Here is a 230,686-nt window from a genome sequence, read left to right as displayed (position 1 = left end):
GCGGTGGCAACAATACTGACAATGCCAGCCAGAACAATGCGAATCAGGGGCATACCGAACCGGCCGCGCCTAAACCGGCTGAGAAAAACGGTGATGCGGTAAAACCTGAAGCCAGCGAAAAACCGGCCCAACAGCCTTAAGAGGACACAGCATGTTAAAACGTTTATTGATGGTGGCTTTGTTGGTCGTGGCCCCGTTTGTCAGTGCAGCGGATCAAACCAATCCTTATAGCCTGATGCGTGATGCGGCGCAGAAAACCTTCAATCGTCTTAAAAACGAACAGTCGCGTATTCAGCAGGACCCTAACTATCTGCGTACCGTGGTACGTGAAGAACTGCTGCCTTATGTGCAGATAAAATACGCCGGTGCGCTGGTGCTGGGGCAGTATTACAAAAGTGCCACGCCGGAACAGCGTGAAGCGTACTTCACGGCGTTTGGATCGTATCTGGAGCAAGCCTACGGTCAGGCGCTGGCGTCTTATCATGGCCAGACTTATGAGATAGCGCCGGAGCAGCCGCTGGGCAATGCCGAGATTGTTTCTATCCGCGTCACTATTATTGACAATGGTGGCCGTCCGCCGATTCGTCTGGATTTTCAGTGGCGTAAAAACACCAAAACCGGCTACTGGCAGGCTTATGACATGATTGCCGAAGGGGTGAGCATGATTACCACCAAGCAGAACGAATGGGCATCCACGTTGCGCCAGAGTGGTGTGGATGGGTTGACGAAGCAACTGCAAGCGGCGGCTCAGCAGCCGATTACGCTGGATCAGAAAAATGGCTGATGCACTGCAGTGGCGGCAGACTGACGGCACTCTGTATCTGGAAGGCAGTCTGGATCGGAACAGTTTACTGCCGCTTTGGCAGCAGCGTAATGCGTTGCTGGCAGGTAGCCGTGTGCTGGATGTCGGCCAGGTAGAGCGGGTGGATTCCGCGGGACTGGCACTGTTGGTGCATTTTTATCACCAGCAGGAACAGCAGGGAACGCCGATGACGATTACCGGTGCCAGTGAGCGACTGCGTACGTTGATTCAACTGTATAACCTGAATGAAATCATTCCGGTCCGTTGAGTCGACCTGTCGCTGTGCGCTTCCATGATTAAGGTTCCCCCTTGTCGCCTGTGCGCAAGGGGGATTTCTTTTGTTTAAGATAGCGACAGATTCATCTAAGATACCACCCTGTTTATCATCCCCCTGACGTAGAATCGAGAGCAATGGAAAACGACGAAATTAAAGACGTGCTGATGAAAGCGCTGGCGCTTGAGGAAGCGCATGTTTCTGGCGACGGCAGCCACTTTCAGGTCATTGTGATAGGTGAGTTGTTCAAGGGTATGAGCCGCGTAAAACAGCAGCAGGCGGTCTATGCGCCGCTGATGGAATACATCGCGGATAATCGCATTCATGCGTTGTCGATCAAGGCTTATACCCCTGAAGAGTGGCAACGCGACCGTAAACTAAGCGGTCTGTAAGTTAGCGGCCATCCGGCCATGCTATTGAGTCTGAATATTGAGAAATCGTCACTATGGATAAATTTCGTGTGCAGGGGCCAACCCGGCTCGCTGGTGAAGTTACTATTTCCGGCGCAAAAAACGCCGCCCTGCCTATCCTGTTTGCTGCCCTGCTGGCTGAAGAGCCGGTAGAAATTCAAAACGTTCCCAAACTGCGTGATATCGACACCACCATGAAGTTACTGAGCCAATTAGGCGCTCGTGTTGAGCGCAATGGTTCTGTACATGTCGATGCCAGTTCGGTGAATGTGTTCTGTGCGCCGTATGACCTGGTGAAAACCATGCGTGCTTCTATTTGGGCATTGGGCCCGCTGGTGGCGCGTTTTGGGCAAGGGCAGGTGTCGCTACCGGGTGGTTGTGCTATTGGTGCCCGTCCGGTCGACTTGCACATCAATGGCCTGGAACAACTTGGCGCGCACATCACGCTGGAAGAAGGGTATGTGAAGGCGACGGTTGATGGCCGGTTGAAAGGTGCACACATCGTGATGGACAAAGTCAGCGTCGGTGCGACAGTGACCATCATGAGCGCCGCCACGCTGGCGGTGGGTAAAACCATTATTGAGAACGCGGCGCGCGAGCCTGAAATTGTTGATACGGCGAACTTCCTGAATACGCTGGGTGCCAAAATCAGTGGCGCGGGTAGCGACAAGATCGTTATCGACGGTGTGGATCGTCTGGGGGGCGGGGTATATCGCGTACTACCGGATCGTATTGAGACGGGCACGTTTTTGGTCGCGGCGGCGGTCTCCGGCGGCAAGGTCGTATGCCGTCACACCCGTCCGGATACGCTGGATGCAGTGTTGTCCAAACTGCGTGAGGCGGGTGCTGATATCGAAATTGGTGACGACTGGATAAGCCTTGATATGCATGGCCGTCGGCCGAAAGCGGTGAATGTGCGTACCGCTCCGCATCCGGGATTCCCGACCGACATGCAGGCACAGTTCAGCCTGCTGAATCTGGTAGCGGAAGGTACAGGCGTTATCACCGAAACCATTTTCGAAAACCGCTTTATGCATATTCCCGAACTGATTCGGATGGGAGCTCAGGCAGAAATCGAGAGCAACACCGTGATTTGTCATGGCGTCAGCCGCCTCTCCGGTGCACAGGTGATGGCAACTGACCTGCGAGCATCGGCAAGTCTGGTGCTGGCGGGATGTCTTGCGCAAGGCACGACGCTGGTCGATCGCATCTATCATATCGACCGTGGCTATGAGCGTATCGAAGACAAGTTGCGTGCGTTGGGCGCTAATATTGAGCGCGTGAGCGCTAACGACTAACCGTTATAGCCGGGTGCTCTGCTATGCATCACCCGGTTATTACATCACTCGGTTATTGCATCACCCAGCGTACCCGGCGCGATTTAATCGCTGGGTGGGTGTTCCTGAATAGTGATATTCAGTTTTATTTCCTGATTATCACGGGAAATAACGACAGGAATCACTGAGCCGGGCCGAATCTCCGCCACCTGATCCATGGTTTCTATTACGGAACGCGCGGGTTTATTGTTCACTTCCAGCAGCAAGTCACCTTTTTTAATCCCCGCTTTATCCGCTGGTCCGCCAGCATCGACCTCGTTGACGACGATACCTTGCAACCGCTCAAGGCCAGTGACTTGATTGCCCAGCCGTTCGCGTTGCGCCCCCCGGATACCGAAATAACCCCGAATCACGCGTCCATCGCGGATCAGTTTATTCATGATCTTGGTTGCCAGCGCGACGGGAATAGCAAAACCGATACCTTCCGGCGTGCCACCATCATCGCTTTTATCAAATGACAAGGTGTTGATGCCAACCAGTTCGCCGAGTGTATTAACCAACGCGCCACCCGAGTTGCCGTGGTTGATGGACGCGTCCGTTTGCAGAAAATTCTGTCGACCGGACGCGCTTAATCCTACCCGACCGGTAGCACTGATGATCCCTTGTGTCACCGTCTGCCCCAGGTTGTAGGGATTGCCGATAGCCATCACGACATCGCCGACGTGGAATACCCGTTTCGGGTTGATGGGGATTTCGGGCAGATTCGCGCCTTCGATTTTCAGCACGGCGAGATCAGTCAGGCTGTCTGAACCCACCAGCAGCGCTTCGAAAATGCGGCCGTCTTGCAGGGTGACCACAATTTGTTCGGCATTGTTGATCACATGCTTGTTGGTGAGGATGTATCCTTTGCTGTTCATGATCACGCCAGAACCCAGCGTGCGGATATTCAATTCGTTTTTGGCCGCGGGATCGTTAGCCTGATTGTATACGTTCACCACCGCAGGGGCAGCACGGCGCACCCCCTGATAATAGCTGACCGGGGTTTCCTGGCTGCTGTCGCTACTGGCGTGGGACCAGCCCTGACTGGAGCGCAGCGTCGGAATCGCCAATAACAGAATACCGGCGACGATGACACCGAACAGCACCGAACGTAACAGTTTGGTTAGCATGAGCGTTTTGGGTGTGAAAGAAGGTTGAATCGCAGAATATCAGAGAAGGGTGGACACCGCATCGCGCGGTGTCCACTTTTTCATAGCTTAACGCAACAGAAGATAGATACTTTCATCGCCACGGACAATATTCAGCGCCAGCACCGAAGGCTTGGCTTCCAGAATTTTGCGCAATTGGGTGATGTTTTCTACACGTTCGCGGTTCACGCCGACGATGATGTCGCCTTTTTGCAGACCGACTTTAGCGGCGGCGCTGTCTTTGGCTACGTTATCGATAGCCACACCTTTGCTGCCGTCCTTCAACTGTCCGTTATTGAGGGTAGCCCCCTGGAGTGCTGGGGTAAGTGTGTCGGCATTGGTTGTCACGTTGGCGCTATTATCCAGTACCACTGAGACTTCCTGCTGTTTACCGTCACGCAGCAGGCCGATGCGCACGGTTTTACCCGGTGCGGTCGTGCCAATTTTAGCGCGCAGTTCAGCAAAACTGCTGATAGGCTTGCCATCCAGTGAAACCAGTACGTCACCGGCTTTAATACCGGCTTTGGCGGCGGCGGATTTAGGAATCACTTCGCTCACGAAAGCGCCACGCTGGGCATCCACCTTGAAGGCTTTGGCTATCTCGGAGGTCATTTCGCTGCCCTTGATCCCCAGCAGGCCGCGTTTTACCTCGCCAAATTCCACCAATTGCTGAGCCAGGTTTTGCGCCATGTTGCTGGGAATGGCGAAGCCGATACCCACGTTACCGCCGCTCGGTGCCAGAATCGCGGTGTTGATGCCGATAAGCTCGCCGCGCAGGTTGACCAGCGCCCCGCCGGAGTTACCACGGTTGATGGAGGCATCAGTCTGGATGAAGTTTTCCAGCCCTTCCAGATTCAGGCCACTACGACCCAGAGCGGAGATAATACCGGATGTCGCCGTTTGGCCGAGCCCGAACGGGTTGCCGACAGCAACGGCAAAGTCGCCGACTCGCAACTGATCGGAGTCAGCCATTTTGATTTCGGTGAGGTTTTTGGCGTCATTCAACTGCAACAACGCGATATCGGTTTGTTCATCGCGACCGATCAGTTTGGCGTCATATTCACGGCCGTCATTCAACTGCACCTGAATTTTATCCGCATTGTTGACGACGTGATTGTTGGTTAGCACATAGCCTTTTTCGGCGTTAATGATGACACCGGAGCCTAACCCTTCGAACGGACGTGAATTCTGTTTTTCCGACGGAGTGTTAGGACCAAAGAAGAATTTGAACTCTTCCGGAATACGCTGACGCTGTACCTGTGTGCCTTCCACATGAACGCTCACGACAGCGGGCAGCACTTTTTCCAGCATGGGTGCCAGGCTGGGCAGAGGCTGACCTTCTACAACGGCAGGCAACGCGGCGTTGGCCGGGGGCACTGAAGACAACGACAGTCCAATACCGAGTGCCAGTGCGCTATATAACAACGATGTTTTTTTCATTGATTGTTAACTCTCTCACGACCTGCTTATGAATAAAACGATGATATATAAACTCAAACTTGCGGTGAATACTCAGACCCGGAGCTATGTGTAAAGTTCGCTGATATTTCGTCAGCGAAATGTAACGACCGACCGCGTCATGGATACAGTGGAGAGGGTCAGCATGACCGGCAAGAAACGCCCTGACGACAAACCGTGTGCCATCAGGGCGGATAACAGTGGCAATGTCGGCTAAACGTAGCCGGTTATTTGCCTGTCGGGCGTGTGCCACGCAGCAGGCCGGAGGCACTGCCGGAATAGTCGCGTGGCGGCATATCCACCGGTGCCTGGTCATTGTCTGACTCGGCTTCGGTCAGGCGATAACGAAACGGGTTATCCTGCATCGGAACATCCGGCAGCAGGTTGTTGGAGCTTTTCACCATATGCTGATAAAGCTGACGATAATCACGCGCCATATTGTCGAGCAGTTCTGCACTGTGGGCAAAATGGCTGACCAGTTCCTGACGGTATTCTTCCAGTTCTGTTTTGTTTTTCTCCAGTTCGTTTTGCAGTACCTGCTGCTGGCGCAGTTTACGGTTACCGAACCGCATCGCGACAGCGCCAATGATGACACCGATAACAAATCCAATCAGCGCAGACTCCCAGGTCATAAAACGACTCCTATTTTTGACTTCGTTGTCCCGTAGGGTTTTTTCACTTAATAATAGTCACTATAACCGCTAACCTCGCTGGAGTGGAGCCCTTGTATATCTGGTCTGATCGGGTAGGTGGGTACCGCGAAGCGGTAACGCTCACGATCACGGGCTGAACCGGCGTTAACGCACGATAAAATACAACGAAATTTTTCTCAGGGATTTTGTGCTATGCAGAGAACAACCCCTTTGGCACTTTATCAGCAGGCTTTGATGGCGCAGACCTATCAGCCAGATGAGGTGCAGCATCAGACGGTTGTCCGTTTGAACGCTATCCATCAGACGCTGACGGAGCAGGTATGGATACAACCCGAAAACCGTACGCCGGGACTGATATCGAAATGGCGTAGTTGGTTGGGACAGAAAGAAAAAACGCCGACACCGGTGCAAGGTCTGTACATGTGGGGTGGGGTTGGGCGGGGTAAAACCTGGCTGATGGACCTGTTTTTCCACAGCTTGCCTTCGGAGCGGAAACTTCGGCTGCATTTCCACCGTTTTATGCTGCGGGTGCATGAAGAGCTGAATCAGTTGCAAGGTCAGGAAAACCCGTTGGAAAAGGTGGCGGACGGCTTTAAAGCGCAGACAGACATTCTGTGTTTCGACGAGTTTTTCGTTTCGGATATTACCGACGCCATGTTGCTGGCGGAGCTGTTGCGAGCATTGTTCTCGCGGGGGATTGCGCTGGTAGCGACGTCTAACATTCCGCCAGACGAGTTGTATCGCAATGGGTTGCAGCGTGCGCGCTTCCTGCCCGCTATTGAGCTTATCAAACGTCATTGTGATGTGCTCAATGTGGATGCGGGTATTGATTACCGGTTGCGTACGCTGACGCAGGCCCATCTGTACCTGACACCACTCAGTGCCGAAACTGAGGCTGAAATGCAGGCGATGTTCCGCCGTCTGTCCGGACGCGATATTACCCAGCCAGGCCCGGTACTGGAGGTGAATCATCGCCCGCTGGCAACACTGAGCGCGGGGGATGGCGTGCTGGCGGTGGATTTTGCCACGTTGTGTCTTGATGCGCGCAGTCAGAACGATTACATCGCCTTATCGCGGTTGTACCACACGGTGTTATTGCACCATGTGCCGGTAATGGCGGTAAAAGATGAGAACGCGGCGCGCCGTTTTCTGGCGTTGGTGGACGAATTCTACGAACGTCGGGTCAAGCTGATTATTTCTGCTCAGGTGCCGATGTTTGAGATTTATCAGGGCGAGCATCTGAAGTTTGAATATCAGCGCTGCCTGTCGCGTTTACAGGAAATGCAAAGTGAAGAATACCTGCGCCAGGCGCATTTGCCGTAGCCGTGATTGACGGTGGCAGACACTGTATGCTGTGCAGGAAATTATGAGAGAAAAAAGTCGACCTTTGGGATCGACTTCTCTATAATCTTGCGACCCCACGTTACAACAAAGTTTTTTCCCGAAACTTTAATCGCGCTGGCAATAGCTATTCGAAGGGGTAGGTTTGCTGGACTAGATAGCCGTGTGAACCTCAACACTATTTATTTAAGCGTTTGGGTGTTCACCAACGTGTAACTTAAATTGGGTAAGCTTTTAATGAAAACTTTTACAGCTAAACCAGAAACCGTAAAACGCGACTGGTACGTTGTTGACGCAAGCGGCAAAACTCTTGGCCGTCTTGCTACTGAACTGGCTCGTCGTCTGCGCGGCAAGCACAAAGCGGAATACACTCCGCACGTTGATACCGGTGACTACATCATCGTTCTGAACGCAGAAAAAGTTGCTGTAACCGGCAACAAACGTTCTGACAAGATGTACTACCATCACACCGGCCACATCGGTGGTATCAAAGAAGCGACCTTTGAAGAGATGATTGCCCGCCGTCCTGAGCGCGTAATTGAAATCGCGGTTAAAGGCATGCTGCCGAAGGGCCCGCTGGGTCGTGCTATGTACCGTAAACTAAAAGTTTACGCGGGTAACGAGCACAATCACGCGGCACAGCAACCGCAAGTTCTGGACATTTAATCGGGATTATAGGCAATGGCTGAAAATCAATACTACGGCACTGGTCGCCGCAAAAGCTCCGCCGCTCGTGTATTTATCAAACCGGGCAGTGGCAACATCGTTATCAACCAGCGTACTCTGGAACAGTACTTTGGCCGCGAAACCGCGCGCATGGTCGTTCGCCAGCCGCTGGAACTGGTCGATATGGTTGGTAAACTGGATCTGTACATCACCGTTAAAGGTGGTGGTATTTCCGGTCAGGCCGGTGCTATCCGTCATGGTATCACCCGCGCTCTGATGGAATATGACGAATCCCTGCGTTCTGAACTGCGTAAAGCTGGCTTCGTTACTCGTGACGCTCGTCAGGTTGAACGTAAGAAAGTGGGTCTGCGCAAAGCACGTCGTCGTCCTCAGTACTCCAAACGTTAATTTCTGTCTGCCTGGCAGCGAAATCAACGCAGAAAAACCCGGTGCCTGTCACCGGGTTTTTTTTCGTCCTGACATCACCTGTGGAAAAAATATGCTGTTATTACCGTGGGTTAGCCATGAAAACACGCTTATCCCCCCACAAAACAAACAGAATCTGATACACTATTGGCCGGTTTTGTGCCTGTTCGCCAGCAAGTGATTTTAACAGAACGACGGATGTCGTCCGCTTTCTCCCCCTTGGGGAAGCCTAAACGCGGCAAGGCCAGCAGGATCATATTCGATCGGTTGTTCGCCGTATTTTTTCGATAACTTGGAGGTTTTCATGGCTGTCGCTGCCAACAAACGTTCGGTGATGACGCTGTTTTCTGGTCTGTCCGACATTTTTAGCCATCAGGTCCGCATTGTACTGGCCGAGAAAGGGGTAAGTGTCGAGATTGAACAGGTGGACATGGATAATCTGCCGCAGGATCTTATCGACCTTAATCCCTACGGCTCTGTACCGACACTGGTTGATCGTGAACTGACGTTATATGAATCACGTATCATCATGGAATACCTGGATGAGCGTTTCCCGCACCCGCCGCTGATGCCGGTTTATCCGGTGGCGCGTGGCAACAGCCGTCTGATGATGCATCGCATTGAGCAGGATTGGTATTCGCTGATGAAAACCATCCAGACTGGCAATGCTCAGGATGCAGAAGCGGCACGCAAGCAGCTGCGTGAAGAACTGCTGGCTATTGCCCCGGTTTTCAACGAAGCACCTTATTTCATGAGTGAAGAGTTCAGCCTGGTGGATTGCTATCTGGCACCGTTGCTGTGGCGTCTGCCGCTGCTGGGTATTGAGTTGAGTGGTTCTGGTGCCAAAGAACTGAAGGGTTATATGACCCGTGTGTTTGAACGTGATGCCTTCCTCGCGTCGTTGACTGAAGTTGAGCGCGAAATTCGGTTGCAGTCCAGAGGGTAATGGCATGACGTTGTCTCAGCTCTCTCCACGCCGTCCTTATTTATTACGGGCTTTTTATGACTGGTTGCTGGACAACCAATTAACGCCGCATCTGGTTGTGGATGTGACCGTTCCGGGAGTGAAGGTGCCGATGGAGTTTGCCCGTGATGGGCAGATTGTCCTGAATATTGCGCCGCGTGCGGTAGGCAATCTCGAACTGGCTGATGACAGCGTGCGCTTTAATGCGCGTTTTGGCGGCGTTCCCCGCCAGGTGTTTGTCCCGATGGCGTCGGTGATGGCTATCTATGCGCGTGAAAATGGCGCGGGTACGATGTTTGAGCCCGAGCCCGCTTACGAAATTGTCGAAGAGTTTGGCGTACAGTCCCATTCTGAAGAGGAATCCAGACCAACACTGATGTCGGTGGTGGACAATGAACCTTCTTCTCCTGCCGCTGAGAGCGAGCCGCAGCCAGATGACGAGCCGCCCTCGCCACCAAGAGGCGGTCGACCTTCCCTGCGGGTGGTCAAATAATCGCACTGATAAAAAAGGCACCTTACCGTGCCTTTTTTATTGCCTGAATGAAAGGTCCATAAAGCCGATAAGGTCCATAATGTCTTTGCTGTCTGGTAGCGGATTTATCCATTGTCAGTCTCGTGTTTAATCGAAGGAGAATGTGATGAAAACCAGTCAAGGCTGCTGTTTATGCGGTGCAGTAACGATAACGGTTCCTGAGTCATGCACGCATGATGTGTATGTCTGTCATTGCAGTATGTGTCGGACATGGGGAGGCGGGCCGCTGATGGCGATTGAAACTCAGCAAGGGGTGACCCTTGAGGGGGAAGAGCATATCGGGCGGTATCGTTCTTCCGACTGGGCGGAACGTGCTTTTTGCCGCACATGTGGAACCCACCTGTTTTATCGGCTGCTTAAACCGGAAATCTATTCAATTTCAGCCGGGCTATTCCCCAATGCCCCCCAAAAACTGGCTTCGCAGGTTTACATTGATAACAAGCCTGATTATTACGATTTCGTACAGCAAACCCCAACGATGACAGAACAGGACATCATTGATCTATATAAAAAGTAATACGGATTGCTGATGAGGGAAAACAACCTGCATTGGAAAGCATAAAGGCGGCCGTAGCCGCCTTTGATGTGTCAGAAAGTCATTACACTTCCAGATAGTTCATGATGCCGTCAGCCGCTTTACGGCCTTCGGCTATCGCGGTCACCACCAGATCAGAACCACGTACCGCATCGCCGCCAGCGAAGATTTTCGGGTTTGACGTCTGGAAGGCACTGTTGCTCTGTTCCGGGGCGATGATACGACCCTGAGTGTCCAGCTCCACGCCATGATCCGCCAGCCACGCCATTTTATGCGGACGGAAACCAAACGCCATGATAACCGCATCGGCTTCCAGCACATGCTCGGAACCCTCAACCGGTTCAGGACGACGACGGCCATTAGCATCCGGTGCACCCAGCTCGGTACGGATCATGCGTACACCGCACACTTTACCAGCGCCGTTGATTTCAATACTGAGCGGCTGGAGGTTGAAGCGGAACTCTACGCCTTCTTCGCGCGCATTTTTCACTTCGCGCTTGGAGCCTGGCATGTTTTCTTCATCACGACGGTAGGCACAAGTGACATGCGTTGCTCCCTGACGAATCGAGGTACGCACACAGTCCATCGCCGTATCGCCGCCACCCAGGACAACGACACGTTTGCCCTGCATCGAGATATACGGTTCCTGCTCGCTGGTTTCGAAGCCCATCAGGTTCTTGGTATTGGCAATCAGGAACGGCAGAGCATCGTATACGCCCGGCGCGTCTTCGTTTTCCAGCCCGCCGCTCATTGACTGATAGGTACCGACACCCAGGAACACGGCGTCATATTCTGCCAGTAAGTTGCTCAACTGGACGTCTTTGCCGACTTCCGTATTCAGGTGAAAGTCGATGCCCATCTCCGTGAAGATCTCGCGGCGCTTGGTCATCACCTCTTTTTCCAGCTTGAATGCCGGGATACCGAAGGTCAGCAGGCCGCCGATTTCCGGGTGGCGGTCATAGACCACCGCTTTCACGCCGTTACGGGTCAGGACATCAGCACAAGCCAGCCCGGCTGGACCCGCACCGATAATCGCCACACGTTTGCCGGTTGGCTGCACTGACGAGACATCCGGACGCCAGCCCATTTCGATGGCTTTATCGTTGATGTAGCGCTCGATGTTACCGATAGTGACGGCACCGAATTCGTCATTCAGTGTGCAAGAACCTTCACACAGGCGATCCTGTGGGCAGACGCGGCCGCATACTTCCGGCAGGCTGTTCGTCTGGTGAGACAGCTCAGCGGCTTCAATAATCCGTCCCTCATTCGCCAGCTTCAGCCAGTTCGGGATGTAGTTATGGACCGGACATTTCCATTCGCAGTACGGGTTGCCGCAAGCCAGACAGCGATCTGCCTGGGCTTTGGACTGGCTTTCCGAGAATGGCTCGTAAATTTCAACAAACTCGATTTTACGAATCTTCAGCGGTTTCTTGGGCGGATCAACGCGCTGTAAGTCGATAAATTGATAAACATTCTGACTCATGATGACCTCTTACTGCGCCTGTACCCGCAGCTCCGCTGCGGAACGACTACGATGACCCAACAACGCTTTCACATCACTTGACTTCGGTTTGACCAACGAAAATTTCGAAGCCCAGGTTGGCCAGTTGGCAAGAATTTCCTCACCACGCTGCGAACCGGTGTGCTGGACGTGCTCGGTAATCAGCCCACGCAGGTGTTCTTCGTGAATCGCCAGGTTTTCCACATCCAGCACTTCAACCAGTTCAGGGTTGACGCGCTTACGGAATTCACCGTCTTCATCCAGCACGTAGGCGAAGCCACCGGTCATGCCTGCGCCAAAGTTGACGCCGGTACGACCAAGGATGCAGACGATACCGCCAGTCATGTATTCGCAGCCGTTATCACCGATACCTTCCACCACGGTGATGGCACCGGAGTTACGCACGGCGAAGCGCTCGCCAGCACGACCAGCAGCGAACAGTTTGCCACCGGTTGCACCGTACAGACAGGTGTTACCGATGATGCTGGCTTCGTGACTGCGGAAGGCTGAACCCACCGGAGGACGCACGGAGATAACACCACCCGCCATACCTTTACCCACATAGTCGTTAGCATCGCCGGTCAGGGCCAGCTCAACACCGCCTGCGTTCCAGACGCCGAAGCTCTGGCCTGCGGTACCGGTGAAATGGACTTTGATCGGGTCGCTCGCCAGGCCTTGATCACCATGTTTTTCCGCGATCATGCCGGACAACGTGGCCCCGACGGAGCGGTCGGTATTGCGGATGTCGAAGTAGAGCGCTTTGCTCTGTCTGGCATCGACATGCGCCTGAGCCTGTGCGATCAGCTCTTTATTCAACAGCCCCTTGTCAAACGACGGGTTGCCTTCGGTGCAGTACAGTGCTTTGCCGGGTTGCGGTGCAACGGTGTGCAGCAACGGCGACAGATCCAGTTTGTTCTGCTTGGCGGTGATGCCATCCAGTTCGACCAGTAAATCGGTACGGCCGATCAGGTCTACCAGACGGCTTACGCCCAGTTCTGCCATCAGCTCACGGGTTTCGCGGGCGATGAAGGTGAAGTAGTTAACGACACGTTCCGGCAGGCCGTGATAGTGGTCGCGGCGCAGTTTGTCATCCTGTGTTGCCACGCCGGTAGCGCAGTTGTTCAGGTGACAGATACGCAGGTATTTACAACCCAGTGCCACCATCGGGCCAGTACCGAAGCCGAAACTCTCCGCACCCAGAATCGCCGCTTTCACGATATCCAGACCGGTTTTCAGGCCACCGTCCACTTGCAGGCGAATCTTATGACGCAGGCCGTTAGCCACCAGCGCCTGCTGGGTTTCTACCAGGCCCAGTTCCCACGGACAACCGGCGTATTTCACCGACGTCAGCGGGCTGGCACCGGTACCACCGTCATAGCCAGCGATGGTGATAAGGTCAGCATAGGCTTTAGCCACGCCGGTAGCGATGGTGCCGACGCCCGGTTCGGACACCAGCTTGACTGAAATCATCGCCTTCGGGTTGACCTGTTTCAGGTCGAAAATCAACTGCGCCAGATCTTCGATAGAATAAATATCATGGTGCGGCGGTGGCGAAATCAGGGTCACGCCCGGTACGGAATAACGCAGACGTGCGATATACGGGGTGACTTTATCGCCCGGTAACTGACCACCTTCACCCGGTTTAGCACCTTGCGCCACTTTGATCTGAATAACGTCGGCATTGACTAGATAGGCTGGGGTCACGCCAAAGCGACCGGAAGCCACCTGCTTGATACGGGATACTTTATTGGTACCGTAGCGCGCCGGGTCTTCGCCGCCTTCACCGGAGTTGGAAAAACCGCCCAGACTGTTCATGGCTTCTGCCAGCGATTCATGCGCTTCAGGGCTCAGGGCACCGATAGACATGGCGGCGGTGTCAAAGCGTTTAAACAGCTCTGAGTCCGGCTCAACCTGTTCCAGCGGGATTGCTGCGCCTGCCTGAGGTTGCACTGCCAGCAGGTCACGCAGCATCGATGCCGGGCGCTCGTTAACCAGTTTGGCGTACTGCTGGTAATCCTGATAGTTGCCGCTGTGAACCGCGGTTTGCAGTGTTTTCACCACATCAGGGTTGTAGGCGTGGTATTCACCGCCATAAACGAACTTGAGCAGACCACCCTGATCGAGTTTCTGACGCTTGAGCCAGGCACGTTTGGACAGGTTTTGCAGGTCCTGCTCAAAATCGCTGAAACTGGCACCGCCAATACGGCTCACTACGCCCTGGAAGCAACGGGACGACACATCCTGATGCAAACCCACCGCTTCGAACAGCTTCGAACAGCGGTAAGAGGCGATAGTGGAGATCCCCATCTTGGACATGATCTTGTACAGACCTTTATTGATGCCGTTACGGTAGTTCTGCATCACGGTACGGTACGGTTTGTCGATGGTGTGGTTATCAACCAGACCTGCCAGCGTCTCATAGGCCAGATACGGGTAAACCGCCGTAGCGCCGAAGCCGAGCAATACGGCAAAGTGGTGCGGATCGCGGGCACTGCCGGTTTCCACGATGATGTTGGCATCGCAGCGCAGGCTTTTTTCCACCAGGCGAGCCTGAATCGCACCCACTGCCATGGGTGCTGGCACTGGCAGACGGTCTTGTGCGATACCGCGGTCGGTCAGCACCAGCAATACCGCACCGGCACGGACTTTGTATTCCGCTTCGTCACACAGTTTTTCCACGGTCTCTTGCAACGAACGCTGCTTAGGATCGAAAGTGATATCGATCTTCTCGGCGCGATAGTGCTCAGGATCCTGGTTGATCAATTGAATGAAATCGGAGTAGAGCAAGATCGGCGATTTGAAGCTCAGGCGATGAGCCTGCCCTTCGGCTTCGCAGAATACGTTCATTTCGCGACCGATACAGGTGGCGAGCGACATCACGTGCGATTCACGCAGCGGGTCGATTGGCGGGTTGGTTACCTGCGCAAACTGCTGGCGGAAATAATCGTAAATGATACGCGGACGGCTCGACAGCACGGCGAACGGGGTGTCATCCCCCATCGAGCCAGTTGCTTCCTGACCGTTTTCGCCCAGTACGCGAATGACCTGATCCAGTTCTTCAAAGCTGTAACCAAACTGCTTCTGGTAGGTTTCCAGCAGCGCGTTGTCCAGTTCCCGGCTACCGACCTGATCGTCTGGCAATTCTTCGAACGGCACCAGCCGTTTAACGTTTTTCTCCATCCACTCTTTGTAGGGATGGCGGCTTTTCAGGTCGTCGTCGGTTTCGGTCGAATGCAGAATACGGCCGGTACGGGTATCGATGACCATCAGTTCGCCGGGGCCGACGCGGCCTTTTTCCACCACCTCGTCAGGCTGGTAATCCCAGATACCCACTTCGGAGGCACAGGTAATCAGCTTATCTTTGGTGATGACATAGCGCGCCGGGCGCAGGCCGTTACGGTCAAGGTTACAGGCTGCGTAACGTCCATCAGACAGCACCAGACCAGCCGGGCCGTCCCACGGCTCCATATGCATGGAGTTAAAGTCGAAGAAAGCGCGCAGCTCCGGGTCCATGTTCGGGTTGTTCTGCCAGGCGGGTGGCACCAGCAGACGCATCGCACGTACGATGTCCATCCCACCGGCGAGGAACAGTTCCAGCATGTTATCCAACGACATGGAGTCTGAACCGCTTTCGTCAACAAACGGTGCGGCATCCAGCAGGTCAGGGATCAGCGGGGTCTTAAATTTGTAAGCGCGAGCGCGAGCCCACTGGCGGTTACCGGTGATGGTGTTGATTTCACCGTTGTGCGCCAGATAGCGGAACGGTTGGGCCAGACGCCAGCGTGGCACCGTGTTGGTGGAGAAGCGCTGATGGAACAGACAAATCGCTGATTCCATACGCAAGTCCGCCAGATCCAGATAAAACCGCGGCAAGTCTGTGGGCATGCACAGACCTTTATAAATGTTCACCAGATTGGACAGGCTGCAAACGTAAAAGTCTTTATCCTGAACGCGTTTTTCGATACGGCGGCGCGCCATAAACAGACGGCGTTCCATATCACGTGGACGCCAGCCCGCCGGGGCGTTAACGAAAATCTGTTCGATGCACGGCAGAGAAGACAGGGCGATTTCACCCAGCACGTCCGGGTTGGTCGGGACTTCGCGCCAGCCCAGTACGGATAAGGTCTCATTCTGTAGTTCTTCTTCTACAATCCGACGCGTGGCACGGGCTTTCTCTTCATCCCGGCTAAGGAACAACATACCGACCGCGTAATTGTTCGCTAACCGCCAGCCGTGCTCTTCGGCAACCAGACGGAAGAAACGATCGGGTTTCTGGAGTAATAAACCGCATCCGTCGCCGGTCTTGCCGTCGGCAAGAATCGCACCACGGTGCTGCATGCGTGCCAGGGCGTGGATCGCCGTGCGCACGACTTTATGGCTCGGTTCACCTTCTATATGGGCGATCAATCCGAAACCACAGTTGTCTCTTTCATGGGATGCATCGTACAACATATCTCAGTGAACCTCCCCAGGCTCTGTATGACGTCCTCAATCGACAACCTCACTGCCAGAATCGGCTGCGTAAATTACGCGTTAACCGCACGCTAACCGCGAGCGACCCCTTCACTGCGCCAATAAGGCATCAGTGGTGTGCGCCGCTCTCTTTTATCTGGCCTCTCGTAAGGTATCACAAGTGATGTGACTTGCTTGATGAGGGAGTCTTCTTCTTACTGCATAAATATGACGAGACGTTCACTCGTCAGGAAATCTTCCAGCGGATTCCCAAATTAGCGAGAAACCCTGTTCAGGTCAAATACCCATGACGAGCAGGCACTTTAGGGATAATATTTGCTTATGTTTATGAAATAAAAGGATTTAATTAATAAAAAGAAGATGTTGGCAGGAGCAAGGGATAGGTTGAACTGTGAGCTGTATCACTATGCTAATGGCGGGTTTTTATGGCTGCATGCTGAGATAGTCTTAGTTTGTGGCATCTTATTCTGTTTCGTGTGTTTTTTTTACTTTATGACACTGTTTTTCATTTTACGGTCATCTTTTAATGGAATGAACCTCGTAGATAAGAAAAATTAATCAGGAATAATGTGATTTTATTTTCATTAAAAACGAATAAACATGCAGCTGCATAAACCGGAGCGTATTGATCGGGGTCATCGCCGTTAACGGGCGAGAAAGGTAGGCTGATTTTTTGTGAAATGAAGAATCAGAATATGCAATTGCAAAAATTAATCAATATGTTTGGTGGGGATCTTCAGCGTCGTTATGGAGAAAAAATCCATAAATTGACGTTACACGGGGGATTTAGCTGCCCAAATCGCGACGGCACGCTGGGGCGGGGAGGGTGTACTTTCTGCAATGTGGCGTCATTTGCGGATGAACAGATGCAACAGCGCAGTATCGCCGAGCAATTAGCGACACAGGCTGGCAAGGTCAACCGCGCAAGCCGCTATCTGGCCTATTTTCAGGCGTATACCAGCACTTACACCGAAGTGCAGGTACTGGCGTCCATGTACCAGCAGGCGCTGGCGCAGGCTGACATTGTGGGGTTATGTGTCGGCACCCGGCCGGATTGTGTACCGGATACGGTGCTGGACTTGCTGGCTGACTACCATGAACAAGGGTATGAAGTCTGGCTGGAGTTGGGATTGCAAAGTGCCCATGACCGGACATTACGGCGCATCAATCGCGGGCATGATTTCGCCTGCTACCAACAGACGGCACAGCGTGCCCGTGCCAGAGGGCTGAAAGTGTGCTGCCACCTGATTGTCGGCCTGCCCGGTGAGCGCGACGAACATTGTCTGTCGACGTTGCAGCGCGTGGTTGAAGCTGGTGTCGAGGGGATTAAATTGCATCCGCTGCATATTGTGACTGGCAGCGTGATGGCGAAAGCCTGGCAAGCGGGCCGACTGGCAGCCTTGCCGCTGGAGCGTTATGTGGCGATTGCCAGTGAGATGATTCGTCACACCCCGCCCGACATTGTTTACCACCGTATTTCTGCCAGCGCCCGACGTCCGACGCTACTGGCTCCATTGTGGTGTGAAAACCGTTGGACAGGCATGGTCGGCATTCACGATTACCTGCAACAGCATGGGACGCAAGGTTCCGCGTTGGGGCAGCCGTTTCATTATTCGACACGCTAAATTCGACACACGTATTACCAATATTCTCATTACCCGACACACTCATCTTCGTGGCGGCTCGCAAATCGACCGCTCATTTACCACGCACATGATTTTTTTACGGTATGATTTGCATGTTGACGACTAAGGAACACTGTTATGAGGCAAATCAGGCTGTTGGCGCAGTATTACGTTGATTTAATGGTCAAACTGGGGTTGGTCCGGTTTTCCCTGCTACTGGCCTCGGCGCTGGTTTTGCTGGCGTTGGTGGTACAAATGGCGGTGACGCTGTTGCTCACCGGCAAGGTGGAAAATATCGACGTAGTGCGTTCTATTTTCTTTGGTTTACTGATCACGCCCTGGGCGGTTTATTTTTTGTCCGTGGTGGTCGAGCAGCTTGAAGAGTCTCGCCAGCGTCTGTCGCGCTTGGTGGCCAAGCTGGAAGAAATGCGCCAGCGCGATCAGGAACTGAACGAACAGCTACAGGGCAATATCAGCCAGCTCAATCAGGAAATTAGCGATCGTATCAAAGCGGAAGAAGCCCGATTGCTGATGGTTTCCAAGCTGCGCGAAGAAATGGCGCGTCGTGAGCAGGCGCAGGTTGAACTGGAGCAGCAATCGGCACTGCTGCGCTCCTTTCTTGATGCCTCGCCAGATCTGGTCTACTACCGCAATGAAAATAAAGAGTTTTCAGGCTGTAACCGGGCAATGGAATTGCTGCTTGGCAAAAGCCAGAAGCAACTGATTGGCCTGACGCCGAAAGATGTTTACCCCCCCGATATTGCTGAAAAAGTCATGGAAACGGATGAGAAGGTGTTCCGTCACAACGTTTCATTGACCTATGAACAGTGGCTGGTTTATCCGGATGGGCGCAAAGCTTGTTTTGAACTGCGTAAGGTGCCGTTTTACGACCGAATGGGGAAACGGCATGGGCTCATGGGGTTTGGTCGCGATATTACCGAGCGTAAACGCTATCAGGACGCGTTAGAGAACGCCAGCAGGGAAAAGACCACCTTCATCTCTACTATCAGCCACGAGCTGCGTACGCCGCTTAACGGCATTGTCGGTCTGAGTCGCATCCTGCTTGATACCCATTTGGATGCCGAGCAGCAGAAATACCTGAAAACCATTCACGTCAGCGCCATTACGCTTGGCAATATCTTCAACGACATCATCGAAATGGATAAACAGGAGCGACGTAAGGTCCAACTGGATAATCAGCCGGTGGATTTTGTCGGTTTCGTGGTGGATCTGGAAAATCTCGGTGGATTGCTGGCCCAGCCTAAAGGCCTGCAACTTGAGATGGAGCTCCATCAGCCGTTGCCGAAGACCATCATTACTGACGGCACCCGGTTGCGTCAGATCCTGTGGAATCTGCTTAGCAACGCGGTGAAATTCACGCGAGAAGGTCGGGTGGTGGTCCGGGTCTGGCATGAACAAGGCAATCGGCTGCGCTTTGAGGTGGAGGATTCCGGTATGGGGATCCCGGCCGACGAGCTCGAAAAAATCTTCTCCATGTACTACCAGGTCAAAGACCAACATGGTGGCAAACCGGCTACCGGTACCGGTATTGGGCTTGCGGTTTCTAAACGCCTGGCGCAGAGCATGGGCGGCGATATCCACGTCACCAGTGAGCTGGGTAAAGGTTCCTGCTTTACGCTGACGGTGACCGCGCCAGTGGGCGATAGTGATGAACCCGGTGACGATGAGCAGGATGAACTGCCGCTGCCCGCGCTGCATGTGCTGTTGGTGGAAGATATCGAGCTAAACGTCGTAGTGGCGCGTTCGGTATTGGAAAAATTGGGTAGCAGCGTCGATGTGGCGATGACCGGGCAGGCCGCGCTCGACATGTTTGATCCCGACGAGTTCGATTTGGTGCTGTTGGATATCCAGTTGCCGGACATGACTGGGCTTGATGTGGCACGTCGTCTGCGTGAGCGCTATGCCGGGCAGTCGATGCCGCCGCTGGTCGCGCTGACAGCAAATGTGCTCAAAGATAAAAAAGAGTATCTGGATGCGGGCATGGACGACGTACTGAGCAAGCCGCTGGCGGTGCCGGCGCTGACCGCCGTTATTCAGCAATACTGGGATCATCATGCGCAACCGGAACAGGAAGCTGCGGTGGTGGATACCGGGTCGTTGCATGATCGTATTCTGGATGTGCCGATGTTGGAGCAGTACCTGACGCTGGTGGGACCGAAACTGATTCACCAGAGCCTGGCCATGTTTGAGCAGATGATGCCTGGTTATCTGGCGATTCTGGACTCCAACATGACTGCCCGTGACCAGAACGGCATCGCCGAAGAAGGGCACAAGATCAAAGGGGCGGCTGGTTCGGTAGGGCTTAAACATCTGCAACAGGTTGCGCAACAGATTCAGACCACGACATTACCGGCATGGTGGGACAACGTACAGGAATGGATTGACGAGTTGAAACACGACTGGCAGCAGGATGTGCAGGTATTGAAAGACTGGGTTTCGGAGGCTGAAAAAAAATGACCCCGACCGAAGCCGGGGTGCGCGAATTATGCGCCAACACCAGGGAAAGTGGTACACCTGCGTTCGCTCTCAGATGTCATTGGTACGCAAGCGTTTTTGAAATCCCATCATCTGGCAACACACACCATAGCAAATATGGCGCTGTTTGTTACAAGAATCATTAAAATGTGTGATGTAGATTAGTGTTTGTCAATCAAAAAATCAATTAGTTGATGTAATGAAATGAGGGTTAATTGATGAAAAAAGTGGGCGTCGTACTCTGTGGGTGTGGTGTTTATGATGGTTCAGAAATTCACGAAGTTGTCTTGACTCTGCTTGCAATCGATCGCGCCGGGGCCGAAGCTGTCTGCTTTGCGCCGGATAAAGAACAGCTGCATGTTGTTAATCACTTGAACGGTGAGGTGACTGGTGAAAAACGCAATGTTTTAGCGGAGTCGGCGCGTATTGCACGCGGAAAAATCCAGCCATTATCCAGTGCCGATCCCCTACAGCTTGATGCACTAATTGTGCCTGGCGGATTCGGTGCAGCAAAAAATTTGAGTGATTTTGCCACCCGTGGCGCGGACTGCGAGATTGATAAAGAGCTGAAAATACTGACACGTGAAATTCATAAGAAAAATAAACCAATCGGCTTCATTTGCATCGCACCTGCCATGTTGCCAAAACTGCTCGATACCTCTGTGCGGCTTACAATTGGTAACGATATGGGAACCGCTCAGGCGATAGAAGCGATGGGTGGTGTACATGTTGAATGCCCGGTGGATGACATTGTTGTTGACGTTGCACATAAGGTTGTGACGACACCGGCCTATATGCTAGCTAACTCGATTAGCGAAGCGGCCAGCGGAATTGAGAAACTGGTGGCGCGTGTTTTGGAACTGGCTGAATGAGGCAAGGCGGGCGTCCAGGGAAAGGGGGATTGGCACGCATGGCTGTTTCGATACGTTGCTGGGTGTGGCGTGTCTTACTGGGTGTCGTCGCCATGTGGCTGGCGGCAATCCTGCTGTTTGCGTTTCTGCCTGTCCCTTTTTCCGCCGTGATGATCGACAGGCAACTTAGCGCCTGGTTGAGTGGTGATTTCAGCTATGTGGCCCATTCTGATTGGGTATCGATGGATGACATTGCCGCTGTCGCCCCTCTGGCTGTGATTGCCGCAGAAGATCAGAAATTTCCCCAGCATTGGGGGTTTGATTTCGATGCGATTTCGGCGGCACTCAAACATAACGAACAGTATGAAAACCGTATTCGCGGCGCATCGACGCTGTCACAGCAGACAGTAAAAAATCTCTTGCTATGGGATGGGCGCAGTTGGTTGCGTAAAGGTCTTGAAGCTGGTTTGACGGTTGCGGTGGAACTGGTGTGGACTAAGCGTCGTATCCTGACGGTTTACCTGAATATTGCTGAGTTCGGACCTGGAATTTTTGGTATTGAAGCGGCCTCGCGTCAATTTTTTAATAAACCGGCGAGCCGGTTGACGGCGTCAGAAGCGGCGTTGCTGGCGGCAGTGTTGCCGAATCCTATCCGTTACCGCGTCAATAAACCCACGGGTTATGTTATGCGACGTCAGCAATGGATCTTGCGTCAGATGGGCCAGATAGGCGGAGAACACTTTCTGGAAGCGAATAGACTCTATTAACAAACCTGATTAACCGGCAGGTGTTTTTCTCAGGCCGTTTCCGTTTTCAGGGGCCTGTTCGGAAATTATAACAGCCTGAATGGAGATAGAATATGCGGTATGGCATGGCTTTTTTGATATCGCTGCTACTGGGTGGACTGGTGGTGTCTGCCGACGCCGCTTCTGTCAAAAACGACAATTCTGCTTATGTATTTTTGCATGCGGAGAGTCTTGCTCAGGTAAAACAGCAATTGCGCAATCAGGCTGTACCTGCACAGCGGCAACTCGCTTATCAGCAATTGTTGCGGGCAGCGGACAGCGCTATGAAAAAACCTGACTTGACGGTTACTCAAAAACTTTCAATACCGCCGGGGGGCGACCGTCACGACTATTTGAGTCTGGCGGCGTACTGGTGGCCCTCTCCACAGCAAAAGGACGGCCTGCCTTGGGTACGACATGACGGCAAGGTGAATCCGGCGACTAAGGGTGAACAGACCGATGCTGTCCGTCTGGCGACGTTTACCGATAGGGTACATGTGCTGACGCTGGCCTGGTACTTCTCGGAACGACCTGAATATGCAAATAAAGCCATTTCCATGATTCGTACCTGGTTTATCACGCCTGAAACGCGGATGAACCCTAACCTGAATTATGCTCAAGCGATTCCAGGCAGGAATGAGGGGCGGGGCGCGGGTGTCCTTGATGGGCGTTTTTTCGCCACTCGTATTGTGGATGCGTTAGCCATCGTGCAGCAGGCTCCAGGGTGGAGTGCCAATGACGACAAGCAGATGCGTCAGTGGATGACGGAGTACCTGCACTGGTTGCTGACAAGCCATAACGGCAGGCAGGAAGCGGCAGCAAAGAATAATCACGGTAGCTGGTATGCGGTGCAGGTGGCGGGTATCGCGGCCTATCTGGGGCAGACGGAAACGGTAAAGGCCATGGTGGCATTGCAGCGGCAAAAACTCGACCATCAACTGGCGGCTGGCGGGGCGCAACCAGAGGAGCTGGCGCGAACTCGGTCGTTCCATTATAGCGTGTTCAATTTGCAGGCCGTCAGTTGGATGGCGACCCTCGCAGAGAAATATGGCGAGAATCTATGGCGGTATCAGACACCTCAAGGGGAGAGCCTGTTATCCGCACTCGATTTCGTTGCCCCTTATCTGGATGCGTCCAGGCCCTGGCCTTATAAGACGATAGGACGTGAACGTCGCGACGGTAGTCCGTTAATTCCACTGATGCTGCAGGCCGAACAGGCTATCGGTGCTCCCCGTTATCGGGCTGTTATCCAACAGGCCGGGTTTACGCCATTGCTGACCGGCGACGCGGAGGCGAAAACCGATGCCCCTGCCAGTGTAGATGCCCGGCGAAGTCTCTGGTTATTGGCATCGCCACCCTTTGGGGAACAGGCAACGACATCATCATTAAGCAAGAGAGTAAGCAAGAAAGAATGACTGGCAAGAACGTGCTGTCAGCAGGATATCGAACCGGTGTTTACCGCGAGGGTTTTATATCGAATGGTTATGGCGGCCAGTGCGTGGCCGCCATGTAAAGCGTTGGGGGTTAGTCGAGATAGCTGAACGCGGTCGTTACATGTTTGACGCCACCGACCTTACTGGCTATCTGGGCGGCTGACGTCGCTTCGCGGTGAGTCACCATACCCAGCAAAAAGACTTCGCCGTTTTCGGTGGTGACCTTCACATTGGAGGATTTCACCAGGTCGCTGGTCAGCAACTGAGAGCGCACTTTGGTGGTTATCCAGGTATCCATGGAGGCCGTGCCCAGTGAGATTGGCGTACCTTTACGAATTTCGTTATACACTTCGGTGGTGCCTTCCACGCCCATCGCTATCTGTTTCGCTCTGCTCGCCAATTCGGTAGTGGGTGCCTGACCGGTCAGCAGAACCTTGCCCTGATAAGCGGTAACGGAGACCCGCGCTTCTTTGCTTAATTGCGCATCCTTACTCAGCGCGTTAGATACCCTGACCTCCAGCGTTCCGTCGTCGACCTGGGTGCCGACAGTCCGGGGGTCGGTCGCGGATTTGGTTGCAACCGCCGCGCTACCAATCGCGACAGCACCAATACAGCCTTGCAGCATCAGACAAGCAGACAGCAGGGCAATACAAGGGTAGATCCTCATGGGGTGCTCCTTAATCGTTCTGGTGTGGAAAAAGCGTGTTATCAATCAAATCGCACAAACAATTGACAGTTAGCATATGCATTTCCTGAATACGGGCGCTACGGTGCGACGGGATGCGAATCTCCACATCCTGCTGCCCCAGTAAACCCGCCAGCTCACCACCATCGTAGCCGGTCAGCGCTACAATAGTCATGTCACGCGTAACGGCGGCTTCTACCGCTTTGACGATATCGCGGCTGTTGCCGCGCGTAGATATCGCCAGCAAGATATCGCCAGCCTGACCCAGCGCCCGCACCTGCTTGGCATAGACCTCTTCATGCAAGCGATCGTTGGCGATAGCGGTTAAGACCACGTTATCGGCATTAAGTGCAATCGCAGGCAGACTAGGCCGTTCGGTTTCAAAACGATTAATCATACTGGCGGCAAAATGCTGTGCGTTAGCGGCAGAGGTACCGTTACCACAACACAGGATTTTGTTGCCGTTGAGCAGTGATTGCACCATGGCCAGCGCCGCGCGCGAAATGGCGTCCGGCAGTGCTTCTGCCGCAGCAATCTGGGTTTGGATGCTTTCCGTGAAACAGACTTTAATTCTCTCCAGCACGTTCTGTTAACCTGTTTTGAAGTTGAAAATCGTGGTGTGTTGAATATTCATAGTGTGTTGAATATTCATGGTGTTAATCAAGTTGCCCAAACGCATTAGGCAACCATTCCACCTGCGAGCCGGTCACCGCCAGAACATCAAAGCGGCAATCCGTGGCGTCGAGACTGGTACCCTGACGGGCTAACCAGACTGACGCGGCGTGTAGCAATGATCGCTGTTTTTGCCGGGTGATACTGGCCGCTGCACCACCAAAATCGCTGTTACGGCGATAACGCACCTCGACAAATACCCAGCTGTTGCCATCGCGCATGATCAAATCCAGTTCACCACCGCGTACCGTCACGTTGGCGGCGACAAAAATCAGCCCGGCGCGCTCGAGGTGGCGTCGGGCTAATTGTTCGTAACGATCGCCGGTGTTACGCCGATTCAGGAGGCGGGCACCAGTTGTCCCTGACGGAACTGCAGCCAGGTGAGTTTACGTTTGACGACGCAATCCGGCGTGGTACTCAGTATACCGGTCGCACCGGAAATCGAACTTCCCGGCTGGTGCAACTGTGCAAAGTTGCTGGCCAGTTTCCAGGCATCCATCCCCATTGCGAACAGCCGTACCAACGAATAGTCGTTACGGAACTGTGTGCTGACTTGTTGCATCAACGCCGGGCTGGCTCCGGTCAGCAACGGAATATCGCTAAACTGCAGCCCTTCCATTTCAAACCGGAAGTCTGGCCCCAGACCTGCCTGATAGCTGCGTGAACTGGCGTAGAGTGCCGGGTGCAGCGCGCCCTTGTTACGCATGTCGATCATCGGCTTGATCAGGGTGAGTTCATCAGGCGTGGCGATGATGTAAACCGCATCCACGTTACCGTCGCTGGTGACGTTGGCTATTGGTGGTGCCTGATTCGGGATAGTCAGACCGCCAACGGTGGTAGACGATGACGGCGCCGACGTGGCGGTTATCACCGGTTGCCCATTGAGCGGAAGGCCAGCACCGCTATTGATAGCCTGTTTCAGGTCATACACGCCGCCCGTGCGCTGTTGCAAGACCACGCCGCCTGACTGCTGTTGCCAGGATTTGGCGAAGGCAGCCACGACCCTGTCACCCAGATTACCGCGTGGGGCCAGAATTAGTGGGTGTTGCTTGCCCTGTTTGTGGATGAACTCGGCGGCATCGGTCGCTTCGTCTTCCGGTGACAGCGCGAAATAACAGATGTTGGGATTCGGCTGGACCTGTTCCGGCTGGTTCAGTGCCAGCACATTCAGTGATGGGTTGAGTTTCGGCAACTGTTCCACTTCGTTTTTAAGCAGCGGACCGACGATAGTCGTCGCACCGTCTTTTTGCGCCTGGGCTATCACGTTGGCCAGCGGCTGATTGGAGGTGTCATAGACTTTCACCGGAATCGTGCTGGCTGACGCAGTCGTTGCCATCGGCATAGCGGTCGCCGTGGCGGCGGGAGCAGAAGGTGCTGGCGCTGACACAGAGGCTGCCGGATTAGATGGCACTGCGCTGTTCGGTGTCGGGGTGGCTGACGCACTGGGAACCGCGGCGGCAGTGGCGGTATTAGCCGCTTGCGCTATCTGGGCGGGTTGTGCTGGCATCGCCAGCGACGCCTGGCCGCTTCTGGCCGCGCTAAAGCCTTGCTGAATCGCATTCGCGAAGACCTGTGCCTGCCCGTTTAATGGCAGCAGCAGCGCGATAGCGTTACTGCCCGCAGGGGCGGTTTCTCCGGCAGGCGTTGTCGCCGCTGGCGGGGTACCGCCTAACTGTGACGGCAGTTGTTTAGCTGCCGGATGGCGTGGATAACGTTTTTTCCAGTCTGCGATGGCGGCTTGCAGATCAGCCGGGACCTGCGCTTTGGTCTGCCAGAGATTCAGCAGATCCAGCCAGCCTTGCAGGGTATATTCGTCGACGTTGATGACCATCGAACCGAGATCCTGCTGGGTTAACTGGGTCAATGCTGTCCAGGTCTGGTCTATATTGCGCTGATGCGCATCCCCTTGTAACAGCGGCTCCAGCCCGATATAAGCACGGATCAGCGTCAGAGATGAGTGACCCTGAGCGGCGTTGATTTGTGTCTGGTAGTAGCGTTCTTGCTGTTGGGGAGAGAGCGATTTCACGTCCAGCTGTGCCAGCGTGGTGTTCGCCGCGTTCATGTCGTTCTGCGCGACGGCCAGTTCAGCTGTCAGCAGACGTTGCTCTTGTCGCTGTTTGTCACTGAGCTGCGACGGCAATGCGCTTAACTGGTTGCCCGCTTGCGGGAGTTTGCCTTCCTGAATCAGGGCATGAATCGCAAGTAATTGCCAGTCAGCCTTGCTATCATCACCACTTTGCTGCATCTGCTGCAGGTAGTAGTCGGAAGATGCGCCGGCTTTGCTCTCCACGCGTTGTTGGGGCGCGGTGCCTTGTGGGGCCTGGCTGGGACAGCCAGCGAGAAACAGAGCCGCCAGCATGACAGGAACCAGACGACCTGCATGGGTACGGACAGAATTTAACGGAAGCATACTGTATCCAGTGATGTTTTAACGATGCTCAATATTAAATCGGCAAACCGGATGAAACAATGAATCAAGACCAACAAGCTCAGATTTCCGCCTCCACGCTGTACATTGTTCCCACGCCTATCGGCAATCTGGCGGATATCACGCAGCGAGCGTTGACGGTACTGCAACAGGTTGATCTTATTGCAGCAGAAGATACCCGGCATACTGGTTTATTGTTACAACATTTCGCAATTAATGCGCGCCTGTTCGCACTCCATGATCACAATGAGCAGCAAAAGGCAGAACAATTGCTAGCCAGATTGCAGCAAGGCATGAGTATCGCGTTGGTGTCGGATGCGGGTACACCGTTGATTAACGACCCCGGTTACCATCTGGTTCGGCGATGCCGTGAGGCTGGCGTTCGCGTTGTACCGTTGCCGGGGCCGTGTGCGGCTATCACTGCGCTGTCTGCTGCTGGTTTGCCATCGGACCGCTTTTGTTATGAAGGTTTCCTGCCAGCAAAAACTAAAGCGCGTAAAGACACATTGCGTGATTTGCAGGAAGAAACGCGCACGCTGATTTTCTACGAATCAACCCACCGGCTGCTGGATAGTTTGCAGGATATGGTTGAGGTGTGGGGTGCGGAACGCTACGTGGTGCTGGCACGGGAACTGACCAAAACCTGGGAATCGCTGTACGGCGCGCCGGTGGGGGAGTTGTTGGCTTGGGTACAGGAAGACGAGAACCGCCGTAAAGGTGAGATGGTATTGATTGTGGAAGGGCATCAGCCTGACGACGACGCGTTGCCTGCGGCGGTGTTGCGCACTCTGCAACTGTTGCGGGCAGAATTGCCGCTGAAAAAAGCGGCGGCGCTGGCGGCAGAGATTCACGGTGTGAAAAAGAACGCGCTTTACCGTTATGGACTGGAACAAGAAAACGGTGACGGTGCATCGGAAGATGACAAGTAGGACAATTTGTCCTATTATCCGCGCCGAAGTTGACCAGACAGTCGCCGCTTCGTCGTCGTCCTCCGTTAGGGGGAGACGGGCGGAGGGGAGGAAAGTCCGGGCTCCATAGGGCAGGGTGCCAGGTAACGCCTGGGGGGGAAACCCACGACCAGTGCAACAGAGAGCAAACCGCCGATGGCCCGCGCAAGCGGGATCAGGTAAGGGTGAAAGGGTGCGGTAAGAGCGCACCGCGCGGCTGGTAACAGTCCGTGGCACGGTAAACTCCACCCGGAGCAAGGCCAAATAGGGGTTCACATGGTACGGCCCGTACTGAACCCGGGTAGGCTGCTTGAGCCAGCGCGCGAGCTCTGGCCTAGATGAATGACTGTCCACGACAGAACCCGGCTTATCGGTCAACTTCACTCTTTCAGAACCCCGCCAATCGGCGGGGTTTTTTTATGTCTTTCTCCGGTGATACGGCTAAATCGTCAAATTTATTGACAATCATCATCATGGTTATCCGACTGTATCGACGAAACAGGAGGGGTAAAGTAGTCACCATCGGTACTCGCTACCCACACTGTTACTAAGGATATCGTTATGAGCATTTCCCGGATGCCGGCACTGTTTCTGGGCCACGGGAGCCCGATGAATGCGCTGGAAGACAATGAACACACACAGGCCTGGCGTAAACTGGGTGAAACCCTGCCACGTCCGAAGGCAATAGTCGCGGTATCTGCACACTGGTATACCCGCGTGACGGCGGTAACGGCGATGAGTCAGCCGCGAACGATTCATGATTTCGGTGGCTTCCCACAGGCATTGTTCGATACTCGCTACCCTGCACCTGGTGCCCCAGATGTGGCTAAACGGGTACAAGAAGTCCTGTCGCCGGTTGCGGTCTACGCGGATCATCAGGAATGGGGGTTGGACCACGGCACTTGGGGGGTACTGATTAAGGTGTATCCGCAAGCGGATATCCCGGTCGTACAGCTCAGCGTCGATGGTACTAAGCCACCTGCTTACCATTATGAGTTGGGCCGTAAACTGGCTGCGTTGCGTGATGAAGGCATTATGATCGTCGCCAGCGGCAACGTGGTGCACAACCTGCGGATGATTAAGTGGAGCGGCGACGGTTCCCCTTATAGCTGGGCAACCTCGTTTAACGATTTTGTTCGCAGCAACCTGCGCTGGCAGGGGGATGCGGCGGAACACCCACTGGTGAATTTCATGCAACACAATGACGCCGCGCTGTCTAACCCGACACCGGATCATTTTCTGCCATTACTGTATGTTCTGGGCAGCTGGAATGGTCAGGAGCCGATATCGACGCCGACGGATGGCATTGTGATGGGGTCGCTCAGCATGATGTCGGTGCAGGTAGGGTGAGTCACCGGTCGAAAACAGGTATCGCGTGTCATGGCGATACCTGTGGCTGTGCAGCTGCGCTCTGGCGTTAATCCAGAATGATATGCGGATAGAAGCGGGATAAATCCTGAGTGATCAGCTCCCGGTCTTCCCGAAGCCCGATACCGCAAGGGGTATCGCCTACCAGCCAACTGCCGATAAGCGTATAGCTATCATTGAATCGCGGTAGTGGGTGGAATTGCTGCACGATGGAACCTTCTTCACCATAGGGGCCATCCACGGCGGCGATTTGCTGACCCTGTCGGTAAATCTGGATGTTGGCACCTTCGCGCGAAAACAGCGGCTTGACCACGTAGTCACTCATGGCCGGTGGATTGTCTTCGGTGAAATAGGCTGGCAGCAGGTTAGGATGGTTAGGAAACATGTGCCATAACATCGGCAACAGCGCCTTGTTGGAAAGCACGCTTTTCCAGCCCGGTTCCAGCCAGCGTACCCCCGCGTCCGCCAGTTTGGTGGAGAAGGTTTCGCGCAGCATGAACTCCCACGGATAGAGTTTGAACAGGTTACCGATGGTGTTGTCCTGCAAATCGGTAAATTGCCCACGATCGCCTAAGCCTATCTCGTCGATGTACAGGAATTGATTTGGAATACCCGCTTCCTGTGCACAATCCTGCAAATACTGCACTGTTCCCCGATCTTCCTCCGTATCCCGGCAGCAGGTGAAATACATTGCACCGAAACCGTGGTGGGTTCGCAGGTATTCAAAACGCTCGATCAGTCTTTCCTGCAAGCTATTGTACTGATCCGCGTGCGACGGCAGCAGACCGGCCCGGATCTGATCTTCCAGCCAGATCCACTGAAAGAATGCGGATTCGTACAATGACGTCGGGGTATCCGCATTGTTTTCCAGTAACCGGGCGGGGCTTTTGCCGTCGTAAGCCAGATCGAGACGCGCATAGAGCGCTGGCTGGCGCGATAGCCATGAACTGCGCACGAAGTCCCAGGTATGGCGGGGAATTCGGAATTTGGTCAACAGTGCTTCGCTGTTGACCACTTTATCGACGACCTGCAAACACATTTGGTTTAGCTCGGCGGTGGTCTCTTCCAGTTCTTCAATTTGCGCCAGCGTAAACTGGTAGCAAGCGTCTTCACACCAGTAGGGTTCGCCATACAAGGTATGGAACTGAAAACCATATTCGGCCGCTTTTTCCCGCCAGTTCGGGCGTTCGTTAATCGCAATACGTTTCATGGCTGGCGACCTTATCCCCCGAAGGAGCGGCGAATCGGGGTTTCACTGCTGCCACTTGAGCGTGTACCGGTGCCTGTAGCATAGCCAGCAGTGCTACTGGATTTATCCCGGTTGTCCGTCATGTTAGCCGCCGGTGCGTTGTTGAGTCGGTTCACGGTATCGCCAAAGCCGCCACGGGTGGTGGTAATGCTGGACGTCGGTTTGGGCGTCATGGCGTCTTTCGGAACGGTGATGGTGCGTCCGGTGGTGGAACCGTAACTCTTACCGCTGGCATCCACATAGCTGCCGTTGGCCGGGCTATTGGGAGTATTCGGGCGGAACACCGGCTGTTGGGCAAAATTATTGCCGCCCATCAGCTTACCCATCATGAATCCCGCCATGAGCGGCATCCAGAAACTGCCGCTTTGCTGTGGCGTTGCGCTGGCAGTCGTTGCCCCTGCACTTGACTGGGTGCACTGGCTTTCGCCGAACGCTGCCACGCATTCTTCACGGGTCGCGAATTTGGGCGCGGTTCTTTCCGCCTCTTTCAACGCATTGTTATAGGTGGTCGTGCACTGGTCCTTCATGGCCGGATTAGCGCGTGAGCAATCATCCGCGTTCTGGTAGAGCGAAACGGTTTCGTCAGCTTTCTCACAACCAGAGAGAATAAACGTGGCGCTGACAGCCAGTGCGATTGGAGCAATACGGTAACCCCAGCGTTTACGAAAACGTGCGTGGTTAATGTCTGACGTTCTTTTCATCGGTTAATCCCAGGGAAACAGGGCATCATGCCCATCATGTTAATAATAAGTATGTAGGTATAAGGCGCGCTTAAGCATAGGAGAAGGGGGAATGGCTTGTAAAGCATCGACGGCGGGTAAGCAACCGGCGTGTGCGCCTGAAAGAGGTAAAGCGAACGATATAAAACAATCGATATAAAATAAACGATATAAAACAAGTGATAAAAACAAGGGGAACCGTTCTGGTTCCCCTGGTGATGTGATTACGGTCTGGCTTTGGTGGTGGTTTTAGCGGCGACCGGTGTGGAAACTGCAGGCGGAATGTCTTCGCTGACGTTCGCTGAGGTGGAGACCGGTTTGCCCAACATCGCGTTCAGTGTGCGCAGGTCGTCTTCATTTAACGTACCGAGCGCTTGCTTGAGGTTCAGCTGATTGACCAGGTAATCATAACGTGCACCGGACAACTGCTGTTTAGCGCTGTACAGGGTACTGGTGGCGCTCAACACATCAACGATGGTACGGGTACCCACCTGATAACCGGCTTCCATGGCATCCAACGAGCTTTGCGCTGATACCACCGCCTGTTTGTAGGCGTTGACGCTACTGATCGAAGCGGAAATATTGTTATAGGCGGAACGCAGCGTCTGGATGACCGAACGGTGTGCGCTTTCCATGCTCTCACTGGACGCCACAAAACTGTATTGCGCCTGTTTTACTTTGGATGAGGTGCCGCCGCCGCTGTAAATCGGCAACGAGAAGCTCAGGCCAACCTGATTCTGTCCCACATAGGTGTCGGTGAAGTTACTTCCAACCGCATGAGAACCGGAATAGTTGGTATTGGTGACGCCGGTGGAGGCGGTCAGGCTAAGCGTAGGCAGGTGGCCGCTTTCCGCAGAGCGGATCTGCTCGCGGGCCAGGTCCTGGCTCAAGCGGGCAGACAACAAGCTGAGGTTGCGGTTTTCCGCTTCTTTCAGCAGGCCATTGACGGCACCAGGCTGTTGCGGGGCGAAACGATCGATATTCAGCCCGGCGAGCTGCGGATAGAACTGCCCGGTCACCTGACGCAGGGTTTCCATCGCGTTATCCAGATTGTTGCGTGCGGTCACTTCGCTCGCCAGTACGCTGTCGTATTGAGCGCGGGCGTTTTGTACGTCGGTGATGGCAACCAGGCCGACATTGAAACGCTGCGTGGTCTGGTCCAGTTCGCGGTAGATAGCCTGTTTCTGGGCGCTAACGTAAGACAGGGAATCAATGGCGCGCAATACGTTGAAGTAGGCGGTCGCGGTATTGAGCAGCAAGGTTTGCTGGGACGTCTGGTAGCTCACATCCTGAATTCCGGCTTGTTTTTCCTGCAGGGTCAGTGCACGCCACAGCGACATATTGAAGATGGACTGGGTTAACTGCAGCGACCCGCTGGTCACATTGCTATTGATGTCTCTGCGGTCGCGATATCCGCTGCTGTAGGTGTAGTCCGCACCTAAACCCAACTGGGGCAGCAAGGACGAACGAGCTTCATTAATTTTCTCGAAAGCCGCGTCTCGGTTGGCGGCAGCGCTGCGTAAATCCGGATTGGTTGTTTTAGCCTGCTGATAAACCTGTAACAGGTCTTCGGCCTGGCTTGCGGCACTAAAGCCAACCAGACCCAGACTGATGAGAAGTGGTAGCTGTTTCTTCATTTGCATTCCTTGTTGTGCAGCAAAGTTTTTTGGTTGCGCCATCTTGAGACGATATACCTGCCGATTCTATCAGAATCGGCTAATCGAATTAGGTGGCTGAATGTGCCATCTTTTCCTTGCGGTTATCCCAAAAGCCTATTTTACTTAGCAGTTTGGGTTTGGGCACAATGCCCGGCAGCGTGTCATAGACTGCCCCGGCAGGATTGCCGTTTCAGGGGGCGCAAAGACATTGCGCCAAGACCTGGAACGCCCCATTCTTGCTGGTAGACTTTCCGCACCTGATTATCCGTATCGGGTTGGCACGATTGCACGATGAATATTGCACAAAACGGTGAGCGCCTGTCCACGTTTTCGCCACACAAAAATGGCTGACCCGCCGTGTTGTCCACAGGAGTTGAGTTTATGGCGTCCTCAGATACACATCCCGGTACTTTTGCCAAAGATGATGTAGAAATTATTGCACGTGAAACGCTCTACAAGGGTTTTTTTTCACTGCAGCGCTACCGCTTCCGCCATCGCCTGTTTAACGGCGGTATGAGCGATGAAGTCAGCCGGGAAATTCTGGAGCGCGGCCATGCCGTTGTGTTGCTGCCTTATGACCCGGTGCGCGACGAAGTGGTGTTGATAGAACAAATTCGCATTGCCGCTTATGACACCAGCCCGTCACCGTGGCTGTTCGAGCTGGTGGCCGGCATGATCGAACCTGGTGAAAGTCAGGAGGAGGTGGCGCGCCGGGAAGCGAAGGAAGAAGCCGGGCTGGTCGTGAAGCGCTGTCTTCCGGCGCTCAGTTATCTGGCAAGCCCTGGCGGCACCAGTGAACGTCTGGCGATTTGGGTTGGCGAGGTGGATGCCAGCGCTGCCAGCGGTATTCACGGCTTAGCAGAAGAGAACGAAGATATCCGCGTGCACGTCGTTAGCCGCGAGCAGAGCTACCAGTGGGTGGAACAAGGGATTATTGATAACGCCGCTTCTGTCATTGCCTTGCAATGGTTGGCATTGCACCATGAGACGTTAAAAAAAGCCTGGGTGGACGGACAATGAAGCGCTATACCCCGGATTTCCCGGAAATGATGCGGCTTAGCGAAATGAACTTCGCGCAGCTACGCCGTCTGCTGCCTCGCAATGAAGAAGTCGGCGCTGCGGTGGTGTATCAGGTCCATAACGCCAGTTACCGTTTAACTATTCTGGAGTCTACGCGGTATACGGCGCTGGTGGAGATCCAGCAGATAGCCCCGTCGGTCAGTTACTGGAGCCTGCCGACGCTGTCGGTACGGCTCTACTACGATGCGATGGTTGCGGAAGTGTGTTCCAGTCAGCAGATCTTCCGCTTTAAGGCACGTTATGATTATCCGAACAAGAAGTTACATCAACGTGACGAAAAGCATCAGATTAATCAGTTTCTTGCCGACTGGCTAAGATATTGCCTGGCGTGTGGTTCAATGTCAGTTCCTGTGTGTTAGACATATCCACCCTTAGATTGCGGGGCGTGAGCCGCCTTGCTGCAACCCGGTCTATTTAAGGGTGTGGATCGATTTGTTAGGCAGATTGCAAAGACCCAAGGACACTATTTGGAAAGCCTGTTGACACTTCCTGTGGCGAGTGGGGCCAGAGTCAGGATTTTACAAATAACAGATACCCACCTTTTTGCCGACGAGCAGGGGACCCTGCTCGGCGTAAATACTTACCGCAGCTATCAGGCGGTGCTGAATGCTATCGCAGCTCAGCAAATGAATGTCGATCTGATTACCGCTACCGGAGATTTGGCGCAGGACCATACGCAGGACGCGTACACGCATTTTGCGACGGGTATTCGTCGTCTTGGCGCACCTTGCGTCTGGTTACCCGGCAACCATGACTTTCAGCCCGCGATGGTGGATGTGCTGGCCCGTTCGGGGATTGCACCGTCCAAACATGTGCTACTGGGTGAGCACTGGCAGGTTATTTTGCTGGATAGTCAGGTATTCGGCGTACCGCATGGCGAATTGAGTGAATACCAACTGGAGTGGCTGGATCGCAACCTGCGAAGCCAGCCGGATCGCCATACATTACTGATGCTGCATCATCATCCTTTATCGTCGGGTTGTACCTGGCTGGACCAACACAGCCTGCGTAATGCCCACAGTCTGGATGCGTTGTTGTCCCGTTTCCCGCGTGTGCGTACCGTGCTGTGCGGCCATATTCATCAGGAAATGGATCTGGACTGGAATGGCCGCCGCCTGCTGGCGACGCCGTCGACCTGTGTGCAATTCAAGCCGCATTGCACTAACTTTACCATTGATAATGTCGCGCCCGGCTGGCGCTATCTGGAACTGTTGCCGGATGGCGAAGTGGAAACCCGGGTCTGTCGCCTTGAAGGAAATGAATTCCTGCCAGATATGGATTCGGACGGTTACTGATGCCCACCCTGCTTTATCTTCACGGTTTTAATAGTTCGCCGTTGTCGGCGAAAGCCACGGCATTGCAGCAGTGGCTGGCGCAGCACCATCCCCAGATTGATATGCTGGTGCCACAATTGCCGCCTTACCCGGCACAAGCGGCGGAAATGATGGAACAACTGGTCATGGAGCGAGCCGGACGGCCGCTCGGTCTGGTCGGTTCATCGCTGGGTGGCTATTACGCGACCTGGCTGTCACAGTGTTTTCGCCTGCCTGCGGTGGTGGTCAACCCTGCGGTACGGCCTTACGAATTGCTGCTCGATTTCCTGGGTGAACAGCAGAACCCCTACACCGGCGAGCAATATGTGTTAGAGTCACGGCACATTTACGATCTCAAGGTGATGCAGGTCGAACCGCTGGAGTCTCCGGATTTACTGTGGTGCCTGCTGCAGACTGGGGATGAGGTGCTGGATTACCGTCAGGCCGTCGCTTACTACACGGCCTGTCGTCAGACGGTAGAGTCCGGCGGTAATCATGCGTTTGTAGGGTTTGAGCACTATTTTGCGCCGATGATCGACTTTCTTGGATTAACGGTGGACTGACTCATCCTGGCGTCGCCGCGATGAACGGACGGCGCCCCTCATCACCCCTATCCCGTTTGTCAGGTTGGTCAAACCCGTGTTGACGGGGAGTTTCACCCTGATAATCAACGCTTGGCGTGATACCTGCGCCACGTATAATCGCGGGATACCGTCTGACTTTCAAACTCTGACTTTCAAACAACGACAACATGCATTCTAATCATGACGCAATCAAGTTATAACGCTGATGCGATTGAAGTCCTCAGCGGGCTGGAGCCGGTGCGCCGCCGTCCGGGGATGTACACCGATACCACCCGTCCCAACCATCTGGGACAAGAGGTGATAGACAACAGCGTCGACGAAGCGTTGGCTGGCCACGCCCGTCGTATCGATGTGATCCTGCATCCTGATCAGTCGCTAGAGGTGATTGATGATGGACGTGGGATGCCGGTGGATATCCACCCGGAAGAAGGGGTTCCCGCTGTCGAGCTGATCCTCTGCCGTCTGCATGCCGGGGGGAAATTCTCCAACAAGAATTACCAGTTTTCCGGTGGTTTGCATGGCGTGGGTATTTCCGTGGTCAACGCGCTGTCCACCCGGGTGGAAGTGACGGTACGCCGCGACGGCCAGGTCTACGACATCGCGTTTGAAAATGGCGATAAAGTACAAGATTTGACGGTGACAGGCACCTGTGGTCGCCGTAACACCGGTACCCGGGTACGCTTCTGGCCTGATGTGACGTTCTTCGACAGCCCGCGTTTTTCCGTATTATCCCTGACGCACCTGCTGAAAGCCAAGGCCGTGTTGTGCCCCGGCGTGGAAATTGTCTTTAAAGATGGCGTGAACGATACCGAGCAACGCTGGTGTTATCAGGGCGGCCTGAGCGATTACCTGTGCGAAGCGGTCAACGGCCTGCCGACGCTGCCGGAAAAACCGTTCGTTGGCGCAATCCCCGGCGATACCGAAGCGGTGGAGTGGGCGCTGCTGTGGTTGCCGGAAGGCGGTGAACTGCTGACCGAAAGTTACGTTAACCTGATCCCGACCATGCAAGGCGGTACTCACGTCAACGGCTTGCGACAAGGGCTGCTGGATGCGATGCGCGAATTCTGCGAATTCCGCAATATATTGCCGCGTGGCGTTAAGCTCAGTGCCGAAGACATCTGGGAGCGTTGCGCTTATGTGTTATCGCTGAAGATGCAGGACCCCCAATTCGCTGGTCAGACGAAAGAGCGGCTGTCGTCACGTCAGTCGGCGGCATTCGTTTCCGGTGTGGTCAAAGATGCCTTCAGCCTGTGGCTGAATCAGAACGTACAGGCGGCGGAGCAACTGGCGGAGATGGCTATCTCCAGCGCCCAGCGTCGTATGCGTGCGGCCAAGAAAGTGGTGCGCAAGAAACTGACCAGTGGTCCGGCGCTGCCCGGTAAGCTGGCGGACTGTACCTCGCAAGATTTGAGCAAAACCGAACTGTTTCTGGTGGAGGGGGATTCAGCAGGCGGCTCTGCCAAACAGGCGCGCGATCGTGAATATCAGGCGATCATGCCGCTCAAGGGTAAGATCCTCAACACCTGGGAAGTCTCGTCGGACGAAGTGCTGGCATCGCAGGAAGTCCACGATATTTCGGTGGCGATCGGCATCGATCCTGACAGTGACGACCTGAGCCAGTTGCGTTACGGCAAGATCTGTATTCTGGCGGATGCGGATTCCGACGGGTTGCACATTGCCACGCTGTTGTGTGCGCTGTTTGTACGCCATTTCCGCGCACTGGTGCAGGGTGGTCATGTGTATGTCGCCATGCCGCCGCTATACCGCATCGACCTCGGAAAAGAGGTGTACTACGCGCTGGATGAAGAAGAGAAGGCCGGTATCCTCGAACAGCTCAAACGTAAGAAAGGCAAACCCAACGTGCAGCGTTTCAAAGGGCTAGGTGAAATGAACCCGATGCAACTGCGTGAAACCACGTTGGATCCGAATACCCGGCGTCTGGTACAGCTTACGGTGAGTGAGCAAGACATTGAGCAGACCATGGCGACCATGGATATGCTTCTGGCGAAAAAACGTTCCGAAGATCGCCGCAACTGGTTGCAGGAGAAGGGCGACAAGGCCGAACTTGACGTCTGACGCCCGGGTACGATGAAAGTCACGCTGGAAGAGATGCAGGCATTCGTGGTGGTGGTGGACTGTGGGTCTGTCACCGCTGCGGCTGGACAACTGGGGCAAACCACCTCGGGGATCAGCCGGGCGCTGAGTCGTCTGGAAAGCAAGCTCGGCATGACGCTGATGCACCGTACTACCCGTCGGCTGGCGTTGTCGGAAGAGGGGCAGATCTTTTTGCAACATGCGCGGGACGCGTTGTATGCGGTCGAGCTGGCGGAAGAGCAAATGGCGTTGCGCCGCAGTAAACCTTGTGGGCGGTTACGCATTAATGCCGCTGCCTCGTTTATGCAGCATGTGATCGTGCCGATAATCCCTGAGTTTCGCCGCCGTTATCCCTGTATTTTGCTGGAATTAAATAGCGATGATCTGATTATCGATTTGCTGGAACAGCAAACCGATATCGCGATTCGTATCGGTGAATTGCGTGACTCCAGCATCCATGCACGGCCGCTGGGCGCCACCCGATTGCGGCTTCTGGCAAGCCCTGCCTACCTGAACCGTCACGGCACGCCACTGAGTGTGGATGCGCTGGCGGGCCACACCTTGCTGGGGTTTACTCAGTCCGAGTCGTTAAATCTCTGGCCGTTACGCAACGCATTTGGCGATGATTATTCCATTTCGCCGGCGATCGCCGCGTCTAACGGTGAAATGCTGCGCCAACTGGCGTTGTGTGGGGAAGGTATTGTCCGGCTGTCGGATTTTATGACTCGGGATGATGTGGCGGCAGGTCGACTGGTGCAGGTATTAGAGGAAGAGACGTTAGACAGGCGTTTGCCGGTGAACGCGGTGTACTACCGCAATACGGAACTGGCCAGCCGGATTGTCTGTTTTCTGGATTTTCTTAGCGAGAAAGTGGCGCAGCATCCACTGTAGTGGTGAAGTGAATGCCGCACCGAGGGTAGCAAACTGTGAATCAGGCAAAAGCTTGATCAAGGTGGGCGCGGTAGCGGGCAATGTCCTGCTCTACGTCCGGTTGTTTGATGACATCGTTGCAGATGAAAGTTGGCAGCGGCGACAGACCGATGAACTGGTTGGCCTTGTGAAACGGCAGGTAGACGCCGTCTACACCGACACCATGGAAGAACTGATCCGGGTCGATGAAGGCCTCCAGTGGGGCGTTCCAGGTCAGCGACAGCAGGTAGTGTTTGCCCTGTAATAAGCCGCCAGAACCGTATTTCTTGCTGGCGTCCGTGCGGGTGCGGCCATCGCTGGCATACAGAGAACCGTGTCCGGCGGTGAAGACTTCGTCGATGTATTTTTTCAGGGTCCAGGGGGCACCCATCCACCAGCCAGGCATTTGGTAGATGATGGCGTCGGCCCACAGGATATTCTGCACTTCCTGTTCGATGTCGTAGCCGTCATCGACGGTGGTGACGCGGACCTGGCGGCCTTTGTCACGCAGGAACGTGGCGGCGACATCCGTCAGGGTACGGTTGAGTTCCCCTTTGGAATGGCCGAAGGCTTTTCCAGCATTGATGATGAGTACGTTTTGCATGGCTGATGACCTCAAATGGTATAAACAGGCGTTGAACGTCAGTCTAGCTGATAGTGTGATGGGGAAAAACGTGCTGTGACGCACAACACTGTTGCTAAATAGTCAATAATTGCGGGTTTGGGATCGAACAACGCATTGCGCTAACAGGATGCCGTGAAGAGAGACACAACTTGCGTTACTATCCGGTCAGTGTTGTCCGGTCGGTTTGCCACGTTGTGGTTCATCGCGCAACAATAAGCGAGTTTTTTGAACATGGCGATACGCCACGGTTTAAGGATTATCAATGAGTGACATGACTCATGACGGCGCAGAGCGTCTTGCGCTGCACACATTTACTGAGAACGCCTACCTCAATTATTCCATGTACGTCATCATGGACCGGGCGCTTCCCTTTATTGGCGACGGCCTCAAGCCGGTTCAGCGTCGTATCGTGTATGCGATGTCCGAACTGGGGCTGAGCGCCAGTGCCAAATTCAAAAAATCCGCCCGTACGGTGGGTGACGTGCTGGGTAAATATCATCCGCACGGTGACAGCGCCTGCTACGAGGCGATGGTGCTGATGGCGCAGCCTTTCTCCTACCGCTACCCGTTGGTGGACGGCCAGGGGAACTGGGGGGCGCCGGATGATCCCAAATCGTTCGCCGCCATGCGTTATACCGAGTCCCGTTTGTCGAAGTATGCTGAGGTGCTGCTGGGCGAACTGGGGCAGGGCACGGTGGATTATGTGCCGAACTTTGACGGCACATTGCAGGAGCCGAAGATGCTGCCTGCCCGCCTGCCTAACATCCTGCTTAACGGCACCACCGGTATCGCGGTCGGTATGGCGACGGATATTCCGCCGCATAACGTGCGTGAAGTGGCCGCCGCGGCAATGGCGTTGATCGATGAGCCGGACACGCCGCTGGAGGCGCTGCTGCGTCATGTGCAGGGGCCGGATTTCCCGACCGAAGCAGAAATCATCACCCCGCGTGATGAGATCCGCAAAATGTACGAAAGCGGTCGTGGCTCGGTGCGCATGCGTGCGGTGTGGAAGAAAGAAGATGGCAGCGTGGTGATCACCGCATTGCCGCATCAGGTCTCGGGGGCGCGCGTGCTGGAGCAGATAGCCAGCCAGATGCGGGCCAAAAAGTTACCGATGATCGACGATCTGCGTGATGAGTCCGACCATGAGAACCCGACCCGGCTGGTGCTGGTGCCGCGTTCCAACCGTATCGATCTGGATCAGGTGATGAACCATTTGTTCGCCACCACCGATCTGGAAAAGAGCTACCGCATCAACATGAATATGATCGGTCTGGATGGTCGCCCCGCGGTAAAAGGACTGCGAGAAATCCTGACCGAATGGCTGGCGTTTCGCCGCGACACGGTGCGTCGTCGGTTGAACTTCCGGCTGGATAAGGTTCTCAAGCGCCTGCATATCCTGGAAGGCTTGCTGATTGCGTTCCTGAATATCGATGAAGTCATCCATATCATCCGCAACGAAGATGAACCGAAGCCGGTTCTGATGGCGAAGTTCGGCCTGAGTGATACCCAGGCTGAAGCCATTCTGGAACTGAAACTGCGTCATCTGGCCAAACTGGAAGAGATGAAGATCCGTGGTGAGCAGGACGATCTGGCCAAAGAGCGCGATCAGATTCAGGCGTTGCTGGCCTCAGAGCGCAAGATGAACACCCTGCTGAAGAAAGAGATTCAGGAAGACGCCAAAGCCTATGGCGATGATCGCCGTTCGCCGCTGCATGAACGCGGTGAAGCTAAAGCCATGAGCGAGCATGACCTGTCGCCGTCTGAACCTGTGACCATCGTGCTGTCGGAAATGGGCTGGGTACGCAGTGCCAAGGGGCACGATATCGACCCGTCTGGCCTGAGTTACAAGGCGGGTGATGCCTATCGCGCCGCTGCCCGTGGCAAGAGCAACCAGCCGGTGGTGTTCATGGATTCGACCGGACGCAGCTATGCGCTCGATCCACTCACGTTGCCGTCGGCACGTGGGCAAGGTGAACCGTTGACCGGTAAATTGACCTTGCCGCCAGGGGCTTCCATCGAACAGGTGTTGATGGCATCAGATAACCAGCGGCTGCTGCTAGCCTCTGACGCTGGTTACGGCTTTATCTGTACCTTTGCCGATCTGGTTGCCCGTAACCGGGTGGGGAAAGCGGTGCTGACCCTGCCGGATAACGCGCGTGTGTTGCCACCGCTGGAGTTGCAGCGTGACGATGACCTGTTACTCACGATCACCGCCGCCGGGCGCATGTTGTTGTTCCCGGTTGCTGACCTGCCTGCCTTATCGAAAGGCAAGGGCAATAAGATAGTCTCGATTCCGGCGGCGCAACTGGCTAGCGGCGACGATCGGATACTGTGGCTGATGGCGATTGCGCCGCAATCTTCCGTCACGCTATACGCCGGTAAGCGCAAGTATTCCTTGCGTCCGGAAGAACTGCAGAAGTATCAGGCCAGCCGTGGCTGTAAAGGCACATCGTTGCCGCGCGGTTTGCAACGGGTCGATCGCATCGAGGTGGATGCGCCTGCTGGTATCGCAAACGTCGGTAGCAGCGAAGAGTAGTAGTGAAGAATAGTGCCTTCAGTGAAGGCAGACGGCCCGCCGTTGTGTGCGGCGGGTCGCCAACACGGTCCCTGCCTTGCCGGGGATGGGGCGGATAAGCGTCATCCCCGACACGATTTTCTTTCGTCATTTTTTCCTGTACGTCCGATGGCTGCTTTTGGATGGGGCTGTACGGTTTGCTGCGGCAAGGTTCGCCGTGTGTTTTAACGCGAAGCCGCTATACTAGCGGCGGCTGTTGGCTAATGAGGTTGCTATGTTATTCATTCTCCGCTTTTTGGTGGTGATCATCTTTTCTGTCGTGGTGTCTCTGGTTGGCTTCGTGTACTGCCTGTTTAGCCCGAAAGACCCTCGCCATGTTGCCCGGTTCGGTCGTCTGTTTGGCCGTTTATCGGTGGTGTTTGGTCTTAAGGTGGATATTCGCTATCCCCAGGCGTCCCATTTTGAGGGCAGCTGTATCTATATCGCCAACCATCAGAACAACTACGATATGGTGACGGCGGCTAAAGTGGTAATGCCGGGTACTGTCACGGTCGGCAAGAAGAGTCTGGTGTGGATCCCGTTTTTCGGCCCGCTGTACTGGCTGGCGGGGAATCTGTTGATTGATCGGGATAATAAAGCGAAGGCCCATAGCACCATCTCACAGGTGGTGGATCACATTAAAAAGCGCAACATTTCGGTGTGGATGTTCCCGGAAGGGACGCGCAGCCGCGGGCGCGGTCTGTTGCCGTTCAAAACCGGTGCGTTCCATGCCGCGATTGCCGCCGGGGTGCCGGTAGTCCCGATCTGCGTCTCCAGCACGCATAATAAAGTGAAGCTGAACCGCTGGAACAATGGTCATGTGATTGTTGAAGTGTTGCCGCCGATCGACTGCAGCGGTTATGGCAAGGATCAGGTGCGTGAACTGGCTACTTATTGCCATGACCTGATGGCGGAGAAAATCGCCCAGTTGGATGCCGAAGTTGCACAACGCGAAGCGGCGGAAAAACGCTAACGTCAGCGCCAGGATGCGCTGTGTGACCTTACGGGTGGTGGTACGACCCGGTGGGAGTAAGGGATTGGTTCGGTTTTCGGAGTCGTTATGTCATTGAGTCGGCGTCAGTTTCTTCAGGCCTCGGGGGTTGCGCTCTGTGCGGGTGCAATGCCGTTGACGGCCAGAGCCGATAGCGGGAAGAATCCGCTGCCTGTGCCACCGCTGCTGGAGTCTCGTCGTGGACAGCCGGTTTTTCTGACTATGCAGCGGGCGCACTGGGCGTTTTCTGGTGAGCGTAAAAACCCGGTCTGGGGATTTAATGGCCGTTATCTTGGCCCGACAGTGCGGGTGTTCAGTGATGATGACGTGAAGCTGGTCTACAGCAACCGTCTTAGTGAGCCGGTGTCAATGACCGTGAGCGGCTTGCAGGTGCCTGGGTCGCTGATGGGCGGCGCGGGTCGCATGATTCAGCCGAATATGGACTGGTCGCCGGTGTTGCCGATGCGGCAGGCGGCCGCGACCTGCTGGTACCATGCTAATACGCCCAATCGTATGGCACCGCACGTTTATAATGGGCTGGCGGGCATGTGGCTGATAGAAGATAGCCTCAGTAAATCGCTGCCGATCCCCAACCACTATGGTGTGGATGACTTCCCGCTGATTATTCAGGATAAACGGCTGGATAATTTCGGTGCGCCGCTGTATAGCCCGCCCAGCAGTGGTGGTTTCATCGGGGATACATTGCTGGTGAATGGCGCACAGAATCCGTATGTGGAGGTGTCGCGCGGTTGGGTGCGTTTGCGCCTGCTCAACGCCTCTAACGCCCGTCGCTATGTGATGCGCATGAGTGATGGTCGTCCGTTGCATCTTATCGCCAACGATCAAGGTTTCCTGCCTGCGCCGATGGCATTGAATCAGCTTTCACTGGCACCCGGCGAACGCCGTGAGGTGCTGGTTGATATGTCGCAGGGCAATGAAGCGACGCTGACCGCAGGGGAGTCTGCGACCCTCATGCAGCGGTTGCGCGGCCTGTTCGAGCCGTCGACGATTTTGGTGTCATCGGCGGTGTTAACCCTGCGACCCACCGGTTTGTTGCCGCTGGTGACCAATACTCTGCCGATGCGCCTTTTGAGCGACAATATTATTGACGGCGCTGTCAGCCGGACGCGTGAATTCCGCCTGGGTGACAGCCTGCCCGGTATCAATGGTGCCATGTGGGATATCAACCGTGTGGATGTGCAAACGCAGGTCGGGCGTTATGAACGCTGGATAGTGCATGCAGATCAAGCGCAGCCTTTCCATATTCAAGGGGCGGCATTTCTGGTGCGCAGCGTGAACGGTGGCCTGACACCGCCGGAGGACAGCGGCTGGAAAGACACGGTCTGGGTGGAAAATAATGTGGAACTGCTGGTGTATTTCGGCCAGTTCTCCACGCCACAATTTCCGTTCCTGTATTACAGCCACACACTGGAAATGGCGGATCGAGGTTCTACCGCCCAACTGGTGATTCAGCCCTGACACCCGCGCCAAGGGCGCGGGAAGCCGAATACAGTGAAGATGCGTCTGGTGAATATTAGTCTTTGTACGGCGCGTCGGTACGTGGTTGGTCAGGGTCTGGCCCCAGCCGCTTGCCGCAATCCAGCGTGGCGATGTCGCTCAGTTCCTCTTTTTCCAGCCTAAAATCAAACACCGCAAAATTTTCCCGGATACGCACTGGCGTAACAGATTTGGGGATGACGACTAAACCGCTGTCCAGATGCCAGCGAATCACAATCTGTGCCGGTGTCTTGCCGTATTTTTTCGCCAGCGCGTGGATAACCGGGTGGTCAAATACGCCTTCTCCTCCCTGCGCCAGCGGGCTTCTTGACTCGGTCTGGATATGATGGGTGGTATTCCAGGTTTGCAGCATACGCTGCTGGAAAAGCGGGTGTAATTCCACCTGATTGATGACTGGCATTACCCCGGTTTCTTCTTTCAGGCGTTGCAGATGGTGTGGGTTGAAGTTGCACACACCGACGCTTTTCGCCAGCCCCTGCTCTCTGAGATTGAGTAACCCACGCCAGGCTTCAACGTAGGTGTTCTGTTCCGGCAGCGGCCAATGGATCAGATACAGGTCTACGTACTCCAGTTGCAGTTTTCGCAGGCTTTCTTCGAGCGCTTGACGCGGATGCGCCTGATCGCTGTTCCATAGCTTGGTGGTGATGAAGATATCACTGCGCGGGATGACAGTTTCCTGCAAAGCTTTGCCAACACCCACTTCGTTTTTGTAGATAGCCGCAGTATCAATCAAACGGTAGCCGACACTCAGCGCTTCGGTCACTGCGGCAGTGGCTTGTTCATTGCTGGCTTGCCAGACGCCAAGCCCCAGTTGGGGCATGATAGTACCGTCAGCCAGTTTGACCAGAGGTTGCATCGTCATGTCATTCTCCTTGTTGTGCGCCTTCAGCGCCCGGCCGTGGAGGATTCTGGCGGCATGGCGGCAAGGTGGCGATGAGACAACAACGCCGCCAGAACGGCGGCGTATCGGGACTGTTTTTCACACCAAAATGATCTTTCACCTCAAGAATGATCTTTCACTTCAAGATAGTGCCTGCACACCTGTCGCGGCACTGTCTCAAGTGTAGTCGAAAAGTCAGTCTGGCGGGATTAACGGGCTGCTTCGTACACGCGTTTGCTGATGTCCAGCGTGATGTCTTTGTGTTCGCCCAACGCTGTCATGCCGTGCTCTTCCAGCTTCGCGACCAGCGCCGGAATAGAGCTGCCATCTAACTGGTAGTCAGACAGGCGAGTCGGTACGCCCATCTGCTCGAAGAAGGCGCGGGTGGCGGCGATTGCACCATCAATACGTTGGTCTTCTGAACCGTCACGCAGGTTCCAGATACGTTCGGCGTATTGCAGCAATTTCTCGCGTTTCTGGACACGACGTTCATTGAGCATCGCCGGGAGCACGATAGCCAGCGTCTGAGCATGGTCCAGTCCGTGCATCGCCGTGATTTCATGACCCAGCATATGGGTTGACCAGTCTTGCGGCACCCCTGCGCCAATCAGACCGTTGAGCGCCATGGTGGCACTCCACATCACGTTGGCACGAACATTGTAGTTATGCTGCTCTTTGAGGGCGTGCGGGCCTTCTTCGATCAGCGTCAGCAACAGCCCTTCGGCGAAGCGGTCTTGAACTTTGGCGTCAACCGGGTAGGTCAGATACTGCTCGACGGTATGGACGAAGGCATCGACCACGCCGTTGGCAATCTGACGTTCAGGCAGGGTATAGGTCACGACCGGGTCAAGCACGGCAAAGCGCGGGCATACCAGCGGGTTCATGAACGCCTGTTTGTCGCCGGTGCTCTTACGGGTAATAACCGCGCCGCTGTTGGATTCGGAGCCGGTCGCCGGCAGCGTCAGTACTACACCCAGAGGGATGGCGCTTTCTACGTGTGCTCCCCAGGTTTGCAGGATATGCCACGGGTCTTCGGCTGCCGTGTAGTTCACCGCTGCCGCGATGAATTTGGTGCCATCAGCAACCGAGCCACCGCCGACCGCCAGCAGAAAGTCGATGTTTTCCTTGCGCACGATCTCAACCGCTTTCATGAGCGTTTCGTAGGTGGGGTTAGGCTCAATACCTGAGAACTCCACGACGTTACGGCCTTTCAGCGCGTTGATGACCTGGTCGAATACGCCGTTTTTCTTGATACTGCCGCCGCCGTAGGTGATAAGAATGCGGGCGTCAGCGGGGATCTGGTCAGCCAGAGCAGCGATTTGCCCTTCGCCGAACAGGATTTTAGTCGGGGTGTGAAGCGTAAAGTTCTGCATGGTGCGTTCCTTGATAGAGGGTTGCCGGGCCACCGTGGTGTCACTGGCACGGATAACAGACCCGGATAAATGTTACTGATCCAGTTTAAAACCCTGCTGTAACAGCGCAGGCAGGACATGGGGGTAATAGACGCGTTGATAGTAGCTGGCGGTATTACTCCCCCAGGCTTCGCCATCGGTGCGTCCCGTTTGCTTCCAGTGGTTAATCAGTGTGTGGTTGTATTGTTCAATGGCCGCCGCCAGCGGTTCGGTATGGTAAACCTCTTCATGACGGAAGGTTTCCAGCGGCAGGCGTGGTTTTTGGTGCGCAGGCTGGTCGACATAACCCAAGACCAGTCCTGCCACCGGAAACGTCAGCGCTGGCAGTTCCAGCAGCTCGATCATTGCCTGTGGATTACGGCGCACACCGCCTATCGGCACGATGCCCAGACCAAAGGAATGCGCCGCGGCGATCAAGGTACCCAGCGCGATACCCACATCGGTCGCGCCGGAAATAATGCTTTCAACACTTTCGTGCGCATGTTGGGTATTGCCACTCATGGCAATGCCGGTTGCGCTTTTGTGCATATCCAGCACCAACGTGAGGAATACCGGCGCCTGCGCAATCCAGGATTGCCCGCCTGCCAGTTCAGCGATACGAGCGCGGCGTGCCGGATCACGGACAACGACGATGGAAACCTGCTGCGAATTCACCGAGGTCGGTGCCAGATGCGCACTGTCGATAATGGCGGACAGCACCTCTTCCGGGATAGGTTTATCCAGGTAACTGCGCTCGCTACGGTGCTGTTTAAGTAGCTCAATAGTGTGGTTCATGCGGATTCCTTATTGCCCATGGCAGTAGGAAGGTCATGGGCTGACTACGATGGTGTGGCGATGGCTGTCATTCTCGGCTTCTCCCGCTACTCCAGCAATGCTCATTTCTCGCTGTGTATTGCCCGTTTCTGCAAAAGTCAGGAGAAAAGGGTGATTCTGCTGCCTATCTGTGTCACTTTATTTCCGTTGTCAGTAAGAGATAAATATTATGCAGAATCTCGATTCACGCCAGCGTCTGGTCAAACTGGCGATGCCGCACACCCGCGGCAGTGGCGTCAGCCAGACGCCGATTGAGCAGGTGAGGGTGATTTATGCCGATCGCCATACGGCGCGGGCTCCGGTGTTGTACGACCCTTGTATCGTGATCATTTTTCAGGGGCATAAAGTGGGGTATGTGGGGGACAAAGTCTTTCAGTATGATCCGGACAATTACCTGCTGATGACGGTGCCGATGCCGTTCGAGTGTGAAAATTTCGCCAGCCCGGAAAACCCGCTGGTGGGGATTTCCATTCGGGTGGATATCCCAATGCTGCAAGACCTGCTGATTGAGATGGGCGATGACAACGCGGGCGAGAAACGGCGGCCTGAAGTTGCTGGTATCAACAGCATACCGCTTAACGAGGCCATCTTGTGTGCGACAGAGCGGTTGCTGGAAACGATGGCGAACGCCCGCGACGCGAGGGTACTGGGGCCGTGGATTGTGCGCGAAATCCTTTATCACGTGCTGTGCGGGCCGCGCGGTGATTCACTACAGGCATTGATGAACCGCTATAGTCATTTCAGCCAGATTGCCCGTGCGCTCCGCTATATCGAAAACCATTACGCGGATAATTTGAGCGTAGAGCGACTGGCCATGGAAGTGAACATGAGCGTGTCAGCGTTTCACCATAACTTCAAAACTGTCACTAATACGTCACCGGTACAGTATCTGAAGTCTTATCGGTTGCATAAGGCGCGTTTGCTGATGGTGCATGACGGGTTGAAAGCGAATACAGCGTCAATGCGGGTCGGTTATGAAAGCCCTTCTCAGTTCAGTCGGGAGTTTAAGCGCTTCTTTGGTGCGACACCGGGTGATGAGGTGGCTCGCTTGCGTTCAGGCGCTGAGGTGGTTGAGAGTAATTAAACCGAGTGGGCGGTATGCCCGCCCACTCAGGGAATTGAAGGGGATAGATAAGATTTTTTGTGGGTTTCAGGCCATGGCGCGTCTTTTACGCCACAAAACCAACAACATTCCCACCAGCCCGCTAACCAACAATAGCAGCGGCAGGATACACAATGCGGCCATGAACTGGTCTTCATAACGTTTGACCAGTGGAATCTGGTTGAGCGCGTAACCCATCGTGATGATACCGCTGACCCACAGAAAACCACTGAGCCAGTTGAAAATCTGAAAGCGGGTACTGCTGAACCCGGAGATCCCAGCGATGGTGGGTAGCAGGGTACGGACAAACGCCAGAAAACGACCTACCAACAGTGCGGACAGCCCATGCTGGTGGAACAAATTGTGAGTGCGCTGGTGGTAGTGAGCGGGTAACTGATGCAGCCATTTCTTCACCAACTGGGTGTCGCCCAGCCAGCGCCCTTGCAGGTAGCTTAACCAGCAGCCAAGGCTTGCTGCTATCGTCAATAACACTGCGGCAGGAAGGAAGCTCATCACACCTCTGGCGACCAGCGCGCCAGTCAGCAATAACAGGCTATCACCAGGCAGAAAGGACGCGGGGAGCAGGCCATTTTCCAGAAACAGGGTGGTAAAAAGCATGCCATAAATCACCCATATTACCTGTGGATCGGACAAGACGCTGAAGTCTTGCTGCCACAGCGCCCGTATTATTTCATGAACAACACTCATATTGCATCCTGTCTGGTTTTGCTATAAACCCTGTGGCCGCGTAAATACACTGCGTGCGCTGAGCTTCAAAATACGAGCATCAGGATAGGGTAAAAAAGGTAAACGTTTTGTCATCGTTGTAACTGCTCATCATATACGCTTTGCCTGACTTACCACAGCAGCTTCACGGGGCCAGAGGGATAATGGCGTCACATTTCCTGCAATCTCCTAAAGCCGGCTTCCAAATCGGCTTCCAGGTCGTCGTAATCTTCCAGACCGATGTGCAGTCGAACCAGCGTACCGGTCACGTCGACACCGCCTGCCGGACGAATCGCCGCCAGTTCTTGCGGTTGGTTCGCCAGAATCAATGATTCGAAACCACCCCAAGAGTAAGCCATACGGAAGTGGCTGAAATGATCAAGGTAATGGGCCAGTTGTTGGCGGCTTAGTGTTTCTTTTAGCACAAACGAGAACAGGCCGTTACTGCCGCTAAAATCCCGCACGAAAAATTCATGCCCTTTACAGCTGGGTAGCGCAGGGTGATTCACTGTCGCGACTTCCGGCCGCTGCGCCAGCCAGCGTGCTACGCGCAGGCCGTTTTCCTGATGCTGTTGCAATCTGACACCGAGTGTGCGCAGGCCACGGCTGGCCAGATAGGCGCTGTCCGCGTCGGCCATCTGTCCCATCAGGTAGGATTGTTCGCGCAATTGATCCCAGCAACGTGCGTTGGCAACGGCGGTACCGATCATCGCATCGGAATGGCCGACGATATATTTGGTGCCGGACTGGATCGAAATATCCACGCCAAGCTCAAGCGGACGGAACAACACACCGGCAGCCCAGGTGTTGTCGATCATGATAACGATATCCGGGTTAACGCGACGAACTGCCGCGACAATCGCTGGCACATCATGCACTTCCATGGTGATGGAGCCGGGCGATTCCAGGAAGACCACACGGGTGTTGGGTTGGATCAGGCTGGCGATATCACTGCCTACCATGGGATCAAAAAAGGTCGTGCTGATGTTCATTCGACTCAGCACTTTGTTACAAAAATCCTGCGTTGGTTCATAGGCTGAGCCGGTAACCAAAAGATGATCGCCTGCTGAGACAAACGAGCTAATGGCGTTGGCTATCGCGGCAGCCCCACAGGGGTAGAGTGCACAACCTACGCCGCCTTCCAGTTCGGTCATCGCATCCTGAAATGCGAAATGGGTCAGCGTGCCGCGGCGGCCATAAAACAAGGCACCTTTGGTCCGGTTAACGGCGGCGTGATGTTTCTCTTGCACGCTATCGAATATCAATGAAGAAGCACGTTGGATGACCGGGTTTACCGCACCCTGGGTGACGCGTTTGCTGCGTCCAGCGGCCACCAGTGTGGTGGCGATTTTTTTACTCGTCATTCGGCGTTACCTGTAGCTCAAACATTCCTTGCGTTCAGCCTTGTACGTTATCACGGCTGGAGGGACAGGGGGCGGCTTTTCTTATCTGGATGAAGATGTCTCAGGATGACACCGGGGCTACAGACACGGCAGCGGGTCAGGATAAGGGATGTCTCGAATAGCGAAGGTCATCAATACGCAAATAATAATGAGAACGACTATCAATTAATTTCAGGTTTGGTATCATTTTCGCCAGATTACGGTGGTATAAGAATGAGGGTGGAGGCACAGCGTGTATACGGCTGAGAAGAAGATTGACCTACGGGCGTCATCGGTCTGGCGTAAGTCTGTCGGGGTGTTCGGGGGCGTGATGTATCGCCTGATGGCGTTTGCGTTGTTAGGAATAACGGGGCGCACGCTGGCAGCACCGGCGTCGGTTGCTGCGGATACGGCATCGGCTGTTGCTACGCCGTCGGTACTGCCGCCGACGGGCGCGGTCGGTGGCCTGATGAATACCGACTTGTCCGTTCTGGGCATGTATCAGCACGCTGATGTCGTGGTAAAAACAGTAATGATTGGCCTGTTACTGGCATCCGTGGTCACCTGGGCGATTTTTTTCAGTAAGAGCGCGAGCCTGATGGGGGCGAAAAAGCGCATCCGCCGTGAGTATCAGGCACTGGAAGACGCCCGCACACTGGATGATGCAGCGGATATCGCGGCGGTGTTCAAACCGGGTAGCGTGTCGCTGCAACTGCTGACGGACGCCCGCAATGAGCAGGCGCTGTCCGAACGCTCTGACGACAACGGTGGCATCAAGGAACGTACCGCGTTTCGCTTTGAACGCCGTGTCGCAGCAACCGGGCGTCAAATGGGACGCGGAACCGGTTATCTGGCGACCGTCGGCGCTATCGCACCGTTTATCGGTCTGTTTGGTACGGTGTGGGGTATCATGAATAGCTTCATTGGTATTGCCCAATCGCAGACGACCAATCTGGCAGTGGTAGCCCCCGGTATCGCCGAAGCTCTGCTAGCGACCGCCATCGGGTTGGTGGCGGCAATCCCTGCTGTGGTGATTTACAACGTGTTTGCACGCTGGACGGCCAGCTACAAGGCGATGGTTGGCGATGTGGCTGCGCAGATTCTGTTGCTGCAAAGCCGCGATCTGGATATTGCTGCCAGCGTCGGCAAGCCTTCTCCTTCATCGGCACACCAGCTGCGGGTAGGGTAAGTCGATGGCGATGCATCTGAACGACGGGCAGAGTGAAAACGGTGAAATGCACGACATCAACGTGACGCCGTTTATCGATGTCATGTTGGTGCTGTTAATCATCTTTATGGTGGCGGCACCGCTGGCGACAGTAGACGTGCGCGTCAACCTGCCTGCGTCCAGCGCCACGCCGCAGCCACGCCCACAAAAGCCGGTGTTTTTGACGGTGAAGGCGGATAAGCAGTTGTATTTGGGTGACGATGCGGTAACCGAAGCGACGCTGGCGCAGGCGCTGGAAATCAAAACACAAGGTAATAAAGACACCACCGTCTTTTTCCAGGCAGATAAGAGCGTGGATTATGAAACCCTGATGCGGGTGATGGACTCGTTGCGTGACGCCGGGTATCTCAAAATCGGCCTGGTGGGGGCGGAGAAAGTACGCTGAGAAACGGGGTACTGACAGCATCGAACCACCAGTAAAAGAACCACCGTCTGTGCGGTGGTTTTTTTATTGGCGAAATACCTCACAAGGCGTGATGGTTGATGCCGTATTCAGGAACGGGAGTCGGGGTGACGCCAGTGCAGCCGGGTCGGCACGTACACGCGGCTTTCCGCGAGCGGTTGTCCTTCAATCAGCGCGTTGATCATCTCAAAGCTGTTGCGCGCCAGCGTTTCGCAATCCTGCGCCACGGTATCGATTTTCATCGGCAGACAGTCGAATAGATAGTGATCGTCAAAGCTACACAACCGCATATCGCAGTCCATCAGGTTGTGTTGATTCAGATAGCGTAGCACCCCTTCCAGCAGGCCGCAGGCCGCGGTAAATAAGGCGCGTGGGGGGCGACCCAGACGGGCGCATAACTGTGCGAACATTTCATAACCGGCGCTGGAATGGTAGTGGCCGTGGATAATCCACTCCGGGTTGCACGTCACACCGGCGCGCTCCAGCCCAAGTTGGAAACCGGCCAGCCGATCACGGGTCGGTGATATACGCGATTGCCCGCCGATAAAGTAGAATTCGTCCTGATGCTGACGGGCGATGTTTTCCACCAGCGTAGCGGTGGATTCCACCGCTTCAGACACCACCATCGGCAGGGTTGAATCACCAATCACCCGGTCGAACTGCAATACCGGTAACTGCTGGTTAATCTTCTGGTATTCGGCGTCGCTCAGCATACTGGACGCGACGATAAGGCCATCAACCTGACGCTGAATCAGGCTGTTGACCGCCATCATTTCCTGACTGGCGTTTTCATCAGTACAGGCGATCAGGAGCTGTAACCCGGCTTCCCGACACAGGCATTCCAGTTCACGGGAAATGACCGCGAAACCGTAGTTGGTCATTTCCGGCACCACCAACCCCAGCGTGTTGCTGCGGCTCGAACGTAACGAGCGAGCATGAATGCTCGGTTGATAGCGCTGCTGTTGCGCCAGCGCCAGCACCCGATCACGGGTTTCGTCCGAAACACGGAACTCTTTGCTGCGGCCATTGAGAACCAGACTGGCAGTGGATTTTGATACCCCTGCCAGTCGCGCGATGTCGCTGATTGTGACGCGTTTGGTTGGTTTCACCGTAATATCTTTAGAACGCAATGGCCGCTAACGGCATGAAAAGGAAACTCATTCTATCACGCACGTTGCCAACAACCAGTGCCGCAACGTGATGCGTCCGGAGCCACTAAAATGCACCATGGCGTCGCTGGTGGGGAAGTAGCGTGATGACATCACCGCCTGCCCGTGGTTGATAAAGATTTCCACACTGGATCGGTCGCACAGAATTTGCAGGTGGTGCAGCGTGCCTTCATGCCAGTAACGGTGTTCCGGCTCGTTGGTACGACGATTACGGCGGCTTAATGTCAGGCGCTCGCCGTCCCAACATAGCACCAGGATGTCGGCGAAATTGATCTGAAATTCGCCTTGTGTATCCAGCCCCAGCTCTGCGCTGCTGGCGGGCAACGTGGGAGCATAATCGGCGACGCCCTGCCACAGATGCTCCAGATGACGCAGGCTTTGCAGCTCACGTGCGGGTTGTTGATACACGCGGTCATTGCAGAGCGTTAGCTCACGCGGACAGGTCATGGTGTGGATCCAGCCGTGAGAGAGTGTTGGCTGGAAAAACTCGTTCTGATCCGGTACGCCCATCCAGCCGAACAGCAACCGACGGCCATCTTCGCTTTGCGTGGTCTGCGGCGCGTAAAACTCGAAGCCCAGATCCAGCTCATGGAACGCCTGATGAGGGAAACGGGCGTTGTCATAATCGAGCGAACCAACGAAATAACCGGACTGATAGGTATTCAGATAACGCTCTTCTTCAGCAGGCAACCCTTGCGGACAACAGATCAACACCTCACGGTTTTCCAGCGTGAACAGATCCGGGCATTCCCACATGTAACCGAAATCGCCCAGTCCATTGAGGCGAGAACCGGCGATTTCGCCCAGCGCCTGCCATTGCAGCAGGTCAGGCGACCGGTACAACAGCACTTTGCCTTGCAAATCCAGATCCTGCGCGCCCAGCACCATGTACCAGCTGTCCTGATAACGCCAGACCTTCGGGTCGCGCACATGACCGGTGTACCCGTCCGGTAATGGCAGCACCGGGCCGAGTTTGTCGAATTCGCCCTCTTCGTTAGCGCGCGCCAGACATTGGTACGCCGTGCGTGTGCCGTTATCGTATTTCACATTGCCGGTGTAGATAAGCGTCAGGGTATCGTTGTCTGCCACAGCGGAACCGGAATAACAGCCATGACTTTCGTAGTTTTCAGCCGGTACCAGCGCCACTGGCTCATGACGCCAGTGCACCAGGTCCGCCGAGCTCCAGTGCCCCCAGAATTTGGCACCATGAGCACAGGCAAGCGGATTCCACTGATAAAACAGATGGTAACGCCCTTTATGCTGGATGAACCCATTGGGGTCGTTCAGCAATCCGACGGGTGGCGACAGATGCCACTGTGGCCGGTGCGGATCATAAGTCTGTTTGGCAGAGGCAGACATCAGGGCACACGCCATGCGTTTTACCAGATGGATTTCCTTCATTATGCGTTATCCGTTTTGTATTTTAGCAACAGGGAAATGAGGAAGGCGGCGCCAAAGGCTATCACCATACCAATCAAATAGTTCAGGATAGACCCTGCCTGCACGATAGCCAGTCCTGGGATACCGGTTAGTCCGACTGCCGTCATGTTGACGTGATTGGCAACGACCCAGGCTCCCCCCAACGCGCCACCCGACAGGCCAGCCAGGAACGGTTTGATGAAGCGCAGGTTAATCCCGAAGATTGCTGCTTCGGTAATACCGAGCAGGCAGGACAACGCCGATGGCACGGCGATGGCCCGAATTTTGGCGTCGCGGGTTTTGAAATAAACCGCCAGACAGGCACCCCCCTGCGCCACGTTCGCCATCGCCCAGATAGGCAACAGGAAATTGACGCCAATGGCAGGGTTGCCCAACAACCCGGCTTCGATAGCGTGGAAGCTGTGGTGTACGCCGGTAATGACGATGGCGGAATAAAGTCCACCAAACAGCAACCCGGCCAGCCAGCCTGCATGAGTAATCAGCGTACTCAGCACGAAGGAAATACCGTCGCCTAACATGCGGCCCGCTGGGCCGATGACCAGCATGGCGACGAAACCGGAGATGATCACGGTCAGGAACGGCGTGACGATGATATCCAGCGCGTTTGGCACCACTTTACGCAGGCGCTTTTCCACCAGGCTCATGAACCATACCGCCAGTAACACCGGGAATACCGTGCCCTGGTAGCCGATCATCGCGAATTCCAGACCGAACAAATGCATGGTCTTGAAACCGCTAGCCACGCCCCAGGCGTTGGTAAGCGCCGGGTGGGTGAGAATGCCGCCCAGCGTTGCGCCCAGATAAGGATTGCCGCCGAATTCGCGTGCGGCGGTAAACCCTATCAGGATTGGCAGAATGATGAACGCGGCGGAACTGAACATGTCCAGCATCACGAAAATGGCGCTACCGCCATCCACCCAGCCATAGGTCTTGATCATACCGAGCAGGCCCATCAGCAGGCCGGAGGCCACAATCGCCGGGATGATCGGGACGAAAATATTCGACAGCAACCGGGCCAGACGTTGCAGTGGATTGAGCTTTTGCGCCGCCAGCGTGGCCGCTTCGCTGGTACTGGCTTCACTGATACCGGCGACATTGATGAATTCGGCGTAAACCTTGTTCACCAACCCGGAGCCAAAGATGACCTGCATCTGACCGGCGTTCTGAAAGCAGCCTTTAACGCCCTCGACGCGTTCAATGGCCGCTTTGTCCGCCAGGCTGTCGTCGTTAAGCACCAACCGCAGACGGGTGGCGCAGTGCGCGGCGCTGGCGATATTTTCCCTGCCGCCCAGCAAGGGGAGTAATGATGCCGCAGTGGCACGAATGTCCATAATATTCCTCATTTATCAATAACAGGCAGGCGTCTGACCGCCACCGACTGTCATGCGTCATGTCGGTGACGGTAGCCTTCACTGTCAGAACCAGGTTTCCATCTGAACGCCGAAGGTCCATTCGCCACCGGCTTTGAAACCGGTGGAGCCGAACGCATCGTCGCTACTATAACGATCCAGTCGTTTATCCCAGTCCATGTAACTGGCGTAGACGCGCAGTTCCGGACGGCTTAATAAATTGGCGATATCACCCACTTTGAACGTCGGGGCGAACGTCAGCTTGTAAAATCCGCCGCTTACCTGATTACGTGATAAGTATCCCTGAGGATCCAGATTCATATATTGATAGCTGCCTTCATACGCTAGCGCGAAATTTTCGGTGATTTCCTGAATGAAGCGCGCATTAAAGGTCACCCAACGGTAGTCATCGCCCTGAACATAACGATCTTTACTGCTTTGTGCCAAAATTGCCGGGGCGAAGCTCCAGGTGTGATTCAGCGCGGTGGTGCCGTAGGTTGCCAGACGCCAGGTATTGGCGTTTTGGGTCAGGTTGCCGTCGGAGCCGATGGCTTTCACTTCACCGCCGAGGCCGTGGCCGTATAGCAACGCCACTTTGGATGTGCCGTCACGCAGGCCATAGAAGCTATCACCGTGCCAGGCGACCAGTGCGTGATAGCCGCTGTCACCGGCGTTGGTGTTGGTGACATTGTTGCTGTTATTGCGTCCGGTATTTTCCTTCACGTCGTTATTGCGTGCGCGCAGGCCACTCAGCATGAACTGGAATGGGCCGACGAAATTATTGCTGGTGACGATATAGTTCTGGATTTCGTTATCCAACGAAGTTATTTCACCGAGGCTGCGGCCATATAACGAGAGATTGGTTTTCCAGCCGTCAACCGGTTTGACGTCGTAAATGCCGCCGCCGGTTCCCGCCAGAAAGACCACGTCAGAATCGATCCAGTGGATGTCGAAATTATCGCGGTCAAAGCGTTTACCCGCCCACAACGTGGTGTCTTTGAAAGCACCGGTGAACGTTGGCAACGATCCCAGTTCCACAAAGGCTTCACGCACATTGAACTGGCTGGTGGCGGCGGTCCAGTCGTTATAGCTACGCTGGCCGTCTGCCATCATCACTTTGAAACGGGTGGTGGCTCCGTTGTCTAGTTTGGTGCGGTGCTCCAGTTTCAGCTCCAGATAGGTGTCATCTTCGTTACCCAGACGACCCACATTACCGCCGGTTTCACCGGCGGGCGTCATGCTTGGCCCGATATCCGCTTTCGAACTGGTGGTGGAATTGTGAATGGCCAGACCGGAACGGGCATAAGCGTGGAATTCAAACCCATCGGCAACACTGCGTTTATTGGCCAGTGCGTCGGTTTTCTGCGCCACCTGCTGGGTCTGCTGCTCATTTTGAGTGGCACGTGCCGCCACCTGCTGGGTCTGCTGGGCGACCTGCTGAGTGGTTTGTTCCACCTGTTGGGTTTTCTGTTCGACCTGCGTCGTGCGTGCCGCCAGTTGTTTTGCTTGTTTCTCGGCGGCATCGGCACGGGCTTCCGCCTGTTTAGCGCGCTGCTCTGCTTGTAATAAGCGTTGTTCCAGCGCGTTCAGACGCGCTTCGATGCTGTCAGAAGACGCTGCCAATACGGGAGAGGCACAGAGTGCAACACCCACGGCGGCGGCAAGATAACCTGGCTTTATCATGGTAGGTTTCCCTTGGATGGTAAGATGATTTTTTGTTTTGCTAAATTGCTAAACCGGTTATGCAAAGAAAACTAAATGGGGTGGGCACAAATTGACAAGGAATTTTTTTTTCTTGCTTTGCTAACTGTGATCGTGACAACAAAACCTGTTCCCGACGGCGAAGTACGGTTGTCGGGAACAGTCTCGGTAGCGCTATAACGCGGAAGTGAGCTGATGAGTGAAGGGCAGGGCGGTCATCGCGCCTTTGGCGGTTGTTGCCAGCGCACCGCAGCGTTGTGCCTGGGTCAGTACGGCGTCCCAGTCATCAACCTGATACAGGCTATCGTAACCAGCCAGTGCTGCGAGCATACCGGCAACGAAGGCATCACCGGCACCGGTGGTGTCGATGGGGGTGACGCGCTGCGCCAGAAAGTGGTGCAACTGGTGGCCGTCATGCAGCCAGACGCCGTCACCGCCCTGAGTAATCAGCAATCGCTTGATAGGGTAGCGGGCCATTAACGTGCTGCTACCCTGGCGGATATCGTCGCTGCCGCTCAGAAACACAAATTCCTCTTGTGATAGCTTCACCACATCCGCCAGCGCCAGCACCTGATCCAGACTCTCCCTCAACGCCTGTTCGCTACTCCATAAATCGACGCGGATATTCGGGTCAAAACTCACCCAACCTTGTGCTGCGCGTATCCGGTGTATCGCGTCGATCGCTGTGCTACGTGAGGGCTCACGAGACAGCGCGATAGAACACAGGTGCAGCCATTCACTTCGCTGAAATTCAGGCAGATCAGTGGGTTGAAGGAACAAGTCAGCACTGGGACGCACCATAAAGGTGAAGGTACGCTCGCCTTGTGCATCCAGGCTGACCACCACCGTGGAGGTGCGATGCTCCGTATCCGGTCGCATGTGGCGGATGTCCACCTGCTCACGGGCCAGTACATCGCGCAGGAAGTGACCAAATACATCGTCACCGACACGGCCGATAAAGCCGCTGTGGCCGCCCAATCGGGCAACGCCTACGGCGACATTGGCCGGGGCACCACCCGGGCATTTCAGATAGCGGTCTTCGCCTTCTGGAATGAGATCGACCACTGCATCACCCATTACCCATACTTTGTGAGACATAGTTACACTCTTTCTCGGGGATTACTAAACTGCTAGCTAACATAGAAGAAACGGTTTAGCTAATCAACTTGTGGATAAAAAACAGGCATGAAAAGCGCATCAGAAGCACGACGTAATGACCGTTATGGCGCGGTGTATTTCGAAGGGAGCATTTATGGCCGTTGGCTGAATGTCGGGTGATAAAAAAATCAGATAGCACGGCATTATAAAAAATAATTATCCTGCCAGCGTGGGTTATATTTTCAAATGATCATTATCACGGTCATATTATATTTATTATCGAATATTATTCCTCGGCTAACGAATATCCTCTATGCGGTAAGTTACTTTTTTATTTATAAAAATTATCTTGTCACAGAATATTAATTTTCCATACTTTATAGTAAATCACTCATCAGCCGATGAGGTATGTCATGCCTGAGGCAGCCCGTTTGGAACGGTTATCTGAGCCCTATTTTCATTACTGGGGTAAAGCACAGTCGTCTTCTGAAAATGAAAACGATGCGCCGTATCATTTGTTGCCCTATCACTGTCTGGATGTGGCGGCTTGTTGGCATGTACATGCTGTGGATTAACACTCTCCAGGTAATACAACTATTTTTACACAGCTTTTTTCTGCTTCTGCAGTGTTGTAGTTCACCGGGAAACATCGGTGCCTCTGACGCGAACTCTGGCGGCGTCGGGGCAGAAAACAATAACAGGAATCATGACGACCTTACGGATGAGGCCTTACTGAAGAGGTAGGTTCATGTTTTCACTGATTGACACACCTTGGTTACCCGTTGTGGGCGCGGATGGACACCGTACTCATATTTCTCCACGGCAACTGGCCGATGACCGAATTGTCGATCTGGCGTGTCCACGTCCTGATTTTCAGGGTGCGGCCTGGCAGCTCATGATCGGTTTACTGCAAACTGCCTATCCTCCACCTGATGATGATGGCTGGGAGGTTATCTGGCGAGATGGACTGGGTCATGGCTGGATACAGGCACTAGACAGCGTGGCACCCGCGTTCCAGTTTGGCACCGGCACGCCTGCATTTATGCAGGATTTTTCGTGGCTGGAGGTGGATAGCAAACCTATATTCGGTTTACTGATTGATGCTCCGGGTGACAAGACCTTCAGCAGGATCAGTAAAGATCATTTCGGCAAACACGATGCTGTAAGTGCCATTTGTCCTCATTGTGCCGCACTGGCGCTTTATACACTGCAAACCAATGCCCCCTCGGGTAGTGTCGGCCATCGGGGCGGCGTGCGTGGAGGTGGTGCGATTACCACATTGTTGATGCCTTACGACGCACACAGGCCAGTACCGCTGTGGCGTAAGCTGTGGGCCAACGTTATTCCCGGTGAACGTGGGCGTTGCGATGCGTCGGTATTCCCCTGGCTCACGACTACCCACTCTAGCGAAGGTGAAAAAGACAAGGTGACGCCGAAAAATGCGCACCCATTGCAGGCGTTTTGGGGAATGCCGCGGCGCATCGAACTTGATTTCAGTCATACTGAATCCGGGCATTGTGACCTGTGTGGCGATAATTCCGATCAGTTGCTGACGCATTACCGTACCAAAAACGACGGTGTGCAGTATGAAAACTGGAAACACCCGCTGACGCCTTATCGCAAGTCACTGAAGGATGGTTCGTTGCTATCGCTCAAAGCTCAGCCAGGAGGGTTCTCGTACCGCGATTGGCCGGGGCTGGTATTGGGTACGAAGGATACGATAAGCGAAATATTACCTGCCAGCGTGGTGAGCCTTAATCTCCAGCGTGCACCGCTACGTTATAAAGTCGGGTTGTGGTGTTTCGGCTACGACATGGACAATACGAAAGCCCGCTGCTGGTACGAACACCGCGTGCCGGTATGGAAAGAGTTGACTCCGACGGTGCGTGATTACCTGCCGCTTGGCTTGCAAATGGCGCAGGATGCCCAGCAACTGCTACGCCAGTCGGTGAAAGCGGCTTGCTTTAGTCACCCGAAAGATGCTGGTGATGATTTTAGCTTCATCGATGTATCATTCTGGCAGGAAACTGAACAATTTTTCCGCCAGTTATATCGCTCAATTGCGGGAGGAACCTGTGCTGTCAGCGCGTTAAGTGCCTGGCAGAACCAGCTCTATATGTACCTTATCGGTACCTTCGACCGGTTAACGTTCGGTAATCCCGATCAGCAGGGTGATCTCACGCAGGCAGTGAAAGCACGCAGCGATATGGTGAGGTTGTTCTACAGTCAGAAAGCGATGAAGCAGTTAAAGCACTTGCAACCTCAGGAAGAGGCAGTGAATGACTAAGACTGTGATACTGCTGGTGATAAATTCATCAGCGATCCAGAAAACTGTACGACGTTTGAGTCAATACGAGCAACGTAACACAGATCCCCGCATTAGCGGGGATCTGTGAGAGGTAATCGATCAGTTGGTGACCGTCAGACAGGGTTAAAATGACTGCCAGTCGTCTGCGCTGGCCGCGGTTTTGCGTGATGACGCGGCAGGTTTCAGCGCCAGTGTTTTCGCTGCCGGTGCTGATGAAGGTGAAATCATCGGTCGGTTGCCCGCCAGATTGTAAGACCCACCTCTTGCTTCTTCGAGATGGAAAATACTGACCACCTGTTTTAACTGCTCAGCCTGCTGTTGCAGGGATTGCGTGGCATTGTAGCCCTCTCTGACCAGCGAAGCATTTTGCAGCGTGGTTTGTTCCATTTTATTAATCGCCTGGTTGACCTGCTCGATACCCAGTGACTGCTCCTGACTGGCGACGCTGATTTCGCCGACCAGTTCACTGACTTTGCGCACGCCATCCACAATCCCCTGAATGGAGACCCCGGCTTTTTCCACCAGCCGGTTCCCGGCATCCACCGTCTCTACCGAGTGGCTGATCAGTTCCTTGATTTCTCTGGCAGCGGAAGCACTGCGTTGCGCCAGGTTACGCACTTCGCTTGCTACCACTGCAAACCCGCGGCCTTGTTCACCAGCGCGGGCGGCTTCAACCGCCGCGTTAAGCGCCAGAATATTGGTTTGAAACGCGATGCTGTCGATAACACCGATGATATCGACAATTTTCTTGGAGGAACTGTCGATAGCGCCCATGGTTTGCACCACCTCGCTAACCAGTTGCCCACCGGATTGCGCCTGATTGGCGGTATCCTGCGCCAGTTGGTTTGCTTGTCTGGCGTTATCGGCATTTTGCCGAACGGTGGAGGTCAGTTGCTCTATCGATGCCGCGGTTTCCTGCAACGCACTGGACTGCTCGTCAGTACGGTTGGAGAGATCCTGATTGCCAGCAGAGAGCTGAGATGACGCCCCGGCAATCGCTTCAGCCCCTTCGCGCACTTCCCCGACGACGGTGCGTAACTGGCCGGTCATGTCTTGTAGCGCGTGTTGCAACTGTGCCAGTTCATCACGGCCTTGTGGCAAAATCTCTGCGGTGAGATCCCCTCTGGCGACAGAATTCGTCACCTGAACTGCGGTTTGCAGCGGGCGCACAATACTGCGGGTTAGCATCCAGGCGAGCAGAGAACCGATAAGGGTAATCATCAGACCGAGCACGCCGAGGAAGAGGTAACTGCTCTGCGCACGCGCCGAAATCTCCTCCCGCATGCGGTCAATATTGGTACGTTGGTAGTCACGCAGGGTGGTCATGCTTTTTTGGTATTGAACGGAGACCGGTAATAATCTCTGCTCAAAGACCTGTTTGGCTTGTTCCGCGTTACCGGCAGCTTTCGCGCTGAAAATTTCATCGCGCGCTTTGAGATAAGCCTGGCGGTCGGCGTTTAATTGATCCAATAGCCCCTGCTCTTCCTTTGACGACACCAGTTCGGTAAATTTTGCCACACGCTCATTGTTCTCTTTGGTGGCGTTGGCGTTATCTGCCGCGAACACCTGCGCCAGCGAAGGGTCGCTGCTGCGTGCTGTGGCGGTAGTCCGCTGTATCCCGGCTGAGAGCGTTGCCGCCCAGTCGGCTACCAGTCGTTCTTTGCGCAGCGGCACCAGCATGATTTGTTCTGCGTTCCGGGTTATCTGGTTGAGTTGATAAATACCGCTGGCAAGCATAATCAACGAAAACGCGATAAGTATCCCAAACCCTATGGATAACCGAGTACCGATTTTGTAGTTTTTCATTTCTTCTCCCGGGTTTCTCTGCCACTGGTTGTCAGATTTTCCCTCTGTTCGACATAACGGATAGGTGCAGTCATTTATTTTCGCAACGCGAATAATGTAAAAGGTAAGGTGGAGTGTTTAAATATGGCTAATTCCCGTTCAGTTTAATTAACATTCAATGTATTAAGATGCGTTGTTATTAACAATAAAAGGTTGTCATAACGTGGGTGCGCGCCAACGTAACTATTTGGTTATGTCCTCTTTTCTGCTCTCGCATCATGATGCTATTTAGGATACAGACAGTAGCGGAAATCAAAGTCTTATTGAGCAATATTTTATTTACCTCACATTATTTTGAATAATCCGTTACCGGTTGCACGCTCCGGCAGGAGAAGCCGGTCTGGCAGCCATAATAATTGTAGATGATTCACGGTATATTGCCGTGTGCTGGTGAGATAGGGCATTTCAATACCCCCGCTGGCGGTGGTGAGATACCAGCAGGGAGTACAGTGAGAGACTCAGAATCTATAGCCAACACCGACAGTAAAGCCGTTGATGGGGCGATCGCCGTTGATATCCGCTTTGGTTCCTTCGTAACCCAGATTGACGGACAGGTTTTCTACTGGATTGATGATAACCCCGGCACCATAAGCGAGAGCGTTCGATGAGAATGTACTCTTTTGCGTCCCCTGGCTGATTAACCCTTTACCACTTTCGAAGTTGAACCACTCAGAAGAAACATCGGTTTTAACGTGAGCGGTACCAACCAGCGCATAGACACTGATCACCGGGTTGACGCGATAAGCCGGGCCTATCAGGAACGAGTAGTATTTGCTGTCGGCATGATTACGGATCACATCGTCACTAATACGGTTTGATACGTCAGCATCGCCATCGAGGTAAGAAAAGGAGCCCATCAGGCTAAGCACTGAGTCTACTTCATAGCGGTATTGCACGTTGACGCCGCCCATGTTTTTCAGACCCTGAATTTTGCTTTGTGCATATCCGACAGAAAAGGTATTCATACCCGCATGGGCGGTCAGTCCACAGAACAATCCACTTGCCAATAACGCAGATAACACTATTTTTTTCATTATCCTATCCATTTGAAGGTTTTATTTTTTACGTCTCATTCCTCAACACACTTCTGTGCCAGAGGAGACTTGCTGGATTATTTAGCGCAGAGACAACCGCAGGAAAAACCCAATGATGCACGCAACCGAAAGACGCGTTGCCGAATAGTAATCCGTACATTGGCCTTGGGATCCTCGTTATCACGCGAGTGTGTTATCGGCGAGGTGAAGAAATAATTCACAATAAGAGGTGTTAATGGGTTTGAAAGCAGCATAATTGTCGGTTTTACGCTATGGTACACGTCTCTTAACTGGTCAAACCACCAAAAAACTCCCTTTCTGTGAAGATGTTATCCGTTTTTTCTATTATCCCCGGGCAAAATACCGGCGCGACAGGTCTTTATTTTGCCCGGGAAGTGGCATTATGTGCAGTTCACAATGACAGGGACTGATGCTATCCGGTCAGGCGAGGATTAACGACGTTCCACCCGGAGAGAGGCTGTGGAAGCAGAGAATACCTTGGGAGTCATTTCCCGCTATCTGAAGAAGTTGCATGTGTTGACGCTGTGTGTCAACGACGATGACGATCTATGGTGCGCCAACTGTTTTTATGTATTTGATGATGAAAAGATTGCTTTTTATCTGATGACGGAGCCGGATACGCGGCATGGCGAGATTATGCGACGCTGTCCACGAGTCGCTGGCACGGTCAACGGCCAGCCCAAGAGTGTACTATTGATTAGAGGCGTGCAGTTTCTGGGGGAAATTAGCCGCTTGAGCGGTGAGGAAGAAGCACTGGCGCGTAATCGCTATAACGTTCGGTTTCCCATTGCGCGCAGTAGCGGCGCACCGGTCTGGAAACTGTCGCTCAACGAAATGAAAATGACCGACAACGCGTTGGGATTCGGAAAGAAACACCTCTGGCGTCGTGATACCGTAGCGGAAGCGTGTTAACTCATCGTCGATGAGGACGCGTCGATGTAGGGGTGCCGGTGGCGCGAAGGCGCCACACGGTTTGCCTGCGCCGGTGCCAGTTATCAGCGCAGATGGTGAATCACCTGATTGCGGCTGCCGCGCCACACCAGCGTTAAATCCCGCTGTTCCTGTATAAAACGCCCGTCCACCAGCACGTTAATCAAGTCGACGACCTGGTGCTGTTCTGGCGTCAGTTCATCCAGCCGGTAGCCTGTCCACATCCAGATATCCTTGCCGGGGCACTCATTATGTACCCGTTGTACCAGCCGTAGTATGTCAGGCACATTCTGCGGGTGCAGCGGATCGCCGCCTGACAGTGACAGCCCCTGTAGTGGCAGGTCGGTATTTTGCAGATCGGCGATGATGCGATCTTCCATTTCCTGTGTGAATGGGTGCCCGGAATTCAGACGCCAGGTACTCTGGTTATAACAGCCGGGGCACTGGTGCTCGCAGCCTGCCACAAACAGGGTGCAGCGTGTTCCCGGGCCATTGACCACATCCACCGGGTAGTATTGATGGTAGTTCATAGCGATGACCGTCCAAAAGGCCGCCCGCCGGGCGGCATCAGCCTCAGGCTGCAGTCGTGAATAAGGCCGTGCGCTCAACCAGGCGCACGGCGCGGACTCATCAGCCCAGTTGCCCACTGGCAAGGTGTTTTACCCGGCGTTTGACTTCTTCCTGCTTACCGGCGTTAAACGGACGTGCATCAGGGCTACCCAGATAACCGCACACCCGACGTGTGACCGACACACGTGCCGCGTCATGGTTACCGCACTGCGGGCAGGTAAAGCCTTTACTGGTGCAGGTGAATTCACCGGTATAGCCGCACTCGTAGCACTCGTCTATCGGCGTATTGGTGCCGTAATAAGGAACCCGGGTGTAGCTGTAGTCCCATACGTCTTCCAGCGCCTTGAGGTTGTGCTGCAAGTTAGGATACTCGCCGTAACAGATAAAACCGCCATTCGCCAGCGGCGGGTAAGGGGCCTCAAAATCGATCTTCTGGTACGGATTGACCTTTTTCTCCACGTCGAGATGGAAGCTGTTGGTGTAGTAACCTTTGTCAGTCACGCCAGCTACGACGCCAAACTCAGCGGTATCCAGACGGCAGAAACGGTCGCACAGGTTTTCGCTTGGCGTGCTGTACAGACTGAAACCGTAACCGGTCTCTTCTTTCCAGCTTTCGGTGGCAGCCTTCAGACGGGCGACAATCGCCACCGCTTTCTGGCGCAGGGTTTCATCATCAAACACATGAACCTGATTGCTGAACAAGGCGTTGATGGTTTCATGCACCCCGATATAACCCAGCGAAATAGACGCACGGCCGTTCTTGAAAATCTCGGCGATATTGTCGTCCGCCTTCAGGCGTACTCCGCATGCCCCTTCCATATAAAGTATAGGCGCTACACGCGCTTTTACATTTTCCAGCCGGGCAATTCGCGTCATCAGCGCTTTTTTGGCTAACAGTAAGCGCTGGTCCAGCAATTGCCAGAAACGCGCTTCGTCACCGTGGGCTTCCAGCGCGATGCGCGGCAGGTTGAGGCTGATCACGCCCAGATTATTACGCCCGTCGTGGACCTGTTCACCGTTTTCTTCGTATACGCCAAGGAAGCTGCGACACCCCATCGGCGTTTTGAACGAACCGGTGACTTCCACTACCTGATCGTAATTGAGGATATCCGGGTACATGCGCTTGCTGGCACACTCCAGCGCCAGTTGCTTGATGTCGTAGTTCGCGTCACCCGGTTTGTGGTTGAGGCCGTCGCGGATGGCGAAAACCAGTTTCGGGAACACTGCTGTTTTGTGGTTTTTACCCAGTCCAGCGATGCGATTACGCAGGATGGACTGTTGAATCAGCCGCGATTGCCAACTGGTACCCAACCCGAAACCGAAGGTGACGAATGGCGTCTGGCCATTGGCGGTATGCAGCGTATTCACTTCATATTCCAGTGACTGGAAGGCATCGTAGCACTCTTTTTCCGTACGGCTACGGGCATAACCTTCGGCATCGGGAATCTGCCATTCGCGGGCCACGGCACAGTGTTTTTCATGGCTGGCGGTAACAAACGGCGCCAGAATTTCATCAATACGGTTGATAGTGGTGCCACCGTAAATATGGCTGGCGACCTGCGCGATGATCTGCGCGGTAACCGCCGTGGCGGTGGAGATGGACTTCGGCGGCTCGATTTCCGCGTTACCCATCTTGAACCCTTGCGTCAGCATGCCGTTGAGGTCTATCAGCATGCAGTTGAACATCGGGAAGAACGGCGAATAGTCGAGGTCGTGATAGTGAATCTCGCCGCGTTCGTGAGCCAGTACCACATCGCGCGGCAGGATGTGCTGTTTGGCGTAATGCTTGGCGACGATACCCGCCAGCAGATCGCGCTGGGTGGGAATGACCTTGCTGTCTTTATTGGCGTTTTCGTTGAGCAGCGCCACATTACTCTGCTCTACCAGTCCACGAATTTCCTGATTTAACCGGCCCTGACGCTCGCGAGCGACATCACGATCGTGGCGGTATTCGATATAGGTACGCGCCAGTTGTTTGTATTTGCCGGCCATCAGCAGGTTTTCTACCGCGTTTTGGATCTCACGAATATCAACGCGCGCTTTTCCTTGCATTTGCTGAGCGACGGCAGCGGCGACGGTGGCACAGTAGTCCGCATCATCCACACCTGCAGCGCTAGCCGCTTTGATGACCGCGTCATTGATTCGGTTTTCGTCAAAAGGTACCTGACATCCGTCCCGCTTAATCACTACTGGTTTCATGTTATTCCTCGGTGTGTTTCCTTTGTTGAGGTTATCCACAGGCAAAAACCACGTCTGACCACGGACGTAGAGGCTGTGGATGGTTTTGTGGATAAACACAATATGTAGGTTTCTGTAAAAGGATAGACACTATATATTGAATTCGCCTGTAAGGGGGGGCAGTTTTATTGCGCTAAAATTGACCTGGCTCAAGGAAATTTGAGCATCGTAGAGAAATCAGTCTTGGTTAAATAACGATCAAAACTCGGCGGGTGGGGCACAACCCCGTCATCACTGGGTTGATGGCAGTCTGTGCTTTTAGCTATCAAGGCATCTAGACATCCATATAGGCTTTTTGTATGGTGGCGGGAACTCTCTTTTATACGATGACCTGATTAAGGAAAGACAATGGCAGACAACGTTCTGATTTTGGACGGGGGAATGGGGCGTGAACTGGCACGCATTGGCGCTCCCTTTCGTCAGCCGGAGTGGTCGGCGCTGGCGCTGATGGAGTCGCCACAGCATGTGCGTCAGGTGCATGACAGCTTTATTGCTGCCGGTGCACAGGTGATTACCACCAACAGTTATGCCGTGGTGCCTTTCCATATCGGTGAAGCGGTATTTAGCGAACGGGGCCAGGCTCTGGCCGAATTGGCCGGTCAACTGGCGCGTCAGGCGGTGGATGCCGCCTCGCACCCGGTGCGAGTTGCCGGTTCACTGCCGCCGGTATTGGGCTCATATCGTCCTGATCTTTTTAACGCCGAGGCGGCGACGCCGATCCTGAAAACGTTGATCGATGCCCTTAACCCTTATGTGGATGTCTGGCTGGCGGAAACTCAAAGCTCGCTGGCGGAAGTGGCGCTGGTGCGTGAACTGCTGGCGAATGACCCGCGTGAGCTGTGGTTGTCATTTACGTTGCAGGATGAACTGGATGCTGACGGTCATGCCCGCCTGCGCTCCGGTGAAACCGTGGCTGCCGCCGCACAGGAGGCCGCTCGTCTGGGGGCCGCGAACCTGTTGTTCAACTGTAGCCGCCCGGAAGTGATGGCCTCTGCCGTGGCACAGGCCAGCGCGACGTTAAGTGCGCTGTCAGCACCGATTGGTGTGGGCGTGTACGCCAACGCGTTCGAGCCGGATGATAACCAGCGCGGTGCGAACGAAGGGTTGAGCCGACTGCGCACTGATACGCACCCGGAAGGCTACCTGCAATGGGCGCAAGAATGGGTATCGCAGGGGGCATCGCTGGTCGGGGGCTGTTGTGGTATCGGCCCGGAACATATCGCCCGTCTGGCACAGGCATTCCACCGTCAGGCGTAAACGCCGACGGTTATTTTTATAACGATAATAACTATCCGTAACGGATAAGCACTCACGAAGGGAACACAACATGAATCGTCGTCATTTTATTAAAAGTGCCTGCGCCTTATCCGTCGCAGCGGCCGCTACCGGCTGGCCGTTGAGCGCCGCCTGGGGTGCCGATGCCGCAGAACAACCGAAAAAAGGCGGTCATTTGATAGTCGGGGTGGATAACGCCTCCAGTACCGACCGTCTCGACCCGGCATTCTGGTTTGAAACCTACATGTACTTCGTGGGGTCCCAGCTGTTTAATAACCTGCTGGAGCTGGATGAAAAAGGCGAGCTGGTGCCGTCACTGGCCGAATCCTGGGAGAGCAAGGACGGTGGGCGCACCTGGGTGCTGGCTATCCGCAAAGGCGTTCAGTTCCATGATGGCCGCACGCTCAGCGCGAAAGACGTTATTTATTCGCTCAATCACCACCGTGGTGAGAAATCCAGTTCATCGGTGAAAGGCTATCTCGACCCGGTCGTGGCGATGGACGCCACCGGTAGCCACGAAGTCACCATTCGCCTGAGCGAACCGAACGTAGAGTTCGTCGCACTGCTGAGCGATGTGCACTTTGCCATTACCCCGGAAAACGAGAATTTCGACAAAGGTATCGGTACCGGTGCCTTTATTCTGGAGAGCTTCCAGCCTGGCGTGCGCACGTTAGTGAAACGCAATCCGAATCACTGGAACAGCGCACGCGGCCATGTCGACTCGGTTGAAACGCTGGCGATGAACGACTCTACTGCCCGCGTGGCAGCGCTGGTGAGTGGCTCCGCACACATTATCAACCGTGTGAACCCGCGTATTGTCGGGCGCATTCAGAACATGCCGACGCTGCAACTGCTGCGCTCGCGTGACAGCCAGATTTTCACCTTCCCAGGTTTGAGCAATGTCGCACCGTTTAATAACGAAGACGGCCGACTGGCGCTGAAATACGCGATCGATCGCCAGCAGATTATCGACACTGTGCTGGGTGGCTATGCCAGCGTGGCGAACGATAACCCGATTTTCCCGTCCAACCGTTATTTCGCCAAAGACATTCCCCAGCGCCCTTACGACCCGGAGAAAGCCAAATGGCACTGGCAGAAAGCCGGGTTCAGTGGCCCGCTGACACTCTCTGTTGCTGATGCCGGTTTCCCCGGCGCGGTGGATGCCGGTCAGTTGTATCAGGCATCTGCGCAGAAAGCGGGCATTACACTGAATGTCGAGCGTGTGCCGGACGACGCGTTCTGGGACAATGTGTGGATGAAAAAACCGTTTGTGTCCTCTAACTGGTCGGTTCGCCCGACGGCTGATGCGCTGCTGTCGCTGGTGTTCACCAGCCAGGCACCGTGGAACGAATCCGGCTGGAAGAGCGATGCCTTTGACCAGTTGGTGCGTGCGGCACGTGGTGAAGTTAACGAGGACAAGCGCCGTCAGATTTACCACGATATTCAGGTGATGTTGGTGGATAATAGCAGCGAAATCATTCCGCTGTACGCTGACGCGCTCGACGCCTGCAGTACCAAAGTGAAAGGATTGAATGCCATTCCAGGCTTCCCGCTCAGTGGCAACCGTGCAGCGGAAAAAGTGTGGTTGGCCTGAGAGAGATAAAGGGCGGGTAAGATGTGGGTAAAAGGCAGGTAATGTGACGATGTTTTGCCGATGGACGGTGCTTGAACAATGGGTTGATCGCTACCCGCTGCTGATGTTGATTCTGCGGCGTTTGCTGGCGGGGGTGGCGATGGTCGCCGTGGTATCGGTACTGATTTTTGCCGGTATTCAACTGCTGCCGGGCAATGCCGCTACCGCTATTCTGGGGCAGACGGCAACGCCGGAAGCAGTACGCGCGCTGAATGCCCAGTTAGGGCTGGATCAACCCGCGGTATCGCGTTATCTCAGCTGGCTATGGGGCATGATCGGCGGCGATTTCGGTCAGAGTTTTACCAGCCGTCAGGCGATTGCGCCGGTGCTGGCATGGCGGCTGGAAAATACGCTGTTTCTGGCCGGGTGCACCGCCGTGGTGGCGGTGCCGCTGGCGCTGCTGATAGGCTTTTTGTCGGTGCGTTATCAGGGCAGTTGGCTTGACCGGCTGCTCAATCTGCTTGCCCGTGTCGCGGTGGCGTTGCCGGAGTTTTTCTCCGGCTACCTGTTGATCCTGATTTTTTCCATCAGCCTGTTCTGGCTGCCGAGCAACAGCAACGTGAGCGATCATATGCCACTTGGGGCACATCTGACAGCCATCGCGCTACCCTGCCTGACGCTGGTGCTGGCGGTACTGGGCCATATGAGCAATATGACCCGTGCGGCGCTGATAGGTGCGCAAAACGCCGCCTATGTCGACACGGCCTTGCTGAAAGGGATGTCGCCTTCGGTTATCCTGCTGCGCCACGTGCTGCCCAACGCCTGGGGGCCAATCATCAATGTGATTGTCCTTAACCTGGCGTACCTGATGGTAGGCGTGGTGATTGTCGAAAGCGTGTTTGTTTACCCTGGGCTTGGTCAGTACATGGTCGATAGCATCAGTAAACGCGATATGCCGGTGATTCAGGGCTGTGCGCTGGTGCTGGCGACGATTTACATCCTGCTGAATCTGCTGGCAGATGTGGTATCGCTGATGGCGAACCCGCGTCTGCGCCATGCCCGGCGGTAATGCCGTCAACCGAATGGATATCTGTACATGCCTGCTGTAAAACCTTCCGTGGTGCTCGGTCTGCTGGGGCTGGGTCTGTTTATTGGGGTGGCGCTGTTCGCCCCCTGGATTGCGCCTTATCCGGCCGATAAGGTGGTGGCGGGTGCCTGGTTGGGGCCCATGCCGCAGGCGTGGCTGGGTACCGACAATATCGGGCGCGACCTGTTTTCCCGCTTGATTTGGGGAACGCGTACTTCGCTGGCGGTGACAGCACTGGCAGCAGCGTTGGCGTTTGCGCTGGGAGCCGGATTGGGGTTCCTGGCCGGGGTGTGCGGCGGTTGGGTGGACCAACTGATTTCCCGCGTTAACGATGTGCTGATGGCAATCCCGACGCTGATTCTGGCTTTGGTGGTATTGGCGATGCTGCCGAAAAGCACCTTCATCATCATTCTGGTTCTGGGCGTGTTGGAAGCCACTCGCGTGCTGCGGGTAGCGCGTTCGCTGGCTGTGGATATCGCCACGCAAGAATTCATTGAGGTCGCGCGACTGCGCGGTGAGTCGATGGGGTGGATCCTGTGGCGTGAGATTTTGCCGAATGCGCGCAACACGCTGGTGGCGGAGTTTGCGCTGCGTTTCATCTTTATTTTGCTGTTCCTGTCGGCGTTGTCGTTTCTGGGGTTAGGGATTCAGCCGCCCACTGCCGACTGGGGTGGACTGGCTCGTGACAACAAAGACGGCATCCTGTTTGGGGTGTGGGCGGCGCTGGTGCCGGGGGCGGCCATCGCTCTGCTGGCGGTGTCGCTCAATGTGGTGGCGGACTGGCTGCTAAGCCGTGACGGTCGTAACTGGCGTGGAGGCCGTCATGAGTGAGTTGCTGCGGGTCGAACAGTTGTGCGTGACGGCAGGCGGCCGGGCGCTGGTAGAGGACATCAACTTTACCCTGCATAAAGGGGAAGTGTTGGGGCTGATTGGCGAGTCCGGCGCGGGAAAATCCACCATCGGTCAGGCGATTCTCGGGCACTGTCGCCACGGCATGCGTATTGAAAGCGGGCATATCTGGTTTCAGAACGGTGATAAGCGCAGTGACCTGGCCTTGCTCTCAGAGCGTCAGCTGCGGGCTGTTCGTGGCGCTCGCATTGCCTATGTGGCGCAATCCGCCAGTGCCTCGTTCAACCCGGCGCAGCGTATCGGCGAGCAGGTGATTGAAACGGCGGTGCGTCACGGTGTGTTGTCACGCCAGCAGGCGGTGGCACGGGCGATAGAACTGTTTACCCAACTGTCGTTGCCGGAACCGCAAACCTTCTTCCAACGTTATCCGCATCAGGTATCCGGCGGTCAGTTGCAGCGGGCGATGATCGCGATGGCGATGTGCGCTGGCCCTGACCTGATCATTTTTGATGAACCGACCACCGCACTGGACGTGACCACCCAGCTCGGGGTACTCAACGCCATCGATGAGATTATCCGTCTGACGGGCGTGGCCGCATTGTATATCAGCCACGATCTGGCGGTGGTGGCGCAAATCAGCCACCGTATTATGGTGTTACGGCATGGTCGTCAGGTAGAAACCGGCGACACCGCTTCATTGCTGGCTAGCCCTGCGGAAGCCTACACCCGTGACCTGTTACAGGCGCGTGGCGAACCCAAAGCACCGCAAGCGGTGACAGGCGACATCCTGCTGGATATCCGTCATCTTGGTGCACGTTATCAGCAACAGCCGGTATTGCAGGACGTGTCGCTGCAACTGGCGCGCGGACGCACGCTGGCGGTGATCGGTGAATCTGGGTCTGGCAAATCGACGCTGGGGCGAACCCTGTGTGGGTTGCTGGCACCGGCAGGCGGCGAGATTCGGCTCAACGGTGATGCGCTGCCACCGAAACTGGCGCAGCGCAATCGTGCGCAGTTGCAATCGATCCAGATGATTCATCAGCACCCGGACACCGCGCTCAACCCGCGTTTACCCGTCGGCGTACAGATTGAGCGCTCAATGGTGTGCCTGACCCAACTGGACGCCGCTGCACGACGCTTGCGCGTCAGCGATTTGTTGCATCAGGTTGGGTTGCCAGCGGAGATGGCGCAGCGTTACCCCACCGCGCTGTCAGGTGGTCAAAAACAACGCGTCTGTATTGCTCGCGCACTGGCAGCACAGCCGTCACTTATCATCTGCGACGAGCCAACATCCGCCCTGGACCCGCTGGTCGCCCGTGACGTGCTCGCGCTACTGCGTCAGATCCAGCAGGAAACCGGCGTGGCTTATCTGTTTATCACCCACGATTTACACGTGGTGCGCGAAGTGGCCGATAGCGTAGCGGTGCTGCGTCACGGCCATATTGTCCGGCAAGGCCCGGTGACGGAAGCTCTGTCACCGCCGCTGGATGACTACACGCAGCAACTGCTGCTGGCGGTGCCGGAAATGCGCTGCGGCTGGTTGCGGGATGTGATGGCACGGGAGCGGTAATATCGGGTTTTGTTTGCTTTGCGCGTCATATATTGAAGGATATACTGGGGTAGTTTTCTTATTGTGGATTCTATGGTTATCTAAGTAGACAAGGAGCGTTTGTATGTCACATCTTATTTATTTAACCCTGGAGGGAAGCCAACAGGGATTAATCTCTTCCGGTTGTTCAACCTTTGACTCTATTGGGAATCGCTATCAAAGTGGGCATGAGGATCAGATACAAGTATTAGGATTAAGCCACTCTATAACTAGAGAAGATAATATTGCTCATCATCCAATACAACTAACTAAACCGATAGATAAGTCATCACCATTACTTGGTATGTCTATTACCTCCAATGAGAAACTTACTGCTAATTTCTTTTTTTATAGAACGAACTCTGCCGGACAGTTAGAGATTTTCTATGAGCTGAAGCTAATAGATGCAAGAATTGTGGATGTATCATCCTCCTACCCTCACTCTATTAATAGTAATGAAGCTTTGCCATATGAGGTGGTTCGGTTGAAGTACAAATCAATAGAGTGGTCACATAAAACAGCAGGGACGTCCGGGTATAGCATATGGAATGATGGTTATGAGTGATATCTAATAGAGTTAATGCTGGTTTTTTATAATTAATAGGGAATGTATAGGGAAGTTAAATGGATATTAAAGAGGGCTTCTTTACCTTCAATGCCGAGGGGGATGATATTCCTGGTAGTCTCTATTTCTCAAGAAAAATCCATTGGCCAGGTAATCCATCTATTTGCAAGGATATCGCATCTGGAGTGACAATAGGAAGAGGGTTCGATCTTGGTCAACGAACTCAAACTGAGTCATATTATCATCTTGTTAGTGCGGGCGTTCCACAAGATAAGGCCATTGCGATCTCAGAAGGCGCGGGGATGCGGGGATGTGAGGCCTCAGCGTTTGTTATACAAAACAGAGATAAAGTTGGTGAAATAACACATTCTCAGCAAGCTAATCTGTTTAGACTATCATTTTCTATGTATATTACAAGAGCTAAAGGGTTTTATAATAAGTATAAAAACCCCAATGCTGTCTCTTGGGATGATATGAATAGTAGAATGAAAGATATATTTATTGATATGATTTATCAAGGAGCAATGAGAGTGAGATATGTTCCTTCCTTTGAGAGGAACGCGCCTGAAGATGTTATTTTGTTGATAAAGAACACACCCAGCCTAGCTGCTTATGATAAAAGTAGGAAAAGAATAGTCTATCTGAAGGGGGCGAAATGAGAGCGTTGATGTTTTTTATTTTGTTTTTATCATTTTCATCTCAGGCAGATGAGATTCAATCCTGCTATGATAAAAAAGTGACAGCATATATTCAGAGTTGTATGGAGCTGCTGTCTCATAAAGAGGCTGAAAAATATAATAATATATATTATGAGTTTATAAAAAACATTCATCGCCAAGATTTGGCTAATTATGATGATTTTATCGCCTCCATTGATGAAGCGAAATTATTCTGGGAGAAATATAGTATTAGTGAATGTAAGGCGGAAGGACTATTAAATATTAAAGATTCGCCAGCATACTCTATTGCATATAACGAGTGTATGGTTAAAGCCTATAGGGAGAGAGTGGCTTTTTATAACAAATACCCCTTTTGAGATTTATACCCAAAATAATTCGAGTTGCGGGAAGGCGGCAAGAGAGCGAATTCCGATGAGCTTACACCGGTAAGTGATTCGGGTGAGCGAACGCAGCCAACACACCTGCAACTTGAAGTATGACGGGTATATAAAGGAATGAGACATGTCTTGGGTGGTTTTATACCCTCACTCATTATGGTAACTCGAATGAGTCAGGGTAGCGATGTCATCTTAAGCGTCCGTCTCGACGATAGCGTAGGCCTTACCTTACCCCTGCGGCGGAAACGGCGGCAACTGCCGAAAGGTATTCAGTAATCCTTCCGACCAGGCTTTGCGAATGGTGGCGAAGTAAGGGTCGTTTTCAGTGATGCGGTGCTGTTCGCTGATATCGAAACTGCCAGCACGGTATATCATCACATCCAGCGGCAAGCCGACTGACAGGTTGCTGCGCAATGTTGAGTCAATCGAAATCAGTGCACAGCACATGGCCTGTTCCAGAGGCGTATCCATCGTCAGCACCCGGTCGATAATCGGTTTACCGTATTTGCTCTCGCCTATCTGGAAGTAAGGGGTATCGCCGGTCGCTTCGATAAAGTTACCTTCCGGATAGATATGGAACAGTCGCGGGGCTTCGTCGCCAATCTGGCCGCCGAGCAGCAGGTTGCAGCCGAAATTGGTGCTGCTACCGTTCTGCTGGGCCAGACTGTCACGGTGGATAACCTCGCGCACGGTTTCGCCCACCAGTGTGGCGGCGTCGTACAGAGTACTGGCTTGCATCAGGTTGGGCGTATGCTGGGCGTGGATACGCGCCTTGAGCAGGCTGATAATGCTTTGGGTGGTGGCAAGATTACCCGCCGACTGGATAACCAATACGCGCTCACCTTCCTGATGGAATACGTGGAGCTTTCTGAAGGTTGCGATGTGATCAACCCCCGCATTGGTGCGGGAGTCGGAAGCAAAAACCAGCCCGTCAGACAGACGCATGGCCACACAGTAGGTCATACAGTACCTTTTACCGATTTTACCGACTAGACGAAAACAGGAGTCGTCGCTCCTGTCATTGTTGCTGTTGCGCCTGTTGCTGGCGTTCGAACAGGCTCACTGCCGCTTCTGAAAACATCTCTTCACACCCGCCACCCAGCCGACTGCCGCGCACCGGGCAGGCATCCAGATAATCCATCCCCACCGCAAGGCGCAAATGCTGATTGAGCTTGCGGGTGTTGTTGGTGATGTCAAAACTGTGCCAGCGCTCGTTGAGCCACACCTCAGCCCAAGCATGCATGGCGACATGCGTGGTATCCCGGCTATACACATAACCGCTGACATAACGTGCCGGAATATGCAGGCTGCGGCAGCAGGCCAGAAACACATGGGTGTGATCCTGACAGACGCCCTTGCCTTTGGCAAAGGCAACGCAGGCGGTATCCTGCACCTGCGTTGCGCCGGGAGTATACGGCATTTTCAGTTGCAATTCTGCCATCAGGGTTTCCAGACTGCCAATGGGGTCCGCCTCCTGATAATAGCGACGGGCAAAGTGGCGGATGGCGTCATCCGCTTCGGTCAGCGTGGTGCCGCGCAGGAAAATCAACGGCGACAATCCGTCTTCCTCTTCCGGCACCTCTTCCACGCCCTCGGCAATTTCCACCACCCCCTGTGCGTGGATCAGAATATCGTGGTGCGGGCTATCCAGCGTGAGCACATGCATCAGATTGCCATAGGCATCGGTGGTGGCGACGGCGGCGGTGGGCAGCGTCAGCTTCCATTCCCGAATGCGCTGGCGGGCAGAGCTTTGCGGCGTCAGTCGCAGGTACTGGGTGCTGAACTTCACTTCTTCATCGTAACGATAGTGGGTCAGGTGATTGATGGTCAGTTTCATAGCGCCTCCAGATAGGTATGACGGATGCTGTCAGCCAGTTCGTTGATTTTGGTGAGGAAACGGTTGAGGTAATGTTGCAGGTCGTCGGCGAGGATATCGTCGAGCGAGCCGAAGCGCAGTTCCACGTGCAGCAAATGCGCCAGACGTTGTGGGATACGCGCCCGTTCGCTGCCGATCATCTCCAGCTGTTGCACCAGATCGCCCACGCAGGCATGCAGCGATCGGGGGACGTCATTGCGCAGTACCAGCAGTTCGGTGACCGTTTCCCGGCTGATGGGCTGACGATAGAGGCTGTGGTAGGCTTCGCGGGCGCTCACCGCACGTAGTAGGGTATCGAGCCGGTAGTATTCGCGCACCGGGTCCAGGTCGTTATTGAGCTGCTGATCCTTGACGGTCAGCAACTGAGCGGTAGCGAACGACCGTTCGATCAAGGTGCCGATGCGAATAAAACATTGGGCGTCGTTACGCAGCAAGGTGCCGAACATGGCACCGCGAAACAGGTGGGCGCGCTCTTTTACCCAGTCAAAAAAGGCGTCGATACCAATTTTGTCCACCCCGGACTGGCGTAGGTTACGAATATCAATACGGGTGGTATTGATGCACTCCCACACTTCGGACGACAGGCTGCCGCGCACCGCGTGCGCATTGTTCCACGCCATTTCGATACAGCTGTAAATGCTACTGGGGTTGTGGCTATCCAGCGCAAAGAAATTCAGCAGGTTATTCATGGTGAAGCGGGCGTAGCGCTCCTGAAACAGTTCATGGGTGAACGTCAGGTTGAGCGGCAGCGCCAGGTCGTGCTGCTGCTGGCTGTGGCGCGGCATCATCGACAGTTTGTAGGTGACGTCCAGCACGCGGGCGACACTCTCCGCCCGTTCCAGATAACGGGCCATCCAATAAAGCTCGCTGGCGGTACGACTTAGCATGATTCATCCTCCTCCATCACCCAGGTGTCTTTGGTGCCGCCGCCTTGCGAGGAGTTCACCACCAGTGAGCCTTCAGTCAGCGCGACGCGGGTCAGCCCGCCGGGAACCAGTCGAATTTCCTCGCCGTAGAGGACAAACGGGCGCAGGTCGATGTGGCGGGGCGCCAATCCCTCCTCGACGAAAGTGGGGCAGGTGGAGAGCGCCAGCGTGTCCTGGGCAATATAGTTACCGGGGTTAGCCAGCAGACGCTGACGAAAATCCTCGATTTGCTGGCGGGTGGATTTGGGGCCGACCAGCATGCCGTAGCCCCCGGCACCGTGTACTTCTTTCACCACCATGCTGGCGAGATTTGCCAGTACATAAGCGAGATCGTCGGGTTTGCGGCACTGCCAGGTCGGGATATTGCCGAGGATCGGCTCCTCAGACAGATAAAAGCGGATCATCTCCGGTACATAAGGGTAGATGGACTTGTCGTCCGCCACGCCGGTACCGATAGCGTTTGCCAGCACCACACCACCAGCGCGGTATACCGACAGTAGCCCTGGTACACCCAACATGGAATCAGCGCGGAACGCCAGCGGGTCAAGGAACGCGTCGTCAATACGGCGGTAGATCACATCCACCCGGCAAGGCCCTTCGGTGGTGCGCATATACACCGCGCCCTCTTTGACGAACAGGTCCGCGCTTTCGACCAGTTCCACCCCCATTTGTTGAGCAAGAAAGCTGTGCTCGAAATAGGCGCTGTTGAAGCGGCCCGGCGTCATCACCACCACGGTTGGGTCGTCAATGTGGGTGCTTTCGCGCAGGGTTTGCAACAGATAGCTGGGGTAACGCTCTACCGGTGCGATGTGCTGGCTGGCGAACAAATCTGGATAAAGCCGCATCATCATTTTGCGGTTTTCCAGCATATAGGAGACCCCGGATGGTGTGCGCAGGTTGTCTTCCAGCACGTAATAGTGGCCGTCGCTATTGCGCACCATATCGATACCGGTGATGTGCGCATAAATATTGTTATGCAGATCAACACCCTGCATACAAGGCTGGTACTGCTCGTTCGCCAGCACCTGCTCGCGGGGCACGATACCGGCGTTGAGGATGTGCTGCTGATGATAGATGTCGTAGAGGAAGGCGTTGAGCGCTTTGACGCGCTGGCGAATGCCGAGGTCCAGCATTTTCCATTCGTGGGCCGGGATAATCCGCGGCACACTGTCAAACGGGATCAGACGTTCGGTGCCGCCTTCTTCGCCGTAGACATTAAAGGTAATTCCCACCCGGTGAAACAGTAACTCAGCCTGCTCTTTCTTCTGGCGGATGGCATGTTGGTCAGTCTGTTGCAACCATTGCCAGTAGGCGTCGTAGTGCTGGCGTTGCTGGCCTTCTGCGTTGAGCATCTCATCGTAGTAAGGCACGGCCGGAAGCGTCATTTTTATCATTGTCATCCCCTGCATTCCGCTTGATAGAAGATACAAAGGAAATGCAGAAAGCATGCCAGCGTGGTAAATGAGGTACTTATCGCAGGTGGGTGAGAAAAACTGCACTTCGTTGGTGCAAATGATGGCAAGCGGTGCGCTATGGCGGGGTTATGCAGCGAATAACGATAGGAAATGGTGCGATAGTGGAGGAGGGCGCACAGAGTTGAGTCAACACTATCAGTCAATAGCGAAAAGATACGCGACAAAATGTTGCGCATTGCGATTTAATGTCCTATTCTGCTACTGAGCTATAGCGTTGTAGATACGATTAAGACGATTAGATAAAGGTGTAAACAAAATGGCTATCAGCATTCGATTGGATGAAGACTTCGTCACTGAAGTCAAGGTGTATGCAGAAGCATCCAGCCGTAGTGTGCCCAAGCAGATAGAGCACTGGGCCAGAATCGGCAGGATTGCTGAAGATAATCCCGATCTGACATACGAATTTATTATGGATACTTTGCTCGCACAAAGCGAAGTAGAGAATGGTAAGGTTTCCCGTTATGTCCGAAGAACAAAACCAGGCAGAGATTGAGGTTTATCAGACCAACCGGTTTGAAAAAGCATTGGACAAATTGCCACAGCAATTCAGATCTGTTGTTGAAGATGAGATTGATGCGATTGTTGAAAATCCTGAACTGGGTGAGCTAAAGAAAGGTGACTTGAGTTATTTAAGAGTTCATAAATTCAAGCTGAACAACCAGTTAACATTGCTGGGGTATAGCTGGAATCAGAGCCAGCTCATCATCCATCTGTTGAGCTTAGGTTCTCATGAAAACTTTTATCAGCAACAGAAAAAGATGAGAAAGTCAGATTTAAAACTCATCAGATAAACGAAACCCCGGTACCAGCCGGGGTTCGCCTATTCAGGCATGATGACATTCGTAATCAATCATCATCCCTGCCTGTGATACAGGGTGAGCTTAACCGCGAACGGCGATAGCTTCGATTTCGATTTTCACGTCTTTCGGCAGACGGGCCACTTCCACGCAGGAACGGGCCGGGAACGGCGCGCTGTGCTCGGTGAAGAAGGCTTCATAGGCGGCGTTCACCGTGGCGAAGTCGTTCAGATCTTTCACGAACACCGTGGTTTTAACGATATTGCTCACTTTCAGACCTGCCGCTTCCACGATAGCTTTCACGTTTTCCAGCGACTGACGAGCCTGTGCGGTAACGTCGTCCGCCACCAGACCGGTTTTCGGATCCACCGGGATCTGGCCGGACGTGATGATCATGCTGCCCAGGTCAACACCCTGAACGTAAGGGCCGATAGCAGCTGGTGCCTGTTCCGTACTGATAATGCGTGACATGTTTTCTCCTGATTATGTCTGAAATGATGCGACTCCCGCATTATTCCAAAAAGCCCGCCGTCAGGCCAATGCTGCATACCACAGTCGGCGTTTTCCTGACGGCGTGTTGGCATCAATGACTGTTTAACACGGCCTGACGTTCGAATTCTTTCTCGCAGTATTTGCACTTCAGGTGCACGTCAGCGCCGACTTGCTTGATGCTGAAGGACGAATTGACCGGCTCGATACGGCTGATGCAGTTGCTATTAGGGCAGGTCAGCACACCTTCAATGTGCGACGGTAATTGCGGGTGCAGTTTGCGTACCACTTCGTAATTGTCGATTTGATTGACGGTGGCTTGCGGCGCATACATCGCCAGTTGGTTAGCCTGTTCTTCGGTCAGAAAGATATTTTCAATCTTGATCAGGTCCTTGCGGCCCAGATGGTTGGAAGGCAAGTTCAGGCCGATGGTGATGCGCTGGTCGGTGGCGGTCAGTTTGAACAGTGTCAGTAATTTGAAGCCAACCTGTGCCGGAATATGGTCGATCACCGTACCGCGTTTGATGGCTTCTACCTGTAATTTGTTGTCGTGAGTCATGCTGTGTGCTCCTCTCTCACAGAACCAGTTCGCTGTTCAGAACCAACGCCAGCAGAGCCTGGCGCGCGTAAATGCCGTTACCTGCCTGCTGGAAGTAGTAGGCGTAAGGGGTGCTGTCCACGTCGGTGGTGATTTCATCGATACGCGGCAGCGGGTGCAGGACTTTCAGGTTATCGCGGGCGTTGCCCAGGTCGGCGGCACGCAGGATAAACTGCGATTTGATATTGATGTATTCCGACGGGTCCAGACGCTCTTTCTGAACGCGGGTCATGTACAGAATATCCAACTGCGGTACCACTTCCTCAATGCTGGTGTGCAGGCTGTAGGGAATATTTTTCTCTTTCAGCATGTTGAGGATGTAGTCCGGCATCGCCAGCGCATCTGGCGAGATGAAATAGAAGCGATTGCCGTCGAACTTGGCCAGCGCCTGGGTCAATGAATGGACGGTACGGCCGTATTTCAGGTCGCCGACCATCGCGATATTGATGTTACTCAAGCGGCCTTGCGTTTCCTGAATGGTGAACAGGTCCAGCAGTGTCTGCGAGGGATGCTGGTTGGCACCGTCGCCCGCGTTGAACACCGGCACGCCGCCGGAGAATTCGGTCGCCAGCCGTGCCGCCCCTTCCTGCGGGTGGCGCATCACAATGGCGTCCACATAGTTGCTGATGACGGAAATGGTGTCGGCCAGCGTTTCGCCTTTTTTACCGAGCGAGGTGTTGCTGCTGTCGGCAAAACCCACCACCGAAGCGCCCAGGCGGTGGATGGCGGTTTCAAACGACAGACGGGTGCGGGTAGAAGCCTCAAAGAAACAGCTGGCGACCACTTTGTGCTTGAGCAGTTCCGGCTGGGGATGGGCTTTCAGGCTGGCCGCCACCTTGAGCGTCAGTTCCAGATCGTCCCGGCTGAGATCGTTGATTGAGATGATGTGTCTTTTATATAGCGGATTGACCATGTGTCTATGCTCCCCTCGGTTAGGCCCGGTAAACAAACGGATGGCTGGCGGCGACAGGCAAAAAAAAGCCCCTCAACGAGGGGCTTTTTTTATAAATCTGTCAGGCAACGGAAGGAAAAACGCCGTCATGCTGCCAACAGGCAGTTGCGGTAAGACACCCACAAAGACAGCAGCGTTAGACATGTTCCCTCCCGGCAAATTGTCCGGAATTATACGCGCCGAAGAGGTGAATTCAAGCAGAAAAACGCTGTCTTTTCGCGGCGAGCAATCGGTTGCGGTTAGGTGTTTCACTATTCGCTCAAACGCACGGTTCGGATCACTTTTTTACGCTTGCTGGCTGGCAGCGTAATGCCGACAGGAGTATAAGGAATCAAAACGTTGTTTCAGTTTGTTTATTTATAGGAGCAGTCATGATTACCGGTAATGTCGACCATCTGGATCTATTTCCCTATCTGCCAGCCAAACTGCGTGAGGCGATTGAGTATGTGAAGCAGCATATCAACGCCGATACCCCGCTTGGCAAGCACGATATCGACGGCAATAAGGTGTTTGTGCTGGTGTCGAATGACAGTACGGAACCGTTTGAGAAACGCCGTGCCGAGTATCACGCCAAATACCTGGACATCCAGATTGTGCTAAACGGCACGGAAGGAATGACCTTTAGCAACCTGCCAGCAGGCAAACCGGATGTGGACTGGCTGGCGGATAAAGATATCGCCTTCCTGCCGTCCGGCGAGCAGGAAAAACAGGTGGTACTGCAGACCGGCGATTTTGTGGTGTTCTTCCCCGGTGAAGTACATAAACCGCTGTGTGCCGTTGGCGAGCCAGCACATGTGCGCAAGGCGGTCGTGAAAATCGACGCTACGCTGGTGCGGTAACCCGACCACCGCAAGCCGTCATGCCTGTAACGGGATACCTGTAGCGGGAGAGTGCGCCATGCGCTCTCCCGATCTCGTTGATTTCAAAATTGTTGATGCCAATATCGTTGATTTTCTTGCCGTGCTGCTTCTTTCCTTCTTTGCGTGATCCTGCCAGGTATTGGCTCCTCTTCCTTCACCTATGATTCATGAATGAAACCGGTTGCAGCAGCGATAAAGTTGATGCACTCTGAAACCGGTTTCAGTTTCTGTGAGAGGAAAAGAGATGAGTCAATTACCCGCAGGATTTTTATGGGGCGGTGCGGTAGCCGCGCATCAGTTGGAAGGTGGCTGGAATGAGGGCGGCAAAGGCCCCAGTGTGGTGGATGTGCTCACCGCCGGTGCACACGGCACACTGCGCCGTATTACCGATGGGGTGATCCCCGGCGAGTCCTACCCGAACCACGAAGCGATCGACTTTTATCATCGCTACAAGGATGACATTGCGCTGTTTGCGGAAATGGGTTTTAGGTGTTTTCGTACCAGCATTGCCTGGACGCGTATTTTTCCTCATGGTGATGAGGCCGAGCCGTGTGAGGCCGGGCTTCAGTTTTATGACGACCTGATCGACGAGTTACTCAAACACGGCATTGAGCCGGTGCTCACTCTCAGCCACTTTGAGATGCCGTTGCATCTGGTGCAGCAGTACGACGGTTGGATGAGCCGCAAGACGCTGGATTGCTTTGTGCACTTCGCTGCCACGGTTATCGCGCGCTATCAGCACAAAGTGAAATACTGGATGACGTTTAACGAGATCAATAACCAGAAGAATGTATCGGCCGAGATTTTCGGCTGGATGTGTTCCGGGGTGAAGTTCCCGCAGAAAGCGAAGCCGGAAGAAGCGATGTATCAGGCGGTGCATCACCAGTTCGTCGCCAGCGCGCTGATCGTCAAAAAAGCGCATGATATCAACCCGGATATCAAAGTGGGCTGCATGTGCGCCTTCGTGCCTTACTACCCGTATTCCTGCCATCCGCAGGACGTGATGCTGGCGACACGTGCGATGCACGATCGGTTCTATTTCACCGACGTGCAAGTGCGCGGCCACTACCCGGCCTATGCCCGGCGTGAGTGGGCGCTCAAGGGTTACCACATTCACATGGAGCCGGAAGACGAGCAGATCCTTCGGGAAGGCAAGTCGGATTACATTGGGTTTAGCTACTACATGTCGAACGTGGTGAAGCACGATGTACATAATCACATTGCTGCCAGCATGGACGGCAGTTCCGAGCAGTCGATTGCCAATCCGCACCTGAAAGCCAGCGACTGGGGATGGCAGATTGACCCAACCGGGTTGCGCCATGCGCTGGTGACATTGTATGAACGCTATGAAGTGCCGCTGTTTATTGTCGAAAACGGGCTGGGTGCTATCGACAAGCCGGACGCGAACGGCGTGTGCCAGGATGATTACCGCATCGATTACCTGCGCTCACATATTGAAGCCATGAAGGCGGCGGTATGGGAAGATGGCGTCGATCTGATGGGGTACACGCCGTGGGGCTGTATCGATCTGGTGTCGTTCACTACCGGTGAGATGGCGAAGCGTTACGGTTTTATCTACGTCGACAAGCACGATGACGGCACTGGAACGCTGGCACGTACGCCGAAAAAATCCTTCTACTGGTATCAGCGGGTGATCGCCTCAAATGGCGAGGCGCTGTAAGTATTTCAGGATGTGCGTGTGGGCCGGATAACGCGGGTTACACCTCAGTTATCTGGCCCCGTTACCGAGCGATATCATGGATATCGCCGATATGACAGCAATAGCGCGGCTGTTGGCAGGCTGACAGCTCGACTCTACACAGTTCAACGATCTTACAGTTCAACGCTCTGGCTCAATGTCGCGACCATCACCGCTTTGATGGTGTGCATGCGGTTTTCCGCCTGATCAAACACAATGCTGTGGGCTGATTCAAACACGTCGTTGGTGACTTCCATGCCGTTGTGCAAACCATACTGTTCGGCCATTTGCTTGCCAAGGGTGGTGTGATCGTCGTGAAATGCCGGCAGGCAGTGCAGGAATTTCACCTGCGGGTTGCCGGTGGCGGCAATCATCGCGGCGTTGACCTGATACGGCCGCAGCAGGTCGATACGCTGTTGCCACACTTCTTTCGGTTCACCCATCGAAACCCACACGTCGGTGTAGATAAAGTCCACGCCGTTGACTCCGCTCACGACATCTTCTGTCAGCGTGATCGAACCGCCAGTTTTGGCTGCTGCTGCCTGGCATTCCGCTACCAGCCCCGCATCTGGCCAGCAGGCTTTCGGCGCGATCAATCTTAGCTCCAGCCCGGTGATGGCGGCCGCTTCCAGCATACTGTTGCCCATGTTATTGCGGGTATCGCCCACGTAGGCCAGCTTCATGCCTGACAGCGGTTTGCCCGGCAGGTGTTCCTGCATGGTCAGCAGATCCGCCAGCAACTGGGTTGGGTGAAATTCATTGGTCAGCCCGTTCCACACAGGCACGCCGGAAAACTCCGCCAGCGTTTCCACCAGCACCTGACCGTAGCCACGATACTGGATGCCGTCATACATGCGGCCCAGCACCCGGGCGGTGTCTTTCATGGATTCTTTGTGGCCTATCTGGCTACCGCTCGGGCCGAGGTAAGTGACCTGCGCGCCCTGATCGTATGCAGCAACTTCGAAAGAGCAACGAGTGCGGGTCGAATCTTTTTCGAAGATGAGTGCGATGTTTTTACCTTGCAGGTGGCGAGTCTCGGAACCGTTTTTCTTAGTCGTTTTGAGGGCGGCGGCGAGGGTCAGCAGGCTGTTGATTTCAGCGGGGGTGAAATCCATCAACCGTAAAAAATGGCGTTTATAGAACGGGTTCATCGTTGTCTTCTCCATGTGGCTCAACACTTCGGTTGAATTAAAATTCACTTTATATGTGTAAATATTCAAATTCAAGTGTCGTGTTCAAACTTTCTGGTGGAGAGAGAGGCTGGCCTGTGGGAAAATGGCTGTCATCTTTGCCGCTTTGATGAGGACTGAGACATGGCAAACCGCGAACTGCTGGAAGAACAACGTGAAGAGACCCGCCTGATCATCGAAGAACTGCTGGAGGACGGCAGCGACCCCGATGCGCTCTACACCATTGAACACCATTTCTCAGCCGAGAAGTTTGAAGAACTGGAGAAAGTGGCGGTAGAGGCGTTCAAGCTGGGTTACGAAGTGACAGACGCTGAAGAGATGGAAATGGAAGACGGCGTGGTACTGATGTGCTGCGACGCTATCAGCGAAGTGGCGCTGAACGCCGAGCTTATCGACCAGCAGGTGGAACAACTGCTGTCGCTGGCCGAACGTCATGGGGTCAACTATGACGGTTGGGGCACCTACTTTGAAGACCCGAACGGCGAAGACGATGAAGACGAGTTCGGTGAAGACGAAGATTTTTATGACGAGGACGATGACGGCAAACGTCATTAATTCCTGGTCAATGACTATCTTGTGAACGTATCGCCCGGCCTTTACCGGGCGATACGTTTTCTGCGTGCTGTGATGCCACCCGCGTCTTTACCGTGTTGTTAGCATCACAGCGTTTTAATATCACAGTATTTTTAACATCCTGACTTCACAGTCGACATGGCCGGTGTTGCCCATGGCATGCGGAATGTGTTGAAAACCCAACTTTTCATACAGCGTGATAGCACTGGTCAGGTGTGCGGTGGTTTCCAGATAACAGCGGCGAAACCCTTGCTCACGGCCAAATGCCAGCGCCTGCTCAGCCAACTGCCGGGCGATACCTCTACCACGCGCCAGCGGCAGGAAATACATTTTCTGTAATTCACAGACATCCGCTTCGCCGCCTGACAACGGGGCCAGTCCGCCGCCGCCGACCACTTCACCGTTACATTCCACCACCCAATAGGCGCTGGCAGGGCGACAATAGAGTTCGAACAGCTGGTCCAGGTTAGGGTCGGAAACGGTATACCCTTTGTCGGCAGTCAGGCCGAATTCAGCGGAAACCAGGCGAATAACACGGGCTATCGCCGCGTTGTCGGTGGCCATAATCGGGCGGGTCAGCAGGGAGATTGGCGCTGAAGTTGTCATGTTGCTCACTCTTATCGGCAGAATCCGGTCAGGTCGAAAACGTCGGCAACAGGCTGACGTGCTCCGATGTGATATGCATCGGCGATTATACGCACCGATGTGCCGCCTCAAAACCTGTTATTGATAACGGCGTGTTGTGAAAAGCGCAACCCGGGGGGGAAACAGCAGGTTGTCACCCGAAGGCTGTGGTTTGATGAGGTTTCTCTTTGATTATATCTTGATCTAAATTCTCATATGTGGGATTTTTTATCAAAATTGATATTCAGGAGACGCGATGGAACCTTCCCTTTCTGAAACCGATCGCCTTTGCGAAACGGATCGTCGTCTGGCTGAACGGCTGGCGGCACTGCGCCGTGAGCGCAACTGGTCGCTGGACGAACTGTCGCAGCGCAGCGGCATCAGCCGGGCGACCTTATCGCGTCTGGAGCGTCTGGAGTCGAGCCCGACGGCGGTATTGCTGGGCCGCTTGTGTGCGGTATACGGCTGCACGCTGTCGGGGCTATTGGCTGAAGTCGAACTCCCGTTGCCCCAGAAGCTGAGCGTCACGCAACAGCCGGTGTGGGTTGACCCGGAAACCGGGTTTATCCGTCGTGTCGTTTCCCCATCTTCCGCTGGTTTTCGGGCCGAAATGATTCACGGCGAGTTACCAGCGGGTGCACGTATCGACTATAACGCGCCGCCACTCGCGGGGCTGGAACACCACCTGTATGTGCTGGACGGTCAACTGACAATAACGCTGGAAGGCGTTATCCACACGCTTGGCCCACAAGACAGCCTGCGTTATCGCCTGTATGGCCGCTCGGGGTTTCATAATCCCGGTCCTGACTCGGTTCGTTACCTGATAGCGATTTGCACCCCCTGACTGTTTTGCTAAGGAGTTGAATGATGACAGAGACATCCCGGCAGCAACCGCTGACGATTCGCATTGATGACCTGACTGGTGAGGCAACCCGAGCACTGGTGGCCCTGCATCTGGCGGGAATGCACGATAATTCGCCGCCAGAAAGTGTGTTCGCACTGGATTTGTCCGGCCTGCAGTCGCCGGATATTACGTTCTGGAGCGTCTGGCGTGGCGAGCAGATAGCCGGTATCGGCGCGTTGAAAATGCTGACGGATGGTAGCGGAGAACTGAAGTCCATGCGCACCCATCCGCAGTGCTTACGTCAGGGGGTGGCGGGCTATCTGCTGGCGCACATTGTGGATGAGGCCCGCCGACGTGGTGTGCCACGCCTGAGTCTGGAAACGGGCCGCGGCCCGGCGTTTGAACCCGCCCTGACGTTGTATCGTAAACACGGTTTTGTTAATGGCGGTGCGTTTGCTGAGTATACGGCCAGCGAATTCAATCAGTTCCTGCATTTATCGCTGTGATGGCAATTATCGCTGTAATAACAATGCTGTTTTGACGCCTGATTTCTGTACTTCTTTGTCCACAGACGACAATATCGACAGCCAGTAGGGAACGTCAGGCGCTCTTTATGCTACACATGGCGTGCCTGCGCAGAACGGTGATACGGATTATTTTGTGATTATTCTTTAAGGTTAAATTATATGCCGATATAACTAAAATCATCGGCATATAATTATTTTTTTAATCATTAGTCAGCGAGCGTTATTGGGATATTTTACGGGAAATATTAACATCAAAGCCCCTCGTCTATGATTACGGAAGCGTTGTTTTATGGTTAACCGCTTGTTGTCTCGGCTGGCTGCTCTGATGTTGTTGCTCGTTTTTTCCTCTTTTTCGACCGCACAAACATTACAGCCACAAGAAGGGAATTGGGTCGCGCCTGAATTCCGATTCCATACCGGAGAAACCATCAATCATCTCCGTATCCATTATTACACCTTGGGTGACAGTAAGAAGCCGGCGGTCTTATTGCTGCATGGGACGAATCAGCCGGTGAGTGCATTATTGGCGGCGGGTTTTGGCGGTGAGTTATTCGGCCCCGGTCAACCGCTGGATGCCAGCAAGTATTTCATCATTATTCCCGAAAGCATCGGCTCCGGAAAATCCGCCAAACCGTCTGACGGTCTACGCACTAAATTCCCGCAATATGACTACAACGATATGGTGCTGGCGCAATATCGGCTGTTGACCGAAGGTCTCGGTATTACCCATCTACGTTTGGTGATGGGGTACTCGATGGGCGGGATGCAAACCTGGATGTGGGGTGAAAAATACCCGGATATGATGGATGCGCTGGTGCCGATGGCATCACAGCCGAATGAATTATCTGGCCGTAACTGGATGCTGCGCCGGATGTTAATTGAAACCATCAAGCGCGATCCTGCATGGAAAAACGGTGACTACACCACGCAACCGCCGTCATTGCAGACGGCCAACATCATGTTTAGCATCGCCACCACGGGTGGTACGTTAAGCTATCAGAGCAAGGCACCGACGCGTGCGCTGGCGGACAAACTGGTCGATGAGCGTCTGGCTGCCCCTGTCACGGCCGATGCTAACGACTTTATTTACATCTGGAATTCCTCGGCGGATTACAACGCTTCACCGGAATTGGGCCGTATCAAAGCGCCATTGCTGGTCATTAACTCCGCTGATGATGAGCGTAATCCAGTTGAAACAGGAATATTGGAAAGTGAGCTTAAGAAAGTGAAGCATGCCGAATTATTTTTGATTCCGGCAAGTAAGGAAACCAGCGGTCATGCCACCATGATGTCGGCGAAGTTTTATAAAAATAAGTTGGGTGAATTTTTGGCCGCGGTACCCGCCCATAAGCAATAACAAAAAGTAACCGTAACGGGCCGACGCCTAAACATAATCATGTCGGCCCTTCCTTTCATGATATTTCCTTTTCATTTTTGTTGCGGTTTACGTGTGAGTTGAAGCTCATGGTTTTTCATTGACCAAACAGCAGGGACAATTATGTTTCGTAAGATCAAGATCCGCACAACACTCAGTATTATGGTGTTTTCTTTGGCAGTACTGTCGTTAATTGTCGGCGTGCTGGGGCTGGTTGCCGTTCAGTCGGGGAATAAGTCGTTCGCGCGTGTGGATACGGTGGTGCTGCCGGGGCTGGTCGCGTTAAATGAAAGCTCGGAATTGCTATTGCGCGCCCGTCTGGATTTACGGCTGTATGAATCCCTGATGGGAAAAGGGGATAAAGAGGCGGCCTCCGTGGCGCTCAAGCGTGCCAGAGGCAAAATTGATGATGCCGGTAAAAAATGGCAGGAATACCTGACTTACCCGCAATCTGAACCGGAAAAAGTCATCTCTTCCGATATGGCTAACAAACGCGGCACCCTGATGAATGAGTTCATCAACCCGGCGTTTACTGCGCTGGAAGCAGGGAATCTGGATGATTACCGGCAGCGTGCCGGGAAATCTACCACGCTGTACGCCGACTTTGACAACGCGTCGAAAAAGCTGGTGCAGTACAAACGTCAGAGCATTGACGAGGCTTACAGCGATTCTAACGAACGTGTCAGCCGCATGCAGGTCATTCTGTCGGTGGTGATCGTTTGTGCGTTGGTGCTGGCGGCGCTGGCCTGGTCGATTCTCACCAACCTGGTGGTGAAACCGCTCAATCAGGCGATTAGCGTGTTTGGTCGTATTGCGCAAGGTGACCTGCGCGCCAACATTGAGATTCGCGGCAACAACGAAATTGCTCAGTTGTTCGGTGCGGTACAGCATATGCGCGACGGGCTGGAAAACATGGTGCGGGCGGTACGCAACGGCACCGACGCCATCAGCGTCGGCGTTGAAGAGATTGCTTCCGGCAACATTGATCTCTCCAGCCGTACTGAACAGCAGGCGGCGTCGCTGGATGAAACGGCTTCCAGCATGGAGCAGATTCTGTCCACGGTCAGCAACAATGAAGACAACACGCGTAAAGCCAACGATCTGGCGCAGAAAGCGTCGGATTCCGCTTCTCGTGGTGGCAATGTGGTAACGGAAGTGGTCGATACCATGCGTTCTATCCAGCAGAGCTCAGCCCGTATTTCCGATATCGTCGGTGTGATTGACGGTATCGCCTTTCAGACCAACCTGCTGGCGCTGAACGCCGCGGTGGAAGCGGCACGGGCAGGGGAGCAGGGTAAAGGCTTTGCGGTGGTGGCATCCGAAGTGCGTACCCTGGCGCAACGTAGTGCTACGGCGGCCAAAGAGATCGGTTCTATGATCGATAACTCGCTAAGCCGCATTGAAAAAGGTGCCGGGCTGGTGGAAATGGCCGGTAAGACTATGGATGAGATCCTGTCGGATGTCCGCAAAGTGGTGGATATCATGGGTGAGATCATGCTGTCTTCCGGCGAACAGAGCCGGGGGATTTCGCAGATCAATATCGCGATCACTCAGATGGACGGTGTGACCCAGCAGAACGCCAGCCTGGTGGCTGAGGTGGCGACGGCGGCCAGCTCGCTACAGGCGCAGGTGACGCACCTGCAACAGTCGATAGCCAGTTTCCGCATTGAGGATGATAGCCAGACGCCGCAAACCAATACGCCCGTATTTCATCGCCACCTTGCCATTACGGGGGGCCGGTAACGCGTTGTCCGGGGGGAGGAACTCGCGACGTTCGGCCATCACGTCGCGAGTCTGGTGAGGATGGGATAGACAAAAAGAACCCGGCGGTTGTTGCCGGGTACATGGTCGGTGATTGATCTGATGTATCTCTTTCGTCTGCCTCGTGGTCGGTGTGTTGGCTGCGAGCTATCCGTTTCCGACCACCGCCTGCCATCCGGCATCTATTCGGTATATACCGCTTCAAGCTCCAGCGTATGGAGAATCTGGCGATGTAGTCGCAGAATGTTGCGCGTATCCCGCGGGGCGATCCAGACGATGTTGCTGGTAGCGACTACACCCAATACCTCCGGCAATGCGCGATGATCAATCACTCTGGCAACGGCCCGGGCATACCCGGAGACCACCGAGACCAGGATAAATTCATCGTTATGCACAACATGTACCACCATATCGGCAATCGGGCGGGAAACATCCGGCTCGGGTTGTGCTTGCGGGCCCAGCGCATAAATTTTCTGCCCTTTGGCGTTTCTGACTTTGACTACTCCAAGCAACCTCAAAAGCCGGGAAATAGTGGATTGACTAATATCCCGGTATCCATGCTGCTGCATTGCCTGCTTGATATGTTCCTGAGAACGGTAGCTATTGCCAATAATAAGCTGTTGGCAAAGTGCAAGCTGCGCCTGTTCCTTATCCAGTGTGGTTTGAGATTTTTTCACCATAACTACAATCCTGTAGAAAATTGAGTGCCAAATTTATAGGAAATAGAGGGTTAGCTACGTCAATTCATATGTCAGCTATAAAAAAGGGGGCTAAACGGCAATAAAATTGGTTATATCAGGGAAGACGGGCCGTTTGTCTGTGGTTCGCCTGGGAGTTAGCCGTGTGTTCCCAGGCTCAGGCTGACCATCAGCAACAGGGTCAGCGTTATCAGCAAAGGAGAAACCCACCGCAACCAGCGTACGTAAGGCACATGAGAAATCGCCAGTCCCCCCATCACCACCGCAGAGGTTGGTGTAATCAGATTGACCACACCGGAAGCGGATTGATAAGCCGTAACAACCAGCTCGCGTCCGACGTGAGCAAAATCGGCCAGCGGTGCCATGATGGGCATAGTGAGTACCGCCAGGCCGGAGGATGACGGTACTAAAAAAGAGAGCAGTATTTCCAGCGCAAACATGACGTTGATAAACAACACCGATGACAGGCCGCTCATCGCTATTTCCGCCTGATTGAGAATGGTATGGGTGATCATGCCGTTATCCATAATCACCACAATGCCGCGCGCGATCCCGATAATGAGCGCTACCCCCAGCAGATCTCTGGCACCGTCGATAAAGGTTGAGGTGAGTTCGGCTTCGCTCATGCGTGCAATTAGTCCGATGATAATCGATGAAGCCAGAAAAACGCCGGAGATTTCTCCCATCCACCAGCCGCGGACGGACACGCCGTAAATCATGATGGCGAAAGCCAGTGCAAAAATGATCAGTACGATTTTGCGTGTGATGGTAAAGGGCAGCATGGCATGACCTTTATTCGCCAAAAAATGCGCGCGATCGGCTTCCCACTGGTCGGCGACCAGTGACGCTGACGGATCGCGCTTCACTTTGCGCGCATAGCGCATGACGTAAGCCACACAAATTAACCAGCCAATAATCAGGATGACGATGCGTAAACCGATACCGGCCGTAAACGTTATTCCCGCTGCGTTAGCCGCAATCACGGTAGCAAAGGGGTTGATGGTGGAACCGAGCGTGCCAATACCTGCACCCAACAGGATGGTTGCCGCCGCTACTATGGAATCAAAACCGGCGGCCAGCATGATCGGAACCATCAGGCTGTAAAAAGGCAATGATTCTTCCGCCATGCCATAGATGGTACCTCCGGCGGCAAATAGCGCCATCAGAATAGGGATCATCCACTCTTCGCGTCCTGTTAATCTGGTAGTAACACGTTCTATCCCGGCATCAATCGCCCCGGTTTTGGTTACGATGCCAAGAAAACCGCCAATAATCAGAATAAATAGCGCCACATCAATGGCACCGGCCTCGTTGGTCCGGTGGTTATATAACCCGTCAACGGGGGCCAGCAGCACGTCTGTAATACCTTGCGGCCTGGTTGCCACCGGATGCCAGGTTCCGGCTAGTGGCACCGGTTTGCCCAGCTTGTCATTCATGACCATCTGGTATTGTCCGGCGGGAATAATCCAACTGAGCGCCGCCATGCATGCGATAAGCAGAAATAAAATGGTATAAGCCGAAGGGAATTTGAATGTTTTCATCATTGACTTCCTTGCGCGGTGTGTGGCGCGCTGGTGGGGGGCAAATCGTCGCTAACGGCATGCCGGGGGAAGCGCAAGAGGCGTTATCTCCCCCGGCCGGTGCCGGGTTTAGCCAGCCAGTGTGGCAACCATGATGGCTTTAATGGTGTGCATACGGTTTTCGGCTTCGTCGAAAACAATGGAGTAATCCGACTCGAACACCTCCTCCGTCACTTCCAGTCCTTTAAGGTGGTAGGTTTGTTCAATCTCATGGCCGAGCAGCGTGTGCTCGTTATGAAAAGCGGGCAGGCAGTGCATGAATTTCACCTGCGGGTTGCCGGTGGCGTCTACCACTGCGCGGTTAATCTGGTACGGTTTCATCAGACTGACCCGTTCGGCCCAGGCCGCTTTGGGTTCGCCCATCGATACCCATACATCCGTATAGAGAAAATCAACGCCCACCCCCCCTTCATCAACATACTCCGTCAGCATGATCCGACCGCCGGTCTGACTGGCGATATCCCGGCACTGTTGGACCAGCTTCTCATCGGGCCAGTAGGCTCGCGGGGCGACCAGCCGGATATCCATGCCCATCTTGGCCGCACCCACCATCAACGAATTCCCCATATTGTTACGGGCATCGCCCAGATAGGCGAAAGCCAACTGGCCGAGTTGCTTGCCAGGCGAGTGCTCCAGCATGGTCATCAGGTCAGCCAGAATTTGTGTCGGGTGGAATTCGTCAGTCAGGCCGTTCCACACGGGGACGCCGGCAAAGCGAGCCAGTTCCTCAACGATCGACTGACCAAATCCACGGTATTCGATACCGTCGTACATTCTTCCCAGCACGCGGGCCGTATCTTTCATAGACTCTTTATGGCCGATTTGTGAACCGCTTGGACCGAGATAGGTGACCTGTGCGCCTTGATCAAAGGCGGCGACCTCAAACGCACAGCGGGTACGTGTTGAGGTTTTTTCAAAGATCAGCGCAATATTTTTACCGGTTAATTTCGCCTGCTCTGTACCGTTGTATTTTGCTTTTTTCAACTTCATGGCGAGGTTAATCAGGTGCTGAATTTCCGCCGGTGTAAAATCCAGCAATTTAAGGAAATGGCGGTTATAAAGATTAATAGACATTTTTTATTCCTTTAAAATCATTTAGATAAATAAATTCGTCATTCGACGGGCGCAAAATATCCCCGACCGCTGAATAGCGGCTGATTAACAAAGTGGTATTTATGCGAAACGGATCAGCGTACCTTTTTGCCCGGCCAGAATGGCCGTCCCATCTGTTAGTGAACCGATGCCGGCGACGGCATGGCAGTGATTAACAAACTCACAGGCGGCGGCAATTTTGGGGCCCATCGAACCTGCATCGAAAGACATACCGGCCAGGTCACCAGGTGTGACTTTGTGTAACGGTTGCTGGCTCGCTTTGCCCCAGTCGAGGTAGACCGCATCGGCGTCGGTTAGAATAAGCAAGGCGTCAGCGTGTATTTGACGCGCCAGCATGGCTGCGGAGAGATCCTTATCAATCACCGCTTCGACGCCCGATAGCTGCCCGTTGCTGTCACGGGTGACGGGCACGCCGCCTCCACCGTTGCAAATCACCAGATGGTTGCGGGCAATGAGAGCGGCTATGGCTTCACTTTCGACTATCCGCTGCGGCTGTGGTGAGGGGACGACGCGGCGGAAATGCTGACCATCGGCTTTCATGGTCCAACCTTTTTCCCGGTGAATGGCATCGGCGTATTCCTGCTGGTAGACCGGGCCGATATATTTTGTCGGCTGGCCGAAGGCCGGATCGCGAGGATCGACCTCCACCTGTGTCAACAACGTACTGATCTCACGTTGCGGCAGCGTGTTTCTGAGCGCTTGCTCTAGCAGATAGCCAATCATCCCCTGGCTTTCCGCCCCCAAAATATCCAGCGGGTAGGGGGTCACAGCGGAATAGGCGTTGTTTTGTAACGCCAGCAGGCCGACCTGTGGCCCGTTGCCATGCACCAGTACGACATTCCATTGTTCCGTCAGCTCGGCAATGATCCGGGCGGCCTGAATAATATTATGTTGCTGAATATCGGCTTCCAGCGGTTCGCCGCGTTTCAGCAACGCGTTGCCCCCCAGCGCGACGACCAGGGTGGGTTTGGTCACGGCGACCATGTCAGACTTTGTTAGGGTGGGAGTTGTCATAATCATTCTCCTGTCGGCGGATTCAGATGGCGTCACGTTCCAGTGGGCAGCTCATGCAGCGTGCGCCGCCGCGTCCGCGTCCAAGTTCATCACCCGGAATAGGGAGAACCGTAATACCGGCTTTATCGTATTTTTCGTTGGTCCAGATATTGCGCTCGTACCCGATGACAACGCCGGGGCGTATGGTCAGGACGTTGTTGGCGTCGTTCCATTGTTCACGCTCCGCTTCGAACTGGTCGCCGCCTGTGGTGATCAACCGGACATGATCAATATTGAGTGCCTGCTCAATCGCAGTCAGAAAGTGGGGTTCTTCCCGGCGCTTTATGCCACCATGGCCATCATCGGTGAGCGTCCAGCATTGTGTTTCTTTGCTGACGATTTCCGGGTAAACCGAGAAGGTATCGACATCAATATGTGTCATGACGGTATCAAGATGCATACAGGCGCGGTGCTTAGGCAATTCCAGTGCAATGACGCGGCTTGCCTGTTGGTGATGAAATAAAGCTCGCGCCAGAAACTCGACGCCTTGCGGTGTGGTTCGCTCTGACATGCCAATCAGAACTGCGCCACGGCCAATGACTAATACGTCCCCACCTTCTAAGGTCGCGTGGTCGTAATTACAGTCGTCGTCACCAAAATATTTAATAAAATCACCCTTCGCAAAACGCGGATGCCAGCGATATATTGCCCGGAGATTATTGGTTTCCCGCTGGCGCGCGCTTTTTGCCATCGGATTGATTGAAACGCCGTTATATATCCAGCACGAGGTATCCCGGGTGAATAAATGATTAGGAAGAGGACTCATAATAAAGTCCGTTGCCTTCTGGGTATCGACAACCATATTACTAAACGTCTCTGGAATTTCGCTGTAGGTCAGTCCGCCAGTCATAATTCTTGCTAGCTGGCGATGGGGTTGATCGGCAAGCCAGCCTCGAATATCAGCGGCAAGAGAAGGGCCTAAACGATAATCAGAAATCTGGGTGTCTAACAGCCAGCTTTTGGCCGTCGGTAGCGCCAGTGTTTCGGTAAGTAAATCGGTTAATAATAAAACCTCAACATGTTGCTGACGCAGTAAGTTAGAAAATATATCGTGCTCTTTACCGGCCCGTTCAACAGATAATACATCATCAAATAATAATTCCTGACAATTTGATGGCGTTAATCTTTTCAAACTTAAATTAGGTCGATGTAGCATAACGCTACGTAGCTGACCTATCTCTGAACCGACATAGTTTTTCTGCATGATGATTCCTTTTGAAATAAAAAATAATTCTCACTCGTGGCGAATAATAATTATCAGCCAATTTATTGATGTTCCCCCTATTTGAGTACGCGGTCATATTAGGTAATGCAGATGTGTTTATTGTGACGAAGATCACATGAAGTGGTTCACAATGAATAAACAAAATATTTTTTGAGCAAACGCATTATTTTATTTATTTAGTTGTGAATGACTTTGAATAAATAACGGTGATGAGGTTTTTTTATTTATAAATAGTGCTTTTATTTATGTATATCATGGTTTTGTTTTTTTCGTATTGTATTGATATTTATATGTATTTTTTTAAAAATAAAATAATTAACATGATGTGGTGATTAATTATTTTTTATTCAACCTGACTATGAGATTGTTATTCAATGGTATATGCTTTCACTCGTGAATTTTTTTTGTGATGATTCCGATGTTTTTTAAAATTCTCTAGTCAGAACAGTAAATTAAAATAACAATACACACATTATGGATAACCGCTTATTCAGTATTACTGCATAATAATTTTTTTTAACAGCGGTTTCTCCGGATGGCAGAGAAATAATCATGCATTCATCTGTTGTTTGGATCGCGGAAAGACAAGGTAGATGGCGGAGGATAAGACGATTCGGGGATAAAAAAAACCACCACCTCAGCGGAGGTAGTGGTTTGGTTTCGTACCGATAAAACCGTAGGGATTTACAGTGCAGCGATGGTGGCCTGTTGTTCCAGCAGTTTGGCTTTGGCGGCGGCGTAACCGTCGCGTTTTTCACGCTCTTTGGCAACCACGGCTTCTGGTGCGCGCGCGACAAAGCCTTCGTTGGACAGCTTGCTGTCGATGCGGCCGATTTCTACCTCGAGTTTCGCCACTTCTTTTGCCAGCCTGTCCAGTTCGGCCACTTTGTCGATAAGACCCGCCATCGGGATCAGCAGCTCAGCGCCCTCTACCAGTTTGGTGACGGAGACCGGGCCTTTATCGCCAGCCGGTAACAGCGTGATGCTCTCCAGACGCGCCAGCGTCTGAATAAAGCCGAGGTTGTCCTGCACACGGCGGGTGGCATCGGCGGACGCGTCGCGCAGCAGCAGTGCCAGCGGCTTGCTGGGCGCGATGTTCATTTCGGCACGAATGTTACGCACCGCGATGATCGCCTGCTTGATCCACTCCAGATCGTTAAATGCCTGCTCGTCTTCCAGCGCGGCATCAAAGGCCGGGAACGGCTGCAGCATAATCGTATTGGCGCTTACGCCCTTCAGTACCTTCACCCGTTGCCAGATGGTTTCGGTAATGAACGGGATGATCGGGTGAGCCAGACGCAACAGCGCTTCCAGTACCGTGACCAGCGTATGACGTGTGCCGCGCAGTTCAGCGTCGCTGCCACCGTTCATCACCGGCTTGGTCAGTTCCAGATACCAGTCACAGAACTGGTTCCAGGTGAACTCATAGAGCACGTTGGCTGCCAGGTCGAAACGGTAGCTGTCCAGCGCTTCGCGATAGGCTTTCACCGTGCGGTTGAATTCCGCCAGAATCCAGCGGTCTGCCAGTGACAACACTTTGTCGCCACCGTTAAAACCGCAATCCTGCTCTTCGGTATTCATCAGCACAAAGCGGCTGGCGTTCCACAGCTTATTACAGAAGTTGCGATACCCTTCCAGACGTTTCATGTCCCAGTTAATGTCGCGGCCGGTGGAAGCCAGCGCCGCCAACGTAAAGCGCAGTGCATCGGTGCCGTGCGGTTCAATGCCGTTCGGGAACTGTTTTTCGGTGCGCTTGCGGATTTTTTCCGCCAGCTGTGGCTGCATCATGTTGCCGGTGCGTTTTTCCAGCAATGCTTCCAGCGAAATACCGTCCACCATATCCAGCGGGTCAATCACGTTACCCTTGGATTTGGACATCTTCTGGCCTTCCTCATCGCGGATAAGGCCGGTCATGTAGACGGTATGGAACGGTACCTGTGGCTTGCCGTCTTCATCTTTGATGAAGTGCATGGTCATCATGATCATGCGAGCGATCCAGAAGAAAATGATGTCAAAGCCGCTGACCATCACGCTGCTGGGGTGGAAGGCTTTCAGTTCCGGGGTTTGCTCCGGCCAGCCGAGTGTGGAGAACGTCCACAGGGCGGAGGAGAACCAGGTATCCAGCACGTCGTCGTCCTGGCGCAACGCCACATCTGCCGCCAGATGATTCTCGCGGCGCACTTCTTCTTCATCACGGCCGACGTAGACCTTGCCGTTATCGTCGTACCATGCAGGGATGCGATGACCCCACCACAGCTGACGGGAAATACACCAGTCCTGAATGTCGCGCATCCAACTGAAGTACATGTTTTCGTATTGCTTCGGCACGAACTGGATACGGCCGTCTTCCACCGCTTCCACCGCCGGTTTGGCCAGCACAGCGGCACGGACGTACCACTGGTCGGTCAGCATCGGCTCGATGACCACGCCGCCACGGTCGCCATAAGGAACGGTCAGGTCGTGTGCTTTAATTTCTTCCAGCAGGCCCAGCTCGTCAAACGCGGTGACCACCGCTTTACGGGCAGCAAAACGTTCCAGCCCGCGGAACGCGTCAGGAATGTCATTGCTGTAGACGGTGCTGGATTCGCCGTTGGTGTTGAAAACTTCCGCTTCCTGGCGGATATCGCCGTCGAACGTCAAGATATTGATCATCGGCAACTGATGGCGTTTACCGACTTCGTAGTCGTTGAAGTCGTGCGCCGGGGTGATCTTCACGCAGCCGGTGCCCTTTTCCATATCGGCGTGTTCGTCACCGACGATCGGAATACGGCGACCAACCAGCGGCAGGATCAAAAACTTGCCGATCAGATCTTTATAGCGTGGATCTTCCGGGTTGACCGCCACACCGGTATCACCCAGCACGGTTTCCGGACGGGTGGTAGCGACCACCAGATAATCTTTACCGTCGGCGGTTTTCGCGCCGTCCGCCAGCGGGTAGCGCAGGTGCCACATCGAACCTTTAATGTCGCGGTTTTCCACTTCCAAATCGGAAATGGCGGTACGCAGTTTCGGGTCCCAGTTCACCAGACGTTTGCCACGGTAGATCAGGTCTTCCTGATACAAGCGCACAAACACTTCTTTCACCGCGTTGGACAAGCCGTCGTCCATGGTGAAACGCTCGCGCTCCCAGTCTACCGAGTTGCCCAGACGACGCATCTGACGGGTAATGGTGCCGCCGGATTCCGCCTTCCACTGCCAGATTTTATCGATGAAGGCATCGCGGCCGTAATCATGGCGGGTTTTGCCTTCTTCAGCGGCGATTTTACGTTCCACGACCATCTGGGTGGCGATACCGGCATGGTCGGTACCTGCCTGCCACAGGGTGTTTTTACCCTGCATGCGCTGGTAGCGGATCATCGTATCCATAATGGTTTGCTGGAAAGCATGGCCCATGTGCAGGCTGCCGGTCACGTTGGGCGGCGGGATCATGATGCTGAAACTTTCTTTGCTGGTGTCGCCGTTGGGCTTGAAGTAACCCTGTTGTTCCCAGTGCTCGTACAGCGGCTGCTCGATATCGTGCGGGTTGTATGTCTTTTCCATTATGCTCAAAAAGTCAGTGAGTTGGCGGCGTCGCCGTGGTCAATTGGAAGCCGACGCTGCGATAGGCTTTGTAGCGGTCGCGCGCCAACTGTTTCAGAGATTCGTCGTAAGGGACGAAGTCTATCACTTCATGGAAAGCGGTGGCAAAATCTGCGAACTGCGGCATTAGACTAATCAACAGGTCGCGTGGTGCGTTGCCGCGTTTTTGCGGCCAGGCCAGCTCTACCGGTGAGCCTTGTCGCGGCCCTTCACCCGCCAGATTGTGCGGCACGAACGCGTGGGGTTCACGCTGCCACAACGCTTCGTCCAGCCTGAGTGCCTGTTGCTCGTCTTCACAGGCGATCAGTACGCGCTGACCTGCGCGCCAGCGCGCGGCGGCCAGCTCACAAGCCAGCACTTCACAGGCGTTCAGCTCACCGCTGGAGCGGTCGCTTTCTATGAGATAGAAGGTCGCGTTTTTCATGGTGCTCCGCATACCGATGAGGGTTACAGACAGAATAATAAATCCCCGCAAGCGCGGGGATCAGGCCGGAAGGGGATGAATGCGCCACCGGCTGGCGGCGGCGATTGCCGATGATTACTCGGCGTCATTCAACCCGGCGCGGTTTAACAGGAACTGCGACAGCAACGCCACCGGGCGACCGGTCGCGCCTTTCGCCTTGCCGGAACGCCAGGCGGTGCCAGCGATATCCAGATGCGCCCAACTGTACTTGCGGGTAAAGCGCGATAGGAAACACGCCGCGGTAATAGCCCCGCCCGGACGACCGCCGATGTTCGCCATATCAGCGAAGTTGGAGTCCAACTGTTCCTGATATTCATCGCCCAGCGGCAGACGCCAGGCGCGGTCACCCGCTTGTTCCGAGGCACCCAGCAGTTCGTGAGCCAGCGGATTGTGGTTCGACATCAATCCGGTCAGGTGATGCCCCAGCGCGATGACGCAGGCACCGGTCAGGGTGGCGACGTCAATCACCACATCCGGCTCGAAGCGCTCAACGTAGGTGAGGGTATCGCACAGCACCAGACGGCCTTCGGCGTCGGTATTCAGCACTTCCACCGTTTGGCCGGACATGGTGGTCAGAATGTCGCCGGGACGATAGGAGCGGCCATCCACCATGTTTTCGCAACCGGCCAGCACACCGATGATGTTGAGCGGCAATGCCAGTTCCGCCGCCACACGCATGACGCCATACACCGAAGCGGCGCCGCACATGTCGTACTTCATTTCGTCCATGCTGTCGGCCGGTTTGATGGAGATACCACCCGCATCAAACGTCAGGCCCTTGCCGACCAACACGATAGGTTTGCTGTTGCTGTCCGGCGCGCCTTTGTATTCGATAACCGACATCAGCGATTCATTTTGTGAACCTTGCCCGACAGCCAGATAGGCGTTCATCCCCAGCTCTTTCATCTGCTGTTCGCCGATGACGCGGGTGGTAATCTGGCTATAACCGTCGGCCAACTGGCGCGCCTGCGAGGCCAGGTAGGCGGCGTTGCAGATATTCGGCGGCATGTTGCCCAGATCTTTGGCAGCCTTGATGCCCGACGCAATCGCCAGACCATGCTGAATGGCACGCTCGCCGGAGGTCAGTTCGCGGCGGGTTGGCACATTGAACACCATCTTGCGCAAGGGGCGACGCAGCTCGACCTTGTTGGTCTTTAATTGATCAAAGGTATATAGCGTTTCTTTGGCGGTTTCGACCGCCTGACGCACTTTCCAATAGGTATTACGGCCTTTTACATGCAGTTCGGTCAAAAAGCAGACCGCTTCCATCGAGCCGGTTTCATTGAGGGCGTTGATGGTTTTCTGGATAACCTGCTTGTACTGGCGCTCATCGAGCTCGCGCTCTTTACCGCAGCCAATCAGCAAAATACGCTCGGAAAGGATATTGGGGACATGGTGCAACAACAGGGATTGCCCCACCTTACCTTCCAGCTCGCCACGGCGAAGTAACGCGCTGATGTAACCATCGCTGATTTTATCGAGTTGTTCTGCGATAGGGGACAGCCGACGCGGTTCAAACACGCCGACGACAATGCAGGCACTGCGTTGTTTTTCCGGGCTACCGCTTTTTACGCTGAACTCCATGAACTCTCCTGAATCTTTAAAGACAACGGTGGGATCTACGGCTAGAATGTGACATTCCGTAATATTTTCCCGCCGTTGCGTTAACATAACCTGTGTTAATCTAAACGACGTAGCGAATCTGTGCGAGGATACTCAGCAGGTTCTGATAAACATCCCACAAACAGGGATGTTTTAATAACGCTTTAGCTACGAAGGTTGCCACAAATGAGTGTAAATGGCGAGTTAGCGAAAAAACTATCGACTTTCCTGCAAAAATACAAGTTTTCACAGGCGTAATTAAGCGTGATCATCATTCGATATCTGGTACGGGAAACCTTCAAGAGCCAGGTGGCCATTCTGTTCATCCTGTTACTGATTTTTTTCTGTCAGAAACTGGTGCGGATACTGGGCGCGGCCGTGAACGGCGACATCCCGACCAATCTGGTTTTATCCTTGCTGGGGCTCGGTGTGCCTGAGATGGCGCAACTGATTTTACCTCTGAGTCTTTTCCTCGGGCTGCTGATGACCTTCGGTCGGCTTTACGCTGAAAGTGAAATCACCGTGATGCATGCCTGCGGGCTCAGTAAAAACGTGTTGCTGAAAGCAGCACTGGTGCTGGCATTGCTGACGGCGTCGCTGGCTACCGCCAACGTGCTGTGGCTAAGCCCCTGGTCGTCACGCCATCAGGACGAGGTGCTGGCGGAAGCGCGTGCCAACCCCGGCATGGCTTCGCTGGCGGAAGGGCAGTTCCAGCAGACGCAAGACGGCAACTCGGTGCTGTTTGTCGGCAAGGTCAATGGCGGCGATTTTGAACGGGTTTTTCTGGCGCAACTGCACCCGCGTGAGAACACCCGCCCGTCGGTGGTCGTGGCGGATAAAGGTACGGTAGCGGCGCGTGGCGACGGTTCCCAGGTGGTGACGCTCAGCAAAGGCACCCGTTATGAAGGCACGGCGATGCTGCGTGATTTCCGTATCACCGATTTTATCAACTATCAGGCCATTGTCGGCTATCAACAGGTGGCGGTTGATCCCACTAACGTTGAGCAGATGAGCTTCAAAACGCTGTGGCGTTCATCCGATATTGCCGCCCGCGCTGAATTCCACTGGCGACTGACGTTGATTTTCTCCGTGCTGATGATGGCGGTGATGGTGGTGCCACTGAGTGTGGTGAACCCCCGTCAAGGGCGTGTGCTGAGTATGCTGCCGGCAATGCTGTTGTATCTGGTGTTTTTCCTGTTACAGAGTTCGCTGCGTTCTAACGCGGGCAAGGGCAAGCTCGACCCGATGGTATGGATGTGGCTGACCAATCTGGTCTATCTGTCGCTGGCCGTCCTGCTGAACCTGTGGGATAGCGTACCGGTGCGTAAAATCCGCGCCAGCCTGAAATCGGGCCATCGCCAGAACGTAGAAGGAGCGGCCTGATATGTTTCGCGTACTGGACCGCTATATCGGTAAAACCATTTTCAACACCATCATGATGACGCTGTTCATGCTGGTGTCCCTCTCCGGCATCATCAAATTTGTCGATCAGCTGCGCAAAGTTGGGCAGGGCGGCTACTCCGTGGCAGGGGCCGGGCTTTATACGTTGCTGAGCGTGCCGAAAGACATCGAGATCTTCTTCCCGATGGCGGCGCTGCTGGGCGCGCTGCTGGGGCTGGGCGCACTGGCTACCCGCAGTGAACTGGTGGTGATGCAGGCTTCCGGCTTTACCCGGTTGCAAATTGCGGGCTCCGTCATGAAAACCGCCATTCCGCTGGTGCTGCTGACGATGGCTATCGGTGAATGGGTGGCACCGGCGGGCGAACAAATGGCGCGTAACTACCGTTCACAGATGATGTACGGCGGTTCGATGCTGTCGACCCAAAGCGGCTTGTGGGCGAAAGACGGTAACGACTTTGTCTATATCCAGCGCGTTGCGGGAGACAATGAGCTACAGGGCGTCAACCTCTATCACTTTGACAAGCACAGCAAACTGTTGTCAGTGCGCTATGCTGCCTCGGCCGTATATGAGAACGGCAGTTGGAAACTGTCTCAGGTTGAAGAATCCGACCTGAACGACAGTAAACAGATTGGCGGCAGCCAGACGGTGAGCGGCGAATGGAAAACCAACCTGACGCCGGACAAACTCGGCGTGGTAGCGCTCGATCCTGACGCGCTCTCTATCCGTGGCTTGTACGACTACATTAAGTACCTGCGCCAGAGTGGGCAGGAAGCGAACCGTTACCAGCTCAACATGTGGAGCAAGCTCTTTGCGCCGCTGTCTGTGGCGGTGATGATGCTGATGGCACTGTCGTTCATCTTCGGCCCGCTGCGAAGCGTACCGGCGGGTATGCGAATCGTCATCGGTATCAGCTTCGGCTTTCTGTTTTACGTGCTGGACCAGATCTTCGGCCCGCTCAGTCTGGTGTACCACATTCCGCCGGTGCTGGGGGCGTTGTTGCCGAGCGCGTTGTTCCTGTTCATTAGCGTTATGCTGCTGCTAAAACGGCGCTAATCTCACTTTTCACGAAACGGGCGGGCTATAACAGCGCGCCCGTTTTTTTATCTGTATCACACGTCCGACGCTGTAAAACTGCTGCCACGGCAACACATTACTGCGCTAAAAACACCCTAACGGCGATTTTTTCAGCGCTTGCAACGCCAGACGACGGATTAGGGTTGCACCGAGCCCGCACAACGGTATAATCCACCACGTTTTCCGCAAAGTACTACTTCGTGCCGAAGTGGCGAAATCGGTAGACGCAGTTGATTCAAAATCAACCGTAGAAATACGTGCCGGTTCGAGTCCGGCCTTCGGCACCAACAGTATATAATAGACGTCAACCGACGTCTTTTTTTATGCCTGAAATCCAGTATTTACCCGCCTTTCCCGCTATATTCATTCTCTCAGGGTCAACCGACATCCATGTGCATCTACCAACAGTTGTTGGTACAGATGATGGTATTTTCGGTTCGATAATGCTTATACCAACGGGGAGGAGATAAGTATGGCGCTCACTGATATCAAAGTCAGAACAGCCAAGCCTTCGGATATGACATCAAGGTAGAGGTTTGTGGGCATGGCTTCAGGACGATGGCCTGTAGCTCGCTTATCGAGTCGGGCTTATGGTCGATTGACGCGGTAGAACGCCATATGGAGTGTAACTCGGTACGAGCGGCCTACATCCACAAAGCCGAGCACCTGGACGAACGCAAACTGATGCTGCAATGGTGGGCGGATTTCCTCGATGCGAATCGGGAGAAGGCGGTGAGTGCGTTTGATTTTGGGAAGTTATTGGCAGGCTAATTCATAATAAATAACAGGTTGTAACGCTGGAAAACGTTACAACCTAATAAAGTAGAATTATTAAAAGATCTATTTTTTTGAATATTATTGTGACCTATAAGACTATATACACACGCTGGTCAGGGAGGAAGCACGTATGACGCCAGAAGCTAAGGCACGCCAGCACATCGATGCAAAACTCGAGCAAGCCGGTTGGGTCATTCAGGATATGAAGCAACTGAACTTGGCGGCAGGGCTGGGTGTCGTGGTACGTGAGTTCCCCACCGATACAGGGCCTGCGGATTATGTGTTGTTTGTAAACCGCGCCATGGTCGGTGTGATTGAGGCCAAAAAGGATAGTGCTGGTGAAAATATCACGGTGACTGAAACCCAGACCGAGCGCTACGCCACCGCAAATTTGAAATGGCGAAAAGACACAGCACCGCTACGCTTTTTGTTCCAGGCCACCGGGCAGATCATCCGTTTCACCGATAATGCCGACCCCTCTCCACGCTCGCGCGAGATATTCCACTTCTTCAAACCGGAAACCTTGGCAACCTGGCTGGGTCAGCCAGACACCTTACGACGCCGGTTGGCCGAGCAGATGCCCGCCTTGCCAGAGCGAAATCTGCGCGACTGTCAAATCAGCGCAGTCAGCGGGTTGGAAGCCTCATTGGCCAAAAACAAACCTCGCGCCTTGGTGCATATGGCCACGGGGGCAGGCAAAACCTTTACCGCTATTACCTCGGTGTACCGTTTGCTGAAATTCGGTGGCGCAAAGCGCATTCTGTTTCTGGTTGATACCCGCAACCTCGGCAAACAGGCCCATCAAGAGTTTATGGCCTACACACCACCAGATGATGGCCGCAAGTTTACCGAGCTCTATAACGTACAACGCTTGGCCTCTCCGAATATTGATCCTCATGCCCAGGTCTGCATCAGCACCATACAGCGTATGTATTCCATCTTGAGTGGCGAACCGATTGACGAATCCGCCGAAGATATATCGCTCAATGAGGTCCAACAAACCACCAAGCAAGAGAAGCTGGTGCGCTACAACCCTGCCGTGCCGGTAGAGACCTTCGACTTTATCATCATCGATGAATGCCACCGCAGCATCTACAACCTGTGGAAGCAGGTGCTCGATTACTTCGATGCCAGCCTGGTTGGTCTGACCGCTACCCCTGATAAACGAACCTTCGGCTTTTTTAACGAGAATATCGTAGCCGAATACACCTACGAGCAATCGGTGGCCGATGGCGTCAACGTCGGGTATGACGTCTACGAAATCGAAACAGAAATCACCAAGAAAGGGGCGGAGTTAAAAGCCAAGGTGTGGGTGGACCACCGCGACCGGCAAACACGCAAGAAGCGATGGAGTGAAACCGAGGAGGATACAATTTACTCCGGCAAAGAGCTGGATCGCTCCGTGGTCAACGTCAGCCAAATCAGGAAAGTGATCCTGGCGATGAAAAACGCGGTGGAAAACCAGATATTTCCTGCCCGTAAAGAACCCCCTAAGACGCTAATTTTTGCCAAAACCGACAGCCACGCCGACGACATCATCAATATGGTGCGTGAGGTCTATGGTCAGGGAAATGCCTTCTGCAAGAAGGTGACTTACCGGGCCGAAGAGGATGCCGACAGTATCCTCAGCAGTTTTCGCAATGACTACAACCCACGAATCGCCGTCACCGTGGATATGATTGCCACCGGCACCGATGTCAAACCACTGGAAGTGCTGCTGTTTATGCGGGATGTGCGCAGCAAGGGTTACTACGAACAGATGAAAGGCCGTGGGGTACGTTCGCTTGATGGCAATGGGCTAAAGCGCGTGAGCAACAGTGCCGACGGTGCAAAGACCCGCTTTGTGCTGATCGATGCCGTGGGTGTCGAAAAATCCCTCAAAACCGAGAGTCGCCCGCTGGAGAGGCGACCTACTGTCTCGTTAAAAAATCTGCTGCAAGGCGTGGCAATGGGCTGTCGGGATGATGATACTGTACTGTCGCTTGCCAATCGACTGATTCGTCTAGCCAAACAGTTGGATAACAAGGTTCAGGCGCGAATTGAAAAAATCGCTGGTGGCCAGAGCGTTAGCGCTCTCGGCAAAGGATTGCTCGCTGCACTCGATCCTGATGCCATCGTTGCCGCCGCCCTGGAAACTGCCCATGCGCAAGGAATCACCCGCAGCGAGGAGACCCTGCTACCCGAGGAGATCGCCATTGCTCGGGCGGTACGAGTGGCACAGGCCTGCGCCCCCTTTGATAAACCCGAACTGCGCGATGCCATCGAGAATGCCCGCCGTGAACGGGAGCAACTGATCGACCATCTCAACCTGGATCAAGTGACCTTCGCCGGTTTCTCCGAACAGGCAGAGACCGAAGCTAAGGCCAATATCGCCGGTTTTATCGACTACATCGCCCAGCATAAGGACGAAATAGCCGCACTTAGCTTCTTCTACCAGCAACCCTACCAGCGGCGGGCGCTGACCTTTGATATGATCGAGGAGTTGCACGAACATCTGGCCAAGCCGCCATTAATGCTGACCACAGAACGACTGTGGGGAGCCTATGCGCGAGTCCAGGCCAACCAGGTCAAGGGGGTGGAGCGTAAACGTCAGCTTACCGATCTGGTCTCGCTGGTCCGCTTTGCGCTGGGGCTGGAGAGTGAACTTAAACCCTTTGCCGATGAGGTGGACAAGCGCTTTCAGGGCTGGATTTTCCGCCACAATGCCCAGCGTGCCAGTGCCTTTACCCCGGAACAGACTGAGTGGTTACGCCTGATTAAAGAGCATATCGCCAGCAGTTGCAGCATTCAACGCGATGACTTCGACTACGCCGAACTGGCTGATAAGGGAGGGTTACAGAAGGCATGGCAACTATTTGGTAAGGAGTTGGATACCTTGATAAATGAAATGAATAAGGAATTGGTGGCGTGAGTACATTGCCAAAGGCATGGATTGAGATTGAGCTAAGTGAAATTGCCAATATCATTCGAGGCGTCACATACAAGAAAGAGCACTCAACAAACATAGCTCAGGATGGTTTTTTACCTGTTATTCGAGCTACGAACATCACTGGATCAGCACTTCATTTAGACGAGCTGGTTTATGTCCCTGCTGAAAATATATCCAATGAGCAGATTTTACAGCCTGGTGACATAGTAATCGCTTCGTCCAGCGGTAGTAAAGAGATCGTTGGCAAGGCTGGCGCATTCTCCGATGGAAATTTTGTTGGATCCTTTGGTGCTTTTTGTACCGGGATCCGACCTTCAATTTTCCTATCAGCGGATTATTTTGGCTACTACTTCCAGACACCATCATATCGCAAGTCAGTCTCGGAACTTTCAGCTGGTTCAAATATTAACAATCTCAAGACCCGTGACTTAGCTTCTCAGCGTTTCCCACTGCCCCCATTTGCTGAACAAAACCGCATCGTCACCAAACTTGAAGAGCTACTGACGGATCTCGATGCAGGCGTGGCCGAGCTTATGACTGCCCAGAAAAAACTAACCCAGTATCGCCAGTCACTGCTCAAAGCCGCCGTTGAAGGGGCGCTAACTGCGCAGTGGCGAGAGAACAACCCAGCGACCGAAAGCGGCGCTCAACTGCTGGAGCGCATTCTGCTGGAGCGCCGTGCACGATGGGAAGCCAAGCAGTTGGCCAAATTTGCCGAACAGGGCAAGACGCCACCCAAGGGGTGGCAGAAGAAATACCCGGAGCCAGTACAACCCGATACCACCGATTTACCGCAACTGCCGGAAGGGTGGGTGTGGGCAAGTGTGCAACTACTGGGCGATGTACAATTGGGGCGTCAACGCTCTCCTGAGAAAATGAAAGGAATATCTCCAACGCCATACATTCGAGCGGCCAACATAACTGAGGCAGGGATCGACCTTGACGATGTGTTGGAAATGGATTTTTCCGAGCAGGAAAGAAATGTTTTTCAACTGCAAGCTGGTGATGTTCTTTTAACAGAGGCATCTGGTAGTGCTGAACACGTTGGGCGTCCAGCAATTTGGCCAAACATCGATGGGCTGTATTGCTTCCAAAACACTGTTTTGCGTTTCAAGCCCCAATGCGTCAGCTCTGAGTTCGCTTTCTATTCTTTCTTGGCGATGCAAAAACTTGGGGTTTTTAGCAAGCTATCAGGCGGTGTCGGGATTAATCACTTGAGTGCAGGAAAGTTCTCGAAACTACCTCTTGCTTTACCAGCATCAAGCGAACAAGCAGTTATTGTCAAAACACTTAAATCACAGCTGGCTGGTGTTGAAGAACAACATTTGGCGATAGCCCTCGCCCTAAACCAGTCTGTAGCTCAACGCCAAAATATTCTACGTGCCGCATTCTCTGGACAATTAGTACCGCAAGATCTCAATGATGAACCCGCCAGCGTGTTGCTGGAACGCATTCGCGCCCAGCGGATGGAACAGGCGAAACAGCCTAAACCTCGCAAGACCAAGAAAAAGGAGAGCAGCACAGTGGCTCGCAAATTAGCCGATGTACTCACCGAGGCAGGAGACTGGCTGCCAGCACAAGAGGCTTTTCGCCGCTGTGGGATTGCCGATGGTGCGCAGACCGAAAAAATTGAAGCACTGTATGCCGAATTACGCGAGCTGGATAAAAATAAACAGCTGTTAGTCGACGTAGTCACGGATGAGAACGGTCGAAAAGTTACTGATCGCTTAAAATGGGTGGGTTAAATAATGCGCCTAGATAAGCTCACCATAGGTAGTGCCAAGGAGAGCCCTACCCATCAATTCAAAAACCTGAAAAATGTCACAATCGATTTTGATGAAGAACATTGGGTCACTGTGGTAATTGGTTGGAACGGCACCGGAAAATCCAATGTGCTGGAAGCATTGGCTATCATCTTTCGAGATTTGATCGCCCAAAAACGCACACCCGCTTTTGCTTTTCAGCTGGCTTATCGCATGGGCGCTGACGAAAATCTGCGCCACATTCACATTGATGCCGACCCGGATCGTGAGAAAGAGCCTTTCGTAATCCATGTTGCAACGGATTTGCAGGCCCGTGGTGAGGGAACTCTGATTCCATTCATCGAGGGTGAGGAAACAGTGTCAGCCTTGCGTGGTAACGCCATTAAGCTCACAGCCTTCTTGAATGCAGACAGTGAGTATCTACCTCGCTATGTATTCAGTTACTACTCTGGTGAAAGCCCGCGTATGCATGAGGTGTTTCGCCCCTACCTGGAAAGCTACGATAGCAAGCTGCGTAACGGCGAAGACCCTGGTTTAAAGCGGTTATTCTATGCCATGCCGGTGCATAGTCAGTTCGTTTTGCTTGCATTTTTGATTCAACAGTCTGACGTGGTGAGGGCATTCCTTGATGACCACTTGGGGCTTGATCCAGATGAAGGAATTGAGTCAGTGCTCTTTGTGTTGCGTCAGCCACCTTGGAAGTCCAAGGCCGCAGATGGCGACCCTCGTTTCTGGAATGCTCGCGGCGTGGTTCGTGATTTCTTATCACGCCTCTATGACATCGCCTTGGCGCCGATTGGAGTATCTCGACGGGTATCGACCTCCATTTGGAACAAAGAAACCCTGCAGTTTAAGTATCTCTATGTGAAGGATATTGAGGCGCTGCGGCGCTTGGTCGGTGATCAAGCTCCGGCCCAGTTTTTTCGGGATTTGGAAAGCACCTATGTTTCAGAGTTGATTGAAGAAGTTCGCATCAAAGTTCGTCTGAAGAAAAACGATGGTAGTGTGACCTTTCGCGAGCTCAGTGAAGGAGAGCAGCAGTTGCTCACCGTCCTCGGCCTGCTCCGCTTTACCGCAGAAGATGAAAGCCTGTTCCTATTGGATGAGCCTGACACGCACTTAAACCCCCGCTGGAGTGTGGATTACATCTCATATCTCAAGCAGTTCATTGCGAGCGGCACTAACCAGGAAGAGACCAGTCATATCCTGCTCACAACTCACAATCCTCTAGCCATTGCCGAACTGGATCGAGAGCAAGTACAAATCTTGCGGATGAGCAAAGAGAATGAACAACGCCGGATCGTGGCTTGTTACCCAGAGATGGCACCACGAGGTACGGGTTACGCGGCAATTGTGACCAGCGATATGTTCGGTATTGCATCGTCATTGGATCAACCAACACAGTTGCTTTTGGAAACACAACGAGCATTTGCCGCTAAATCGCGCCTCTCTGCAGATGAACAGCAAGAACTCGATAGCATCAACGCACAACTAAATCGCCTTGGCTTTCGGTTTTTCCATCCTGATGACGAATATTCACGCTATTTGCGACTTCGCAATGACATCCTTATGGCTCGCTTTACGGTTACAGAACCAAGGGAGCTAGCGGATAGAGTGGTTGCTATGAGCCGGATCGAGCGGGAGGCGCTTGCGACCGCGCTGATTGAAAAGCTGATGGCTGACGATGATGAGCAGATGGATAAGGTCGATCCATGAGATATATTGATATTGATGAATTAGTATTGCCAGATGGATGGTTAGAAAAAGCGGCTACTGCCTCTGCTGCTGTTGCTGCGGGAGCTAAACCAGACGATCATTCAGCCGTTTGGCGCGAACTCAAGGATGCTTTGGCTGACCTATTTCCCAATAAAAAATGCTGGTACTGCGAGTCTCCAGTTGATCGCGCGGACAATGCAGTTGACCACTTTCGCCCTAAAGGAAAGGTGAGTGATGCAGCACACCCACATAACGGATATCGCTGGTTAAGTTTTGAACCTAAAAATTATCGTTATGCATGCACTTTCTGTAACAGTCTGCGCAAAGACGTTGAAAATGGGAATGTAGGAGGCAAAGCAGATCGTTTTCCACTGATTGTTGAAGCGAACCGTCTTTATGCTCCAGGCCCATTGACACAGGAAAAACCCACCTTACTCGATCCCTGCGAACTGAACGACTGGGAACTAATAGGATGCAAACAGGAAAATGGGAAACCGTGTCCGACAAGCACAGACCAATTAAAAAAATATAGAGCTGAAGTATCTATTTCTATTTATCACCTCGACTATGAACCCACTTGCAAGCAGCGACATGCTGCTGCAGTGAGTCTTATGGCTGACATTGCACTAGCAAAGCAACTTTTCGGGCAACCGGGAATGGATGCTCTCTTCACTAACGTTGCGAAAAAAATAAAACGTGCAATCAGCCTCAAGGCTCCTTTCAGTGGGGATATGATTTTTCTATTGAGGGGACAACGAGACGCAGCTCATCCCTGGATTCAAATGTTGTTGGAACTCTGAAATGAACGCAAGCACCCTAGTCCAGAAACTCTGGAACTTCTGTAACACCCTGCGCGATGATGGCGTCGGCTATGGCGACTATCTGGAGCAGCTCACCTATCTGTTGTTTTTAAAGCTGGCACACGAATATGCACAAGAGCCCTATAACCACGCCACCAAAATCCCCAAAGGCTATGACTGGAGCAGTTTGAGTAGCAAAACTGGCGAGCCGTTAGAGGCGCATTACCTTTCTACTCTGCACAAACTGGGGCAGGAGCCGGGTATGCTGGGGGCTATCTTCTTCAAGGCACAGAACAAGATCCAAGATCCAGCCAAGCTCTCTCGTTTGGTTCAACTCATTGATGCGGAAAACTGGATCAGCTTGGATGCGGATACCAAAGGCGATCTCTACGAAGGTCTGCTGCAAAAGAATGCTGAAGACACCAAGAGTGGTGCCGGTCAGTACTTTACCCCCCGTGCCATTATTCAAGCCATAGTTGCCTGTATGCAGCCCGAGCCGATGAAAACCATCGCCGATCCGGCCTGTGGCACGGGGGGATTCTTTCTGGTCGTCAATGAATGGTTATCCGGTACAGGTCACTGGCTGCAAGAAAACGCTGGTTGGTTGCAGCGTGAAACTCCTAAGCTCAATAGGACACAAGCGCGCTTTTTGCGTGAAGGGACCTTCTACGGTAACGAGATAGTTTCCAGCACTCGCCGCATGTGTCTGATGAACCTATTTTTGCACAATATCGGCGAGCTGTATGGCGAACCGGCGATAGAGCGTTCCGATGCCCTGATCTCAGAGCCAAAAATTAAGGTTGATTATGTGCTGGCCAATCCACCGTTTGGCAAAAAGAGCAGCATGACCATTACCAATGAAGAGGGTGATGAAGATCGTGATGCGCTGACTTACGAGCGCCAGGATTTCTGGGAAACCACCTCCAACAAGCAGCTTAACTTCCTGCAGCATATCGTTAGCATGCTGAAGCTGGATGGCAAGGCAGCAGTAGTACTGCCTGATAACGTACTGTTTGAAGGTGGGGCAGGCGAAAAGATCCGCCGGAAATTGCTGGAAGACTGCGATGTGCACACCATACTGCGTCTGCCCACCGGCATCTTTTACGCTCAAGGTGTGAAGGCGAACGTCGTCTTTTTCGATGCCAAACCTAAAGATGGGAAAATCCATACCAAGGGGGTCTGGTTCTACGACCTGCGCACTAACAAGCATTTCACCCTGAAAACTCGCACGCTCAAGCTAAACGATCTTCAGGATTTTGTGACCTGCTACAACCCGAAAAATCGACATGAACGGCAGGAGACCGAACGCTTTAAGTTCTTCAGTTACGAGGAACTGATGGCGCGGGATAAAGCCAGCCTCGATATCTTCTGGCTAAAAGATGACAGCTTGGACAACTTCGATGATTTGCCTCCGCCAGAGGTTTTACAGCACGAGATTATTGAGCATTTAGAGGCTGCGTTAGTCTCTTTTCGTGAAGTGGCTAATGGGTTACAAGTCGAATTTAGAGATAAATAGTTAAATCAGAAATAGCCAGTCATCCGCTTATTATGGATGACTGGCTCTAAGATATTTGAATCGGCACGGGTTAAATGTCATCTACAGTGTGACTTTTAAACCTTCGTTGATATTTAACACAGAATCGTCAACTTAACTAAGACATTATCCTCTAAACACCTGCCCCCGATGCCATTCCACAAACTGCTCCAGCGGGTAATACTCCCGTTTTTTAGGCAGAAACAGCGGTTTTCCTTCAAAATCCCAGAACAGGCGCTCGACAATCTTGCTGCCGTTAACGCCATCAGAAACCATCAATTTCATTTCGTCAGTAATACCGATAACTCCGATATCAAAGGCGGAATGGTGTACCGAGCATAAGGCTAGCCCATTGGTTACGGTACAAGGGCCATGTAGGTATCCCTGCAAACCGAACCATTCACGCTTAGAGTACTTACTGCATACAGGTTATGTCTCCCTGAGGGGATCGTTATGCCCAAAGTACGATTCGCGTAGCAACAGACTATTGCTGTTCTAAAGTCCGTTGGACATACCTCAAGGATGTCTGCCGCGAAACAATCTGATCAACCCCACCAAAAATCCCCCGCAGATAGCATGCAGTGGTTTGCGTTATGGACTAACTTCATTACCATGTCGGCATTTTGTATTCGTAGCTTCCGGTGATGGGCCGGTGGGCGTCAGCTAGAGGAACCGTGTTGTCTCCTTCTCACACTTCCCAGACCTATTGGATGAACAAAAAACGGGCGGCGATCCTGTTTTCCGGTATGTTGCTGAGCGCATTTTTGGTGATCAGCTGGAGCAGTTATCAGGTGGCGCGCCATTCTCTGTTCGATGAGATTTCAGAAAGCTCGCTGCCGCTGACCAGCGACAATGTCTATTCCGAAATTCAGCGCGACCTGCTGAATCCCATTTTTATTTCGTCGCTGATGGCGCACGACACCTTCGTGAAAGACTGGGTGCTGTCCAATGAAACGGATCCGCAGGCGATGATCCGCTATCTTCGGGAGATCGATCGGCGTTTTAATACGGTGGTTTCCTTTTTCGTTTCCAATAATACCCACCGCTATTACGACCCAGAGAAGATAAACCATACGCTTTTAGAAACTTCTCCTGAAGATAAGTGGTTTTTTGATATCAGGGATGAAAAGGATAACGACCCTTACGATATTGAGATCGGTGTCGATCCCGAAAATCGCACCCGGATGGATATTTTTATCAATTATAAGGTGTTCGATTATAGCGGTAACTTTATTGGGGTGACCGGTGTGGGTTTGCCGGTGCAGCGGGTTACTCAACTGATTGAAACGTATGAACAGCGTTATAACCGCACCATCTACCTTATTGATGAAGATGGCGATGTGATGTTGCACAGCAAGGCGTTTCATCGTGCGTCGAATATTCACCAACAGCCGGGGTTACAGTCGCTGGCAACCCAGGTGCTGACCTCGCCGGGCGGCAGCTATCGCTACTCGTTGAATGGCGAAAATATCTTTTTGAACACCCGCGTTATTCCGGAGTTCGGCTGGAAGTTGATGGTGGAGCAGAACAGCGGGCCGCACGACAGGCAGTTATGGCTCACGCTGCTGAAAAATACCGGCATCAGTATTACGGCCAGCGTCGCCATGTTGTTGCTGATCTGGCTGACTATCGGTGCATACCAGCGGCGGCTTGAGCTGATGGCCACCACCGATAAACTGACCGGCCTGATGAACCGACAAGCGTTCGAATACATTTTTCGGACCTTGCGGATGAAACAATCAGCGCAGCAACGGTCGTTCTCGATCATTCTGATCGACCTGGACTTTTTTAAGAAAATTAACGATCAGTACGGGCATCACATCGGTGATCGGGTGTTGGTGAGAACCGCACGATTGATCCAGCGGGCGATTCGTAAAACAGATTCCGCCTGCCGCTGGGGGGGCGAAGAGTTCGTGCTGCTGCTGGGCGATTGTTCGCTGCATCAGGCTCATCGCGTCGCGGAGAAGATTCGTCAGGCCGTTCACTTTGCGCTGGTGTCGCATCGCCATCAGGTGATTAACCTGACCATCAGTTGCGGTGTTGCGGAATCTAATCCCGGTGAAAGCATCGACCATCTGGTACAACGCGCCGACAAGGCGCTGTATCAGGCCAAGCGTCAGGGGCGTGATCAGGCGGTGATGGCCGAATGAATAACCGGCTGAAAAATCAGGGCTGTAACGGTAATCAGAGCCAGACGTGACAACACCTTAACGCCTGGCTCCATGTCCCAATAGCCTGCCGGGTCAACCGGTCAGGCTAGTCCGCCTGTTCATACTTTTCGTCCCACGATTTGAATCATGTTGAAATACGCCCCCGCTCCGGCTTCCATGATGGGAACCATCATTTCCTGAGCCAGCGTGCATGGCATAAAGTCATCCCAGGCCTGCTGGCATGAGTCCATTTCACGTAGCTGGAGGATTTCTATGCCGGGTTCTTTTTCCCAGAGCGTTCTCCACCAGTGGCAGGAATAGAAGTACCAGTCCGGTGTCCAGAACGGTTTGACGACCTCGGGCAGGTTCCCTTCCGAGTAGTCTTGTATAAATCCGGGAACCGCCACCGCAATCAGCCCGTTGGGTTTCACAAACGGCAGCATTTTCGCCAGCATACTGTCGTTACTGCCGAAGTATTGCCAGGCATCGACGCTGATGATCATGTCAAAGTATTCCTGCGCGAAGGGGATCTCTTTGGTGACGTCCAACAGCAGCGGAATGATGTGGGAATCAACCCCCTGACTGGCGAACCGCCTGGCGTTTTCGGTCGGGGTTATCCATAAATCGGCGGCAAACACCGTGACATCGTACTTTTTCGCCAGCAGGATGGATGAAATGCCTTTCCCACAACCCAGATCAAGGATGCGCATGCCGGGGGTGATGGGGAGCTGTGCGGCCATTTCCTCCGTAATGCGCATGGCATTTGGCCCCATCATGGTGTCCAGAAGAAAAGCGTTGTCATAGCTATCGGTAAACGGAGTAGTTAATGGCGTCGTTATAGACATAATATTACCTGTACCTTAGCGGTTATCGGGCTGGGGCGAACGTGTAAGGTGTGTTGTTCGTGACGAGATAAATGCATACTGGAAACCTGTTACTCATCATAGGCAAAAACACACCAACACCCGCAGGTGTCTGCGTCACGTTTTAGCACAGCGATAATCAGCCAAGCCTGCAATGGCCGGTAGGCTGATTATCGGATGATGACATTCTCCAGCATCAACGCCTCGGTATGACTCGGTAGAGTGGGAAGGGGGTTGCGTCTAAACGCTAACATCTGCGGATGGTTAAAAAAGGCGTCCACAGCACAAAAATGTGATTTCAGGTAAGGTTACCCGGTGCGGTGTTGTCGCTCACCCTGCCATGTTGCGGCCCTCTGGGGAGCGTTGCCATTATCGAATCAATGTAGAGAGGGAATTATGCGTACTGTCTCAGCCTGTCATGCGGCCTATCGGGATGACATCGCAGACCTGATAACCCGTCGTCCGGTGCCCGGCCCGGGCGTACCGCAGGTGGATCCTTTTTTGTTTTTGAATCACCACGGTCCACAAGTGTATTCCCCCAATAACCAGGGGTTACCGTTCGGGCCACATCCTCACCGTGGGTTTGAAACCGTCACCTTTATTCTGGAAGGGTGCCTGGCGCACCGTGACAGCGGCGGGCATGAAAGCATTATCAACGCGGGTGGCGTGCAGTGGATGACGGCCGGTTCCGGTTTGGTTCACTCTGAACTGTCGCCGGACGACTTCAAACGTCAGGGCGGGGCGATGGAGATCCTGCAACTGTGGGTGAATTTGCCCGCTCGCCTGAAAATGACCTCACCCCGTTATATCGGGCTGCAACGGGACGATATTCCCCGCGTGCCGTTGGCATCAGGGCAGGGGGATATTCAGTTGATTTCCGGGGTGTATGCCGGGGTGACCGGACCTATCCCCTCGCTGACGGGTGTGTTTATGTCGGTGGTGCAATTGAATGCGGGGGCGGAGGTCGCGTTACCTGCGCCACAGGGAAACAACGTGTTCTTATACGTGGTGCGCGGTGCGGTGAACATCGCCGGAACCCCGGTTTCAGCGTGGAATTTGGTGGAAATGCATGATGATGGTGATGCCGTTGTCATCAACGCGACAGAAGGGGCGGTGCTGCTGTTTGGGTATGCGGAGCCGATAGAGGAACCCGTCGTCTCTTACGGGCCGTTCGTGATGAACACGCGTGAAGAGATCCAGCAAGCGATAGCGGATTACCACGCCGGGAAGTTTGATGGGGAAATGGCCTGAATGGCCGTCTGATAACCCCAAACAACGGCTCACAACCCGTTATGTGCCCTGCCAATAACAGCGGTGATGTTCCGATGCACCGCTGTATCAGAGTAAGCGATTAAGGTAGACGACCCGGCATGGCGCTTGTTGGATGCCAGAGCCGTTGCATCACGCAGGGTGGCAGATGCGCTGCGACGTTACGCGTGACGTGCCGTTACACCGCGTAGAGCGGGATAGGTTCTTTTGCCTGCGGCACCGCGTGGGCGTGGCGTTCCGCCTGTTCACAGATTTCCAGCAGTGCCGGGATCAGGTGCGCAGCGGCATTCAGGCTGGCACCCAACTGATAACGCTGTTCGGGGCTGATGTCAGCACCGTCTTGCAGCCGGTCGCCAAGTTCACTCAGCCCGTGGCACAACCCGGAAACGGATTCCGCAGCGATAGCGCTAAGGTCACAAAGCTGGGCCTCATCAAGCTGGTGGAGCGGCAGGCTGGCGATCAGCTCGCGGAAAAGGGTGATGCTGCTGTCAGTGGGAGTGGTGTGGTTGTCCGTCATGATTAAGTCTTCCATTGCTAGATGTTTATGTCGCCACACCTTCAGGTTCCAAGCTAAAGATGTGGCCCAGACAGGGTTGGAACACCGGATCTAGCGACCGGCCAACCTTGCGGTTGCCCTGCCTGAGCCACGGATAAAGAGTGTGCACGTAGCCCCTGAAAAAACAAAGCGTTTTCCAGTTCCAGATATTCGGGGTTCCACGCCCGGCTGCGGATGTGGCCGCAGCACAGACACTCTATGCCAGCCGCTAATCGGGTGAAAGAGGCTGGATGGATTTACAGTATAGTTGCGGCACGTTTTGGAATCGCGCTCGCAAAAAGTGGTGTTTATGGACTTTTGACTTGTTAACCCTACAGCAGGGTGCTTTATTGATTCTTTATTTCCTTTTCTGAGAAAAGTATTCCCGCATTGATTTGTAATCGTATACAACGATTGTTTAATTCCCCTCTGATATAGATTTGAGTTGAAATTTATATCAGAGGATATTTTTATGTTAAATTCGAGTAATCCTTATATAGTCACATCTGCAAATAATTCTGGCGTTTATCAGGCTACTATCCAAGATATAGTACAGGCTGGTTCACCAACGATTACGAGGGTAGGTTTTATTAATGGTCATTCCAATGCATATTTTTTGTCGTGGGGGAATAACACTTTTACTCAAGGTCTGATTGATCTCAATAATAAGGATATTGAATATTTCTTTACTGCTGATTTTAGCGGCTGTAGCTTATGGTGCCGTAGAGAACAGGATAGTTTATTATTTCGGCATGAGGCAAGAACAACCCCAATTGCCCACCAGAAGCATTTGGATGACGGATATCATTTGATATTTGACAGTAACCGACCTGATGTTCAAGTTGAGCTCCTCGAAGATGATGGGGAGCCATTGCTTAGGAATGCGAAGTACTATGTGATCTTTGCGGAAGTACTTCGTTCGATAGACCTGGATTTTATTAGTTTGAAGTTCTACATTCAGCATATCTATAATCAAAAAAATATGCAGAGTGGAAATGAAATTTATCAGTTGCTGTCATGCAATGAAGTGATTTTTAATTGATGCTATTACAGTATATTTTAAATCTGTGATTTTTTTGACTAAAATGGATGCTTTTAGTTTCAGCGCTAAACCACCTCCTTGGGAGGTGGTGATTGTTTCAGTCGTGCTTCCACTGGAAATCCTTTAGTTATGCATTTTTGTTTGCTCCAGTGTAGTGACGCCCACCCAACTCCCCATTCCCCACCCGTTTTTCCCTATTTGCCGCCGGGGGGATTTTCCCGTGCCGAATTATGGTGTGAAGACATCTATCTGTCGGGAGAACACCATGAAAGGCTACCATGTAAAAGAACAGCATCGCCGTAAATCCTGGGTGCGTGACACCAACACCGATGCGGAAGTGGCATCACTGACTTATCTGCCTGAATTGCTGAGCGCATTGGGGCTGGCGATGCCGGTACCGCCGTCGGTGATCACCCGTGATATTGAGGGGGAAACCTTTTTCGATATTCTCTACCGGTGTGATTTCAATGCCCGGCAAAACATCCATCAAATTGAGAAGATATTTTCGGTTAAAGAGGCGTTTACGCCTGAATGGGTGCCCGGTGCCGACCTGGCGTTGCCGGTGCTGGCGCAGGAAAACCACCTGGTGTCTGACAACCATTATCTGTTGCTGGGGTTGGATTTATTTTCCGCCGTCGAGCAGGGTGAACTTCGCCTTTCGCCGCAAGGCTGGGGGGACAACCACCTGACCGGTAAGGATATGTCGGCAAGCGAGTTTCTGGAACTGAAACCCCGGCCGGTTTGCCTTTATGCTGGTGTGCTGCACGGTGATGCTGGCCAGCCGTTGTCGCCGCAGCAATTGCTGGGGTGGCTGGAACGCATGCGTCAGGTACACGGTCAGCCTTCCTCAACCATGGTGCTACTGGCTCCGGTGGCTGAAGTGTCTGGGTTTAGCGGCTGGTTCGGCCTGTATCAGCACAAAGACGTCACCGGGAAGGCCTTGCAGTGGCAAAGCCTGTCGATGCTGGCACAAGACGCGCATTTCTGGGAGGCAATGAAGGCAACCGGGTTAGCGCACAATGTGTATGTCAGTAGTATGGGGGCCAGTACCGCTTATCGTGGGTAAATCGTCCCGACACTTTCCAGATGTTTTTCTTCCGGCAGGGGCGTGCTGAGCGCCCCGTCTTCAACGCTTGCGGCAGCGCTCGAAGGGCTTGGCAAGGTGAGGGTGGATAGCCAGACCCACACCATCCTCGGTAATACCACCGGTGCCAGGATGCCTTTAATGGCATACTGGCGCCCAGCTGATGGCGGGGGAAACCTTAGCTGAGGCGGCGCTGTTTGCCAGTGGCTATGCGGCCGTCTGCGTGGAGAGCATCGGGTCGCGTTATCACTGGTACAGAAAGCGGCATAGCTGAAACGCCATAAAAATCATGTAGCAGCCGATCAGTGAGTCAATGATGCGCCAGGTAACGGGCCGAGCGAAATAACGCGAGCAGGCAGCGGCCGTGTAGCCGATGGTATAAAACCAGAGCAATGAGGCGCTGACCGTCCCGGCCAGATAAAACGGCTTCAGGTCAGGGGCGATGCCGGAAGAAATACCGCCGATAATCACCACCGTATCCAGATAGACATGCGGGTTTAGCAGGCTGACCGCCAGACTGGCGCTGATCACCGTGCGTCGGCGCAGACCATCCGCCTGCGTGGTGACCGTCAGTTGGTGGTTGCCGAGCCAGGCGCTTTTCAGCGCGTTATAGCCATACCACAGCAGAAACAGCACCCCGGCGAGCGTCAGTGTGGTGATCGCCGGTTTACTGTCGTTAATGATTTTCCCCAGGCCCAGCACGCCGAGCGTCATCAGCACCAGGTCGCATAAAAAACATATTGTACTGACCCAAAACACATGCTCCCGACGCATCCCCTGACGTAATACGAAGGAATTTTGCGCGCCGATCGCGACGATCAAACCGGCACCGGTCATCAAGCCGGTAATAAAAACAGGTAACGGCATGGCTTCTCTTTCATCACAGATAAATCAAATAATAACAATAGGTTGAGCGGCATTGCCGCCCAGTCCTGTACTCGAGGGGGATAATGGATAACTTTCGGTGATAAGGCCAATGAATAGATTTAATCTGTAATTAGTCAGGCTAATACATTACATCTGTTCGTGTTTCCCGAAGAGATGTTTGCGGTGGTGACGAATGTGCTCAAGTTTAGGGTGATGGTGTGGGTCTGTTGGCAAGTGTAATTGCTTGCCTTCGTATTGCTCGAACTGGTTTTGTACTATCTCGCTGCTCAGCATTTTGAGGCGCGGCGAGAGCATTAACTCCAGGTGGTCGTTAAACCCGATCAACCCTTTGTCAAAGGCTTTGTCGTGCAGTGCAGACAAGCACAACCCGTTGCTGGGGTCTAAACGGTGCTCGGCGATGTCTTTCCACGGCCGAATATGGCTGGCAATCAATAAAATCGGTTCTTCCAGCCCGGTAATGCAGCAGCGTTCGTCGTAGGCTTTCAACACCCGTTTGCGAAACTGTTGCTGACCCACGCGCACGGTGGTGATGGCCATACGTTCGTGTCCGTAGTAGTCGGGCGGCGTGACGTCGAGGGCGTGCTGCGAGGTGTCATCCGGCGCGGTTAACGCCGTGATAGCCTGTTGGCATTGCTGCTCAAAGGCTTGTGGGTCACGCTCCAGTTCCTGCCACAGTTCCCTGTCGGCTTTGGAGGCTTGGCTTAATCCCGTACGCCCAGAGTCGATGATGACTGGGTCCAGACTGGCGATGTTCACCAGTTTCATTGCTAGCGCGGAAGGCGTTCTGCCAATCAGCTTGGCGTAGTCGATGATCTCGGGGTTGCGCGAATGGAGTTTGCCGAATGGGAGTCGGCTGTACAGCGTAAAGGCAACCAATAACTGATCGCGTGTCCAGAGTGTGGAGACTGCCATGCATTTTCCCGCGAGTTAACGCATCACGTTAGTTGATGCGTTAACTATGCCAGGTGGCGATATAAAAATCATGGAGTTCATCAGCCGCACGGAGCACGATTTGACGAGTGCTTCAATTGCGCCTGCCAGCCAAACCCAGTAGGGTAACAGGTACAAAAAACGTGCGGCGGATAGCCTGCCGTGCCTCCCACGCTTTTCATCTTCGGGTATAACTTTGAACGCTGTTGTCACTTCTCAGGGTTCGGGATCCGTTACTGACGGATTACCGATGCCGGCGCGTCTCGGCGCCATTTTCGCGATTGCATGCGGTATTGCCATGGCGGTGCTGGATGGCGCGATCGTCAACGTAGCTTTGCCGACTATCGCGGGCGATTTTAACACCAGTCCGGCTTCTTCTATCTGGATCGTTAACGCGTATCAACTGGCCGTCACCATGACGCTGCTGTCGCTGTCGTCGCTGGGCGATATCGTGGGTTACCGTCGGGTGTATCTGGTGGGGTTGGTGCTGTTTACGCTGATGTCGTTTGTCTGCGCGATGTCAGATTCACTGGCGACGCTGACGCTGGCGCGCATTCTGCAAGGGCTGGCGGCAGCCGCGCTGATGAGCGTCAACACGGCGTTGATCCGGCTTATCTACCCCCGAGATCGACTGGGGCGAGGTATGGCGATCAACTCGCTGGTGGTGGCGGTGTCCACCGCTGCCGGGCCGACCATCGCCGCCGGGATTCTGAGCGTGGCGTCGTGGCAATGGTTATTTGCCATTAATGTGCCGTTCGGCGTGGTTGCCATGATACTGGGCTGGCGTTTTCTGCCGCGTAACGATGGCATGAGAACTCAGCGCTTCGATACCCCAAGCGCGGTACTGAATGCGCTGACCTTCGGGCTGTTTTTCGTGGCGTTGGGAGGCTTTGCCCACCAACAGAATAGCTGGCTGGTGTTAGGCGAATTGTTGCTGACCCTGCTGGTCGGCGGCTATTTTTTCCGTCGTCAGCTGCGCCAGCCTTATCCGCTGCTGCCGGTGGATCTGCTGCGTATTCCGGTGTTTGCGTTGTCGATGGGCACGTCGGTCAGTTCGTTCTGCGCCCAGATGCTGGCGATGGTATCGCTGCCGTTCTATTTCCAGAGTGCATTGGGGATGAATGAAATCGAGACCGGTTTGCTGCTGACACCCTGGCCGTTGGCGATCATGGCGGTGGCACCGCTGGCGGGGCGCTTGATTGAGCGTTTTAACGCTGGGATTTTGTGTACCATCGGGCTGGCGCTGTTCGCGCTGGGGCTGTTTTCTCTGGCCTGGTTACCGGCGAAGCCTGGCTATCTGGAGATCTGTCTGCGCATGATGTTGTGCGGCATTGGGTTTGGGCTGTTCCAGTCGCCGAATAATCACACCATCATCAGCGCGGCACCCCGTCATCGCAGCGGTGGTGCCAGCGGTATGTTGGGCACAGCCCGACTGGTGGGGCAAACCACCGGCGCGGCACTGGTGGCACTGATGTTTAACCTGTTCGGCGGGTTAGGGACCCATGCGGCGTTGATGACGGCTGGCACCTTCGCGACGCTGGCCGCCATTGTCAGCGGCCAGCGGATTTCGCGTCTGAAAACGGACTAGTCAGGTTGTTGCCTGATGGCGGGCAGGCGTTGAAACGACGGCAACGCGCAGAGGCGTTGCGTAAGCTGATACGCCTGCTGCGCGCTCACCAGATTGGTGAACCCAAGCAGTAATCCTTCCTCGTGGCCTGGCTGTTGCCGCCACTGGCTCAGTGCCTGAATGGATAACCCGGCACTGACCGCTTCTGCCGCGATATCCACATCGTGCGCGCTGCCCGGCGGCAAGCGGGCCAGCAGGTGCATGCCGCCCGCACTGGTGTGAAGCTGCAAACGGTGGTTGGCAAGCGTGGTAAGTGCGTCTTGCAGATAACGGCGACGCTCAGCGTAGAGTGTGCGCATTTTTCTGATGTGTCGGGCGAAATACCCGCGCTCCATAAAATCGGCGGCGGTGGCCTGCGGCAGGACAAACCCGTTACTGTGCAGGAGGGTGGCCGTTTGCTGAAAGACCCTGAGCTGTGCCTGTGGCACCACCAGATAAGCCAGCCTGAGACCGGGGAAAAACACCTTACTGAAGGTGCCGGTGTAAATAACCCGTTCGTCGCTATCCAGACTTTTGAGTGCCGGCAGTGGCCGACCGTGATAGCGGAATTCACTGTCGTAATCATCTTCGATAATCCACGCCTCCCGGCGAGCCGCCCACGCCAGCAACGCCAGACGCCGCGGCAACGAGAGCGCAACGCCAAGCGGGCTTTGGTGGGTTGGCGTGACAACGGCGAAGCGGGCATGCCCTGCGTATTGTTCGCCTGCCGCCACATCGATCCCCTCTTCATCCACCGATACCGGAGCCAGTTGCATACCCGCATGCAGCAGAAAGCGCCGCGCCAGCGGGTAGCCGGGGTCTTCATACCAACCCAGATCACCGGGTGTGAACAGCGATCGACAGATCAAATCCAGCGAGCAGTGATACCCGGCGGTGATAAAAACCTGATGCTCTGAGCAGGCGATACCGCGGGAAACACCGAGATAGGCGGCAATCGCACGGCGTAACGGCAGGTATCCCTGTGGGTCAGGGTAGGCCAGCGCCTCACCGGACAGCGTTCTCAGGCATTGTCCCGTCAGTCGGTTCCAGGTTTTGCGTGGAAAGGCATCCAGAGCCGGTAGTCCCAACTGGAACGGCAGAATCGCCGGGGGCGGCGGTTCGGGTTGCTGTCGGGACGGCGACGGGGTGATGGGGGGATGACCCGGCGTCAGGTTGGTCAACCCAGGGGAGACGATCGTCCCTGCCGGACCCCGCGGCAACAGGTAACCTTCGCTGGTGAGTCTCTGATAGGCCGTTTCCACCGTGCCGCGTGCCAGATTCAGCTCGCTGGCGAGGCTGCGCACCGAGGGAACACGCTCGCCGGGGCGCAATTGCCCGGAGGCGATGGCATCGCGGATCCGCTGGTAAAGCTGTTGATGGAGTGGCGTGGACGGCGCTGACGAAAACGGTCTGGTCAGAAAATCCATCGGCTATGTCCTTATCAAAATGACATTTCTTGCCCCTGTTGAGTAGGCCATTGTCGGCCTACAGTAACCCGCATTGCAACCCTCTTCATGGCGTAAGGATCGAAATGATGGCTGATATTCATCTGGCATGGGCCACGAGTCAGGCGGAACAACGGGCGTGTTTTAGTCTGATGCAGGCCTTGCGACCGCATTTAACCGACGGCGAGCAATTTGTTCGTCAGGTGCAACGGCAGGCACAGCATGGCTACCAGTTGCTGGTCGCCTGGCAGGCCGATGTTGCGCTTGGGCTGGCTGGGTACCGGGTGCAGGAAAATCTGGTGTATGGGCGCTTTCTGTACGTTGATGACCTGGTATGCCGGGACGAGGTGCGCGGGCAGGGCATTGGCGATCGGCTGATGCAGGCCATGTATCAGGAAGCGGCACGCGAACAGTGTGCCCAACTGGTGCTGGATTCTGCGTTATCCAATGCGTTAGCCCACCGTTTCTATTTTCGTCAGGGGCTGTTGGCGCGAGCCCTACGTTTTAACGCGCCGATCTACAGTGGAGAAACACGATGAGTACATTACGTTTGCCGTATGCCACGCTGTCGCCGGAAGCCTACCAGGGGCTGTTGACGACCAAAAAAGCGCTGGAGAAAAGCACGCTCGGTCTTGAACTGATCGAACTGGTTTATTTACGCATTTCGCAAATCAACGGCTGTGCCTTTTGTTTAAACATGCACGCAGGATGGTTGCGGCGTGCAGGCGTCAGCAATGAAAAAGTGGATAGCCTGGCAGGGTGGCGGGTGTGTTCGTTATACAGCCCACGTGAGCAGGCCGCGCTGGCGTGGACGGAATCACTGGTCGACGTGGCGCAGACCCATGCACCGGATGCGGATTTCGCACCGCTGCGCGACCACTTCACCGAGGCGGAGATCGCCGATCTTTGCTTTGCCATCGCCCTGATGAGCGCGTTCAATCGGCTGGCTATCGGAGCACGCCAGTAGCCCGCTGATACCACCGGGGTCTTTGCTGCGCTGGCGGCGGTGGTCAGCGGATTTCGCGGTTGGCGGTGTCTGAAGGATGTGTGCGGTAGAGCATCGCGCTGGATTATGCCGTTAACGGTATAACCGCTGTTTTCATCGAACAGTTAATGCGTTACGCCGATTAACGGAGAGTGGGTTTTGACGACAATCCTCCTGCCATTATGTGCAACGAGGAGATCAAACTATGTATGGCAATAATCCAGAGATCGAGTGGGATCAAAGTAATGCAACCAACAAAGGCAAAGTGATCGACCGGGCGATAAGAAATAATCAGTGCCGGGTTATCGACTTCCCGGACGGTGGGCGACGGATCGTGTTCCAGTGTGTTCATTGTAAGAACTGGATAACGGAAGAGGCGGTTGAGGCCGACCATTATCCGGAACCTTCCAACCCTGCCCTGGCAAATAATGATGATATTAGCCGACTGGTGCTGGCCTGTCGGCCGTGTAATGCGGCGAATATTCAGAACACCCAACAGATGAAGACCAGAGGGCAACTGAAACTGGCGGGAGAAAACCGCAAGTATACGGAAGTCCGCGTTAATGGCCAACGCGTCGGCTAACGGCCAGAGAGCTGGCCGTGCCCCGCAAGGGCGCGGCCATCTCATGGTTATTCTGGGGTGGCGGCGATCATGACGCCACCATCACCGTAACCCCCAGCGCTTCGAAGGCGTTGACGGCCTCCTGGCTGATGCCGGCATCGGTGATCAGGTAGTGGATGTTGCTCCAGTCGCACGGCAGAGCAAACATCGATACCTTGCCTATCTTGCTGGAGTCCGCTACCACATAGACCGTCTTGGCGGAGCGGATCATCGCGCTTTTGACCTTGATGTCGGTTTCGCTGGGAAAGCTCAGCCCCATTCGTGGGGAGATGGCGGCGGTGGCGAGGAACAGTTTTTCGGCCAGCACGTTTTCGAAAAAGCTGGCGGCCTTTTCACCCGAGGTGGAGAGCGTAGGAAACTTGAAGGTGCCGCCGGTGAGCAGGATATTGATGCCGGGTTCGCCGCCCAGTTTGAGCGCGATATTGACCGCGGTGGTGATAACAGACAGCCGGTGAATCGCCGTCATATGTTCGACGATAGCGGTGGTGGTGGTACCGGAATCGAAAATCACCGTGTCGCCATTTTCTATCTGCGTGGCAGCCAGCCGACCAATGGCGTCTTTCTCTGCCAGATTGATTTGCCGTTCCAGCAGCAAGGCACCGGTATTCTGCTTGCCGGTCACCAGCGTGGCACCGCCGTAATAACGCTGAACGTAACCCTCTTTTTGTAATTCGCGCAGATCGGTGCGGATCGTGGCTTCGGTCAGCCCGAAGGTTTCGGTCAACATTTTCACGGTGACGGTGCCGTCTTCGCGCACCATCTCCAGTATTTTTTCCCTGCGTTGTTGCATATCCGCCAGTTGTTCACTTTTGCTTTTCAATCGAAACTCTCCTGTACCGAAACCGGTGACGATGTTCCGCCGTCAACCCGCTAATTGACATCAAGTTTACCCTTCACCTGCGTGGAATGCGAGGTGAAGGCGGCGAAAAAGCATGGACATTTTCGCTGATCCCGCCATGTGATCCTCCAGTTCTTGCGCTGTTTACGCCCACTGCTAGCGGATCGTTGCTCTCTTTGGCTGGTTTTATTTTGATCTGCTTTTGTTTGATATTTGATCTCGTCCACAGAATAGGCTAAATAGAGAGTGTATGTTTTCGATCGAAAATCAATTGAAAGTGATCGGGAGCGATTTGTCAGCGATCAGGAGGTATAGGGTGGACGTACAGACAATCAGACAGACAGCGCGACAAGCCCGGCGCTATGTGTTGCAGATGAATCATCGGGCGGGCAAAGGGCACACCGGCGCGGACCTGTCGGAGGTAGATATTATCTGCACCCTGTTTATGGCGGTGATGGATCGTTCGCAGGCGCGGCCGAATCAGGATCGTTTCATTTTGTCGAAAGGCCACGGCGCAGGTGGGCTGTATTGCAGTGCCGCGGCGATGGGGCTGATTGACCCGGCGATACTGGATCAGTTTATGGGTGACGACACGCTGCTGGCGGGCCATCCGATTCACCAGAAACTGCCGGATTTGGTGGAGATTAACTCCGGGGCGTTGGGGCATGGGTTGTCGATCGGTGCCGGGCTGGCGCTGGGTAACAAACTGGCAAACCGTGCGCATCGTCGCGTCTTTGTGCTGATGGGCGACGGCGAACTGGCGGAAGGCTCCAACTGGGAAGCGGCGATGGCCGCCAGCAAATTCCGGTTGGATAACCTGGTCGCCATTGTCGATCGAAACCGTCTGCAACTGGCGGGCAAAACCGAAGACATCATGCCGCTGGAGCCGCTGGCGGATAAATGGCGCGCTTTCGGCTTTGAGGTGGTCGAGTGCGACGGACATGACCCGGCGGCCATCATCGACGCGGTAAACGCGCCAGGCGTTGGCAAGCCGCGGGTGATCCTCGCCAATACCGAAAAAGGGCACGGCATTTCGTTTATGGCCAATGTACCGGCCTGGCACCACGCGGTGCCGAATGATCAACAGCTGGCGCAGGGGCTGGCGGAGCTGGAGGAGTGATGATGCAAGACTTACGTGATGCCGTAGTCGCCACGCTGCTCGAAGAGCAAAACGCAGGCGCTAATTTGTGCGTCGTGGTGGCGGATTCCACCTCCACGTCGAAAATCGCACCGTTCGAGAAAGCCTTCCCAGAACGGGTGGTGAACGTCGGAATTGCCGAGCAAAACATGGTTGGGATGGCGACGGGTCTGTCGCTGAGCGGCCCGACGGTATTTACCGCCAATGCGGCGCCGTTCCTGCTGGCACGTTCTAACGAACAGGTGAAGAACGATATCTGTTATACCGACGCTAACGTCAAAATGCTGGGGCTGAACGCCGGGTTCGCCTACGGCCCGCTGGGGGCGACCCACCACTGTATGAACGATATCGCGATTGCCCGTTCGTTCGGCAATTTGCAGATTTTCGCGCCTGCGGATGCGGTGCAGGCCAGTGCGATCGCGCGTTATGCCATTCATCATCGTGGGCCGGTGTACATCCGCATGGATAGCGACAAAGTGCCGGTGCTGCATGCGCCTGGCTGGTCGCTGACGCCGGGCAAACCGGAAGTGGTGCAGCAAGGGAGTGACGTGGTGGTGTTTTGCCTTGGCACCCTTGTCCATGAAGCGCTGGCCGCCGCGACGGATGCCACCATCGTATCCTTACCCTCGTTGTGGCCTTTAGATGAAATATCACTATTGGAAATTATTAGTGAGCACCGGTATGTGATCTCGATGGAAGAACACGTACTCAGTGGTGGCCTTGGCAGCATCATTGGTGAATTGTTGCATAAACACCATGCGCGGCAGCGCTTCACCGCACTGGGTGTCCCACCTTATGAATTTACTCATAGCAGCAGCCGTAGCGCCTTGCGTCGTCAGTTCCATATCGACGCTGCCGGACTGCGCTTAACCCTGGAACAGCTTGCGTTACGCACCATTGCCTGAGGAGAACAACCTGATGAGTCATGACAACGAGTATGACGTGAATTTGCGTTATGGCGTGGATACCGGGCTCAGCCTGAATGACAAGGTGGCGGTGGTCACCGGTGGGCTGGGCGGTATCGCCATGGCGAGCAACGAAATGCTGCTGGAAAAAGGTGCGCGTCTGGCGCTGTTGTATCCCGCGTTTGAGCGTGACAAAGCGGCGCAGGCTGCCGAACAGTTTGACCCGACGCGGGTGCTGCTGGTCGAGTGCGACGTCACCGCGCCCGCCGACGTGGAAAACGCGTTTGCCACCGTCGCGGCGCATTACGGCCAGATAGACATCCTGATCAACTGCGCGGGCTACGTGATGCTGCAACCGGTTCTGGAAACCGATTTCGACGAATGGCAAAAGCAGCTTGCCGTCAACCTGACCGGCCCGTTCCTGTGCTCGCAGGCGGCGGCGCGCCACATGGTGGCTGCCGGTCGCGGCGGCAAGATTATCAATATTGCCTCGCAAGCGGCGTCTATCGCTATCGATAACCACGTGGCTTACACCTCTGCCAAGGCGGGGCTGCTGGGAATGACCAAGGTGATGGCGAAAGAGCTGGCACCGCACCATATCAACGTCAACACGCTGTCGCCGACGGTGGTGCTGACGCCGATGGGCGAGAAAGCGTGGCGCGGTGAGAAAGGCGAAGCGATGAAAAAGCTGATCCCACTCGGGCGTTTTGCCTACACCGATGAAATTGCCGCCGCGGTGCTGTTTTTCGCCAGTAACGGTAGCGACATGATTACCGGCGCTGATTTGATGATCGACGGCGGATTCACCATCTGGTGATGGCCGGAGCGCACTGCCAATAGATTTAAAAAACAATTGATTACGCTGTTTCGCTGTACCCCGACAATAACGAAAGATAGAGAGATATCATCATGAAATTGCGTTCAATGCTGTTAACTGCTGCCATCACCAGTGCCTTATCGCTGACCGCCCACGCGGCGGAAAAAGGCACCATCATGATTCTGGTCAATTCACTGGATAACCCCTATTACGCGTCGGAGGCGAAAGGGGCGGACAAGAAAGCACAGGAGCTGGGGTATAAAACCACGGTGCTTTCCCACGGTGAAGACGTGAAGAAGCAAAGCGAGCTTATCGACGCGGCCATCGGCAAGAAAGTACAGGGTATCGTGCTGGATAACGCCGATTCTACCGCCAGCGTCGCGGCGATCAAAAAAGCGAAAGACGCCGGTATTCCGGTGGTGCTGATCAACCGCGAAATCCCGGTGGATGATGTGGCACTGGAGCAGATTACCCACAATAACTTCCAGGCGGGTTCCGATGTCGCCAACGTATTCGTCGAAAAGATGGGCGAGAAAGGCAAGTACGCCGAGCTGACCTGTAGCCTGGCGGACAACAACTGTGTGACCCGTTCCAAATCCTTCCATCAGGTGTTGGATCAGTACCCCGGCATGGTGAGCATTGCTCGTCAGGATGCCAAAGGTACGTTGATCGACGGCAAACGTATCATGGATAGCATTTTGCAGGCGCACCCGGATGTGAAAGGGGTGATCTGCGGTAATGGCCCGGTCGCGCTGGGGGCGATTGCCGCGCTGAAAGCCGCTGGTCGTAATGATGTGGTGGTGGTCGGCATCGACGGCAGTAACGATGAACGCGACGCCGTGAAAGAGGGCTCGCTGAAGGCTACCGTCATGTTGCAGGCCCAGGCTATCGCCGCGCAGGGCGTGACCGACCTCGACAACTATCTCCAGAAGGGTGTGAAACCCGCCAAACAGCGCGTCATGTTTCGCGGCATCCTGATCCAACAGGGTAACGCGAGCAAGGTGCAAGACTTCAACTTCAAATCCTGAGTTCATGCTGTCGCGCCCCTGCGGGGGTGCAGAAGGAGAAGAGTATGTCCAGACAAGTCTGGCTGGCGCTGGCCATTCTTGGGTTGGGCGGATGCCGCATCGTGTCGCAGCAGGAACTGGCCGACCTGCGTCATCCCCCTAATCCTCATATGGCGAATATCGGGCAAACCTGGCAACAGAAGCTGGTGCCGCAACTGGTCAACGAGGCGCGTCCGCTTGCTGCCTTGCTGAAAGACCTGCAAAGCAGCAGCGATATGGATGCTGCCTGTAAGCAGTTTGGTTACCGTTCGCAGGATGAAAACGCCTGTGTGTTCACGGTGCGTATCACCGGCACGGTGGAACAACTCGATACCGCTTCACGCAGCGGCAAAATGCTGATTAAAGACGCCGACGGCGAGAGCATTCCGGTGCAACTGGGGCCGACGTTGCGCGGTACTGACCTGCGCGACAGTTATAAAGGCGCAAGTTATCAGGACTTTAACGACCAGGTGTTGTACGGCGATTTTGGCCGCGCCATCAATCAGCAGGCCCTGACGATGATTCAGGCGGCGCACCCGAAAGTGGGCGACCGGCTCGACGTGGTGGGTGTGTTCAGTAGCTGGGACATCCCACAGGCGGTGCCGGATATCACACCGGCGCAGATAACGCGTGACGGTAAGGGGGGATGATGGCGGATATGAGCATGCCGATGAGAGCGGTGATGATGCCGGTAACCCCGGTGGTCACCACGGCGTCGCCGACGACGCAGGCTGAGACCGCGCCGGAGGTGATTATCGAAACCCGCGACCTGTCACGCGTCTATCCGGGGGTGACCGCGCTCGATCAGGTCAACTACCGGGTGTATCGCAATAAGGTCAACGTGCTGATCGGTGAAAACGGCGCGGGCAAATCCACCATGATGAAGATGCTGGCCGGGGTGGAAACGCCGTCCTCCGGGCAGATCCTGCTGGATGGTAAGCCGGTGACGCTGGGCTCGACCCAACAGGCGGAACAACAGGGTATCAGCATCATTTTTCAGGAACTGAACCTGTTCCCCAATATGAACGTGATGGACAACATTTTCATCGCCAATGAGTTTTTCCAGCGCGGCGTCATCAACGAAAAATTTCAGTACGCACTGGCGAAAACCTTGCTGGAGCGACTGGAGCTGGATATCGACCCCTATACCCCGCTCGGCGAGTTGGGCATCGGCCATCAGCAACTGGTGGAGATCGCCCGTGCGTTATCCAAAGACACCCGGGTGCTGATCATGGATGAGCCGACCTCGGCGCTGAGCCAGTCCGAGGTGAAGGTGCTGTTCGGGGTGATAGAGCAGCTCAAACGGCGCGGCGTCACCATCATCTACATCTCCCACCGGCTGGAAGAGCTGATGGAGATTGGCGACCACATCACCATTTTTCGTGACGGTCGTTTCATCTGCGAACGTGAAGTGCGCCACGCCAGCGTGCCCTGGATCATCGAACAGATGGTCGGCGACAAGAAAAAGCATTTTGACTACCAGCCTGCGCCGCAGGGCGACACCGTGCTGACGGTGAGCGGGCTGACGGCGCTGCACCAAAGCGGCGGTTATCGCCTGAACGACGTCTCTTTTAGCCTGCGCAAAGGCGAAGTGGTGGGGATTTACGGCCTGCTGGGCGCCGGGCGTACCGAGCTGTTCAAAGGGCTGACTGGCCTGATGCCGTGCCAGCAGGGCCGCGTGCAACTGAACGACGACTGCCTTGATGGGCTGGGGTTTCGCCAGCGGCTGGAAAAAGGCATCGCACTGGTACCGGAAGACCGGCAGGGCGAAGGCATGGTGCAGTTGATGTCTATTCGCGCCAACATGACGCTGTCGTCGTTTAGCCTGCGCAGCTTCTGGCGCGCCTGGACGTGGCTGCGTGAACCGGATGAGGCCCGCCAGGTGGATGAGATGGTGCGTCAGCTGGCTATCAAGGTCAGCGACGACGAACTGCCGATCACCTCGCTATCCGGCGGCAACCAGCAGAAGGTGGTGCTGGGCAAGGCGCTGATGACCCGGCCGCAGGTGGTGCTGCTCGACGAGCCAACCCGCGGTATCGATGTGGGAGCCAAAACCGATGTCTACCACCTGATCGGGCGTATGGCGCAGCAGGGATTATCGGTGATGTTTTCGTCATCCGAACTGGACGAAGTGATGGCGCTGGCGGATCGCATTCTGGTGATGGCTGACGGCCACATCACCGCCGATCTGCCACGCAGTCAGGTCACCCGTGAAATCCTCATCAGCGCTTCCACCCCTCACGACTAACCGGCCGGAGTTCATCATGAGTCAAAAATACACGTTGTATATGTACCTGCTGAAGGCCCGTACCTTCATCGCTTTGCTGATCGTGATTGCCTTCTTCAGCCTGATGGTGCCGAATTTCCTCACCCCATCCAACCTGCTGATCATGACCCAACATGTGGCGATCACCGGGCTGCTGGCTATCGGCATGACGCTGGTGATCCTCACCGGGGGTATCGATCTTTCCGTCGGTGCGGTCGCCGGTATCTGTGGCATGGTGGCCGGTGCACTGCTCACTAACGGCATTCCACTGTGGGGCGGCAATATCCTGTTTCTCAATGTGCCGGAGGTGATCCTGGTCGTATCGGTGCTGGGGATGCTGATTGGGCTGGTCAACGGCGTGGTGATCACCCGGCTGGTGGTGGCACCGTTTATCTGTACGCTGGGCATGATGTATGTCGCCCGTGGTGCCGCGCTGCTGTTCAATGACGGCAGCACCTATGCCAACCTCAACGGCATGCCTGAGCTGGGCAACACCGGTTTTGCTTTCCTGGGTTCCGGCACGCTGCTCGGTATTTATCTGCCGATCTGGCTGATGCTGGCGTTTTTGCTGCTCGGATTGTACCTGACGCGCAAAACCCCGCTGGGCCGCTATATCTATGCCATCGGCGGCAATGAGTCCGCCGCCCGCCTCGCCGGGGTACCGATCGTCAACGTAAAAATCTTCGTCTACGCCTTTTCCGGCCTGTGTGCCGCGCTGGTGGGGCTGGTGGTGGCCTCGCAACTGCAAACCGCCCACCCGATGACCGGCAACATGTTCGAGATGGACGCCATCGGTGCCACCGTGCTGGGCGGCACCGCGCTGGCAGGCGGACGCGGGCGGGTTTCCGGTTCGATCATCGGTGCGTTTGTGATCGTGTTTTTGGCCGATGGCATGGTGATGATGGGTGTCAGCGACTTCTGGCAAATGGTGATCAAGGGGCTGGTGATCGTCACCGCTGTGGTGATTGACCAGTTCCAGCAGCGGCTACAAAACAAGGTGGTCATGATGCGTCGCCATGAAAAAAAGCAGTCAGTTAACCCGTTGTCGGAGGTGAGCCATGTCTAGAGACGTGATCATCGCACTCGACGAAGGCACCAGTAACGTCAAAGCGGTGGCGATTGACGCGCTCGGCCAGGTGGTGGCGCGTGCGTCACGCCCGCTTGGCCTGATGACCCCACATGCCGGTTGGGTGGAGCAGGACGGTGAGGCGCTGCTGGCCGGGTCCTTCGTGGTGATGCGCGAGGTGATAGCCCAGGTCGGGGCTGAGCGGGTCGCGGCGCTGGCTATCAGCAACCAGCGGGAAACCGCCATCGGCTGGCGGCGTGATAACGGCCAGCCGATCTCCCCGGCGCTGACCTGGCAGTGTTCCCGCTCGGCACCGTTTTGCGAACAGTTACGACACAACCAGCAAGAGGCTGCTATCCGCACGGCGACCGGGTTGCCGGTGGCCCCGCTGTTCTCCGGCTCGAAAATGCGCTGGCTGCTCGATAACACGCCGGATGGTCACGCCCGTGCGGCGCGTGGTGAGATTTGCCTCGGCACCATTGATGCCTGGTTGCTGTGGCACCTGACCGGCGGGCGGCAGTTCCGTTGCGATCTCTCCAACGCTGCCCGTACTCAGTTGCTTAATCTGCACCACCTGCAATGGGATGACGGGATGCTGGCGTTGTTCGGCATTCCACGCGCTGCGTTGCCAGAGCTGATGCCGTCGGCCGGCGAGTTCGGTGTGACCTGCGGCGTGCCCGGCGTGGCGGACGGCATCCCGATTCTGGCGGTAGTGGGCGATTCTCACGCCGCGCTGTACGGCCACGGGCTGGGGCGTGCGGGTGGGGTGAAAGCGACTTACGGCACCGGGTCGTCGGTGATGGCCCCGCTGGGCGTGCCGGATACCCGTATCACCACCCTGGCGACCACCGTGGCCTGGCACGATGGCGAGCGGGTGGTCTATGCGCTGGAGGGAAATATTCCCCACACCGGTGATGGCGTGGCCTGGATGCTACAGGCCACCGGGCTGAACGCCCTGCCGGAGGCGGCACTGAGTGAGGCGTTGCAGACGTTGCCCGCCAGTATCGAGTCTACCGACGGGGTGTATTTCGTCCCGGCGCTGACCGGTGCGGGTGCGCCCTGGTGGAGCGATCGCGCGCGTGGCCTGATGTGCGGGCTCAGTCGCGGCAGTGGGCAGGCGCATTTGGTACGTGCCGCTCTGGAGTCGATCGCCTACCAGATAGCCGATGTGGTGACCGCAATGAAGCAACACCCGGACTTCCATCTGGCGCAGTTAATGGTCGATGGCGGGCCGACCCGCAACGCCTGGTTGATGCAGTTTCAGGCCGACCTGCTGGGTTGCCCGGTGGTGCGCAGCACCACCACCGAGCTCTCAGCGCTGGGGGCCGGGTTACTGGCGCGGCGCACGCTGGGCCGGTTGAGCGATCAGCAACTGGAACCGTTACTGCCGACGCATGACAGTTGGCTACCGGACGAGGCGCGTCATCAGCATTATCAGGCGAGCTGGCAGGGGTGGCAGGAGGCGGTACAGCGTACCTTGTGGCAGGCGAATCATCCTGAGTGAGGAGCAGACGATGCAACGCGATTTTCAGGGGAAGACGGTGGTGATTACCGGTGCCTGCCGCGGGATTGGCGCTGGCATCGCCGAACGGTTCGCCCGCGATGGCGCTCATCTGGTGATGGTGTCCAACTCGGAACGGGTGATGTCGACGGCGGCGGATATACAGCACCGTTATGGCACAGCGGTGTTGCCACTGGTGGTGGATGTCACCGATGAAGCACAGGTGCAAACGCTGTATCAGCAGGTGGCAGAGCGCTTCGGGCGGATTGACGTGTCGGTACAAAACGCCGGGGTAATCACCATCGATTATTTTGACCGGATGCCGACAGCCGATTTCGAGCGGGTGTTGGCGGTAAATACCACCGGTGTGTGGCTGTGCTGCCGTGAGGCGGCGAAGTATATGGTGAAGCAGCAGCAGGGTTGCCTGATCAATACCTCGTCCGGGCAGGGGCGCAAAGGGTTTATCTATACGCCGCACTATGCCGCTAGCAAGATGGGCGTCATCGGTATTACCCAGAGCCTGGCACAAGAACTGGCCCCGTGGAACATCACCGTCAACGCGTTTTGCCCCGGCATCATCGACAGTGAAATGTGGGACTACAACGACCGGGTATGGGGTGAAATCCTCAGCACAGAGGAAAAACACTACGGCAAAGGGGAACTGATGGCGGAGTGGGTGCAAGGCATCCCGCTAAAACGTGCGGGCAAGCCGGAAGATGTGGCCGGGCTGGTGGCGTTTCTCGCATCAAGCGACGCACGCTACATCACCGGCCAGACGATCAATGTGGATGGTGGGTTGATCATGTCGTAGGGAGGACAGTTATTACCCATAGCGCCACGTCCTGCCCCCCTGCTGATTTCGTTAACGACATCGGTGGAGACAGGTCGCAGTATTATCCTGATAATGCCTGACTGACTTTTAATCCATCCAGATTCACGGCATAGCAGGCATGGGATGAAATGGTGATAAACAACACTTTCTCTTCGCTCACATCGACGTTAACCAGCATCCCCAACGGGATGGCGATGAGCCGTTGATTTTGTTGAATGGCAAATAATAGGTTGTAGTTATAACTGGTGCTGTTACTGCTTTCCTTTGACCAAAAAATCCAGGCGCTTTCGCTGTTGCGGTTCAGATTTAAAAATCCTGTTTTGATGGAGTCCAGAATTTTATTCTTGAATGAATCGGAGACTGAACCGCCGATCACGTCATCAATATGATCGGATACGATGGCAATGGTTTTTTCGGGAGAGTCACTGGCGACGTGAAAATTAATGACGTTATCGATGGTTAGGCCAGCTGCATTGGCAACGTCAATGGCTTTGGGTGTATCAAAGCTCAGGGTAGAGGTTAAGGCGTTTTGAAATACCCGACTGATGGCTAACGCCTGGGGAATATATTTTGCCTCAACATTGAACAGGGTTTTGAAATGCAAGGGCTGCTCTGCCTCTGTCCGTAAGGCATATCCTGTCGTGACGATCGGGGGTGAGATGATATTCAGTACGATCGGGCTATTATAGATAGTTGGATGTAAGTCGTCGGTAATATGCAACATAAAATCCCTTATTCAGGTTAATTCAATGATGCCATGCAGCGTCATCAGCTAAGGTATAGGCCTGCTGATTATTCCAGTGGTGCGACAATCTGAAATCCTTTTATGGAGATCGTAATCTCTTCTTTTTTCAAGAGTAAACGCCAGTCTTTGGTGCTAAATATATCGGTAATGGCGGTGCTGGGGGTGACGGTGATGATGAGTGGGCCTGCTGCCATCATCGCGCCGGTTTCTTCACCTTGAGCGACAATAAATAAACTGTATGAATAACTGGTTACCTGGTGGTTTGCAGTGGGGGGAGTATTGATGTGAAACCAGGGTTTATCTTTTTGTGTATCCAGGTCGCAAAAAGCATGAGACAAAATATTTTGAATATACGAGTCTTGGCTAATGCCCAGCACGCCTTCAATCTTCAATTGCTCAGATAGTGCCGTGGTTAAGGCAGAAAGTGAGTCGAATGACTTTTTCAGCGTCATATTGTTGGTGGCTACAATAGCCAGATCAGGTTGAGACTGGGCTGTTTTTACCGCCTTCGCCATATCCAACTGACCGTTATCGTCAACGTCATGGACAAAAAGCTGGGCCAGACGTATCGCCTGTGCATAATAGCGCTCGTCTTGCAGGTTGAGAAAAACCTGATAGGGCAAGGCGTTGTCGTCATCTGGGTAAATTTCAATGCTCATGTTATCACCGTGTATAAATCGTTGAGTTTTACTGCTATTCGGCCTTCAGTGCTTCAACAATCACCATACTCTTGAAGTTCATTTTTTGTGTGATTGATGAGCCTGCGACTAACGCCAGAACATTCGCACTGGCTTTGGTAATGGTAATGTCGACGCTGGTTAACTGGCCAACCATAACTGAGCCGGTATCTGCATTTTGTGTGACATCAAACATATTATATTGATAACTCAATGTGTTTGATTGCTCGCTGAAAATTGTAAAATAATTACCGTTTTTTTGTGCATTCAGGTCGATAAAGGCTTTGGCAGCAATACCGAATGCCATCCAGTTTTCTGTCGCCGCCCCTTGTACCATGCGGATGAGGTTTTGAAGCTGGTCAATGGCGACCCAGACCTGAGAGACGTTACTGTTGCCTTTTACGGTATGCGTACCGACCACCGCCAGAGTATCGTGACTTTTGGCGATCGATAGTGCTTTTTCGAAACTAATCCCTTCCTGAGGGATATAAGCCTCATTGAAAATAGTAGCCATATTGATGGCCTGAGAAACATATTTCAAATCAGTGTTTAGTGTCACGCTGAAATTATTTTTCTCATCGACGGCAGTCGTCGGATTTAATGTAATGTTGTTCATCTCAGTGCCTTAGTGAATATCCGAACTGGATAACAGTAAAAATGCCATGCGAGGCATGGCATTTTCAGCGTCAGGATTTGAGTGCTTCAACAACAGTGATGGATTTCACATTAACGGAATAATTGTGTTTATCTTTTGTGGTAATCCACAGTACCTGTTGTTTATCGACATCGACGGTAATGGTCAGGCCGATAGGCGCCGCAGCCATGACAGAACCAGTATCCTGATTGGCAACGGCGAATAAGATGTTGTAAGTATATGTGGTTTTCGATTCGCTTTCTTTATTCCAGAAAATCCATTTACTTTCTTTCTGGGCATCAAGGTTGGTAAAACCTTGTTCAATGGTATTGGCAAACTTTTTATAAGTTGCGCTGTCTTTATCCAGGACGACGCCGACAACGGTATCCAACAGCTTCATCACGTCATCCACCATGGCCGATACCTGATTGTTTTGCTTGGTAATAGACTGATTTATCGTACCGATAATCGCCATCTCCGGATGATTTTTTACCAGCTCAATGGCCTTATCAAAATTAAATTCAAGATCGTTGCCATTAATAGCCTCCTGAAATACTCTCGACATGGCAATGGCCTGGCCGACATATTTCGTTGGTACCTGGAATAACGTATTGAAATTGAGATCTAAATCTGCATTCTTTACTATTAAGTCACTGCTATTAAGCACGACAACATCGTCGAATTTCATTGTGATATTCTCCAGAGAAAAATATGTATTCCCTCGATAATTCGAGTTGCAGGAGACGGCGATGTGGCTTGCTGCATCACAAAAAGGATGAATGATAAAGCCAGCGCACCTTCAACTTGAAGTACGACGGGTACAGGGTGGTGATAAATATTTGCTATTTAAAGCTAGGATTCATTTTGATAAAGGTCAAGTGTCGGTGAGTGTATTTTATTTTTTTCTGATGACTTTTTTCTGGCTAATAATTCGTTGGTTATTTTTTTTAGTTTTGAATAAATTGATATTCATGTAGTAGATATTGTTGCGGTTATATTTTTTTTATGATTATGAGGTTTTTTATTTTTTTTAACTACATTCAATAAAAGTGACTTTCTAAAAACAAGAAATAACCTTTCCTTATCATTCATCACGCAAATGGTGCAGGTTGGTTGATTTTTTGCACTGAAATAGTACCTGCCGTTGCCAATCCCGGCATCAGAACTGGCTTGTCGTGTAATCCCATACCCGATTTTTTTATTATCGTTATAGCGAACAAATCCCCTACGCATCAGCGCTTTCTCTTTTTTAGAAAGCATATATCGAAAATCGGTAACGAGAATAATCCTTATTTGGCGCTGCTCTTGCAATATCACCAATGAATGCTTTGGGGTAGTGATCCTTTTTATTCATCCTTCTGGTGGTGGAGAACAGCATGGCTCGTAATCTGGCAAGACATATTCAGAAATCTGTTCGGAAATATGCATTAACCGCGTTACTGGCAGGTGTTTCCTGCACCAGCTATGCCAGCAAACAAAATGACACGCTGGTTTATGCCTCTGACAGTGAGGTGGAAAACGTCAGTCCGTACCACAATAACATGCGCGAAGGGGTAATTCTGGCGCACCTCGCCTGGGATACGCTGATTTATCGCGATCCGAAAACCGGGGAATACAAAGGCGAGTTAGCGACCGACTGGCAATGGGAATCGCCCACGGTATTACTGCTGCATCTGCGTAAAGGCGTGACCTTCCATAATGGCGATGCCTTTAGCGCCGATGATGTGGTGTACACCTTCGACAATATCGCCGGGCCGAATACCGCCTCGGTGATTCCACAAAGCGTCGATTGGATCGATAAGGTGGAAAAAGTAGACGACTATACGGTGCGTCTGCATCTGAAAAAACCGTTCCCGGCGGCGCTGGAATATTTATCCGGCCCGACACCGATTTACCCCGCCCACTATTTTCAGCAGGTGAAACTGGAAGGCTTTAGCAAAGCACCGGTTGGCACCGGTCCGTATAAAATCGTCAAGGTCATGCCGGGGCAAGGCGTGATGATGGTGAAAAACCCGGACTATTTCAAAGACAGCCCTATCGGGCAGCCCAAAATCGGCAAGATACAGTTTGTGGTGATCCGTGACCCGGAAGCGCGTGTGGCCCAGTTGATGACCGGACAGGTGGACTGGATCTGGCGTGTGGCGTCGGATCAGGTCGATTCGTTGTCGGCCATGCCGAATATCGCGGTGAAAAGCGGTGAAACCATGCGTGTCGGCTTTTTGGCACTGAACACCAACGCCACCGGCCCGGAAGGGGGGCCGTTCAAAGACTTGCGCGTGCGTCAGGCGATCAACTACGCCATTAACCGTCAGGCGATGGTCGATAATCTGGTGCGTGGTGGCAGCAAACCGGTGTACTCCGCCTGTTTTCGTACCCAGACCGCCTGTGATACCAGTCAGGTGATCCAGTATCCCTATGACCCGGCCAAAGCGAAACAACTGCTGGCGCAAGCGGGCTATGCCAACGGGTTTGATACCGATCTGTGGGCGTACCGCGAGCGCGATTACGCCGAGGCCATTATTGGCGATTTGCGCAAAGTTGGCATCCGTGCGCGGCTGCATTTCGTGCAGTACCCGGTGATGGCGAGTGCGCTGGCGTCGGGTCAGGCTCCGCTGGCGTTCAGTACCTGGGGCTCGTTTTCTATCAACGACGCGACCGCGTTCGTCACCCCCTATTTTGGCGGCAAAGGCAGTGATATCTGGAAAGACCCTGCCGTGATGGCCGAGCTGGCACAAGCCGACACCGTGATAGACCCGCAGCAGCGCCGCGCGCAGTATGCCGCGCTGTTGGGGCACATTTCGGCGCAAGCCTACATGGCACCGCTGTTCTCTTATTCCACCCATTACGCGTTTACCGCCGACCTGAACTTTCAGGACTGGCCGGATGAACTGCCACGTTTCGCCGAGGCGAGCTGGAAGTAAAGGTGGTCGTGACACTGACTGCACGTGAGGGGTAAGGAGTGGCTTATGGTGAAGTACGTTGTTCAACGGTTACTGGTGGCGCTGGCGGTGCTATTTACCGTGGCGGCGGTCAGTTTTTCGCTGCTGCATCTCTCTGGTGATTTGGCGACGGCCATCGCCGGGCCGGATGCGACCGCCGACACCATCGCCCAGATTCGGGTACAGAATGGGCTGGATAAACCCTTGCTGAGCCAGTTCTCTCATTGGATGTGGTCGGCGATGCAACTGGATTTCGGTCGTTCATTCTATTTTGAAAACACGGTGATGGAGCTGGTCGGCCAGCGTATGCCGGTCACCCTCAAGCTGGGCGGGGTGTCGTTGCTGCTGGCGTTAACGGTGGCTATCCCGCTTGGGGTGCTGGCGGCGGTGTTTCGGGATACCTGGGTCGATCGTTTCGCCATGCTGGTGTCGGTGGTGGGGCAGGCGATGCCCAATTTCTGGTTCGCGCTGGTGCTGATCCTTATCTTTGCCGTCGGGCTGAAATGGCTGCCGGTAGCCGGTAACAGTAGCTGGCAACACTTTGTGCTGCCCGCGGTGGCGCTGGGGTATTACGCCATGCCGTCGCTGATGCGTCTGACCCGCTCCGGCATGCTCGATGTACTGGGCTCTGACTACATCCGCACCGCCCGTGCCAAAGGGCTGAGCGCTTTTAAGGTGGTGGTCAAGCACGGCTTGCGTAACGCCATCATCCCGGTAGTGGCGCTGGCGACGGTGGAACTGGGATTCATGCTCGGTGGTTCGGTGGTGATTGAGTCGGTGTTTTCACTACAAGGGCTGGGACAACTGGCGTGGGATTCCATCGCCCGCAACGACTTCCCGGTAGTGCAGGCCATCGTGTTGATCATCGCCGTGTTTTACATCGGGTTGACGTTTCTGGCGGATGTACTCAACGCGCTACTCGACCCACGACTGCGCAGCAGATAAGGAGCCGTGATGAAAACTGCAATAGCACGACTGGCGGTGATCATGAAAACCGCGCCGCAGCCTGGCCTGTTACCGGAACCTGGGCCGTGGCAGCGCTGGCAGCGCAAGATTCTGGGGCACCACGGTATGACGATTGGGCTGGTGATTCTGGGGACGATTGTGCTGCTGGCGCTACTGGCTCCGCTCATCAGCCCGCACGACCCCTATGCGCAGGATGTCAGCCGACGGTTGATCCCACCGGTGTGGCATGACAAAGGCAGTTGGGCGCATCTGCTCGGTACCGACAAGCTGGGGCGGGATTACCTGAGCCGCCTGCTGTTCGGGGCCCGGGTGTCGCTCGCCATCGGGCTGGTATCGGTGATGCTGGCCGGCACCATCGGCATTGCGCTGGGGGTGCTGGCAGGTTACTTCGGCGGTCGGGTCGATGCAGTGGTGAGTTACCTGTTGACCGTGCGTTTGTCGATGCCGGTGATCCTGGTGGCGCTGGCGCTGGCCTCGCTGGTGGGCGGCTCTGTCAAAGTGGTGATTATGCTGCTGGGCTTACTGTTATGGGACCGTTTTCTGATTGTCTCGCGCTCGGTGACGCGTCAGCTACGCGACGCAGAATTTATCGCTGCGGCGCAGACACTCGGCGCGTCATCGCTGTTCATCATGCTGCGGGAGATTCTGCCTAATCTGCTGGGGCCGCTGACCGTGGTGGCGACGCTTGAAATAGCCCACGCGATTTTGCTGGAGGCCACTTTGTCGTTTCTTGGTCTCGGCGTACAGCCGCCGATGCCTTCCTGGGGGCTGATGGTGGCGGAAGGCAAGGCCTACATGTTCTTTCAACCGTGGGTGATTGTTATCCCCGGCGTGGTGCTGGCACTGCTGGTGTTGAGCATCAATCTGGTGGGTGATGGCCTGCGCGATGTGACCGCGCTGGATGGCCGCAATTGAGAGCCTACCCCACTAGGCTATTTTACTTGCCATTTTGGACCTGGGCAGTGCTCGAAATCCTCACGTACTACGTGTACGTTCCGGTTTACTCGCTGCGCTCGCCCGTTGGGCCGGACAAATTGCTTTGTCCGTTCAACATGCAACGCATGTTGTCTCCGCGCTGTCCGTGTCCAAACTGGCTGCGCCAATGACGCCTATTGGGATAGGCTCTGAGGAGAACGCTATGCATACAGCAATTGAGACTACCGGTGGGGCCAGGCTGACGGGCGAGGGGCAGGCTGAGATCGTGCTGGAGGTGAAAAACTTGCGGGTCGATTTGACGACGCCGCGTGGCACGTTGCACGCCGTGCGCGGCATCGATTTCTCGGTACGGCGCGGTGAAATGCTGTGTCTGGTCGGTGAATCAGGGTGTGGCAAATCGATGACCTCGCTGGCATTGATGGACCTGCTGCCACGTAATGCCGAGCGTCGTGCTGAGACGTTGCGGTTTCGTGGCACTGACCTGTTGGCGCTGAGCCCACGTGAGCGCGCGGCGTTGCGAGGCAGCCAGATGGCGATGATCTTTCAGGAGCCGATGACCTCGTTAAACCCGTCGTTCACGTTGGGGGATCAACTGTGCGAAACCTTGCTGGCACACCGCAATGTGTCCCGCGCCGAGGCCCGTGAACGGGCGGTGTACCTGATGAATCGCGTCGGTATTCCGATGGCGGCGGAACGGCTACGGCAATACCCGCATCAGCTCTCCGGCGGCCTGCGTCAACGCATCATGATCGCCATGGCGCTGATGTGCGGCCCGGAGTTGATCATCGCCGATGAACCGACCACCGCGCTGGATGTCACCATTCAGGCGCAGATCCTGCGGATGTTGCGCGAACTGCAACAGGAATTTGGCACCGCGGTGGTGTTCATCACCCATGACCTTGGCGTGGTGGCACGTATCGCTGACCGGGTGGCGGTGATGTACGCCGGGCAGGTGGTGGAAACCGCTCCGGTGATGGAACTGTTCCACCAGCCTTGTCACCCTTATACCCGTGGCTTGCTGGAGTGTATTCCGGTGGCCGGACGTACCGTGCCGGGTGAGCCGTTGCAGGCGATCCCCGGCGTAGTGCCGAGCTTGATCGGTTCGCAACAGGGCTGCGCGTTTCGCAACCGTTGCCAGCAGTGTCGTCGCGATTGTGCACAGGAGCCACCCTATGTGGCACTGACAGAACACCATGCGGTGCGTTGTGTGGACGCGGTGATGACGGAGGTGGCGGTATGAACCCGATAACCACAGCGGGCGGCCGCGTGTTGCCGCCTATTCCGGGCAACGACGACATCGCACTGGAACTGTGCGCACTCAGCCGGGTGTTCCGACTCAACCGTGGGATGTTCTCACCGCCCGGTGAAATCCGCGCGGTGGACAATGTGTCTTTACGCATTCGCCGGGGGGAAACGCTGGGGCTGGTGGGTGAGTCCGGCTGTGGCAAGAGTACGCTGGCGAAAATGCTGCTCGGCCTGCTGCCGCCCACATCCGGCAATGTGCTGATTGAAGGGCGCGAAATCGACGCGGGCGATCGCCGTGAGTTGGCCTGCCGCATGCAGCCTATCTTTCAGGACCCTTATTCCTCGCTCAACCCACGCCGCACGGTAGCGGATATCGTGGAAGTGGCGTTACGGCTGCACCACATCGGCACACCGGCGGAACGTAAACAGCGGGTACGCGAGATGCTCGACAGAGTGGGGATGCCTGAGCGTACCCACGGTCAGTATCCCGGCCAGCTTTCTGGTGGTCAGCGTCAGCGGGTGGCGATTGCCCGGGCATTAATCCTGCAACCGGCGATCCTGATTTGCGACGAGCCGACCTCCGCGCTGGATGTGTCGGTACAGGCGCAGATCCTCAACCTGCTGTTGACGCTGAAAAAAGAGCTGGGCCTGACCTATCTGTTTATCAGCCATAACCTGTCGGTGGTGGAATATCTGGTGGATCACGTGGCGGTGATGCGTAAAGGCGCGATTGTCGAACAGGGCACCCGCGAGCAGGTATTTGGCGCGCCGCAGCACCCTTATACCCGCGCGTTGCTGGCATCGGTTCTGACGCCAGAACCTGGGCTGGGGATTCCGACGATTGAGGTGGTGTAACCCACGCAATCCGCAGGACGTGAACAGAAAAAAGGATCAACGATGACACGTGAAGAGATGATGCAACATGCGGCGGCGTATTTTGACTCCGGCGCATTTCGTGACGTGCTGGCACGCCGGGTGGCCTGCCAGACGGAAAGCCAGAACGTAGAGTGCGCCCCGGCACTGATGGGTTACCTGACCGACGAGATGATCCCGTTGCTGGAAGCCATGGGGTTTGAGTGCCTGATTGTGCCGAATCCGGTGGCGGAGCGTGGGCCTTTTCTGCTGGCGCGCCGCATGGAGCCGGATGCGGCACTGACGGTGCTGACCTACGGCCACGGCGACGTAGTGATGGGGGATGCGGCACGCTGGCGCAGCGGATTATCACCGTGGACGCTGACGGCGGTCGGTAACCGCTGGTACGGACGCGGCACCGCCGACAACAAAGGCCAGCACACCATCAATCTGGCGGCGCTGGCTGTGGTACTGAGCGCCTGTGAAGGCCGACTGGGTTATAACGTGAAGTTGATTCTGGAAATGGGCGAAGAGTGCGGATCGCCCGGTCTGGATGCCGTATGCCAACAGTACCGTGACTGGCTGGCGGCGGATCTGTTCATTGCCTCAGACGGCCCGCGCGTCAGTGCGGAACGACCCACCCTGTTTCTGGGTTCTCGCGGTGTATTCAACTTCGGCCTGCGACTGACGCTGCGTGACGGCGCGCATCATTCCGGCAACTGGGGCGGGTTGCTCAGCAACCCCGGTATCCGGTTAGCGCACGCGATTGGCTGTCTGGTGGATGCCAACGGCCGCATTCTGGTGCCGGAACTGCTGCCGCCACCGCTGTCCACCTCGATGCGCCACGCCTTGTCCGGTCTGGAACTGGCCGGTGCGCCGGGAGACCCGGCTATCGATCCACACTGGGGGGAGCCGGGGTTGAGCGCTGCGGAAAAGGTGTATGGCTGGAATACGCTGGATGTGCTGGCGTATGTCACCGGCAATCCGGATAAACCGGCGCACGCCATCCCGCCGACAGCCCGCGCCCAGTGCCATATGCGTTATGTGCCGGGCAGCGATGTGGAACACTTTGCCGAACACTTGCGTCGCCGTCTTGATGCCTGCGGGTTTGAGGATGTGGACATCATCGACCCGGAGAACTGTTTTGAAGCCACCCGCATCGACCCGGACGATCCTTGGGTACATTGGGGTGTCGCCTCTATCGAACGTTCGGTTGGCAAACAGGCCGCGGTATTACCCAATTTCGGCGGCGGCCTGCCCAATGCCTGTTTCCTGCGCACGCTCGGCTTGCCAACGCTGTGGGTACCGCACTCGTACCCCGCCTGTTCCCAGCACGCCCCTAACGAACACCTGCTGGCGGATGTCGCGCGCGAAGCCCTGCACATCATGTGCGGCCTGTTTTGGGATTTGGCACAAGAGGGCAACAGTGTGTTGCAATCCCGACAGCAAGTTACAGAAATTTAAGTTTCTTAGGCCGACTACAAACTCGTTAAGTACAGGATTAAGGTGGTTTTCGGGCGTCAAAACTGTGCTGAGGTGGGCGACTTCGCCGGGTGAGCGGCATGGATGCCGCGAAAGCCCGTGCAGTGCCGGGAGCACGTCACGGGCGGCCCGATTAGCGAAGTCGAACACCGAAGGGACCGCGCAGCGGCACAGTTTAGCCTTTAGCCAGTGGTCAAGGAGAGGCGGCGTTTGAGCCTCTCCTTGTCGTGCGTGCGGTGGTGTAGCAAATAAATAATTTGGCTTATTCCGCACGAAATTATGCACTGTACTTTTATAAGCCCATCCTCATGTCCCAATAAGCTGCTACCGACCACAGAGAATAATTCACGCCCATCGTATGGGGAGGGTATCTATGCATAATAGTGAAATTCGTTACTTTATGGCGGTGGTGAATACCGGCTCCATTAGCGCCGCCAGTCAGCAGTTGTTTGTGGCGGTGTCTGCCATCAGTCGGCAAATTCAACGGCTGGAGACCCGGCTGGGGATGCCGCTGTTTGAACGTAGTACCCGCGGCATGGTGCTCAACCATGCCGGACATATTCTGGCGAATCACGTGCGGCGCAGTATGGCCGACATGGAACTGGCGATAGCGGAAATGGAAGGGATGAAGTCGGCACGCCAGACCACATTGCGGGTGGCCTGTACCGATGGGCTGGCCCTTCACCTGCTGCCAACCCTGCTGGCGCGTTTTCGTGAACAACATCCCCACGTCAATTTTTATCTGACGGTCGGTAGTGCCCGGCAGGTACCGGAGTGGTTGCGTAACGGCGAGTGCGACGTGGCCCTCAAGTTCTGCCTGGCACCGGAGCAGGGCGTGGACGTGCTGGCGTCGTTTCCGGCGCCGGTACTGGTGTTTATGGCGCAAGACCATCCGCTGGCCAACCGGGATTTTCAACTGGCGGATTTGAACGCCTGGCCGGTGGCACTGCCGGATCCCTCCTCGACCATCCGACAACTGTTTGATCTCTCCTGTCGAATGAACAATGTGTTTATCGAGCCGGTGTTTACCTGTAACCACTTTTCCAGCCTGTATGACTATGTGCGCACCACGCCGGAAGCGGTCAGTGTGTGCAGCCATTTCTCCATTCTGTGCCGTGCCAGACATGATGGACTGACGATGAAAGCGGTCAATCTGGATCAACTGAGCCAGCGCACCTTGCAATTACAAACCGAGATGGGCAGGCCTCGTACCGCGCTTCTGGAGAGCTTTTTTGCTTTCCTCAAACAGGCGCTGCAGCAGCACGACCAACACTGCCGGGTGGATTTTGGGCTGCCGTTACGTTGAACGCTGCGCGGGATTCTGGCTTTCTTTTTTGAATGAAATTTTATTTCTTTTTATTGGTTTTATTTTGAATTTAAGTTTTCATTTTTAATTTATTGTTTAATTTTTTATAAAAAATAACGAGTAAAACGCAATTTAAATTAACTGGTTTTTCTGTAGTATCGAAGGTCAGCGATGAGGTGTTTTCCCTGCGAAAAACGTTCATCTGATGCCCGTTCAATCTACGTTAGCTACCCCGGAGCCTGACCATGAATCTGGAAAAATTCCCGCGTTATCCTTTAACTTTCGGACCTTCGCCGATTACCCCGATGAAACGCCTGAGTGAATACCTGGGCGGTGATGTGGAGATTTATGCCAAGCGTGAAGACTGCAACAGTGGGCTGGCATTCGGTGGTAACAAAACCCGTAAGCTGGAGTACCTGATCCCGGAAGCGTTGGCGCAGGGCTGTGATACGCTGGTGTCGATTGGCGGTGTCCAGTCCAACCAGACTCGTCAGGTGGCGGCGGTGGCGGCACACCTGGGGATGAAATGTATTCTGGTGCAGGAAAACTGGGTTAACTATGCCGACGCGGTGTACGACCGGGTGGGGAATATCGAGTTGTCGCGCATTATGGGGGCGGATGTCCGTCTTGACCCGGCCGGTTTTGATATCGGTATTCGCGAAAGCTGGAAACAGGCGATGGAAGAAGCCTCACAAAATGGCGGTAAACCTTTCCCGATCCCAGCTGGTTGCTCTGAGCACCCGTATGGCGGGTTGGGGTTTGTCGGTTTTGCCGAAGAAGTGCGCCAGCAGGAAAAAGAACTGGGCTTTAAATTTGACTATATCGTGGTGTGCTCGGTCACCGGCAGTACTCAGGCCGGGATGGTGGTGGGCTTTGCCGCCGATGGCCGTGCCCGTAACGTTATCGGTATTGATGCGTCCGCCAAACCGGAAAAAACCAAAGCGCAGATCCTGCGTATCGCGCAGCATACCGCCGGTCTGGTTGAGTTAGGTCGCGAGATTACCGAAGAGGACGTGGTGCTGGATATCCGCTACGGCGGCCCGGAATACGGCCTGCCGAATGACGGCACGCTGGAAGCCATCCGCTTGTGCGCCCGTCTGGAAGGGGTGCTGACCGACCCGGTGTACGAAGGCAAATCCATGCACGGTATGATAGACATGGTGCGTAACGGCGAATTCCCGAAAGGCGCTAAAGTGCTCTATGCCCACCTCGGCGGCGCACCGGCACTGAGCGCTTACAGCTATATTTTCCGTAATGGCTGAGTGCGGTTGTGGCGTGCTGCCTACGCCGGGGATCCCCCGGCGTTATTGCTTGCAACACACACCCTTAAAACACCAACTGCGTCGTCGATAGCACTTCCCGCAGGCCGATAAAGGAGCGAATCTGGCGCACACCCGGCAGGAACAGCAACTGTTCGGCGTGCAGTTTATTGAAGCTCTGGTTGTCTTTGGTGCGGATCATCAGGATGTAGTCGAACTCGCCGGTGACCACATGGCACTCCATGCAACCGCTGATCTTCTGCACTGCGGCTTCAAAATCTTCAAAACTTTTCGGGGTGGAGCGATCAAGCACGACACCGATTAATACCACCATGCCGACATTCAATGCCTGTGGATTCAGCAGCGCAACATAGCCTTTGATTAACCCTATCTGTTTCAGGCGTTCCACCCGCCGCAGGCAGGCCGGTGCGCTGAGCTTGACCTTTTCCGCCAGCGCCACATTGGAAATAGAGGAATCAGACTGGAGATAACGCAGAATCGCCAGATCAAAGCGGTCAAGATTGAGGCTTTTCTCGTCTGGGCTGTCGGCTGTCGTGTTGGTTTTCATGATAGTCGAGTCTCAATAAGAATCTGTCTTAATGTCGGTGAATGGCGCAGTAAAATTGCGCATAAAATGAGTATGACGCAATGTATTTAATATGGCACGGGGCTTTATCGTCAGATGCTTGATGGCTCGACAGGTTTTTGTGGCGTGTGTGCTAAAGACAGAGAGGACACGGGAGGAGGAAAGCAGGAAGAAAGCGGCGCACACAACGCGCACGCCGCCAGAGATTATTTCTGCAATTTGGCCTGTTTCAGGGCGTTGAACAAACGCGCCTTGTCGTGCTCGCTGAGGTTCTTCTGTGTAACGGCGTGCATAAACGCCGCGTGATTCAGTTGGCTCAGGCTACCGCCTTGTTTGTGCAGTGTATCGGCGAGTTGTTGTAGCAGTACGCCGTTCAATTTAGCGATTTGGGCGCGCACTTCGTCCAGCGGACGCGGCTGCCAATCTTTCTCCGGCACGGCCAGCCAGTCTGCGCGATAACGATACTGAATCGCCTTGGCGGCATCCATCTGCGCTTGAATAAAGGGGGTAACGGAATCTGCATCCAGCCCATACTGCGTAGCCTGCTGTCGGCTGGCTTTCAGTACGTTATCCTCTTGTTGCAGGTCCTCAATCGCCAGATGATGAGCCGCTTTGTAGCCAGCCACATCTTTCATGTAGCCGAGGCGTTGGTTAACCAGTGATGCTAAATCGGCGCTTTCCGCTGCCAGCGCACTGGTGCTGATCAGGCAGGCTGCCAGACACATTGTCCGTAACATATTGTCTCCAGGTGGTTGAGAGTAAAAAGGCAGAGCCACAGTATCGACTCTGTCGTCGCGGTGCCTGCCTGCAGCGAGCACCGCGATAACGCATGACTATCTTAAGTGCATGACATGGCATTCTGCGTCATGTGAAGGGTATGCATTCGTAACCAGACGTACCTGGGTTTTTGCATTTCGTGCTGTAATTTCGGTGCGTTACTGTGTGTTGCCGTTTTATCTGGCTGTCCCGCCAGCCTTGGTGGCACGCCCTTCATCGGCCGCAGGATTGTCGGTATCCGGTGGCAGTAATCAGAAGAGCGAGCCGTGAACGACGGTTCATTTTTATAAAATTTTCATACTGTTGGACATACATTGATACAGGCTGACCACCGACGAGGCGAAGCATCGTATCAATGGGATATATCGGGGTGGGGAGAGGGCAACGGCGTGTTTTCCCGTTTTTTACGCCGCAGGCCAATCAACAACCCAACGCCTGCCAGTAGCGAAAGTGTGATAGCAATATGCATAAATCGGGTTAGCGGCCAGCCTTCGTGCTCGGACAAAAACAGAAAGACTCCCATCAACGGCAGCACTGACTGGTTCAACAGCGCAATGAGCGATGAGGTGCTGGCCAGTCGCTCGTAAGGGATGAGCGTCAGGCGCAGTGTACGCATGATATTGCCGGTAAATACCTTGCCGACAATACCCAGTGAATAGAAGATCAGGAAGGGCCCTAACTGGTCGAGCGTCGTGGTCAGCAGCAGCGAGGCGATGACGATAAGACCCAGTCCGATCGCCAGCAGTGTTTCCCGGCTCAGACGGTTGAGGGCGGCACCATAAACCAGTGTGGATAAAAATCCTGCCGCACCGGCGCAGATATCAATGAAACCAAAATATTTCACTGATAATCCCATTCGATTTTCAATCAATGCCGCACCGCTGGACTCCACTAACCCATCAAACATATTATTTCCCAGCGCCAGTACGATCATCAAAATAATAAATGGATTTTTGATGATCGTTAGTAACGGAAATGAATTTATTTTGGTAGATTGTGGTGTATTCATTTTATTTTCTGATACATCGTCTGATGTGAAAGTAAACAGGCGAGAGGTCAGAAAATAATATGCGTTGCATAAATAGAGTGTGGCGGCAATATACAGCAGTGTCAGAAAACCGTATTCGTATAATGCCATACCGATCAGCGGCCCCAGCACCATGCCGAGTAAATCTAATCGGGTCAATACATTAGCATCGCGGTCAATATGACGACTGTGGGCGGCGATCAGTTTTTCCACGGCAGTAATGGTTTGCGCGTTACCGATGGAAACCCCCGCACCCAGCAACCCACAGGCTAAAGCCAGAATCAACGGTTGCTCGTTAAAATTCAGCACCAGGCACAGCAGCAGGCAACCGAATGCCTTGAGCGCATCGGAAGCGATGGATACAGGGCGCACCCCCAGGCGGTCAATCAATACGCCGAGCGCCGGGGTTATCACGATACGTGGCAGCCACCATAACATATAAGACAAACCGGAATAGGTCAGGCTTTGGGTTTCGGCATAGACCAGTACCGGAATAAGGAACACCATCAAGCCATCGGCGATAAACACCAATGTGAGAAAAAATAGCAAAACCGGACTCATGGGATAAATACCCCTGACAGTATCCCTGTTATGTTCAAGTGGCGGATACGCCGGTTTTTTTCGCCATCCTTGCTGATTGCTCTATCAGCCGCTGAGGATGTGCTGCACCGTCGCGTTCTGCTACCCGAATTATTTAGGGTATATCAGGTCATGTTTTGTAAATTAAAAAAATGACGTAAGCGGGAAGTAGAAAATAAACGCTACGGCATCGTGTAAGGGGGTAAATATAATAATGTGTTGCTGAGAAAGTAAATGTTTATTTATTGACAAAACGAGTAATAAACATTTTTTGTTTAAATAATTTCACCGCTTATTATCAAATTTGCAGAAAAACACTGAATGTATCAGTCATGTTGTTGTCATGACTTTCTGACTATTCTGTCACAGTAGACAGATGAACGCAGGAGTGCAGCATGGATTTACCCGGTTTTGAGCAGGTACTGAGTCAATACGTCGCCCGGCATTTGGCGGACTCCACCGATAGTGCGCATGATCACCACCATCTGGTGCGGGTGGCCAATAGCGCCCGTCACATTCAACAGAAAGAAGGTGGCGATCTGCGGGTGATTATCGCCGCGGCGTATCTGCATGACATTGTGCTGGTGCCGAAAAATCATCCGGATCGTAGCCGGGCGTCACGTATGTCGGCGGAAGAAGCGGTGCGTATTGTGTCGCGTGATTTTCCTGATTTCCCCCGTGAGCTGCATTCGGCGCTGTTCCATGCGGTTGAAGCGCACAGTTTTAGCGCCGGTATCCCCGCAGAAACCCTGGAAGCCAAAATCGTGCAGGATGCCGACCGACTGGATTCACTCGGTGCGTTGGGGCTGGCGCGAGTGTTTTATGTGGCAGGCATGATGGGGCGTCCGTTATTTGACTCGCAAGACTTGTTTGCCTGCGAGCGTGAGCTGGACGATAGCCTCTACACGCTGGATCACTTCCGCGTCAAACTGATGCGCCTGCCAGAAACCATGAATACGGCAGAGGGGAAACGCATTGCTGAAGCGAATGCCTCCTGGCTGGTGGATTTTCTTGCCAAACTATCGGGGGAAGTGAATGGCGACCCAACACGGCTTGACCCTCAGGTGCGTGAATGTTTTAAAGCCTGGCACCCCTGGCTGGTCTGATAACGGCCTGTTCGCGCGCAGGGCCGACGGTTTTTTGCTGTCCTGGTGAGCGTTGGGCTGTCATCGGTGATGAAAAATGGCAGCGATGTACACGCAGAGCGGCTGAGATCACGTCATATAATGTCGAATCATGCTATCGATAAGCGAAACTATTCAGTCAGAGGGACGGATGGATGGGAGCGTTGTCGCACAGTCATGAGAAACCGGCGGGTAATCAAAGCCTGTTACGGGGATTTCTACTGCTTGAGATTTTAAGCAATTACCCGAATGGTTGCCCGCTGGCCCACCTGGCCGGGTTGGCCCAACTTAATAAAAGTACCGTGCATCGCTTGTTGCAGGGGTTACAGGCGTGCGGCTACGTGACCCCGGCACCTGCGGCGGGCAGCTATCGTTTGACCACCCGGTTTATTACCGTCGGGCAGACATCACTGGCACCGCCAGAGGTGCTGCGACTGATTGCACCGCCGTTGCAGGCATTGAACGCGGCGACCGGTGAGACCGTCAATTTTTCCAGACGCGAAGGCGACTACTGCATTTTGATCCATAAGCAGGAGCCGACTATCGGTATGCTGCGTACCCTCGCGTATCTGGGACAGCAGATGACGTTATTCAGCTCGGCGATGGGGAAGCTGTTCTTAGCTGATGATACGGACGACGCGCTCTTTGCCTACTGGAACAAGCATCAGCCGCCTATTCGCAAGCTGACCCCCTCTACCATTACCGATCCGTGCCACATGAAGCGCGAACTGGAAGATGTGCGTCGGTGTGGGGTCGCGTTCGACAGGGAAGAGCATGAAGTCGGCGTATCCTGCATGGCAGCGCCGGTATTTGGTGCGGATCAGCGGGTGAAGTACGCCATTTCGCTGTCACTCTCTTCGGCCAAGTTACGCCAAATCGATGAAGAAACGTTGTTAACGCCGTTACGCCAGACCGCCCAGGCGCTTTCGCTGGCACTGAAAGCCCTGCCTGATGAGCGGTGAAGCGCATCCTTTCGGGTTGCGGGGGATAAAGGTCAGGAGAAAAGGGGATTGAGAAGAGTTGAAGAACAGCAAGGAGCGGACAAGCAGAACAAACGGGCCGTCGTAAGACGGCCCGTTTGTATCAGTTAGTTAAGACGCAGTGCGGATTGCTGAGTTTGCGTACCTAACTGGAAGAAGCGAACGGAGTCGCGCAACTGCTCGCCTTGTTCCGTCATAGACTGTGCGGCAGTGGCGGCTTGCTCGACCAGCGCCGCGTTCTGCTGGGTGACGCGATCCATCTGATCGATGGCGACGCTGATTTCCTTAATCCCCTGATGCTGTTCGTTGGACGCCATCGAGATTTCAGCCACGATGTCGGTGACTTTGTTGACCGAACTGACGATGTCCTCCATCGCCTGATTGGCGGTATCCGCATGGCGGGAGCCATCGGTAATTTTCTCGACCGTACCTTCGATCAGCGTTTTGATCTCTTTGGCGGCGTTGGCACTCTTTTGCGCCAGGTTACGCACTTCACCGGCCACAACAGCAAATCCCTTACCTTGCTCACCGGCACGTGCCGCTTCCACCGCTGCGTTGAGCGCCAGAATATTGGTCTGGAAGGCGATGCCTTCAATCACCGAGATAATATCGACGATCTTCTGCGAACTGTGGGAGATTTCATGCATCCGCTTGAGCATGTCATCCACCACGTTGCCGCCGTGCACCGCCGTCTGCGAGGTTTGCCGCGCTAGTTCGCTAGCCTGATGGGCGTTGTCCGCGTTACGTTTTACCGTTTCGGTAATCTGCTGCATGTTGGAGGAGGTTTGCACCAGCGATGCGGCCTGCTCTTCGGTACGCTGTGACAAGTCACTGTTACCCTGCGCTATTTCGCTGGCTGCCAGTGAAATAGACTCGCTGCCATCAACAATACCCCGGATGATTTCCGCCAGCTTATCGTTCATGAACTTCATGGTAGCCAGTAAGCTGGTGGTGTCGCCGTGGCGAAGTGCAATCGGTACGCACAGATTGCCTGATGCCACCTGGTTCATGATGGCGGCGGCGTAATCAGGCTCGCCGCCCAATTGGCGCGACAGACTGCGAGTGATCAGTGTCGTGATGACCGCGGTGGCGATAAGTGCCAGCACCAGCAGACCGGAGAGCATATACAGCGCATGCTTATAGCCTTCCTCTGACACTGCCCCGGCCTGATCGCCAGAGGCAATTTCCATATCCACCAATTGCGCCAGATCTTTCATTAACTGGGTGCGGTATTTGGCGGAAACGGCACCGCTGATTTTGCTGGCTTCATCCAACTTCCCACCGTTAACAGCCTCGATGACCTTGGCGTTGACATCGACGAAGTTCTTAAAGTTATCCACCACCTGATTGAATAAAGCTTGTTTTTCCTGTGGTGCATTCTTCAGCAGGTTGGCGTAGTTGGCCTGCGCCTTAAGAAACAGATCCTGATCCTGTAATAATTCAACCCGATGGCCCTCGACTTCTTGTGGGGTTTTTGAGGCGATATATTGCACCTGCTGCAGTCGAATTTCCGACAGCATGCCGCGCATTTCCAGCGTATAACGCACCCCCGGCATACGGCTGTCTTTGAATGCGACAACATTATTATCACTGGCATTGAGCTGGTAGATAGCCACAATCCCCAACAACAACATCATGACGATGAGCACGGAGAAACCGAGCAGGAGCTTGGAGAAGACAGTTAATTGTGAGAGTTTTTTCATCGCAGCTTTCTTTTATTAACGGACGGTATCTTTAGTAACGGCATGGTAATTCAAAAATTTATTCCCGTGATACGTTCTGGTCATCATTTTGGCAAATTGTTTTTTATTTTTGGAACGGCGTTTTTGTGACAACGATGGGTGATTTTTTATCGTTTTTATGAGTCAGCGAAATAGTTATGGCGTGATGTCATGATGGGGCGGCGCTATTCTTTGAATCACGCCGTTTCATACAAAAAAAATAATAGTATGAATGGATGTCGGTGACGACCGCCACGAGGCGGGCACCCGGTAGCATTTCGCCTTATTGCGTGGTGCCCACCGGGTTAGTCAAGATAGAAAACCGGGGCGAGTTCAGCGCTGACGGGGCTGTTGTCCGGGTTGGCGGGCATCACCTCTGTCATGTATTTCCACCAGCGCTGGCAGACGTTAGTCTGGGCGATGGCATTCCAGCGTGCCTCTGATTCGATTTCCACATACGCGAACAGCAGGTGGCGAGTCGGGTCGAGGAAAATACTGTAATGGTGCGCGCCGTGGGCTTTTAACTCGGCCTCCAATTCCGGCCAGATAGGCGTGTGGCGACGTTGGTATTCGTCGTGGCATTCCGGAAAGACCTGCATCACAAAGGCTTTTCTCAACATGATGGTCATCCTGTGGCGAGTGATCGCGAAAACGGTTATCCCGCATGAGGCGGGGAAATGTCCCTGTGTCCCGGCGGGCAGCGTGCAATAACCCGGTTTCACCCGCTGTCACCTGACGGTGAACCCGGCTGTTGTCGCTGCCCGCCGGGTGTCCTGGAGACTGAGGCGAGCCTGCCTGTTATGCGAGGGGATGCAAGGCAGCCGCCATTGGCGTAACCCCAAAGCGCTGGCCGAGGGCGATCAGCTCTTCGGTCGAGATGGTCTGCTTTTTCCCGCCCATCGAACGCACCTTGACCATCACTTGTGCCGATTTCTCAGCAGTGTCGATCAGGCCGAAGGCATCATCCAGCGAGGGGCCGGTGCCGAAAATACCGTGGAACGGCCACAATACCAGCGAGTGGTGTTGCATTTGTTCCGCCGTCGCATCGCCGATAGCGTCCGTCCCTGGCACCATCCACGGGACAATCCCTACGCCGTCTGGAAACACCACCAGACATTCGGTACTGCCTTCCCATAGCTCACGGGTGAAGGTGGCACTGTTCAGTTCCAGCACATAGCTCAGCGCGATCAGGTTGGTGGCGTGGCAATGCATGATCACCCGATCCCGTCCACCGCTGACCTTCATACGCACAATGTGCGACTGGAAATGGGCCGCCAGCTCGGAAGTCGGCAGGCCGCCGTGGGTCAACCCCCAGAAAATACGATAACCACGACCGTCGCCATTCACCTGCAATAGCACCAGATTGTCCGCTGGGTCCAGTTGTACGTTGCGGAAGAACTTGCCGGATCCGGTGACGATAAACCAACAGCCTGCCAGTTCCGGCATGGGCTGAGACAGCGCTTCATGGCGCGGATGTGGATAGAAATCGCTTTCAAATGGCGTCACGTCGTCTGTGGTCAGGCGCAGGCTGATGTTGCCGCCGTTGCGCTCATCCCAGCCTTTGAGCCACATATCGCTGGTGGCTTTGATCATTCCCTGTACAAACCAGGAGGAGAGAATTGATTGCATGGTGAATCCTTAACGTTGACCGATTAACGTTGACAGAGAACGGTGTTTTCGTAGTGACGTACCGATTGCAGCCAGTCGCTGCCGGGCATGACGTCATGTTGCTGGCAGTAGTGCTCCCACACCGCCTGCCACGGTAGCGATTTCTGTTCTTCCAGCAGTGCCAGACGGGCGGTGTAGTCACCGTTTTGTTCCAGCGAGCGCAGCGTGTCAGTGGGTTCCAGCAACGCGCGCAGCAAGGCTTTTTTCATGTTGCGGGTGCCTATAACCCAGGCGGCGATGCGGTTGATGGAGGCGTCGAAGAAATCCAGCCCGATATGCACCCGGTTAAACAGGTGATGGCGCACGATTTCATGGGCGATGGCCTGGGTTTCGTCATCCAGCAGCACCACGTGGTCGCTGTCCCAACGTACCGGGCGGCTGACGTGCAGCAGCAGGCGTGGCACAAACAGGCTGGCGCTGGAGATCTTGTCGGAGATCACTTCAGTGGGGTGGAAGTGCCCGGCGTCCAGACAGAGCGCTGTCTGGCGACTGGTGGCGTACCCCATGTAAAACTCGCCGGAGCCGACGGTAAAACTTTCCGCCCCTAACCCGAACAGCTTGCTCTCTACAGCATCGATATGGTGGGCCGGATCCAGTTTTTCTGCGATCACCTCGTCCAGTGACGCCAGCAACCGTTGGCGGAATGCCAGCCTGTCTACCGTCAGGTCTTTCATCCCGTCCGGGATCCAGATATTCATGACCGAGGCTGTCCCCAGCTCGCGGCCGAACCAGGCGGAAATGCGGCGGCTGGCCTGACAGTGTTCTATCCAGAAGCGACGTATTTTTTCGTCCGGGTGTGACAGGGTAAAGCCGTCGCTGCTAAAGGGGTGTGAAAAACAGGTTGGGTTAAAATCCAGCCCCAGATGCTGTTCTTTGGCCCACGCGACCCAGTTGCTGAAATGCTGTGGTTCGATGGCATTACGCGCCACTGGCGTCTCCGATTCCAGATAGATAGCATGCAGATTAAGGCGTTTCGGGCCGGGAATGTGGCGAAAGGCTTGCTCCAGGTCGGCGCGTAATTCGCTGGCGTCGCGTGCCTTACCGGGGTAGTTACCGGTTGCCTGAATACCGCCGGTCAACGCCCCGCCGTTGTGTTCGAAGCCGGTGACGTCATCACCCTGCCAGCAGTGGATGGAAACCGGAATCTGATCGAGCTGGCGCAGTGCGGCATCCACATCGATGTTCAGGCGGGCGTAACGTTCCTGGGCCAGACGCCAGGCTGTCTCTAGTGCGGTATTCATACGGTGAGCTCCTCATTACTCTGACACAGCGCCTGAAAACGACGCCAGTGATCAGCAAAATCACTATCCTGTTGGGGGATAAACGGTTGTAGCGGGATGTTGTCGGTGAGAAGACGACGAAACGCCTCCAGGTTTGCCACGTCGCCCTGGGCTATCAACTGACAGCCGATATTGCCGAGGGTCGAGGCCTCAACCGGACCGGCTAGCACCGGCACCTGACAGACATCAGCACACAGTTGGTTGAGCAGGTGGTTGCGGCTACCGCCGCCGACAACATGCAAATGGCGTAACGGCGTGCCGCGCAGCGCGCCGAGTGTCAGCAGCCCCTGATGGTAGGACAACGCCAGGCTATCCAGAATGCAGCGCACCAGCGCCACCGTGCCGACAGGCTGTGGCTGGTCGTATTCACGGCAGAGTTCGCGCAGGGCATCGCTCATGGAAGGCGGGTTAATCAGCCGTTCGTCGTTTGGGTTTATCAGGCTGACAAAGCCCGGTTGTGCTGCCGCCGATTCGAGCAAGGCGGGCAGGTCGGTGACCTGTTGTTCCTGACATACCCGTTGTAATAGCCAGAGCCCCATAATATTTTTCAGTACCCGATAACGGCCGCCGACACCCCCTTCATTGGTGAGGTTCGCGGCCAGCGCCGCCGGGCCGGTCAGCGGTGTATGGCTTTCAATGCCGATAAGCGACCAGGTACCGGAGCTGAGATAAGCACTGTCTGCATCGGTCAGCGGGGTGGCGACCACCGCGCTGGCGGTATCGTGGGTCGCCACGCTTACGACCGGTATCGCACGGCCGCTGGGCGCTATCCACTCGCCGAGCCGCTGGCCCGGTTGATGCGGGGTGGCAAGCCAGTTGGGCGGTATGCCCAGATAATCCAGCAGACTGTGGTCCCAGTCACCGCTGTCCAGATTCAGCAACTGTGTGGTGCTGGCGTTGGTGTATTCGCAGGCTATCTGGCCGGTTAACCGGTAGTGAAAATAATCCGGGATCAGCAGCAGATGCGCCACCTGCCCCCAAACGTCCGGTTCCTGCTGGCGCAGCGCCCGCAGTTGGTAGAGGGTATTGAACGGCAAAAACTGAATGCCGGTCTGGCGGTAGAGGCGCTCGCGGCCCAGTTCGGCGGTGACCTGTGCCATCTGGCCATCGGTGCGATGGTCACGGTAAGAGTAGGTCAGGCCCAGCCGGTTACCTTGCTTATCCAGCGCGACCATATCCACCCCCCAACTGTCGATACCGATGCTGACCGGGTGAATGCCGCGGGCGTCGATGGTTTCAAGCCCGTGTCTAATCTGGCGTTCCAGTTCGTCCAGATCCCACAGGTGATGCCCCTGCCAATGACGCAGCGGGTTGCTGAAACGGTGAATTTCCTCCAGCGTTAACCGGCGGGTTTCGGTTTCCAGCGATGCCAGCATGACCCGTCCGCTGGAAGCACCAAGATCGATCGCCACATAATGCCTGACCGCCATTGCTGTTCTCTCCGTTATCGATAAGGTGTGGGTGACTGTGTTTGGCAGTGTAGGAAAGTTGCGGCGGCGGCACCTTTGGGTGAGTGCCACCTGAAAAATGGGGATGGCAAAATGGCAAAGTTGGCTGTGAAGCGGTTCACGATTTGCGGTGATAGCCGGTGAGTGACCCGCGTTGGATGAGCGATAAACGCCTGTGATCCTGACCACATTTCAGTGATTTAACGGCTGGATCTTGAAAAAATGACCTCGCGAGGGCCATGTCGCGGCGCTATTTTAAGGCGCAGGGGCCGCCCTTCTGACTACGCTATCTGACAGGTGAATCAGTCAGGGGGAAGATGACATGACACAACTTCATGGTGAGGAGTTTTTTGTTTCACCCGCGGCGACAGTCGCCGTAGAACCCCGGATGCCGCAGCATGCCTTTCCCGAGCACTATCACGACTTTTGGGAGATAGTGCTGGTCGAGCAAGGTGCAGGTGTGCACGTGTTCAACGATCAACCCTTCGCGCTCTGTAGCGGGGCGGTGTTTTTCGTGCGCGACAACGATCGCCATCTGTTTGAGCAGGTGGAGGAACTGCACCTGACCAATGTGTTGTATCGCTCGCCGCGTGGGTTCCGTTTTCTGTCGGATATCGCGCCGTTTCTGCCGTATGGCGCGAATGGTGAGTGGCTGGGACAATGGCAACTGAATGCCGGGACGCAGCAGCAGGTCAAGCAGTTGATTCTGCAGCTGGCGGCGCTGGCGCGCCATGAACGACCGGAAGATATTGCGACCAGCGAAAGCCTGTTCCTGCAAATTCTGGTGCTGCTGCGGCAAAAGAGCTTTCAGACGCAGGGGGACGGCAGCGAGCGGCTGGGGATTCAGGCGTTGCTGGGCTGGTTGCAGCATAACTTCTGCGAAGAGGTGGACTGGGACACGCTGGCGGACCGTTTTTCGCTGTCGTTGCGTACGCTACACCGACAGGTAAAACAGCGCACCGGCATGACGCCGCAGCGTTACCTGAACCGGTTGCGTCTGCTGGAAGCGCGGCGTCGGTTGCAGCACAGTGATGACTCGATTACCACCATCGCCCATGATTGTGGTTTCAGTGACAGTAATCACTTCTCCACCCAGTTCCGCAAAGCCTTTTCGCTGGCCCCGAAAGCGTTGCGCCATCAGGCGCTGTGTGAGGACTAAGAGCCCTAATGGGATAGGCTCTAACGTGACAGGGGCGACAGGCTGTGCCATCCCGTGGGTTAAAGCTACGAACGGAAGATTACTTTCTTACCGATAAAAATACGGTCACGGTGGCGGAGCGCAGCCCGCAGCCCGCGTTTCCGTTGCATCACCACGACTTTGACGAGCTGGTGATTGTCTGGCGCGGCAATGGCCTGCATCTGTGGAATGACGTGCCTTATCGCATCACCTGCGGCGATCTGTTTTATGTCTCCGCCCGTGATCGTCACAGTTATGAATCGGTGCACGATCTGGAGCTGGACAATATTCTCTATATCCGCGAGCGCCTGACGCTGCCTGCCGACTGGCAAAATTTGTTGCCCGGCGGTGAGGTCTCGCAGCAGCAACGTTACTGGCGGCTGGCGACCCAGAGCATGGATATCCTGCGCGACAAAGTGGAAAACCTGGCGCAGGAGTGCATGAAATCAGACCCGCTGTCGTTACAGCTTAGCGAAGTACTGCTGTTGCAGATTGCACTACTGGCGATGCGGTATCGTTACGCACCGGAAAGCACCCAACTGGCGGATGCCCAGCAACTGGATTTGTTGATGAATGCGCTGCGCGCCAGCATTGCCCGACCATTTCGGCTGGAGGATTTCTGCCAGTTGCACGGCATCAGCATGCGTAGCCTGCGTAGTCGCTTCAAACAACAGACCGGTATGAGCGTGGCGCAATACCTGCGCCAGTTGCGGCTCTGTCGGGCGATGGAATTGCTGCGCCACAACCGGCAAACCATCAGCGAGGTGGCGGCTGAATGCGGTTTTGACGACAGCAATTATTTTTCCGTGGTATTTCATCAGGCATTCGGCGTCACCCCCAGCGGTTACCGGCAGCGCTTTCAGTCTGGCGCTAAAGTGTGAGCCAGTGGCGGCTCATTATTTCGAGTAAGGTTGCCGTGCTGAGCGTGAGGTGCGGTAATAGCGCCAGAGTTTTATGATGAGTGAATAGGCAATAATGGTAGTAATGATCTCAAGCACCAGCATTGCTGAAATGTAGAGATCTTCAGGATCGCGAACCCCAAAAGCGTCAGACAGCGTAAAGAGCAGTGTCACTTGATCTTTGGTCATAGGCAATGGGTAAGTATGGACATAGCGTACCGATAATAGAAATAAAGCAAGAAATAGAATGGTCTTTAGCGCTTTATGGATAAACCCGGTCATTAGTGATTATCGTTTTATTTTTCTGGTTAACGTTTCATAGATTGGCAGTATTTCCATGCTCGCATACTTAAGCCGTATAGCACCACGGTGATCATCATATTAATCATTAACACCGCCAGCAGGTAGAACCACTCAGGATCGCTAAATCCCAGGTAGTTAGCAACGGTGACAAGCCGGTCGGTCATGCTGCGGGTAAATGTTATCGGATAGGGATGAATATAGTGTAGCGATATCACGTAAAGGATAAGAAAAAACAGTATTTTGACCAGCTGTACCATCAGCGAAAACCTTTATTATCCATTTTGGTGTTATGGCCTGCGAGTAGAGGATAGTATTACATTTATCGTCGGTATTTATCTTAGCTGTGTTTACTATGGCGCTCAGTGACTCGCGCCATCACAAATAACATATTCCTGTTAATTGAAACTGTTATTTTATGATGGCGCGCTGAAATAACGTCAGGCGTGAATCGCGTTATGTTGTTGGTTAATTTCCACCGGGGCGACGGTAGACAGTAATTGCCGGGTATAAGGGTGCTGTGGTTGATTGAATATCTGTTCCACGGTGCCGTGTTCCACCACGTCGCCATCTTTCATCACCGCAATCCGATGGCTCATGTGCTGTACCACGCCAAGATCGTGGGAGATAAACACCATCGACAGGTGTAAACGGTGCTGCAACGCCACCAGCAGGTCCAGCACCTGTGCTTGCGTGGTGACATCCAGCGCGGATACCGGCTCGTCGCAAATCAGCACCTCTGGCTCTGCCGCCAGCGCTTGTGCGATGGAGATCCGCTGGCGTTGCCCGCCGGATAACGATTGTGGCCGTCTGGCAAGCAATGTGGGTGATAAACCCACCAATTCCAGCAGGGCGAGAATGCGCTGCTGGCGGGCTTGTGGGCTGAGATCGTGCCGAAGTCGCAACGGTTGCAGCAGGATCTGCTCAATCGTGAACTGCGGGTCGAACGAACTGAGCGGATCCTGGGTGATGGTTTGAATGCGGGCGCGCAGCGGGCGGCGCTCTCGCTCCGCCAGCCTGCTCCAGGGATGTCCGGACAGGCGAACTTCACCGCTGTCCGGTGATTGTAACGCCAGTATCACCTTCCCGAGCGTGGTCTTGCCGGAGCCGGATTCGCCCACGATGCCCAGCGTTTCCCCCCGTTCTACCGCCAGCGAAATGTTATTCACTGCGGTCATCCGGCTACCATCCGGGCGCTTAAAGGAAACGGAGATACCGTCGACCTGCAACGCCAGCCCGTGCTTTTTATGTGAGGTGTCGACAGAAGAGAGCAGGGATGAGGCCTGCGCACTGAGCGGGTTTTCCCCTGCCAGCCAGTGACCACGGGTTGCGGCAGTGGGAATAGCGGCCAGCAGACGACGAGTATACGGGTGCTGCGGAGCGGATAGCACCTGCTGCGCCGGGCCGTGTTCCACCAGCGCGCCGGTTTGCATCACCATCATCCGGTCGGCGACCTGAGCGACAACCGCCAGATCATGGGTTATCAGCAGTACACCGTGCCCGGCCTGCGCCAGCGCGGTAAACAGTTTGAGGATCTGTTGCTGAACAGTGGCATCCAGCGCGGTGGTCGGTTCGTCGGCGATCAGCAGTGTCGGCCCGGCGGCCAGCGCGGAGGCGATCAATGCCCGCTGGCGCAGACCGCCAGACAGTTCATGCGGGTACTGTGCCGCCCGGTTGGCCGGGTCGGGAATACCGACCTGCGCCAGCAGATCAGCAACGCGAACGGCCACATCGCTGCGTGCTGCCAGCTTATGGGTCAGTAACGGTTCCGCCACTTCCTGCCCGATGCGCCGTAATGGGTCGAGCGATACCAGAGCATCTTGCAACACAAAGCCTATCTCCCGGCCGCGTACCTGTTGCCATTGCCGGGCGCTCAGGTGTTGCAGGTCGCACCGGCTGCCGTCGTGGCGCACCAGTTCGATGGCATTCGCCTCAATCTGTGCCCGTTCACCTGCCAGCCCGACCAGTGTGCGGGCGGTGACCGATTTACCGGAGCCGGATTCGCCCACCAGCGCCAGAATTTCCCCCGGATTAACCTGAAACGACAGGTTACGCACCGATTCCACCGGCCCATGCGGGCTGGGGAACGTAACGTTTAACCCTTCGACGCGTAATAACGGCTGCGAAGCAGACTGACTCATGCCGCCCCCTTAGCCAGAATGGCCTGTAAACGTCGGCCCAGCAGGGTGATGACGATGACCGACAGCGCCACTACGCTTGCCGGAAACAGGCTGACCCAGGGCGCGATATCCAAAAAGTTGCGGCCATCGGCCAGCAGTGCGCCCCATTCAGCGGTCGGTGGCACCACGCCAAGGCCGAGGAAACTGAGCGCGGAGGCGGACAACACCGCATTACCGACGCCGATGGTGGCAAGAATCAACAGCGGCCGCAGGGTGTTGGGAATGATATGACGCACCACGATGTAGAGTGGGTGTTCGCCCAGCGCGATGGCGTGCTCCACGTAGCCGGAGAGTTTCACCTGCAACACCTGCGAGCGTACCAGTCGGGCATAGCCGGCGACGCCTGAAAGCCCGACCGCCAGGAGTGTGTTTTCCGGGCCTCGGCCCAGCACGGCAATGACCAGCAACGCCAGTAACATTTCCGGGAACGCCAGCATGATGTCCAGCAGTCGCACCAGTACACGGCGTACCGGCAACGGTGCCAGCGCCGACAGCGTACCCAGCAGCACACCGCCGACACAGGCAATGAGCATTGCGCCGACGCCGATGCTCAGTGATAGCGACGTACCGTAGATCACACGGGTAAACACATCGCGACCGAGCGGGTCGGTGCCGAACCAGTGGCCTGCGCTGGGAGGTTGGAGCACTGCGCCCATGTCCATTTCATCCGGCAGACGGTGCGTGAACAGCGACGGGAAAAATACCGCCAGCAGCAACAGCAACACGGCCAGGGCTGGCAGCACGGTTGCCGGTGCCAGCCAGGGGCGGCGATCAGTGATATCTCTTAAACGGCGTATCCGCATCCGTAGTCCGTTATCAGTGACAGGCTGGGGGGAGAACGGTTTATAGGTTAACGGTTCACTGCTCATGAGCGTTCGCCTTTTTTCTTAAACGGGGGTCGATCAGTAGATAAAGCGCATCCACCAGCAGGTTGATGACCACAAACAGCAGTGCGGATAGCATTACCAGTCCCAGCACCAGCGGCATATCGCGGCTTTCGATCGCATGCAGGGTAATCTGGCCGATACCGGCGCGGCCAAACACGGTTTCGGTCAGCACCGAACCGCTCAGCACCCCCGCCAGCAGCGTTCCGGTCAGTGTAGACGCGGCCAGTGCGCCGTGGCGCAGACCGTGGCGAAGGCGCAACCAGGTTTCGCTGACGCCTCGGGTGCGCACCGTCAGTGCAAACGGCTGTGACAACGCCTCTTCCAGACCATCACGCAGTACCTGGCTTAGCAGCGCCGCCAGCGGCAGACTCAGGGTAACGACCGGCAGCACCAGCGATATCAGCCCGTCGTTGCCCATCACCGGGAACCATTGCAAGCGGAAGCTGAATACGCTGAGCAGCACGATACCGACCCAGTAGACCGGCGTGCTGAGTAGCGTCAGTTCCAGCCAGGACATCAGCGCCCGTAGCCGGGCATGACGACCGGCGGTCAGCAAGGCATTCACGACAGAGAGCAGCAAAGCCAGCACCAGGGCGCTTATCGCCAGTTGAACCGTTTCCCGCATGGCGTCGCCAATCAAGGCGATGACCGGTTGCCGGTACTGATAGCTGACGCCGAAGTCGCCTTGCAGCGCCTGTCCGCAATAACGCAGGTATTGCATCCACAGCGGCTGATCGAGCCCAAACTGCTTGATCAGCGCTGCACGGTAGGCACCATCCACCACGTTATCGCCGCCGCTCAGGATGGCGACCGGATCACCGGGGATCAGTTTGACGGCGATAAACGTCAGCGTGGCGGCACCCCAGAGCACCGCCACAATGGTGAAGAGTCGCTGGAGAGCCGTGACGGCCAGGTTACGGTTTAATCCAGACATCATAGAAGTTCGGTTTGGCGTTGGTGGCCCAGCTAATGCCCTGTACTTTCTTCGACAGACCTAATTGGTAGGCCGGGATGAACAGCGGTACCGCGTAAGCCTGATCAAGCAATTCATGCTGGATAGCGCTGTAAAGCTGCTGACGTTCGGCATCGCTGGCACCGATGGCTTTTCTCAGCTTGTCATCCAGTGCGTGGATGCGGCTGAAGTTATTACCGTTAGGCGGAATATAGTTGGAGTCGAACACGGTGCGCAGGATATCCGGCTCAGCGCGTACAAAGTAGTTGGAGGCGATATCGTAGTCGTTATCGTTGGTACGGCTGATGAAGCCCCCACCGTCGACCGGGTTGAGCTGGACGTCGATACCTGCCTGTTTCACCTGATACTGCACTGCCTGGAACAGGGTGATTTCCGCCGCTTCCGACGAGCCGGTGCTGTAGACGAACTGTACCGTCAGGCGTTTACCGTCTTTGGTGCGGTAACCGTCGCTATCTTTGGTTTTCCAGCCCGCGTCGTCCAGCAACTGGTTGGCTTTTTTCAGGTCAAAACCCCCCAGCGCGGCGGCGGATGGGTCGTAATACAGGGTAGACGGGCCCAGTACGCTGTCGGCCGCTTTTAACGTACCGAAGAACGCCACTTTTGTCGCCGAGGCGGCATCCACTGCGTGCAGGAAGGCGCGGCGTACGTTGATGTCCTGGAACGGGCCTTTAGACGTATTCAGGTAAAGTACACGGTTAACGCCTGGGTTCTCGCGGGTGATCAATTCCAGACGGGGGTCTTTTTTCAAGGCGGTGGCGTTGGCCGGTGGTACGGCGTCAATCGCCTGTACCTGACCGCTGCTCAGAGCGCCGAGACGCACCGACGATTCCGGCAGGTACTTGAATTCGATTCTATCCAGATAAGCCGGACCCGAGTGCGCGGCATAACCAGGCCCCCAGTGGTAATCCGGGCGTTTTTTCAGACGGCTGCCGCTACCTTTGACGAACGATTCCAGAATAAACGGACCGGAACCCACGATGGTGTTGCTGGTATTCGGGGTGTTTTTCAGGTACGTCGGCGACTGAATGCCCAAATACGGTAGGCTCAGACCCTGCAACAGTGCGGAGAACGGGCTCTTGTAACTGATAACCACGGTATAGTCGTCCGGCGTAGTAATGCTATCGATCGGCCCCAACAGCGATTTGGCGTAGCTGGAGGTGGTTTTCGGATCGAGAATACGGTCCAGATTGTATTTCACGGCGGCGGCGTCCAGTTTGGTGCCGTCACTGAACGTCACGTCTTTGCGCAGGTGAAAGGTATAACGGGTGTTGTTGTCGCTGATTTCCCAGCGTTCAGCCAGCCAGGGGGTAAAACGGTTGTCTTCCGCCTGACCGACCAGCGAATCCACCACGTTGCGTGACACCAGCGCGGCTACGGAGTAGGCGGTAATCGAGGGGTCGATAACTGGGGTGTCGCTGCCAAGCCCGATATTGAGCGTACCGCCTTGTACCGGGGCCGTCGCGTCTGCCGCTGTTGCGAAAGGCGATGTACTTACCGCCAGAGAGAGCAATCCTGCACTGAGCAAGGATATCCGTGATATTTTGCCTGTCTGAAATCGTATTGCCATTCCCTGAGTCCTCAACAATCTGCATCGTCTGCATGGAAAAAATCTGGTAATAGCCCGGTACTCTAGGAGATCGTCATATAAGTGTAAAAGTATAAAAAATTATTTTTAATGTTCAAAAAGGCATAAAAAGAACAGCAGGACATGAGGAAAGATACCAGGTTGAATGTCGGCATGCAGGCGGTTGTATAAAGGGTTACATAAAGGGTTATATAAAAGAGGAGGACAGAGCGTGTTGCCAGTAATACGAAAACGCAAACAGTAAAAGAAAAGTAAGAGGAAATTTTTGCTATAACGTGCGGTTTTTCTCCTGGCTGATTATGTTGTTAACTCTCTGCCGGGTATTTACTGGGGGGGGATGGATCCTTTTTTTCACGATAAAAATCTGTAAATATGAATTAGTCAGTGATTATTTTCCGTACCGCGATTTATTTTTATTTATTTTTTATATTTCCATTGCTTTTTGTCTATGGAAATATATTGCTTACAGGTTGTTAGTATTATCGTTTTCAACCTAATAGCTATCAAAAATTTAATTTCAAAAATTGATTATTACAGTTTTTTCTTTAGTGATGTGTTTTTTCGATTCTATCCGTATTAATTGTACCCTCTAAGACAGGAGGCGGAGTGGAATACTCTATTCTTCGTGGTGTGTTTTCTGGTCTGCCCGATTTAAATGATCCCCGTTTTTCAGTGTTTAATGATTTTTATTTGAATAATAAGGTGACGGTGCTGGCATCGTTACCTTGGGTGGTATCAGAAATTATCGAGAATGATGGTTTTGATAAAATGATTGAATTCATTATCAATCATGGCGGAGGACGCATTTATGTCAGCCGGGACTATCCTCTTTTTCTGCAAAGAGTCGGCATGCATCTGTCAAAAAAGACACATGACAAGATGCTATTCCACTCCATGCCCGATAATGTTCTGGATATTCCCTCTTCCTGGGGGATCTATTTAAAATTGCGGAATGTCGCTGTCAGGTTGTTGTTAAGTCAGGGGGTGAGCCAGGAACAGATTGCACGGGACTTCGGTATAACCAGTCGTGCATTACGCAAGATAGTGGCCGTGAAAGAGTAAGCACCACGGCCACGCTGCTATTACTATTAATGAGTAATGTTATTACTATCATGCTATTTCATGTGCATTGATGCGTTTCGTTTTTCTGTAATTATATTATTCTTTGTTTTTCTATTTATCTCGCTACCATTTTATCTGTCTTGTATGGGAGCTCGTTGATAACGGTGATGAATAATTCCAGGAGAAAAATAATGACACCACGCAGCGATGAAATAACGGGCCAGAATAATGCTCAGCAGCACCGCGGCAAAAAAGAGATAAATATGCTCTCCGGCAGACAACAGTGTGAAAGTGAGGATCACATTTGCCATCAACCACCCCAGTAGGAGGTGATCCTGCGATCGTTTCCAGCGTGCTGAATGATTATTGGGTGTGGCATGGGTGAGTCCTTTTGTTCCCCAACTGATATCACTGAACTGGGCGAGGGAATAGGTCGTCAGATATAGCGGGAAAAATAACAGGCTGGGTAGGTAATAAAGCGCTATTCGCCACCCTGTATTCGGGCTGTCAGGTGAGGCGATAGCAACCAGTAAGAGCGGCAGTATAAATAACAGGATTATTGTCAGCGGATAAATCAACAAGCTGCTGAGGGTGAGTAAGAGAGTGGCGATCCCCATCAGCGTCATGGCGATTTGATGAAATAGGAGCCCTGTCGCGGTGTTGATGCTGCATGAGCGGCTAAGGACTATCACGCCACACCACAGTAGCAAGACGCCGCCCGCCCAAAGGTGTGGCGTCATGCCCGGTGAGTCGCTAGCTAACAGTGATGGCATGCTGAGTGCAGCCGAGAGACTCAGCAGCGAGGGGGAAAACAGTAAAGTGAATAACGACATGCAATGCCACAGCATCGCTAGTGTTATCTGACATTTGCGGCGGTACGAGAGCGCAGCCTCCCGCCAGAGCGTAGGCAGTTCCAGCACAGCGGAAAAGCGCGCAGCCAGGGTGCTGTTGATCCAGCGACGGCGCTGGCGCATCAATTCTTTCAGTGTGGTGCAGGCATCGGTTTCCAGTCTGGCTGGGGGCAGGTACGTTGTGGTAGCCGGGGTCTCTTTAATCAGTTCAAACCCCAATACCCGGTCTTCCGCCAGAAACTGGTTATGCTCCAGTAATCCTCCCGGATGCAAACCACGTAAGTAGCGTGTCAGGGGGGATGACCCCTGTGGACCCGGAGCTATCAGGGCGGCATAGCGTATCAGGCTACACTGACCGGGAAGCACATCCATATAGCCAAGGCATTGGCTCACCGGCCAGTCGGTGAGTTTTTCCCAAATAAAATCAGCATATTGCCAGTTGGTTATCAGGCCGGCGTCAGTCGGTATGGCGGTGATGGTGTGTGTTGCCAGTGCCGCACAGTCATGGTGTTGTTCCAGATAAGGGTACAGGTGGTACAGGCAGTCGTTGTCAGGAATCGAACCGCTATCGATTTGCAACACATAACGCGGGGTGATCACACGACAAAGATGGCGGAAAAACCAGTTGTGCGAATCCAGCTTGCCCCGATTGTCGCGTTTCTCAGCCAGCAGCAGTGGTGAGTAGCGGCAGTCTCCTTCCGGTCCGGGCGATACGGGCATTAAACCAAACGGTGGCGGATCAGCCAGCGCACTGCGCTGGACGCGCAGGCGATTGTGAGTGGTGTGGCTCGTATTGGTGGTATCCGACAGTGTAAAACCGGACGATGCCAGCCAGCGTCGTGTGTCAGGGTGGAGCGCCTCGTCACCGTCGGTGATGAGGCAAATCATCAGGGAAGGGGGCGCGTGATCATCGCTGTAAGGTGAGGTATGACGGCGCAATACGGTATGACTGCGTGATAGGGCTGCCAGCGTATCATTGAGCGCTGTCGGCGGCTCGTTATACAGGGTGACGCATACCAACAGGTCACAGGTGCCGGGCAGCGAGGCGTCGTATATAAAATCACCTTCTGATACGCGCTCGTGAATCACGCTGTCGGGTTCAGCGTGCGTGAGTACACGATTTTTGATGTGCGGCAGGGGCATGGCGTTATTCATGATTGTCATCCTTGTTCTCATCATGAGGTTAGGTGCGAAAGCGCAAAGGCAGAGGCGAAAAACCTTCTTGTTGCAATGGGTTATGTGGTAAGCGCCAGAACTGCGTCACGATGCTGGAATAAAGCTGGCGAAAGTCGGTGGTAAAGGTCGGGTTACCGACATCATCGAGCCTGTCCAGGTCGGTACGTGAGCCATAGAGGCCGCCGCTCAGCGCCCCGCCCAACAGGAATGCCACCCCGCTGGTGCCATGATCCGTGCCACCAGACGCATTCTCCTGTGGTCGGCGACCAAATTCTGATTGCACCAGAATCATGCTGTCCTGCCAGACGCCGATGTCTATCAGGCCCTGACGTAACCCTGTCAGTAGTCTGGCGACCTGTTGCAAAAGTGGGCGATGTTGCTCACGCATCAGTGAATGCAGGTCAAACCCGGATGTGCCTAATTTCAGCACCGGGGTATCCACGCCGCAGGCTATCAGCCACAGCAGTTGTGCGCCCTGAATGTAGACCGGCGACATATAGCCTGATGGCTCGGGGGTGAATAATCGCGCAAATGGATTGGGGCGATTGAGCTTTTGCCGAATGCGCTGATGGATAGTGTGGGTGTTTTCTATCAGTGAACGCAGATAATGTGAGGCGTTGTTATCTGTCGGCATCGCCGCCCGTAATGCCATATCGTCGGTAGACCGCAGTGCGTCGGCATCCTGAAGCTCAAGGGCGAAGACCCCTTCCTGATGTATAAAATCAGGCGAGCCGGAGAAAACAATGCCATCAGTATCGTAGCGTCTGGCGAGGTCTTGATTGGCGGCCAGCGTACGGCCTACCCAGCCTGAGCGTGAACTGAGGTTGGTATTGGCGGTATTCCAGATGGCGGTGGCATCGAAATGCGACAGCGTCGGATGGGGATAGCCGATATCCGAAAAGATTGCCAGTTCCCCACGCTGATAAATCTTCTCCAGCTCGACAAGCCCAGGGTTAAAGGCGAACTCATCATTGAGCGGCAGCCATTCGTTGGCCGGAACTGCCAGCGTAGGGCGATAGTGACGATAAAGCGGGTCACGATAAGGGATCAACGTATTGAGGGCGTCGTTGCCACCAAACAGCTCAATGATAATCAGCCTGCGCTGGCCGGTTTGCTGGCGTAACGCCTGAAGGTTTTCCGCTAACAACGGGGCAGGCAGCAGCGAGACCAGTGGCAACGAGCCGAATAATTTCAGCAGGTTCCTGCGGGTGTAATCAGGTGCGGTTGTCATAGGTCACTCCGTATCATTTCAGGTTGTAGGCCGGATCGAGACTCATAATCCGGTACATCTGTTGCTGCAATTCCCTAAGCTGGCTGGCGGATGACGCTTGCATGGTCACCGCGGCCTCGTCAGAAAGCACGGGCATCAGCGGCGGCAACGGTGCCGGAGGAAGCGGCGATGACGCCGTGTGGGCCAGGGGGATACGCGGTGCTAACTGCAATCTCGCCGTGCCGTATTCCAGGTTGAAATTCAGAGGGGTCTGTAAGTCTTTCAGTGACGCCTGATCGGCACTGTCCGTGTCATCTAACGAGAGCTCCAGCTCGGCGTGGCAATAAAACGACCCGAGCGGCACCCCAATCGGACAAACGCCTGCGGTGGTATTTACCCAACGCGCACGGGATGGGTTATAGCGTTGACCATTCAGCGCTATCCAGTTGATAAACAGATGTGTATCGACGTCCGTTAGCGTAAAGCTGACGGTGACGGTTTTGGGGTGTGGCGGCAGTACGGCGCTGGGAATAACGGTATTTTCCCACATCGGCTTCATGGCGGCGGATTCGTTCGAGGCTTTTTCAATGCCTTGCGTGTGTAAACCGGCATTGGCGGTGATCGTGGCGATAGGCTGCTGGTTGACGCTCACGCGGAATGTCGCAGGGACGCGGCGATATTCAGAACTAAAGCGAATATGTAATCCGTCGACAGACTTGTCCGCCAGCAGAGCGGACTGGCGGACGGCCACCCACAGCCTCTCGATAATGCGTTTGCGGTTCGTGATTTGTCCGCTGGTTAACCAACTCAAGCCCCCTTTCCAGCCAGAGACATCCGGGGCGTTGAACGGCTCTTGCCCCAGCACGGCGGCATAGTCGGTGAGGATGCGGTAATCAGGCAGGCGCAGACGAAAGGTGCGGGCAAATCCGACTATCATATCCAGCGGCGATTTGACTAAATTGCCACGGTTTTCCTCGGCCCAGAATGCATCGCTTAATAGCAACGCGTTGAGTAGTGCCCGCAAGTCATAATGACCGTCACGCAAGATTGCGGCCAGCCGGTGTATTTCCACCTCATTGGGGGCGAGGGAGACAAACTCGTAATACAGCTTTCCGGCAATACGTTCAGCGGTGCTGGGTTGGCGCAATAATATGTCGACGAGCTGATCAAGCTCATCACTGGCACTTCCCTGTACCGCTTGGCCGAGAATCGTTTTTTCCCCGGTATCACGCTCTTGTTCGTTGACCTGATAGTGCCAGCCGCCTTCCTGGGCGACGGTATGCCCAGCCAGCAGGCGGGCCACTTGTTTCACATCTTGCTCACTGTAGTGGCCGATGCCCAGCGTGAATAACTCCATCAATTCTCGCGCCAGGTTTTCATTCGGGTGGGTACGTGTGTTTTTAACGTTATCCAGCCCGCTTAACATCATGGGGTCACGTAAAATACCGCGCAGTAATTCCCGAAAATTGGTGGTGCCTGCATATCGAAATAGCTGCAACTGGTCATAAAACGGGGCGGAAATTCGGGTGTTCTGAAAGCGTGAAACAAAATGATTGTGCCAGAAAAGTGTCAGGCGTTCGGCAAAGGGCGCGGGCGTTTCAATCATCTCCTGCATCCACCAATCCTGTAACTGGTGCATTTCGTTGATGCGCCGAAACATGACGGATTCTTTCTCCCAGTCTTTATCCCAGTAATTCGGGCGTGGCTGGGAAATATAAAAGGGAGGCTGAAGCGTCTGGGGCGTGTCCAGCGATGCCAGCAAGTGTGACACGGCCTGCTCTCTGGAAAGCGGCAGCAGTGCTTCAATATCCGGCTTACTGGCACCGAAGCTGGTGCGTTCAAGTAAATGCCGGGCATCATCGGGTGTGAGCGCATGCGCACTGCCGCAAAGCAGAAATAACAAACCCGCGATGCGAAGATAACTAACCGTGTAACCAGAGAGCCGGTGTAGGAAAGACGTAAGAAAATAAATGGGTATCATGTCGGCATCCTTGATTGTTAAGAATATGTTTCTTCCTGCGACATGATGTGACTGTAAGCTATTTAGGTTTGTGTACCAGGTGGAACAGTTCCCCTGGTCTTCACGAAGGGAAGGGGTGATATCTGAAATGGAATGTAACGGGCGGAACGGCGGTAGAGCGTAAGAGGAAAAAACAGAACGCCCCTAATAGCCATCAGGGGCGGATAACCGTAATACGAGTGATAAATCAGTTCGCGTGTTGAGTCGTCAGCGTATCTTCTGACTGGTGGGTGATGCGGTTACGCAAGTCACGACGCGCCAGCTCTGCTACCCAGAAACAGAACATGTGGCCGAAGATTTCTGAGAAGTGCTCAGCGAACGGCTGATCCCAAGGGGCAGGTACTGTACCGAACAGCGGCAGCAGTACGATGTGGAATACCACCCACAGTACCAGACCGTAGAACGCACCCTGCCACAGTTTGATGCGCGGCCAGAATTCTGCGGCTACGCAGTAAAGCACGGTAAACGTGATCGAAAAGCCGAAATGCATGATGAAACTCATGATCGGTCGCGGGTTGCCATTGAACAGATAGGTCAGATGCGAAAGATCAAACGACATGCCAAGCTGCTGCAGTAATTGCTGGGGCGGGTTGGTCAGATCCCGTGCCGGAGTCCGGGGTGGGAAAGGAATTTCCCAGCCAAATTTGGCTATCGCGCAAATGATGCCGGCAATAATGCCAATCAGCACCGCCAGTATGATCTTTTCCTTTACAGTACGAGCTTGCATGCTATTTCTCCTTGGGAATAAAAAAGAAAAGACGAACAGTGAATGAGCCCCCCAGAACAGGTAAATATACCCTTCATACTTCAAGTTGCAGGTGCGTTGGCTGCGTTACTCGGCCCATCAGTGGGCCTCGCCCTTCGGGCCAACGCGTTGCGTTGTTCAACACGCCAGCGTGTTGTCCTGCAACTCGAATTATTTTGGGTATCATGGATAAACCATGACACCTGAATTAGGTTTCGATACACTTTCCTTTAAATGATTACGATCGCCTTTGTGAAAATCATACGCCTTTATATTTCGATATTCGAGTATTACTCATTCGTACTATCCCCCTGATGGGGTAATTGTTTTTCTAATTATGAAAAATGTATTCGCTCATTGGCGTGATATGACTATTAATGGGTTATTGTGAAGGAAATGTATATTAAATAATGTATTGAAAAAGTGGTGATAACCGTAAAAATCGGTGTGTAATAAATGAGGTGTGTTTTTCTTTAGTTCGTATAATTTCAATTTAAAATAATTAATTGATATCTGATTAATGGGGGGTAATTGGCGTTGTTTGTTTTTGAATATATTTATGTGTATTAGCTCAGACTTGAGCTGACACGTTGAGAGACTCAGGGCTAGACCTAATCTGGCAGGCAGTCTGCACTAATAGCACACATGACTAAAATTACGGTGCATGAATAAACAGAGTGTAGGGATAATATCTTATTCGATACGTTTCACATCAGGATGGCGCTCTGTTGCTGACTCATGGAAAATGTCACCCAGCCAGCCCGGGATTTCGTCCTCTGCCATGTCGTCTGGAATAGCGATCTCGTAAACACGGGAAAATTTGCGCTCTGTCAGATCTACACGGAACACCAACCAGCGCTCGCCTTCACGCTTGACCCCAATGTGCCGTCCAAAAACGTCGTAGATCAGCATTATTACCCTCACTCAAAGCAGACTGTCCGATTGGATCGCACATGACCTGAAAAAACTGTCAGCTCAAGTCCTGGCTAATACAATTTATGGTGGCGTTACCTGATATTCAGGCCGTCGTCATTCAAGAAAACATTATTCAAGAAAACATTATTCAAGAAAACATCACTCAAGGAAAACAAGGCAGGTATATCGGGCGACGGGCTGCGCCATCATCAATGCTCGCAGCCCGATATTGCCAGTTTATCCGGCGTGATCCAGCCATTCAGGCAGGTCGTTAAGCCCCATAGCCTGACGTACCAGCGTTGGCTTGATGCCCGGCAGTGTATCCGCCAGCTTTAGTCCGATATCACGCAGCAGGCTGCCGACCGGGTGAGAACCGGCGAACAGTGTACGAAAGCCCTGCATACTCGCCAGCATCATGGCGGCGCTGTGCTTACGACGCCGCTCGTAACGCCGCAGATACAGATGCTGACCGATGTCTTTCCCTTGTGCCTGTAGCCGTTTAAGCTCGGCGATCAGTTCCGCTACATCCATGAAACCGAGGTTGACGCCCTGGCCTGCCAATGGATGGATCGTGTGCGCGGCATCGCCCGTCAGCACCAGCCGGTGGGCGGCAAAGCTGCGGGCATAACGTGCGGTAAGCGGGAAGGTCTGGCGTTCGCTCTCCAACTGGCACAAGCCTAAACGCATATCGAAGGTGATAGCCAGTTGTCTGGCAAAGGCGTCAGCGGGCAGTTCGCACAGGTGCTGAGCACGCTCTGGCGGCAGCGACCAGACGATGGAACTCAGATGCGGATCGCTAAGCGGCAGAAACGCCAGAATACCCTCGCCGTGGAACACCTGGCTGGCAATCGCGTTATGCGGCTGTTCCGTGCGGATAGTGGCGACTAACGCATGGTGGCCGTAATCCCAAAACGTCAGCGGAATGTCGGCGTGCTGGCGCAGCCAGGAGTGTGCGCCGTCGGCACCGACAACCAGCCGGGCGGTGAGCATGCCGCCGTCTTCCAGCGTAATAAAGGCTTCGTTCTCACCCCAGGCGACCTGACGCAATGTGGCAGGTGCCATGAGGGTGATATCTCGCGACTGGGCCGCCTGTTGCCACAACGCCCACTGGATAACATCGTTTTCGATAATGTGGCCGAGGTGGGAAAAACCGAACTCCTCGCCGCAAAAACGAATATTACCGAAGCTGTCTTTATCCCAGACATACATGTCGTTGTATGGGCTTAGTCGCTGTGCGGCAATACCCGGCCAGACGTTGAGCTTGCGCAGTAACGCCTCACTGGCGGCATTGATAGCGGATACGCGAAGGGCGTGTGGGCCGTTGACCGACGGTTCGGTGGCGGCCTGCTTATCCAGCACTGCGACGCTCAGGCCACTGCCTTGCAGGCCGCAGGCCAGCGCCAGTCCGACCATGCCTCCACCCGCGATAACCACATCAAATGATTGCATAGAGCATGAATTCCTGTCTGTATTAACGTTCCACCCAGCCCAATGTACGCCGCGCCAGTACGTCACGCAGCAGCGGCAAGCTGTTCATGGCCATCAGCCCCAGATTCCGCCCAACTTCCATCGCGAACAGAGAGTTGGAGAAGACGCGCACCAGCCCATCCGTCAGGGTGACGGTGGTGTGCTGATCCGGCTCACGGCGACGTTGATAGCGTTGTAGTACGGCCTGACTGCCCGGATCCTCACCTTGTGCGGCCGCTGCCACCAGGGTTTCCGCCAGGGTCATCACGTCGCGCAGGCCAAGGTTGAATCCTTGTCCGGCAATGGGGTGCAGGGTTTGTGCCGCATTTCCCACCAGTGCCAGTCGATGGCTGATATGCCGACTGGCGGTCGACAGCGCCAGCGGATAGCTATGGCGCTCACCGACGTGGGTGATGGCACCGAGCCGCCAGCCGAACGCCCGCTGTAACCGTTGGCGGAATTGCTCATCGCTCCAGCGATCGACTTCAGCCTGCTGCGATAAGGGATGGCACCACACCAGCGAGCTACGGCCCCGACTCATTGGCAGCAGTGCCAGCGGGCCGTGCTCGGTAAAGCGCTCATAGGCGCGGCCCTGATGCGCTTGCGCGGTAACGACATTCGCGATGATCGCCACCTGTTCATACGGCGTGTGTTGCCACTGGATCCCCGCATGTTGTGCCAGCTGGGAACGTGAACCGTCGGCCGCCACCAGTAACTGCCCTTCAAGGCGCGTGCCGTTGTCCAGCAGCAGCGAGGCGCTATCCGTCTCCCGCTGCAGGCTGACCACCGTGGCCGGGCAATGTAACCGCACGCCCGGTGCATGCTGTAATAACGCGAACAGGCGCTTGCCGACATCGTGCAATTCGACCACATGACCTAACGCGGGGACCCGGTAATCACCGGCCTGCAATTGTACCCGGCCCGCATGGCCCCGATCGCTGACGTGTATATGGGTGATGGGCGTCGCGACCGGCGACAGCGTTTGCCAGACGCCGATGGCATCCAGTTGCATGCTGGTGCCCTGCGCCAGTGCGATGGCGCGAGCGTCAAAACCGGGATGTTGGCTTTCCTCTGGCGAGCGGGTTTCGACCAGATCGACCGCAAGTTTCCCGCCAGACAGATGGGAGATAGCCAGCGCCAGTGTCGCGCCAGCCATGCCGCCGCCGACAATCATGATGGTCATGAAACGCGTCCTGCCGCCCTTGCCATCAGTGCTTCGATTGCATCGGGGTCTTTGACGACGCCGCTGGTCAGCACCTCATTGCCGGTGGCGGTGATCACAATGTCGTCTTCGATGCGAATACCGATGCCGCGATATGCCGCGGGTACATCGGCGTCCGGTGCGATATACAGGCCCGGCTCTACCGTTAGCACCATACCCGGCTCCAGCGTCCGGCCGCGATCGGCGGTGCCGTAATCGCCGACGTCATGGACGTCCATACCCAGCCAATGGCTCAGGCCGTGCATGAAGAATTGACGGTGGGCCTGTTCAGCGAACAGTGCATCGACATCGCCATGCAGGATGCCGAGTTTAATCAGGCCGCGCAGCATGATACGCACCACTTCTTCATTGACTTCGCGGATGCTGCGACCCGGTGCGAACATCTCTATCGCACGTACCTCAGACTCCAGCACGATATCGTAAATAGCGCGTTGTGCCGGGGTAAATTTGCCGTTGACCGGGAACGTGCGAGTGATGTCACCCGCGTAGCCCTGGTATTCACACCCGGCGTCGATCAACACCAGGTCGCCGTCACGCATCTGGCTTTCATTTTCGGTGTAATGCAGGATACAGGCGTTTTCGCCGCTGCCGACAATGGTGTTATAAGACGGATAACGTGCGCCGTGGCGATTGAACTCGTGGTGGATTTCGCCTTCCAACTGATATTCGAACATGCCGGGGCGGCATTTTTCCATCGCACGGGTGTGGGCCAGCGCGCTGATTTCCCCTGCGCGGCGCAGGGTGTCGATTTCCGCCGGAGACTTGAACAGACGCATTTCGTGTACCCATGGACGCCAGTCAGTCAGGGTCGCCGGTGCATTAAAGCCTTTGCGTGTACCGCCGGTACGCAACGTATCGAGCGCGGCGAACACCAGTTTGTCGGCGTGGGCGTATTCGCCCTGCGCGTGGTAGACCACGTCCAGACCATTAAGCAACAAGTGCAGTTGTTCGCCGATTTCGTTAAATGGCAGTGCCCGGTCCACGCCCAGTTTGGCGGGGGCGGCTTCCTGACCAAGACGACGACCGAACCAGATTTCAGCAGTGACATCGCGTACCCGATTGAACAATACGGTATGGTGATGATTTTCATCGCTTTTAATCAGCAGAAGCGCGGCTTCCGGCTCATTGAAGCCGGTGAAATACCAGAAATCGCTGTTCTGGCGGTACGGATAGTCACTGTCCGCGTTACGCTGAGCTTCTGGCGCAGCGAACAGGATCGCCGCGCTGCCGGGTGCCATTTTGTCCAGCAGAGCCAGACGACGGCGAAGGTATTCTTGTGAATTCATTACCTGCTCCTGAAAAGGGCATCAATGCAGCATGTGTATTAATGCAGCGTCGGTTTTTTTTGCTCCGGCACCGTGCGTACCGGGCGGGTGAATTCGTTATGGCACATGATGGCCGCCACCCGCACGTATTCGATCACTTCTTCCAGCGACTGCTCCAGTTCGTCCTTGTCTTCGTCTTCGTCGTAACCGAGTTGGGCGATATTACGCAGGTCATCAATCGCTTCTTTGAGTTCCCCCTGCGCTTTGCTAAGACGGGGCTGGACAACGCCAAGACCGAGCAGGAAATGGTTGACCCAGCCAGCCAGTGCATCGGCGCGGTCAAAGACGCTGACGTCTTCCTGCGTGTCGTCCGGCAGGTACAACTGGAACATGAAACCGTCGTCTTCCAGCGTATCACGAGTCACCTGATACAGTTGCTGTAACGGCTGGGCCAGTGTCTGCGGGAAAGCCATACCGTCGTTAGTCAATTCAAATGTCAGTGTTTTCCAGCTGTCATCGTGGTTGCCGCCACACAGCATGCCGCTTAACAGGCCGTGCATTTCGGCGGCGGTCAGGGCAACCTGATGCTGGTGCAAGAGCTGGTCGATAGCATCGTAACCGGGGAGTGTATTCTGTATAGACATGAGCATTCATCGTCGTTGGCAGGTCGTTCGTGTTATGCTACCACCAAGCTCCGTTGCTATACCAGCAAGCTCCGTCGGCAGACGTATACCCAATAGATTCAAGCGGCAGGACAACCGGCTTTCGTTTTGAGCAACGCCTCTGCCACTGACAATCTTATGGGTATAATAAAGGGCTTGTATCTTCTATTTTGGATATATATAGTAGCGCCCGCTTTTTCAAGGCCCCGTCACGGGCCGCGCAGCGGATGTCCCTCATGCGGGCGTGAAACGAAATAAGGCAGGAAGGTGACATGTCTGCACAACCGGTAGATATTCAGATTTTTGGCCGTTCGTTAAGAGTTAATTGTCCGCCAGAACAGCAGGATGCGCTGAATCAGGCTGCGGAGGATCTTAACCAGCGGTTGCAGGACCTCAAGGTGCGTACCCGGGTGACTAACACCGAGCAACTGGTGTTTATTGCTGCGCTTAACGTGTGTCATGAGCTGGCGCAGGAACGGCTGAAAACCCGTGACTATGCCGCGAATATGGAACAGCGTATTCGCATGTTGCAGCAGACGATTGAGCAGGCCTTGCTGGAGCAAGGGCGAATTACTGAACGTCAGGGCGCGCAATTTGAGTAGCGTGTCTCGTTTTGACAAAAGTCCGATTTTTTTGGGTAACACATCGCTACCAGACGTGATAAGGTAGCTTTGAAAGAACAAAATTTCTCTGAGATGTTCGTCAGCGGGCAAGTCCCCTGAGCCGATATTTCAACCAACAGAATGTAACGATCCGTAGTTGGTGAGCACGCTCGGTTCGGCCGAGAAGCCTTAAGATTGCGACGTTGCGTTCACCTTGAACCAAGGGTTCAAGGGTTACAGCCTGCGGCGGCATCTCGGAGATTCCCTCTCGTTTATCCCCTGTTAATTGCATGGCAGTGACTGCGCATGAACCCAGCCAGTGCGTCTTCTGATCGCTCTTGTATTACCTCGTTACGCCAGCACATTCGTCAGCAGGTTCGCCAACGTCGTCGTGCGTTAACGTCTTTGCAGCAAGCAGCCTTTGCCCAGCAGGCCGCTGAGCGGGTGATGACGAATTCGCGTCTGGTCGATGCCAAACGTGTCGCGGTGTTTTTATCGTTTGACGGCGAGCTGAATACCCAACCGTTGATAGCAGCACTCTGGCAGCACCAAAAACAGGTCTATCTGCCGGTGCTGCACCCTTTTTGTCGCGGGCATCTGCTGTTTTTACGTTATGCGCCGGATACGGTACTGGTGTGGAATCGGCTGAAAATTCAGGAACCGCAGTTGGATGTGCGTCAGGTATTACCGGTTGAGCAACTCGATGTGCTGTTGACGCCGCTGGTAGCGTTCGATGCCACCGGGCAGCGGTTGGGGATGGGCGGTGGGTTTTATGACCGCACGTTGCAACACTGGCAGTCGCGCGGCCCTTATCCTATCGGACTGGCACATGACTGCCAGCAGGTAGAGGCGTTACCGGTAGCAAGCTGGGACGTGCCGCTGCCGGAAATCATCACGCCTTCTCATCACTGGCACTGGTAGCCCCCGACTGACAGCGAGGGGTTAGCCCGCCGCTGTCATGATCGGTGGCTGGCGGTCATGCCCCAGCATCTGTTGCACCAGTTCCACACAGCGCAGAAAACGGCTGTCGTAGTCGGATTCGGTGACATGAACGTAAGGCACGTTATTTTCTGCCAGCATGCTTTTGAGCACATCCTGAAACGCTTTGCGATCCGCCGCACTGCCGAGGCTACGCAAGCCGTCTGCCACCCACGGGGTGTTATTCTCCAGCAAAATCACCAGATCAAAGCGGTACTCTTCAATCAGCGCCTGTACGAACGGGTGTTCACGGCCTTCGTATTTTTTACAAAACGCCTGCGTGGTGATGAAGTCGGTGTCGATAAACGCCACTTTATTGGCGTATTTCACTGCAAAATCGATGTACTGGGCCTGACCGAGCGCGATTTTGTCGTAATCGGAATACTGTAGCGCCATTTCATCCCCCCCCAGGTGAGAGAACACGTAGTCACGGCCGTATTCCCAGGCGCTGGTGGTATTGAAGATATTCGCCAGCTTGTTGACCAGCGTAGACTTACCGCTGGATTCCCCGCCCAGAATCGCCACGGTGCGCACGAAAAACGGCTTCACTTCGGTGGGGATATATTCCCAGTAGCGAAACGGATCCTGACGGATCTGCGCGCCGCTGATGCTCATGAAAGAGCGTTTCGGGTCGACCAGCACGGTGTCGATACCGAGGTGCTCTTTGTACTGCGCGGCGTCCTGCTCTTCACTGGTATAGACGTATTGCGGGTCGATACCTTTTTCCGCCATAAACTGTTTGATACCGCGGCTCCACACATCCCAGCCATGCGGATAAGGTTCCATGCCCTGTTCGTTAAAGGCGTGGATATGGATATTTTTTTGATACTTGAAGGTTTGCAACAACCAGCGCAGACGGTCACTGACGGTGGGTTGCTGCGACATGGAACTGTGTTCAAACAACAGGCGATCGCGCGGTTCGTCGTAGCCGAGAATCACGTGCAGCTCGTCTACCTGACTACAGGCGCGCTGAATCAGATAAATGTGGCCGGTGTGCAGCGGGTAGAACTTACCAAACACCACACCGATACTTTTTTGCTGATAGGGGAATTCCAGCCCCAGAAAACGGTGCAGCGATTCCAGCTTCTGCGCGCTGGGGCTTTTGATTTTGGCATTGAGCAACTGGCTCAGATAGCCTTTGGTCATACCCGCGGCGTCGGCGACCTGTTGCAGGGTACAGCCTTTTTGTCTGATGGCTGTTTTCAGGTAATCGTAGGGAGACATGGTCTGATACTCCGATGTGGCGGATAACGCACTGCCATATTACTGTTCCGGCAAGTAAAGCCTAATGGAAATTACAGATCATCCAGAATCGCCAGCGCGTCCGACAGTTTTTTCGCGCCCATTACCTGCATATTGGCAGGGGGTTTCTTCGGCATATTGGCAAACGGCACGATGGCGCGTTTAAACCCATGCTTGGCCGCTTCGATAATACGCTCCTGACCGCTTGGCACCGGGCGAATTTCTCCCGCCAGACCGACTTCACCGAACACTACCACATCCTGCGGCAGCGGCCGGTCGCGGAAGCTGGACACCAGCGATAACAGCAACGCCAGATCGGCGCTGGTTTCTGTGACCTTGACGCCACCCACCACGTTGACGAACACGTCCTGATCCGACATCTGCAACCCGCCGTGGCGATGCAATACGGCCAGCAGAATAGCCAGCCGGTTTTGTTCCAGCCCAACGGCGACCCGGCGCGGGTTGGCCATCATCGATTGGTCCACCAGCGCCTGAATCTCAACCAGCAGCGGTCGGGTGCCTTCCCATACCACCATCACGGAACTGCCCGATGTGATTTCATCACCCCGGCTCAGGAAGATGGCGGACGGGTTATTCACTTCCCGCAGCCCCTGTTCCGTCATGGCGAATACGCCCAGTTCGTTGACGGCACCAAAACGGTTCTTGTGGCTGCGCAGCGTGCGAAAACGGGAGTCGGCATCGCCATCGAGCAATACCGAACAGTCGATACAATGCTCTAGTACCTTTGGGCCAGCCAGCGAGCCGTCTTTGGTGACGTGACCGACCATGATGATGGCAACACCACGGGTTTTCGCAAAGCGCGTCAGGTAGGCGGCGGTTTCACGCACCTGCGCCACGCTGCCGGGAGACGATTGAATATCGGCCAGATGCATCACCTGGATAGAGTCGATCACCATGAGCTTCGGTTGTTCCTGCTCGGCAATCAGGCAGATCTGCTCGATGCTGGTTTCCGACAGCATATTAATATGTTGAGCGGGCAGACCGAGGCGGTGGGCGCGCATCGCCACCTGTTGGAGAGATTCCTCGCCGGTGACGTACAGGGTTTTCATCTGTTCGGACAATTTGCACAGGGTTTGCAGTAGCAGGGTACTTTTACCCGCACCCGGGTTACCGCCGATCAGAATGGCGCTGCCGGGGACCACGCCACCGCCCAATACCCTGTCAAACTCCAAAAAGCCGGTGGAGAAACGCGGCAGCGCCTCCAGGCTGATGTCAGAGAGTTTCTGCACCCGACTGACACTGCCGCTGTCCCCGGCGTAACCGGAGAAGCGATCGCTGCGTGATGAGGAGGACGCGGCGGCCAGGCGCACCTCGGTGATGGTGTTCCAGGCGTGGCAGGCGCTGCATTGCCCCTGCCAGCGTGGGTAGTCAGCCCCGCATTCATTACAGACAAAAGCACGTTTGACGGCTTTGGCCATGAATTCCCTCCTGTTTTACTGCGCTTTCTTTTTACTGCTTTGTGAATGGCACTGCTCTGTGAAGATTTATTGTCTGTCACCCGTTGCACATAACAAATGGTCTGTGAACGGGTGTACGGTTCAGCTTTTTTCGTGTCGCAGGCTGCCACTGAGAATACACAATACGCCGGTCAGGTCCGCATGGCGGATAGTGACGGCACTTTGCTGGTTCACTTTCGGTTTGGCGTGATACGCGATGCCCAGCCCCGCAGCTTTAATCATCAGCAGGTCGTTGGCGCCGTCGCCGATGGCGACTGTTTGGTGTGTCGGGATCGCCAGCTTCTCGGCCAGTTGCTGCAGCGTATCGGCTTTATATTTCGCATCGATGATGGGGCCGATCACTTCACCGGTCAGTTTACCATCGCGCATACCCATTTCGTTGGCGACTGCAGCCACTAGCCCGAGTTCGTCACGCAGGTAGTCGGCGAAATAGGTGAAACCGCCGGATGCGATAGCCAGGTGCCAGCCAGCGTCCTGCAACTGTTTGACCATGTTTTTCAAGCCTGGCATCAGCGGCAATGTTTCCCGCACCTGTCGCAGAATGTTGGCATCAGCACCTTTGAGGGTGCCGACACGCTGGCGCAGGCTGGCGGCGAAATCCAGTTCGCCACGCATGGCGCGCTCGGTCACTTCCGCGACCTGTTCGCCGGTACCGGCCAGTTTGGCGATTTCATCGATACATTCGATCTGAATGGCGGTGGAATCCATGTCCATCACCAACAGGCCGGGCGAGCGCAAACTCGGCGTATTGCCCATCGGTGTGACATCCAGACCCAGTTCGTGGGCAACCTTGGTGATGCGCGGCGTTAAGGTACCCGCCAGGCGTACAACCTGATAGTCGTCCACGCTCCAGGCGCTGACTATCACCAGCGGTTCATCCAGACGACGCTGGATGCGGGATAGCAGATATTTGTCGAGCACATCGCCGTACATCAGCCAGCCGGTATTACCGGCGCGATAGTCGAGCGGCATGACCTCGTCGTCACTCAGCGACAAGGGTAAATTTGGCCAGCAGTTGATCTCATCGGGCAGATCGCTATAGGTCAAACGGTTCGACATGGGTTAAATATCCTTTCCTGCGGGTAGTGAGCATTGACGGGGTGGACGGCCACAAATTAACGCAACAAGCTATCCTATCGCTAACGCTTCTGGCAACATGAAAGTATCCAAATCGCGCAGGTATTCCCATGGTTCGGGCCCGGATTAAATTTCGCTTACATCGCACGGCCATTGTGCTGATCTGTCTGGCTCTGTTGGTGGTCTTATTGCAAGGGGCGTCTTATTTCAGCCTCAGTCATCAGATGGCCCGTTCCGAGCAGGTAGAAGAGCTGGCGCGCACGCTGACACGTCAGGTGGCGTTCAACCTGACCCCGTTGCTGGAGAGTAACAATGATAACAGCAGCAAAATTGAAGAAATGTTGCAGCAGTTGACGGATCACAGCCGTATTCTGGATGCCGCCGTGTACCTGCAGGACGGCACGCTGGTGGCACGGTCAGGTGAGCAGGTGGCCGTTCGTGACCGGCTGGCGCTCGATGGCAGCCGCGCCGGTAGTTACTTCAATCACCAGATGGTGGAGCCGCTCAACACTAAAGACGGCCCGATCGGTTTTTTGCGTATCACGCTGGACACCCATGTGCTGGCGACGGAAGCCCGTCAGGTGGATAACACCACCAACATCCTGCGGTTGATGATCATGATGGCGCTGGCCATTGGCATTATTCTGGCCCGTACCTTGCTGCAGCACCGTCGTTCCCGCTGGCAACAGTCGCCTTACCTGCTGACCGCTAATGCCTCGTCGCAGGATGATGAACCGGCGAATGACGACGGCGCTTCCGTGCCGGATGGCGATAAAACCCGCAAACCCTAGACAGCGATTTATTACCGGTGTCGCGTCGCCACCATAAACAGGCGCGGGTAGATAAGCAGGCTGTTGCCGTCGGCCTGAGCCGGGTAAGCCGCTTGCAGGCAGCTCTGGTAGCGTTGCAAAAAGTCCTGCTGTTCCTGCGCGTTCAACGGTGCCAGGAATGGGCGCAACCCGGTGCCTTTCAACCACTCGATAACCGCCTGTGCTCCCCCCATGATGTGATAATAGGTGGTCTGCCAGATATCCACGTCGCAACCGTGACTGACCAACACGTCGTAATACTGACCGGGACTGAGCAGCGAGTGTCGGATCTGGTCTATGTCGCCAAATCGATCCTTCCACGGCCCTTTGGCGGCGACGCTACGCATCAGTTGGTGTGTGGGCTGGCTCAATGTGTCCGGCATTTGCACCGCCAGTACGCCACCCGGTGCCAGATGCGTCACCAACGCCGATAGCAGGCGCTCATGATCCGTCAACCATTGCAGCGCGGCATTAGCGTAGATGACGTCCTGCGGGGTATCCGGTTGCCAGTCAGCGATGTCGGCCTGCTGGAATGTACAACCCGGCAGGCGTTGCTGCGCTTGTTGCAGCATCGCGGCTGAGTTATCCACGCCGGTGACGTGCGCCTGCGGCCACGCCTGATGCAGCAACTCGGTGCTGTTGCCAGGGCCGCAGCCCAGATCGGTGACACGGGTAGGGTTGGGATGCGAAATACGGGATAACAGTTCGAGGGCCGGACGGGTACGTTCATTGGCAAAACGCAGGTAAAGCTCGGGATTCCAGTCTTGCATGGCTATCTCCTTGGCAGGTGGGAGCGATGGGGAAACCGGGTCAGGGAGTAGCAGCATAAGAAGTAAGCGGGATTTTTTCCATCCATGGCGGTGCATTTCCGGGGGATAATGGGGAATACAGCACAATTGATCTCCAAAAGGTGATCTCTGGAAGGCGATCTCTGAGGGGCGATCTGTGACTGTCGTCTGTTGAGAATCGCTCTCTGACAGTCACTCCCCGATTGTGCTGTAGCGCCGTTATTACCCCAAAATTACCCCAGACGTTGCTGGAACTGCTGCCATTGCTGTTGCAATGCATTGATGTTGTGTTGCTCCCAGTCGCTGGGTGATGAGGTGGGTTGCAGATACGTGCGGAAACGATCGAACCAGCCATCGACATCATTACCGCTTGCCAGCGCAAAAACCTGCTGGCGTTTGAGCTGCAGGTCGCTGGCGCCGGTGTCGTATTTCTGTAGCTGGCTTTGCGCCCATACCGCGCGGGTGGTATCGCCTGTTTCGAGGCCAATACGGTATTCCCCTTCCATCAGGGCTTTATTGATGGTGTCTTGTGCCGCGATTTTCTGGCTGGCAAATGCGTCGATAGCTGCCTGAGCCTGCTGTTGGTAGTCGCTGTTCAGGTACTTGTCTTTGATAGCGGTCAGCTCGGCTTTTTTCACGCTCAGTTGCATCGCGCTGGTGGTATCGCTTTGCTGTTCGGCAAAACCGTAGGCCAGCACGTTGTGAACCAGTGTCAGGAGGTCCTCTTTGCTGATATCGCTGTCAGCTTTGAGGTTGTTCGCCCAGCTACTGAAGGTCAGCCCGTCGCTAGCGGTCACAGGGTCAAGGAACAGCGGGTTGTCCAGACTGACACCGGAAGACGTGCGGGAGAGCGCCTCATTACGCAGATCGCGAATCGCGCGCGTCAGTTTTTCCTGCTCTTCCTTACTTAACGTGTTGCTGGATGATGAGGCCTGACGCCAGCGCGCCAGCGTTTCTTCGGAAACCTTGATGCTGGTCGGCATCGTGATGGTTTTCCCGGTAATAGGGTCGCGCGGTTCTGTGTTGATGTCAGACGGCGTAGCGTTCTGGGACTGAGGCTGGCTATATCCCGTAATGCTGTTAACAGACAGGTTCATGCTCTCTCCTTTAAATCGGTAAGCGTTAGCCTGTTTGTTATCGGTAAATGTAAGTCAGATCTTTACAAGTGTGTCTAAATGTTATTTTCGACGGTGTGTTGAATGCAGGGTTTAGGTGATGAGCGATTGTGCCCGGCCGGTAAATCGGAGAAAATGATCGGCTTATCCATCTGTCGCTACGATGCCTGTCACTTAAGCCTGTGTGGGGGAAAACGCGTGTAAAAGTGCTTAGAGGAATCTTTCAGCCGGGCGGCTGCGCTTAGCGCGAGCCCCGATGGCTTAATTGATTGGCATCAGACAGCTTTATCTGTCTTTATTTTCTATTTTTGTCTGGTGCGACATCTCTGCGTGAATAGGGGTGTCGGCGCCTCACTGTTAAAGAAGCCTGAATAACATGTCTCCAAGTGAATACGCACGCGAAGTCTCGAAACGTCGGACATTCGCTATTATCTCTCACCCTGACGCCGGTAAAACCACCATTACGGAAAAGGTATTGCTGTTCGGACAGGCGATCCAGGTTGCCGGTACGGTAAAAGGGCGCGGTTCCAACCAGCATGCTAAATCTGACTGGATGGAAATGGAAAAACAGCGTGGTATCTCGATTACCACCTCGGTGATGCAGTTCCCGTATCGAGAAAGTCTGGTCAACCTGCTCGATACACCGGGGCATGAAGACTTCTCTGAAGATACCTACCGCACGCTGACCGCCGTCGACTGCTGTTTGATGGTGATCGATGCCGCCAAAGGCGTTGAGGACCGGACCCGTAAGCTGATGGAAGTGACCCGTCTGCGTGATACGCCGATCCTGACCTTTATGAATAAACTCGACCGTGATATCCGTGATCCGATGGAATTGCTGGACGAGGTAGAAAACGAACTGAACATCGCCTGTGCGCCGATTACCTGGCCGATTGGCTGCGGTAAGCTGTTTAAAGGCGTCTACCACCTGTACAAAGACGAAACCTATCTTTACCAGAGCGGTATGGGTCATACCATTCAGGCCGTTCGTATCGTCAAAGGGCTGGATAACCCGGAATTGGATCAGGCGGTCGGTGACGATCTGGCGGCGCAATTGCGTGAAGAGCTGGAACTGGTCAAAGGCGCGTCGCACGAATTCGAGCAGGAAGCGTTCCTGAATGGGGAACTGACGCCGGTATTCTTCGGTACGGCGCTGGGTAACTTCGGTGTCGATCACATGCTGGATGGTCTGGTGGCCTGGGCACCCGCGCCGATGCCGCGTAAGACCGATGCGCGTGTGGTGAGTGCCGACGAAGAGAAATTCAGCGGGTTTGTGTTCAAGATTCAGGCCAACATGGACCCGAAACACCGCGACCGTGTGGCGTTTATGCGGGTGGTGTCCGGCCGCTATGAGAAAGGGATGAAGCTGCGTCAGGTGCGTACCGGCAAAGACGTGGTGATCTCTGATGCGCTGACGTTCATGGCAGGCGATCGCTCTCATGTTGAGGAAGCCTGGCCGGGCGACATTATCGGCTTGCACAACCACGGCACGATTCAGATTGGCGATACCTTTACTCAGGGTGAAGATCTGAAATTCACCGGTATCCCCAACTTCGCCCCGGAACTGTTCCGCCGTATCCGCCTGCGTGATCCGCTCAAGCAGAAGCAGTTGCTCAAAGGGCTGGTGCAGTTGTCCGAAGAGGGGGCGGTGCAGGTGTTCCGTCCACTGATGAACAACGATTTGATCGTGGGTGCGGTCGGGGTGCTGCAGTTTGACGTGGTGGTAGCCCGCCTGAAAACCGAATACAACGTAGAAGCGGTGTACGAATCGGTGAACGTTTCCACCGCCCGTTGGGTTGAGTGCGGCGACGTGAAGAAATTCGAGGATTTCAAACGTAAGAACGAATCAAACCTGGCGCTGGATGGCGGCGATAATCTCACGTATATCGCACCGACTATGGTGAACCTCAACCTCGCTCAGGAACGTTATCCTGACGTGAAGTTCTATAAAACCCGCGAGCATTAATCGCTGGTTTGCAGCCCACTCCAGCCGGAGTGGGCTTTTTATTTTATTCTTTAATTATCATCGTATTATTGCTGTATCCCCGCCATTTCTCGCATCACGGACAAATCTGAAATCACGACCTGTCGGCCATCCGGTGCTGGGCTTTTCCCTGCGATTGTCTATAGTTAACGGTGTGTTACTTTTTGGTTTATTTGACTTTTAATGCATTGAGTAATGGTTCGTTATTTTTATTTTATTTGTTTATTTGAATAAATAATCTGATGACGTGTAGCGAATCGTTCCGGCCTGAGGGGAGTCCCCCTGCGGTAAAACAGGCGATAACGATAAGGAAGGTTGCGATGAAAAAGACCACGATTGCATTTTCGTCGGCGACGGCATTTTCGCTGACGACGGTATTTTCGCTGACGATAGTACTGGGTTCCGTACTGGTGAGCGCCAACGCGCAGGCTGAACAGGAAACGCTGGTGCAGCAGGCGCAGCGTATCGCGCAGACCGCCGGTAAAACCATCGACAATTCCGTACAACAAGCCACAGACTATGTGGATGACAGTACGCTCACTGCCAGAGTAAAAAGCGCATTACTGAAAGATGAAACGCTCGACAGCAATGACATCTCCGTTTCTACCCACGATGGCGTGGTGACACTCAGCGGGTTTATTGCCAGCCAGCAAATGGCGACCGGTGCGGTGAAAATTGCTGCCCAGACTGAAGGGGTGAAATCAGTCAGCGATAAATTGCAGGTTAAAGATGGCAGCGGTGTGCAGTCGGTGGGCGGGTATGCTGACGATGCACTGACCACCAGCACCATCAAAGCCAAACTTCTGGCCGATGACATCGTGCCTTCCCGCCATATCAAGGTGATAACCCAGGATGGCGTGGTGTTGCTGACCGGCCAGGTCGCGAACCGGGCGCAAGCCGAGCGGGCGGAATCCATCGCTAAAGCGGTCAGCGGTGTGAAGAGCGTCAAGAACGAGCTGACGGTGAAATCCTAAGCCACACTCGTCCCCCCGCAGCGCAAGCGAACGAAGTCCACACGTTTGTCATATTGTTTCGTCATACTGGCGGCGTAGTTTTTTATCTGAGTTTTTGTTCTGTTCTTGCTGGGGGGTCATCATGATGAATCTGGATGTCGCGATGGGCAGGTGGAAGCAGTTGAAGGGATGCTTGTGGGAGCTCTGGGCTGAATATGTGGACAGTGACGATGCCTGGGTATCGGGAAACCACGATTTTCTGGCCGGTGTGATGCAGGAATATTACGGAAAAGAGCAGGACGAGGTATCCTCAAGGCATGACAGCCTGCACTGAGAGATAGCCGTTGCCCACTGCCTTTTTAACTGATTCGTTATCCGGCGCGATATCTGATGACCCGATGGCGACGCCCGTCGAGTTTATTGATACCCATTGTCACTTTGATTTTCCCCTGTTTGCGGATGATGCCGCAGGTAGTCTGGCACGAGCCGGGCAGGCGGGGGTCCACCGTCTTATCATTCCTGCCGTTGCGGCTGAGCATTTTGAGCGGGTATTGTCGCTCAGTCAGCGCTGGCCTGCGCTTTACGCCGCACTGGGGTTGCATCCGTTGTATATCGCCGGGCATCAGGAGTCGCATCTGGCCGAGCTGGCGTCCGCGCTTGAACAGGCCCCGCCTCGTCTGGTAGCGGTGGGGGAGATCGGCCTGGATCTGTACATGTCGGATCCTCAATTTGAGCGGCAAAAAGCGTTTCTGGGTGCACAACTTAAACTGGCTGCTCGCCACGACTTGCCGGTTATCCTTCATTCCCGCCGTAGCCACGACCAACTGGCGCAAATGCTGCGTCGTTACCCGGTTCCTTGTACTGGCGTGGTGCATGGTTTTGCTGGTAGTTACGATCAGGCGATGACGTTTATTCGTCTGGGTTACTACATTGGCGTTGGCGGCACTATCACCTATCCCCGAGCTAACAAGACTCGTCAGGCGATCGCGCGCTTACCGCTCGAGCGGTTGCTGTTGGAGACCGATGCGCCGGATATGCCGGTGTGTGGATTTCAAGGGCAGCCGAATCGCCCGGAGCGTTTGGTTTGTGTGTTCAACACGCTATGTGAACTGCGTTCTGAGTCGCTGCAGGTGATTGCGGACACCCTTCTTGCCAATACACGGCGACTGTTTCCGGCACTGCAGTGATCAGCATCGGCGTTTATTGCCTACATTGCGCGACTTAACGCTATACTTGGCGGCATAAGGGATGGGTTTAATGACCCTTATTAATCAAGGGAAGTGATTGGGAGACGGTTTTTCTTACCGGTTTCTCTTTGACGCGGGTGTAACAGTAGTCGGTGTTTTGCCACAGGCGTTCACGTTCAAGCTGATGAAACATCGCTTATTTATCGGATAGCCAGACCGTTAACGGCGTATATCCGGTTGCAGAGTGCAGTGACATGCTTTCTTCATTTATTAACAATATCGAATGGTTGACCGTTTATCAGGCCGGGAGTGCGGCCGCTTACCCTGGACATTGTGCCCGCTGCCATTTTGAGTTGTCGGCGTATCGCGATGATCTGTTCTCGCGGGCGGGTATTCCTGTGCCGGCGGATATTGCCCGCTCGGTGCCGAAACGACGAGCTGAATATCTGGCGGGGCGTTATCTGGCGCAAAACGTCATGTCACGCCTGGGGGTGGAGGGCTATGTACTCACCAGCGCGCCCGATCGTTCGCCGCAGTGGCCTGCGGGGATCGTCGGTTCCCTGAGTCACAACGTTGACAGCGTGCTGTGTGCCGCGCATCGATGTGGTCAGGATATGACGTGCGTTGGGCTGGATATTGAAACCCGGATGAGTGGCGAGCGTGCTGATAATCTGTGGCCCGGCATCGCCGATGAGATTGAATACGACTGGTTGCATTCCCATGATCCCATTCCTTTCGCCAGTATGCTGACGCTCAGTTTTTCAGCCAAAGAGAGCCTGTTTAAAGCGTTGTACCCACAGGTGAAACGCTACTTCGACTTTCTGGATGTGCGCATGGTCGGGCTGGATACCACACAGCGGACGTTCACGCTGCAACTGCTGACTGACCTGTCTGCCGATTATCCGCAGGGGCGTCGCTTCTGTGGGTCTTACCAATTGCGTGACAACGATATCACCACCTTTCTGTTTAACTGAGCCGAATGGCACCACCACAACAGGAAACGACCACGATGAACATGACGGGGAATACGATACTGATCACCGGCGGAGGGTCAGGTATCGGACTGGGGTTGGCGGCGGTGTTTCATCAGCGGGGCAATCAGGTGATTATCACCGGGCGACACGCAACGACATTGCAGCAGGCGGCGGCGTCTTTTCCCGGTATGGCCTGGCAGGTGCTGGATCAGCGAGATCCTGACGCTATCAGTGCGTTTGTCGCGCAGTTGCTGCAGGATCACCCAACGCTCAATGTGGTAATCAATAACGCGGGGATCCAACGGCGTGAAGATCTGACCGCGGTGGATCCGCAGTTGATCACCGACACGGTATCGACCAACCTGCTGGGGCCGTTGTGGTTAACCGGTGCGTTGATACCTCACTTGCTGCGTCAGCCGCAGGCGGCGGTGCTGAATGTAACATCGGAACTGGCTTTTTTGCCGCAGGCTATCACCCCTACCTATTGCGCCACTAAAGCGGCGTTGCATGCCTACACCGAGGCGTTGCGTTGTCAGCTTCGCCAGACGCCGGTACAGGTCATCGAGATTATCCCTCCCTGGGTGCAAACCGGGTTACAAGGCGAGCAGGGCTATGATCCTCGGGCGATGCCGCTACCTGATTTTATTGATGAAACGCTGGCGTTACTCTCACAGCAGCCGCAAGCCGATGAGATTGTCGTCGATAGGGCTCGCGCGTTGCGGTTTGCTGAACGTGAAGGGGCATACGCTGAGCGTTTTCGGGCTTTCAATACTGAGGTGTAAAACCCGGTTGCCTCGGCAGAGTCGGTTAAGCAGGAAACTGGCGCTGAATACCGGCGACGACACCGTTGGGTGGTGACGCCCGCCAATGGTGTAGTGGTGATATTGTATCCAAATGTAATATTAAATGTTTTTTGATGTATTTTGGTTTGTGCAGCTGCCACAAATTTAATGCACGCTTAGCGATCATTTTCCTTCAATACCACAGTGTATTTATTTTTATAATTTAAAATCAGTTAATTGATTTTTTTACCGCTGTTCTTTTCCTCACCGAAAATCATGTCTTTCCGCTTCGTTTTAATTCGCATTGATTAATCCCGGAGATTAACACGCCGATAACTAACGCAATGTTTTGTATAACTTTAGTGTTCACTGTGCTCTGAAAGGAAAAAATGATGAATACCGCTACTCTGTCTTCTTCGTCGCCTGGAGTGAGTTTCTGGCACCATTGGCGGCTGATGCCGATGTTCAGTTCCATTATCGGCGTTATCCTGCTTTTGTTCGCGCTGGCTATCGGATTTTCCGTCCATTTTCTGGTACGCAGCAACAGTTCCCTCAACGATGTCACCGCAGAAATCCAGGTCCGTCTGGGGGTGTCCAACAGTTCTAACCATCTGCGTACCGCTCGTCTGATGCTGATTCAGGCGGCGGCCGCCGCTAAAGACGGTGATAAAGACACCGCCAGCAGCAGTATTCAACAAGCCGAAGGTCGCCTGAAACAGTCAGCGGATAGCTTTGCCGCTTATCAAAGCCGTGAAGTCAAAACACCGGCGGACCTGGCGCTGGATGACGCACTGCAACAGCGTTACAACGAGTACGTGAACACTGGCGTCAGGCCGATGCTGGATGCCGTGAAAGCCGGGCGTTACGACGAGGTGCTCGCCATTGAATGGAAACAGACCCGTAAACTTGACCTCGCCTACAATGACGTGTTGCTGAAAGTGGTGGCCATCCGCACCCAGCGGGCGGAAGCGCTCAACCGCGAGGCACAGCAGGAGTCGGTATTTGGCTATAGCGTCATGGCCGTCAGTTTTGTGGTGGCCGTGCTGGTGTCGTTGTTTACCTACCTGTGTCTGCGCCGGGTGATTATCACGCCGATGCGTTCGCTGGTTGAGCGTATCGAGCGCATCGCCTCAGGCGATCTCACCATGCCACTGGCGCAATGGGGGCGCGGCGAAGTCGGGCAGTTGGGCCACTATCTGCAAAATATGCAGCAGTCGCTGGCTCGGACCGTCAGCAATGTACGCCACGGGGTTGAGGCTATTTATCAGGGCATTACCGAGATTTCCGCCGGTAACAGCGATCTTTCTTCCCGTACCGAAGAGCAGGCTTCCGCGCTGGAACAGACCGCCGCCAGTATGGAAGAACTGACCTCTACCGTGCGTCATAACGCTGAGAACGCCAACCATGCCAGCCAACTGGCGGGGAATGCCTCTGGTAAGGCACGACAGGGCGGCGAACTGGTGGATGGCGTAGTACAAACCATGGGGAATATTCATCAGAGTTCGAAGAAGATTTCTGAAATCACCAACATCATCAACGGTATCGCTTTCCAGACCAACATTCTGGCGCTGAACGCGGCGGTAGAAGCGGCGCGAGCCGGTGAGCAAGGGCGAGGTTTTGCGGTGGTGGCAGGTGAGGTGCGTTCGCTGGCACAGCGCAGTGCGCAGGCCGCCAAAGAAATCGAAGGCCTCATCACCGAATCGGTCGCGCTGGTGGAAACGGGGTCTGATCAGGTTAGCCGTGCCGGGGAAACCATGCAGGATATCGTCAACGCCGTGACCAGCGTAACGGATATCATGGCGGAAATTTCGGTCGCGTCGCAGGAACAGAGCAAGGGTATCGATCAGGTCGGTCAGGCGATTAACTCGATTGATAACGTTACTCAACAGAATGCGGCGTTGGTCGAGCAGGCGACGGCGGCGGCGACGTCACTGGCCGAGCAGGCCGCCGGGCTTAACGAGGCAGTATCGGCGTTTCGTATCGACAGTACGGAACCACGGCCAGCTGTCGGCGTACCAGCTCGCGCGGTTGCCGCACAAGCTACATTACCCAAAACGCTCCCGGGTGTGAAAAAGGCGAAAACCAGCAACGATGACTGGGAAACGTTCTGAGTAAACGCGATGAAATCGTGCTGAGATAAAAGTGGGTAGCCAGCGGCTACCCGTTTTTTCAGTGAAAAACTGTCGATAAATGCGTTATGCCCGGCTGAAATAACGCTGGAATAAAACAGCACTGACTTTTTCTTAACCAACCCACTTAACTGACGGAATAAAAACGGCGCTGGCAACCGGGCGTGACTCGAATTATTTCAGAGATCGTTTATTATTTAATAAAGGCAGCAAGTAGTCTGGCGACGTTTTTCAACATCATTTATACCCGTCATACTTCAAGTTGCAGGTGCGTTGGCTGCCCTCACTCACCCCAGTCACTTACTTATGTAAGCTCCTGGGGATTCGCTCGATTGCCGCCTGCCTGCAACTCGAATTATTTTGGGTATATAGCCGTGTTCCTTTGATGGCTATGTCTTGTTTATGACCCTGCTTTGTTTATGACTCTGTCGTGTTTATAACTGTGTCCCGTTGATGGTTATTCCCCGTATAGGGGGAGGGTGGGTCTGGTTTGATGATGGGCAGGTTTGATAATGAGGCAGGTTTGATAATGATGTTGCAACGGTATCTCGCCAGACATTGACTCCTTTTGAGGAGCGGAAAAATGACACTGATTGAACGAGCCCGAGAATTTGCTACCGAGGCGCATGCCGCCTGCGAGCAAAAACGGAAATATACCGGTGAGCCTTATATTGTTCATCCGGCGGCGGTCGTCACGTTGCTGATGCAAATTGAGCCGTCACAGGAGATGATTGCTGCTGCCTGGTTGCATGATACGGTGGAGGATACCCCCGTGACACTGGAACAGGTGACCCGGTTGTTTGGCTCGCAGGTGGCCCGTTATGTCGAAATGCTGACGGATGTTCGCACCCGACAGGACGGTGGCGAGCGTATTCACCGTAAGAACGCCAATTTGCTGCACAGTGCGGCCGCCTGTCCTCAAGCACAAAGCATCAAGCTGTGCGATCTGATTGATAACAGCCGCAATGTCCTGGAACAGGACCCGGTGTTTGCCCGCCCGTACATGGTGGAAATGCGCCGTCTGCTGGCGGTGCTGACACAAGGTGACCCTCGGTTGTATGCCGCAGCAACCCGCCAGTGTGACCACACGATATTGTGTATTCACCGCTCGTTGGGGGATGAGAGCTGGTATCAACAGCTTTGGCAGCAATACGAAGCGCACCTGCCGTTGAGTACCGTGCTGGAGCGGGCACAGGAATGGGTGTGAGTGTGCAAATTGTACGTCTTGACGCATTGCCTGAAGCGCTGGCGGTGCTGGTGGCTGAAAGTCAGCAGCAAGGGTTTCGGTTTTTATGCCGGTTGCAGACGGAGTTTCAGTCTGGTGCTAATGATTTCCGCTTACCCGGTGAAGGGCTATTTGCCGTGTTTGAGGCCGAGCGTCTGGTGGCGATTGGCGGCGTTAATCAGCAAGCGGGCATGCCGTACACCGGGCGGTTACGGCGTTTTTATGTTGCTTTGGATTATCGTCGGCAGGGTGTGGGGCGTGAGCTGTTAACCGTTATCGAACAGGCGGCGGCGAGCTATTTTCGCGAATTATATCTTTTTACCGACACCCTTGAGGCGGCACGGTTTTACCAGCGCCAGGGGTATTTACCGGTCAGTCTCCCCGATGTCAGTCATCGTAAAACCCTGGCTGGTGTTTCGTCATGACCCTGTTACGTCATGACGAACGGTTAACGACCAATACTTCTCAACTGGGTGCAAAACGGGCAGTTGCAACCGCTTACAGAGGTGGCATCGCAGATGCCCAACGGACTGGTGGCGACATGGCCGTTACTGAATGCGGTTTCCATTTGCGCCAGCTTCGCGGCGTCATTCGGATTGACTGGCGTTAACTTGGCCTGAAACGCCGACGCGTTGGCCGCCGCAAACGAGAGAAAAACCAGCGACATTCTGAGTTTCATCACCCACCACCTGTAGGTTGCCAGGCAACCGAACCGTATTGAAAATAACTGCGTTGAAAAAAACGCGTTGAAAAGAATACACTGCGGCTTGTTATAACATACCCTTTTCTGCTTCGCATCCTTCGCACTTATCCAATAATCGTACAGTTTGTAAGCGTTCATGACGGGCATGAAGCCCATGACATCCCACCCTCCATCCACTCTTCATCCACCCTCATGATGACCGCGTTTTGGTATCTTTTATTTTGTTATATTATAACATAACAAAATAAGCTATTGGATGTGGGAGGGTTCTGACATGTGGCAGACCATGCCGCCTTTGTTACGGGTAGAGCATTTGAATGCGGTACACACGACCGGTCAACGAGTACTGACCGATATTCACTTTTCCGTCGGGAGCAAGGAGTGTCTGGCGATTGTCGGCCCGAACGGCAGCGGTAAATCGACGCTATTACGCGCCTTATTGCATGACTCGCCGCCCGCGGGCGGGCGCGTCTGGCTGGGAGATAAACCGCTGGCGCAGCTGTCTCGCCAGCAACGGGCACGGCATATGGCACTGATGAGCCAGCATGATACCCCCAGCCTGTCGCTCACGGTGGAAGAGTACGTGTCGCTGGGGTGTTTACCGCATGCGGATGCCCTGTCGCCAGCGGCACAGCAGGATACGGTAACGCACGTGCTGGAGGAAACCGGCTTGTCGCCGCTACGACAACGCAGGCTGGCGGTGCTGTCGGGAGGTGAGCGTCAGCGGGCATTTCTGGCGCGCGCACTGGCGCAACGACCGGAGGTTTTGCTGCTGGATGAGCCGACCAACCATCTGGACCCACGTGGGCGGGCGGCGCTACTGGCGCTGGTCCGGCAACGCGGTATCGCGGTGGTCGCGGTGTTGCACGATTTGTCGCTGGTAGAGGCGTTTGCCGATCGGGTGTTGGTGTTGTTTCAGGGGCGGCAGGTGTGTTGGGACGTGCCCGCACGGGCGCTGGACAATGAGACTGTCTACCCGGTGTTTGGCGTTCACAGCTTTACGGTATCTCATCCTCAAACCGGCTTGCCGTTACGCCTTTTTGATGTGCCTGCACGAGCGGGTTGATAACCAGAGGAAACCTATGAATAAAGTCGGTAATGGCGGGCTGCGGGTTAGCGCCTTTGCCAGCGTGATGTGTGTCTTGTTGGGATGCAGCGCTATGGCAGCGCAGGCGTCGGGGTTCCCGGTGACGGTGCACAGTTGTGGTAAACCGCTGACCTTCACGCAAGCGCCGCAGCGCGCCATCATCAATGACCTGAACATGGCGGAAATGGCGTTCGCGCTGCACCTGCAACCGCAGATTGTCGGCCTGACCGGTATCAGCGGTTGGTACAAAATGACGCCGGAATTTCGCCAGCAAATGGGGACGATTCCCGAGCTGTCGCCGAAATACCCGTCGCTGGAAACCCTGCTGGGTGCCAATCCGGATTTTTTCTTTGCGGGCTGGAATTACGGTATGAAGGTGGGGGGCGAGGTCACGCCGGATACGCTGGCGACCTACGGCATCAAGACGCTGGTGCTGAGTGAAAGCTGTATTTTTGAAGACGCGCATCGCCCGCGCGCCAGCATGGCATTGCTGTATGACGACGTGTTAACGCTGGGGAAAATTTTTGGCCGTGCGGAACAGGCACAGGCGCTGGTCGAACAATGGAAAGCGCGGCTGGCGGCCTTGCCCAAACCGCCGACAGGGCAGGTTGCGCCAGCAGTATTTGTGTATGACTCCGGTGAGGATAAGCCTTTTACCAGTGGGGAATACGCCATGCCGACCGCCATTATCGAGGCCGCGGGGGGCCGTAATGTGATGGATGGCATGGCGGCGAGTTGGGCCACCACCTCCTGGGAGACGGTCGCGGCGGCGCAACCGGACCTGATCATTTTACTCGACTACCAGAATGGCGGCGGCGCAGCGGCGTTGCAGCATTTTCTGCAGACGCATCCGTTGATGAAGCATACCCCGGCGGTGGAACACCAGCGCTACCTGAAATTGCAGTATGCCGAGCTGACGCCGGGGCCGGCCAATATTACGGCGATTGAAAAACTCGCCCACGCGCTTTACCCGGCTACGGCACAATATCCAGCTACGGCACAATATCCGGTTACGGCGCAATGAGATCGTGCCGCCACTATACGGTGGTCTGCCTGCTCACGCTGTTGGTGTTGCTGGTGGTGATGCTCTTTAGTACTGCGGTGGGGGCCATTCGGATCCCGCTGACGCAGGTACTGGCGGCACTGACGCCGGAGCACCCAGGCGTACCGGAGACGGTGCGCCGCATCGTGCTGGAGCTGCGTGTGCCGCGTACGCTGCTGGCTGCCATCACCGGTGCCGGGTTGGCGATGGTCGGCGCGTTGCTACAAACCACCACCCGCAACGATCTGGCGGATCCCTTTCTGTTTGGGTTGTCCTCCGGCGCGTCGGCAGGTGCCGTGCTGGTGATAACCCGCTTTGGCGAATGGTTTGGTGCCTTCACGCTACCGGTTGCGGCGTTTGGCGGGGGGATTTGCTCGGCGCTGTCGGTGACGCTGCTGTTTTTTCTGCGTCAGGGGCGACAGGCGGAGCATCTGGTGATCTGCGGGCTGGCAATTTCCTTTTTGTTCGGGGCGTTAACCAGCTATCTGGTATTTTCCGGTGACCAACGCGCCGCCAGTGCGGTGTTGTTCTGGTCTCTTGGCGGGCTGGGGCTGGCGCGTTGGGATAATCTGCCGGTAGCGCTGTGCAGCCTGTTGATATTAATTGGAGTTGTGATGGCGCGCTGGCGGGCGCTGGACAGTTTGCTGGCCGGTGAACAGACGGCGACATCGATGGGGGTTAATGTCAACCGGCTGCGCCTTGAGGTGTTCCTGTGCTGTGCGCTGGCGACGGCATTGTTGGTGTCATTGACCGGGGTGATCGGATTTGTCGGGCTGATGGTGCCGCATTTGTGCCGTCCGCTGGTTGGTACGCGCCATCGCCAGTTGCTGGTGCTGTGCGGCTTGCTGGGCGCGGTGTTGCTGGGTATCGGCGATACCCTAAGCCGTGTATTGCTGGCGTCGCAGGAGCTCCCGGTGGGGATTGTGACCGCCGGGTTGGGCGGTATTTTTGTGATTGTGCTACTGGCAAAACGTTAGGTATCACTTATCGATTTGATACGGACAACGCATTAGCGACATCCGTCACATTTTTGTACCTTAGCTTCCAAGCCAAACACATTGGAACACATGAGGAAACAGAGATGTCCGTTATCAATACTAAAGTTAAACCGTTTAAAAACCAGGCCTTCAAAGATGGTCAGTTCATCGAAGTCACCGAGCAGAACATCGAAGGTAAATGGAGCGTGTTCTTCTTCTATCCGGCTGACTTTACGTTTGTCTGCCCGACCGAACTGGGCGACGTTGCGGACTACTACGACGAGTTTCAGAAAATCGGCGTCGATATCTACTCTGTATCCACCGATACCCACTTTACTCACAAAGCCTGGCACAGCAGCTCTGAAACCATCGCTAAAATCAAATACGCGATGATCGGCGACCCGACTGGCGCGCTGACCCGTAACTTCGAAAACATGCGTGAAGATCAAGGCCTGGCCGACCGCGGTACTTTCATTGTCGACCCGCAGGGCATCATTCAGGCTGTGGAAATCACCGCTGAAGGCATTGGCCGTGACGCGTCTGACCTGCTGCGTAAAGTGAAAGCGGCTCAGTACGTGGCCTCTCACCCTGGTGAAGTGTGCCCGGCTAAATGGAAAGAAGGTGATGCCACGCTGGCACCGTCTCTGGACCTGGTTGGCAAGATCTAAGACTGATTTTCCCTCTCCCTCTGATGTTTTTTATCGGGTGCCCCGCACCCGATTTTTTACGCCAACGCCAAGGATCATCTATGCTCGACAATAACGTACAACTCCAGTTGAAAACCTACCTGGAAAAATTAACCAAACCTGTTGAGTTAGTGGCGACACTGGACGACTCAGCGAAATCTGCTGAAGTCCGGGCATTGCTGACTGACATCGCCGGGTTGTCCGACAAAGTCAGTTTCTTTGAAAATAACGATCTGCCGGTGCGTAAACCGTCGTTTCTGGTGACCAACCCAGGGGCTGCCAACGGGCCGCGCTTTGCCGGTGCGCCGATGGGGCACGAATTCACCTCGCTGGTGCTGGCGTTACTGCAAACCGGTGGACATCCGTCGAAAGAAGCGAAAGAACTCCTCGATCAAATCCGCGACCTGGATGGTAAATTCCACTTCGAAACCTATTATTCGCTGACCTGTCATAACTGCCCGGATGTGGTACAGGCGCTGAATTTAATGTCCATCCTGAATCCGAACGTGACCCATACCGCGATCGACGGCGGTGTGTTTCAGGATGAGATCAAAGATCGCAATATCATGGGCGTTCCCACGGTATTCCTGAACGGCGAGCACTTCAGCCAGGGCCGTATGAGCCTGGCGGAAATCGTCGGCAAAATTGACACCGGCGCCAATGCCCGCGTGGTCGATAAACTCAATAGCCGCCCGGTGTATGACGTACTGATTGTTGGCAGTGGCCCGGCAGGGGCAGCCGCGGCGGTGTACGCGGCCCGTAAAGGCATCCGCACCGGTTTGATGGGCGAGCGTTTCGGCGGCCAGATTCTGGATACCGTCGATATTGAAAACTACATTTCGGTACCGAAAACCGAAGGTGCCAAACTGGCGACAGCGCTGAAAACGCATGTGGATGACTACGACGTTGACGTCATCGATTTGCAGAGCGCGCAAAAACTGATCCCCGCTTCTGAACCGGGTCAGCCGCACCAGATCGAAACCGCATCGGGCGCGGTGCTGAAATCCCGTAGCATTATCATTGCTACCGGTGCGCGCTGGCGCAACATGAACGTGCCGGGTGAAGAACAATACCGTACCCGTGGCGTCACCTATTGTCCGCATTGCGACGGTCCGCTGTTCAAAGGCAAGCATGTGGCGGTTATTGGCGGCGGTAACTCCGGCGTGGAAGCGGCGATTGATCTGGCGGGTGTGGTGAAGCATGTGACCTTGCTGGAGTTCGCACCGGAACTGAAAGCAGACTCCGTGTTACAGGACAAGCTGCGTAGCCTGCCGAACGTCGATGTGATCGTCAACGCACAGACTACTGAAGTGCTGGGTGACGGCCAGAAAGTCACTGGCTTGCAGTATAAAGATCGCACCACCGACAGCATTCATAAGCTGGCGCTGGAAGGGATTTTCGTACAAATCGGCCTGCTGCCGAATACCAACTGGCTGGACGGTGCCATTGAACGCAACCGCATTGGCGAAATTGAGGTAGACGCTCGCTGCGAAACCAGCGTGAAAGGTGTGTTTGCCGCCGGGGACTGCACCACCGTGCCTTACAAGCAGATTATTATCGCCACGGGCGAAGGTGCTAAAGCCTCCCTGAGTGCGTTTGATTATTTGATCAGAACGCAGGCGTAAGACCCTATTCCATCCTGTGACCCGTGGTCACTTTCGGGCTGCAACCCTCATGCATTAACCTGATCTTTTAGGCGACCCGACCCCTTCAGTTTACTGAAGGGGTTTTTTTTATGTGCTATTGCGGGCAGCCCCGACGATGGTGGTGGCGTGTTACCACCGTCAATGTTGTTTTTCTATCAATGTTGTTTTTCAGCCTGTGTTTTCGCCATCGGGTTCTCACCCCACTCAGGCGGTTAGCGGCACGGTGGTGACAGGCTGGCCGATGTTTAACTGGGTATCGAAAGCAAACATGTCGTTGAAGACGCAAAACTCCGGCACGCCCAGTTCCAGCACCGGTACCTGTTGTTGCAGGTAATGCAGGCAGGCCTGCTGGGCTTTTAGGTAAGCCTCCGACTCGTCTTCCGTCATCCAGCGCACCAGATACCCCAACGTCACATGAAAGCCGTAGGTGTCATGGTCCGGCGCACGTATCCCTAATTGTTCGGCTAACCGGTCTCGTAGTGTGCGCAGTTTGCGCTCCTCGTTATCGTCCATGGGTGTCAGACGCACGGTCACGCCGGAATCCTGATGAGCGTTGAAATCGGTGATCCGCATTTTAAACGGCAGTGTGGCCTGCAACTCGAACCCTGCCAGCTTGCGTGCCAGATAATCGCTACAGACCGACAGCGGAGCATCAATTGGCAGGCCTGCAGGCCAGAATGGCAAACGGCGTTTCGATTCGGTCACGCCTTCAAATACCGTCATGTGGTAACTGGACGGGGGAGTAAAGGTCAGGCAGTGGCTGAAATCCTGTTGTTTAAGCGTATCGCGCACGGCCATAAACGCACTCGACGCGGCAGAATCCAGCGGAATGTGGGAAATAATGGTGTTGCCGGGAAAGCGGCGCACGCTACCGTCGGGGTTGAATTTGCCGCCGATGTCGCGTGGTGTCGGCACCAGAGAGCCGGATGGACGCATGGTGCTGAACGTATCGTCGGCTCTGGCGTTGGCGAATAGCGACATCCCGTAAGCCAGGAGCGGTAATTGCAGGACGAAGCGGCGGCGTAACGGGTTCATGACTCCTCCCAGTAGCGTGGATTGATGGATGTAAATGGACGGATAAACGGTATATACGCCTAGGTTAGGCGTACTTTGGTGACGGGTAAATTTCATACTGACATGGAGTTGTAAGCGGATCTTAATCGCGCTGAGGCTGACATGCTGTTGTCATCGCTCAGTGACAGGATGGGCTTTTTATTTCGTTACGCGCGTTATGCGTTATATCACGTGCTGTGTTTTCACGCATGACGTGTGCCAACTCGTATTGTTTTGATGGGAATACTGTTTTAACCCATATAACGTGTCAACGAACCAGGGAAACCGATTATGAGTCCTCAATCGCCATCACCGGTCCTTAGCCCGGAACCCCGTATTGCCAACGACGTACAAGCCTACCACATCGAATTAGGGCGCTGGACGGAAGTCGCCGACCGTACTGTGCTCAATCATGTCGTGCTGGGGGATTACAGCTACATCATGAATGATTGCGACCTGATGTTTACCCGCATTGGCAAATTTACCTCGATTGCCTCGCACGTTCGTATCAACCCCAGCAACCACCCGTGGTGGCGGCCGACGCTGCATCATTTCACCTATCGCCCCGGCAAATACCGATTGAGCGATAACCCGGCGGCGGTTGACGAGGAGATTTTCAACTGGCGTCAGCAAGATGAAGTCGTGATCGGCCATGATGTCTGGATAGGTCATGGTGCGATTGTGTTGCCGGGGGTGACTGTCGGCAATGGCGCTATCATCGGTGCGGGTAGTATCGTGACTAAACCGGTTCCCGCCTGGACCATTGTGGTCGGTAATCCGGCGCGGGTGTTGCGCCCGCGTTTTGAGGACCCCACGGTGGCGGAAAAACTGGAACAGTTATGTTGGTGGGATTGGCCGGATGAGAAAATTCGCCAGCATTTTCACCTGTTCCAGCAGGATGTGACCGAGTTTGTGAGTTATTTCTATCGTGACGGATCACTCCCGCCATTGTCTGAGCCGCCGGTGTGATAGACAGACCGATAAACCGCCGGGCGGTATCCCGCAGGTGTTGGGGTGCCGCCGGGTAACGAGACGTTTTTCAGTCATTTCAGCGTGTTAGTCGGTATCACCCACAGTTTATTCGCTGATCATGCTTTCCAGCCTGAGCAGGGTAATCTGGCGCAGTTGTTCCAGCGCTTCCGCCGCTTCTTGCCGGTCATCGTTTTGCAGCCGTCGATGCAGGATACGCAAAATTTCTTCCCCACTACGGCCTTTGGCGTGGATCAGAAATACCCGGCCAAAGCGGGATTCGTAACGGGCATTGCCTGCGCGCAGTGCGTTAGCCAGCGTATTCTCGCTGCTGTGCGCCATCATCGACTCCTGGCTAGGGCGGGCGGTGCCAGCTACACTCACGGCCGGTTCGCCGATACGCGGGTGGGTACGTAGCGCCTGCATCAGCTCTTCTTCCTGCCAGCCTTGGGTTGCCTGTAGCCCGGCGGCCAGAAGGGCGGCACGGTTGCCGTAGGGGCGGCCTGCGGTGACCTGTTTGGCCCAGCCAGGCAACGCCACGCACGGCGTTATCAGCGTCACCGCTTCGCTAACGCTGAGCAGATTAAACTGTTCCAACGTAATCATCGTCGCTCCTTGTTCGGTTGTATTGACGCAATACGACGTGAATTCCCTGTTGTCACGCCGGTTTTGTAGGATAGGATTTTGTCTTTGCAATTCACATGCCAGTTGTTGCCAGAGCGCCAGATCAGAATCCGGTGTTGCTCAGGACAGACAACCGATTCACGGTAGCGCATGAAATTGCACTTTCATGGTGCAATTATAGCGTGGTGCAGTGTGTTGGGTGGTATTGACTGCGGTGGGGTATGGGGTTGCCAGCGCCTGATGGTGCGGCCATCTGTTGCCGGGCGAGCCAGTGAAGTGAGTAATCACTAATTTTATCGGCAGACTATAACGCGGAGCGGTTGTCGGCGAAAAAGCGGGCGGTGAGTCGCCCGCCTGATACCAGACGCCATAAATACCAGACGCTATAAAAAGTGAGTGAGTACTTATTTGCTGTTAAGCGAGCACCGGTCTTAAGTCTCGTTTTGTCATAAGTCACCTGCCGGTCGCCGATACCTCGCGGAGTAAGGCCCCACAGGTGGGGCCACAGTGATATCGTGCCTGCGGCGGAGTCCCTTGCACCTGCCCGGTGTCGGGTTACGCCGGTTGAGGTTGGTGTGTACTCACCGCTGCCTGACGCAGCAGCCGCAGACCATTACCGACCACCAGCAAACTGGCACCGACATCGGCAAAGACCGCCATCCACATCGTCCCCATGCCCAGTAACGTGAGCGTCAGGAACAGGGCTTTGATGCCGAGTGCCAGTACGATGTTTTGAATTAAGATGGCGCGGGTGGCTTTAGATATACGCACAAATTCCGGGATCTTGCGCAAATCATCGTTCATCAGCGCCACATCGGCGGTTTCGATGGCGCTGTCGGCCCCCATGGCACCCATGGCGAAACCGATGTCGGCACGCGCCAGCGCCGGGGTGTCGTTGATGCCGTCACCGACCATCCCGGTGACGCCCTGCGCCGATAGCCGTTCAATCTGCGACAGTTTATCTTCCGGCAACAGGTTGCCACGTGCCTCATCAATCCCGACGTCGCGGGCGATAGCCTGCGCCACGTACTGATTATCGCCAGTGAGCATCAGGGTTTTGATACCCGCCTGATGCAGCGTGTTGATAGCCTCCTGACTGGAGGGTTTTACGGTATCTGCCACCGTCATCAGCGCCAGAATCCGCCGTTCGTCACCCAGTATGATGACCGTGTTACCGGCCTGCTCCAGCGCTGTCAGCCGCTCGCTGATTGCCGCCGCCCCATCCCCCAGCCATTGCCGGGCCAGGCGCAGGTTGCCGAGGAAATAGCGCTGCCCTTGCAAGGTACCGATGACGCCTTGTCCGGCAACGGCACTGAAGTTATCGACATCCAGCAATGGCGTACCGGCTTCCTGTGCCGCTGTTGCCACGGCCTGTGACACCGGATGGTCTGAACGGCTGGCCAGACTGGCAGCCAGTTGCCGACAATGGTCGTCATCCGCGTCAGCGACCGGTTCAAAACCGGTTTGTACCGGTTTGCCGTGGGTCAGCGTGCCGGTTTTATCCAGTGCTAGCCAGGAGAGAGCATGCCCTTTTTCTAGGAACACCCCGCCTTTAATCAAAATACCGCGTCGTGCGGCCGCCGCCAGCCCACTGACGATGGTGACCGGGGTAGAAATCACCAGCGCGCAGGGGCAGGCGATCACCAGCAATACCAGCGCTTTGTACGTCCATTCCAGCCAACCGCCGCCAGCCAGCAACGGCGGCAGGACCGCGACCAGTAGCGCTCCCAGAAAGACCAGCGGGGTGTAAATGCGGGCAAACTGATCGACAAACCGTTGCGTCGGTGCCCGGGTACCCTGCGCCTGTTCTACCGCGTGAATAATTCGTGCCAGCGTGGTGTTGGCCGCCGCCGCCGTTACCCGATATTCAAATGAACCGCTTTCATTGATGGTACCGGCAAATACGCTGTCGCCGACGCGCTTATCCACCGGCAGGCTTTCGCCGGTAATCGGTGCCTGATTAACCGCGGAATGACCACGGGTGATGTCGCCATCCAGGGCGATGCGTTCGCCGGGGCGAACCCGTACGATGCTGCCGGGTGTAATGGTGTTGGCTTCCACGTCGCGCCAGCTGCCATCCGGTTGTTGTACGGTGGCGGTCTCCGGTGCCAGGTTCATCAGCCCGGCGATGGCGTTACGGGCGCGGTCCAGCGAACGCGCTTCGATGTGCTCGGCGAGAGTAAACAACACCATGACCATTGCGGCTTCCGGCCACTGTTGCAGGATAAGCGCACCGGTCACTGCGATACTCATCAGCGCATTAATGTTCAGGTTGCCGGTGCGAAGGGCTGTCCAGCCTTTGCGATAGGTGGTCAACCCGCTGACGGCCACAGCAAGGATCGCCAGCACCGCAGCCCACCATTCAGGCAGTGCGCTCCATTCCACGGCTTCGGCCGCACCGGCGGCAAGCACCGCCAGCCCCAACGGCCACCAGGACTTTTTCGGCTCAGGCGGCAGGGCGGAGCGGTCGTTTGCGGCACGCACTTCAGGCTCAAACCCTAACGCGCGGATAGCGGCCAGAACGGTGTCCAGCGCATCGTAACGGTGGGTGACGGTCATCACCCGCTGCATCAGGTTGAATTCCAGCGCACTGACCTCCGGCAGCGTATCGAGCTTTTTACGCAGCATCGTTTCTTCCGTCGGGCAGTCCATCTGCATGATGCGGATCGGTGTCCGTTGCTGATCGCCGGTGCGCTCGGCACTCGCCAGCGCACTGACAGGTTGCACCGCATTGTGTTGCACCACATTGTCACAGCAGTGATGAGTACAAGTCTGTTCCGATTGCTGTATATGGCCGGCGGCATGCGGTGTCTGGCATGACCCAGCTTGTGTTTGATGATGTGGGCGGAACAGGGCCTTGCCCGGTTTTTCCGGTGCGACAGGCTGGAACTGGCGCACAGAAGCAGGGGAATGTTTTTCTGACATGGTTGATTCCTGTTCGGGATTTTGTTGTAGTAAAAACCCTGTAGCAACTACAGAGTCAAGGGGAGTCATATGAAAATTGGCGATCTGTCGAAAGCGACCAACACCACACCGGAAACCATTCGTTTTTATGAGAAGAAAGGGCTACTGCCCGAACCGGAACGTACCGAAGGGAACTATCGTCACTATCATCAGTTTCATGTCGACAGGCTGCGGTTTATCCGTAACTGCCGCTCACTGGACATGAACCACGATGAAATTCGCGCGCTGATTGCGCTTAGCGAGCAACCTGCTGCCAGTTGTGAAGGGGTTAACGCGTTGCTGAATGAACATCTGGGGCATGTCGAAGCACGCCTGGCGCAGTTACAGCAACTGAAAGCGCAACTGATGGATATCAGCCAGCGCTGTCAGGTGACGCAAACGGTGGATGGCTGTGGCATTTTGCACGGGTTGTCCGAGCTGGAGCCTGAAGACAGCAGCATCGGCCATACGCATTTAGGCTGAGTCAGCCAACGCGATGCTCACATCTCTGATGTGGGGGCGTGTAGGGCTGGGAAAGGGTAGCGCCATGGCTACCGCTACCCATTCGGCTATGTCGATTCCCGCTCGATAAGTTTGAAGCCGATATCAATAATCGTGTCGCTGGGGGTATGCCCTGCAATATGGTCTGCCAGTAAGGCGGCGGCCCGGCGGCCCATCTCTTGTCTGTCGACAGCTATCGTTGTGAGGGAAGGCCGATTGCTGGCGGCAAAATCCAGGTCGCCGAACCCCATCACCGCCAGGTCATGTGGAACGTGCAGACCACGGCTTTCCGCTTCCATGATGGCACCCTGCGCCAGCGTGTCTGAACTGCACAGGATGATGTCGGGAGACATCGTATCCAATAACTGAGCGACCCCGTGGCGACCCAGCGCCAGCGTGGCGGGCAGTGGGGTATCGACACAGTGCATCGGGGTCAATTGATAGCGGCTCAGCGCGTCATATAAACCGGCTTTGCGCCTTGCTGCGCGCGGGTCCGTCGTCCAGATAAGCCCGGGGCGCTGATACCCTTTGCGGTGAATATACTCCCCGATCGCCAACCCGACTTTTTCATGAGAAAACCCCACCAGCATATCCAGCGGTGTTGGCGTGAGATCCCAGATTTCCACCACCGGAACCGCCGCGTTCAGCAGAATTTTTTTGAGTGAAGGCGAATGATGGATGCCGGTCAGCACAACGCCATCAGGGCGGCGTGACAGCAGCGTAGCCACCAGCTCTTCCTCCGTCTGCGGGGTATAGCCTGCCACACACAGCAGCATGTGATAACCACGCTGCGCCAGCTCATCGCTAATGGCCTGAATCGTATCGACAAACATATTGTTGTTGATTTGCGGCACCACAACGGCGATCAACTTACTGCGCCGGGAGGCCAATCCACCCGCCAGTGCGTTCGGGATATACCCGGTAGCACGCACCGCTTCCTGCACTTTTTCGATGGTGGAGGCACGGACCAGCGCCGGGTTGTTGAGGGCACGGCTGACCGTCATGGACGACAGCCCCGCCGCTTTGGCAACGTCATCTAACGTGGGGGCACGTGTCACAGCAGCATGTCGCGTTGTTTTTTGGGTGCTCACAATCGGCCTGGCTCTTGGGTTATCGGGTAGGTCTGGGCGTGGATTATTGGTGAAGTCGTGTCTTTTTGCCAGTCGGTCGCAGCAGCACCCGCGGGATAATCGCGCTACCCGGTATGGTGCGGATACGTTATGTGGATATCATTGTGCGAATACATTGTATGTTTGCGCTATCATTTTTCATCGTGCAATTTCCCAAAAATATCCGGATCGTGATCATCTGTACAAACTGCATTCAATAGGGTGGTGTGCTGTCGATATCTTCGCTAGTAATGTTAGCGCAAACATTTTACCTGATGAGGACCCTATCATGTCGTTAAGCGTGAACTCCGATGCCGTCTCCTATGCCCAGGTTAGCGGTGTCAAAACTGCGCAAGAAACCGGTGATCGTATTGTGTGGGCTAAGTTGTCGCTGGCGTTTCTGCCGCTGGCAACACCGGTGAGTGATGCCAAAGTACTGACCGGGCGTCAGAAACCGCTGACTGAAGTGGCGATTATTATTGCGGAGATTCGCTCCCGTGACGGCTTTGAAGGCGTCGGCTTTAGCTATTCCAAGCGCGCTGGCGGGCAGGGCATTTACGCTCATGCGAAGGAGATTGCCGATAATCTACTCGGGGAAGACCCGAATGATATCGATAAAATCTACAACAAACTGTTGTGGGCTGGCGCGTCGGTGGGGCGAAGCGGCATGGCGGTGCAGGCGATTTCACCTATCGATATTGCGCTGTGGGACATGAAAGCCAAACGTGCCGGGTTGCCGCTGGCCAAATTACTGGGCGCACATCGGGATTCAGTTCAGTGCTACAACACCTCCGGGGGATTCTTGCATACGCCGCTGGATCAGGTGTTGAAAAATGTGGCGCTCTCACGGGAAAGCGGTATTGGTGGCATCAAGTTGAAAGTCGGGCAGCCCAACACCGCTGAGGATATTCGACGTGTGAGCGCGGTTCGCGAAGCGTTGGGCGAAGATTTCCCATTAATGGTGGATGCTAACCAACAGTGGGATCGGGAAACGGCTATCCGGATGGGGCGTAAGCTGGAGGCTTTCAATCTGGTCTGGATTGAAGAGCCGCTGGATGCCTACGACGTGGAAGGGCACGCACAGCTGGCGACGGCACTCGATACGCCGATTGCTACCGGGGAAATGCTCACCAGCTTCCGGGAACATGAGCAGTTAATCCTGGGCAATGCCAGCGACGTTGTACAGCCAGATGCGCCGCGTGTGGGGGGGATCTCTCCGTTTCTGAAGATTATGGACCTGGCCGCCAGACACGGGCGCAAACTGGCACCGCATTTTGCGATGGAGGTGCATTTGCATCTGGCGGCGGCCTATCCGCTGGAGCCCTGGCTGGAACACTTTGAATGGCTTAACCCGTTGTTTAACGAACAACTTGAGTTGCGCGACGGGCGCATGTGGGTATCGGACCGTTATGGACTGGGATTTACGCTGAGTGAACAGGCCCGTCGATGGACACAACTCAGCCATGAATGCGGTCAATACAACGGGTAGCCTCTGACCCGGCGTGGGAACAGGGTGTTGTCGCTGCAAACCGTCGTTATCAACAACGATGCGTTCATTGCAGCGACAAATACCCCACCCCTATTTTCTCTGCTCAAGGCCACTGAGCTCCCCGCCATTACTGCCAATGCCGGTACGCTGAGCCTGTTTGAATCAGTCTGGCTGTTTTCCATTCACTGTTGCCGTTCACGCAAATGACCAATCTGAGCAAGTATTGTGGAATACACCTATTCCTCATTCGAAGGAATGCGTGTGTTGAGTGACGGTGTTTTTATTTATCAATAATGATTCTATAAAAAATAATTTTAATTAAAAATGATTTAAATTTTGAATAATTTCATAAAGAATAGCTGGTGTGGTGAATCGTTTTTTTGACTGAATAAACCCCTCACGATGTGCTGTTTTTACGGTTTTTTATCCATTTCTTTAAGATCTTTCCAATTGACTCTTTAAAAAAAATTTATCTGATATATTATGCGCGCTCGGAAAAGAAACAGTCATAAAATCTAATGGATTAGGATTAAAAAGTGTCTAGTCATCAGATAAAAGTTTCCTATGGGAATGACTTGTTTGTTATTAAATTGATGGATTTCCTATCAATCAATTTGACATTGATAGTCAGTGCCAGGCTATTTTTAATGGGCGATTTCGATGATGTCATTATGATTAGCCTGCTATTTTCTACCTCTTTTTTACTCATAGGTGAATATACCGGTTTATATCACCACCGGGTTAAAAGCATGCAATTACGCGGGCAGCAGAAGCTGTGGGGCTGCGCATTATTCTCCATTATTTTTGTCGAGACGGTCAGAGAATATGCGGGTACATTGTACTCGTTAGGCTTGTTACATCATCTCGATAACATTTATTTTTCTGCAACCTTATACTGGTACACCTTGTCATTATTGGTACTTTATCTTGTGCGTTTAATGACGGTGAAATACACGGCTAAAAAACGCATCCGGGTGGCGATTATCGGGCTAACGCCGGGCGGATTAGCTGCGGAAAAAGCATTGCGGAAAGAATATGCCAATATGCAGTTAGAATTGGCCTTCTATGACGACCGTAGCCTTGCCCGGTTTGGGTACCTGATAAAAAGTGAGTATAAAGGCGACGTGAGTGCACTGGTGGAAGAGGCGAAAGCAGGCCGGGTGGATGAGATTTATATTGCATTGCCGATGATTGCACTCAAACGCATTCGTTATTTTCTGTCCATGATGTCTGACACTACCGTTGATACTTACATCATTCCTGACCTTTATTCCTACAGCTCTTATGTATCACAGCTTCGCTCTATCAATAACATTCAGACCATCAGTATTTTCAAGTCGCCTTTTGATGGTATCGGCTCTGTGATTAAGCGACTGGAGGATTTGGTTATCGGTGGTGTGATTACGCTGATGATTTCTCCGCTGCTGTTACTGATTGCTATCGGCATTAAGTTGACCTCGCCGGGACCCGTGTTATTCAAGCAGGATCGTTACGGTTTGAGCGGCAACAAAATCAAAGTGTGGAAATTCCGCTCGATGCACGTGATGGAAAATAGCGATGTCGTCAAACAGGCGACGAAAAACGATCCCCGAGTGACGCGGTTTGGTGCTTTCCTGCGCCGTACCTCGCTGGATGAGCTCCCCCAGTTTTTCAATGTATTACAAGGCACTATGTCAATTGTCGGCCCTCGTCCACACGCGGTGGTACACAATGAACAGTACCGGCAGTTGGTCGAGAATTACATGATTCGCCATAAGGTTAAACCGGGTATTTCAGGATTAGCGCAGGTGAATGGTTACCGTGGCGAAGTGGATACACTCGATAAAATGGAAAAGCGGGTGTACTACGATATTACCTATATTCAAAGCTGGTCTCTTTGGCTGGATCTCAAGATTATTTTTAGAACCATTTTCAAAGGTTTTATCGGTGAAAATGCGTACTAATTTGATCATTGCCGCAGGGATGATAGTACCGCATTGCTCCTGGGCTGAGCTGACACCCAAATCGCATATCGGTATAGCCGGTATTGATTTTCAGAGCCAGCTTGGTCTGGATTATGGTCATGAGAATAACGTGACCTCACAGGAGGATGCGAAAGACACCCTGAATGCAGATTTTCAGAGTATCAGGCCCACGATTAAAGCCATCGGTGCCCGTTATGACGATAATTATGTATTGATGTATTCCGGTCATTATCGTCGCTACGACACCGACCCGGCAGATAATTATACCGACCACACCTTTCGTTTTAATGGTGCCTGGCGCTATGGCAATAAACACGGACTTGCGCTGAGCCTTGAAGACTCATTGGGGCATGAAAAACGAGGCCGTGGTATTACAGAAGGTTTTCGACCCCAACAGTTCAGCGATTTTGGGGTGAATTCACCGTTGAGCACGACGGTTTTCAACAGTGAATTACGTTACAGCTATGGTACGCCGGGAGGGCGAGGTAAAGCGGATGTCGCCGTGCTGTTTAAAACACTGCGCTTAGGCAATACCGACGAGATTAAAAACACAGATATCGATTTTTATAACTATATTCGTGGACAGGAATGGCATGAAAATCGTCTGATCGCAGAACTGTCAGATCACTACTCTACGACGACGCTCTTTAGCTACCGAGCTATTAATAGCCAGCGCCGTTATGAGGTCGATGCGAAAAAAGACACCAGCGAATATAACCTGGAATACGGTGTGACATCACGTATCACAGGGAAAACCCGGATCAATGCCAACCTGTCCTGGTTATATAAAACCTTTGATAACAACCCGAGTGCCAGTGATTTTCGCGGTGTGAACTGGGATATTCAGGCTGAATGGACGCCACGTAAACAGTCTGTTTTTACCGTGCATACCGCACAGCGCGTCAAGGACCCGACGGAGGTGGGCGGTTATATCACGGAGTCTGAATACGGTATCTCTTACCAGCATTATTGGCTGACTGACCGTTTCTCCACCACGTTTGATTATTCCTACCTGATAGACCGCTATCAGCATTATCAGGATGATCGTAACGACGGGAACCGGGTGCTCACCTTTGCGATGAACTATCGCTTCAGGCCTTCTATTAACGTTGAGCTCAAATATCAACGCAATACGTTACGCTCCAATAAAAATACTGATTCTTTCTTTATTGGCCCTGACGGTAATCGCCAGGTTATCAGAACGTTGGGCCATGATAACTCTCTGATTATGTTAACAACGAAGGTACAGATCTAACGTGAGAATAATAAAACTGGGTATTTTTCTGTGCCTGAGCATGCTGCTGGCCGGATGTTCGCTGTCCAGCCCACAACAACAGGAGCAACCCGACGACGAAGAGAGTGGTTACCTGTTAGATGAAGGCGATGCAGTCAACATTCTGGTGTACGGCGAGCCTGAAATGACGATGAAGTTCATGCTGGATAAAAGCGGTGCGATAACCTTCCCTTATATTGGGCCACTGGTATTGAAAGGGAAAACGCCGGGGCAGGTCAGTGATGAACTCACCAAACGTCTGCGCGGTGATTATCTGCAAAATCCCATGGTGACGGTCAGCATCGCGGAGTTCCGTAAATTTTATATCACCGGCGAAGTGGTGAAACCGAACGGCTATACCTACGAGCCGGGGTTAAACGTGGAAAAAACGCTGGCGCTGGCCGGAGGATTTACCGATCGCGCAGACCGTAAAGACCTTGCCATTCGCCTGTCGAAGAGCCATCAACTGATTGAGCATGTTGATATCAGGCACGCCGTTCATCCGGGCGATACCGTGATTGTCGGTATGAGTTTTTTCTGACCATGAGTTTATCTATCGTGGAGAATGGCAGAAAACTGGAAAGTACCGTCGATTTTTCCAGGTTTGCCCAGGCGCTGAAAAAGAACGGCTGGAAGATAGTGCTTGCCGGGCTGCTTGCGGCGGTGGTGGCGTACCCGCTGATTAGTATGCTGACGCCCACTTATGTGTCGACGGCGACCGTACTGATCAAAGCACAGCAAGATAACATTTCTCCGCTACCGCAAGTCGATGGCTATGACTCCACCCGCAGCGGCTATTACGAAACCCAGTATGCGTTGATGCAGTCGCGTATTGTGCTGGAACAAGCGGTGCGGGACGTGAAATTGCATCAAAACCCTGCGTTTAACGGTGAGGTGAACCACGACGGGGCGAGTAACGGGGCCGATAGCCATAGCGATGAACAGCAACGAGTTGATCGCGCATTGAAAGAGATGGTGCAACACCTGACGATTAATGGCGTTCGTACCACGCATCTCGCCACTATTTCATATGAATCGGCGTCGCCAGCGCTGGCAGCGGATATTGCGAACGGCGTGGCGCAAGCCTTCGTTAGCTATACGGCGAAACAGAAACACCTCAAGACGCTGAAGGCCAGTGCGTTAAACCAAAAACAGATGGAAGAGGTGTGGCAGCAGGTTGTCGCGCAACAGGCTGCTATCGATCAATTCCTCAAGCGGGAAGGATTACTCACATTCCGTGGTGTGGATGGCTTTGAAACGGAGCAATTAGGGCTCGTCACCACCAAGCTGGCGGATGCCACCCAGCGCCGCATCACCGCGGAAACCAACTATAACAGCGTGCGACTGAACGCGGGCAAACCACTGGAAAATATCATTTCGCTGCCTGACATTTCTACTCATGCCCAGATTCAAGATTTGCGTATCGCGCTGATTCAGGCCAAACGATCTCTCTATGATTTGCGTAAACGCTATGGGGCGAAGCATACCCGGATTCTGGAGGCGGAAGCCCAGGTGCAGGCCATTGAAGAACAGACCCGCACCGTATTGCTTGAGTTGGAATCGGGGCTGAATAAGCAGTATCAGGCGGCGTTAAGGGATGAAAAATACTACCAGCAGTTGCTGGAGCAACAGAAAACGGCATTCCAGACACTGGCGTCTAAACGTGATGAGTACAACAACCTGACAACGACGCTGGAGAAAACCAAAGAGCTTTATAAGGCGCTCTATCAGCGTACAAAAGAGCAGACGCTGGCTGGCAGTTATGCCGAGCCGGATGCTGTGCTGTATGACCCGGCGGTACCGGCCGATCGCCCATCGAAACCCAATAAAATGATGCTGCTGGTGATGGTGGTTATGCTGACCCTGGTTTTCTCGGTGGTGTATTTCATCGTCAGAACCGCGCTGGACAGTTCGATTCACACGATAAGCCAGATGAGCAAGCGCCTGAATGTGACGCCTGTAGGTGAAATTCGTCATTTTACCCAGGGGTTGGCAAGGCCGCAGATTGTCCGTCTGATAACGGGGTCGCCGCTGTATGTGGAGAGCATCCACAGCATACGAACCCACATTATGTTATCGCATCCCTCCTGTCAGGCTATTGCCATCAGCTCAACCGAGCAGGGGGAAGGGCGCTCGCTGCTGGCGCATTTGCTGGCGTTATCCTTCAGCGCTGATCAAAAGACACTGCTTATCGATCTCGATTTCTTTAACGACCATGGGCTAACGCAGGATTTAGCGCCGCCTTCCGCTATAGGCATGGCGGAGTTACTGCAGGATCAATGCGATATCGATGACGCACTGGTGCCTGTCAGTCAGCATCTGGCGTTTTTACCACGCGGTCGAGCACAGACATCGCCTTTGCTGATGTTGTCGTCCGAACGCATGGTAACGCTGATGGAAGCACTGAGACGCCGCTATCAACGGATTGTTATTGACGTGGCCGCCGTGAATCAAACGCAGGATATTCAGTTGATCAATCGGGTGATCGACGGGGTGGTGTTTGTGTTAAGGGCCGGGACATGGCGGACCGCCGAGGTGCACAGCGCGATTGAGAGCGTGAGGCACCATCAGACGGTGATGATGGGGGCGGTCATGAACCGGGTGACGGATAAAAACCTGGAAACCAAAGAGGGGATACGTTCCCTGAACCACCACATGAATGCGTTGATCAACAACACCGGTCCTCTATGAGTCTACGGATATGAATTTACTGAAAAGTGTGTCTACCATTGCGGGTTCCTCGGTGCTGTCACAAGTGATTGGCGCGTTGTCCATCTGGCTGATTTCACACAAATACAATATGGCCGAGGTGGGAGCCTATGCGCTCAATTACAGCATCGTGCTGGTCGGGGCGCAGGTCTGTACCTTTGCATCGCAGTTGTTGATCCCCAAACAGCCAGACGACGCGTTAGCGCAGAGTGTGGTATTCAGCACGCTGCAAAGTCTTATCATTGCCGTGCCTTACGCGGCCTTGATCGCCTGGCTGTTTCAGCAAAATGGATACTTTCTTTATCTGCTCACGCTGGCCTATGCGTTGGTGTTGATCGCCGAGAATTTATCGCTGCGTACGGGGAATTATCGTTTTCTGGCGTTTCAGCGGCTCTCAGTTTCAACGGTTGTGGTACTGTCGGTTGTGCTTACCTCGCACCCTGCTGCGTTTTATTGGGCCTGGGCCTGTGCCATGCTGGTGCTTATCAGCGGCTGTATTGTGCACTCGTTCGCCATCCATACCATTACCTTCAGGCATTTTAGTCCGCGGCGTAATCTGGCGTTCTTGTTTGAGCATGCTCATCACCTCACCCGTGTGGGGAGCGCGGAAGTGCTGGCGATGGTTAACAGTAATTTGCCCGTCATGCTGATTAACTTTTGGTTTTCCTCATTAACGGCGGGGTATTTCTCGGTAGTCAGTCGGTTTTGTTTATCGCCGGTGGTGATCATCGGTAATGCGGTACGCCATTCTATTTTTTCATCATGGTCTGCTGATTTTAGACATAAACGCTTTAACTATGATGAGTTCAGAAAGGTGCGCCTGATGTTATTGGTATCCGGCATCGTTTGTACATTGGGTGTATTTATTTTTTATCCATTGGTGATGACGACGTTCTTCAGTGAGGAGTGGATTGATTCTATTCCCACATCGCGCTATATGCTGCCGTATTTATTCCCGTCGCTGGCGGTATGCCCGTTGACGGTGATTGAGTTGCTATTTGGTTCTCATCGTTATTTTTTGCGCATTCAACTTGAACAGTTAATGATTGTCTTCATCGCTTTTGTACTGGTGCCTTATTGTTATCCGCACTATGCCACTTCGTTGATCATATTTTCAGTGCTGACGTTGATACGTTATGCGTTTATTTACCTGAAGGTGAATAAACGCGCCGGTTTGTTGAAGAAAACGATGATGGCATCATGACCTTAAATACCGGGCTCTATTTACAGGGTTATGTTGTCATCACGTTAGTCGTCTGTGGGCTGACGCAATATTTCACCGGCGTGCTGGCGGTGCTCTGGTTGCCGTTTTTTTTGGTATTGATCATGGTGGGGCTGCTCATTATGCAGACTCGCTACGACAGGCGTAACCTGGATACCCAGGAGTTAATCGTCCTGGCGTTATACCTCTCGTTTCTCGCTATGGCCGGGGTGTCGACCTTATTACAAGGGGGAGTCACGGTCACGATTGTCGGCTTTAAAAACGAGATTGCGTTATCGTTGATGATGTTTTGCCTGCTGCTGGGGTTTTGCCGGGAGTCGCAAATTTATCGTGTGACCTGTGGTTTGTACTGGGTGTTTTACGCGCAATTCCCGGTGGTGTTATATCAGGTGTTATTTGTTCTGCCAAAACGGGTCGCCTTGCGGGGGGAAGATGAAAAATGGGACTCCGTGGTCGGTACGTTTGGCGGCGACCCGATGGGTGGTGGCAACACTGCCGCGATGGGGTTATTCTGCCTGCTGGTTATGCTGCTAAAAATATCAGAATTTAAACACGGCCTGACGTCATTTAAATCCACTGCGCTGCACATTATTTTAGGGTTCAGCCTGTGTATTCTGGGTGAGGTAAAGTTCGTTATTCTGATCTCGCCATTATTACTGGCTTATGTCTGGCTGATGCCCAGTTACATTAAAGGGATGAACAGCGTTAACCTGAAAGCGCTGTTACTGATTGCTATTGGTATGGCATTACTGATTACTATCGCGATTACTATTTTAGCTGCGGGGTATTCCTCCGCGTTTAGGAGTGACCCAACGAAAAGTGCTGCCAGCGTATTTTTGGACTCTCTGGGGTATATCTTTGATACCGATTATATTATGGAATCCGGGGAGCTTGGTCGCCTGACGACGCTCTTTTTCTGGCTGAAAAATCACGATATGTGGGGGCCTTCCGGCACACTGTTTGGTTATGGGCTAAATGCAACCAATAGTGGCAGTGCCGTTTCTCCCGGCTTTTTGAATATCATCTATAACCTGATTATTGACTCAACCTCATTAAGCGTATTGCTGTGGGAAGTAGGGATAATAGGGACGCTATTTTTCATTGGGCTCGTTATTTATATTTTAATCATGGCACGGCCAACGCCGGTGCTGGATCGTAATGACCTTGACCGGCAGGACGTGCAGTTGCTGAGCTTCTCTCCGGCATTTAATGTTTTTGCGGTGGGGTGCCTGCTGAGTCTGCCTTACAGCCAGATTCTTATGATTATTCCGATGCTGCAATTTCTGTTTTATTTGTCACTGGGGTCAATCCTGGTGATACGTCATTCTGTTCGTCGTTATTCCGGGAAATCGTATGCGTGATCAACCTTTTATTTCAGTCAGTATTAAAACATTCAATGAGGCGCAAGGGATTGAGAAAACGATAGACAGTATTCGTCGCCAGCTCGCCGATTACCCCCATAAAATCATTGTGGCCGATAGCTTATCAACCGATAACACCCAGCAACTCGCCATTGCTAAAGATGTCACCGTGGTGTCGCTGACCGGACCGTCTGAACGTTGTTGTGGCGTGGGGCATCAGCTTGGTTATCTGCACAGCGAAGGGGAATTCCTGCTGCTGATGGACGGCGATATGGAACTGGAAGAGGGGTTTATTGAGCAGGGCATCGCATTTTTAACCGCACACCCAGACTACGCCGGTGTAGCCGGAACAGTAGAGATGGATGGTGCCGCCAATTATGAGTTTGCCTCGCGCAAACAGCGCATTCATAAAATATATCCGCTCGGCGATTGTGGCCATTTAGGGGGCGGGGGTCTGTATCGTCGCTCGGCAATTGAGAAAATAGGTTATCTCACTCACCGTAGTTTGCATGGTTATGAGGAAGCAGAATTAGGGATGCGGCTGCGCGTTGCCAACTATAAATTGCATCGCCTTAATGTGCCTTATTTTCGCCACACCTCTTACACCATGCCAACATTAACGATGCTGCGATATCGTTGGACGCACGGTTTCCTCTGGGCTCCGGGCGAGCTTTTACGCAGCGCCTGGAGGACAGCGCATTTCCCCCATGCGGTCAGCATAGTCAAAAACGAGGCGATTTTTGCGATGTACCTGGCAGCGTTAGCGCTGAGCGTATTAACGCTTAATGCGGCGGTCATTGGTGTACTGCTGCTGCCATTACTGGCCTTTGTGGCATTAAAAACGATACAGCACCGCTCGTTACTGCAGGGATTACACAGTGTGATGAATCTGGCGGTATTTTCTGCCGGTTTAGTCAAAGGGTTAACCAGACCGCTACGCGATCCGATGACGCCGCCAGAGAGTACGGTTATTCATGAATAGGCAGGGATAATGAAAGTTTTATTAGTCAATAAATTTTTCTATATAAAGGGCGGGGCGGAAACGGTTTATTTTCAGGAGTATGACAGGCTGAAAGCCGCGGGCGTTGAGGTAATGACATTCTCCATGCAGCATGAAAATAACTTCCCGTCAGATTACGCTTCTTATTTTGTCGATAATGTTGATTACCATCAGCGCAGTGGTGTTGTGGGGGCAATAAAGACCGCCGTTAACTTTATTCATAATTCACAAGCCTGCAAAAAGTTGCGGGCGTTATTACATCAAGAAAAGCCGGATATTGTTCACTTTCATAATATCTACCACCAGCTCACGCCGTCGTTGATCTCGGTGGCCCGGGAAAGCGGCTGTAAAACCGTGCTGACGGCGCATGACTATAAGATGATATGCCCATCGTACACCATGTTGCGCGATGGCAACGTCTGTGATGCCTGCGTCACCGGCTCGGTATTTAACGCGTTTAAATATCGCTGTCAGCAAGGGTCGGCATCAAAGAGTTTGCTGCTTTCGCTGGAAGCTGGCTGGCAGGCCATTGCCCGCCATTATCAGCAACTGGATGCGATTATTTCGCCCAGTGAGTTTTTGCGCGGCCAGTTGCTCCGCAAGCTGCCACATTCCCGTATTGATGTCATCGTCAACGGTATTAATGATGACTTACCGCTGGACGCTGATGAAGACGACGGCTATTTCCTGTTTATTGGACGGCTGAGCCGGGAAAAAGGCGTGGCAACGCTCGCGCGGGCGCATCAGCGGATGAAAAATAACATGCCGCTAAAAATTGTCGGTAACGGCCCGTTGTATGATGAACTGGTCGCGCAATTCCCGGATGCGGAATTCCTTGGCTATAAACAGCAGGGGGAAGAGCTCAATCGTCTGATCAAACGGGCACGTGCGGTGGTGGTGCCTTCTGAATATTACGAAAACTGCTCCATGTCGGTGCTGGAGTCGATGGCATTTGCCAAACCCGTCGTCGGCGGACGCATTGGCGGTATACCCGAGCAGATTCGCGATAAGGTCGACGGCATTTTATTTGAGCCGGGTAATGTTCAGGTGTTAGCCGAAGTATTGGATTATCTGGCGTTAAATCCACAGCAAGCTAAAGAAATGGGGCGTAATGCCCGTCAGCGTCTTAGCGAAAAATATTCATTAAATAAACACACAGCAGCGTTATTAGCGCTTTATCAGGAAATAATAAGTAAAAAATAATATGACGACTAAGATTACCGTCCTGGGTACACGTGGTATTCCAAACGTGTTAGGCGGTGTGGAAACACATTGTCAAAATTTATACCCGACTATAAAACAGCAATTTGATGTGGATATTTGCGTACTCGCACGATCTCCCTATGTTAATTATAAGCAATCACATTATCGAGGTATTAAAACACGTGCTTTATTAGCACCTAAAAAACGCGCACTAGAAGCCATTATTCACTCGGTACTGGCGGCTTTTACCACCTGTTTTGATCAGTCTACGGTGGTGCATGTGCATGCCATTGGCCCTGGCCTGGTGGTACCGCTGCTGCGTTTATTGGGTAAAAAAGTGGTCTTCACACACCACGGGCCAGATTATGACCGCCAGAAATGGGGGAGGCTGGCTAAAAAGGTGTTGTTGCTGGGTGAAAAGGTGGCGGTGAAATATGCCAATGAAGTGATTGTTATCTCTGAGGTCATTAATGAGCTGATCAAGAGAAAATATGGCCGATATGATGCGCACCTTATTTATAACGGCGTGAACCTTTCACAACAACTCACGCCTGAGGTGATTCATCAAACGCTGTCGCGCTTTTCACTTCAGCCGCAGCATTATGTGGTCGCGGTTGGACGCTTCGTGGAAGAAAAAGGCCTGCATGACCTGATTGCGGCTTACCGGCAATCGGGTATTACGATGCCGCTGGTTTTAGTCGGCGATGCGGATCACCCCACGGCCTATAGTGAGCGGCTAAAACAATTGGCTCGTGAAACCCCTAATGTCATATTGACCGGTTTTTTAACCGGCCATGAACTACAAACTGTCTTTTCACAGGCTAAACTCTTCGTGATGCCTTCATATCATGAAGGGTTACCGATTGCATTGCTGGAAGCAATGTCGTTTTCATTGCCTGCGGTGGTCAGTAATATTCCAGCTAATCTGGAGGTGAAATTAACACCAGACACCTATTTCAATGTAGGAGATGTGGCAGATTTATCTGAAAAGATTGCACAACGCTCTAAATCGTTCTCTGTTGATTACTCTGAATATCTACAACGGTATAATTGGCAAAAGATTGCGCAACAAACGATGGCCGTTTATACCGCAGTCAATAAGTAGATGCACCAAAAATAATTCAGCGTGTTAATAAATTAATAGGTTAATAGTGAACGAATCTAATAAACGCCCGTTAGTAATTGAGCGCTTCTATGAAGCGCTTGATGGAAAGACCGACACCGAACTGACTTCGGAGCAACGATTGGCCGTTGAGCAGGCCGTGTTGTCGATTACCGCATCGTCCATGCACTGGATTGATGTGCGCAAAAGTTTCCCTTTTTTGCACAGGCGTTATTACTTCGTTTTTTTGTTCGGTCTGGACCACCGCAAGCGTCTACGTAAAGAATCAACGCTGCTTTGTATGCTGTTGACGGCACTGATTCTGTTTACCGGCTTGTTCTGTACGTTCGCTGCATTATTGACGCTATACATGATTAAGTCTGCCTTGGGTATTGATATTTTCCCACATTTCCACTTAGGAATTTGGGATTGGTGGCTAAGCCTAAAGGAACACTGACCTCCGGTTTCCACTGCGGTGGAAAAAGGAGTCATCAATGCGTTTTAAAATGATCGTACTGGGAGGTGTGTTATTTTCGGTTTTGAGTGTCGCTGTCGCATCCATGACGACTGTGACCCTGCGAGGGATAAACGGCCCGCTCACGAACCCGGGTACTGGCGTCGCCAGCTTTAACCGGGGGAACGGCACGACCCTATCGCTGGCTGATTACCCTGACACGGGCATTGAATACGATCGCTTTTACTGGAGCGAGCTGGAGCCGGTGGAAGGCTGTTATAACTTTCAACTGGTGGATGCGGTTTTTGCGCTGGCCCGGCAACACCAGCCAGCAATGGGGGTTGGTCTGCGTTTTATGGCGCTGGATGAGCCCGCCAGTGGCTCGAAGATACCCGACTGGTTGATTCAAAAAGGCATTAAGGGCGAGTGGACGCCAGATAAAAAAACCTTTGTACCGGACTGGGACGACCCGATGTTTATCGAATACAGCCGGCGTTTGCTTAACGCTTTTGGCCGCCGTTATGACGGCAATGCGAATCTGGCTTATGTCGATATTGGGTTGGTCGGCTCATGGGGGGAATGGCATAACAGTAATTTCCCCTCGATTACGCCGTTGCTGGAACGCTATACCTCAGCCCAATTAAACAAGTACGTCACACTGTTTTTCAGCGCGTTTCCCAAAAGCCCCAAAGTGATGTTAATTAACGGGGGAGATACGCTGGCCTATGCCGTGAAACAAGGTGCCGGATGGCGCGCAGATTGCTGGGGAGACTGGCATAACTTTTCAATGGGATGGAGCCACATGAAAGACGATTATCCAGAGCGGCTGCAAGCGGCAGAGGTGGCGTATCCCGGTTTTAGTTCTGCGTGGCAACGTGCGCCGGTGAGCCTGGAAATCTGCGGTTATATGTCGGAGTGGTTAAGCGTTCAGTACTATTCACGGGAGCAAGTACAAGCGACGTTTGACTGGGCGCTGGCGCAACATGCC

At 54.2% G+C, this 230,686-nt stretch carries 208 protein-coding genes, 1 tRNA gene, 2 other RNA genes and 2 pseudogenes (2 of these 213 running past the window's edge); 124 read left to right on the top strand and 89 right to left on the bottom strand.

Annotated features, from left to right (window positions below):
- The 5 genes from mlaD to murA all read left to right on the top strand — a co-directional run.
- Positions 1-140, top strand: partial view of an outer membrane lipid asymmetry maintenance protein MlaD gene (gene mlaD, locus FGI04_RS17150; RefSeq protein ID WP_168364748.1) — the 3' end only. Its footprint begins 460 nt before the window's first position; 140 of the gene's 600 nt are visible here — the last part of the coding sequence; the start codon falls outside the window, past its left edge; the stop codon is at positions 138-140.
- An 11-nt stretch (positions 141-151) separates the two neighbouring features.
- Positions 152-784 carry a phospholipid-binding protein MlaC gene (gene mlaC, locus FGI04_RS17145; protein WP_407274416.1) on the top strand — a complete coding sequence of 211 codons (633 nt, stop codon included), beginning with the start codon at positions 152-154 and terminating at the stop codon, positions 782-784.
- The gene (mlaB, locus tag FGI04_RS17140; protein WP_342698978.1) at positions 777-1,070 is read left to right on the top strand and encodes a lipid asymmetry maintenance protein MlaB; all 294 of its coding nucleotides are present in this window, start codon (positions 777-779) and stop codon (positions 1,068-1,070) included. The genes mlaC and mlaB overlap by 8 nt, the downstream gene beginning before the upstream one ends.
- 143 nt (positions 1,071-1,213) lie before the next feature.
- Positions 1,214-1,468, top strand: a complete 255-nt coding sequence (ibaG, locus tag FGI04_RS17135) for a BolA family iron metabolism protein IbaG (RefSeq protein WP_015848109.1) — start codon at positions 1,214-1,216, stop codon at positions 1,466-1,468.
- A gap of 53 nt (positions 1,469-1,521) precedes the next feature.
- A complete protein-coding gene (gene murA, locus FGI04_RS17130) occupies positions 1,522-2,784 on the top strand; it encodes a UDP-N-acetylglucosamine 1-carboxyvinyltransferase (protein ID WP_012883047.1) in 1,263 nt (420 codons plus the stop codon).
- 83 nt (positions 2,785-2,867) lie between these two features.
- Here the strand turns inward: murA and degS are convergent, their stop codons facing one another.
- The 3 genes from degS to zapG form a co-directional block, all read right to left on the bottom strand.
- Entirely contained in the window at positions 2,868-3,932 is a 1,065-nt protein-coding gene (degS, locus tag FGI04_RS17125) for an outer membrane-stress sensor serine endopeptidase DegS (protein ID WP_342698976.1), read from the bottom strand.
- 87 nt (positions 3,933-4,019) lie between these two features.
- The gene (gene degQ, locus FGI04_RS17120) at positions 4,020-5,390 is read right to left on the bottom strand and encodes a serine endoprotease DegQ (protein ID WP_038903085.1); all 1,371 of its coding nucleotides are present in this window, start codon (positions 5,388-5,390) and stop codon (positions 4,020-4,022) included.
- Positions 5,391-5,635: 245 nt separating this feature from the next.
- Complete coding sequence (gene zapG, locus FGI04_RS17115) at positions 5,636-6,040, bottom strand: Z-ring associated protein ZapG (RefSeq protein WP_038903086.1); 405 nt, start codon at positions 6,038-6,040, stop codon at positions 5,636-5,638.
- 213 nt (positions 6,041-6,253) lie between these two features.
- Here zapG and zapE point away from each other — a divergent pair, with 213 nt between their 5' ends.
- The 6 genes from zapE (at position 6,254) to FGI04_RS17085 (ending at position 10,507) form a co-directional block, all read left to right on the top strand.
- Positions 6,254-7,384 (top strand): cell division protein ZapE, encoded by a 1,131-nt coding sequence (zapE, locus tag FGI04_RS17110; protein WP_342698975.1) that lies wholly within the window; start codon positions 6,254-6,256, stop codon positions 7,382-7,384.
- A 255-nt stretch (positions 7,385-7,639) separates the two neighbouring features.
- Positions 7,640-8,068, top strand: a complete 429-nt coding sequence (gene rplM, locus FGI04_RS17105; RefSeq protein WP_012883052.1) for a 50S ribosomal protein L13 — start codon at positions 7,640-7,642, stop codon at positions 8,066-8,068.
- Between the two features lie 15 nt (positions 8,069-8,083).
- Complete coding sequence (gene rpsI / locus FGI04_RS17100) at positions 8,084-8,476, top strand: 30S ribosomal protein S9 (RefSeq protein ID WP_012883053.1); 393 nt, start codon at positions 8,084-8,086, stop codon at positions 8,474-8,476.
- A gap of 322 nt (positions 8,477-8,798) precedes the next feature.
- On the top strand, positions 8,799-9,440 hold the full coding sequence (gene sspA / locus FGI04_RS17095; protein WP_012883054.1) for a stringent starvation protein SspA: 642 nt from the start codon (positions 8,799-8,801) through the stop codon (positions 9,438-9,440).
- A 4-nt stretch (positions 9,441-9,444) separates the two neighbouring features.
- A complete protein-coding gene (gene sspB / locus FGI04_RS17090) occupies positions 9,445-9,951 on the top strand; it encodes a ClpXP protease specificity-enhancing factor (protein WP_407337033.1) in 507 nt (168 codons plus the stop codon).
- A gap of 145 nt (positions 9,952-10,096) precedes the next feature.
- A complete protein-coding gene (locus FGI04_RS17085) occupies positions 10,097-10,507 on the top strand; it encodes a GFA family protein (protein WP_342698973.1) in 411 nt (136 codons plus the stop codon).
- Between the two features lie 82 nt (positions 10,508-10,589).
- Here the strand turns inward: FGI04_RS17085 and FGI04_RS17080 are convergent, their stop codons facing one another.
- Together FGI04_RS17080 and gltB are read right to left on the bottom strand one after the other, a co-directional pair.
- Positions 10,590-12,008 (bottom strand): glutamate synthase small subunit, encoded by a 1,419-nt coding sequence (locus FGI04_RS17080; protein WP_407337030.1) that lies wholly within the window; start codon positions 12,006-12,008, stop codon positions 10,590-10,592.
- Between the two features lie 9 nt (positions 12,009-12,017).
- Positions 12,018-16,478, bottom strand: coding sequence for a glutamate synthase large subunit (gene gltB, locus FGI04_RS17075; protein ID WP_019843576.1), 4,461 nt, complete (start codon positions 16,476-16,478; stop codon positions 12,018-12,020).
- A gap of 716 nt (positions 16,479-17,194) precedes the next feature.
- On the opposite strand from gltB, the gene mnmL reads away from it, so the two are divergent.
- The 5 genes from mnmL (at position 17,195) to FGI04_RS17050 (ending at position 23,671) form a co-directional block, all read left to right on the top strand.
- Positions 17,195-18,124, top strand: a complete 930-nt coding sequence (mnmL, locus tag FGI04_RS17070) for a tRNA modification radical SAM protein MnmL/YtqA (RefSeq protein ID WP_407337029.1) — start codon at positions 17,195-17,197, stop codon at positions 18,122-18,124.
- 138 nt (positions 18,125-18,262) lie between these two features.
- Positions 18,263-20,602: an aerobic respiration two-component sensor histidine kinase ArcB gene (arcB, locus tag FGI04_RS17065; protein ID WP_342698970.1), complete on the top strand. Its 2,340-nt coding sequence runs from the start codon at positions 18,263-18,265 to the stop codon at positions 20,600-20,602.
- A gap of 236 nt (positions 20,603-20,838) precedes the next feature.
- Positions 20,839-21,492 (top strand): isoprenoid biosynthesis glyoxalase ElbB, encoded by a 654-nt coding sequence (gene elbB, locus FGI04_RS17060; protein WP_407322153.1) that lies wholly within the window; start codon positions 20,839-20,841, stop codon positions 21,490-21,492.
- 38 nt (positions 21,493-21,530) lie between these two features.
- Positions 21,531-22,238, top strand: coding sequence for a monofunctional biosynthetic peptidoglycan transglycosylase (mtgA, locus tag FGI04_RS17055; protein WP_407337028.1), 708 nt, complete (start codon positions 21,531-21,533; stop codon positions 22,236-22,238).
- A 92-nt stretch (positions 22,239-22,330) separates the two neighbouring features.
- Positions 22,331-23,671: an alginate lyase family protein gene (locus tag FGI04_RS17050; protein WP_407274421.1), complete on the top strand. Its 1,341-nt coding sequence runs from the start codon at positions 22,331-22,333 to the stop codon at positions 23,669-23,671.
- Positions 23,672-23,780: 109 nt separating this feature from the next.
- Here FGI04_RS17050 and dolP read toward each other — a convergent pair whose 3' ends face one another.
- From dolP to FGI04_RS17030, 4 genes are all read right to left on the bottom strand, one after another.
- On the bottom strand, positions 23,781-24,356 hold the full coding sequence (gene dolP, locus FGI04_RS17045; protein ID WP_407337027.1) for a division/outer membrane stress-associated lipid-binding lipoprotein: 576 nt from the start codon (positions 24,354-24,356) through the stop codon (positions 23,781-23,783).
- 10 nt (positions 24,357-24,366) lie between these two features.
- Positions 24,367-24,957, bottom strand: coding sequence for a DnaA initiator-associating protein DiaA (gene diaA / locus FGI04_RS17040; protein ID WP_012883065.1), 591 nt, complete (start codon positions 24,955-24,957; stop codon positions 24,367-24,369).
- A 73-nt stretch (positions 24,958-25,030) separates the two neighbouring features.
- On the bottom strand, positions 25,031-25,387 hold the full coding sequence (locus tag FGI04_RS17035; RefSeq protein ID WP_342699016.1) for a YraN family protein: 357 nt from the start codon (positions 25,385-25,387) through the stop codon (positions 25,031-25,033).
- Positions 25,384-27,456 carry a penicillin-binding protein activator gene (locus FGI04_RS17030; protein WP_342698966.1) on the bottom strand — a complete coding sequence of 691 codons (2,073 nt, stop codon included), beginning with the start codon at positions 27,454-27,456 and terminating at the stop codon, positions 25,384-25,386. Before FGI04_RS17030 ends, FGI04_RS17035 begins: the two co-directional genes overlap by 4 nt.
- Before the next feature lie 59 nt (positions 27,457-27,515).
- On the opposite strand from FGI04_RS17030, the gene rsmI reads away from it, so the two are divergent.
- The 3 genes from rsmI (at position 27,516) to ygiD (ending at position 29,771) form a co-directional block, all read left to right on the top strand.
- The gene (gene rsmI, locus FGI04_RS17025; protein WP_038903102.1) at positions 27,516-28,403 is read left to right on the top strand and encodes a 16S rRNA (cytidine(1402)-2'-O)-methyltransferase; all 888 of its coding nucleotides are present in this window, start codon (positions 27,516-27,518) and stop codon (positions 28,401-28,403) included.
- A 25-nt stretch (positions 28,404-28,428) separates the two neighbouring features.
- Positions 28,429-28,807, top strand: an RNA gene (rnpB, locus tag FGI04_RS17020) — RNase P RNA component class A.
- A 175-nt stretch (positions 28,808-28,982) separates the two neighbouring features.
- Entirely contained in the window at positions 28,983-29,771 is a 789-nt protein-coding gene (ygiD, locus tag FGI04_RS17015) for a 4,5-DOPA-extradiol-dioxygenase (RefSeq protein ID WP_407322155.1), read from the top strand.
- Positions 29,772-29,838: 67 nt separating this feature from the next.
- Here ygiD and FGI04_RS17010 read toward each other — a convergent pair whose 3' ends face one another.
- The 3 genes from FGI04_RS17010 to tolC form a co-directional block, all read right to left on the bottom strand.
- Positions 29,839-30,999 carry a glutathionylspermidine synthase family protein gene (locus FGI04_RS17010; RefSeq protein ID WP_342698963.1) on the bottom strand — a complete coding sequence of 387 codons (1,161 nt, stop codon included), beginning with the start codon at positions 30,997-30,999 and terminating at the stop codon, positions 29,839-29,841.
- Positions 31,000-31,010: 11 nt separating this feature from the next.
- Positions 31,011-31,739, bottom strand: a complete 729-nt coding sequence (locus FGI04_RS17005) for a DUF1190 family protein (RefSeq protein ID WP_407274423.1) — start codon at positions 31,737-31,739, stop codon at positions 31,011-31,013.
- A 242-nt stretch (positions 31,740-31,981) separates the two neighbouring features.
- Positions 31,982-33,394 carry an outer membrane channel protein TolC gene (gene tolC / locus FGI04_RS17000; RefSeq protein WP_407337026.1) on the bottom strand — a complete coding sequence of 471 codons (1,413 nt, stop codon included), beginning with the start codon at positions 33,392-33,394 and terminating at the stop codon, positions 31,982-31,984.
- Positions 33,395-33,796: 402 nt separating this feature from the next.
- Here tolC and nudF point away from each other — a divergent pair, with 402 nt between their 5' ends.
- The 6 genes from nudF (at position 33,797) to FGI04_RS16970 (ending at position 39,377) form a co-directional block, all read left to right on the top strand.
- The gene (gene nudF, locus FGI04_RS16995; RefSeq protein ID WP_342698961.1) at positions 33,797-34,435 is read left to right on the top strand and encodes an ADP-ribose diphosphatase; all 639 of its coding nucleotides are present in this window, start codon (positions 33,797-33,799) and stop codon (positions 34,433-34,435) included.
- On the top strand, positions 34,432-34,854 hold the full coding sequence (locus tag FGI04_RS16990) for a DUF1249 family protein (protein ID WP_016943071.1): 423 nt from the start codon (positions 34,432-34,434) through the stop codon (positions 34,852-34,854). The genes nudF and FGI04_RS16990 overlap by 4 nt, the downstream gene beginning before the upstream one ends.
- 108 nt (positions 34,855-34,962) lie before the next feature.
- On the top strand, positions 34,963-35,790 hold the full coding sequence (gene cpdA, locus FGI04_RS16985; protein WP_342698960.1) for a 3',5'-cyclic-AMP phosphodiesterase: 828 nt from the start codon (positions 34,963-34,965) through the stop codon (positions 35,788-35,790).
- The gene (yqiA, locus tag FGI04_RS16980; RefSeq protein WP_407274426.1) at positions 35,790-36,371 is read left to right on the top strand and encodes an esterase YqiA; all 582 of its coding nucleotides are present in this window, start codon (positions 35,790-35,792) and stop codon (positions 36,369-36,371) included. The genes cpdA and yqiA overlap by 1 nt, the downstream gene beginning before the upstream one ends.
- Before the next feature lie 201 nt (positions 36,372-36,572).
- Positions 36,573-38,468: a DNA topoisomerase IV subunit B gene (gene parE, locus FGI04_RS16975; protein WP_016943068.1), complete on the top strand. Its 1,896-nt coding sequence runs from the start codon at positions 36,573-36,575 to the stop codon at positions 38,466-38,468.
- Between the two features lie 12 nt (positions 38,469-38,480).
- Positions 38,481-39,377: a LysR family transcriptional regulator gene (locus FGI04_RS16970; RefSeq protein WP_342698958.1), complete on the top strand. Its 897-nt coding sequence runs from the start codon at positions 38,481-38,483 to the stop codon at positions 39,375-39,377.
- A 40-nt stretch (positions 39,378-39,417) separates the two neighbouring features.
- Here the strand turns inward: FGI04_RS16970 and FGI04_RS16965 are convergent, their stop codons facing one another.
- Entirely contained in the window at positions 39,418-39,999 is a 582-nt protein-coding gene (locus FGI04_RS16965) for an NAD(P)H-dependent oxidoreductase (RefSeq protein ID WP_407322156.1), read from the bottom strand.
- A gap of 283 nt (positions 40,000-40,282) precedes the next feature.
- On the opposite strand from FGI04_RS16965, the gene parC reads away from it, so the two are divergent.
- The 3 genes from parC (at position 40,283) to ftsP (ending at position 45,047) form a co-directional block, all read left to right on the top strand.
- Positions 40,283-42,559, top strand: a complete 2,277-nt coding sequence (gene parC / locus FGI04_RS16960) for a DNA topoisomerase IV subunit A (RefSeq protein ID WP_407274428.1) — start codon at positions 40,283-40,285, stop codon at positions 42,557-42,559.
- 253 nt (positions 42,560-42,812) lie between these two features.
- Positions 42,813-43,550 carry a 1-acylglycerol-3-phosphate O-acyltransferase gene (locus FGI04_RS16955; protein WP_248588546.1) on the top strand — a complete coding sequence of 246 codons (738 nt, stop codon included), beginning with the start codon at positions 42,813-42,815 and terminating at the stop codon, positions 43,548-43,550.
- Positions 43,551-43,637: 87 nt separating this feature from the next.
- Positions 43,638-45,047, top strand: coding sequence for a cell division protein FtsP (gene ftsP / locus FGI04_RS16950; protein ID WP_407337024.1), 1,410 nt, complete (start codon positions 43,638-43,640; stop codon positions 45,045-45,047).
- Positions 45,048-45,102: 55 nt separating this feature from the next.
- Here the strand turns inward: ftsP and dkgA are convergent, their stop codons facing one another.
- From dkgA to FGI04_RS16935, 3 genes are all read right to left on the bottom strand, one after another.
- Positions 45,103-45,948 (bottom strand): 2,5-didehydrogluconate reductase DkgA, encoded by an 846-nt coding sequence (gene dkgA, locus FGI04_RS16945; protein WP_342698954.1) that lies wholly within the window; start codon positions 45,946-45,948, stop codon positions 45,103-45,105.
- Between the two features lie 227 nt (positions 45,949-46,175).
- Positions 46,176-47,339 carry an alcohol dehydrogenase gene (yqhD, locus tag FGI04_RS16940; RefSeq protein WP_342698953.1) on the bottom strand — a complete coding sequence of 388 codons (1,164 nt, stop codon included), beginning with the start codon at positions 47,337-47,339 and terminating at the stop codon, positions 46,176-46,178.
- A gap of 72 nt (positions 47,340-47,411) precedes the next feature.
- Positions 47,412-48,152, bottom strand: a complete 741-nt coding sequence (locus FGI04_RS16935) for an NADPH-dependent oxidoreductase (protein WP_342698952.1) — start codon at positions 48,150-48,152, stop codon at positions 47,412-47,414.
- 208 nt (positions 48,153-48,360) lie between these two features.
- On the opposite strand from FGI04_RS16935, the gene FGI04_RS16930 reads away from it, so the two are divergent.
- Positions 48,361-49,275 (top strand): AraC family transcriptional regulator, encoded by a 915-nt coding sequence (locus FGI04_RS16930; RefSeq protein WP_407274429.1) that lies wholly within the window; start codon positions 48,361-48,363, stop codon positions 49,273-49,275.
- Positions 49,276-49,341: 66 nt separating this feature from the next.
- Here FGI04_RS16930 and FGI04_RS16925 read toward each other — a convergent pair whose 3' ends face one another.
- Complete coding sequence (locus FGI04_RS16925) at positions 49,342-50,001, bottom strand: DedA family protein (RefSeq protein ID WP_342698950.1); 660 nt, start codon at positions 49,999-50,001, stop codon at positions 49,342-49,344.
- Positions 50,002-50,189: 188 nt separating this feature from the next.
- A complete protein-coding gene (metC, locus tag FGI04_RS16920) occupies positions 50,190-51,383 on the bottom strand; it encodes a cystathionine beta-lyase (RefSeq protein WP_407274430.1) in 1,194 nt (397 codons plus the stop codon).
- A gap of 487 nt (positions 51,384-51,870) precedes the next feature.
- Between metC and exbB the strand changes: the two genes are divergently transcribed.
- Positions 51,871-52,590: a tol-pal system-associated acyl-CoA thioesterase gene (gene exbB, locus FGI04_RS16915; protein WP_342699015.1), complete on the top strand. Its 720-nt coding sequence runs from the start codon at positions 51,871-51,873 to the stop codon at positions 52,588-52,590.
- Between the two features lie 4 nt (positions 52,591-52,594).
- Positions 52,595-53,014, top strand: coding sequence for a TonB system transport protein ExbD (gene exbD / locus FGI04_RS16910; RefSeq protein ID WP_012883090.1), 420 nt, complete (start codon positions 52,595-52,597; stop codon positions 53,012-53,014).
- 107 nt (positions 53,015-53,121) lie between these two features.
- Here exbD and FGI04_RS16905 read toward each other — a convergent pair whose 3' ends face one another.
- The 5 genes from FGI04_RS16905 to cscK all read right to left on the bottom strand — a co-directional run bounded on the left by FGI04_RS16905 (position 53,122) and on the right by cscK (position 59,789).
- Positions 53,122-54,141 (bottom strand): substrate-binding domain-containing protein, encoded by a 1,020-nt coding sequence (locus FGI04_RS16905; RefSeq protein WP_342698948.1) that lies wholly within the window; start codon positions 54,139-54,141, stop codon positions 53,122-53,124.
- A gap of 48 nt (positions 54,142-54,189) precedes the next feature.
- A complete protein-coding gene (locus tag FGI04_RS16900; RefSeq protein ID WP_342698947.1) occupies positions 54,190-55,602 on the bottom strand; it encodes a glycoside hydrolase family 32 protein in 1,413 nt (470 codons plus the stop codon).
- Positions 55,602-56,972 (bottom strand): sucrose-specific PTS transporter subunit IIBC, encoded by a 1,371-nt coding sequence (locus FGI04_RS16895; RefSeq protein WP_342698946.1) that lies wholly within the window; start codon positions 56,970-56,972, stop codon positions 55,602-55,604. Before FGI04_RS16895 ends, FGI04_RS16900 begins: the two co-directional genes overlap by 1 nt.
- An 84-nt stretch (positions 56,973-57,056) precedes the next feature.
- Positions 57,057-58,673 carry a carbohydrate porin gene (locus FGI04_RS16890; RefSeq protein ID WP_342698945.1) on the bottom strand — a complete coding sequence of 539 codons (1,617 nt, stop codon included), beginning with the start codon at positions 58,671-58,673 and terminating at the stop codon, positions 57,057-57,059.
- Positions 58,674-58,865: 192 nt separating this feature from the next.
- Complete coding sequence (gene cscK / locus FGI04_RS16885) at positions 58,866-59,789, bottom strand: fructokinase (protein ID WP_407274432.1); 924 nt, start codon at positions 59,787-59,789, stop codon at positions 58,866-58,868.
- A gap of 413 nt (positions 59,790-60,202) precedes the next feature.
- Here cscK and FGI04_RS16880 point away from each other — a divergent pair.
- Positions 60,203-60,340 (top strand): annotated as a pseudogene (locus FGI04_RS16880) (HD domain-containing protein); the annotation flags it as partial.
- Positions 60,341-60,537: 197 nt separating this feature from the next.
- A complete protein-coding gene (gene casA, locus FGI04_RS16875; protein ID WP_407337023.1) occupies positions 60,538-62,076 on the top strand; it encodes a type I-E CRISPR-associated protein Cse1/CasA in 1,539 nt (512 codons plus the stop codon).
- Positions 62,077-62,220: 144 nt separating this feature from the next.
- Here casA and FGI04_RS16870 read toward each other — a convergent pair whose 3' ends face one another.
- Entirely contained in the window at positions 62,221-63,903 is a 1,683-nt protein-coding gene (locus tag FGI04_RS16870; protein WP_342698941.1) for a methyl-accepting chemotaxis protein, read from the bottom strand.
- 497 nt (positions 63,904-64,400) lie between these two features.
- Positions 64,401-64,976, bottom strand: coding sequence for an Ail/Lom family outer membrane beta-barrel protein (locus FGI04_RS16865; protein ID WP_407274433.1), 576 nt, complete (start codon positions 64,974-64,976; stop codon positions 64,401-64,403).
- A 480-nt stretch (positions 64,977-65,456) separates the two neighbouring features.
- Between FGI04_RS16865 and FGI04_RS16860 the strand changes: the two genes are divergently transcribed.
- Positions 65,457-65,909, top strand: a complete 453-nt coding sequence (locus tag FGI04_RS16860; RefSeq protein WP_407274434.1) for a YhbP family protein — start codon at positions 65,457-65,459, stop codon at positions 65,907-65,909.
- An 83-nt stretch (positions 65,910-65,992) separates the two neighbouring features.
- Here FGI04_RS16860 and nrdG read toward each other — a convergent pair whose 3' ends face one another.
- Both nrdG and nrdD read right to left on the bottom strand, forming a co-directional pair.
- Positions 65,993-66,457: an anaerobic ribonucleoside-triphosphate reductase-activating protein gene (nrdG, locus tag FGI04_RS16855; RefSeq protein ID WP_342698939.1), complete on the bottom strand. Its 465-nt coding sequence runs from the start codon at positions 66,455-66,457 to the stop codon at positions 65,993-65,995.
- 100 nt (positions 66,458-66,557) lie between these two features.
- Positions 66,558-68,696, bottom strand: a complete 2,139-nt coding sequence (nrdD, locus tag FGI04_RS16850; protein ID WP_342698938.1) for an anaerobic ribonucleoside-triphosphate reductase — start codon at positions 68,694-68,696, stop codon at positions 66,558-66,560.
- Positions 68,697-69,083: 387 nt separating this feature from the next.
- Here nrdD and FGI04_RS16845 point away from each other — a divergent pair, with 387 nt between their 5' ends.
- The 8 genes from FGI04_RS16845 to FGI04_RS16810 all read left to right on the top strand — a co-directional run bounded on the left by FGI04_RS16845 (position 69,084) and on the right by FGI04_RS16810 (position 76,708).
- On the top strand, positions 69,084-69,992 hold the full coding sequence (locus FGI04_RS16845) for a homocysteine S-methyltransferase family protein (RefSeq protein WP_342698937.1): 909 nt from the start codon (positions 69,084-69,086) through the stop codon (positions 69,990-69,992).
- Between the two features lie 70 nt (positions 69,993-70,062).
- Positions 70,063-71,604 (top strand): ABC transporter substrate-binding protein, encoded by a 1,542-nt coding sequence (locus tag FGI04_RS16840; protein WP_038903131.1) that lies wholly within the window; start codon positions 70,063-70,065, stop codon positions 71,602-71,604.
- A 49-nt stretch (positions 71,605-71,653) separates the two neighbouring features.
- On the top strand, positions 71,654-72,652 hold the full coding sequence (locus tag FGI04_RS16835; RefSeq protein WP_342698935.1) for an ABC transporter permease: 999 nt from the start codon (positions 71,654-71,656) through the stop codon (positions 72,650-72,652).
- A 27-nt stretch (positions 72,653-72,679) separates the two neighbouring features.
- Positions 72,680-73,501 carry an ABC transporter permease gene (locus tag FGI04_RS16830; RefSeq protein WP_012883113.1) on the top strand — a complete coding sequence of 274 codons (822 nt, stop codon included), beginning with the start codon at positions 72,680-72,682 and terminating at the stop codon, positions 73,499-73,501.
- Entirely contained in the window at positions 73,494-75,089 is a 1,596-nt protein-coding gene (locus FGI04_RS16825; protein ID WP_407274860.1) for an ABC transporter ATP-binding protein, read from the top strand. Before FGI04_RS16830 ends, FGI04_RS16825 begins: the two co-directional genes overlap by 8 nt.
- A gap of 103 nt (positions 75,090-75,192) precedes the next feature.
- Positions 75,193-75,672, top strand: coding sequence for an Hcp family type VI secretion system effector (locus FGI04_RS16820; protein WP_071603547.1), 480 nt, complete (start codon positions 75,193-75,195; stop codon positions 75,670-75,672).
- A 59-nt stretch (positions 75,673-75,731) separates the two neighbouring features.
- Positions 75,732-76,331: a pesticin C-terminus-like muramidase gene (locus FGI04_RS16815; RefSeq protein ID WP_407274435.1), complete on the top strand. Its 600-nt coding sequence runs from the start codon at positions 75,732-75,734 to the stop codon at positions 76,329-76,331.
- Positions 76,328-76,708, top strand: a complete 381-nt coding sequence (locus FGI04_RS16810; RefSeq protein WP_407274436.1) for a lysozyme inhibitor LprI family protein — start codon at positions 76,328-76,330, stop codon at positions 76,706-76,708. Before FGI04_RS16815 ends, FGI04_RS16810 begins: the two co-directional genes overlap by 4 nt.
- Positions 76,709-76,957: 249 nt before the next feature.
- Here FGI04_RS16810 and FGI04_RS16805 read toward each other — a convergent pair whose 3' ends face one another.
- The 4 genes from FGI04_RS16805 to FGI04_RS16790 are packed head-to-tail and all read right to left on the bottom strand — an operon-like array spanning position 76,958 to position 80,925.
- Positions 76,958-77,692 carry a proteasome-type protease gene (locus FGI04_RS16805; protein WP_407274437.1) on the bottom strand — a complete coding sequence of 245 codons (735 nt, stop codon included), beginning with the start codon at positions 77,690-77,692 and terminating at the stop codon, positions 76,958-76,960.
- Positions 77,693-77,747: 55 nt separating this feature from the next.
- Positions 77,748-78,566: a transglutaminase family protein gene (locus FGI04_RS16800; protein ID WP_407322162.1), complete on the bottom strand. Its 819-nt coding sequence runs from the start codon at positions 78,564-78,566 to the stop codon at positions 77,748-77,750.
- Positions 78,563-79,492 carry an alpha-E domain-containing protein gene (locus tag FGI04_RS16795; RefSeq protein ID WP_016943027.1) on the bottom strand — a complete coding sequence of 310 codons (930 nt, stop codon included), beginning with the start codon at positions 79,490-79,492 and terminating at the stop codon, positions 78,563-78,565. The genes FGI04_RS16800 and FGI04_RS16795 overlap by 4 nt, the downstream gene beginning before the upstream one ends.
- Positions 79,486-80,925 carry a circularly permuted type 2 ATP-grasp protein gene (locus tag FGI04_RS16790; RefSeq protein WP_342699014.1) on the bottom strand — a complete coding sequence of 480 codons (1,440 nt, stop codon included), beginning with the start codon at positions 80,923-80,925 and terminating at the stop codon, positions 79,486-79,488. The genes FGI04_RS16795 and FGI04_RS16790 overlap by 7 nt, the downstream gene beginning before the upstream one ends.
- A gap of 337 nt (positions 80,926-81,262) precedes the next feature.
- Between FGI04_RS16790 and FGI04_RS16785 the strand changes: the two genes are divergently transcribed.
- Together FGI04_RS16785 and FGI04_RS16780 are read left to right on the top strand one after the other, a co-directional pair.
- Positions 81,263-81,499: a ParD-like family protein gene (locus tag FGI04_RS16785; RefSeq protein ID WP_012883119.1), complete on the top strand. Its 237-nt coding sequence runs from the start codon at positions 81,263-81,265 to the stop codon at positions 81,497-81,499.
- Positions 81,468-81,797, top strand: a complete 330-nt coding sequence (locus FGI04_RS16780; protein ID WP_012883120.1) for a type II toxin-antitoxin system RelE/ParE family toxin — start codon at positions 81,468-81,470, stop codon at positions 81,795-81,797. The genes FGI04_RS16785 and FGI04_RS16780 overlap by 32 nt, the downstream gene beginning before the upstream one ends.
- Before the next feature lie 90 nt (positions 81,798-81,887).
- On the opposite strand, the gene ridA is transcribed toward FGI04_RS16780, so the two are convergent.
- The 3 genes from ridA to pyrB all read right to left on the bottom strand — a co-directional run bounded on the left by ridA (position 81,888) and on the right by pyrB (position 83,803).
- Complete coding sequence (ridA, locus tag FGI04_RS16775; RefSeq protein ID WP_342698932.1) at positions 81,888-82,274, bottom strand: 2-iminobutanoate/2-iminopropanoate deaminase; 387 nt, start codon at positions 82,272-82,274, stop codon at positions 81,888-81,890.
- Positions 82,275-82,386: 112 nt separating this feature from the next.
- Entirely contained in the window at positions 82,387-82,851 is a 465-nt protein-coding gene (pyrI, locus tag FGI04_RS16770) for an aspartate carbamoyltransferase regulatory subunit (protein WP_012883122.1), read from the bottom strand.
- Between the two features lie 16 nt (positions 82,852-82,867).
- Complete coding sequence (gene pyrB, locus FGI04_RS16765) at positions 82,868-83,803, bottom strand: aspartate carbamoyltransferase (protein ID WP_016943024.1); 936 nt, start codon at positions 83,801-83,803, stop codon at positions 82,868-82,870.
- 410 nt (positions 83,804-84,213) lie between these two features.
- Between pyrB and FGI04_RS16760 the strand changes: the two genes are divergently transcribed.
- A complete protein-coding gene (locus FGI04_RS16760; protein ID WP_012883124.1) occupies positions 84,214-84,681 on the top strand; it encodes a NanQ anomerase/TabA/YiaL family protein in 468 nt (155 codons plus the stop codon).
- Positions 84,682-84,946: 265 nt separating this feature from the next.
- The gene (locus FGI04_RS16755) at positions 84,947-86,383 is read left to right on the top strand and encodes a 6-phospho-beta-glucosidase (protein ID WP_342698931.1); all 1,437 of its coding nucleotides are present in this window, start codon (positions 84,947-84,949) and stop codon (positions 86,381-86,383) included.
- Positions 86,384-86,535: 152 nt separating this feature from the next.
- Here FGI04_RS16755 and argF (FGI04_RS16750) read toward each other — a convergent pair whose 3' ends face one another.
- The gene (gene argF, locus FGI04_RS16750; protein ID WP_407274709.1) at positions 86,536-87,552 is read right to left on the bottom strand and encodes an ornithine carbamoyltransferase; all 1,017 of its coding nucleotides are present in this window, start codon (positions 87,550-87,552) and stop codon (positions 86,536-86,538) included.
- Between the two features lie 162 nt (positions 87,553-87,714).
- Between argF (FGI04_RS16750) and rraB the strand changes: the two genes are divergently transcribed.
- Positions 87,715-88,146, top strand: coding sequence for a ribonuclease E inhibitor RraB (gene rraB / locus FGI04_RS16745; protein WP_342698929.1), 432 nt, complete (start codon positions 87,715-87,717; stop codon positions 88,144-88,146).
- 120 nt (positions 88,147-88,266) lie between these two features.
- On the opposite strand, the gene FGI04_RS16740 is transcribed toward rraB, so the two are convergent.
- A complete protein-coding gene (locus FGI04_RS16740) occupies positions 88,267-88,770 on the bottom strand; it encodes a GNAT family N-acetyltransferase (protein ID WP_342698928.1) in 504 nt (167 codons plus the stop codon).
- 274 nt (positions 88,771-89,044) lie between these two features.
- Between FGI04_RS16740 and FGI04_RS16735 the strand changes: the two genes are divergently transcribed.
- From FGI04_RS16735 to FGI04_RS16720, 4 genes are all read left to right on the top strand, one after another.
- Positions 89,045-89,632 (top strand): helix-turn-helix domain-containing protein, encoded by a 588-nt coding sequence (locus FGI04_RS16735; protein ID WP_407337021.1) that lies wholly within the window; start codon positions 89,045-89,047, stop codon positions 89,630-89,632.
- A 23-nt stretch (positions 89,633-89,655) separates the two neighbouring features.
- Positions 89,656-90,138 (top strand): GNAT family N-acetyltransferase, encoded by a 483-nt coding sequence (locus tag FGI04_RS16730; protein ID WP_342699013.1) that lies wholly within the window; start codon positions 89,656-89,658, stop codon positions 90,136-90,138.
- 310 nt (positions 90,139-90,448) lie between these two features.
- The gene (locus FGI04_RS16725; RefSeq protein WP_342698926.1) at positions 90,449-91,516 is read left to right on the top strand and encodes an alpha/beta fold hydrolase; all 1,068 of its coding nucleotides are present in this window, start codon (positions 90,449-90,451) and stop codon (positions 91,514-91,516) included.
- 141 nt (positions 91,517-91,657) lie between these two features.
- Entirely contained in the window at positions 91,658-93,277 is a 1,620-nt protein-coding gene (locus FGI04_RS16720; RefSeq protein ID WP_407337020.1) for a methyl-accepting chemotaxis protein, read from the top strand.
- 200 nt (positions 93,278-93,477) lie between these two features.
- Here the strand turns inward: FGI04_RS16720 and FGI04_RS16715 are convergent, their stop codons facing one another.
- Together FGI04_RS16715 and FGI04_RS16710 are read right to left on the bottom strand one after the other, a co-directional pair.
- A complete protein-coding gene (locus FGI04_RS16715) occupies positions 93,478-93,975 on the bottom strand; it encodes an arginine repressor (protein WP_342698924.1) in 498 nt (165 codons plus the stop codon).
- A 155-nt stretch (positions 93,976-94,130) separates the two neighbouring features.
- Positions 94,131-95,534 (bottom strand): YfcC family protein, encoded by a 1,404-nt coding sequence (locus FGI04_RS16710; protein ID WP_342698923.1) that lies wholly within the window; start codon positions 95,532-95,534, stop codon positions 94,131-94,133.
- On the opposite strand from FGI04_RS16710, the gene FGI04_RS16705 reads away from it, so the two are divergent.
- Positions 95,525-95,668 carry a hypothetical protein gene (locus FGI04_RS16705; protein WP_407337019.1) on the top strand — a complete coding sequence of 48 codons (144 nt, stop codon included), beginning with the start codon at positions 95,525-95,527 and terminating at the stop codon, positions 95,666-95,668. The genes FGI04_RS16710 and FGI04_RS16705 overlap by 10 nt on opposite strands.
- Here FGI04_RS16705 and argF (FGI04_RS16700) read toward each other — a convergent pair.
- The 6 genes from argF (FGI04_RS16700) to pepA all read right to left on the bottom strand — a co-directional run bounded on the left by argF (FGI04_RS16700) (position 95,643) and on the right by pepA (position 104,590).
- Positions 95,643-96,647, bottom strand: coding sequence for an ornithine carbamoyltransferase (gene argF, locus FGI04_RS16700; RefSeq protein ID WP_407337018.1), 1,005 nt, complete (start codon positions 96,645-96,647; stop codon positions 95,643-95,645). The genes FGI04_RS16705 and argF (FGI04_RS16700) overlap by 26 nt on opposite strands.
- 99 nt (positions 96,648-96,746) lie before the next feature.
- Positions 96,747-97,700: a carbamate kinase gene (gene arcC, locus FGI04_RS16695; RefSeq protein ID WP_342698921.1), complete on the bottom strand. Its 954-nt coding sequence runs from the start codon at positions 97,698-97,700 to the stop codon at positions 96,747-96,749.
- Positions 97,701-97,722: 22 nt separating this feature from the next.
- Entirely contained in the window at positions 97,723-98,943 is a 1,221-nt protein-coding gene (gene arcA / locus FGI04_RS16690) for an arginine deiminase (protein ID WP_342698920.1), read from the bottom strand.
- 705 nt (positions 98,944-99,648) lie between these two features.
- Positions 99,649-102,504, bottom strand: coding sequence for a valine--tRNA ligase (locus tag FGI04_RS16685; protein ID WP_407337017.1), 2,856 nt, complete (start codon positions 102,502-102,504; stop codon positions 99,649-99,651).
- A 13-nt stretch (positions 102,505-102,517) separates the two neighbouring features.
- Positions 102,518-102,967, bottom strand: coding sequence for a DNA polymerase III subunit chi (locus tag FGI04_RS16680; protein WP_012883138.1), 450 nt, complete (start codon positions 102,965-102,967; stop codon positions 102,518-102,520).
- Between the two features lie 114 nt (positions 102,968-103,081).
- Positions 103,082-104,590, bottom strand: a complete 1,509-nt coding sequence (gene pepA / locus FGI04_RS16675; RefSeq protein ID WP_012883139.1) for a leucyl aminopeptidase — start codon at positions 104,588-104,590, stop codon at positions 103,082-103,084.
- 282 nt (positions 104,591-104,872) lie between these two features.
- Between pepA and lptF the strand changes: the two genes are divergently transcribed.
- The 9 genes and pseudogenes from lptF (at position 104,873) to FGI04_RS16630 (ending at position 116,585) form a co-directional block, all read left to right on the top strand.
- On the top strand, positions 104,873-105,991 hold the full coding sequence (lptF, locus tag FGI04_RS16670; RefSeq protein WP_407274858.1) for an LPS export ABC transporter permease LptF: 1,119 nt from the start codon (positions 104,873-104,875) through the stop codon (positions 105,989-105,991).
- Position 105,992: 1 nt separating this feature from the next.
- The gene (gene lptG / locus FGI04_RS16665; protein ID WP_038903144.1) at positions 105,993-107,063 is read left to right on the top strand and encodes an LPS export ABC transporter permease LptG; all 1,071 of its coding nucleotides are present in this window, start codon (positions 105,993-105,995) and stop codon (positions 107,061-107,063) included.
- Between the two features lie 223 nt (positions 107,064-107,286).
- Positions 107,287-107,371: transfer RNA gene (locus FGI04_RS16660), tRNA-Leu, on the top strand.
- A gap of 217 nt (positions 107,372-107,588) precedes the next feature.
- Positions 107,589-107,855 (top strand): annotated as a pseudogene (locus FGI04_RS16655) (integrase); the annotation flags it as partial.
- Between the two features lie 136 nt (positions 107,856-107,991).
- Positions 107,992-110,772: a type I restriction endonuclease subunit R gene (locus FGI04_RS16650; protein WP_407337016.1), complete on the top strand. Its 2,781-nt coding sequence runs from the start codon at positions 107,992-107,994 to the stop codon at positions 110,770-110,772.
- Positions 110,769-112,535, top strand: a complete 1,767-nt coding sequence (locus FGI04_RS16645; protein ID WP_407337015.1) for a restriction endonuclease subunit S — start codon at positions 110,769-110,771, stop codon at positions 112,533-112,535. Before FGI04_RS16650 ends, FGI04_RS16645 begins: the two co-directional genes overlap by 4 nt.
- 3 nt (positions 112,536-112,538) lie before the next feature.
- Complete coding sequence (locus tag FGI04_RS16640) at positions 112,539-114,269, top strand: AAA family ATPase (RefSeq protein WP_407340062.1); 1,731 nt, start codon at positions 112,539-112,541, stop codon at positions 114,267-114,269.
- Positions 114,266-115,069 (top strand): HNH endonuclease family protein, encoded by an 804-nt coding sequence (locus FGI04_RS16635; protein ID WP_407337012.1) that lies wholly within the window; start codon positions 114,266-114,268, stop codon positions 115,067-115,069. The genes FGI04_RS16640 and FGI04_RS16635 overlap by 4 nt, the downstream gene beginning before the upstream one ends.
- Position 115,070: 1 nt before the next feature.
- Positions 115,071-116,585: a class I SAM-dependent DNA methyltransferase gene (locus FGI04_RS16630; RefSeq protein WP_168364807.1), complete on the top strand. Its 1,515-nt coding sequence runs from the start codon at positions 115,071-115,073 to the stop codon at positions 116,583-116,585.
- A gap of 144 nt (positions 116,586-116,729) precedes the next feature.
- Here FGI04_RS16630 and FGI04_RS16625 read toward each other — a convergent pair whose 3' ends face one another.
- Positions 116,730-116,993, bottom strand: a complete 264-nt coding sequence (locus tag FGI04_RS16625) for an HNH endonuclease (protein WP_496111681.1) — start codon at positions 116,991-116,993, stop codon at positions 116,730-116,732.
- Positions 116,994-117,313: 320 nt separating this feature from the next.
- On the opposite strand from FGI04_RS16625, the gene FGI04_RS16620 reads away from it, so the two are divergent.
- Positions 117,314-118,753, top strand: coding sequence for a sensor domain-containing diguanylate cyclase (locus tag FGI04_RS16620; RefSeq protein WP_407337011.1), 1,440 nt, complete (start codon positions 117,314-117,316; stop codon positions 118,751-118,753).
- 119 nt (positions 118,754-118,872) lie between these two features.
- Here the strand turns inward: FGI04_RS16620 and FGI04_RS16615 are convergent, their stop codons facing one another.
- The gene (locus FGI04_RS16615) at positions 118,873-119,598 is read right to left on the bottom strand and encodes an SAM-dependent methyltransferase (RefSeq protein WP_342698909.1); all 726 of its coding nucleotides are present in this window, start codon (positions 119,596-119,598) and stop codon (positions 118,873-118,875) included.
- A gap of 414 nt (positions 119,599-120,012) precedes the next feature.
- Here FGI04_RS16615 and FGI04_RS16610 point away from each other — a divergent pair, with 414 nt between their 5' ends.
- A complete protein-coding gene (locus FGI04_RS16610) occupies positions 120,013-120,867 on the top strand; it encodes a pirin family protein (protein ID WP_407337010.1) in 855 nt (284 codons plus the stop codon).
- Between the two features lie 196 nt (positions 120,868-121,063).
- On the opposite strand, the gene FGI04_RS16605 is transcribed toward FGI04_RS16610, so the two are convergent.
- Entirely contained in the window at positions 121,064-121,402 is a 339-nt protein-coding gene (locus FGI04_RS16605; protein ID WP_342698907.1) for a hypothetical protein, read from the bottom strand.
- Positions 121,403-121,892: 490 nt separating this feature from the next.
- Here FGI04_RS16605 and FGI04_RS16600 point away from each other — a divergent pair, with 490 nt between their 5' ends.
- Positions 121,893-122,462: a hypothetical protein gene (locus tag FGI04_RS16600; protein WP_342698906.1), complete on the top strand. Its 570-nt coding sequence runs from the start codon at positions 121,893-121,895 to the stop codon at positions 122,460-122,462.
- Positions 122,463-122,727: 265 nt separating this feature from the next.
- Complete coding sequence (locus FGI04_RS16595; protein WP_342698905.1) at positions 122,728-123,528, top strand: hypothetical protein; 801 nt, start codon at positions 122,728-122,730, stop codon at positions 123,526-123,528.
- A gap of 264 nt (positions 123,529-123,792) precedes the next feature.
- Here FGI04_RS16595 and FGI04_RS16590 read toward each other — a convergent pair whose 3' ends face one another.
- Together FGI04_RS16590 and FGI04_RS16585 are read right to left on the bottom strand one after the other, a co-directional pair.
- A complete protein-coding gene (locus tag FGI04_RS16590; RefSeq protein ID WP_407322168.1) occupies positions 123,793-124,413 on the bottom strand; it encodes a LysE/ArgO family amino acid transporter in 621 nt (206 codons plus the stop codon).
- Between the two features lie 147 nt (positions 124,414-124,560).
- Positions 124,561-125,346, bottom strand: a complete 786-nt coding sequence (locus FGI04_RS16585) for an HNH endonuclease (RefSeq protein WP_407274443.1) — start codon at positions 125,344-125,346, stop codon at positions 124,561-124,563.
- 214 nt (positions 125,347-125,560) lie between these two features.
- On the opposite strand from FGI04_RS16585, the gene FGI04_RS16580 reads away from it, so the two are divergent.
- Complete coding sequence (locus tag FGI04_RS16580; RefSeq protein WP_407340064.1) at positions 125,561-126,952, top strand: MFS transporter; 1,392 nt, start codon at positions 125,561-125,563, stop codon at positions 126,950-126,952.
- Here the strand turns inward: FGI04_RS16580 and pdxR are convergent.
- On the bottom strand, positions 126,949-128,397 hold the full coding sequence (gene pdxR / locus FGI04_RS16575) for a MocR-like pyridoxine biosynthesis transcription factor PdxR (RefSeq protein WP_407337009.1): 1,449 nt from the start codon (positions 128,395-128,397) through the stop codon (positions 126,949-126,951). The two genes, FGI04_RS16580 and pdxR, sit on opposite strands and share 4 nt — an antisense overlap.
- Positions 128,398-128,504: 107 nt before the next feature.
- On the opposite strand from pdxR, the gene FGI04_RS16570 reads away from it, so the two are divergent.
- The 3 genes from FGI04_RS16570 (at position 128,505) to FGI04_RS16560 (ending at position 129,983) form a co-directional block, all read left to right on the top strand.
- A complete protein-coding gene (locus tag FGI04_RS16570; protein WP_153508645.1) occupies positions 128,505-128,954 on the top strand; it encodes a GNAT family N-acetyltransferase in 450 nt (149 codons plus the stop codon).
- Positions 128,951-129,382 (top strand): carboxymuconolactone decarboxylase family protein, encoded by a 432-nt coding sequence (locus tag FGI04_RS16565; RefSeq protein ID WP_038903166.1) that lies wholly within the window; start codon positions 128,951-128,953, stop codon positions 129,380-129,382. Before FGI04_RS16570 ends, FGI04_RS16565 begins: the two co-directional genes overlap by 4 nt.
- 223 nt (positions 129,383-129,605) lie before the next feature.
- Entirely contained in the window at positions 129,606-129,983 is a 378-nt protein-coding gene (locus FGI04_RS16560; RefSeq protein ID WP_407337008.1) for a hypothetical protein, read from the top strand.
- A 67-nt stretch (positions 129,984-130,050) separates the two neighbouring features.
- Here the strand turns inward: FGI04_RS16560 and FGI04_RS16555 are convergent, their stop codons facing one another.
- Positions 130,051-130,842 carry a DeoR/GlpR family DNA-binding transcription regulator gene (locus FGI04_RS16555; RefSeq protein ID WP_038925036.1) on the bottom strand — a complete coding sequence of 264 codons (792 nt, stop codon included), beginning with the start codon at positions 130,840-130,842 and terminating at the stop codon, positions 130,051-130,053.
- Between the two features lie 334 nt (positions 130,843-131,176).
- Here FGI04_RS16555 and FGI04_RS16550 point away from each other — a divergent pair, with 334 nt between their 5' ends.
- From FGI04_RS16550 to FGI04_RS16510, 9 genes are all read left to right on the top strand, one after another.
- Entirely contained in the window at positions 131,177-131,980 is an 804-nt protein-coding gene (locus FGI04_RS16550; protein WP_407274446.1) for a transketolase, read from the top strand.
- Positions 131,980-132,903 (top strand): transketolase family protein, encoded by a 924-nt coding sequence (locus FGI04_RS16545; RefSeq protein WP_407337007.1) that lies wholly within the window; start codon positions 131,980-131,982, stop codon positions 132,901-132,903. Before FGI04_RS16550 ends, FGI04_RS16545 begins: the two co-directional genes overlap by 1 nt.
- A 13-nt stretch (positions 132,904-132,916) precedes the next feature.
- Positions 132,917-133,720 (top strand): GolD/DthD family dehydrogenase, encoded by an 804-nt coding sequence (locus tag FGI04_RS16540; RefSeq protein ID WP_407337006.1) that lies wholly within the window; start codon positions 132,917-132,919, stop codon positions 133,718-133,720.
- A gap of 92 nt (positions 133,721-133,812) precedes the next feature.
- Positions 133,813-134,748: a D-ribose ABC transporter substrate-binding protein gene (locus FGI04_RS16535; protein WP_015847963.1), complete on the top strand. Its 936-nt coding sequence runs from the start codon at positions 133,813-133,815 to the stop codon at positions 134,746-134,748.
- 44 nt (positions 134,749-134,792) lie between these two features.
- Entirely contained in the window at positions 134,793-135,416 is a 624-nt protein-coding gene (locus tag FGI04_RS16530; RefSeq protein ID WP_342698896.1) for a DUF2291 family protein, read from the top strand.
- Positions 135,417-135,451: 35 nt separating this feature from the next.
- Positions 135,452-137,014 carry a sugar ABC transporter ATP-binding protein gene (locus FGI04_RS16525; RefSeq protein WP_407340153.1) on the top strand — a complete coding sequence of 521 codons (1,563 nt, stop codon included), beginning with the start codon at positions 135,452-135,454 and terminating at the stop codon, positions 137,012-137,014.
- Between the two features lie 16 nt (positions 137,015-137,030).
- The gene (locus FGI04_RS16520) at positions 137,031-138,098 is read left to right on the top strand and encodes an ABC transporter permease (RefSeq protein ID WP_038903175.1); all 1,068 of its coding nucleotides are present in this window, start codon (positions 137,031-137,033) and stop codon (positions 138,096-138,098) included.
- Positions 138,091-139,602 (top strand): FGGY family carbohydrate kinase, encoded by a 1,512-nt coding sequence (locus FGI04_RS16515; RefSeq protein WP_407337005.1) that lies wholly within the window; start codon positions 138,091-138,093, stop codon positions 139,600-139,602. The genes FGI04_RS16520 and FGI04_RS16515 overlap by 8 nt, the downstream gene beginning before the upstream one ends.
- A gap of 10 nt (positions 139,603-139,612) precedes the next feature.
- Positions 139,613-140,410 (top strand): SDR family oxidoreductase, encoded by a 798-nt coding sequence (locus FGI04_RS16510; protein WP_407337004.1) that lies wholly within the window; start codon positions 139,613-139,615, stop codon positions 140,408-140,410.
- Positions 140,411-140,492: 82 nt separating this feature from the next.
- On the opposite strand, the gene FGI04_RS16505 is transcribed toward FGI04_RS16510, so the two are convergent.
- From FGI04_RS16505 to FGI04_RS16485, 5 genes are all read right to left on the bottom strand, one after another.
- Positions 140,493-141,155, bottom strand: a complete 663-nt coding sequence (locus FGI04_RS16505; RefSeq protein ID WP_342698892.1) for a cytolytic delta-endotoxin — start codon at positions 141,153-141,155, stop codon at positions 140,493-140,495.
- Between the two features lie 68 nt (positions 141,156-141,223).
- Positions 141,224-141,835: a type-1Ba cytolytic delta-endotoxin gene (locus FGI04_RS16500; RefSeq protein ID WP_407322171.1), complete on the bottom strand. Its 612-nt coding sequence runs from the start codon at positions 141,833-141,835 to the stop codon at positions 141,224-141,226.
- A gap of 34 nt (positions 141,836-141,869) precedes the next feature.
- Entirely contained in the window at positions 141,870-142,469 is a 600-nt protein-coding gene (locus FGI04_RS16495) for a type-2Aa cytolytic delta-endotoxin (protein ID WP_342698890.1), read from the bottom strand.
- Positions 142,470-142,539: 70 nt separating this feature from the next.
- Complete coding sequence (locus tag FGI04_RS16490; RefSeq protein ID WP_342698889.1) at positions 142,540-143,175, bottom strand: delta-endotoxin CytB; 636 nt, start codon at positions 143,173-143,175, stop codon at positions 142,540-142,542.
- Positions 143,176-143,456: 281 nt separating this feature from the next.
- Entirely contained in the window at positions 143,457-143,804 is a 348-nt protein-coding gene (locus tag FGI04_RS16485) for a hypothetical protein (protein ID WP_407337003.1), read from the bottom strand.
- A gap of 59 nt (positions 143,805-143,863) precedes the next feature.
- Between FGI04_RS16485 and FGI04_RS16480 the strand changes: the two genes are divergently transcribed.
- From FGI04_RS16480 to FGI04_RS16445, 8 genes are all read left to right on the top strand, one after another.
- Positions 143,864-145,408, top strand: coding sequence for an ABC transporter substrate-binding protein (locus FGI04_RS16480; protein WP_407337002.1), 1,545 nt, complete (start codon positions 143,864-143,866; stop codon positions 145,406-145,408).
- A 45-nt stretch (positions 145,409-145,453) separates the two neighbouring features.
- A complete protein-coding gene (locus FGI04_RS16475; RefSeq protein ID WP_407322174.1) occupies positions 145,454-146,371 on the top strand; it encodes an ABC transporter permease in 918 nt (305 codons plus the stop codon).
- A gap of 9 nt (positions 146,372-146,380) precedes the next feature.
- Positions 146,381-147,307 (top strand): ABC transporter permease, encoded by a 927-nt coding sequence (locus FGI04_RS16470; protein WP_407337001.1) that lies wholly within the window; start codon positions 146,381-146,383, stop codon positions 147,305-147,307.
- A gap of 223 nt (positions 147,308-147,530) precedes the next feature.
- Positions 147,531-148,568 (top strand): ABC transporter ATP-binding protein, encoded by a 1,038-nt coding sequence (locus FGI04_RS16465; protein ID WP_407337000.1) that lies wholly within the window; start codon positions 147,531-147,533, stop codon positions 148,566-148,568.
- Entirely contained in the window at positions 148,565-149,428 is an 864-nt protein-coding gene (locus FGI04_RS16460) for an ATP-binding cassette domain-containing protein (RefSeq protein ID WP_342698884.1), read from the top strand. Before FGI04_RS16465 ends, FGI04_RS16460 begins: the two co-directional genes overlap by 4 nt.
- Positions 149,429-149,470: 42 nt before the next feature.
- Positions 149,471-150,889 carry a M20 family metallopeptidase gene (locus FGI04_RS16455; protein WP_407336999.1) on the top strand — a complete coding sequence of 473 codons (1,419 nt, stop codon included), beginning with the start codon at positions 149,471-149,473 and terminating at the stop codon, positions 150,887-150,889.
- A 391-nt stretch (positions 150,890-151,280) separates the two neighbouring features.
- Positions 151,281-152,213: a LysR family transcriptional regulator gene (locus tag FGI04_RS16450; RefSeq protein ID WP_407336998.1), complete on the top strand. Its 933-nt coding sequence runs from the start codon at positions 151,281-151,283 to the stop codon at positions 152,211-152,213.
- Between the two features lie 245 nt (positions 152,214-152,458).
- The gene (locus tag FGI04_RS16445; protein ID WP_407336997.1) at positions 152,459-153,475 is read left to right on the top strand and encodes a 1-aminocyclopropane-1-carboxylate deaminase; all 1,017 of its coding nucleotides are present in this window, start codon (positions 152,459-152,461) and stop codon (positions 153,473-153,475) included.
- A 64-nt stretch (positions 153,476-153,539) separates the two neighbouring features.
- Here the strand turns inward: FGI04_RS16445 and FGI04_RS16440 are convergent, their stop codons facing one another.
- From FGI04_RS16440 to FGI04_RS16430, 3 genes are all read right to left on the bottom strand, one after another.
- Positions 153,540-154,040 (bottom strand): Lrp/AsnC family transcriptional regulator, encoded by a 501-nt coding sequence (locus FGI04_RS16440; RefSeq protein ID WP_342698881.1) that lies wholly within the window; start codon positions 154,038-154,040, stop codon positions 153,540-153,542.
- 224 nt (positions 154,041-154,264) lie between these two features.
- Positions 154,265-154,795 (bottom strand): chorismate mutase, encoded by a 531-nt coding sequence (locus FGI04_RS16435; RefSeq protein WP_342698880.1) that lies wholly within the window; start codon positions 154,793-154,795, stop codon positions 154,265-154,267.
- Between the two features lie 392 nt (positions 154,796-155,187).
- Entirely contained in the window at positions 155,188-156,423 is a 1,236-nt protein-coding gene (locus FGI04_RS16430; RefSeq protein ID WP_407322177.1) for an MFS transporter, read from the bottom strand.
- 413 nt (positions 156,424-156,836) lie between these two features.
- On the opposite strand from FGI04_RS16430, the gene FGI04_RS16425 reads away from it, so the two are divergent.
- Together FGI04_RS16425 and FGI04_RS16420 are read left to right on the top strand one after the other, a co-directional pair.
- On the top strand, positions 156,837-157,547 hold the full coding sequence (locus FGI04_RS16425) for a phosphohydrolase (RefSeq protein ID WP_407336996.1): 711 nt from the start codon (positions 156,837-156,839) through the stop codon (positions 157,545-157,547).
- 173 nt (positions 157,548-157,720) lie between these two features.
- A complete protein-coding gene (locus FGI04_RS16420) occupies positions 157,721-158,527 on the top strand; it encodes an IclR family transcriptional regulator (RefSeq protein ID WP_407274458.1) in 807 nt (268 codons plus the stop codon).
- A gap of 125 nt (positions 158,528-158,652) precedes the next feature.
- Here FGI04_RS16420 and FGI04_RS16415 read toward each other — a convergent pair whose 3' ends face one another.
- The 5 genes from FGI04_RS16415 to rhaB all read right to left on the bottom strand — a co-directional run bounded on the left by FGI04_RS16415 (position 158,653) and on the right by rhaB (position 164,644).
- Complete coding sequence (locus FGI04_RS16415) at positions 158,653-160,248, bottom strand: methyl-accepting chemotaxis protein (protein ID WP_342698876.1); 1,596 nt, start codon at positions 160,246-160,248, stop codon at positions 158,653-158,655.
- A gap of 323 nt (positions 160,249-160,571) precedes the next feature.
- The gene (rhaM, locus tag FGI04_RS16410) at positions 160,572-160,886 is read right to left on the bottom strand and encodes an L-rhamnose mutarotase (protein ID WP_407336995.1); all 315 of its coding nucleotides are present in this window, start codon (positions 160,884-160,886) and stop codon (positions 160,572-160,574) included.
- 178 nt (positions 160,887-161,064) lie between these two features.
- Positions 161,065-161,895, bottom strand: coding sequence for a rhamnulose-1-phosphate aldolase (rhaD, locus tag FGI04_RS16405; RefSeq protein ID WP_342698874.1), 831 nt, complete (start codon positions 161,893-161,895; stop codon positions 161,065-161,067).
- A gap of 23 nt (positions 161,896-161,918) precedes the next feature.
- The gene (locus tag FGI04_RS16400) at positions 161,919-163,175 is read right to left on the bottom strand and encodes an L-rhamnose isomerase (RefSeq protein WP_407336994.1); all 1,257 of its coding nucleotides are present in this window, start codon (positions 163,173-163,175) and stop codon (positions 161,919-161,921) included.
- On the bottom strand, positions 163,172-164,644 hold the full coding sequence (rhaB, locus tag FGI04_RS16395) for a rhamnulokinase (protein ID WP_407340066.1): 1,473 nt from the start codon (positions 164,642-164,644) through the stop codon (positions 163,172-163,174). Before rhaB ends, FGI04_RS16400 begins: the two co-directional genes overlap by 4 nt.
- A 340-nt stretch (positions 164,645-164,984) precedes the next feature.
- Between rhaB and rhaS the strand changes: the two genes are divergently transcribed.
- The gene (gene rhaS / locus FGI04_RS16390) at positions 164,985-165,821 is read left to right on the top strand and encodes an HTH-type transcriptional activator RhaS (protein WP_012883212.1); all 837 of its coding nucleotides are present in this window, start codon (positions 164,985-164,987) and stop codon (positions 165,819-165,821) included.
- Between the two features lie 44 nt (positions 165,822-165,865).
- Positions 165,866-166,720 carry an HTH-type transcriptional activator RhaR gene (rhaR, locus tag FGI04_RS16385; RefSeq protein ID WP_038906953.1) on the top strand — a complete coding sequence of 285 codons (855 nt, stop codon included), beginning with the start codon at positions 165,866-165,868 and terminating at the stop codon, positions 166,718-166,720.
- A 15-nt stretch (positions 166,721-166,735) separates the two neighbouring features.
- Here rhaR and FGI04_RS16380 read toward each other — a convergent pair whose 3' ends face one another.
- From FGI04_RS16380 to FGI04_RS16355, 6 genes are all read right to left on the bottom strand, one after another.
- The gene (locus FGI04_RS16380; protein ID WP_342698871.1) at positions 166,736-167,020 is read right to left on the bottom strand and encodes a hypothetical protein; all 285 of its coding nucleotides are present in this window, start codon (positions 167,018-167,020) and stop codon (positions 166,736-166,738) included.
- Between the two features lie 26 nt (positions 167,021-167,046).
- On the bottom strand, positions 167,047-167,298 hold the full coding sequence (locus FGI04_RS16375) for a hypothetical protein (RefSeq protein WP_168364844.1): 252 nt from the start codon (positions 167,296-167,298) through the stop codon (positions 167,047-167,049).
- 180 nt (positions 167,299-167,478) lie between these two features.
- A complete protein-coding gene (locus FGI04_RS16370) occupies positions 167,479-169,179 on the bottom strand; it encodes a dipeptide ABC transporter ATP-binding protein (protein WP_407336993.1) in 1,701 nt (566 codons plus the stop codon).
- A complete protein-coding gene (locus FGI04_RS16365) occupies positions 169,176-170,087 on the bottom strand; it encodes an ABC transporter permease (protein ID WP_342698869.1) in 912 nt (303 codons plus the stop codon). The genes FGI04_RS16370 and FGI04_RS16365 overlap by 4 nt, the downstream gene beginning before the upstream one ends.
- Positions 170,077-171,042 (bottom strand): ABC transporter permease, encoded by a 966-nt coding sequence (locus tag FGI04_RS16360; RefSeq protein WP_038913014.1) that lies wholly within the window; start codon positions 171,040-171,042, stop codon positions 170,077-170,079. Before FGI04_RS16360 ends, FGI04_RS16365 begins: the two co-directional genes overlap by 11 nt.
- A complete protein-coding gene (locus tag FGI04_RS16355; protein WP_342698868.1) occupies positions 171,020-172,645 on the bottom strand; it encodes an ABC transporter substrate-binding protein in 1,626 nt (541 codons plus the stop codon). The genes FGI04_RS16360 and FGI04_RS16355 overlap by 23 nt, the downstream gene beginning before the upstream one ends.
- Positions 172,646-173,269: 624 nt before the next feature.
- Between FGI04_RS16355 and FGI04_RS16350 the strand changes: the two genes are divergently transcribed.
- The gene (locus FGI04_RS16350) at positions 173,270-173,725 is read left to right on the top strand and encodes a hypothetical protein (protein WP_012883220.1); all 456 of its coding nucleotides are present in this window, start codon (positions 173,270-173,272) and stop codon (positions 173,723-173,725) included.
- A gap of 131 nt (positions 173,726-173,856) precedes the next feature.
- Here the strand turns inward: FGI04_RS16350 and FGI04_RS16345 are convergent, their stop codons facing one another.
- From FGI04_RS16345 to FGI04_RS16305, 9 genes are all read right to left on the bottom strand, one after another.
- Positions 173,857-175,731, bottom strand: a complete 1,875-nt coding sequence (locus FGI04_RS16345) for a glycosyltransferase family protein (protein ID WP_407336992.1) — start codon at positions 175,729-175,731, stop codon at positions 173,857-173,859.
- A gap of 28 nt (positions 175,732-175,759) precedes the next feature.
- Positions 175,760-176,983, bottom strand: a complete 1,224-nt coding sequence (locus FGI04_RS16340; protein WP_407322185.1) for a DUF1501 domain-containing protein — start codon at positions 176,981-176,983, stop codon at positions 175,760-175,762.
- 13 nt (positions 176,984-176,996) lie between these two features.
- Positions 176,997-178,943, bottom strand: a complete 1,947-nt coding sequence (locus FGI04_RS16335; RefSeq protein ID WP_407336991.1) for a DUF1800 domain-containing protein — start codon at positions 178,941-178,943, stop codon at positions 176,997-176,999.
- Between the two features lie 226 nt (positions 178,944-179,169).
- On the bottom strand, positions 179,170-179,709 hold the full coding sequence (locus tag FGI04_RS16330; protein ID WP_342698864.1) for a YagU family protein: 540 nt from the start codon (positions 179,707-179,709) through the stop codon (positions 179,170-179,172).
- Positions 179,710-180,420: 711 nt separating this feature from the next.
- The gene (locus FGI04_RS16325) at positions 180,421-180,639 is read right to left on the bottom strand and encodes a DUF7661 family protein (RefSeq protein ID WP_342698863.1); all 219 of its coding nucleotides are present in this window, start codon (positions 180,637-180,639) and stop codon (positions 180,421-180,423) included.
- Positions 180,640-180,879: 240 nt separating this feature from the next.
- The gene (gene ubiI / locus FGI04_RS16320) at positions 180,880-182,091 is read right to left on the bottom strand and encodes an FAD-dependent 2-octaprenylphenol hydroxylase (RefSeq protein WP_342698862.1); all 1,212 of its coding nucleotides are present in this window, start codon (positions 182,089-182,091) and stop codon (positions 180,880-180,882) included.
- A 22-nt stretch (positions 182,092-182,113) separates the two neighbouring features.
- Positions 182,114-183,292 carry a 2-octaprenyl-6-methoxyphenyl hydroxylase gene (ubiH, locus tag FGI04_RS16315; protein ID WP_407336990.1) on the bottom strand — a complete coding sequence of 393 codons (1,179 nt, stop codon included), beginning with the start codon at positions 183,290-183,292 and terminating at the stop codon, positions 182,114-182,116.
- The gene (pepP, locus tag FGI04_RS16310; RefSeq protein WP_342698860.1) at positions 183,289-184,617 is read right to left on the bottom strand and encodes a Xaa-Pro aminopeptidase; all 1,329 of its coding nucleotides are present in this window, start codon (positions 184,615-184,617) and stop codon (positions 183,289-183,291) included. The genes ubiH and pepP overlap by 4 nt, the downstream gene beginning before the upstream one ends.
- 38 nt (positions 184,618-184,655) lie before the next feature.
- Positions 184,656-185,240: a YecA/YgfB family protein gene (locus tag FGI04_RS16305; RefSeq protein ID WP_038924998.1), complete on the bottom strand. Its 585-nt coding sequence runs from the start codon at positions 185,238-185,240 to the stop codon at positions 184,656-184,658.
- A 290-nt stretch (positions 185,241-185,530) separates the two neighbouring features.
- Here FGI04_RS16305 and zapA point away from each other — a divergent pair, with 290 nt between their 5' ends.
- From zapA to FGI04_RS16290, 3 genes are all read left to right on the top strand, one after another.
- A complete protein-coding gene (gene zapA, locus FGI04_RS16300) occupies positions 185,531-185,860 on the top strand; it encodes a cell division protein ZapA (protein ID WP_012883229.1) in 330 nt (109 codons plus the stop codon).
- Between the two features lie 82 nt (positions 185,861-185,942).
- Positions 185,943-186,125: non-coding RNA, 6S RNA (gene ssrS / locus FGI04_RS16295), on the top strand.
- A gap of 41 nt (positions 186,126-186,166) precedes the next feature.
- On the top strand, positions 186,167-186,781 hold the full coding sequence (locus FGI04_RS16290; RefSeq protein ID WP_407336989.1) for a 5-formyltetrahydrofolate cyclo-ligase: 615 nt from the start codon (positions 186,167-186,169) through the stop codon (positions 186,779-186,781).
- 21 nt (positions 186,782-186,802) lie between these two features.
- Here the strand turns inward: FGI04_RS16290 and nadR are convergent, their stop codons facing one another.
- From nadR to serB, 3 genes are all read right to left on the bottom strand, one after another.
- Positions 186,803-188,062, bottom strand: coding sequence for a multifunctional transcriptional regulator/nicotinamide-nucleotide adenylyltransferase/ribosylnicotinamide kinase NadR (gene nadR, locus FGI04_RS16285; protein WP_038906968.1), 1,260 nt, complete (start codon positions 188,060-188,062; stop codon positions 186,803-186,805).
- A gap of 71 nt (positions 188,063-188,133) precedes the next feature.
- Positions 188,134-189,519 (bottom strand): DNA repair protein RadA, encoded by a 1,386-nt coding sequence (gene radA, locus FGI04_RS16280; RefSeq protein ID WP_012883232.1) that lies wholly within the window; start codon positions 189,517-189,519, stop codon positions 188,134-188,136.
- 120 nt (positions 189,520-189,639) lie between these two features.
- Entirely contained in the window at positions 189,640-190,617 is a 978-nt protein-coding gene (gene serB, locus FGI04_RS16275; protein ID WP_342698858.1) for a phosphoserine phosphatase, read from the bottom strand.
- Positions 190,618-190,745: 128 nt separating this feature from the next.
- Here serB and FGI04_RS16270 point away from each other — a divergent pair, with 128 nt between their 5' ends.
- Positions 190,746-191,426, top strand: coding sequence for a YtjB family periplasmic protein (locus FGI04_RS16270; RefSeq protein ID WP_342698857.1), 681 nt, complete (start codon positions 190,746-190,748; stop codon positions 191,424-191,426).
- A gap of 11 nt (positions 191,427-191,437) precedes the next feature.
- Here FGI04_RS16270 and tam read toward each other — a convergent pair whose 3' ends face one another.
- Positions 191,438-192,214, bottom strand: a complete 777-nt coding sequence (tam, locus tag FGI04_RS16265) for a trans-aconitate 2-methyltransferase (protein WP_342698856.1) — start codon at positions 192,212-192,214, stop codon at positions 191,438-191,440.
- A gap of 251 nt (positions 192,215-192,465) precedes the next feature.
- Positions 192,466-193,329: a hypothetical protein gene (locus tag FGI04_RS16260; RefSeq protein ID WP_407336988.1), complete on the bottom strand. Its 864-nt coding sequence runs from the start codon at positions 193,327-193,329 to the stop codon at positions 192,466-192,468.
- A gap of 394 nt (positions 193,330-193,723) precedes the next feature.
- Between FGI04_RS16260 and prfC the strand changes: the two genes are divergently transcribed.
- The 9 genes from prfC to FGI04_RS16215 all read left to right on the top strand — a co-directional run bounded on the left by prfC (position 193,724) and on the right by FGI04_RS16215 (position 203,006).
- Positions 193,724-195,313, top strand: coding sequence for a peptide chain release factor 3 (gene prfC / locus FGI04_RS16255; protein ID WP_016943199.1), 1,590 nt, complete (start codon positions 193,724-193,726; stop codon positions 195,311-195,313).
- Positions 195,314-195,651: 338 nt separating this feature from the next.
- Positions 195,652-196,305 carry a molecular chaperone OsmY gene (osmY, locus tag FGI04_RS16250; RefSeq protein ID WP_342698853.1) on the top strand — a complete coding sequence of 218 codons (654 nt, stop codon included), beginning with the start codon at positions 195,652-195,654 and terminating at the stop codon, positions 196,303-196,305.
- A 121-nt stretch (positions 196,306-196,426) separates the two neighbouring features.
- Positions 196,427-196,618: a CsbD family protein gene (locus FGI04_RS16245; RefSeq protein WP_407274475.1), complete on the top strand. Its 192-nt coding sequence runs from the start codon at positions 196,427-196,429 to the stop codon at positions 196,616-196,618.
- Positions 196,619-196,682: 64 nt separating this feature from the next.
- Positions 196,683-197,471, top strand: a complete 789-nt coding sequence (locus FGI04_RS16240; RefSeq protein WP_407274476.1) for a TatD family hydrolase — start codon at positions 196,683-196,685, stop codon at positions 197,469-197,471.
- Between the two features lie 254 nt (positions 197,472-197,725).
- Positions 197,726-198,445, top strand: coding sequence for a 4'-phosphopantetheinyl transferase family protein (locus FGI04_RS16235; RefSeq protein ID WP_248588462.1), 720 nt, complete (start codon positions 197,726-197,728; stop codon positions 198,443-198,445).
- 35 nt (positions 198,446-198,480) lie between these two features.
- On the top strand, positions 198,481-199,227 hold the full coding sequence (locus FGI04_RS16230) for an SDR family oxidoreductase (protein WP_407322215.1): 747 nt from the start codon (positions 198,481-198,483) through the stop codon (positions 199,225-199,227).
- Between the two features lie 392 nt (positions 199,228-199,619).
- Positions 199,620-201,338 carry a methyl-accepting chemotaxis protein gene (locus tag FGI04_RS16225; protein ID WP_342698851.1) on the top strand — a complete coding sequence of 573 codons (1,719 nt, stop codon included), beginning with the start codon at positions 199,620-199,622 and terminating at the stop codon, positions 201,336-201,338.
- Positions 201,339-201,939: 601 nt separating this feature from the next.
- A complete protein-coding gene (locus tag FGI04_RS16220) occupies positions 201,940-202,563 on the top strand; it encodes an HD domain-containing protein (protein ID WP_342698850.1) in 624 nt (207 codons plus the stop codon).
- Positions 202,554-203,006, top strand: a complete 453-nt coding sequence (locus FGI04_RS16215; RefSeq protein WP_342698849.1) for a GNAT family N-acetyltransferase — start codon at positions 202,554-202,556, stop codon at positions 203,004-203,006. Before FGI04_RS16220 ends, FGI04_RS16215 begins: the two co-directional genes overlap by 10 nt.
- A 23-nt stretch (positions 203,007-203,029) precedes the next feature.
- Here the strand turns inward: FGI04_RS16215 and FGI04_RS16210 are convergent, their stop codons facing one another.
- Positions 203,030-203,260 carry a hypothetical protein gene (locus FGI04_RS16210; protein WP_012883246.1) on the bottom strand — a complete coding sequence of 77 codons (231 nt, stop codon included), beginning with the start codon at positions 203,258-203,260 and terminating at the stop codon, positions 203,030-203,032.
- Positions 203,261-203,558: 298 nt separating this feature from the next.
- On the opposite strand from FGI04_RS16210, the gene FGI04_RS16205 reads away from it, so the two are divergent.
- The 5 genes from FGI04_RS16205 to ahpF all read left to right on the top strand — a co-directional run bounded on the left by FGI04_RS16205 (position 203,559) and on the right by ahpF (position 208,701).
- Positions 203,559-204,350: an ABC transporter ATP-binding protein gene (locus tag FGI04_RS16205; RefSeq protein ID WP_342698848.1), complete on the top strand. Its 792-nt coding sequence runs from the start codon at positions 203,559-203,561 to the stop codon at positions 204,348-204,350.
- Positions 204,351-204,417: 67 nt separating this feature from the next.
- On the top strand, positions 204,418-205,395 hold the full coding sequence (locus tag FGI04_RS16200; RefSeq protein WP_407337357.1) for an ABC transporter substrate-binding protein: 978 nt from the start codon (positions 204,418-204,420) through the stop codon (positions 205,393-205,395).
- Positions 205,392-206,390, top strand: a complete 999-nt coding sequence (locus FGI04_RS16195; RefSeq protein WP_407274481.1) for a FecCD family ABC transporter permease — start codon at positions 205,392-205,394, stop codon at positions 206,388-206,390. The genes FGI04_RS16200 and FGI04_RS16195 overlap by 4 nt, the downstream gene beginning before the upstream one ends.
- Positions 206,391-206,494: 104 nt before the next feature.
- Positions 206,495-207,058: an alkyl hydroperoxide reductase subunit C gene (ahpC, locus tag FGI04_RS16190; protein ID WP_012883250.1), complete on the top strand. Its 564-nt coding sequence runs from the start codon at positions 206,495-206,497 to the stop codon at positions 207,056-207,058.
- An 80-nt stretch (positions 207,059-207,138) separates the two neighbouring features.
- Complete coding sequence (gene ahpF / locus FGI04_RS16185) at positions 207,139-208,701, top strand: alkyl hydroperoxide reductase subunit F (RefSeq protein WP_342698846.1); 1,563 nt, start codon at positions 207,139-207,141, stop codon at positions 208,699-208,701.
- A gap of 225 nt (positions 208,702-208,926) precedes the next feature.
- Here ahpF and FGI04_RS16180 read toward each other — a convergent pair whose 3' ends face one another.
- Entirely contained in the window at positions 208,927-209,757 is an 831-nt protein-coding gene (locus FGI04_RS16180) for a DUF1868 domain-containing protein (protein WP_407274482.1), read from the bottom strand.
- Positions 209,758-210,066: 309 nt separating this feature from the next.
- On the opposite strand from FGI04_RS16180, the gene FGI04_RS16175 reads away from it, so the two are divergent.
- Positions 210,067-210,744 (top strand): DapH/DapD/GlmU-related protein, encoded by a 678-nt coding sequence (locus FGI04_RS16175; RefSeq protein WP_407320868.1) that lies wholly within the window; start codon positions 210,067-210,069, stop codon positions 210,742-210,744.
- A 108-nt stretch (positions 210,745-210,852) separates the two neighbouring features.
- Here FGI04_RS16175 and uraD read toward each other — a convergent pair whose 3' ends face one another.
- Together uraD and FGI04_RS16165 are read right to left on the bottom strand one after the other, a co-directional pair.
- Positions 210,853-211,350 carry a 2-oxo-4-hydroxy-4-carboxy-5-ureidoimidazoline decarboxylase gene (gene uraD / locus FGI04_RS16170; RefSeq protein ID WP_342698843.1) on the bottom strand — a complete coding sequence of 166 codons (498 nt, stop codon included), beginning with the start codon at positions 211,348-211,350 and terminating at the stop codon, positions 210,853-210,855.
- A gap of 573 nt (positions 211,351-211,923) precedes the next feature.
- Positions 211,924-214,362 carry a heavy metal translocating P-type ATPase gene (locus FGI04_RS16165; protein WP_407336987.1) on the bottom strand — a complete coding sequence of 813 codons (2,439 nt, stop codon included), beginning with the start codon at positions 214,360-214,362 and terminating at the stop codon, positions 211,924-211,926.
- On the opposite strand from FGI04_RS16165, the gene cadR reads away from it, so the two are divergent.
- Positions 214,363-214,794 carry a Cd(II)/Pb(II)-responsive transcriptional regulator gene (cadR, locus tag FGI04_RS16160; RefSeq protein ID WP_168364871.1) on the top strand — a complete coding sequence of 144 codons (432 nt, stop codon included), beginning with the start codon at positions 214,363-214,365 and terminating at the stop codon, positions 214,792-214,794. It abuts the gene before it with no gap.
- Positions 214,795-214,880: 86 nt separating this feature from the next.
- Here cadR and FGI04_RS16155 read toward each other — a convergent pair whose 3' ends face one another.
- Positions 214,881-215,903, bottom strand: coding sequence for a LacI family DNA-binding transcriptional regulator (locus FGI04_RS16155; RefSeq protein WP_407336986.1), 1,023 nt, complete (start codon positions 215,901-215,903; stop codon positions 214,881-214,883).
- A 307-nt stretch (positions 215,904-216,210) separates the two neighbouring features.
- Between FGI04_RS16155 and FGI04_RS16150 the strand changes: the two genes are divergently transcribed.
- The 13 genes from FGI04_RS16150 to FGI04_RS16090 all read left to right on the top strand — a co-directional run.
- Positions 216,211-217,410 carry an L-talarate/galactarate dehydratase gene (locus tag FGI04_RS16150; protein ID WP_407336985.1) on the top strand — a complete coding sequence of 400 codons (1,200 nt, stop codon included), beginning with the start codon at positions 216,211-216,213 and terminating at the stop codon, positions 217,408-217,410.
- 27 nt (positions 217,411-217,437) lie between these two features.
- A complete protein-coding gene (locus FGI04_RS16145) occupies positions 217,438-217,617 on the top strand; it encodes a hypothetical protein (RefSeq protein WP_342698838.1) in 180 nt (59 codons plus the stop codon).
- 329 nt (positions 217,618-217,946) lie between these two features.
- Positions 217,947-219,353, top strand: a complete 1,407-nt coding sequence (locus FGI04_RS16140; RefSeq protein ID WP_342698837.1) for an undecaprenyl-phosphate glucose phosphotransferase — start codon at positions 217,947-217,949, stop codon at positions 219,351-219,353.
- Entirely contained in the window at positions 219,343-220,629 is a 1,287-nt protein-coding gene (locus FGI04_RS16135; RefSeq protein ID WP_342698836.1) for a porin family protein, read from the top strand. The genes FGI04_RS16140 and FGI04_RS16135 overlap by 11 nt, the downstream gene beginning before the upstream one ends.
- A 1-nt stretch (position 220,630) precedes the next feature.
- Positions 220,631-221,188, top strand: a complete 558-nt coding sequence (locus tag FGI04_RS16130) for a polysaccharide biosynthesis/export family protein (RefSeq protein WP_407336984.1) — start codon at positions 220,631-220,633, stop codon at positions 221,186-221,188.
- 2 nt (positions 221,189-221,190) lie between these two features.
- A complete protein-coding gene (locus FGI04_RS16125) occupies positions 221,191-223,338 on the top strand; it encodes a GumC family protein (RefSeq protein WP_407336983.1) in 2,148 nt (715 codons plus the stop codon).
- Between the two features lie 10 nt (positions 223,339-223,348).
- Positions 223,349-224,560 (top strand): lipopolysaccharide biosynthesis protein, encoded by a 1,212-nt coding sequence (locus tag FGI04_RS16120; protein WP_407336982.1) that lies wholly within the window; start codon positions 223,349-223,351, stop codon positions 224,558-224,560.
- Entirely contained in the window at positions 224,557-225,939 is a 1,383-nt protein-coding gene (locus tag FGI04_RS16115; protein ID WP_407336981.1) for a capsular biosynthesis protein, read from the top strand. Before FGI04_RS16120 ends, FGI04_RS16115 begins: the two co-directional genes overlap by 4 nt.
- Positions 225,932-226,921: a glycosyltransferase family 2 protein gene (locus FGI04_RS16110; RefSeq protein WP_407336980.1), complete on the top strand. Its 990-nt coding sequence runs from the start codon at positions 225,932-225,934 to the stop codon at positions 226,919-226,921. Before FGI04_RS16115 ends, FGI04_RS16110 begins: the two co-directional genes overlap by 8 nt.
- Positions 226,922-226,930: 9 nt before the next feature.
- The gene (locus FGI04_RS16105) at positions 226,931-228,142 is read left to right on the top strand and encodes a glycosyltransferase family 4 protein (RefSeq protein WP_407336979.1); all 1,212 of its coding nucleotides are present in this window, start codon (positions 226,931-226,933) and stop codon (positions 228,140-228,142) included.
- 1 nt (position 228,143) lies between these two features.
- On the top strand, positions 228,144-229,247 hold the full coding sequence (locus FGI04_RS16100; protein WP_342698830.1) for a glycosyltransferase family 4 protein: 1,104 nt from the start codon (positions 228,144-228,146) through the stop codon (positions 229,245-229,247).
- Positions 229,248-229,293: 46 nt separating this feature from the next.
- Complete coding sequence (locus tag FGI04_RS16095; RefSeq protein WP_342698829.1) at positions 229,294-229,701, top strand: hypothetical protein; 408 nt, start codon at positions 229,294-229,296, stop codon at positions 229,699-229,701.
- 37 nt (positions 229,702-229,738) lie between these two features.
- Positions 229,739-230,686, top strand: the 5' portion of a protein-coding gene (locus FGI04_RS16090; RefSeq protein ID WP_407336978.1) for a DUF4832 domain-containing protein. 447 nt of this gene lie beyond the right edge of the window; only the first 948 of its 1,395 coding nucleotides appear in the window; its start codon is at positions 229,739-229,741; its stop codon lies beyond the right edge, outside the window.

The sequence above is a fragment of the Dickeya ananatis genome (genome assembly GCF_019464615.1).
Classification (GTDB): Bacteria; Pseudomonadota; Gammaproteobacteria; order Enterobacterales; family Enterobacteriaceae; genus Dickeya; species Dickeya oryzae.
This window is presented reverse-complemented; position numbering and strand designations above follow the sequence as displayed.

Bases quoted from the DNA above. Each gene is read 5' to 3' on its own strand.
- FGI04_RS16965 (WP_407322156.1), bottom strand. From the start codon at position 39,999: ATGCAAAACGTACTCATCATCAATGCTGGAAAAGCCTTCGGCCATTCC.
- FGI04_RS16830 (WP_012883113.1), top strand. From the start codon at position 72,680: ATGCCTGCTGTAAAACCTTCCGTGGTGCTCGGTCTGCTGGGGCTGGGT.
- FGI04_RS16755 (WP_342698931.1), top strand. From the start codon at position 84,947: ATGAGTCAATTACCCGCAGGATTTTTATGGGGCGGTGCGGTAGCCGCG.
- FGI04_RS16590 (WP_407322168.1), bottom strand. From the start codon at position 124,413: ATGCCGTTACCTGTTTTTATTACCGGCTTGATGACCGGTGCCGGTTTG.
- dolP (WP_407337027.1), bottom strand. From the start codon at position 24,356: ATGAGGATCTACCCTTGTATTGCCCTGCTGTCTGCTTGTCTGATGCTG.
- rplM (WP_012883052.1), top strand. From the start codon at position 7,640: ATGAAAACTTTTACAGCTAAACCAGAAACCGTAAAACGCGACTGGTAC.
- FGI04_RS17050 (WP_407274421.1), top strand. From the start codon at position 22,331: ATGCGGTATGGCATGGCTTTTTTGATATCGCTGCTACTGGGTGGACTG.
- mnmL (WP_407337029.1), top strand. From the start codon at position 17,195: ATGCAATTGCAAAAATTAATCAATATGTTTGGTGGGGATCTTCAGCGT.
- FGI04_RS16100 (WP_342698830.1), top strand. From the start codon at position 228,144: ATGACGACTAAGATTACCGTCCTGGGTACACGTGGTATTCCAAACGTG.
- sspA (WP_012883054.1), top strand. From the start codon at position 8,799: ATGGCTGTCGCTGCCAACAAACGTTCGGTGATGACGCTGTTTTCTGGT.
- FGI04_RS16305 (WP_038924998.1), bottom strand. From the start codon at position 185,240: ATGTCTATACAGAATACACTCCCCGGTTACGATGCTATCGACCAGCTC.
- FGI04_RS16930 (WP_407274429.1), top strand. From the start codon at position 48,361: ATGCAGAATCTCGATTCACGCCAGCGTCTGGTCAAACTGGCGATGCCG.
- FGI04_RS16730 (WP_342699013.1), top strand. From the start codon at position 89,656: ATGACAGAGACATCCCGGCAGCAACCGCTGACGATTCGCATTGATGAC.
- rraB (WP_342698929.1), top strand. From the start codon at position 87,715: ATGGCAAACCGCGAACTGCTGGAAGAACAACGTGAAGAGACCCGCCTG.
- FGI04_RS16455 (WP_407336999.1), top strand. From the start codon at position 149,471: ATGACACGTGAAGAGATGATGCAACATGCGGCGGCGTATTTTGACTCC.
- FGI04_RS16240 (WP_407274476.1), top strand. From the start codon at position 196,683: ATGGCGACGCCCGTCGAGTTTATTGATACCCATTGTCACTTTGATTTT.
- ridA (WP_342698932.1), bottom strand. From the start codon at position 82,274: ATGTCACGCATTATCAGTACGGAACAGGCACCAGCTGCTATCGGCCCT.
- FGI04_RS16505 (WP_342698892.1), bottom strand. From the start codon at position 141,155: ATGTTGCATATTACCGACGACTTACATCCAACTATCTATAATAGCCCG.
- yqhD (WP_342698953.1), bottom strand. From the start codon at position 47,339: ATGCAGAACTTTACGCTTCACACCCCGACTAAAATCCTGTTCGGCGAA.
- nrdG (WP_342698939.1), bottom strand. From the start codon at position 66,457: ATGAACTACCATCAATACTACCCGGTGGATGTGGTCAATGGCCCGGGA.
- FGI04_RS16595 (WP_342698905.1), top strand. From the start codon at position 122,728: ATGAAAGGCTACCATGTAAAAGAACAGCATCGCCGTAAATCCTGGGTG.
- FGI04_RS16740 (WP_342698928.1), bottom strand. From the start codon at position 88,770: ATGACAACTTCAGCGCCAATCTCCCTGCTGACCCGCCCGATTATGGCC.
- FGI04_RS16535 (WP_015847963.1), top strand. From the start codon at position 133,813: ATGAAATTGCGTTCAATGCTGTTAACTGCTGCCATCACCAGTGCCTTA.
- dkgA (WP_342698954.1), bottom strand. From the start codon at position 45,948: ATGACGATGCAACCTCTGGTCAAACTGGCTGACGGTACTATCATGCCC.
- FGI04_RS16805 (WP_407274437.1), bottom strand. From the start codon at position 77,692: ATGACCTACTGTGTGGCCATGCGTCTGTCTGACGGGCTGGTTTTTGCT.
- FGI04_RS16790 (WP_342699014.1), bottom strand. From the start codon at position 80,925: ATGATAAAAATGACGCTTCCGGCCGTGCCTTACTACGATGAGATGCTC.
- FGI04_RS16175 (WP_407320868.1), top strand. From the start codon at position 210,067: ATGAGTCCTCAATCGCCATCACCGGTCCTTAGCCCGGAACCCCGTATT.
- zapG (WP_038903086.1), bottom strand. From the start codon at position 6,040: ATGACCTGGGAGTCTGCGCTGATTGGATTTGTTATCGGTGTCATCATT.
- FGI04_RS16340 (WP_407322185.1), bottom strand. From the start codon at position 176,983: ATGACAACCGCACCTGATTACACCCGCAGGAACCTGCTGAAATTATTC.
- FGI04_RS16260 (WP_407336988.1), bottom strand. From the start codon at position 193,329: ATGAACCTGTCTGTTAACAGCATTACGGGATATAGCCAGCCTCAGTCC.
- FGI04_RS16120 (WP_407336982.1), top strand. From the start codon at position 223,349: ATGAATTTACTGAAAAGTGTGTCTACCATTGCGGGTTCCTCGGTGCTG.
- FGI04_RS16105 (WP_407336979.1), top strand. From the start codon at position 226,931: ATGAAAGTTTTATTAGTCAATAAATTTTTCTATATAAAGGGCGGGGCG.
- FGI04_RS16815 (WP_407274435.1), top strand. From the start codon at position 75,732: ATGGATATTAAAGAGGGCTTCTTTACCTTCAATGCCGAGGGGGATGAT.
- degQ (WP_038903085.1), bottom strand. From the start codon at position 5,390: ATGAAAAAAACATCGTTGTTATATAGCGCACTGGCACTCGGTATTGGA.
- tolC (WP_407337026.1), bottom strand. From the start codon at position 33,394: ATGAAGAAACAGCTACCACTTCTCATCAGTCTGGGTCTGGTTGGCTTT.
- pyrI (WP_012883122.1), bottom strand. From the start codon at position 82,851: ATGACTCACGACAACAAATTACAGGTAGAAGCCATCAAACGCGGTACG.
- FGI04_RS16440 (WP_342698881.1), bottom strand. From the start codon at position 154,040: ATGAAAACCAACACGACAGCCGACAGCCCAGACGAGAAAAGCCTCAAT.
- FGI04_RS16720 (WP_407337020.1), top strand. From the start codon at position 91,658: ATGTTTCGTAAGATCAAGATCCGCACAACACTCAGTATTATGGTGTTT.
- FGI04_RS16585 (WP_407274443.1), bottom strand. From the start codon at position 125,346: ATGGCAGTCTCCACACTCTGGACACGCGATCAGTTATTGGTTGCCTTT.
- FGI04_RS16630 (WP_168364807.1), top strand. From the start codon at position 115,071: ATGAACGCAAGCACCCTAGTCCAGAAACTCTGGAACTTCTGTAACACC.
- FGI04_RS16795 (WP_016943027.1), bottom strand. From the start codon at position 79,492: ATGCTAAGTCGTACCGCCAGCGAGCTTTATTGGATGGCCCGTTATCTG.
- degS (WP_342698976.1), bottom strand. From the start codon at position 3,932: ATGCTAACCAAACTGTTACGTTCGGTGCTGTTCGGTGTCATCGTCGCC.
- arcA (WP_342698920.1), bottom strand. From the start codon at position 98,943: ATGCAGAAAAACTATGTCGGTTCAGAGATAGGTCAGCTACGTAGCGTT.
- FGI04_RS16480 (WP_407337002.1), top strand. From the start codon at position 143,864: ATGGCTCGTAATCTGGCAAGACATATTCAGAAATCTGTTCGGAAATAT.
- tam (WP_342698856.1), bottom strand. From the start codon at position 192,214: ATGCAAGACTGGAATCCCGAGCTTTACCTGCGTTTTGCCAATGAACGT.
- FGI04_RS16180 (WP_407274482.1), bottom strand. From the start codon at position 209,757: ATGAACCCGTTACGCCGCCGCTTCGTCCTGCAATTACCGCTCCTGGCT.
- rhaS (WP_012883212.1), top strand. From the start codon at position 164,985: ATGACACAACTTCATGGTGAGGAGTTTTTTGTTTCACCCGCGGCGACA.
- argF (WP_407274709.1), bottom strand. From the start codon at position 87,552: ATGAACCCGTTCTATAAACGCCATTTTTTACGGTTGATGGATTTCACC.
- rpsI (WP_012883053.1), top strand. From the start codon at position 8,084: ATGGCTGAAAATCAATACTACGGCACTGGTCGCCGCAAAAGCTCCGCC.
- FGI04_RS16335 (WP_407336991.1), bottom strand. From the start codon at position 178,943: ATGATACCCATTTATTTTCTTACGTCTTTCCTACACCGGCTCTCTGGT.
- ubiH (WP_407336990.1), bottom strand. From the start codon at position 183,292: ATGACCATCATGATTGTCGGCGGCGGCATGGCTGGCGCGACACTGGCG.
- cadR (WP_168364871.1), top strand. From the start codon at position 214,363: ATGAAAATTGGCGATCTGTCGAAAGCGACCAACACCACACCGGAAACC.
- metC (WP_407274430.1), bottom strand. From the start codon at position 51,383: ATGACGAGTAAAAAAATCGCCACCACACTGGTGGCCGCTGGACGCAGC.
- FGI04_RS16615 (WP_342698909.1), bottom strand. From the start codon at position 119,598: ATGTCTATAACGACGCCATTAACTACTCCGTTTACCGATAGCTATGAC.
- parC (WP_407274428.1), top strand. From the start codon at position 40,283: ATGAGTGACATGACTCATGACGGCGCAGAGCGTCTTGCGCTGCACACA.
- argF (WP_407337018.1), bottom strand. From the start codon at position 96,647: ATGTCTATTAATCTTTATAACCGCCATTTCCTTAAATTGCTGGATTTT.
- rhaB (WP_407340066.1), bottom strand. From the start codon at position 164,644: ATGGCGGTCAGGCATTATGTGGCGATCGATCTTGGTGCTTCCAGCGGA.
- FGI04_RS16820 (WP_071603547.1), top strand. From the start codon at position 75,193: ATGTCACATCTTATTTATTTAACCCTGGAGGGAAGCCAACAGGGATTA.
- FGI04_RS16360 (WP_038913014.1), bottom strand. From the start codon at position 171,042: ATGATGTCTGGATTAAACCGTAACCTGGCCGTCACGGCTCTCCAGCGA.
- FGI04_RS16825 (WP_407274860.1), top strand. From the start codon at position 73,494: ATGAGTGAGTTGCTGCGGGTCGAACAGTTGTGCGTGACGGCAGGCGGC.
- FGI04_RS16290 (WP_407336989.1), top strand. From the start codon at position 186,167: ATGAACCCAGCCAGTGCGTCTTCTGATCGCTCTTGTATTACCTCGTTA.
- FGI04_RS16365 (WP_342698869.1), bottom strand. From the start codon at position 170,087: ATGAGCAGTGAACCGTTAACCTATAAACCGTTCTCCCCCCAGCCTGTC.
- FGI04_RS16785 (WP_012883119.1), top strand. From the start codon at position 81,263: ATGGCTATCAGCATTCGATTGGATGAAGACTTCGTCACTGAAGTCAAG.
- FGI04_RS16705 (WP_407337019.1), top strand. From the start codon at position 95,525: ATGTTTTCATCATTGACTTCCTTGCGCGGTGTGTGGCGCGCTGGTGGG.
- FGI04_RS16425 (WP_407336996.1), top strand. From the start codon at position 156,837: ATGGATTTACCCGGTTTTGAGCAGGTACTGAGTCAATACGTCGCCCGG.
- FGI04_RS16220 (WP_342698850.1), top strand. From the start codon at position 201,940: ATGACACTGATTGAACGAGCCCGAGAATTTGCTACCGAGGCGCATGCC.
- FGI04_RS16515 (WP_407337005.1), top strand. From the start codon at position 138,091: ATGTCTAGAGACGTGATCATCGCACTCGACGAAGGCACCAGTAACGTC.
- rhaM (WP_407336995.1), bottom strand. From the start codon at position 160,886: ATGTTGAGAAAAGCCTTTGTGATGCAGGTCTTTCCGGAATGCCACGAC.
- elbB (WP_407322153.1), top strand. From the start codon at position 20,839: ATGAAAAAAGTGGGCGTCGTACTCTGTGGGTGTGGTGTTTATGATGGT.
- nrdD (WP_342698938.1), bottom strand. From the start codon at position 68,696: ATGAAACCAGTAGTGATTAAGCGGGACGGATGTCAGGTACCTTTTGAC.
- FGI04_RS16380 (WP_342698871.1), bottom strand. From the start codon at position 167,020: ATGACCGGGTTTATCCATAAAGCGCTAAAGACCATTCTATTTCTTGCT.
- FGI04_RS16345 (WP_407336992.1), bottom strand. From the start codon at position 175,731: ATGAATAACGCCATGCCCCTGCCGCACATCAAAAATCGTGTACTCACG.
- FGI04_RS16800 (WP_407322162.1), bottom strand. From the start codon at position 78,566: ATGAAACTGACCATCAATCACCTGACCCACTATCGTTACGATGAAGAA.
- osmY (WP_342698853.1), top strand. From the start codon at position 195,652: ATGAAAAAGACCACGATTGCATTTTCGTCGGCGACGGCATTTTCGCTG.
- rsmI (WP_038903102.1), top strand. From the start codon at position 27,516: ATGAATCAAGACCAACAAGCTCAGATTTCCGCCTCCACGCTGTACATT.
- FGI04_RS16570 (WP_153508645.1), top strand. From the start codon at position 128,505: ATGGCTGATATTCATCTGGCATGGGCCACGAGTCAGGCGGAACAACGG.
- mlaB (WP_342698978.1), top strand. From the start codon at position 777: ATGGCTGATGCACTGCAGTGGCGGCAGACTGACGGCACTCTGTATCTG.
- zapE (WP_342698975.1), top strand. From the start codon at position 6,254: ATGCAGAGAACAACCCCTTTGGCACTTTATCAGCAGGCTTTGATGGCG.
- FGI04_RS16415 (WP_342698876.1), bottom strand. From the start codon at position 160,248: ATGAAAAAACTCTCACAATTAACTGTCTTCTCCAAGCTCCTGCTCGGT.
- lptG (WP_038903144.1), top strand. From the start codon at position 105,993: ATGTTTCGCGTACTGGACCGCTATATCGGTAAAACCATTTTCAACACC.
- gltB (WP_019843576.1), bottom strand. From the start codon at position 16,478: ATGTTGTACGATGCATCCCATGAAAGAGACAACTGTGGTTTCGGATTG.
- FGI04_RS16635 (WP_407337012.1), top strand. From the start codon at position 114,266: ATGAGATATATTGATATTGATGAATTAGTATTGCCAGATGGATGGTTA.
- FGI04_RS16845 (WP_342698937.1), top strand. From the start codon at position 69,084: ATGGCAGACAACGTTCTGATTTTGGACGGGGGAATGGGGCGTGAACTG.
- mtgA (WP_407337028.1), top strand. From the start codon at position 21,531: ATGGCTGTTTCGATACGTTGCTGGGTGTGGCGTGTCTTACTGGGTGTC.
- FGI04_RS16530 (WP_342698896.1), top strand. From the start codon at position 134,793: ATGTCCAGACAAGTCTGGCTGGCGCTGGCCATTCTTGGGTTGGGCGGA.
- FGI04_RS16610 (WP_407337010.1), top strand. From the start codon at position 120,013: ATGCGTACTGTCTCAGCCTGTCATGCGGCCTATCGGGATGACATCGCA.
- yqiA (WP_407274426.1), top strand. From the start codon at position 35,790: ATGCCCACCCTGCTTTATCTTCACGGTTTTAATAGTTCGCCGTTGTCG.
- ygiD (WP_407322155.1), top strand. From the start codon at position 28,983: ATGAGCATTTCCCGGATGCCGGCACTGTTTCTGGGCCACGGGAGCCCG.
- FGI04_RS16375 (WP_168364844.1), bottom strand. From the start codon at position 167,298: ATGGTACAGCTGGTCAAAATACTGTTTTTTCTTATCCTTTACGTGATA.
- FGI04_RS16205 (WP_342698848.1), top strand. From the start codon at position 203,559: ATGTGGCAGACCATGCCGCCTTTGTTACGGGTAGAGCATTTGAATGCG.
- pyrB (WP_016943024.1), bottom strand. From the start codon at position 83,803: ATGGTCAATCCGCTATATAAAAGACACATCATCTCAATCAACGATCTC.
- FGI04_RS16935 (WP_342698952.1), bottom strand. From the start codon at position 48,152: ATGAACCACACTATTGAGCTACTTAAACAGCACCGTAGCGAGCGCAGT.
- FGI04_RS16495 (WP_342698890.1), bottom strand. From the start codon at position 142,469: ATGAACAACATTACATTAAATCCGACGACTGCCGTCGATGAGAAAAAT.
- FGI04_RS16890 (WP_342698945.1), bottom strand. From the start codon at position 58,673: ATGATAAAGCCAGGTTATCTTGCCGCCGCCGTGGGTGTTGCACTCTGT.
- FGI04_RS16605 (WP_342698907.1), bottom strand. From the start codon at position 121,402: ATGACGGACAACCACACCACTCCCACTGACAGCAGCATCACCCTTTTC.
- FGI04_RS16760 (WP_012883124.1), top strand. From the start codon at position 84,214: ATGATTACCGGTAATGTCGACCATCTGGATCTATTTCCCTATCTGCCA.
- FGI04_RS16640 (WP_407340062.1), top strand. From the start codon at position 112,539: ATGCGCCTAGATAAGCTCACCATAGGTAGTGCCAAGGAGAGCCCTACC.
- FGI04_RS16330 (WP_342698864.1), bottom strand. From the start codon at position 179,709: ATGCAAGCTCGTACTGTAAAGGAAAAGATCATACTGGCGGTGCTGATT.
- cscK (WP_407274432.1), bottom strand. From the start codon at position 59,789: ATGTCTCACAAAGTATGGGTAATGGGTGATGCAGTGGTCGATCTCATT.
- FGI04_RS16725 (WP_342698926.1), top strand. From the start codon at position 90,449: ATGGTTAACCGCTTGTTGTCTCGGCTGGCTGCTCTGATGTTGTTGCTC.
- FGI04_RS16460 (WP_342698884.1), top strand. From the start codon at position 148,565: ATGAACCCGATAACCACAGCGGGCGGCCGCGTGTTGCCGCCTATTCCG.
- FGI04_RS16865 (WP_407274433.1), bottom strand. From the start codon at position 64,976: ATGAAAAAAATAGTGTTATCTGCGTTATTGGCAAGTGGATTGTTCTGT.
- FGI04_RS17080 (WP_407337030.1), bottom strand. From the start codon at position 12,008: ATGAGTCAGAATGTTTATCAATTTATCGACTTACAGCGCGTTGATCCG.
- FGI04_RS16400 (WP_407336994.1), bottom strand. From the start codon at position 163,175: ATGAATACCGCACTAGAGACAGCCTGGCGTCTGGCCCAGGAACGTTAC.
- FGI04_RS16435 (WP_342698880.1), bottom strand. From the start codon at position 154,795: ATGTTACGGACAATGTGTCTGGCAGCCTGCCTGATCAGCACCAGTGCG.
- FGI04_RS16465 (WP_407337000.1), top strand. From the start codon at position 147,531: ATGCATACAGCAATTGAGACTACCGGTGGGGCCAGGCTGACGGGCGAG.
- FGI04_RS16520 (WP_038903175.1), top strand. From the start codon at position 137,031: ATGAGTCAAAAATACACGTTGTATATGTACCTGCTGAAGGCCCGTACC.
- prfC (WP_016943199.1), top strand. From the start codon at position 193,724: ATGTCTCCAAGTGAATACGCACGCGAAGTCTCGAAACGTCGGACATTC.
- FGI04_RS16715 (WP_342698924.1), bottom strand. From the start codon at position 93,975: ATGGTGAAAAAATCTCAAACCACACTGGATAAGGAACAGGCGCAGCTT.
- FGI04_RS16735 (WP_407337021.1), top strand. From the start codon at position 89,045: ATGGAACCTTCCCTTTCTGAAACCGATCGCCTTTGCGAAACGGATCGT.
- FGI04_RS17085 (WP_342698973.1), top strand. From the start codon at position 10,097: ATGAAAACCAGTCAAGGCTGCTGTTTATGCGGTGCAGTAACGATAACG.
- ftsP (WP_407337024.1), top strand. From the start codon at position 43,638: ATGTCATTGAGTCGGCGTCAGTTTCTTCAGGCCTCGGGGGTTGCGCTC.
- radA (WP_012883232.1), bottom strand. From the start codon at position 189,519: ATGGCCAAAGCCGTCAAACGTGCTTTTGTCTGTAATGAATGCGGGGCT.
- FGI04_RS16835 (WP_342698935.1), top strand. From the start codon at position 71,654: ATGTTTTGCCGATGGACGGTGCTTGAACAATGGGTTGATCGCTACCCG.
- FGI04_RS16970 (WP_342698958.1), top strand. From the start codon at position 38,481: ATGAAAGTCACGCTGGAAGAGATGCAGGCATTCGTGGTGGTGGTGGAC.
- FGI04_RS16115 (WP_407336981.1), top strand. From the start codon at position 224,557: ATGACCTTAAATACCGGGCTCTATTTACAGGGTTATGTTGTCATCACG.
- FGI04_RS16685 (WP_407337017.1), bottom strand. From the start codon at position 102,504: ATGGAAAAGACATACAACCCGCACGATATCGAGCAGCCGCTGTACGAG.
- FGI04_RS16210 (WP_012883246.1), bottom strand. From the start codon at position 203,260: ATGAAACTCAGAATGTCGCTGGTTTTTCTCTCGTTTGCGGCGGCCAAC.
- FGI04_RS17005 (WP_407274423.1), bottom strand. From the start codon at position 31,739: ATGAAAAGAACGTCAGACATTAACCACGCACGTTTTCGTAAACGCTGG.
- FGI04_RS16840 (WP_038903131.1), top strand. From the start codon at position 70,063: ATGAATCGTCGTCATTTTATTAAAAGTGCCTGCGCCTTATCCGTCGCA.
- sspB (WP_407337033.1), top strand. From the start codon at position 9,445: ATGACGTTGTCTCAGCTCTCTCCACGCCGTCCTTATTTATTACGGGCT.
- FGI04_RS16235 (WP_248588462.1), top strand. From the start codon at position 197,726: ATGCTTTCTTCATTTATTAACAATATCGAATGGTTGACCGTTTATCAG.
- pepP (WP_342698860.1), bottom strand. From the start codon at position 184,617: ATGAATTCACAAGAATACCTTCGCCGTCGTCTGGCTCTGCTGGACAAA.
- FGI04_RS16925 (WP_342698950.1), bottom strand. From the start codon at position 50,001: ATGAGTGTTGTTCATGAAATAATACGGGCGCTGTGGCAGCAAGACTTC.
- serB (WP_342698858.1), bottom strand. From the start codon at position 190,617: ATGTCGAACCGTTTGACCTATAGCGATCTGCCCGATGAGATCAACTGC.
- FGI04_RS16245 (WP_407274475.1), top strand. From the start codon at position 196,427: ATGATGAATCTGGATGTCGCGATGGGCAGGTGGAAGCAGTTGAAGGGA.
- FGI04_RS16215 (WP_342698849.1), top strand. From the start codon at position 202,554: ATGGGTGTGAGTGTGCAAATTGTACGTCTTGACGCATTGCCTGAAGCG.
- FGI04_RS16565 (WP_038903166.1), top strand. From the start codon at position 128,951: ATGAGTACATTACGTTTGCCGTATGCCACGCTGTCGCCGGAAGCCTAC.
- FGI04_RS16430 (WP_407322177.1), bottom strand. From the start codon at position 156,423: ATGAGTCCGGTTTTGCTATTTTTTCTCACATTGGTGTTTATCGCCGAT.
- FGI04_RS16150 (WP_407336985.1), top strand. From the start codon at position 216,211: ATGTCGTTAAGCGTGAACTCCGATGCCGTCTCCTATGCCCAGGTTAGC.
- FGI04_RS16650 (WP_407337016.1), top strand. From the start codon at position 107,992: ATGACGCCAGAAGCTAAGGCACGCCAGCACATCGATGCAAAACTCGAG.
- ubiI (WP_342698862.1), bottom strand. From the start codon at position 182,091: ATGCAATCATTTGATGTGGTTATCGCGGGTGGAGGCATGGTCGGACTG.
- FGI04_RS16510 (WP_407337004.1), top strand. From the start codon at position 139,613: ATGCAACGCGATTTTCAGGGGAAGACGGTGGTGATTACCGGTGCCTGC.
- FGI04_RS16110 (WP_407336980.1), top strand. From the start codon at position 225,932: ATGCGTGATCAACCTTTTATTTCAGTCAGTATTAAAACATTCAATGAG.
- exbB (WP_342699015.1), top strand. From the start codon at position 51,871: ATGAATACCGACTTGTCCGTTCTGGGCATGTATCAGCACGCTGATGTC.
- FGI04_RS16680 (WP_012883138.1), bottom strand. From the start codon at position 102,967: ATGAAAAACGCGACCTTCTATCTCATAGAAAGCGACCGCTCCAGCGGT.
- FGI04_RS16955 (WP_248588546.1), top strand. From the start codon at position 42,813: ATGTTATTCATTCTCCGCTTTTTGGTGGTGATCATCTTTTCTGTCGTG.
- FGI04_RS16620 (WP_407337011.1), top strand. From the start codon at position 117,314: ATGAACAAAAAACGGGCGGCGATCCTGTTTTCCGGTATGTTGCTGAGC.
- FGI04_RS16900 (WP_342698947.1), bottom strand. From the start codon at position 55,602: ATGAAGGAAATCCATCTGGTAAAACGCATGGCGTGTGCCCTGATGTCT.
- FGI04_RS16525 (WP_407340153.1), top strand. From the start codon at position 135,452: ATGCCGGTAACCCCGGTGGTCACCACGGCGTCGCCGACGACGCAGGCT.
- FGI04_RS16165 (WP_407336987.1), bottom strand. From the start codon at position 214,362: ATGACTCCCCTTGACTCTGTAGTTGCTACAGGGTTTTTACTACAACAA.
- FGI04_RS17030 (WP_342698966.1), bottom strand. From the start codon at position 27,456: ATGCTTCCGTTAAATTCTGTCCGTACCCATGCAGGTCGTCTGGTTCCT.
- FGI04_RS16560 (WP_407337008.1), top strand. From the start codon at position 129,606: ATGTATGGCAATAATCCAGAGATCGAGTGGGATCAAAGTAATGCAACC.
- murA (WP_012883047.1), top strand. From the start codon at position 1,522: ATGGATAAATTTCGTGTGCAGGGGCCAACCCGGCTCGCTGGTGAAGTT.
- ibaG (WP_015848109.1), top strand. From the start codon at position 1,214: ATGGAAAACGACGAAATTAAAGACGTGCTGATGAAAGCGCTGGCGCTT.
- pepA (WP_012883139.1), bottom strand. From the start codon at position 104,590: ATGGAGTTCAGCGTAAAAAGCGGTAGCCCGGAAAAACAACGCAGTGCC.
- uraD (WP_342698843.1), bottom strand. From the start codon at position 211,350: ATGATTACGTTGGAACAGTTTAATCTGCTCAGCGTTAGCGAAGCGGTG.
- FGI04_RS16325 (WP_342698863.1), bottom strand. From the start codon at position 180,639: ATGCTGATCTACGACGTTTTTGGACGGCACATTGGGGTCAAGCGTGAA.
- FGI04_RS16450 (WP_407336998.1), top strand. From the start codon at position 151,281: ATGCATAATAGTGAAATTCGTTACTTTATGGCGGTGGTGAATACCGGC.
- nadR (WP_038906968.1), bottom strand. From the start codon at position 188,062: ATGTCTCCCTACGATTACCTGAAAACAGCCATCAGACAAAAAGGCTGT.
- FGI04_RS16230 (WP_407322215.1), top strand. From the start codon at position 198,481: ATGAACATGACGGGGAATACGATACTGATCACCGGCGGAGGGTCAGGT.
- zapA (WP_012883229.1), top strand. From the start codon at position 185,531: ATGTCTGCACAACCGGTAGATATTCAGATTTTTGGCCGTTCGTTAAGA.
- FGI04_RS16195 (WP_407274481.1), top strand. From the start codon at position 205,392: ATGAGATCGTGCCGCCACTATACGGTGGTCTGCCTGCTCACGCTGTTG.
- exbD (WP_012883090.1), top strand. From the start codon at position 52,595: ATGGCGATGCATCTGAACGACGGGCAGAGTGAAAACGGTGAAATGCAC.
- parE (WP_016943068.1), top strand. From the start codon at position 36,573: ATGACGCAATCAAGTTATAACGCTGATGCGATTGAAGTCCTCAGCGGG.
- FGI04_RS16545 (WP_407337007.1), top strand. From the start codon at position 131,980: ATGATGCAAGACTTACGTGATGCCGTAGTCGCCACGCTGCTCGAAGAG.
- FGI04_RS16600 (WP_342698906.1), top strand. From the start codon at position 121,893: ATGTTAAATTCGAGTAATCCTTATATAGTCACATCTGCAAATAATTCT.
- arcB (WP_342698970.1), top strand. From the start codon at position 18,263: ATGAGGCAAATCAGGCTGTTGGCGCAGTATTACGTTGATTTAATGGTC.
- mlaC (WP_407274416.1), top strand. From the start codon at position 152: ATGTTAAAACGTTTATTGATGGTGGCTTTGTTGGTCGTGGCCCCGTTT.
- FGI04_RS16225 (WP_342698851.1), top strand. From the start codon at position 199,620: ATGAATACCGCTACTCTGTCTTCTTCGTCGCCTGGAGTGAGTTTCTGG.
- FGI04_RS16370 (WP_407336993.1), bottom strand. From the start codon at position 169,179: ATGAGTCAGTCTGCTTCGCAGCCGTTATTACGCGTCGAAGGGTTAAAC.
- FGI04_RS16270 (WP_342698857.1), top strand. From the start codon at position 190,746: ATGGTTCGGGCCCGGATTAAATTTCGCTTACATCGCACGGCCATTGTG.
- FGI04_RS16125 (WP_407336983.1), top strand. From the start codon at position 221,191: ATGAGTTTATCTATCGTGGAGAATGGCAGAAAACTGGAAAGTACCGTC.
- FGI04_RS16780 (WP_012883120.1), top strand. From the start codon at position 81,468: ATGTCCGAAGAACAAAACCAGGCAGAGATTGAGGTTTATCAGACCAAC.
- FGI04_RS16445 (WP_407336997.1), top strand. From the start codon at position 152,459: ATGAATCTGGAAAAATTCCCGCGTTATCCTTTAACTTTCGGACCTTCG.
- FGI04_RS16710 (WP_342698923.1), bottom strand. From the start codon at position 95,534: ATGAAAACATTCAAATTCCCTTCGGCTTATACCATTTTATTTCTGCTT.
- FGI04_RS16540 (WP_407337006.1), top strand. From the start codon at position 132,917: ATGAGTCATGACAACGAGTATGACGTGAATTTGCGTTATGGCGTGGAT.
- FGI04_RS17010 (WP_342698963.1), bottom strand. From the start codon at position 30,999: ATGAAACGTATTGCGATTAACGAACGCCCGAACTGGCGGGAAAAAGCG.
- FGI04_RS16810 (WP_407274436.1), top strand. From the start codon at position 76,328: ATGAGAGCGTTGATGTTTTTTATTTTGTTTTTATCATTTTCATCTCAG.
- nudF (WP_342698961.1), top strand. From the start codon at position 33,797: ATGGCGTCCTCAGATACACATCCCGGTACTTTTGCCAAAGATGATGTA.
- FGI04_RS16990 (WP_016943071.1), top strand. From the start codon at position 34,432: ATGAAGCGCTATACCCCGGATTTCCCGGAAATGATGCGGCTTAGCGAA.
- ahpF (WP_342698846.1), top strand. From the start codon at position 207,139: ATGCTCGACAATAACGTACAACTCCAGTTGAAAACCTACCTGGAAAAA.
- pdxR (WP_407337009.1), bottom strand. From the start codon at position 128,397: ATGGATTTTCTGACCAGACCGTTTTCGTCAGCGCCGTCCACGCCACTC.
- rhaD (WP_342698874.1), bottom strand. From the start codon at position 161,895: ATGCAATCAATTCTCTCCTCCTGGTTTGTACAGGGAATGATCAAAGCC.
- FGI04_RS16895 (WP_342698946.1), bottom strand. From the start codon at position 56,972: ATGGACATTCGTGCCACTGCGGCATCATTACTCCCCTTGCTGGGCGGC.
- FGI04_RS16135 (WP_342698836.1), top strand. From the start codon at position 219,343: ATGCGTACTAATTTGATCATTGCCGCAGGGATGATAGTACCGCATTGC.
- FGI04_RS16355 (WP_342698868.1), bottom strand. From the start codon at position 172,645: ATGGCAATACGATTTCAGACAGGCAAAATATCACGGATATCCTTGCTC.
- FGI04_RS16470 (WP_407337001.1), top strand. From the start codon at position 146,381: ATGAAAACTGCAATAGCACGACTGGCGGTGATCATGAAAACCGCGCCG.
- FGI04_RS16500 (WP_407322171.1), bottom strand. From the start codon at position 141,835: ATGAGCATTGAAATTTACCCAGATGACGACAACGCCTTGCCCTATCAG.
- ahpC (WP_012883250.1), top strand. From the start codon at position 206,495: ATGTCCGTTATCAATACTAAAGTTAAACCGTTTAAAAACCAGGCCTTC.
- FGI04_RS16870 (WP_342698941.1), bottom strand. From the start codon at position 63,903: ATGAAAAACTACAAAATCGGTACTCGGTTATCCATAGGGTTTGGGATA.
- arcC (WP_342698921.1), bottom strand. From the start codon at position 97,700: ATGACAACTCCCACCCTAACAAAGTCTGACATGGTCGCCGTGACCAAA.
- FGI04_RS16490 (WP_342698889.1), bottom strand. From the start codon at position 143,175: ATGAAATTCGACGATGTTGTCGTGCTTAATAGCAGTGACTTAATAGTA.
- FGI04_RS16420 (WP_407274458.1), top strand. From the start codon at position 157,721: ATGGGAGCGTTGTCGCACAGTCATGAGAAACCGGCGGGTAATCAAAGC.
- casA (WP_407337023.1), top strand. From the start codon at position 60,538: ATGTTTTCACTGATTGACACACCTTGGTTACCCGTTGTGGGCGCGGAT.
- FGI04_RS16475 (WP_407322174.1), top strand. From the start codon at position 145,454: ATGGTGAAGTACGTTGTTCAACGGTTACTGGTGGCGCTGGCGGTGCTA.
- FGI04_RS16200 (WP_407337357.1), top strand. From the start codon at position 204,418: ATGTGTGTCTTGTTGGGATGCAGCGCTATGGCAGCGCAGGCGTCGGGG.